At 34.1% G+C, this 230,686-nt stretch carries 187 protein-coding genes, 3 tRNA genes, 3 pseudogenes, 4 riboswitches and 1 other annotated feature (2 of these 198 only partly in view); of the genes and pseudogenes, 170 read left to right on the forward strand and 23 right to left on the reverse strand.

What is annotated here, in order from left to right:
* The 39 genes and pseudogenes from NQ558_RS06205 to NQ558_RS06395 all read left to right on the forward strand — a co-directional run.
* Positions 1-167, forward strand: partial view of an insulinase family protein gene (locus tag NQ558_RS06205; RefSeq protein WP_005363562.1) — the 3' portion only. Its footprint begins 2,821 nt before the window's first position; only the last 167 of its 2,988 coding nucleotides appear in the window; its start codon lies off the left edge, out of view; the stop codon is at positions 165-167.
* A gap of 114 nt (positions 168-281) precedes the next feature.
* On the forward strand, positions 282-1,184 hold the full coding sequence (era, locus tag NQ558_RS06210; protein ID WP_005363564.1) for a GTPase Era: 903 nt from the start codon (positions 282-284) through the stop codon (positions 1,182-1,184).
* 202 nt (positions 1,185-1,386) lie between these two features.
* Positions 1,387-1,572 (forward strand): hypothetical protein, encoded by a 186-nt coding sequence (locus tag NQ558_RS06215; protein ID WP_005363566.1) that lies wholly within the window; start codon positions 1,387-1,389, stop codon positions 1,570-1,572.
* Positions 1,517-2,254, forward strand: coding sequence for a DNA repair protein RecO (recO, locus tag NQ558_RS06220; protein ID WP_040447322.1), 738 nt, complete (start codon positions 1,517-1,519; stop codon positions 2,252-2,254). Before NQ558_RS06215 ends, recO begins: the two co-directional genes overlap by 56 nt.
* A 65-nt stretch (positions 2,255-2,319) precedes the next feature.
* Complete coding sequence (locus tag NQ558_RS06225) at positions 2,320-2,952, forward strand: LPS-assembly lipoprotein LptE (RefSeq protein WP_005363568.1); 633 nt, start codon at positions 2,320-2,322, stop codon at positions 2,950-2,952.
* Positions 2,953-3,076: 124 nt separating this feature from the next.
* A complete protein-coding gene (locus tag NQ558_RS06230; RefSeq protein ID WP_005363569.1) occupies positions 3,077-4,474 on the forward strand; it encodes a glycine--tRNA ligase in 1,398 nt (465 codons plus the stop codon).
* 287 nt (positions 4,475-4,761) lie between these two features.
* Complete coding sequence (locus tag NQ558_RS06235) at positions 4,762-6,147, forward strand: glycoside hydrolase family 30 protein (protein WP_005363570.1); 1,386 nt, start codon at positions 4,762-4,764, stop codon at positions 6,145-6,147.
* 251 nt (positions 6,148-6,398) lie between these two features.
* Complete coding sequence (gene ppdK / locus NQ558_RS06240) at positions 6,399-9,026, forward strand: pyruvate, phosphate dikinase (protein ID WP_005363571.1); 2,628 nt, start codon at positions 6,399-6,401, stop codon at positions 9,024-9,026.
* Positions 9,027-9,323: 297 nt separating this feature from the next.
* Complete coding sequence (locus tag NQ558_RS06245) at positions 9,324-11,237, forward strand: AAA family ATPase (protein ID WP_278183943.1); 1,914 nt, start codon at positions 9,324-9,326, stop codon at positions 11,235-11,237.
* Positions 11,224-12,285, forward strand: a complete 1,062-nt coding sequence (locus tag NQ558_RS06250; RefSeq protein ID WP_005363574.1) for a hypothetical protein — start codon at positions 11,224-11,226, stop codon at positions 12,283-12,285. The genes NQ558_RS06245 and NQ558_RS06250 overlap by 14 nt, the downstream gene beginning before the upstream one ends.
* Positions 12,286-12,348: 63 nt before the next feature.
* Positions 12,349-12,579: a hypothetical protein gene (locus tag NQ558_RS06255; RefSeq protein ID WP_040447324.1), complete on the forward strand. Its 231-nt coding sequence runs from the start codon at positions 12,349-12,351 to the stop codon at positions 12,577-12,579.
* A complete protein-coding gene (locus tag NQ558_RS06260) occupies positions 12,576-12,782 on the forward strand; it encodes a hypothetical protein (protein WP_005363576.1) in 207 nt (68 codons plus the stop codon). The genes NQ558_RS06255 and NQ558_RS06260 overlap by 4 nt, the downstream gene beginning before the upstream one ends.
* Before the next feature lie 14 nt (positions 12,783-12,796).
* Complete coding sequence (locus NQ558_RS06265) at positions 12,797-13,117, forward strand: hypothetical protein (RefSeq protein ID WP_005363577.1); 321 nt, start codon at positions 12,797-12,799, stop codon at positions 13,115-13,117.
* A gap of 138 nt (positions 13,118-13,255) precedes the next feature.
* On the forward strand, positions 13,256-13,735 hold the full coding sequence (locus NQ558_RS06270) for a hypothetical protein (RefSeq protein ID WP_156775007.1): 480 nt from the start codon (positions 13,256-13,258) through the stop codon (positions 13,733-13,735).
* Positions 13,736-13,762: 27 nt separating this feature from the next.
* Positions 13,763-14,197: a hypothetical protein gene (locus NQ558_RS06275; RefSeq protein ID WP_005363580.1), complete on the forward strand. Its 435-nt coding sequence runs from the start codon at positions 13,763-13,765 to the stop codon at positions 14,195-14,197.
* A 277-nt stretch (positions 14,198-14,474) separates the two neighbouring features.
* On the forward strand, positions 14,475-14,822 hold the full coding sequence (locus NQ558_RS06280) for a hypothetical protein (protein WP_005363583.1): 348 nt from the start codon (positions 14,475-14,477) through the stop codon (positions 14,820-14,822).
* 68 nt (positions 14,823-14,890) lie between these two features.
* On the forward strand, positions 14,891-15,217 hold the full coding sequence (locus tag NQ558_RS06285) for a DUF4258 domain-containing protein (RefSeq protein WP_005363585.1): 327 nt from the start codon (positions 14,891-14,893) through the stop codon (positions 15,215-15,217).
* Between the two features lie 2 nt (positions 15,218-15,219).
* Complete coding sequence (locus tag NQ558_RS06290; protein ID WP_040447328.1) at positions 15,220-15,447, forward strand: type II toxin-antitoxin system MqsA family antitoxin; 228 nt, start codon at positions 15,220-15,222, stop codon at positions 15,445-15,447.
* Positions 15,448-16,025: 578 nt separating this feature from the next.
* Positions 16,026-17,378, forward strand: a complete 1,353-nt coding sequence (locus tag NQ558_RS06295) for an N-acetylmuramoyl-L-alanine amidase (protein ID WP_005363588.1) — start codon at positions 16,026-16,028, stop codon at positions 17,376-17,378.
* Positions 17,379-17,407: 29 nt separating this feature from the next.
* On the forward strand, positions 17,408-17,878 hold the full coding sequence (locus NQ558_RS06300) for a gamma carbonic anhydrase family protein (RefSeq protein ID WP_084812579.1): 471 nt from the start codon (positions 17,408-17,410) through the stop codon (positions 17,876-17,878).
* A gap of 1 nt (position 17,879) precedes the next feature.
* Positions 17,880-18,107 carry a hypothetical protein gene (locus tag NQ558_RS06305; RefSeq protein ID WP_040447330.1) on the forward strand — a complete coding sequence of 76 codons (228 nt, stop codon included), beginning with the start codon at positions 17,880-17,882 and terminating at the stop codon, positions 18,105-18,107.
* 14 nt (positions 18,108-18,121) lie between these two features.
* Positions 18,122-18,583 carry an NUDIX hydrolase gene (locus NQ558_RS06310; protein ID WP_005363591.1) on the forward strand — a complete coding sequence of 154 codons (462 nt, stop codon included), beginning with the start codon at positions 18,122-18,124 and terminating at the stop codon, positions 18,581-18,583.
* Positions 18,584-18,746: 163 nt separating this feature from the next.
* Positions 18,747-19,643, forward strand: a complete 897-nt coding sequence (locus NQ558_RS06315) for a hypothetical protein (RefSeq protein WP_005363593.1) — start codon at positions 18,747-18,749, stop codon at positions 19,641-19,643.
* Between the two features lie 12 nt (positions 19,644-19,655).
* Positions 19,656-20,624 carry a DUF3878 family protein gene (locus NQ558_RS06320; RefSeq protein WP_005363595.1) on the forward strand — a complete coding sequence of 323 codons (969 nt, stop codon included), beginning with the start codon at positions 19,656-19,658 and terminating at the stop codon, positions 20,622-20,624.
* A 138-nt stretch (positions 20,625-20,762) separates the two neighbouring features.
* Positions 20,763-21,683 (forward strand): DMT family transporter, encoded by a 921-nt coding sequence (locus NQ558_RS06325; protein WP_005363597.1) that lies wholly within the window; start codon positions 20,763-20,765, stop codon positions 21,681-21,683.
* 27 nt (positions 21,684-21,710) lie between these two features.
* Positions 21,711-22,034, forward strand: coding sequence for a cupin domain-containing protein (locus tag NQ558_RS06330; RefSeq protein ID WP_005363599.1), 324 nt, complete (start codon positions 21,711-21,713; stop codon positions 22,032-22,034).
* A 306-nt stretch (positions 22,035-22,340) separates the two neighbouring features.
* A complete protein-coding gene (locus NQ558_RS06335; RefSeq protein ID WP_005363601.1) occupies positions 22,341-22,961 on the forward strand; it encodes a DUF4230 domain-containing protein in 621 nt (206 codons plus the stop codon).
* 97 nt (positions 22,962-23,058) lie between these two features.
* Positions 23,059-23,331, forward strand: coding sequence for an acylphosphatase (locus NQ558_RS06340; RefSeq protein WP_005363602.1), 273 nt, complete (start codon positions 23,059-23,061; stop codon positions 23,329-23,331).
* Between the two features lie 154 nt (positions 23,332-23,485).
* Positions 23,486-24,976 carry a DUF1846 domain-containing protein gene (locus NQ558_RS06345; protein ID WP_040447430.1) on the forward strand — a complete coding sequence of 497 codons (1,491 nt, stop codon included), beginning with the start codon at positions 23,486-23,488 and terminating at the stop codon, positions 24,974-24,976.
* A gap of 147 nt (positions 24,977-25,123) precedes the next feature.
* Positions 25,124-27,559: a cation-translocating P-type ATPase gene (locus NQ558_RS06350; protein WP_005363604.1), complete on the forward strand. Its 2,436-nt coding sequence runs from the start codon at positions 25,124-25,126 to the stop codon at positions 27,557-27,559.
* A 115-nt stretch (positions 27,560-27,674) separates the two neighbouring features.
* On the forward strand, positions 27,675-28,451 hold the full coding sequence (locus tag NQ558_RS06355) for a ZIP family metal transporter (protein WP_005363605.1): 777 nt from the start codon (positions 27,675-27,677) through the stop codon (positions 28,449-28,451).
* Positions 28,452-28,539: 88 nt separating this feature from the next.
* Positions 28,540-29,469: a fibronectin type III domain-containing protein gene (locus tag NQ558_RS06360; RefSeq protein ID WP_005363606.1), complete on the forward strand. Its 930-nt coding sequence runs from the start codon at positions 28,540-28,542 to the stop codon at positions 29,467-29,469.
* Positions 29,470-29,568: 99 nt separating this feature from the next.
* The gene (locus NQ558_RS06365; RefSeq protein ID WP_005363607.1) at positions 29,569-30,285 is read left to right on the forward strand and encodes an AzlC family ABC transporter permease; all 717 of its coding nucleotides are present in this window, start codon (positions 29,569-29,571) and stop codon (positions 30,283-30,285) included.
* Positions 30,278-30,583, forward strand: coding sequence for an AzlD domain-containing protein (locus NQ558_RS06370; RefSeq protein ID WP_005363608.1), 306 nt, complete (start codon positions 30,278-30,280; stop codon positions 30,581-30,583). The genes NQ558_RS06365 and NQ558_RS06370 overlap by 8 nt, the downstream gene beginning before the upstream one ends.
* 105 nt (positions 30,584-30,688) lie before the next feature.
* Positions 30,689-31,588, forward strand: a pseudogene (locus tag NQ558_RS06375) (cation diffusion facilitator family transporter); the annotation flags it as partial.
* A complete protein-coding gene (locus NQ558_RS06380; RefSeq protein WP_242652162.1) occupies positions 31,571-32,389 on the forward strand; it encodes an HAD family hydrolase in 819 nt (272 codons plus the stop codon). The pseudogene NQ558_RS06375 and the gene NQ558_RS06380, both read left to right, overlap by 18 nt.
* 133 nt (positions 32,390-32,522) lie before the next feature.
* The gene (rpoD, locus tag NQ558_RS06385; protein ID WP_005363610.1) at positions 32,523-33,812 is read left to right on the forward strand and encodes an RNA polymerase sigma factor RpoD; all 1,290 of its coding nucleotides are present in this window, start codon (positions 32,523-32,525) and stop codon (positions 33,810-33,812) included.
* A 443-nt stretch (positions 33,813-34,255) separates the two neighbouring features.
* Positions 34,256-38,803 carry a glutamate synthase large subunit gene (gene gltB, locus NQ558_RS06390; RefSeq protein ID WP_005363612.1) on the forward strand — a complete coding sequence of 1,516 codons (4,548 nt, stop codon included), beginning with the start codon at positions 34,256-34,258 and terminating at the stop codon, positions 38,801-38,803.
* Positions 38,804-38,814: 11 nt separating this feature from the next.
* Complete coding sequence (locus NQ558_RS06395; RefSeq protein WP_005363613.1) at positions 38,815-40,299, forward strand: glutamate synthase subunit beta; 1,485 nt, start codon at positions 38,815-38,817, stop codon at positions 40,297-40,299.
* 786 nt (positions 40,300-41,085) lie between these two features.
* Here the strand turns inward: NQ558_RS06395 and NQ558_RS06400 are convergent.
* Positions 41,086-41,790, reverse strand: a complete 705-nt coding sequence (locus NQ558_RS06400; RefSeq protein ID WP_005363614.1) for an Ig-like domain-containing protein — start codon at positions 41,788-41,790, stop codon at positions 41,086-41,088.
* A 101-nt stretch (positions 41,791-41,891) separates the two neighbouring features.
* Here NQ558_RS06400 and NQ558_RS06405 point away from each other — a divergent pair.
* The 5 genes and pseudogenes from NQ558_RS06405 to NQ558_RS06425 all read left to right on the forward strand — a co-directional run.
* Positions 41,892-42,002, forward strand: a pseudogene (locus NQ558_RS06405) (ABC transporter ATP-binding protein); the annotation flags it as partial.
* A gap of 378 nt (positions 42,003-42,380) precedes the next feature.
* Positions 42,381-43,436, forward strand: coding sequence for an iron-containing alcohol dehydrogenase family protein (locus tag NQ558_RS06410; RefSeq protein ID WP_005363615.1), 1,056 nt, complete (start codon positions 42,381-42,383; stop codon positions 43,434-43,436).
* Between the two features lie 57 nt (positions 43,437-43,493).
* Positions 43,494-44,114 (forward strand): flavodoxin family protein, encoded by a 621-nt coding sequence (locus tag NQ558_RS06415; RefSeq protein ID WP_005363617.1) that lies wholly within the window; start codon positions 43,494-43,496, stop codon positions 44,112-44,114.
* A gap of 101 nt (positions 44,115-44,215) precedes the next feature.
* On the forward strand, positions 44,216-44,863 hold the full coding sequence (lepB, locus tag NQ558_RS06420) for a signal peptidase I (protein ID WP_005363619.1): 648 nt from the start codon (positions 44,216-44,218) through the stop codon (positions 44,861-44,863).
* Positions 44,864-45,106: 243 nt separating this feature from the next.
* A complete protein-coding gene (locus tag NQ558_RS06425) occupies positions 45,107-46,462 on the forward strand; it encodes a C40 family peptidase (RefSeq protein WP_005363620.1) in 1,356 nt (451 codons plus the stop codon).
* Between the two features lie 125 nt (positions 46,463-46,587).
* Here the strand turns inward: NQ558_RS06425 and NQ558_RS06430 are convergent, their stop codons facing one another.
* The gene (locus NQ558_RS06430; RefSeq protein ID WP_005363621.1) at positions 46,588-47,484 is read right to left on the reverse strand and encodes a GNAT family N-acetyltransferase; all 897 of its coding nucleotides are present in this window, start codon (positions 47,482-47,484) and stop codon (positions 46,588-46,590) included.
* 172 nt (positions 47,485-47,656) lie between these two features.
* Here NQ558_RS06430 and NQ558_RS06435 point away from each other — a divergent pair, with 172 nt between their 5' ends.
* The 10 genes from NQ558_RS06435 to NQ558_RS06480 all read left to right on the forward strand — a co-directional run bounded on the left by NQ558_RS06435 (position 47,657) and on the right by NQ558_RS06480 (position 57,836).
* The gene (locus NQ558_RS06435) at positions 47,657-48,565 is read left to right on the forward strand and encodes a deoxyribonuclease IV (RefSeq protein ID WP_005363622.1); all 909 of its coding nucleotides are present in this window, start codon (positions 47,657-47,659) and stop codon (positions 48,563-48,565) included.
* Positions 48,555-49,517, forward strand: coding sequence for an AEC family transporter (locus tag NQ558_RS06440; protein WP_005363623.1), 963 nt, complete (start codon positions 48,555-48,557; stop codon positions 49,515-49,517). Before NQ558_RS06435 ends, NQ558_RS06440 begins: the two co-directional genes overlap by 11 nt.
* Before the next feature lie 44 nt (positions 49,518-49,561).
* On the forward strand, positions 49,562-51,361 hold the full coding sequence (gene pepF / locus NQ558_RS06445) for an oligoendopeptidase F (RefSeq protein WP_005363624.1): 1,800 nt from the start codon (positions 49,562-49,564) through the stop codon (positions 51,359-51,361).
* Between the two features lie 280 nt (positions 51,362-51,641).
* Entirely contained in the window at positions 51,642-52,301 is a 660-nt protein-coding gene (locus NQ558_RS06450) for an HAD family hydrolase (RefSeq protein WP_040447332.1), read from the forward strand.
* Between the two features lie 99 nt (positions 52,302-52,400).
* A tRNA-Gly gene (locus NQ558_RS06455) sits at positions 52,401-52,472 on the forward strand.
* A gap of 177 nt (positions 52,473-52,649) precedes the next feature.
* Entirely contained in the window at positions 52,650-54,347 is a 1,698-nt protein-coding gene (locus NQ558_RS06460) for a hypothetical protein (RefSeq protein WP_005363629.1), read from the forward strand.
* Between the two features lie 329 nt (positions 54,348-54,676).
* Positions 54,677-54,748 (forward strand) — tRNA-Gly (locus NQ558_RS06465).
* A 680-nt stretch (positions 54,749-55,428) separates the two neighbouring features.
* Positions 55,429-56,589, forward strand: coding sequence for a fibronectin type III domain-containing protein (locus NQ558_RS06470; protein WP_005363631.1), 1,161 nt, complete (start codon positions 55,429-55,431; stop codon positions 56,587-56,589).
* A 123-nt stretch (positions 56,590-56,712) separates the two neighbouring features.
* Positions 56,713-57,240 (forward strand): phosphatase PAP2 family protein, encoded by a 528-nt coding sequence (locus tag NQ558_RS06475; RefSeq protein WP_005363633.1) that lies wholly within the window; start codon positions 56,713-56,715, stop codon positions 57,238-57,240.
* A gap of 185 nt (positions 57,241-57,425) precedes the next feature.
* Complete coding sequence (locus NQ558_RS06480; protein WP_040447334.1) at positions 57,426-57,836, forward strand: RrF2 family transcriptional regulator; 411 nt, start codon at positions 57,426-57,428, stop codon at positions 57,834-57,836.
* A 191-nt stretch (positions 57,837-58,027) separates the two neighbouring features.
* Here NQ558_RS06480 and NQ558_RS06485 read toward each other — a convergent pair whose 3' ends face one another.
* Entirely contained in the window at positions 58,028-58,813 is a 786-nt protein-coding gene (locus NQ558_RS06485; RefSeq protein WP_050750991.1) for a cell wall hydrolase, read from the reverse strand.
* A 255-nt stretch (positions 58,814-59,068) separates the two neighbouring features.
* Between NQ558_RS06485 and nifS the strand changes: the two genes are divergently transcribed.
* From nifS to NQ558_RS06630, 29 genes are all read left to right on the forward strand, one after another.
* Positions 59,069-60,256 (forward strand): cysteine desulfurase NifS, encoded by a 1,188-nt coding sequence (nifS, locus tag NQ558_RS06490; RefSeq protein WP_040447336.1) that lies wholly within the window; start codon positions 59,069-59,071, stop codon positions 60,254-60,256.
* Positions 60,246-60,623, forward strand: a complete 378-nt coding sequence (gene nifU / locus NQ558_RS06495) for a Fe-S cluster assembly scaffold protein NifU (RefSeq protein ID WP_005363647.1) — start codon at positions 60,246-60,248, stop codon at positions 60,621-60,623. The genes nifS and nifU overlap by 11 nt, the downstream gene beginning before the upstream one ends.
* Positions 60,624-60,699: 76 nt before the next feature.
* Positions 60,700-61,611 (forward strand): quinolinate synthase NadA, encoded by a 912-nt coding sequence (nadA, locus tag NQ558_RS06500; RefSeq protein ID WP_005363650.1) that lies wholly within the window; start codon positions 60,700-60,702, stop codon positions 61,609-61,611.
* Positions 61,612-62,688 carry a tRNA 2-thiouridine(34) synthase MnmA gene (mnmA, locus tag NQ558_RS06505; RefSeq protein WP_005363652.1) on the forward strand — a complete coding sequence of 359 codons (1,077 nt, stop codon included), beginning with the start codon at positions 61,612-61,614 and terminating at the stop codon, positions 62,686-62,688. It abuts the gene before it with no gap.
* A gap of 621 nt (positions 62,689-63,309) precedes the next feature.
* Positions 63,310-64,056 carry a LytR/AlgR family response regulator transcription factor gene (locus NQ558_RS06510; protein ID WP_005363653.1) on the forward strand — a complete coding sequence of 249 codons (747 nt, stop codon included), beginning with the start codon at positions 63,310-63,312 and terminating at the stop codon, positions 64,054-64,056.
* 156 nt (positions 64,057-64,212) lie between these two features.
* Positions 64,213-65,514 (forward strand): M16 family metallopeptidase, encoded by a 1,302-nt coding sequence (locus NQ558_RS06515; RefSeq protein ID WP_005363654.1) that lies wholly within the window; start codon positions 64,213-64,215, stop codon positions 65,512-65,514.
* Positions 65,477-67,360: an outer membrane protein assembly factor BamD gene (locus NQ558_RS06520; RefSeq protein ID WP_005363655.1), complete on the forward strand. Its 1,884-nt coding sequence runs from the start codon at positions 65,477-65,479 to the stop codon at positions 67,358-67,360. Before NQ558_RS06515 ends, NQ558_RS06520 begins: the two co-directional genes overlap by 38 nt.
* A gap of 123 nt (positions 67,361-67,483) precedes the next feature.
* Positions 67,484-68,629 (forward strand): HEAT repeat domain-containing protein, encoded by a 1,146-nt coding sequence (locus NQ558_RS06525; RefSeq protein WP_005363656.1) that lies wholly within the window; start codon positions 67,484-67,486, stop codon positions 68,627-68,629.
* 472 nt (positions 68,630-69,101) lie between these two features.
* The gene (gene cysK, locus NQ558_RS06530; protein ID WP_005363657.1) at positions 69,102-70,037 is read left to right on the forward strand and encodes a cysteine synthase A; all 936 of its coding nucleotides are present in this window, start codon (positions 69,102-69,104) and stop codon (positions 70,035-70,037) included.
* 43 nt (positions 70,038-70,080) lie between these two features.
* Positions 70,081-71,373, forward strand: coding sequence for an O-acetylhomoserine aminocarboxypropyltransferase/cysteine synthase family protein (locus NQ558_RS06535; protein ID WP_005363658.1), 1,293 nt, complete (start codon positions 70,081-70,083; stop codon positions 71,371-71,373).
* Between the two features lie 140 nt (positions 71,374-71,513).
* The gene (locus NQ558_RS06540; protein ID WP_005363659.1) at positions 71,514-72,938 is read left to right on the forward strand and encodes a phospholipase D family protein; all 1,425 of its coding nucleotides are present in this window, start codon (positions 71,514-71,516) and stop codon (positions 72,936-72,938) included.
* Positions 72,939-73,025: 87 nt separating this feature from the next.
* Positions 73,026-73,964 carry an L-lactate dehydrogenase gene (locus NQ558_RS06545; RefSeq protein ID WP_005363661.1) on the forward strand — a complete coding sequence of 313 codons (939 nt, stop codon included), beginning with the start codon at positions 73,026-73,028 and terminating at the stop codon, positions 73,962-73,964.
* Between the two features lie 271 nt (positions 73,965-74,235).
* The gene (locus NQ558_RS06550; protein ID WP_005363662.1) at positions 74,236-75,315 is read left to right on the forward strand and encodes an iron-containing alcohol dehydrogenase family protein; all 1,080 of its coding nucleotides are present in this window, start codon (positions 74,236-74,238) and stop codon (positions 75,313-75,315) included.
* 621 nt (positions 75,316-75,936) lie between these two features.
* Positions 75,937-76,950 carry an ABC transporter substrate-binding protein gene (locus tag NQ558_RS06555; protein WP_005363663.1) on the forward strand — a complete coding sequence of 338 codons (1,014 nt, stop codon included), beginning with the start codon at positions 75,937-75,939 and terminating at the stop codon, positions 76,948-76,950.
* A 12-nt stretch (positions 76,951-76,962) separates the two neighbouring features.
* Positions 76,963-77,898, forward strand: coding sequence for an ABC transporter permease (locus NQ558_RS06560; RefSeq protein ID WP_005363664.1), 936 nt, complete (start codon positions 76,963-76,965; stop codon positions 77,896-77,898).
* A complete protein-coding gene (locus NQ558_RS06565; RefSeq protein ID WP_005363665.1) occupies positions 77,898-78,698 on the forward strand; it encodes an ABC transporter ATP-binding protein in 801 nt (266 codons plus the stop codon). The genes NQ558_RS06560 and NQ558_RS06565 overlap by 1 nt, the downstream gene beginning before the upstream one ends.
* A gap of 315 nt (positions 78,699-79,013) precedes the next feature.
* Positions 79,014-79,598: a TetR/AcrR family transcriptional regulator C-terminal domain-containing protein gene (locus tag NQ558_RS06570; protein ID WP_005363666.1), complete on the forward strand. Its 585-nt coding sequence runs from the start codon at positions 79,014-79,016 to the stop codon at positions 79,596-79,598.
* A gap of 78 nt (positions 79,599-79,676) precedes the next feature.
* Entirely contained in the window at positions 79,677-81,902 is a 2,226-nt protein-coding gene (locus NQ558_RS06575; RefSeq protein WP_259907372.1) for a hypothetical protein, read from the forward strand.
* Between the two features lie 20 nt (positions 81,903-81,922).
* Positions 81,923-83,989, forward strand: coding sequence for an efflux RND transporter permease subunit (locus tag NQ558_RS06580; protein WP_040447444.1), 2,067 nt, complete (start codon positions 81,923-81,925; stop codon positions 83,987-83,989).
* Between the two features lie 110 nt (positions 83,990-84,099).
* The gene (locus NQ558_RS06585; protein WP_005363669.1) at positions 84,100-84,246 is read left to right on the forward strand and encodes a hypothetical protein; all 147 of its coding nucleotides are present in this window, start codon (positions 84,100-84,102) and stop codon (positions 84,244-84,246) included.
* Positions 84,243-84,839 (forward strand): cytidylate kinase-like family protein, encoded by a 597-nt coding sequence (locus NQ558_RS06590; protein ID WP_005363670.1) that lies wholly within the window; start codon positions 84,243-84,245, stop codon positions 84,837-84,839. Before NQ558_RS06585 ends, NQ558_RS06590 begins: the two co-directional genes overlap by 4 nt.
* Before the next feature lie 29 nt (positions 84,840-84,868).
* Entirely contained in the window at positions 84,869-85,285 is a 417-nt protein-coding gene (locus NQ558_RS06595; protein WP_005363671.1) for a hypothetical protein, read from the forward strand.
* 389 nt (positions 85,286-85,674) lie between these two features.
* Positions 85,675-86,364: a DNA/RNA nuclease SfsA gene (gene sfsA / locus NQ558_RS06600; RefSeq protein WP_005363672.1), complete on the forward strand. Its 690-nt coding sequence runs from the start codon at positions 85,675-85,677 to the stop codon at positions 86,362-86,364.
* A 234-nt stretch (positions 86,365-86,598) separates the two neighbouring features.
* On the forward strand, positions 86,599-87,171 hold the full coding sequence (locus NQ558_RS06605; RefSeq protein WP_005363673.1) for a P-loop nucleotide/nucleoside kinase family protein: 573 nt from the start codon (positions 86,599-86,601) through the stop codon (positions 87,169-87,171).
* 226 nt (positions 87,172-87,397) lie between these two features.
* Positions 87,398-89,974, forward strand: a complete 2,577-nt coding sequence (gene clpB, locus NQ558_RS06610) for an ATP-dependent chaperone ClpB (protein WP_005363674.1) — start codon at positions 87,398-87,400, stop codon at positions 89,972-89,974.
* Between the two features lie 117 nt (positions 89,975-90,091).
* On the forward strand, positions 90,092-90,799 hold the full coding sequence (locus tag NQ558_RS06615) for a polysaccharide deacetylase family protein (RefSeq protein ID WP_040447338.1): 708 nt from the start codon (positions 90,092-90,094) through the stop codon (positions 90,797-90,799).
* A gap of 110 nt (positions 90,800-90,909) precedes the next feature.
* The gene (locus tag NQ558_RS06620; protein ID WP_005363676.1) at positions 90,910-91,392 is read left to right on the forward strand and encodes a COG2426 family protein; all 483 of its coding nucleotides are present in this window, start codon (positions 90,910-90,912) and stop codon (positions 91,390-91,392) included.
* Between the two features lie 52 nt (positions 91,393-91,444).
* Entirely contained in the window at positions 91,445-91,828 is a 384-nt protein-coding gene (locus NQ558_RS06625; protein ID WP_005363677.1) for a hypothetical protein, read from the forward strand.
* 38 nt (positions 91,829-91,866) lie between these two features.
* Positions 91,867-92,046, forward strand: coding sequence for a DUF4250 domain-containing protein (locus tag NQ558_RS06630; RefSeq protein ID WP_040447341.1), 180 nt, complete (start codon positions 91,867-91,869; stop codon positions 92,044-92,046).
* 91 nt (positions 92,047-92,137) lie between these two features.
* Here NQ558_RS06630 and NQ558_RS06635 read toward each other — a convergent pair whose 3' ends face one another.
* Entirely contained in the window at positions 92,138-93,520 is a 1,383-nt protein-coding gene (locus NQ558_RS06635; RefSeq protein WP_005363679.1) for a citrate/2-methylcitrate synthase, read from the reverse strand.
* Positions 93,521-93,881: 361 nt separating this feature from the next.
* Here NQ558_RS06635 and NQ558_RS06640 point away from each other — a divergent pair, with 361 nt between their 5' ends.
* The 19 genes and pseudogenes from NQ558_RS06640 to NQ558_RS06730 all read left to right on the forward strand — a co-directional run bounded on the left by NQ558_RS06640 (position 93,882) and on the right by NQ558_RS06730 (position 119,234).
* Positions 93,882-95,201 carry a replication-associated recombination protein A gene (locus NQ558_RS06640; protein WP_005363680.1) on the forward strand — a complete coding sequence of 440 codons (1,320 nt, stop codon included), beginning with the start codon at positions 93,882-93,884 and terminating at the stop codon, positions 95,199-95,201.
* 88 nt (positions 95,202-95,289) lie between these two features.
* Positions 95,290-98,826: a DUF5717 family protein gene (locus tag NQ558_RS06645; protein WP_040447343.1), complete on the forward strand. Its 3,537-nt coding sequence runs from the start codon at positions 95,290-95,292 to the stop codon at positions 98,824-98,826.
* A 30-nt stretch (positions 98,827-98,856) separates the two neighbouring features.
* Positions 98,857-100,092 (forward strand): DUF5716 family protein, encoded by a 1,236-nt coding sequence (locus tag NQ558_RS06650; protein WP_040447344.1) that lies wholly within the window; start codon positions 98,857-98,859, stop codon positions 100,090-100,092.
* Positions 100,093-100,106: 14 nt separating this feature from the next.
* The gene (locus NQ558_RS06655) at positions 100,107-100,886 is read left to right on the forward strand and encodes a tetratricopeptide repeat protein (protein WP_040447346.1); all 780 of its coding nucleotides are present in this window, start codon (positions 100,107-100,109) and stop codon (positions 100,884-100,886) included.
* A 58-nt stretch (positions 100,887-100,944) separates the two neighbouring features.
* Positions 100,945-101,140 (forward strand) — a binding site (T-box leader).
* A gap of 173 nt (positions 101,141-101,313) precedes the next feature.
* On the forward strand, positions 101,314-103,953 hold the full coding sequence (locus NQ558_RS06660; protein ID WP_005363684.1) for a valine--tRNA ligase: 2,640 nt from the start codon (positions 101,314-101,316) through the stop codon (positions 103,951-103,953).
* Between the two features lie 12 nt (positions 103,954-103,965).
* On the forward strand, positions 103,966-104,109 hold the full coding sequence (locus tag NQ558_RS06665; protein WP_005363689.1) for a hypothetical protein: 144 nt from the start codon (positions 103,966-103,968) through the stop codon (positions 104,107-104,109).
* A 22-nt stretch (positions 104,110-104,131) separates the two neighbouring features.
* Positions 104,132-105,622, forward strand: coding sequence for a tetratricopeptide repeat protein (locus NQ558_RS06670; RefSeq protein WP_040447347.1), 1,491 nt, complete (start codon positions 104,132-104,134; stop codon positions 105,620-105,622).
* A 113-nt stretch (positions 105,623-105,735) separates the two neighbouring features.
* The gene (locus NQ558_RS06675; RefSeq protein ID WP_005363691.1) at positions 105,736-106,065 is read left to right on the forward strand and encodes an STAS domain-containing protein; all 330 of its coding nucleotides are present in this window, start codon (positions 105,736-105,738) and stop codon (positions 106,063-106,065) included.
* Between the two features lie 12 nt (positions 106,066-106,077).
* A pseudogene (spoIIAB, locus tag NQ558_RS06680) lies at positions 106,078-106,536 on the forward strand (anti-sigma F factor); the annotation flags it as partial.
* 125 nt (positions 106,537-106,661) lie between these two features.
* Positions 106,662-107,375 (forward strand): SigB/SigF/SigG family RNA polymerase sigma factor, encoded by a 714-nt coding sequence (locus NQ558_RS06685; RefSeq protein WP_005363693.1) that lies wholly within the window; start codon positions 106,662-106,664, stop codon positions 107,373-107,375.
* A gap of 355 nt (positions 107,376-107,730) precedes the next feature.
* Positions 107,731-108,357: a stage V sporulation protein AA gene (locus tag NQ558_RS06690; protein WP_005363695.1), complete on the forward strand. Its 627-nt coding sequence runs from the start codon at positions 107,731-107,733 to the stop codon at positions 108,355-108,357.
* A gap of 38 nt (positions 108,358-108,395) precedes the next feature.
* On the forward strand, positions 108,396-108,827 hold the full coding sequence (locus NQ558_RS06695; protein WP_005363696.1) for a stage V sporulation protein AB: 432 nt from the start codon (positions 108,396-108,398) through the stop codon (positions 108,825-108,827).
* A 143-nt stretch (positions 108,828-108,970) separates the two neighbouring features.
* The gene (gene spoVAC / locus NQ558_RS06700; protein ID WP_005363700.1) at positions 108,971-109,429 is read left to right on the forward strand and encodes a stage V sporulation protein AC; all 459 of its coding nucleotides are present in this window, start codon (positions 108,971-108,973) and stop codon (positions 109,427-109,429) included.
* A 330-nt stretch (positions 109,430-109,759) separates the two neighbouring features.
* Positions 109,760-111,871: an LTA synthase family protein gene (locus NQ558_RS06705; protein WP_005363702.1), complete on the forward strand. Its 2,112-nt coding sequence runs from the start codon at positions 109,760-109,762 to the stop codon at positions 111,869-111,871.
* Positions 111,872-112,131: 260 nt separating this feature from the next.
* On the forward strand, positions 112,132-114,684 hold the full coding sequence (locus NQ558_RS06710) for a YhgE/Pip domain-containing protein (protein ID WP_040447349.1): 2,553 nt from the start codon (positions 112,132-112,134) through the stop codon (positions 114,682-114,684).
* On the forward strand, positions 114,684-116,876 hold the full coding sequence (locus tag NQ558_RS06715) for a YhgE/Pip domain-containing protein (protein WP_005363706.1): 2,193 nt from the start codon (positions 114,684-114,686) through the stop codon (positions 116,874-116,876). Before NQ558_RS06710 ends, NQ558_RS06715 begins: the two co-directional genes overlap by 1 nt.
* Positions 116,877-117,246: 370 nt before the next feature.
* Positions 117,247-117,678 (forward strand): MarR family winged helix-turn-helix transcriptional regulator, encoded by a 432-nt coding sequence (locus NQ558_RS06720; protein WP_040447448.1) that lies wholly within the window; start codon positions 117,247-117,249, stop codon positions 117,676-117,678.
* A gap of 47 nt (positions 117,679-117,725) precedes the next feature.
* A complete protein-coding gene (locus NQ558_RS06725; RefSeq protein WP_005363718.1) occupies positions 117,726-118,790 on the forward strand; it encodes an FUSC family protein in 1,065 nt (354 codons plus the stop codon).
* A gap of 180 nt (positions 118,791-118,970) precedes the next feature.
* Complete coding sequence (locus NQ558_RS06730) at positions 118,971-119,234, forward strand: hypothetical protein (protein WP_005363720.1); 264 nt, start codon at positions 118,971-118,973, stop codon at positions 119,232-119,234.
* Here the strand turns inward: NQ558_RS06730 and NQ558_RS06735 are convergent.
* The 3 genes from NQ558_RS06735 to NQ558_RS06745 all read right to left on the reverse strand — a co-directional run bounded on the left by NQ558_RS06735 (position 119,209) and on the right by NQ558_RS06745 (position 123,227).
* Positions 119,209-120,570, reverse strand: a complete 1,362-nt coding sequence (locus NQ558_RS06735; protein WP_005363722.1) for a uracil-xanthine permease family protein — start codon at positions 120,568-120,570, stop codon at positions 119,209-119,211. The two genes, NQ558_RS06730 and NQ558_RS06735, sit on opposite strands and share 26 nt — an antisense overlap.
* A gap of 304 nt (positions 120,571-120,874) precedes the next feature.
* Positions 120,875-121,456: a xanthine phosphoribosyltransferase gene (locus NQ558_RS06740; protein ID WP_005363724.1), complete on the reverse strand. Its 582-nt coding sequence runs from the start codon at positions 121,454-121,456 to the stop codon at positions 120,875-120,877.
* Between the two features lie 250 nt (positions 121,457-121,706).
* Positions 121,707-123,227 (reverse strand): sodium/proline symporter, encoded by a 1,521-nt coding sequence (locus NQ558_RS06745; protein ID WP_005363726.1) that lies wholly within the window; start codon positions 123,225-123,227, stop codon positions 121,707-121,709.
* 133 nt (positions 123,228-123,360) lie between these two features.
* On the opposite strand from NQ558_RS06745, the gene spoVAD reads away from it, so the two are divergent.
* The 5 genes from spoVAD to NQ558_RS06770 all read left to right on the forward strand — a co-directional run bounded on the left by spoVAD (position 123,361) and on the right by NQ558_RS06770 (position 129,540).
* Positions 123,361-124,371, forward strand: coding sequence for a stage V sporulation protein AD (gene spoVAD / locus NQ558_RS06750; RefSeq protein WP_005363727.1), 1,011 nt, complete (start codon positions 123,361-123,363; stop codon positions 124,369-124,371).
* Positions 124,372-124,399: 28 nt separating this feature from the next.
* Positions 124,400-124,753, forward strand: coding sequence for a stage V sporulation protein AE (spoVAE, locus tag NQ558_RS06755; protein WP_005363729.1), 354 nt, complete (start codon positions 124,400-124,402; stop codon positions 124,751-124,753).
* 240 nt (positions 124,754-124,993) lie between these two features.
* Positions 124,994-126,328 carry an NADP-specific glutamate dehydrogenase gene (gene gdhA, locus NQ558_RS06760; RefSeq protein WP_005363731.1) on the forward strand — a complete coding sequence of 445 codons (1,335 nt, stop codon included), beginning with the start codon at positions 124,994-124,996 and terminating at the stop codon, positions 126,326-126,328.
* 198 nt (positions 126,329-126,526) lie between these two features.
* The gene (locus NQ558_RS06765; protein WP_040447354.1) at positions 126,527-128,122 is read left to right on the forward strand and encodes a peptide chain release factor 3; all 1,596 of its coding nucleotides are present in this window, start codon (positions 126,527-126,529) and stop codon (positions 128,120-128,122) included.
* A 38-nt stretch (positions 128,123-128,160) separates the two neighbouring features.
* Positions 128,161-129,540: an aminopeptidase gene (locus tag NQ558_RS06770; RefSeq protein ID WP_005363734.1), complete on the forward strand. Its 1,380-nt coding sequence runs from the start codon at positions 128,161-128,163 to the stop codon at positions 129,538-129,540.
* A 280-nt stretch (positions 129,541-129,820) separates the two neighbouring features.
* Here NQ558_RS06770 and NQ558_RS06775 read toward each other — a convergent pair whose 3' ends face one another.
* Positions 129,821-132,430 carry a transglycosylase domain-containing protein gene (locus NQ558_RS06775; RefSeq protein WP_005363735.1) on the reverse strand — a complete coding sequence of 870 codons (2,610 nt, stop codon included), beginning with the start codon at positions 132,428-132,430 and terminating at the stop codon, positions 129,821-129,823.
* Positions 132,431-132,644: 214 nt separating this feature from the next.
* Here NQ558_RS06775 and NQ558_RS06780 point away from each other — a divergent pair, with 214 nt between their 5' ends.
* Both NQ558_RS06780 and typA read left to right on the forward strand, forming a co-directional pair.
* Positions 132,645-133,280: a YigZ family protein gene (locus NQ558_RS06780; RefSeq protein ID WP_040447356.1), complete on the forward strand. Its 636-nt coding sequence runs from the start codon at positions 132,645-132,647 to the stop codon at positions 133,278-133,280.
* Between the two features lie 92 nt (positions 133,281-133,372).
* The gene (gene typA, locus NQ558_RS06785) at positions 133,373-135,205 is read left to right on the forward strand and encodes a translational GTPase TypA (protein ID WP_005363739.1); all 1,833 of its coding nucleotides are present in this window, start codon (positions 133,373-133,375) and stop codon (positions 135,203-135,205) included.
* A 116-nt stretch (positions 135,206-135,321) separates the two neighbouring features.
* Here the strand turns inward: typA and NQ558_RS06790 are convergent, their stop codons facing one another.
* From NQ558_RS06790 to NQ558_RS06800, 3 genes are all read right to left on the reverse strand, one after another.
* Positions 135,322-136,164, reverse strand: a complete 843-nt coding sequence (locus tag NQ558_RS06790; RefSeq protein ID WP_005363741.1) for a YitT family protein — start codon at positions 136,162-136,164, stop codon at positions 135,322-135,324.
* 126 nt (positions 136,165-136,290) lie between these two features.
* Positions 136,291-136,857 carry a chromate transporter gene (locus NQ558_RS06795; protein ID WP_259907373.1) on the reverse strand — a complete coding sequence of 189 codons (567 nt, stop codon included), beginning with the start codon at positions 136,855-136,857 and terminating at the stop codon, positions 136,291-136,293.
* Between the two features lie 100 nt (positions 136,858-136,957).
* Positions 136,958-137,533 carry a chromate transporter gene (locus NQ558_RS06800; RefSeq protein WP_005363745.1) on the reverse strand — a complete coding sequence of 192 codons (576 nt, stop codon included), beginning with the start codon at positions 137,531-137,533 and terminating at the stop codon, positions 136,958-136,960.
* Positions 137,534-137,894: 361 nt separating this feature from the next.
* Between NQ558_RS06800 and NQ558_RS06805 the strand changes: the two genes are divergently transcribed.
* The 5 genes from NQ558_RS06805 (at position 137,895) to NQ558_RS06825 (ending at position 144,918) form a co-directional block, all read left to right on the forward strand.
* On the forward strand, positions 137,895-138,344 hold the full coding sequence (locus tag NQ558_RS06805; protein WP_040447358.1) for an Hsp20/alpha crystallin family protein: 450 nt from the start codon (positions 137,895-137,897) through the stop codon (positions 138,342-138,344).
* Between the two features lie 154 nt (positions 138,345-138,498).
* A complete protein-coding gene (locus NQ558_RS06810) occupies positions 138,499-139,878 on the forward strand; it encodes a GH25 family lysozyme (RefSeq protein ID WP_005363760.1) in 1,380 nt (459 codons plus the stop codon).
* A gap of 138 nt (positions 139,879-140,016) precedes the next feature.
* Positions 140,017-140,688, forward strand: coding sequence for a deoxyribose-phosphate aldolase (deoC, locus tag NQ558_RS06815; RefSeq protein ID WP_005363762.1), 672 nt, complete (start codon positions 140,017-140,019; stop codon positions 140,686-140,688).
* 238 nt (positions 140,689-140,926) lie between these two features.
* On the forward strand, positions 140,927-143,620 hold the full coding sequence (locus NQ558_RS06820) for an ABC transporter ATP-binding protein/permease (RefSeq protein WP_005363765.1): 2,694 nt from the start codon (positions 140,927-140,929) through the stop codon (positions 143,618-143,620).
* 305 nt (positions 143,621-143,925) lie between these two features.
* The gene (locus NQ558_RS06825) at positions 143,926-144,918 is read left to right on the forward strand and encodes a DUF5688 family protein (RefSeq protein ID WP_005363767.1); all 993 of its coding nucleotides are present in this window, start codon (positions 143,926-143,928) and stop codon (positions 144,916-144,918) included.
* A 335-nt stretch (positions 144,919-145,253) separates the two neighbouring features.
* Here NQ558_RS06825 and NQ558_RS06830 read toward each other — a convergent pair.
* Positions 145,254-145,325 (reverse strand) — tRNA-Arg (locus NQ558_RS06830).
* 242 nt (positions 145,326-145,567) lie between these two features.
* Here NQ558_RS06830 and NQ558_RS06835 point away from each other — a divergent pair.
* The 18 genes from NQ558_RS06835 (at position 145,568) to NQ558_RS06920 (ending at position 164,173) form a co-directional block, all read left to right on the forward strand.
* Entirely contained in the window at positions 145,568-146,503 is a 936-nt protein-coding gene (locus NQ558_RS06835) for a hypothetical protein (RefSeq protein WP_215724377.1), read from the forward strand.
* Positions 146,504-146,529: 26 nt separating this feature from the next.
* Positions 146,530-147,144: a thiamine diphosphokinase gene (locus NQ558_RS06840; protein WP_050750992.1), complete on the forward strand. Its 615-nt coding sequence runs from the start codon at positions 146,530-146,532 to the stop codon at positions 147,142-147,144.
* A gap of 94 nt (positions 147,145-147,238) precedes the next feature.
* Positions 147,239-147,976, forward strand: coding sequence for a 23S rRNA pseudouridine(2604) synthase RluF (rluF, locus tag NQ558_RS06845; protein ID WP_005363778.1), 738 nt, complete (start codon positions 147,239-147,241; stop codon positions 147,974-147,976).
* A gap of 69 nt (positions 147,977-148,045) precedes the next feature.
* Positions 148,046-150,013 (forward strand): NAD-dependent DNA ligase LigA, encoded by a 1,968-nt coding sequence (gene ligA / locus NQ558_RS06850; RefSeq protein WP_005363780.1) that lies wholly within the window; start codon positions 148,046-148,048, stop codon positions 150,011-150,013.
* 184 nt (positions 150,014-150,197) lie between these two features.
* Positions 150,198-150,419: a phosphopantetheine-binding protein gene (locus NQ558_RS06855; RefSeq protein ID WP_005363783.1), complete on the forward strand. Its 222-nt coding sequence runs from the start codon at positions 150,198-150,200 to the stop codon at positions 150,417-150,419.
* 361 nt (positions 150,420-150,780) lie between these two features.
* Positions 150,781-151,155: a GntR family transcriptional regulator gene (locus NQ558_RS06860; protein ID WP_005363785.1), complete on the forward strand. Its 375-nt coding sequence runs from the start codon at positions 150,781-150,783 to the stop codon at positions 151,153-151,155.
* Positions 151,152-152,036, forward strand: a complete 885-nt coding sequence (locus tag NQ558_RS06865; RefSeq protein WP_005363788.1) for an ABC transporter ATP-binding protein — start codon at positions 151,152-151,154, stop codon at positions 152,034-152,036. The genes NQ558_RS06860 and NQ558_RS06865 overlap by 4 nt, the downstream gene beginning before the upstream one ends.
* Positions 152,026-153,825: an ABC-2 family transporter permease gene (locus NQ558_RS06870; protein ID WP_040447363.1), complete on the forward strand. Its 1,800-nt coding sequence runs from the start codon at positions 152,026-152,028 to the stop codon at positions 153,823-153,825. Before NQ558_RS06865 ends, NQ558_RS06870 begins: the two co-directional genes overlap by 11 nt.
* A gap of 50 nt (positions 153,826-153,875) precedes the next feature.
* Positions 153,876-154,940, forward strand: a complete 1,065-nt coding sequence (locus NQ558_RS06875) for a branched-chain amino acid aminotransferase (RefSeq protein WP_256279249.1) — start codon at positions 153,876-153,878, stop codon at positions 154,938-154,940.
* 18 nt (positions 154,941-154,958) lie between these two features.
* Entirely contained in the window at positions 154,959-155,843 is an 885-nt protein-coding gene (locus NQ558_RS06880; protein WP_005363802.1) for a DUF975 family protein, read from the forward strand.
* A 287-nt stretch (positions 155,844-156,130) separates the two neighbouring features.
* Entirely contained in the window at positions 156,131-157,315 is a 1,185-nt protein-coding gene (locus tag NQ558_RS06885; RefSeq protein ID WP_005363805.1) for an acetyl-CoA C-acetyltransferase, read from the forward strand.
* Positions 157,316-157,431: 116 nt separating this feature from the next.
* Complete coding sequence (locus NQ558_RS06890) at positions 157,432-158,223, forward strand: enoyl-CoA hydratase-related protein (protein ID WP_005363811.1); 792 nt, start codon at positions 157,432-157,434, stop codon at positions 158,221-158,223.
* A 163-nt stretch (positions 158,224-158,386) separates the two neighbouring features.
* On the forward strand, positions 158,387-159,259 hold the full coding sequence (locus tag NQ558_RS06895) for a 3-hydroxyacyl-CoA dehydrogenase family protein (protein ID WP_005363813.1): 873 nt from the start codon (positions 158,387-158,389) through the stop codon (positions 159,257-159,259).
* Between the two features lie 33 nt (positions 159,260-159,292).
* A complete protein-coding gene (locus NQ558_RS06900; RefSeq protein ID WP_005363815.1) occupies positions 159,293-160,450 on the forward strand; it encodes an acyl-CoA dehydrogenase in 1,158 nt (385 codons plus the stop codon).
* A gap of 15 nt (positions 160,451-160,465) precedes the next feature.
* Entirely contained in the window at positions 160,466-161,254 is a 789-nt protein-coding gene (locus NQ558_RS06905; RefSeq protein ID WP_040447366.1) for an electron transfer flavoprotein subunit beta/FixA family protein, read from the forward strand.
* Between the two features lie 28 nt (positions 161,255-161,282).
* Positions 161,283-162,326 carry an electron transfer flavoprotein subunit alpha/FixB family protein gene (locus NQ558_RS06910; protein ID WP_370781887.1) on the forward strand — a complete coding sequence of 348 codons (1,044 nt, stop codon included), beginning with the start codon at positions 161,283-161,285 and terminating at the stop codon, positions 162,324-162,326.
* Between the two features lie 220 nt (positions 162,327-162,546).
* Positions 162,547-163,116, forward strand: coding sequence for a hypothetical protein (locus NQ558_RS06915; RefSeq protein ID WP_259907374.1), 570 nt, complete (start codon positions 162,547-162,549; stop codon positions 163,114-163,116).
* Between the two features lie 229 nt (positions 163,117-163,345).
* Positions 163,346-164,173: a hypothetical protein gene (locus tag NQ558_RS06920; protein ID WP_050750993.1), complete on the forward strand. Its 828-nt coding sequence runs from the start codon at positions 163,346-163,348 to the stop codon at positions 164,171-164,173.
* Between the two features lie 107 nt (positions 164,174-164,280).
* Here the strand turns inward: NQ558_RS06920 and NQ558_RS06925 are convergent, their stop codons facing one another.
* Positions 164,281-165,012 (reverse strand): Maf family protein, encoded by a 732-nt coding sequence (locus NQ558_RS06925; protein WP_242652158.1) that lies wholly within the window; start codon positions 165,010-165,012, stop codon positions 164,281-164,283.
* A 423-nt stretch (positions 165,013-165,435) separates the two neighbouring features.
* Here NQ558_RS06925 and NQ558_RS06930 point away from each other — a divergent pair, with 423 nt between their 5' ends.
* Positions 165,436-166,797, forward strand: a complete 1,362-nt coding sequence (locus NQ558_RS06930; RefSeq protein ID WP_005363833.1) for an NCS2 family permease — start codon at positions 165,436-165,438, stop codon at positions 166,795-166,797.
* A 422-nt stretch (positions 166,798-167,219) separates the two neighbouring features.
* Positions 167,220-167,424, forward strand: a riboswitch (cobalamin riboswitch).
* Positions 167,425-167,633: 209 nt separating this feature from the next.
* Positions 167,634-174,143 carry a DUF4430 domain-containing protein gene (locus NQ558_RS06935; RefSeq protein WP_005363835.1) on the forward strand — a complete coding sequence of 2,170 codons (6,510 nt, stop codon included), beginning with the start codon at positions 167,634-167,636 and terminating at the stop codon, positions 174,141-174,143.
* 541 nt (positions 174,144-174,684) lie between these two features.
* Here NQ558_RS06935 and NQ558_RS06940 read toward each other — a convergent pair.
* The 3 genes from NQ558_RS06940 to ptb all read right to left on the reverse strand — a co-directional run bounded on the left by NQ558_RS06940 (position 174,685) and on the right by ptb (position 176,991).
* Positions 174,685-174,885 (reverse strand): PspC domain-containing protein, encoded by a 201-nt coding sequence (locus tag NQ558_RS06940; protein ID WP_005363837.1) that lies wholly within the window; start codon positions 174,883-174,885, stop codon positions 174,685-174,687.
* Positions 174,886-174,914: 29 nt separating this feature from the next.
* Positions 174,915-175,982, reverse strand: coding sequence for a butyrate kinase (gene buk / locus NQ558_RS06945; protein ID WP_005363839.1), 1,068 nt, complete (start codon positions 175,980-175,982; stop codon positions 174,915-174,917).
* A gap of 97 nt (positions 175,983-176,079) precedes the next feature.
* Positions 176,080-176,991: a phosphate butyryltransferase gene (gene ptb / locus NQ558_RS06950; protein WP_005363841.1), complete on the reverse strand. Its 912-nt coding sequence runs from the start codon at positions 176,989-176,991 to the stop codon at positions 176,080-176,082.
* Positions 176,992-177,301: 310 nt separating this feature from the next.
* Between ptb and NQ558_RS06955 the strand changes: the two genes are divergently transcribed.
* The gene (locus NQ558_RS06955; RefSeq protein ID WP_005363844.1) at positions 177,302-179,116 is read left to right on the forward strand and encodes an ABC transporter ATP-binding protein; all 1,815 of its coding nucleotides are present in this window, start codon (positions 177,302-177,304) and stop codon (positions 179,114-179,116) included.
* On the forward strand, positions 179,106-180,848 hold the full coding sequence (locus NQ558_RS06960; RefSeq protein ID WP_005363848.1) for an ABC transporter ATP-binding protein: 1,743 nt from the start codon (positions 179,106-179,108) through the stop codon (positions 180,846-180,848). Before NQ558_RS06955 ends, NQ558_RS06960 begins: the two co-directional genes overlap by 11 nt.
* A 106-nt stretch (positions 180,849-180,954) precedes the next feature.
* Here the strand turns inward: NQ558_RS06960 and NQ558_RS06965 are convergent, their stop codons facing one another.
* Positions 180,955-182,472 (reverse strand): oligosaccharide flippase family protein, encoded by a 1,518-nt coding sequence (locus NQ558_RS06965; RefSeq protein ID WP_005363853.1) that lies wholly within the window; start codon positions 182,470-182,472, stop codon positions 180,955-180,957.
* 149 nt (positions 182,473-182,621) lie between these two features.
* Between NQ558_RS06965 and NQ558_RS06970 the strand changes: the two genes are divergently transcribed.
* Positions 182,622-183,767, forward strand: a complete 1,146-nt coding sequence (locus tag NQ558_RS06970) for a cysteine desulfurase family protein (protein ID WP_005363856.1) — start codon at positions 182,622-182,624, stop codon at positions 183,765-183,767.
* A 116-nt stretch (positions 183,768-183,883) separates the two neighbouring features.
* Here the strand turns inward: NQ558_RS06970 and NQ558_RS06975 are convergent, their stop codons facing one another.
* Positions 183,884-184,678, reverse strand: coding sequence for a histidinol-phosphatase HisJ family protein (locus tag NQ558_RS06975; RefSeq protein ID WP_005363857.1), 795 nt, complete (start codon positions 184,676-184,678; stop codon positions 183,884-183,886).
* Between the two features lie 276 nt (positions 184,679-184,954).
* Here NQ558_RS06975 and gap point away from each other — a divergent pair, with 276 nt between their 5' ends.
* From gap to NQ558_RS07065, 18 genes are all read left to right on the forward strand, one after another.
* Entirely contained in the window at positions 184,955-185,971 is a 1,017-nt protein-coding gene (gene gap / locus NQ558_RS06980; protein ID WP_005363858.1) for a type I glyceraldehyde-3-phosphate dehydrogenase, read from the forward strand.
* Positions 185,972-186,168: 197 nt separating this feature from the next.
* Positions 186,169-187,374, forward strand: coding sequence for a phosphoglycerate kinase (locus NQ558_RS06985; protein WP_005363860.1), 1,206 nt, complete (start codon positions 186,169-186,171; stop codon positions 187,372-187,374).
* 163 nt (positions 187,375-187,537) lie between these two features.
* On the forward strand, positions 187,538-188,287 hold the full coding sequence (gene tpiA, locus NQ558_RS06990) for a triose-phosphate isomerase (RefSeq protein WP_005363862.1): 750 nt from the start codon (positions 187,538-187,540) through the stop codon (positions 188,285-188,287).
* A 62-nt stretch (positions 188,288-188,349) separates the two neighbouring features.
* The gene (locus NQ558_RS06995; RefSeq protein ID WP_005363864.1) at positions 188,350-189,648 is read left to right on the forward strand and encodes a right-handed parallel beta-helix repeat-containing protein; all 1,299 of its coding nucleotides are present in this window, start codon (positions 188,350-188,352) and stop codon (positions 189,646-189,648) included.
* A gap of 24 nt (positions 189,649-189,672) precedes the next feature.
* Entirely contained in the window at positions 189,673-191,214 is a 1,542-nt protein-coding gene (gpmI, locus tag NQ558_RS07000; protein ID WP_005363866.1) for a 2,3-bisphosphoglycerate-independent phosphoglycerate mutase, read from the forward strand.
* Positions 191,215-191,494: 280 nt separating this feature from the next.
* The gene (locus NQ558_RS07005; RefSeq protein WP_005363868.1) at positions 191,495-191,674 is read left to right on the forward strand and encodes a hypothetical protein; all 180 of its coding nucleotides are present in this window, start codon (positions 191,495-191,497) and stop codon (positions 191,672-191,674) included.
* A 74-nt stretch (positions 191,675-191,748) separates the two neighbouring features.
* Positions 191,749-193,023 carry a phosphopyruvate hydratase gene (gene eno / locus NQ558_RS07010; RefSeq protein WP_005363870.1) on the forward strand — a complete coding sequence of 425 codons (1,275 nt, stop codon included), beginning with the start codon at positions 191,749-191,751 and terminating at the stop codon, positions 193,021-193,023.
* Between the two features lie 110 nt (positions 193,024-193,133).
* Positions 193,134-193,379, forward strand: a complete 246-nt coding sequence (gene secG / locus NQ558_RS07015) for a preprotein translocase subunit SecG (RefSeq protein WP_005363872.1) — start codon at positions 193,134-193,136, stop codon at positions 193,377-193,379.
* A gap of 215 nt (positions 193,380-193,594) precedes the next feature.
* Complete coding sequence (rnr, locus tag NQ558_RS07020; RefSeq protein ID WP_005363874.1) at positions 193,595-195,715, forward strand: ribonuclease R; 2,121 nt, start codon at positions 193,595-193,597, stop codon at positions 195,713-195,715.
* Between the two features lie 78 nt (positions 195,716-195,793).
* Positions 195,794-196,261: an SsrA-binding protein SmpB gene (gene smpB, locus NQ558_RS07025; protein WP_005363875.1), complete on the forward strand. Its 468-nt coding sequence runs from the start codon at positions 195,794-195,796 to the stop codon at positions 196,259-196,261.
* A gap of 110 nt (positions 196,262-196,371) precedes the next feature.
* Positions 196,372-197,556, forward strand: a complete 1,185-nt coding sequence (locus tag NQ558_RS07030) for a pyridoxal phosphate-dependent aminotransferase (protein ID WP_040447373.1) — start codon at positions 196,372-196,374, stop codon at positions 197,554-197,556.
* Positions 197,557-197,707: 151 nt separating this feature from the next.
* Positions 197,708-197,887: a DUF6472 family protein gene (locus NQ558_RS07035; protein WP_005363877.1), complete on the forward strand. Its 180-nt coding sequence runs from the start codon at positions 197,708-197,710 to the stop codon at positions 197,885-197,887.
* Positions 197,888-197,895: 8 nt separating this feature from the next.
* Complete coding sequence (locus NQ558_RS07040; RefSeq protein ID WP_005363878.1) at positions 197,896-198,393, forward strand: phosphatase PAP2 family protein; 498 nt, start codon at positions 197,896-197,898, stop codon at positions 198,391-198,393.
* Between the two features lie 127 nt (positions 198,394-198,520).
* On the forward strand, positions 198,521-199,888 hold the full coding sequence (locus NQ558_RS07045; protein WP_242652159.1) for an MATE family efflux transporter: 1,368 nt from the start codon (positions 198,521-198,523) through the stop codon (positions 199,886-199,888).
* A 62-nt stretch (positions 199,889-199,950) separates the two neighbouring features.
* Positions 199,951-201,183, forward strand: a complete 1,233-nt coding sequence (hflX, locus tag NQ558_RS07050; RefSeq protein ID WP_005363881.1) for a GTPase HflX — start codon at positions 199,951-199,953, stop codon at positions 201,181-201,183.
* A 259-nt stretch (positions 201,184-201,442) separates the two neighbouring features.
* Positions 201,443-201,610 (forward strand): diguanylate cyclase domain-containing protein, encoded by a 168-nt coding sequence (locus NQ558_RS07055; protein WP_278183944.1) that lies wholly within the window; start codon positions 201,443-201,445, stop codon positions 201,608-201,610.
* Positions 201,611-201,796: 186 nt separating this feature from the next.
* Entirely contained in the window at positions 201,797-203,062 is a 1,266-nt protein-coding gene (locus NQ558_RS07060; RefSeq protein WP_005363883.1) for a Y-family DNA polymerase, read from the forward strand.
* Between the two features lie 2 nt (positions 203,063-203,064).
* Entirely contained in the window at positions 203,065-203,418 is a 354-nt protein-coding gene (locus tag NQ558_RS07065) for a YolD-like family protein (RefSeq protein WP_005363885.1), read from the forward strand.
* Positions 203,419-203,710: 292 nt separating this feature from the next.
* Here the strand turns inward: NQ558_RS07065 and mgtE are convergent, their stop codons facing one another.
* Entirely contained in the window at positions 203,711-205,048 is a 1,338-nt protein-coding gene (mgtE, locus tag NQ558_RS07070) for a magnesium transporter (RefSeq protein ID WP_005363887.1), read from the reverse strand.
* A 196-nt stretch (positions 205,049-205,244) separates the two neighbouring features.
* Positions 205,245-205,414: riboswitch (M-box (ykoK) riboswitch) on the reverse strand.
* 326 nt (positions 205,415-205,740) lie between these two features.
* Between mgtE and NQ558_RS07075 the strand changes: the two genes are divergently transcribed.
* Both NQ558_RS07075 and NQ558_RS07080 read left to right on the forward strand, forming a co-directional pair.
* The gene (locus NQ558_RS07075) at positions 205,741-207,111 is read left to right on the forward strand and encodes a radical SAM/SPASM domain-containing protein (protein ID WP_005363889.1); all 1,371 of its coding nucleotides are present in this window, start codon (positions 205,741-205,743) and stop codon (positions 207,109-207,111) included.
* 54 nt (positions 207,112-207,165) lie between these two features.
* A riboswitch (TPP riboswitch) is annotated at positions 207,166-207,261 on the forward strand.
* Positions 207,262-207,304: 43 nt separating this feature from the next.
* Positions 207,305-208,108: an energy-coupled thiamine transporter ThiT gene (locus tag NQ558_RS07080; RefSeq protein ID WP_005363890.1), complete on the forward strand. Its 804-nt coding sequence runs from the start codon at positions 207,305-207,307 to the stop codon at positions 208,106-208,108.
* Between the two features lie 779 nt (positions 208,109-208,887).
* Here the strand turns inward: NQ558_RS07080 and NQ558_RS07085 are convergent.
* Together NQ558_RS07085 and NQ558_RS07090 are read right to left on the reverse strand one after the other, a co-directional pair.
* Positions 208,888-210,216, reverse strand: coding sequence for an MATE family efflux transporter (locus tag NQ558_RS07085; RefSeq protein WP_005363892.1), 1,329 nt, complete (start codon positions 210,214-210,216; stop codon positions 208,888-208,890).
* A gap of 18 nt (positions 210,217-210,234) precedes the next feature.
* Positions 210,235-210,684 carry a MarR family winged helix-turn-helix transcriptional regulator gene (locus NQ558_RS07090; RefSeq protein ID WP_005363893.1) on the reverse strand — a complete coding sequence of 150 codons (450 nt, stop codon included), beginning with the start codon at positions 210,682-210,684 and terminating at the stop codon, positions 210,235-210,237.
* Between the two features lie 248 nt (positions 210,685-210,932).
* Between NQ558_RS07090 and NQ558_RS07095 the strand changes: the two genes are divergently transcribed.
* The 4 genes from NQ558_RS07095 (at position 210,933) to NQ558_RS07110 (ending at position 214,722) form a co-directional block, all read left to right on the forward strand.
* Positions 210,933-211,955 carry an MFS transporter gene (locus tag NQ558_RS07095; protein WP_005363894.1) on the forward strand — a complete coding sequence of 341 codons (1,023 nt, stop codon included), beginning with the start codon at positions 210,933-210,935 and terminating at the stop codon, positions 211,953-211,955.
* Between the two features lie 6 nt (positions 211,956-211,961).
* Entirely contained in the window at positions 211,962-212,387 is a 426-nt protein-coding gene (locus tag NQ558_RS07100) for a response regulator transcription factor (RefSeq protein WP_005363896.1), read from the forward strand.
* An 88-nt stretch (positions 212,388-212,475) separates the two neighbouring features.
* Positions 212,476-214,059, forward strand: a complete 1,584-nt coding sequence (locus NQ558_RS07105) for a hypothetical protein (protein WP_259907375.1) — start codon at positions 212,476-212,478, stop codon at positions 214,057-214,059.
* Between the two features lie 63 nt (positions 214,060-214,122).
* Positions 214,123-214,722, forward strand: a complete 600-nt coding sequence (locus tag NQ558_RS07110) for a GNAT family N-acetyltransferase (RefSeq protein WP_040447468.1) — start codon at positions 214,123-214,125, stop codon at positions 214,720-214,722.
* Between the two features lie 125 nt (positions 214,723-214,847).
* On the opposite strand, the gene NQ558_RS07115 is transcribed toward NQ558_RS07110, so the two are convergent.
* Together NQ558_RS07115 and NQ558_RS07120 are read right to left on the reverse strand one after the other, a co-directional pair.
* Complete coding sequence (locus NQ558_RS07115) at positions 214,848-216,521, reverse strand: glycoside hydrolase family 13 protein (protein WP_005363904.1); 1,674 nt, start codon at positions 216,519-216,521, stop codon at positions 214,848-214,850.
* A gap of 248 nt (positions 216,522-216,769) precedes the next feature.
* Positions 216,770-217,651 carry an AraC family transcriptional regulator gene (locus tag NQ558_RS07120; protein ID WP_005363906.1) on the reverse strand — a complete coding sequence of 294 codons (882 nt, stop codon included), beginning with the start codon at positions 217,649-217,651 and terminating at the stop codon, positions 216,770-216,772.
* A gap of 130 nt (positions 217,652-217,781) precedes the next feature.
* On the opposite strand from NQ558_RS07120, the gene NQ558_RS07125 reads away from it, so the two are divergent.
* From NQ558_RS07125 to NQ558_RS07165, 9 genes are all read left to right on the forward strand, one after another.
* Positions 217,782-220,040, forward strand: coding sequence for a glycogen/starch/alpha-glucan phosphorylase (locus NQ558_RS07125; protein ID WP_005363908.1), 2,259 nt, complete (start codon positions 217,782-217,784; stop codon positions 220,038-220,040).
* 487 nt (positions 220,041-220,527) lie between these two features.
* Entirely contained in the window at positions 220,528-221,823 is a 1,296-nt protein-coding gene (locus NQ558_RS07130) for an ABC transporter substrate-binding protein (protein ID WP_005363910.1), read from the forward strand.
* Positions 221,824-221,960: 137 nt separating this feature from the next.
* Entirely contained in the window at positions 221,961-222,887 is a 927-nt protein-coding gene (locus tag NQ558_RS07135) for a carbohydrate ABC transporter permease (protein ID WP_050750994.1), read from the forward strand.
* Positions 222,887-223,813, forward strand: a complete 927-nt coding sequence (locus NQ558_RS07140; protein ID WP_005363914.1) for a carbohydrate ABC transporter permease — start codon at positions 222,887-222,889, stop codon at positions 223,811-223,813. Before NQ558_RS07135 ends, NQ558_RS07140 begins: the two co-directional genes overlap by 1 nt.
* A 20-nt stretch (positions 223,814-223,833) precedes the next feature.
* Entirely contained in the window at positions 223,834-225,324 is a 1,491-nt protein-coding gene (gene malQ / locus NQ558_RS07145) for a 4-alpha-glucanotransferase (protein WP_005363916.1), read from the forward strand.
* A gap of 121 nt (positions 225,325-225,445) precedes the next feature.
* Positions 225,446-226,474, forward strand: coding sequence for a LacI family DNA-binding transcriptional regulator (locus NQ558_RS07150; protein WP_040447385.1), 1,029 nt, complete (start codon positions 225,446-225,448; stop codon positions 226,472-226,474).
* Between the two features lie 132 nt (positions 226,475-226,606).
* Positions 226,607-227,221 (forward strand): YesL family protein, encoded by a 615-nt coding sequence (locus tag NQ558_RS07155; protein WP_040447387.1) that lies wholly within the window; start codon positions 226,607-226,609, stop codon positions 227,219-227,221.
* A gap of 605 nt (positions 227,222-227,826) precedes the next feature.
* Positions 227,827-229,125: a phosphopyruvate hydratase gene (gene eno, locus NQ558_RS07160; protein ID WP_005363919.1), complete on the forward strand. Its 1,299-nt coding sequence runs from the start codon at positions 227,827-227,829 to the stop codon at positions 229,123-229,125.
* A 350-nt stretch (positions 229,126-229,475) separates the two neighbouring features.
* A riboswitch (Fluoride riboswitch) is annotated at positions 229,476-229,550 on the forward strand.
* Positions 229,551-229,814: 264 nt separating this feature from the next.
* Positions 229,815-230,686 carry the 5' portion of a chloride channel protein gene (locus tag NQ558_RS07165; protein ID WP_005363921.1) on the forward strand. 361 nt of this gene lie beyond the right edge of the window, so 872 of the gene's 1,233 nt are visible here — the first part of the coding sequence; the start codon lies at positions 229,815-229,817; its stop codon lies beyond the right edge, outside the window.

A 230,686-nucleotide genomic window follows, 5' to 3' on the forward strand; every position in this document is an offset into this window, starting at 1 on the left:
TAAAAAGAGAACGTGAGCAGATTCTTTCAACCAATGTTGAAAACATTAGAGAGCTTGCACCTTTGGTAAGAGAAGCTATGGCAGACAATAATATTTGCGTAGTAGGTAGTGCAAGTGCAATAGAACAGGACAAAGAACTTTTTGAAAAAATAGTAGAATTAGTTTAAAAAGTATTAGTTTAAAGTTATAACTAAAAATATCAGACAGATATATTGGAACTAAAGAGAATTATTAGTTGTTTACCGAAAGAAAGGAGAGCATCCAGGGGATGCAATAAGATAATGAAAGAAAAATTTAAATCAGGATTTGTAGCCCTTATAGGCAGACCAAATGTAGGAAAATCTACATTAATGAATCAGATTATTGGTCAGAAGATAGCAATAACATCAAAAAAACCACAGACTACAAGAAATAAGATACAGACAGTATACACATGTGATGAAGGTCAGATAGTATTCCTTGACACACCAGGAATTCACAAAGCTAAAAACAAGCTTGGGGAATATATGGTTAATGTGGCAGAAAAAACATTAAAGGAAGTTGACCTTATATTATGGCTTGTAGAACCTGACACTTTTATCGGTGCAGGGGAACAGCATATTGCTGAACAACTTAAAGGCATTGATGTACCTGTAATTCTTGTAATTAACAAAACAGATACAGTTAAACGTGAAGAGATTTTGACTTTTATTGATGCATATAGAAAAATATATGATTTTAATGAAATCATTCCTGCATCAGCTCTTAGAGGTCAGAACACAGATACAGTTGTTGAGGAAATATTTAAGTATTTGCCGGAAGGTCCTATGTACTATGATGAAGATACAGTTACAGACCAGCCAATGAGACAGATTGTAGCTGAATTAATAAGAGAAAAAGCTCTTCACGCATTAAATGAAGAAGTGCCTCACGGAATTGCTGTAACAATAGAAAGAATGAAGCAGAGAAAAAATGCTGAAATTATGGATATTGACGCAACAATAGTTTGTGAAAGAGATTCACATAAGGGAATAATAATTGGCAAAAAAGGCAGCATGCTTAAGAAAATCGGTACAAATGCCAGATATGAAATTGAGCAGCAGTTGGAAATGAAAGTTAATCTTCAGTTATGGGTAAAAGTTAGAAAAGACTGGAGAGACAGCGAATTATTAATGAAGAATTACGGATATATTGAAGAAAAATAATTTCCAATATATTCTTACAAGCCTAAATAAGTATACAAAAATTTCTATGGAGAATCCTAATTATAGACATATAAAACATGGAAAATAAAATATAATTTTATATAGGATTACAGTGTCAAAAGGTCTTAGCCCACGATGTCTGCATAATGGTGGGGATGGCACTGAATGAAATTAGTTTTAGAATTGGTACTTAGGAGGGAATATGGAATATCAGGGAAGTTCTAGTGCTTTTTGGGCAACAGGAAAGATTGAAGATTATTTGAAGTATTCTGAGGAGAGAAAAAGACAGGCTTGCGAAAAATTTATTTCTGCAATAGAAGGTGAAAAGGCAAATGATAGAAACAGTAACAGTAATTGGGATGGTAATATCCTCCATGGCTATAAGTGAATATGACAAAAGACTGGTATTGTTAACAAAGGAATTTGGTAAAATCACAGCTTTTGCAAGAGGCGCAAGAAAAACAACAAGTCAGTTTCTTGCAGGAAGCCAGCCAATGGCTTTTGGTGAATTTACCTTGTACAGAGGAAGAAATGCATATACGGTAACATCAATGAAAATAAGTGACTATTTCAGCAGTGACATGAAAGACATTGACAGTATGTATATGGGAATGTACTTTTTGGAACTGGCGGACTATTATGGTAGGGAAGGTATTGAGGCAGGAGAAACACTTAAACTACTATATATGTCTATGAAGGCATTATCCAAAAATATGCTAAAAAAAGAATTGATTAGATGCATATTTGAATTAAGAATTCTTGTTATAAATGGTGAGTATCCAAATGTGTTTACTTGTGGCAATTGCGGAGAAAAAGAGAATCTTGATTACTTTGATGAAAAAAATAGTACAATGATATGTAGCAACTGTCATGGAAAAGTACCAGAGAAAAATATAATTGACAATTCAACAATTTATGCACTTCAATATATAGTTACATCACCTATAACAAGATTATTCTCCTTTGACGTGACAGATAAAGTACTGGAACAGATGAAGGGGATAATTAACAAATATATAAAGAAACATATAGATAGGAAGTTTAATTCTTTAGAATTTCTGGAAATTTAATATTGAAATTAATTGCTTAAACGTATAGAATTACTAACTAGAGAAAATAAATAGGAGACTAAGAGATGAAGAGAATTATGGCAATGCTAATGTCAGTTGTTTTGACATTAGGGCTGACGGCTTGTGGTCATACTGTTGGTGATGTTGATTTGGAATCAGGTCAAAGTGCTATCTACATACAGAAGGACGGTATGGTTTCATATGCTGTAAGCGAATCGTTTGATAAGGATTATTATGATAAAGATGAACTAAAGAAGGAGATAGATGCTGAAATTAAGGCATACAATGCTAGTAGTGATGCTTCAGTAGATGATGCAATTACACTTGATAGCTTTAGTGTGTCAAAAAAGGTTGCAACATTGTCTCTTGATTTTACAACAACATATGATTTACTTAATTATATGTTAAATGATAATAGAGTGGAAAAAGACAAATTCTATATTGGAACAATTGATTCTAATGACGATTGCAAAATAAGTGGTAATTTTGTTGAACCAGGCAAAAAGGATAAAATCAAGGCTAAAACTATTAAAAGTATGACGGATAGTAATATTTTAATAGTGGATGAACAGTATAAGGTTCAGGTAGAAGGCAATGTTTTATATACAAGTGATAATTGTAAGATTGATGATGATGGCATTGTGACTACAGCAAAGTCAGATGATGAACTAAGTTATATTGTGTATGAACTTGAATAATAATCATATTTTTTAGAAAATATTTTACCAGTTAGCATAAAATAATTTGACAAATAAAAAAATAAAAGTTAAATTAAGAAAAATCATAATAGAAAATAGAAAAAGTAGAAAAGGAAGAAATGACATGGAAAAGACAATGGAAAAAATTGTAGCACTTGCAAAAAGCAGAGGATTTGTATATCCGGGCTCAGAAATTTACGGTGGACTTGCAAATACTTGGGATTATGGTAACTTAGGTGTTGAATTAAAGAACAATGTAAAAAAGGCATGGTGGAAGAAATTTATTCAGGAAAACCCTTATAACGTAGGTGTTGACTGTGCAATTTTAATGAATCCACAGACTTGGGTAGCATCAGGACATCTTGGCGGATTCTCAGATCCATTAATGGACTGTAAAGAGTGTCATGAAAGATTTAGAGCTGACAAGATTATTGAAGACTATATGGCTGATAATGGTATTGAAGCTGAAGGCTCAGTTGATGGTTGGACACATGAACAGATGGCTGATTACATAGAAGAGCACAAGATTGCATGTCCTACATGTGGAAAGCACAACTTTACAGAAATCCGTGAATTTAACCTTATGTTTAAAACATTCCAGGGTGTAACTGAGGATGCTAAGAATACAGTATACTTAAGACCTGAAACAGCTCAGGGAATTTTCGTTAACTTTAAGAATGTTCAGAGAACATCAAGAAAGAAGATTCCTTTCGGAATTGGTCAGGTTGGTAAATCATTTAGAAATGAAATTACACCTGGTAACTTTACATTCAGAACAAGAGAATTTGAACAGATGGAATTAGAGTTCTTCTGTGAACCAGGAACAGACCTTGAATGGTTCCAGTATTGGAGAGCTTTTTGCCGAGACTGGTTATTAAGCCTTGGAATTAAAGAAGATGAAATGAGACTTCGTGATCATTCACCTGAAGAATTGTGCTTCTACTCAAAGGGAACAACTGATATTGAATTTTTATTCCCATTTGGATGGGGCGAACTTTGGGGTATTGCTGACAGAACAGATTATGACCTTACACAGCATCAGGAACTTTCAAAACAGGATTTAACATATTTTGATGATGACAAGCATGAAAGATATGTTCCATATGTTATTGAACCATCACTTGGTGCGGACCGTGTAACATTAGCTTTCTTATGTGCAGCTTATGATGAAGAAAATATCGGAACAGAAGAAAAACCTGATATGCGTACAGTTTTACATTTTCATCCTGCACTTGCACCTGTTAAGATTGGTGTATTGCCTTTGTCAAAGAAATTAAATGAAGGTGCTGAAAAGGTATTTGCAGAACTTAGCAAGTATTATAACTGTGAATTTGATGACAGAGGAGCAATTGGAAAGAGATATCGTCGTCAGGATGAAATCGGAACTCCATTCTGTGTAACATATGACTTTGATTCAGAAGAAGATGGAGCAGTTACAGTACGTGACCGTGACACAATGGAACAGGAAAGAATTAAGATTGAAGATTTGAAAGAATACTTTGAACAGAAATTTGAATTCTAATAAAAATAATACAATTTTTAGAGAAAGGCTACCTAAGAGGGTGGCCTTTTGTTATGAAAAAGACTAATTATGTTAGACAAAAATAAGTCTAAATAATGATTTTTATGCTGAATTTTAAAAATAAATGAAAAAAATCCTAAATAGAGAGTAAAAAGCACAAAAACTCTTTGGATAAAAACGTTTCTATTATATAATATTCATAGAGGAATTGAGAAGGGGTTGGAGTAACTTGAATCAGTTGCCGTAAATGAAACTATGTTTCAAATAATTAAAAGGCGAGGTGTAATATGAAACCAGTAGTTAAAGTTATCCAGACAGCGAAAAACGAAAAACAGGCATGGCGCAAGTTAGATGATTTGGAATTGTTTAAATATTATAATTTCCGAATGAATACAGTGTCTGTTGACAGTAGCATAAGCTATCAGAAACTTTTGGGATTTGGAGGGGCTTTTACGGAAGCAGCAGCTTATACTTGGGCTAATGCAGATGAAAAATCAAAGGATGAAATCGTGAAAGCTTACTTTGATAAGGAACACGGATTAGCATATAATCTGGGAAGAACAACAATTCATGGATGTGACTTTTCGTTAGAACCATATACATACATTGAAGAAGGAGATCTTCAGTTATCGACGTTTGATATGTCAAGGGAAGACAAGTGGCTGATACCTTTTTTGACAAGGGCAAAAGAAACAGCAGGACACAGTCTGGGAATATTGGCATCACCATGGAGTCCACCGGCTTTTATGAAAGACAACAAAGATATTAATAACGGTGGCAGACTTTTAAAGAAAAACTATGCAACATGGGCTGAATATATGGTTAAGTATGTTGAGGGAATGAAAGAACGTGGCATAGAAATAGATATGATTAGTATCCAGAATGAGCCGGCTGCAAAACAGGAATGGGCATCATGTAAGTATGAGGCTGATGAAGAAGCGGAGTTTGCAGTTGACTATCTTTATCCTGCATTAGAAAAAAGAGGATTGCAGGACAAAGTTAAAATTGTTATTTGGGACCACAATAGAGACTTAATGTTTAGAAGATTAAATGAGTCAATGGCATATCCGGGAGCTAGAGAAAAGGTTTGGGGAGCAGCGTTCCATTGGTATGTTTCAGATAAATCAGAAATTCTTACAATGGTTCATGAAAAATTTCCTGAGAAACATTTATTATTTACAGAGGGCTGTGTTGAATTAGTGAATAATTCAGGCGGAACAAGTTCAAAGGCAGGAATCGGTGCATGGAAACATGGAGAAATCTATGGAAGAAATATTATAAAAGATTTCAATAACTATAATGAAGCATGGATTGATTGGAATCTGCTTTTAAATGAAATCGGCGGTCCTAACTATGTAGGAAACTATTGTGAAGCACCGGTAATGTATGATAGGAATACAAAAGAAATAATGTACAACAGTTCATATTACTATATTGGTCATTTTTCAAGATATATTGAACCGGGAGCAGTGAGAATCTGCTGTAGAAATGATGTGGATAAGGGATTATATTCAGTATCATTTAAAAACCCTAATGGAGATATTGTTACAGTGGTTCAAAATGAGTTGAACAGAAAGCAGAGATTAGCTTTGGTTGTTGATGGACAGGGAACAAACACGGAAATACCTGCTCATTCAATTACAACATTTATAACAAAAAATAGTCAGGAATAATTTTCTTAAATGCCCTAAACCCCTTTAAATATAAAGAGTTTAGGGCATATTTCTTCTTGACTATGAGATTGTCTATGTTATAATTATTTCATAGGTGAGATTGCGTCTTTTTTTATGGAGTTGATTATCAACTATGATATAAGCAGTTTTTGCTTAGCTGGTCTCATCATTAATCGATTATATGAGTTGTGTATAGGAAAGCCATTCCTTCAACTCATAACATAAAATACAGTTTTAGGAGGAAAAAACAGATGGCAAACAAATGGGTATACCTTTTCAGCGAAGGTAATGCTAACATGCGTGAACTTCTTGGTGGTAAAGGTGCTAACCTTGCAGAAATGACAGGCTTAGGACTTCCAGTACCTCAGGGATTCACAATTACAACAGAAGCTTGTACTCAGTACTATGAGGATGGCAGAGAGATCAATGAAGAAATTCAGGGTCAGATCAATGAATACATCGTAAAGATGGAAGAAATCACAGGAAAGAAATTCGGTGATAAAGAGAATCCTTTACTTGTTTCTGTTCGTTCAGGAGCTAGAGCTTCTATGCCAGGTATGATGGATACAATTCTTAACCTTGGTCTTAACGAAACAGTAGTTGAAGCAATTGCTGCTAAGTCAGGAAATGCTCGTTGGGCTTGGGACTGCTATAGAAGATTCATCCAGATGTACTCTGATGTAGTTATGGAAGTTGGTAAGAAGTACTTTGAAGAACTTATCGACAAGATGAAAGCTGATAGAGGTGTTCAGCAGGACGTAGAACTTACAGCTGATGACTTAAAGGAATTAGCATCACAGTTCAAGGCTGAATACAAAGAAAAAATCGGAGAAGATTTCCCAGATGATCCTAAGGAACAGTTAATGGGAGCTATCAAGGCCGTATTTAGATCATGGGACAACCCACGTGCTAACGTATACCGTCGTGACAATGATATCCCTTATTCATGGGGTACAGCTGTTAACGTACAGTCAATGGCATTCGGTAATATGGGTGATGATTGTGGTACAGGTGTTGCATTTACAAGAGATCCTGCTACAGGTGAAAAGCACTTAATGGGTGAATTCTTAAAGAATGCTCAGGGTGAAGACGTAGTTGCAGGTGTTAGAACACCAATGCCTATCGCTCAGATGGAACAGGAATTCCCAGAAGCATTTGAAGAATTTGTAAAGGTTTGCAAGACTCTTGAAGATCATTACAGAGATATGCAGGATATGGAATTTACTGTTGAAAACAGAAAGCTTTACATGTTACAGACAAGAAATGGTAAGAGAACAGCTCAGGCTGCTTTAAAGATCGCTTGTGACCTTGTTGATGAAGGCATGAGAACAGAAGAAGAAGCTGTAGCTATGATCGATCCAAGAAACTTAGATACATTATTACATCCACAGTTTGATGCAGCAGCTCTTAAGGCAGCTACACCAGTTGCTAAGGCACTTGGAGCATCTCCAGGAGCAGCTTGTGGTAAGATCGTATTCACAGCTGAAGACGCTGAAACTTGGAATGCAAGAGGAGAAAAGGTTGTACTTGTACGTCTTGAAACATCTCCAGAAGATATCACAGGTATGAAGGCATCACAGGGTATCTTAACAGTTCGTGGTGGTATGACATCACATGCTGCAGTAGTAGCCCGTGGTATGGGTACATGTTGTGTATCTGGTTGTGGCGACATCGTTATGGATGAAGCAAACAAGAAATTTACATTAGCTGGAAAAGAATACCATGAAGGAGACTTTATCTCAATCGATGGTTCTACAGGTAATATTTATGATGGTATCATACCTACAGTTGATGCAACAATCGCTGGTGAATTCGGAAGAATCATGGGATGGGCTGATAAGTTCAGAACACTTAAAGTTAGAACTAATGCAGATACTCCAGCTGATGCTAAGAAAGCTAGAGAACTTGGTGCAGAAGGTATTGGTCTTTGCCGTACAGAGCATATGTTCTTCGAAGAAGACAGAATCGCTGCATTTAGAGAAATGATTTGTTCAGATACTGTTGAAGAAAGAGAAGAAGCACTTGAAAAGATTCTTCCATATCAGCAGGGAGACTTCGAAGCTCTTTATGAAGCTCTTGAAGGATGTCCAGTAACAATCAGATTCTTAGATCCACCTCTTCATGAATTCGTTCCAACTGAAGAAGACGATATTAAGAAACTTGCTGAAGCTCAGGGCAAATCAGTAGAAGAAATTAAGGGTATTATCCAGGGATTACATGAATTTAACCCTATGATGGGACACAGAGGACTTCGTCTTGCTGTAACATATCCAGAAATCGCTAAGATGCAGACTAAGGCTGTTATTCGTGCTGCTATCAACGTACAGAAGAAGCACAGCGATTGGACAGTTAAGCCTGAAATCATGATTCCATTATCATGTGATGCTAAGGAATTAAAATATGTTAAGGATATCGTAGTAGCTACAGCTGATGCTGAAATCGCAGCAGCAGGTGTTGAACTTGAATACCAGGTAGGTACAATGATCGAAATCCCTAGAGCAGCTCTTACAGCTGACGAAATCGCTAAGCAGGCTGACTTCTTCTGCTTCGGTACAAACGATTTAACACAGATGACATACGGATTCTCAAGAGATGATGCTGGTAAGTTCTTAGATGCTTACTATGATGCTAAGATCTTCGAAAACGATCCATTTGCTAAGTTAGATCAGGTTGGTGTTGGTAAGTTAATGGAAATGGCTATCAAACTTGGTAAGCCAGTTAACCCTAACCTTCACGTAGGTATCTGTGGAGAACACGGTGGAGATCCATCTTCAGTAGAATTCTGCCATAAGATTGGTCTTGATTATGTATCATGTTCACCATTCCGTGTACCTATTGCTAGATTAGCAGCAGCTCAGGCAGCTATCGCTAACAAGTAATACACTGATTAGTGAAAAGAATATAATTACTTAAAATAATGAACTCCTGTATACTAGAAATGGTGTGCAGGAGTTTTTTTTTCACATAAAATAGTGTAAAATCAAAATTATAATATCTTATGGAAGAAAAAAATAATGGAATTAATTTATGTATATATAGAAAAATTTGATAATTTTATATTTAAGCAAGGAATTCAATTATCAAATGATTTTAATATTGAAAATAATAATGGAGAATTACTAATAAAAAGAAATAAGGATTATTAAAAAAATTTTTATGGAGAAAATATAAGTAATATTTCTGTATTAGTAGGTAAAAATGGTTCAGGTAAAACCACTATATTGGACATATTAGGAATGGATAGAGAAGATAGATTGAAAAATTCGATAGAAAAGAAATGTGTAAAAGATGAGTATTTTTTGTTGTATTATATAGGAAAAAATGATGCTGGGGATGATATGTATGGTATAGAAGTAATGAGGGAAAATGTGCTAAGTAATATGATTAAAAATATTGATAATGGTACAGATGATGAAATATATGATAAATCTAAAACGTCTATAGGTAAAGTTTATAAATATGAAAATGAAATATTGAAAAGTATTAATAAACATTATTTTGATTATCGTGTAGAAAATAGAAAACTCAGTGAGTTGATAAGATATTCATATATAGGTGAGAGTTATAGATATAGTAGTAGAAATAGAAGTTACAGAAGGTCTGAAGATGGATATATAGCAAATAGAAGGCTAGTCTCTAATCCGTCTATGTATAAAAAATATTTAACCATTAACAAATGTAAGAATGGAGAGATAAGAGGGTTCGAATGTAATAGTGTTAAAATGAAGTTTTATGATGACATAGATTATTCAGGCTATTATATAAATGATGATAAGCGTGAAAATTATAAAAAATATATAGAAAGAATAGAAAATAAATTATATCTTAGAAAAAGAATACATTTAAATAGAAATAACGAGAAAGAAAACTTAGATAATAAAACAGAAAAAGAAAAGTATATTTGTGATTTATATACGAGATATATAATGGATATGATAGTAAATGGATTATATTCACGATGTAAAGATGATAATGTAATAAATGAACAGCATATAGAAGAAAAAGTAACTAATGAAGATATATTATATATTTATGGTTTAAATAGTATAGACAGTTCAATTAATAAATTTGGGTTACCAGAAAATTATAAATTGGAGTTGAACAAGATAGAAGAAATAATTGATAAAGTAAAATACAGAGAAACGAAAGATATAGAAGTTTTAAAAATTATTTCTAGATACATAGCAAGCAGAATAAATACAATTCCAAGTATAGGTGGTTTTGCATACGTAGAGGCATTAGAGAAAATTGTAGAAAGTTTGCAACAAATTCCAGAAGAGTATTTTAATAAAGATGGAGTAGAGGTTATTATTGATGAAAAACAAAATTCGAGTATAATAAACCTATTGAATAATTATAGTTATTTTATTGACGCAAGGCAGAATGAAGTTGACTCAGATATTGGATATAAGTTTATAATTAGATTTGAAATGCTTTCTGAAGGGGAAGAAAAGTTTCTTGACATAATAGCTAAAATAGATGATTGTATTGAAAATAACAATGATGCTGAATTAATAGTGTTATTGTTAGACGAGCCTGACCAGGCGTTACACCCTGAATGGTCTAGAAGATTCATTGATATTATAGTACAGGTTATACAATCAATAAAATTTCAGGGAAACATACAGTTGATTATGTCGACACATTCACCATATTTGTTATCAGATATATTGCCAACAAATGTTTTTCTGTTAGATAGAAGAACAAAAGATAAAAAATTGAGTGTAAAAAGACTAGATGTAAAATCAAGTTCTTTAGGAGCAAATATATATGATTTAATGAAAAATAACTTTTTCATGGATAACACTGTTGGAGAATTTATTACAAAAAAAATTAATAAAGTGATAATGCAAATAAACGAAGCAAATTTAAAAGAAAAAGAGCTTAATAGTATCGAATATTTTATTGAACAAATAGGAGAACCTATTATACGAAAAGGAATGAAAAAGCAATTAGCTGAAAAGAAAAAGCAATTGAAAATATTTAATAATACAGAACAAATATTACAAGCAATTACAAACGAACAGGATAGAAAAAAAGTGGAGGAAGTGCTTAAGAATCTGGCAAAAAAAGAAAATGATACATATTAAGATAGAAAAAGAAGAAATAAAAAAGATACAGAAAAGGTGGAGTAAATGGTTTTTTAGAGAAAAACAAATTGAAGAATTTATAGAAATTATGGATTCAGATGATAGTTTTAGAAAAATGATATTCAAAAATGGTAAAGAGTATTTGTTGTGGAAAAACGAATTCATTCAAAATAGAGAGGTAATAAAAAATACATCATGGAAACGGTATATAATTGATTATTTCTTTAGAAATTTATCAAAAGAAGATGAAGTGATAAGAATATATAAAAAAGATATAAAGAAGACAACTAGAGAATATTTAATAAGGAAATATGAAAATTATAGGAAGAGTGTAGCATTCATTGATATCGTTAAAATACTTAATGTGCAGGTATGTCCATATTGTAATCGAAATTTTTTAGAAAGTTACACTATAGTGGATGAGTATGGGAAAAAGAAAAGAATGTTTAAGGGAGATATAGACCATTATTATTCGAAAAATGAAATACCAGCTTTAGCACTTTCTTTTTATAATTTAGTTCCGTGTTGCAAAATTTGTAATCACGAAAAATTGAATTTTACAAAAAGAACTTTTAATCCTTATTATGATTATGAGAATAAAGAATATAAATTTTGTATAGAGTTATATACAAATTCTGACGAGAGAGATATTAATAATGAAAAAAATATTGATGATGTTGAAAACAGAAGATATGATTCAACAGTTTGGCAAGGAATTTCAGACAACTTTAAAATAAAAATTAGAGATGTTAACGGCGAAAATATAAGTGAACATATGGAAAATTCAAATTTAATTTTTAGATTAGAGAAAAAATACAATCAATCAAAAGAATACGCAAAAGAAATTATACGAAAAAAATATATTTATCCAGAAACATATAAAGATGATATATTAAAAAATTTTGGGTATATATTCAAGGATGAATCGGATTTATTGGAAACCTTTTATTCTATTTCTAACAGTGAAGAATTCTCAAAAAATATTCCGTTATCTAAGTTTACTAAAGACATATTAAAACAGTTGGGGATATTAGATGAAACAGAATAAGTAATTAAATTTGATTTTATAATATGTAATGTAAATAAACATAATATGACAGGAGAGATACATATGAGTAGAACAAAGCAGTCGACTAGAGCATTGGTAAAAAAAATGTATGAAAAAACAGGGTACGGACAAGATATAAATGAAGGTACTGTAACTGCATCAAAAACATTTGAAAGGAAATTGAGTAAGTTTTTGAAGTTTATGTTTAAATTCTATTTAGATGAAACATATAAAGCTGAAAAATTGCAAAAAGAATCGTATGAAATATTAACTGATACAATGACAAAGAGATGATTCAGGTTTTGAAATCTAGAAGTTTAAAAAGAGGAGAACTTAAGACTGATTTAGCAGTAGTGGAGGAAGTAGATAATGCTTGGATTAGTGCTTGCGTGGACCCAGTATATGATGAAGAATATGAGAAAAGATATTCTGCAAGAGCAATAAATAAAAGTGTTGATGAGCTTAGATTAGAATTAAAAAGGAGGATTAAATATTAAATAGAAAGAGATTTATGGCAGTAATAGTAAAGCAATATGATGAATTAGTTAAGGCTGTAAAAAATAAGGAAAGAACCATTTATGCAGTGGAAAGTGCTTATAGAAAAATAAGACATAGTTATAAATACTATGGGGAGATAACAGGAAAGCCAGTAATAAGAAATCGTATATGTTGGATGGCAACTGGTCAAGAAGGAGCTATGATTATGAACGATTATATGGATTTTCGGGTAAGAAGAATAAAAAAGAAATTAGGGGACGAGTTAGAAAGCTATACAATACAATTGAATAAGGAAGAAAAAAGAATAGAGTTGACTAGAAAAAAGTCAAAATAAAAGTGGAAATGGTAATACATTTTTATCAATACAATTATTGAGTAATCAATATGAAATGTAATGGTATTGCCGAAAGGTTGATGTCATTATTTTTATAGAAGGACATACGTTTGTAAAGCCAAAAAGATAGAATATTTATTGAAAAAGAAAGGAGCTAATATGCAAAAAATTAAGAAATTAATAGCTGTATTATTATCAGTAGCAATGTTGTTAGGAACTTTTACAATGTTAAATGCAGATAGTGTTTATGCAAAAGGCAAAAAAACATATTATAGTGGAAATTTTCTTGGGAAAGTAAAAGATGTTGATAGGACAGGAATTATTTCAAAAGTAAAATTCACAAAGACAAAAATGACGATAACTGGTTCTTTAAAAAAAGGGAATAGTAGAGAATCAGCTTGGGATGGGAAAGCAAAATATTGTAAAAAGAAAAAAAGAACTTTTAAATTAGCAAAAAATGTTAAATTTTATGAAGCAGGAGGTATGGCAGGTGAAGTAAAAGATACAAAAAGTAGTTTTGTAAATTTTTGCAAGCAGTTAAATAAAAATCCAAATGGGTTAGAGTTTTGGTTTATTGTAAAAAATGGAAAAGTTACAAAAGTAGTCATCAGTAGTTAATTAGATTTTAGAGATTGGAGAAAAGATATGAAGAAAAGAAAATTTTTAGTATTGGTAATGTGTATAGTAATGATTTTTTCAACAGTTACGATATCAGGCACAACGAACGTTGAAGCGAAGGCAACAAAAAAAGCTTTAAAGTATTTAAAAGGAACCTGGCATACATGGGGCATGCCAGGTTATAAGGTCAAGTTCACAAAAAAGTATGTGAAATACTATGCTGATTATGACAGCAATTTCAACCAGTTATCTAGTAAAAAACTTGGTAAGTTAGAGTTTAAGCATAAGATTGTTTCCACAAAAAAGAAAAAAGGAAAATGGACAATTAAAGTCAAGAGAGGGAAAGGGTCATACTACTATTTTAAGACATCGGCTAATGATAAGAAGGTTTTAGAATATTGGGGAAAACTTAAAGATGGCAATACATATTCTGGTTCAGATAGTCTAGAGAAATGGAAATAGAAAAGTATGCAGAAATAAGGCTAACGTTCAATTAACGAGCGTTAGTCTTATTTTTATGCAGAAAGGATGCGAATAGTGAAAGAATATTTAATAGGATTGGGGATAGGAGTATTGTTAATCAATCTTATTTACACAAATGTAGTTTTGTGGGAAAGGAATACATAATATGAATGATAAAAAGGTAAAGATGATTTTATCGGCGATAACTATGACAATAACAATTTTAAAGACTGTTGTGCAACATAGAAATCAAGTTAATAAGGAGAAAAGCAGATAAATGATAAACGAGTATTGGACAAAAAAACAAAATATACAACTCCAAAATGATTGTAAAAAATACAATATTCCTTTGATGGTGAAGAAAGAAATCGAAAGAGTAATAGAAATTTTAGATTCAAATTATGGCATGGAAAGAAGCAAAAAAGATTATGGTGGATGTGTGTACTTGTTGGTGTCTAATGAAGAAAAGGAACATAGCAAAATTCTAGAAAAATATTTTCTGGATGAAGAAGATTACGAATTTAAAGATATATTAATTGAAAATGAGGAAGAAATATGGATTTCAGAGACATATATTACATCAACAGAGTATAGCATCATTATTATATACAAAATTAATAAATGAAAATGTTTAATTGATATTTAATAGACAGATAAGTATAATATAAGTGAAAACAAAAAGCGTAGACGGATATGGAAAGAGGTGTTAAAGTGCAAATAGAAGATTTGAAAAAATACATTTTAGAAAACGCTATTCGATGGTCTGCACATTGTTTGGAGAGAATGCAAGAAAGGGATATTTCCAGAGCAGATGTAAAAAAATGTGTTTTGGAAGGAGAAATTATTGAAGATTATCCAGATGATTTTCCGCATCCTAGTTGTTTGATTTTTGGATTTACTATAAATGATAAAATAATACATGTTGTTGCTGGAAGTGATGTAAAATATATTTATATTATTACAGCATACTTCCCTAATACAATTAAATTTGAAAATGATTTGAAAACAAGGAGGAAATAGTTATGTGTATGTTTTGTAAATGTGATACAGTAAAAGAAAGTACTACAACTCATGTTGTTAATTACAAAAATAGTATAATTGTAATTAAAAATGTTCCTTGTGAAGAATGTGAGCAGTGTGGAGAAAAGTATTACACAGATGAAGTTGCTGAGCAGTTAGAAAAAATGGTTAACCTAGCAAAGCAAATGATGCAGGAAATTGCCGTTTTAGATTATTCAAAGGTAGCATAAAAAGATAAAGCAGAAAGAGGAGTGGCTGTAGTAAGCCTATGATATGTAACGGCTCAGGCAGCTATTGCTAACAAGTAATACACTGATTAGTGAAAAGAATATAATTACTTAAAATAATGAACTCCTGTATACCGGAAATGGTGTACAGGAGTTTTTTGCATAAAAATAAATTGTGTTACATTTATATGGGGAGCAAGAGGACACTTCTTCTGGAATGGTAATAAACGAACCGGTTTATTGATTGAAAATAAGATTTTGATTTTTTCAGGTGCAGGTATTATGACTATTATGGATAAATATATTGAACAGTTTAATTCGCTATTGCTGTAGTATTATAATATTGGAAGAAGCGAAGAACTACAGATGTTGTTAGATTATTTTGATGGCAGAGAACCTGAAAGTCAGCTACCACATTCTCTTTTGACGGAAAAGATGCAGGAAAGATAGTTTTATAAGGACATTACGCTGAAACGGATGTAAAGAATGCAATAGATGGAAAAGAAGTTAATTGAAAACAACAGTGTATATGTTATACTGAAAAAGTGGAAAAATAAGAGATAATACAAAGGGGTATGAACATGAACAAAATCAAAATATTTAAAACAATAAAATACACACTTGGAACTTTATCGATATGTACATTGATGAGCATAGCTACATTTTCTACTCAGACAAAGGCTGAGGTTTCAGGAGAGAAGGTTACAACATCCGTAGAAGCAGTAACAACTAAGCCATCTGAAAGTACAAAAACTACAGAGACAACTAAGCCCGCAGAAACTACAAAGCCACAGGAAACTACCAAAGCATCAAATATTAAAAAGTCAATTTTGAATCCAGTCAAGTCTAAGGTTATTTTGCTTGATCCGGGACATTGCAAGAAGCATATAGGTGCAAGGGGCAATGGATTAAAAGAAGAGGATGTTAATTTGGACATTGGCAAGGCTTGTAGAAATTACTTAAATAAATATTCAGATGTAACTGTTTATATGACAAGAACTAATAGCAAGTGCGTTAAGAAACTTAAGCTAGGCGATTGCCTTACAGCAAGAAATCATTTGGCAAAAAGGTTAAGTGCAGATTCACTTGTAAGTTTTCATATTAATTGGGATCCTGAAAAAAAGAGAAGTGGAGCTATGATATTGGCGGCTTACAATTCAGGGTATAATAAATATGTTAGCACGACAACTCAGGCATTGGGTAGTAGCATAATGGCTAATTTGCAGGAACTTGGAATAAAAAGCGAGGGTTTTTGGTTTAGAACTTTGCATGATGAAAAGTACAAAAACGGCGCAAAGGCAGATTATTACTCAATTGTAAGAGAGGGCGTTCTTAACAAGATTCCAAGCCTTATCATTGAACATGGATATGTTTCAAACAAAAGTGATTGTAACAATTATTTTAAAACTGCTGAACAAAGAAAGAGTTTGGGAGTGGCAGATGCAAAGGGTATTATTAATTATTACAAGCTTAGTGCAAAAAACATCGAAGGTGGTTTTCAGACAATTTCAGGCAAGACATATTTTGTTGACAAGGAAGGAAATAAAATAGCAGGCTGGGTAAAAAAAGACGGAAAGTGGTATCACTTTAACAACAAAACAGCCGTTATGAATAAAGGTTTCTTTAAAGAAGCAGGAAACAAATTTTATTTGAATCCCAAGACTGGAGAAATGACAAGCGGTTGGTTTACTATTCGTGGTAAAAGTTATTTGGCAAAAGGTAACGGAGTTGTAGTAACTAATCAGATTTACACAGACGGAGTGAAAAGTTATTTCTTCAAGAAAAGTGGAAAAAGAAAAAACGGCTGGGTAACATACAAAAATGCTAAATACTATTTTTCAAAGACAAAAGGCATGTTTAAAGGCAAACAGAAAATCAAAGGAAAAAGATATACTTTTAGCAAGAAAACAGGAAAGCTTAGAAAGAAGAAATAAGTATATAATTGTTGCAAAGGAGAAGAATTTTGAACAAAAATATATTTTTAGCACCGGGAACACACGTTGTAGGAAATGTTGAAATAGGCAACAATGTTGGGATTTGGTACAATGCGGTAGTTCGTGGTGATATGGAAGGAATAACAATAGGCGATAATTCTAATGTGCAGGACAATTGCACATTGCACACAGGTAATGGTTTTGCGTTAACCATTGGCAATGGGGTAACAATAGGTCATAACGCCATAGTTCATGGTTGTACAGTTGGCGACAATACAGTTATTGGAATGGGAAGCATTCTTCTGAATGGAGCAAAAGTAGGCAAGAATTGCATTATTGGTGCCGGTGCTTTAGTAACGGGAAAAATGGAAATCCCTGACAATTCAATGGCATTTGGTAATCCTGCTAAAGTTATCCGAAATCTTACCGAAGCAGAAATAGAAGACAATAGAGAGAATGCAGAAGAATATGTGAAATTAATGATGCAGGAGGTAAAGTAGAATGCCAGTAACAATAAGAACAATCTTAGGCATTGTATGCTTGGTCCTTTGCGTGCTGGATATTTGTTTTTTAATAAAAATTAGAAGAACAATGAAAATGGAATCATTAACCAAAGAAAATATTTTATTAAAAGATAGTTTAACATATAAAGAGTTGATGAAATCACTTAAGCTGTTTGGTGCAATAGCAATATTGGCATTTGTGGTAATAATTCTTAGCTGGTTTTAGAGGTGGATTTTTGGATGAAAGTTACGACTTTGTGTTACATAGAAAAAGATGAAAAATATTTAATGTTACATAGAACTAAAAAAGAAAATGACATTAATAAGGATAAGTGGATTGGCGTAGGCGGTCACGCAGAAGGAAATGAAAGCCCTGAGGAATGTCTTTTAAGAGAAGTAAAAGAGGAGACAGGCTTGGAATTGTTGTCGTATAAGTTTAGAGGTTTGATAACTTTTGTAAGTGATGACTGTGAGCCTGAAATGATGTGCCTTTTTACATCGGACGATTTTCGTGGAGAGATCATTACCTGCGACGAGGGAGAATTGGAATGGGTAAGCAAGACGGAAGTGCCTAAACTTCCAACATGGGAAGGGGATGCTATTTTTCTAAAATTGTTGCTTGATAATGAAGAAAGATTTTTTTCATTAAAGCTTGTTTATGAAAATGAAAAATTGGTTGAAAAGGCAGTGCAAATCTATTAAAAAATCATAAAATATTCGAGAAATACTTCTAAAAAATATTTATGATAAAATAAAGATGAAAACGTTTCAATTGTCACAACCACGAAAAAAGAAAATCCATATTGATTTCTCCCGAAACAATAGTACAATCAAGTTATAAGGGTATGAACAGGAGGACAAGATCATGAAAGGAAATTTAAAAAAATCTTTATCAATTTTTGGAGCATTGTCTTTTGCTTTTACAGCAGGATTTTTGCTTAGCAATGTTAATGTTTACGCAGCAACTAACCAGACACTTGAACTGAACAAGGATTATTATTTTGACTTGAATGGAGATGGGCAGGCGGAGAAGATTAAGTACACAACTCAGGTTAATAAAGATGATAATGACTTCTTTAATAGTGTAAGTTTGTTTATAAATGATAAGAATGTTTACACTAAGAAGTTAACAGATACTTGGGCTAAGTATACGGTTCTTGATATTGACAGTAGTGATAATACTTTGGAATTGAATTTGCAGATTGGAGGCTATTCGGATGTTATGGATTACAGTTCATTTCAGAGATGGAATGGTGCGTCAATTGTAGAATTTGATAATGATAAAAACAAGGCTTTGAATTATACAAGAGAGTATTCTTTTAGCAATGTAAAAGGCAACGGCAGATTTAATATTGTGGTAGATACACCATATTCATTGCCAATTGGCTGTTTTTATGCTAACATTCCATTGAAATTACAGAATAACAAGATTATAACAACTACAGGAACATATAATCTTGTAGGAAGTTCAAAGAAGTATAAGTATAAGGCTAAGAGTAATATTAAGGTTTACAAAAAAGCATCAAAGAAGTCAAAGGTGAAATTTACAGTCAAAAAAGGTGACAAGATTAAAATGATAAAAATTAAACCAATGAAGAATGTGGCAAAACGTCCACAGGGCAAGTACGGAGAGGAAAAGCCAATTAATGCTTATGCTTATGTAAAAACAAAATCAGGAAAGAAAGGTTGGATTTACCTAAGTAAAAAGAAATCAAGCTGGGGCAGGAAGATGTTGTTTAAAAAAGTTCCGGGCTGGGGTTGATAAAGATTGATTATGAGCAAAAGAGAAGATATTTTTGAAAAGTTAAATAATTTAATAGAACAGAATCAGTTTGAACTTGTGTCTGATAAGGTAGATGATAACAGGCTTAAAGTTATTTATCTTATGAATGATGCGGTTGAAAGTTTTATTGTATTTGAAAATGCAAGAATTACAGGAGAATATATAAAGGACTATCAGGGAGAGATTAATACATCCCTGACAGTTCAAAAAAATGACAGTACAGGCAATGATGAATATGTTTTGGTTGTACATCAGAAAGATTCGGTGTGTACTGTATTTTTTGAGGATGTTAGTTTTGAAGTTAATTTGTATAATTACGGAAGAACTGCACATTTTTGGATTGAAGGTTATGAATATTTAAGACAGCTTGAATACAAAATTTCAATTCTCAGGGATAAACTTGATTATTTGGGAGAAAAGTATTGTAATGATTTGGAGAAAGAGCTGGCTAATCTTACAGATTTTCCACCGCTTAATTATTGCTTTTATCCTTCGGTGCCTGAGAAGTATCTTGTGCCAAGGGACAATCCGTGGGAGCCAACAGACAAGGCAATCACTGTTATGCTTAAGGTGGCAAGAGAGCAGCAGGACAAAATGCTTTATCAGGTTCTTGTTTTATATAAGCAGTTTAAGAACAGAAAGCTTGCAAAAGTTATAGCAACTATGTTACATAGAAAGTCTCACAGAAAAGTTGTGGAAAGTCTTATGGAAAAAATGACAGAAGCAACAAAGAATTATCCAACAAGAAAGTTTGGAAAAGCTGCAGACAATGAGCATAAGAAGATTTTGACAAGGGCAAAGCAACTTCAGAACAAGTTAAAACACAAAAAGAGAAAGTCAGAGATATTCGTGGAAGAGCCTTTTGTTGTGGCAACTGATTCCATAGAATACAAAGTGTATCTTATGATATGGAAGAAAAGCCTGATAAATACAAAAGTAGAAATACAGGAAATAAAATAAAGTAAAACAAGAAACAGAAGTATTAAACAATTATTGTATTGCAAATACATAACATAATAAAAAGACAGAAAATTTACAGAATAATTATAGAAAAAATTATAGAAAAAATTACAGGAAAGATTTACGAGAAATAATTACATGAAAAATTCAATTTTTAGTAACAGGAAAACGGCCCCTTTTTGGGCGTTTTTTTGTGCGGCAGGTTGGTCGTTGGCGTATCCGCTGATTAAATTAGGATATGCCCAGTTGCATATAGCCTCGGATGATTTAGGAAGCAAAATAGGTTTTGCAGGAATACGATTTCTTGTTGCGGGAATATTAGTAACAATCCTTGCAATAATACAAAAAAGGAAATTTAAAGTTGAACAAAAAAGCGTTGTGGCGTGGCTATTATTATTTGCACTGGTTAACACAGCATTACATTATTTGTTTTCATATGTGGGACTTGGTTATCTTCCAAGTTCAAGGTCAACAATACTCGATTCAATGAATGGATTTTTTGCCATAATATTGTCCTGCATTATTTTTGAAGATGACAAGTTTTCAAAATTCAAAGCATTAGGATGTATATTGGGATTTAGCGGAATACTGTTAATAAACATTGAACCGGGACAGAATTTCTTTCAGGGAATTTCATTTAGAGGCGACGGAATGATTCTTCTAAATGCCATGTGCGGAGCCTTTGGCGGAATTATTACAAGAATAATTTCAAAGAAGATGGATATGACTGTTGCAACAAGTTTAAGCATGACTATAGGTGGCACATTTTTATGTGTAGTTTCAGCAATAATAGGGCCTGCAGCAAGATGGACAATAACCACGGAATCCATCATAATAATGATTGGACTGATTCTTATATCAGCAGTATGCTTTGGAGTTTATAATCAACTTCTTGCATATCATCCAATAAGTAAAATAGCCATATTTAATGCATTTATTCCTATTCTTGGAGTTATCTTTTCAAGCATAATTCTTGGAGAGCCAATGAGAGTTAAATATATAATTGCAGGTTGTATTGTGGCACTTGGAGTATATGTAATGAATCATTTTTCTAAATAAAATATTAATAAACGAGAGGTAATTAGTATGTATAAGAACATTGCAAAGAAAGAAAAATTAGAATTAAAAAGCTTAGTAGATTATCAGGATGGACAGGTTGTAAGCAAGACTTTAGTTCAGAATGATTATGTAAGTGTAACTATATTTTCATTTGACAAAGGTGAAGAAATTTCAACTCACGCATCAGGTGGAGACGCTATGGTTACAGTATTGGAAGGAACAGGAAGATTTACAATTGGCGGAGATGTTTTCATTCTTAATGAAGGTGAGACTATTGTTATGCCTAAAGATGTTCCACATGCTGTATTTGGTGAAGAAAAGTTCAAAATGGAACTTGTTGTTTCATTTTAATAAGATGACATATAAAAATTAGGAATACCATTTTATAAATTAGTTCACTAAATAATAAAAGAAACGAATTAATATAATAAATTAATAAAACAGTTAATTAAATTAAAAAGTGGCAAAAAACTGTTGCTAAGATTATGATAAATAATTAACAAGTAAATTAGTACAAAAAACTTTATAAAAATCTAATAAAAAGCGTCTTATGTGAGAAAAAATCATATAAGGCGTTTTTTTCGACAAAATAAATTCAAAAGAGTTAAGTTATATGATAGAATAAAGAGTATTTATTAATACAGAGGAGATTAAAGTATGGGGACTAAAGAAAAAAATAAAAAAGGTTTAAGCATTGCAAAGGTTTATTTATCAAAGCAGATTTTAATAATATTATGCATTGTGGCAGTAGTTCTTGTTGCGTGGTTTGGCACAAGGAAGGTTATTTCAATTGACAATAAGACTACTAAATTAGGTTTTGAGAATATTGGAGAACTTGCAACTCAGGAAGCATATTGTACTGAAGTTAATGTTACAGATGAGTCAAAGCAGTTGTTTGGAATCGACATTCCTTTTACTCAGAGCAAGTATATTTACAGTTATGATGTAAATGTTAAGGCAGGAATTGATTTTGACCAGATTGACTGGAGCGTAAAGGATAAGACCATAACGGTTAAAGTCCCAAAGGCTAAGATTCTAAGCTGTGAACTTAATAAGGATTCTTTTAAGGTATATCACGAACAAGAAAGCATATTCACAAAGATTACTTTAAAAGATAACAATGAGGCAATGAGCAAGCTTAAGGAGAATGCCAAGAAGGATGCAGAAAGCAATGGACTTCTTGAAAATGCCGAAAAGAATGCCAAGACTATCATAAAAGGTTTTATTGAAAAAGTTTATGATAGTAGTGAGTATGAAATTAAGTTTGTTGAAAAATAATATTAAAAAGCTATAAAAAAACTATCAAAATTAGCATAAAAAATTAATAATGAAATTAGCATAAAATTAGTATTAAAGTTTGGATTAGGAGATAAATATGAGTGAAAAAGTAAGAAAACACATAATCTTCTATGGAAGAGTTCAGGGGGTAGGATTTAGATATTATTCAGTATATAAATCCAGACAGCTTGGGCTTACAGGCTGGGTTAGAAATTTGTATGATGGAACTGTTGAAATGGAAGTTCAGGGAGAACAGCAGGTTATAGATCAGTTAATTATTTTTCTTCAAAATCAGAGATTTATAATGATAGAAGATATGGACATTAAGAAGATTCCTGTTGTGGATGACCATGATTTTTACGAGAGGTAATAACATTGATTATATGGATTGTTACCTGCTTTGCACTATAACAATCTGTCCTAATATTTGCATATTGTGAAGTTTATGCTTCATTGTATGTTAGTATTGGAACACTGTAATCAATATAATTATATATAAAATGATGATAGATGAGGTTAAGGTTTTGAAAAAAGGATTTGATAATGAGAAGTATTTAAAGATGCAATCAGAACACATTAAGGAAAGAATTGCACAGTTTGGAAACAAGTTGTATTTGGAGTTTGGCGGTAAGCTTTTTGATGATTATCATGCATCAAGAGTATTGCCTGGATTTGAGCCTGACTCAAAGTTACAGATGTTATTACAGTTAAAAGACCAGGCAGAAGTTGTAATTGTTATTAGTGCTGAAGACATTGAAGAAAACAAGATTCGTGGAGATTATGGAATTACATATGACATGGATGTTTTAAGACTTATTGATGAATTTCAGTCAGTAGGGCTTTTTGTTGGCAGTGTTTGTCTTACAAAGTTTGCAGGACAGCCGGCAGCAGAATTATTTATGAAGAGATTAGAAGAACTTGGAATTAAGTCATACAAGCATTATAAGATTCCTGGATATCCAAGTGATGTTAACTTTATTGTTAGTGATGAAGGTTACGGAAAGAATGATTATATTGAAACTGAAAGACCACTTGTTGTTATAACAGCACCAGGTCCTGGAAGTGGAAAGATGGCTACATGTCTTTCACAGTTATACCATGAACATAAGAGAGGAATTAATGCAGGATATGCTAAGTTTGAAACATTTCCTATTTGGAACATTCCATTAAGACACCCTGTTAACCTTGCTTATGAGGCAGCAACAGCAGATTTAAATGATGTTAACATGATTGACTCATTCCATTTGGAAGCATATGGAGAGACAACTGTAAACTATAACAGAGACCTTGAAATTTTCCCTGTTGTTAATGCAATGTTTGAATTGATTTCAGGTAAGAGTCCATACAAATCACCTACAGATATGGGGGTTAATATGGCAGGAAATTGTATCTTTGATGATGAAGCTTGTTGCAAGGCTTCAAAACAGGAAATTATCAGAAGATATTATCAGGCTCTTTGTGAAAAGAGAAGAACAGGAAGTACAAAAAATAATATTTCTAAGTTAGAAATTCTTATGAAACAGGCTGAAATTACACCACAGGATAGAGAAGTGGCAGTTGTGGCTCTTAATAAAGAAAAAGAAACTGACAACAAGCCGGCGGTAGCAATTGAACTTCCTGACGGAAAGATTGTTACAGGTCGCACAACTGACCTTTTAGGTGCATCAGCAGCAGCTTTGCTTAATGCTCTTAAGGCACTTGGTAATATTGATGATGAAGTAGAATTAATTGAAAAAGAAGCAATTGAACCTATTCAGACATTGAAGACTAATTATCTTGGAAGCAAGAACCCACGTCTTCACACAGATGAAATTTTAATTGCATTGTCATCAACAGCAGCTCACAATGAAAATGCAAAGAAGGCTATGGGAGAATTAACTAAGCTTAAGGGATGTGATGCACATTCAACAGTTTTATTGTCATCAGTAGATGAAACTACATTTAAAAAATTAGGAATGCAACTTACTTGTGAGCCTAAATATGAAGAAGATGGTAGAAAATATCATAAACACTAACAAATAGTTCATAGAATATTCAAAATATGATATGAAATATTTGGTATAATATTTTGATGTGAAGGTATTTAAGAAAACGGATTGTAGATTTAGGTATATGGCAATCTGAAATTTAATATAGGGGTTTTTAACTGACAAGGAGAACTTATGAAGAATAGAACATCAAAAGACAATACAATAGTAAGAAAAAAAGTTCAGACAAGAAGATTTAATGCAGATATCAGATATGGTTTAAACAGTGATCAGGTTAATGAATATTTTGAGAATGGTTGGTCTAACGAGCCGGTTGAACCGCCGTCAAAAACTGTTCCGGAAATTATAAAAAGTAATCTGTTTACGTATTTTAACTTAGTATTTGCAGTTCTTGCGGCGCTGTTAATTTTGGCAGGTTCATTCCGTAATTTAACTTTTTTGCCGGTTATTCTGGCAAACTTGTTTATCGGTATTATTCAGGAAATAAGAGCAAAGAATACTTTGGATAAGTTATCAGTATTAAATGCCCCAAAGGCTTTAGTTGTTAGAGAAGGAAGACAGTTTAGTATTCCTGCGGAAGAACTGGTCCTTGACGATATAGTTATTTTTAAGGCAGGAAATCAGATTTGTGCCGATGCCATTGTTGTAGATGGCGAAGTTTCAGTTAATGAGTCATTGCTTACAGGTGAATCTGATGAAATATCAAAGAAGCCCGGCGATGAATTAATGTCAGGAAGTTTTATTGTTTCAGGTGAATGTTATGCAAGACTTGACAAGGTTGGTGAGGATTCATATATATCAAAGTTAACACTTGAAGCTAAGGCAATGAATAGTGAAGAACAGTCCGAAATGATTAGAGTTCTTGACAAATTAGTTGGAGTAGTGGGTATATTGATTATTCCAATTGGACTATTACTTTTTGGACAGCAGTTTTTCTTTTCGGGAGCATCTTTTAGCAAGAGTATAACATCTATGGTTGCTGCTGTTATTGGAATGATACCGGAAGGGTTGTATTTGCTGGCCAGTGTCGCTCTTGTTGTAAGTGTTATGCGACTTGCATCAAAGAAAGTTCTTGTGCATGACATGAAATGTATAGAAACCCTTGCAAGAGTTAATGTTTTGTGTGTTGACAAAACAGGGACAATTACAGAGAATACAATGGAAGTTAACGGAGAGATTCCAATGGATGGATACGACAGTCAGTCCATGGCTCCATTAAAGCAGATTATTAGTGATTTTGCTTCGGCAATGTCTAGTGATAATATTACTATGAAGGCTATGAAGGATTACTTTAATAAGCCTTCAGGTAGAAAAGCAGTGTCAGTAAGTCCTTTCTCGTCACAGTTTAAATATTCAGGAGCAGCCTTTGAAGATGGAAGCTATGTTCTTGGTGCACCTGAGTTCGTGTTAAGAGAGGATTATGACAATTATAGAGAGCAGATTGAACAGTATAGTTCAGAAGGATACCGAGTTCTTGTATTTGGTATTTATGACGGAGTTATTGACGGTAAAGCATTAACAGGAAAGGTTACACCTCTAGGCTTGGTATTTTTGTCTAACCCTATTAGAAAAGAAGCACCTGAAACATTTAAGTATTTTGAAAATCAGGGTGTGGAAATAAAGGTTATATCAGGTGATAATCCTGTAACTGTTTCTCAGGTTGCGTTGCAGGCAGGAATAGCAAATGCAGACAATTATATAGATGCATCAACCCTTACAACAGATGAGGCAATTGAAGATGCAGTATTAAGATATACAGTATTTGGCAGAGTTACACCTGACCAGAAACGTAAATTTGTCAGAGCCCTTAAGAAAGCAGGTAGAACTGTGGCAATGACAGGTGATGGTGTAAACGATGTTTTGGCACTAAAGGATGCAGACTGCTCAGTGGCAATGGCATCAGGAAGTGATGCGGCAGCACAGGCGTCACAGCTTGTTTTGTTAGATTCTAACTTTGCCTGTATGCCATCAGTTGTAATGGAAGGAAGAAGAGTTGTAAATAACATTGAACGTTCAGCAAGTTTGTTTCTTGTTAAAAATATTTTCTCATTCCTTTTATCACTATTTTCTGTATGCTTTATGATAAATTATCCATTGGAGCCATCACAGATTTCGCTGATTAGTATGTTTACAATAGGTGTTCCGGCATTTTTCCTTGCCCTACAGCCTAATAAAAACATCATTCAGGGACATTTCCTATCCAATGTGCTTATAAAAGCATTGCCGGCAGGTATTACAGATTTCCTTGTTGTAGGAGCACTTGTAGTATTTGGTCAGGTATTTGAAGTAGGTGAGAATGATATATCAACAGCCTGCACAATGTTACTCGCAATAGTAGGATTTGTAATTCTTTATAACATTAGTAAGCCTATGAATGCACTTCGCTGGTGTGTTTGGGGCGGATGTATTGTAGGACTTTTAGGTTGCAGTATTTATCTTGGAGATTTATTTGCAATGCGTGGTATGTCTACGAAATGCATTATGTTATTTGTGGTATTTGCCATAATTACAGAACCGGCATTAAGATATAGTACAATATTAATCGAAAAGATTGGTCGAAAGATAGTAGGCTGGATTGAAAAACGAAGAAAAGCAAAAATTATAAAATAAATTAGGATAAGGACTTCGTGTATTCGGGGTCCTTATTATATTATGAAAGTATACGATTACATCAAATAGTTGAGTTATAACAATATGTGTAATTAATGAAGGAGAGGGATAAAATATGGATGAAATGGTTGTTTTATTAATACCGTTGCTTGGAACAACCCTAGGTGCGGCAATGGTATTTTTTATGAAAGACAATATTAATGCAAAGATTGAAAAGACTCTACTTGGTTTTGCAGCAGGAGTTATGATTGCGGCAAGCGTATGGTCACTTCTTATTCCGGCAATTGATATGTCTAAGGAACAGGGGAGAATAGCCTGGCTTCCTGCAGCTGTAGGCTTTATGCTTGGAATTTTGTTTTTACTTTTAATTGACAGCATTGTGCCACATTTACATTTGGACAGCGATAAGCCGGAGGGTGTAAAGAGTAAATTTTCAAAAACAACAATGATGATGTTTGCAGTTACAATTCACAACATTCCTGAGGGAATGGCAGTGGGTGTAGCGTATGCAGGAGCGATTATGGGACATAGCAAGTTAAGTCTTACTGCAGCTGTTGCATTGTCAATAGGTATTGCAATACAGAATTTTCCGGAAGGTGCCATTATTTCAATGCCTCTAAAGGGACAGGGAATGAGTAAGATGAGGGCATTTAAGTGTGGGTTCCTTTCAGGTGTTGTAGAACCTATAGGTGCATTTATAACTATACTTCTTACATCAAAGATTATTGTAATATTGCCATATCTTTTGGCATTTGCAGCAGGTGCAATGATTTATGTTGTAATAGAAGAATTAATTCCTGAGTCACAGTCAGGTGAGCATACTAATATAGGAACAATAGGTGCAGCAATTGGATTTGTTCTTATGATGGTACTTGATGTGGCGTTAGGTTGATAAATGTGCTAAAATATACTGACGGTGTTAAAAATTGATAGGGTTCATTAGTTACATATTAATCAAAATTGAGACGAGGAGAAATATTATGAGAAAATCAAAAAAAGTTTTATCAGTTATTCTTAGTTTATCAATGGCATTTAGTATGTCACTTATACAGCCAAATTATCAGGCAAAGGCTGATAGCAGTTATTCAGTTTTGGATTCTAATGACAATGGAAAAGAAGAGGGCGCGGAAGTTACACCTATTGATATTAGTTCAGGAAAAGTTCAGATAGACTGGTCTAATGTTAAGGATAGTTATGAGTTTGTTGGAAAGAGAATAACTCCAATAGTGTTATTATCTTATAAAGGAAAGAATTTAAATCCTATGGCTGATTATACAGTTACGTACAAGAATAATTTTTATCCGGGCAAGGTAACTATGATTATTAAGGGAATTGATGGTTATACAGGACAGATAACAAAGGAATTTCAAATTGTAAAAAAAGAAATAGGCAATGTAACTATTAGAACAGAATTCGAAAATAAACAATTGAAAATTACTGTCAATAATGGTAGTTACGCGATGACAAAAGGAACTGATTATGATTATACTGTAGAAACAGATGTAAAGGGGAAGATTACAATTACTTTCACAGGATTAGGTGATAATTATACAGGAACTTATGTTAGAACAATTGAGGCAGAAGACAATCCTAATGCACCTAAAGAAACAGAAACTATTAAGGTTTCAAAGGCAAAGGTTACATATGCCAAAAACAAAAAAGGCAAAAAGATTAGTCTTAAGTGGGCTAAGATTTCTAAAGTTACAGGATATAATGTAAGATATGCCACAACAAAGAAAAAGCTTAAAAAAGCTAAGGTTAAAAACATAAAAACCAATACTCCAAAATACACTATTAAAAAACTTAAAAAGAAGAAATATTATGTTCAGGTAAGAGCATATAGAACTGTTAATGGCAAGAAGATTTATGGTGACTGGAGCAAGGTTAAAAGTGTTAAAGTAAAGAAGTAATGAATTAGACATAGAGCTATAATGAAATGATATTGATAAATGTATGGAAAGTAAAATATAATCATTGTAGCAACTAGGAAACGAGAGATTAAGCAGAAAATGAAAGAGAAACATTTAGACAATTTTGTAAAAGGACTAAAAAATGGTATTCCAATAGCATTGGGTTATTTTGCAGTAGCATTTACACTTGGAATACAGGCAAAGAATGCAGGAATAACGGCATTTCAGTCAGCAGTGGCAAGTTTTGGATTGCATGCCTCGGCGGGGGAATATATTGCATTTACTCTTTTTGGGGCCAACGCAACCATTTTTGTAATGGTAATGATGGAGGTTGTCGCCAATGCCAGATATCTTTTAATGTCCTGTGCGTTAAGCCAGAAGATTCCCGCAGACACTCCAATATGGAAAAGACTTATAATGGGATATTTTATAACAGATGAAATATTTGGAGCTTCAATATCTGTAGCAGGAAAGCTTGATCCTTATTATACTTTTGGACTTGCGGCAGTTGCCTCACCGGCATGGTGTGTAGGTACGGCGCTAGGTGTTTTGATGGGTAACGCATTGCCAATCAGAGTTGTAAGTGCCTTAAGTGTAGGTCTTTATGGTATGTTTATGGCATGCATAATTCCTGAGGGGAAAAAGAACAAAATAGTAGCAGGAGTAATAGTTGTAAGCTTTGTTTTAAGTTACATATTTAATACACTTTCTGTTTTTGCAGGAATTTCATCAGGTGTAAAAATTATGATTTTGACTGTTATTATTTCATTAGCAGCAGCAATATTATTTCCGGTAAAGGAGGAAGAAAATGCATAACATATATATATGTCTTCTTGCAATGGCTATTGCAACCTATGCAATCAGAGTGCTTCCTTTAACGTTAATTAGAAAAGAAATTACAAATAAATACATAAAGTCATTTTTGTATTATGTGCCTTATGTAACATTGGCGGTAATGACATTTCCGGCAATTCTTACAGCCACACAGAGTATGTGGTCAGGTCTGATTGCATTAATTGGTGCGATTCTTTTGGCTTGGAAAGGTGGAAATCTTTTTCAGGTTGCAATAGTAAGTTGTGCGCTGGTATTTATTGTGGAATTGATAATTGTTTAAGAAGCAAATAATTTATAGAAGAGTAGGTTTTATAAAAATATGACTGTGCCAAAGAAGTCATATTTTATTAAAGAAAGCATAGTTATTAAGGAAAGCGGGTTCGTGATGACAAGAATAGAAAAGAAAGAAATTTTGTCAGATGAAAAAACTAAAAAAGTAGCAATGCAGGTGTCTACAGTTAGTATTGTAGTTAATCTGCTTTTGTCAGTATTTAAATTGTTGGCAGGTATTATAGGAAAATCGGGCGCTATGGTTTCTGATGCCATTCATTCTGCGTCAGATGTTTTTAGTAGTTTTATAGTAATAATAGGCGTTAGCCTTGCAGGAAAAGAATCTGATGAAGGTCATCAGTATGGCCATGATAGATTAGAGTGTGTTGCAGCTATTATTTTGGCGGTGGTACTTCTTATAACAGGAGCAGGAATTGGCATAGATGGTGTAAATAAAATAATAAATGGAACCAATGGCAATCAAACAATTCCGGGAATAATAGCAATGGTTGCAGCGATTATATCTATTGCAACAAAGGAATGGATGTATTGGTTTACAAGATCTGCTGCAAAAAAGATTAATTCAGGGGCAGTAATGGCTGATGCATGGCACCACAGGTCTGATGCTCTTTCTTCAATTGGTGCTTTAATAGGTATTATAGGTGCAAGATCAGGATTCCCTATTCTTGACCCTATAGCAAGTGTTATTATCTGTTTATTCATTGCCAAGGCAGCTTATGAAATTTTTAAAGATGCAATAGATAAGATGGTTGACAAGTCATGTGATGAAGAAGTTGAGAGAAAAATGGCCGACATTATTTTGAGTCAAAAAGGTGTAGTTTCACTTGATTTACTTCATACACGTCTTTTTGGAGCAAAAATATATGTGGATGTTGAAATTGCAGCTAATGGCAACATTTCCTTATATAAATCCCATGCCATTGCACAGGAAGTGCATGATGCAATTGAAAAAAACTTTCAGGAAGTTAAGCATTGTATGGTTCATGTAAATCCGGCTCCAAAGTTTAAGGGATATTTGCTTTGCAGTGATTGTGACGGTACATTAACTTATGGGGAAGAGGTTTTGTCAGAAGAAAACGTTAAGGCCATTAAATATTTCCAAAAAGAAGGTGGAATATTTACTTTGGCAACGGGAAGATTTCCTGAATATGCTGATAAGTTTAAGGATAGATTCAAGGTTAACGCACCAATAGTTGCTTTAAATGGAACGGTTCTTTACGACAAGGATAATGAGAAGATTATTGAAAAGTGGCCAATGGCAAAAGAGGATTGCTACAAACTTGTAAAATATGTTAATGATAACTGGACGAAAGTTTGGGAATATTGGATTAATTATACAGTCCACGACAGCAAGGAATTTAAACCACTTGAAAGTGCTCCTGGAGATGGAAGTCTTGAGAAGTTGTTTGATAGTATTGGAGACGAAGTTTTTAAGATTTTATTTATTCAGGATGAAGAAGTTACGGTTGCAATGCAAAAAGACTTAAAGGAGAAGTTTGGCAATAAGTTTAGATTTGATACAAGCTGGCCTAACGGTCTTGAAATTCAAAGAGTGGATAGTGGCAAAGGCATAGCCGTAGAGTATTTAAAGAAACACTTTAACCAGCATATTCATACAACGATTGGAGTGGGAGACCAGGAAAATGACATTTCGTTGTTGCAGAATTGTGACATTGGTTATGCAGTTGGCAATGCCAAGGAGAATGTTAAAAAGATGGCAGACAGAGTTACTGTTCCAAACACCGAAAATGCCATAAAAGCAATAATTGAAGACTTAGATAAGCAAAATTATTGATAAAATCTAATAAAAATCAACAAAAAACAAAGAATTTTTTTACAGTCGGTTTACACTGGCTGTTTTTTTGTGTATAATATTAGTTCGACCGACAAAAAATAATTTTGTGGTCAGTTTAGTGTGCAAAAAACACATGTATGATAAACTAAGTTTCTTAGTTAGAAAGGATGCTGTATTGAAAAAGGAAGAATTTACTCAAAAAGTAGCAGAACTGATTGAATTGGCTCATAAGAAGGAAGACCGACTTACAATTAATGAGGTTCAGGATTTCTTTAAAGATGATGATTTGACAGAAAAGCAAAAAACTGATGTTGTAACAGAATTAACAGGAAAGAAAATCAATATCACCATGGAAGTAGACGTAAACGAGCCAAAGGCACCTAAAGCTGATAGTGCAAAGAGTGATGATGCCGATAATGATTTCCCGGAAGATGGCGAGGCAACAGTTGATCTTGTTGCAGAACCTACAGATGAGGATATTGCAATGGTAGCAGCAGACGAAGGAGACTTACTGGAACCTACAGACGAGAATTTTGAAAATGATGAAGAAGAGACAGTAGAATTTGATGCTGTAGATTTGCTCGAGGGTGTAGGAACAGAGGATCCGGTTCGTATGTACTTGAAAGAAATAGGAACAGTTCCACTGTTAACAGCAGACGAAGAATTAGAACTTGCCAAGCGTAAGACAGAAGGCGACATAGTTGCCAAAGAAAAGTTAATAGAGGCTAACTTAAGATTAGTAGTTAGTATTGCAAAAAGATATACCGGTCGAGGAATGAGTTTTTTAGACTTAGTACAGGAAGGTAATCTTGGCTTAATTAAGGGTGTAGAAAAATTTGACTACACAAAAGGATACAAATTAAGTACATATGCAACATGGTGGATTAGACAGTCAGTAACAAGAGCGTTAGCTGACCACGCAAGAACAATCCGTGTACCGGTTCATATGGTTGAAACAATTAATAGAATGTCAAAGATGCAGCGTAAGCTTACATTAGAGTTAGGTTATGAACCATCTACTAAAGAACTTGCTACAGCATTAGATATGACAGAAGAAAAAGTACTTGAAATCATGCAGATTGCAAGAGAACCTGCATCACTTGAAACACCAATCGGTGAAGAAGATGATTCAAACTTAGGTGATTTCGTAGCTGATAACAACACAGTTACACCTGAAGCCAACATTGAATCAGTAATGCTTCGTGAACACATTGATGTTTTATTACAGGACTTAAAGGACAGAGAAAGAGAAGTCATAATCTTAAGATTTGGTTTAAGAGACGGTCACCCTCGTACACTTGAAGAAGTAGGAAAAATCTTCAATGTAACAAGAGAACGTATCAGACAGATTGAAGCCAAGGCATTAAGAAAGCTTCGTAACCCTGTTAGAAGTAAGAAGATTAAAGATTTTTTGAATAACTAGATATTATTTGATTATGTTAAAAGGACTTCCGGAAGGGAGTCCTTTTGTTGTATCTGAAAGGCGAAACAACAATAGGATTGCCTTTATCAAGAGGATGTTCACTAATATAGTGAAATGTGTGGCTTTTGTATATTGTAAGCTTTATAATTTTAAGCTACAGGTTTAATTTATTAAGGCTTTCACTTATCCAATATATATTAAATAAGCCAAACCTTAAAAAAATAAGAAAAAGGCTACCCAAACTTAATTTTACTTGATTTTCATACGAAAATAGTTTATAAAATTAAGTAGCAAAACAATAAAGGGTACAAAGACGTACAACAGTTATAGCTGATGTAGTTTTTGTGCCCTTTTTTGTTACTTACAAAATAAATTTTTGTAAATTGATTACTTTATTTATTAAGGTTAGTTATTATCAAACATTTATATAAAGGAGGAAAATCATGAGTCAAAATGAATTATTCAAGAAAGCAAAAGAAGATGGATTATACGATCCACGTTTTGAGCATGATAACTGCGGTATTGGTGCTGTAGTTAATATTAAAGGTGTGAAAAGTCATGCAACAGTGGAAAATGCTTTAAAGATTGTAGAAAATCTTGAACATAGAGCAGGTAAGGATGCCGAGGGAAAAACCGGTGACGGTGTTGGTATTTTATTACAGATTTCACATAAATTCTTTAAGAAAGTTACAAAGTCTTTAGGTTTTGAAATTGGTGGAGAAAGAGAATACGGTGTAGGTATGTTCTTTATGCCACAGGATGAACTTAAAAGAAAACGTGAAATGAAAATGTTTGAAATTATAACTGAAAAAGAAGGTTTTGAATTTTTAGGATGGAGACAGGTTCCTGTACATCCTGAAGTTTTGGGAACAAAAGCAGTAGAATGTATGCCTTGCATTATGCAGTGTTTCATTAAGAAACCTGAAGGTTTAAGCAAAGGTATTGAATTTGATAGAAAATTATATATTGTAAGAAGAGTCTTCTCACATAGTAACGGTGGTACTTACACAGTATCATTATCAAGCAGAACTATTGTATATAAGGGAATGTTCTTAGTAGGTCAGTTAAGATTATTCTTTGATGATTTACAGGACAAGAGTTACGAATCAGCAATTGCATTAGTGCATTCAAGATTTTCAACTAATACAAACCCAAGCTGGAGAAGAGCTCATCCTAACAGATTTATAGTTCATAATGGAGAAATAAATACAATCCGTGGTAATGCAGATAACATGCTTGCAAGAGAAGAATCAATGAACAGCGAGTATATGAACAATTCATTACAGAAGGTTATGCCTGTAGTTGACACTAACGGTTCTGACTCAGCTATGCTTGATAATACTTTGGAATTTTTAGTAATGAATGGTGTTGATCTTCCACTTGCAGTTATGATGTGTATTCCTGAACCATGGGAAAAGAACGACACAATAAGCCAGACTAAGAAAGACTTCTATCAGTATTATGCAACAATGATGGAACCTTGGGATGGACCTGCATCAATTCTTTTCTCTGATGGTGATTACATGGGAGCAATTCTTGACAGAAATGGTCTTAGACCTTCAAGATATTACATTACAGATGATGACCAGCTTATCCTTTCATCAGAAGTAGGTGTTCTTGAAATTGATCCTGCAAAGATTGTTGTAAAAGAAAGATTAAGACCGGGTCGTATGCTTTTGGTTGATACAGTTAACGGTAAGTTAATTGACGATGATGAATTAAAAGAATCATATGCAACAAGAAAGCCATATGGTGAATGGTTAAATAATAACCTTGTTAATTTAAAGGACATTCATATTCCTAACGTAAAAGTTGAAACATATGAAAAAGAAGAACGCCAGAGACTTCAGAAAAACTTTGGATACAGCTTTGAAGACCTTCAGAGAATTATTCCAATGGCTAACACAGGAAATGAAGCTACAAAGGCAATGGGTAAGGATACACCACTTGCAGTTTTAAGTGAGAGAACACATCCTTTATTTAACTATTTTAAACAGTTATTTGCTCAGGTTACTAACCCTCCTATTGATGCAATCAGAGAAGAAATAGTTACTTCAACATCAGTTTATCTTGGAAAAGACGGTAATATATTAGAAGAAAAACCTGACAACTGCAATGTATTAAAGATTAACAATCCTATTTTGACAAATACGGATATTTTAAAACTTAAAAATATTAAAGAGCCGGGATTTAAGACAGCAGTTGTACCTATTGTATATTACAAAGGCATTAAGCTTGAAAAGGCTATTGAACAGGTATTTGTAGAAGTTGATAAGGCACACAAAGACGGAGCAAACATTATTATTCTTTCAGACAGAGGTGTGGATGAATATCATGTACAGATTCCTTCATTGCTTGCAGTTTCAGCAGTACATCAGTACCTTGTAAAAACAAAGAAGAGAACAACATTATCATTAGTTCTTGAAAGTGGTGAACCAAGAAGCGTACATCATTTTGCAACATTGTTAGGATACGGTGCCAGCGCAGTTAACCCTTATCTTGCACACGAAACAATTAAGCAGATGGTTGAAGAGGGTATGATTAACAAAGATCCATATGCAGCAATTGATGATTACAATGAAGCAATTTTAAGCGGAATTGTAAAGATTGCATCAAAGATGGGTATTTCAACAATTCAGTCATATCAGGGCTCACAGATTTTTGAGGCAGTAGGTATAAGCAGTGACGTAATAAACAAATATTTCACAGGAACAGTAAGTCCGGTTGAAGGTATTACATTAGATGACATAGAAGAAAGCGTTGATAAGCTTCACTCAACAGCATTTGATCCATTGGAATTAGATGTAGACTTAACACTTGAAAGTTCAGGTGACCACAAACTTAGAAGTGGAAAAGAGGAACACAAATACAATCCTGCTACAATTCACACACTTCAGATGGCTACGTGGACAAATAACTATCAGTTATTTAAACAGTACACACATATGATAGATGAAGAAATGGCACCGGTACATTTAAGAGGTTTAATGGACTTTAATTATCCTGAAAACGGCGGCATTCCAATTGAACAGGTTGAAAGTGTGGACTCAATTGTTAAAAGATTTAAGACAGGTGCCATGTCATATGGTTCAATTTCACAGGAAGCACATGAAACAATGGCAATTGCCATGAATATGATTGGCGGCAAATCTAACAGCGGTGAAGGTGGAGAAAGTATTGAACGTCTTACAATTGGAAAAGACGGTTTAAATAAATGTTCAAAGATTAAACAGGTTGCATCAGGACGTTTTGGTGTTACATCAAGATACCTTGTAAGTGCCGAAGAAATTCAGATTAAAATGGCACAGGGTGCAAAACCGGGTGAAGGTGGACATTTACCTGGAAAGAAAGTTTATCCTTGGGTTGCAAAAACAAGATATTCAACACCGGGGGTAAGTCTTATTTCACCACCACCACATCATGATATTTACTCAATTGAAGACTTGGCTCAGCTTATTTACGACTTAAAGAATGCTAACAGAGATTCAAGAATTTCAGTTAAGCTTGTATCAGAAGCAGGTGTTGGTACAGTTGCAGCAGGTGTTGCAAAAGCAGGTGCGCAGGTTATTTTAGTATCAGGTTTTGACGGAGGTACAGGTGCAGCTCCTGAAAACTCAATTTATAACGCAGGTCTTCCTTGGGAACTTGGGCTTGCAGAGGCACACCAGACACTTATAGCTAACGAACTTAGAAATAAGGTAGTAGTTGAAACAGACGGAAAATTAATGAGTGGTCGTGACGTAGCCATTGCAGCAATGCTTGGTGCGGAAGAATATGGTTTTGCAACAGCTCCACTTGTAACTATGGGATGTGTAATGATGAGAGTATGTAACCTTGATACTTGTCCTGTAGGTGTTGCAACACAGAACCCTGAACTTAGAAAGAGATTTAAGGGTAAACCTGAATATGTAGTAAACTTTATGAAGTTTATCGCTCAGGAATTACGTGAATATATGGCAAAACTTGGCATTAGAACAGTTGATGAATTGGTAGGTAGAGTAGACTTACTTAAAGTTAAGGATGGCGTAAGCGAAGGAAAAGCTGACGAAGTTTGTCTTTCAAAAATCCTTAATGCTGATTTTGCTGATGTTAGAGTTAAATATGATAAGAAGAATGTATATGACTTTAAGCTTAATGAAACAAAAGACGTTACAGTATTGATTAAGAAACTTGGTAAGGCTCTTGAACAGAAGAAACCTGCTTCAGTTGAAGTTGATGTAACAAATATTGACAGATCATTTGGTACAATCTTTGGTTCAGAAATTACAAAGAAATACAATGACACATTAGAAGATGATATGTATACAGTAAAATGTAACGGCGCAGGCGGACAGAGCTTTGGTGCTTTCATTCCAAACGGTCTTACAATTGAGCTTACAGGCGATAGCAATGACTACTTAGGCAAGGGACTTTCAGGTGGTAAGATTATTGTTAAGCCACCTAAGGAATCTAAGTTTAAGCAGGATGAAAATATTATAATCGGTAACGTTGCATTATATGGTGCAACAAGCGGAAAAGTTTACATTAACGGTGTGGCAGGAGAACGTTTCTGCGTAAGAAACTCTGGTGCCACAGCAGTAGTTGAAGGTGTAGGCGACCACGGTTGTGAATATATGACAGGTGGTAAAGTTGCAGTAATCGGAAAAGTTGGAAAGAACTTTGCAGCAGGTATGAGCGGCGGTGTTGCTTATGTGTTAGATGAAAATAATGATTTGTATAGAAAAGTAAACAAGTCACTTGTATCAACAGAAGAACTTTCAAACAAGTACGATGTATTAGAATTAAAAGCAATGATTGAGGACCACGTAAAATATACTAACTCAATTAGAGGTAAGGAAATTTTAAATGATTTTGAAGAATATCTTCCAAAATTCAAAAAGATAATACCATATGATTACAAGAAAATGCTTAATGCAATTGCAAAGATGGAAGAAAAAGGATTGAATCCGGAACAGGCACAGATTGAAGCATTTTACGCTGCAACAAGATAGGAGGAATAGCAATGGGTAAGCCAACAGGATTTTTAGATTATGAACGTGAAGATGCAAAGGCATCTTCACCTAAAGAAAGAATAAAAAACTTTAACGAATTTCATGAACATTTATCTGAAGAAAAGCAAAAATGCCAGGCAGCAAGATGTATGGATTGTGGCGTGCCATTTTGCCAAAATGGTAAAGTAATATCAGGTATGGTATCAGGCTGTCCTCTGAACAATCTGGTTCCTGAATGGAATGATCTTTTATATCATGGAAATATGGAACAGGCATATAACCGTCTTCACAAGACTAACAACTTTCCTGAATTTACTTCAAGAGTTTGTCCTGCACTTTGTGAAAAAGCATGTACATGTAGTCTTTATGGAGATGCGGTAAGTGTTAGAGACAACGAATATAGCATAATAGAAAATGCTTACAAGGAAGGATATGCGTCAGCAAAAACTCCGTCAGTTAGAACAGGCAAAAAAGTAGCTGTAATCGGTTCAGGCCCTTCAGGACTTGCAGTTGCAGACCAGTTAAACAAGAGAGGTCACAGTGTAACCGTATATGAACGTGATGACAGAGTAGGCGGACTTCTTATGTATGGTATTCCAAATATGAAGCTTGAAAAACACGTTATTGACAGAAAAGTTAATATTATGAAAGAAGAAGGAATAAAGTTTATTACAGGTGTAAATGTTGGAAAAGACATTAAAGCATCAGTATTATTAAAACAATATGACAAAGTAGTATTAGCATGTGGTTCAAGAAATCCAAGAGATATAAAAGCAGAAGGAAGAGATGCCAAGGGAATTTATTTTGCAGTAGACTTTTTAACATCAACAACAAAAAGCTTATTGGATAACGATTTAAAAGAAGGCACATTTATTTCAGCCAAAGGTAAAGACGTTGTTGTAATTGGTGGTGGTGACACAGGAAATGACTGTGTTGGTACAGCTATCAGACATGGAGCAAAAAGCGTTATTCAGTTGGAAATGATGCCAAAAGCACCGGATAAACGTGCAGAAAACAATCCATGGCCTGAATGGCCAAGAATCTGCAAAACAGATTACGGTCAGGAAGAAGCCATTGCAGTATTTGGTAATGATCCAAGAATATATCAGACAACAGTAAAAGAGTTTAAAAAGGACAAGTCAGGAAATCTTACAAAACTTGTACTTGTAAAACTTGAAGCTAAGAAAGATGAGAAAACAGGCAGATTAAATATGGTTGAAATACCTGGAAGCGAATATGAAGTAAACTGTCAGTTAGTTCTTATTGCAGCAGGATTTTTAGGCAGTGAAAATTATGTAACAAAAGAATTTAAGGTAGATATAACAGACAGAACAAATGTGGCTACAAAGGCAGGAAAGTACGCAACAAGTGTTCCAAACGTATTTACAGCCGGAGATATGCACAGAGGCCAGTCATTGGTAGTATGGGCAATTCGTGAAGGCCGTGACTGCGCAAGAGAAGTGGATGAATCATTAATGGGGTACACAATGCTGTAGTGGGATGAAATATCAGAAAAGACATAATATAAAAGGAACAGGACCGTCAGTTGAAAAGGCTGAAAGGTCCTGTTTTTAAGTTTGATTGAATTGAGTCCCGTGTCAAGGACATTTTCAAAAAGTTTGTAGTGATTTTTAAATTGCTCCATATGAGTTAAAAGTTGTTCGTATGGGGCAAAAACAAGGCTTGAATACATTCAAACTTAACGTGAACTACCCCATGGAGTAAGGCTTGCGCAGAATATGGGGCAAGTACAAAGCTTGTATATATTCAAATTTAATAGAAACTACCCCATGGAGTAAGAGCTGCGTAGGATATGAGGTAATTTTAAAAGATTTGTACCATATGAGCAGAAAATATCGTATATGGTACAGATATGAAGTTTGCCCAGTTTGATTTCTAAGAAATCTGTACCATATAAGCAAGAAATATCGTATATGGTACAGATATGAAGTTTGCTCGGCTTGATTTTTAAGAAATCTGTACCATATAAGCAGAAATTATCATATATGGTACAGATATGAAGTTTGCCCAGCTTGATTTATAAGAAATATGTACCATATAAGCAGAAATTATCGTATATGGTACAGATATGAAGTTTGTCTAGTTAGATTTCTAATAAATCTGTACCATATGAGCAAAAATTATCATATATGGTACAGATATGAAGTTTGTCTAGTTAGATTTAGAATAAACAAAGAGCTATGCTTAGAAAAAAATCTTACCATTGAGAAGATGTAAGAAATCTAATAGGCATAGCTCTTTTGAGTATTTACAATAACAAATTAAATTGCTAAGAAGTACTTAATAACAGTTGTTATTGAAATATTAGAATTTTTAATTTTGTAATATTGTCCGTTCAGGTTGAAAATAGTATCTCCCAATCCTATGCTTGCAGAATGATTGTCAGATAATCCTAAAGTTATTTTAAAACCTCCAGATAACATTGGATTGTCCATTTTTTCAACATCAAGCATAGACATGTAGGAAAGAATAGCAGAAATTCTATTTTGGTCACTTGTTTCATAAGGTACATCATTAATGTAGTAACTTATTTTTGAAACGCCTCCTGAAATATAAGCATCAAATAAGTTGTTTTTCTTGTAGCCCTCAGTTGGTGGCAGTGGGCACTTATTGGCAACTGTTGGTGTAGTTACTGATTCATTTACTCTTACCTTGCACTTTAATACATATTTCTTGCCATTTTGTTTAACAGTGGCTTTTACAACTGTTGAACCTACTTTCTTTGCAGAAACAATTCCTTTTTTGGAAACCTTTACAATTTTAGAATTATTAGACTTCCAAGATATTTTCGCATTTTTACTAAGCTTTTTAATCTTAAGTGTTTTCTTTGAACCTGTTTCTAATGAAATCTTAGTTGAAGATAACTTTGGAGTCTGTTGTTTAGCCGAAACACTAGTGCTATTAAACAAACAAAAACTGCTTAGCATCATCATAGTAACAAAAATAAACATAAATCTTCTTTTCATATCATTTACCTCCTTAAATAACCGACCTACTTTTGGTAAATCAATTATAATATATTTGATTAAAAAATGAAAGAATGTTAAGATAAAAATTAGGAGAGAGTGGTTGTGGAAAGACCACTCTCTTATCTATATTAGAGGGAATCGAGCAGCCTGACAGCGGAGTGTTAATCCTTAAGGATTGTGATATGTATGGAATGAAGTTACAACAATGATTAAAAGAATGGATGCAGTATTCGAAATCAAAAACAAAAAACTTAAAAGGACAGACTATTATGCTTAAAATTACAACAAAAATTATGGAAAGACAAAAGGTGTCAAATATCATTTTGAAAAGATGGCGAACATAAATATTCATTTAATAAGCAGTCTATACATATAAGTAAAATAGTAAATCAAGGGTATAATAATTCTAATATATCAGGTGAAGCTTTGAAGAAACTTGACAGGGAAGTGTTAATAATATTGTATAATTTAATTATTGTTATTATAATTTCTATAATCAGTCGTTTGGTTATAGTTCGTAGCCTTAACAAAATGAAGGTTAGAGACTGGTTGAGAGGAATTGTGTAGTAAGTAAAAGGAGGCAGCTTATGAATGGAAGTCACATTGCCATTCCAACCATTCTTAAGGTAGGAAAAGGCACTTTAAAAGATATAGGAAGTTACATTAAGGACAGCAGAATTGAAAATGCTGTAGTTTATTTTGGAAATGGTCTGGTTGATATGTTTGGAGATACTGTTCTTCAATCATTTCAAAAGGAAAATATTAATGTTTTGGAATATAAGGAACTGGATTCTATTAAAATAGAAGATATAATAGATTTGGCTTTTTCAATTGACAGCAAGGCACAGATTATTGTTGGAATTGGTGGTGGAAAGGTTATTGATGCTGCAAAATATGCAGCTTATTTAAGAAAATTACCTTTCATTAGTGTGCCTACATCTGCATCCAGTGACGGCTTTTCCAGTGCCAGTGCGTCATTACTTGTTAATGGAAGAAGAACTTCTGTGCCGGCAAAACTTGCATATGGAATTATTGCAGACACTGATGTTATAAAAAGTGCTCCGGAAAAGTTTTTGTATTCAGGTATTGGTGATTTGGTATCAAAAATTACAGCACTTTACGATTGGGTATTTGAGGACGAACACGGATATGCGGTGTTAAACGATTTTGCCATGATGATTGCAAAAAAAGCAGTAAATAGTTTTGTAAGAACTCCTTTTGAGAGTATAAAAGATGACCTGTTCTTAAGAGAACTTCTTGATTCTCTTGCAATGAGTGGAATTGCCAATGAAATAGCAGGAAACAGTTCTCCTGCAAGTGGAAGCGAACATCTTATTTCTCATGCTTTAGATAAAACATTGGAGCATCCGCAACTTCATGGAATTCAGGTTGGAATTGCAACTTATATAATGAGCAAGGTTCAGAACCACAGATATATTCGTGTAAATAAGATTTTTGAAGATACAGGTTTCTGGGATTATGTAAGCACCCTTGGACTAAAACGTGAGGATTATGCAAAGGCAATTGATATTGCACCATCAATAAAACCACACAGACATACTTATCTCCATGAGAAAAAATATAGGGAGCTGGCAAAAAAAGTTCTCTATGAAGATGAAGTTTTAAAGAAAGTGTTTGGCTGAATATAAGCTATTGTGGTATAATACTTTAGTTCAAGTGATTTATTTTTGGAGGATAATATGAAAGTATTAATGTTTAACGGAAGCCCTAAAGCTAAGGGCTGTACATATACAGCATTGGAAGAGATGGCTAAAGTCTTAAATGAAGAAGGCATTGAAACAGAGATTATGCACGTAGGAGCACACCCACAGGGAAGTTGTATGGGCTGTGGCGGTTGCTCAAAAACAGGTGAATGTGTGTATGGTGGAGAAGTAGTTGAAGCAGCAAAGAAGCTTAAAGAAGCTGACGGAGTCGTTTTTGGAAGCCCTGTTCATTATGCATCAATTAGTGGAAATATGATGGGATTTCTTCACAGATTATCATGGAGTGCAGGAAAAGATTTAAAATATAAACCGGCAGCTATGGTTGTAAGTGCAAGAAGAGCAGGAACAACAAGTGCTCTTGATGAAATTGCAAAGATACCTGAGTTTTTCCATATGCCATTAATTAACGGAAATTATTGGCCAATGGTTCACGGAAGCAATCCAGATGATGTAAGAAAAGATGAAGAAGGTCTTCAGATAGTAAGAAATATTGGACGAAATATGGCTTGGATTTTGAAGTGTATTCAGGTTGGAAAAGAAAATGGAATTGAACATCCACAGCCGGAAGATCCAGTTAAGACTAATTTCATCCGTTAATAAAACTGTTACAAAATATTTATCTGATTTAAAAGAAAGAATGGTAGAGTACTGACTAAGGGTAAGTGCTAACTTAAAAACGGATAGCGAAAGGAGATCTTATGAAAGACCAGACTATTATTGACAATGAAGCAGAGAACAAGGATTTACATAATGCTTCAGACAAGAAAGAAAAAGAGAAAGTTGATCCCAAGAAGGAATTTTTCAGTTGGGTAAGAATTTTTGTTGTAGCCATTGCTTTGGCATTGTGCATTAATAATTTTCTTATAATTAATGCCAACGTACCATCAGGTTCAATGGAGAATACAATTATGACAGGTTCAAGAATGATTGGACTTAGAACAGCTTATTGGTTCAAGGAACCACAGAGAGGTGAAATCATAATTTTCAAATATCCTGATGATGAATCAGAAAACTTTGTAAAGAGAGTAATCGGTTTGCCGGGAGAAAAGGTAACAATTAAAGATTCAAAGATTTATATTAATGACTCAAAAGAGCCATTAAAAGAAACATACTTAAAAGAGGATTGGTACTGGGAAAATGGTTCAGAGGAATCCGGTGGAGAGCTTGTATATCAAGTGCCAGAAGACAGTTATTTCGTCTTAGGTGACAACAGAAACAATTCTAAGGATTCAAGACTTTGGACAACAACAAACTATGTAAGCAAGTCAAAGATAATTGCAAAGGCAGAGTTTGTATATTGGCCATGGAAAGTCAAGGGAATGCTGGAAACAGCCAAGTATGACTAAGTCAGAACGAAATAAGAAACAAAGAAGGTATATCGCAAGTAAGTGATATACCTTTTACTTTTGTGCAAAAACAAGACAAACTAAACAACTTGTCACAAAATTTGTACATGTTGTCTTTCTAATATGCAATTTCTACATAAAAATGTAAAAAATATATAATAAAAATATTTCAAATTGTGTTATTTTGTAATGAAAATGTTATAATAACATAATAAATGAAAAAAGGACGAGCAACATAAGAGAATGAAAAAGAAAATTATAGTGGCATCAGTGTTTACAGTAGCCTTAATTGGCGGAATTATAGGAATTAAATCTGTTTCAGGAGGACATCACACAAGCGGAGCGGAGACGAAGATTGTACAGAAAACAACAATTCAGGAAACAACTACAGCAGTGCAACATGAGACAAAGGCACCTGTAGAAACTAAGAAAAAGGTTGATTTGATTTTTCCTGAAAAGTATAAGAATGTAAGTGCAATAAAGATTGAAAAGAAGAAAGTCAAGTCTGAAGATGATTCAGATGAGATGGTTGAAATATACGAGAAGGACGATGAAAAGTCTAAAGTTGTAGGAATTGGTGTAGATGGCAGTTACGTTAAGATTCTAAAAAAGGGAAAGAAATTTTATCAGATTAAATCTAAAAAGATTACAGGATATGTTAAGAAAGAAAATGTAGTAACAGGCAAGAATGCTAAGGAAGTTTTAATTGAAGCCAAGGACGTTATTGTAAAGGTTAAGGTGAAGAAAACAGAACTTAGAAGCGAAGATAATAAGAAATCAAAAGTTTTGTGCAATCTACAGGAGAAGGCAGAATATCCAATAACAGATATAAGTAAGGACAAGAAGTGGATTAAAGTAGAGAGAACATCCACAATGTCAGGATGGGTTAAGACTAAAGATGTTACTGTAAAGATTCACAAGGAATATTTGTATACCCCGGAAGAATATGATGATATGCTTGAGCAGGAATGGGCAGCTAATGCTATTACATATACTTTGGAAGAAACTTCTCTTCCAAAAGAAGGCGAAGCAGCAGAGTTTTTGAAATATGCAACACAATTCCTTGGAAACAGATATGTTTGGGGTGGAACAAGTCTTACAAGTGGAGCAGACTGTTCAGGTTTTACAATGTCTTTGTTTAAAAAATTTGGATATAGTTTAAGCAGAACGGCAGCAGAGCAGGCTTACAATGGCAAAGCAGTAAAAAGTAACAAGCTTAAACCGGGAGATTTAGTATTTTATCATACCGACAGAAAAAACAAGAATAGAATAAGTCATGTTGCTATTTATATTGGCGACGGGAAGATTCTTCATTCTGCAAACAAGACTCAGGGTGTAATAATTTCAAGACTTGGCAATCCTTGTGCCGCAAGACGAATTTTAAGTGGAAAGTTAGTAAAAAAAGACAAGGATAAAGATAAAGAAAAAACAGCAGTTGTATCAACAAAGAAAGATATTAAACGATTAAATCAGGAAACAACAACTGAAGAAGAAAGTTCAACTGTTGAAATAGAAAAAACGACACAAGTTCCTAATACTACAGAAGTGGAAACAACTACAAAGGTAGAGGAAACTGAAAGTTGTACAGATGAAGAATAAACATAAAAAAGAGTTGTACTAAAAAATGTATAGTAAGTGAGAATGGGCTACTATCTTTGTAAAATAAAATTTGCAAAGATAGTGGCCCATTTAATGTTTTGTGGAATAGTATAAAAGTTGAATTTTTATAGATTATCATAATAAATAATTTCTGATGTGGTAATAAAGTTAAGTTTCTTATAAAGATTATATGCCGGAACGTTTTCTTTTGTAACGTGAAGTATAATATTTTGGCATATATTTTTTATATCATATAAAGAATATTGTAAAAGAAGTTTGCTGTAACCATTGCCACGAAAAGCTTCATTAATTTCAACATTATGAATGCATCCACAGGTTTCAAAAATGCTTACGAAACAGGAACCAATGTTGTTATTATCTTTAAAAATCTCAAATATAATTTCATCTTCATTTTCTGTTTTCTTAAAATCAATTGAACAGTCAAAGGATGAAGGCTTTTCAACAATGTTGTCTGTGTTAATAACCATTGAACATTCAGTGGTACTTGGATAATAACCATTGATTCTAAGAAAATTTGGAGCTGTCTTATTATCTTTTGCAACAGGAATGGAAATATAGAAATCTTCCATTTCATAAGAAAGCTTCTCCATAAGATAATTGCCAATGTTATTATTGCGATATTCGGGCAATACAAAGCCACAAATTTCTGCAGTTGATTCATCTATGAGATAGATGGAAATAAAACCTACAATTGTTTTATCTTTTTTTGCAATAATGACTTTTGAATAATCATCTTCTAAAGTATTATTATCTTTTATATTTTCATTCGGTTCATTATCAATAGTTGTTTCACAATCCTCGTTATCAATAAAAAATGTATTCTTAACATTATCAAAATTATTACATATATTAGCAATATTAGACAGATCTTCATAAAGTTTATCATTTATTTCAGATATAAATTCAAACGTAAGATTATCTAAATCTATTTCAGAGCTATTTTTTGCATTAGAATTACAATTATTATTAGAATCACAATCTGTTTTAAAATCATAGTTCATATTATTAGTCTCCGCTTTCAATAAAAATTACTTAATTAGAGTATCATAAAGATAAAAATAATCCAACAAAAATAGTAAAACCTTATGGAATGTGGTATATTGTTTTAGGTAAAATCAATATGAAACAGATAATATTAAAATCAAGAATAGAAAGTTAAAAATGGTATAGCATATGAAATTAAAAATAGGTTCTCATGTTGGAATGAGTGGAAAGGATATGCTTTTAGGTTCAGCTAAGGAAGCTTATTCATATGGAGCAAATGTCTTTATGGCGTATACAGGTGCTCCACAAAATACGCGCAGAAAAGAAATAAGTGAATTAAAAATAAAAGAAGCATGGGAGTATATGGCACATCATAATATAGATGAAATAGTGATTCACGCACCATATATTATTAATCTTGCCAATACAATTAAGCCTGAAACTTACGAAATAGCAGAAAAGTTTTTGGCAACAGAATTGGAAAGAACAGAGGCAATGGGAAGCAGAATTATGGTTCTTCATCCGGGTTCACATGTTGGAGCAGGAGTTGATGCAGGAATTAATCAGATAGTGAAAGGCATTAACAATGTGCTAACTAAGGATAGTAAGGCATGTATTGCCCTTGAAACAATGGCAGGAAAGGGCAGCGAAATAGGAAGAAATTTTGAAGAACTTGCAAGAATATATGATGGAGTAGTTTACAATGACAAGCTTAGAGTTTGTTTTGATACATGTCATGTTAATGATGCCGGGTATGACCTTGTTAACGATTTAAGCGGAGTTTTTGAGAAGTTTGATAAAGTTATCGGAACAGACCAGATTGGTGTTTTTCATATTAATGATAGCAAGAACGTGCTTGGTGCAGGAAAAGACCGACACGAAAATATAGGTTTTGGAAACATTGGATATGACACTTTAAGACAAATAATTTATATGGAACAGTTTGAAAATATTCCAAAGATTCTTGAAACACCTTATGTTAAAGATCCGGAAAACAGCAAAAAATCTTATGCACCATATAAGTTTGAAATAGAAATGATTAAGAAAGGAGAGTTTAATACTAACTTGCAGAATGAAATCCTGCAAAATGGCAGATAGTATTATGGACAGTTTAATTTATAGCTTAAATGCTACAGTACCCGTTTTTGTGGTTATTGTAGTTGGATATTTACTTAAAAGAATAGGATGGATAAATCAGGGATTTATTGAGGCATCCAATAAAATAAATTTTAAAGTTACTTTGCCAGCACTTTTAATACAGGATATGGTAAACAATAACTTTATGGAAAAATTTGAATTAGGTTATGTTATTTTTTGTGCCGTTGCAACAACAATAAGCATACTTACAATGTGGTTTCTTGCAAGAATTTTTATGAAAGATAAATCAATTATAGGAGAGTTTGTACAGGCTTCCTACAGAAGCAGCGCTGCAGTACTTGGAGCGGCATTTATCTTAAATATTTATTCAGATACGGGAATGGTTCCATTGATGATAATTGGTGCAGTTCCACTTTACAACATATTTGCTGTAATAATTCTTACAGTTGAATGTCCCGAAAAAGGTGCAGGTCAGTCAAAAACTTTGTCATCAACGTTAAAGGGAATAGCTACAAACCCTATTATTTTAAGTATTGTTGCAGGGGTTATTTTGTCAGTGCTTAATGTACATTTTCCTAAAATGCTTGATAACACCATTTCTAATTTTTCAAAGATGGCAACACCACTTGCACTTATTGCAATAGGTGGAAGTTTTGAGTTTGGCAAGGCACTTCAAAAGATTAAACCGGCAGTTATAGCAACTGCAATGAAGCTTGTTGGCTGGGCTTTAGTATTTCTTCCAATTGCAATATGGATTGGATATAGGGACGCAAAATTAATGGCAATAGTAATTATGCTTGCCTCACCAGCAACACCAAGTTGTTACATAATGTCAAGAAGTATGCACAGCGAAGGAACTCTAACAAGCAGTGTTATTGTTTTGACAACAATGTGTTCAGCATTCACAATTACGGCAATTATCTATATTTTAAGAGCAATGGGACTTGTTTAAAAGAAAAAGAAAGGTAATTCATTTAGGAATTATGTGGTATTGAAATGAAAAGAGAAGAACAAAAAATAGAAAATACATGGAAAATGGAAGATATGTATTCTTCTGATCAGGCTATGGAAAATGATTTAGACAAAGCCTTAAAAATGATATCAGAATATAACAAATATAAAGATAATGTTTCGAAGAATAAGGAGACATTATTAGAATATTTGAAATTTAATGATGAAATAAACCTTATGGCAGAAAAAGTTTATGTATATTCCAATCAGAAATATCATGAAGATATGACAAATTCTAAGTATCAGACATATTCTGGTAAAGCTCAAAAATTAGTTGTAGAGCTTGGTAGTGCAACAGCATTTTTTGAACCGGAAATTCTTGAAATGGATGAGAATGTTTTAAAGGAATGGTTGGAAAATAAGGAATTTGCCGATTATAGAAGATATATTAGTGAAATACTAAGAGCAAAGGCTCATACATTAGATAAGAAGACGGAAGAAATTCTTGCAAAAAGTAAACGTATGGCAAGTGCTGCTGACAATATTTATGCTATGTATAATGGAGCAGACATTGATTTCCCAACAGTTAAGGATAAGGATGGCAATGAAATAAAGATAACACATGGCAATTTTGTGCCGATTTTAAGTGGCGCTGACAGGCAGCTTAGAAAAGCTGCGTTTAAGGCTTTATATGGCACATATGGAAAAATGAAAAATACTATTGCGGCAACATATAATGCCAATGTGGAACAGGCTTGTTTTTATGCTGATGTAAGAAATTATCCTTCAACTAGAGCAATGTATTTGGATGAAAGCAATATTCCGGAGGAAGTCTATGACAACTTAATTGAAGTTGTTCATGAACATATGGACTTAATGCACAGATATGTGTCGCTTAGAAAGAAAGCTTTAGGTGTTGATCAACTTCATATGTATGATGTTTATGCACCTATAGTGGAAACTCCTGATAAAAAAATTCCTTTTGAAAAGGCTAAAGAAATGGTTAAGGCAGGTCTTGCACCAATGGGCAAAGACTATATTAACAAACTTCAGGAAGGTTTTGACAATCGTTGGATAGATATTTATGAAAATGAAGGAAAAAGAAGTGGGGCATATTCATGGGGAGCCTACGGGATACATCCTTATGTTCTTTTAAACTATCAGGGAACATTAGATCATGTATTTACTTTGGCACATGAAATGGGTCACGCCCTTCACTCATATTATTCAGATTCAAACCAGAGCTATATCAATGCCGGATATAAGATATTTGTGGCAGAAGTGGCATCAACATGCAATGAGTCATTATTAATACACTATTTGCTAAAAAATACTGATAACAAGGCTGAAAAAGCTTACTTAATAAATCATTTTCTTGAACAGTTTAAGGGGACATTATATCGCCAGACTATGTTTGCAGAATTTGAAAAAATAACTCATAAGATGGTTGAAGAAGGTGAAACTCTTACAAGCGACATTCTTTGCAAAGTATATTATGATTTAAATAAGCAATATTTTGGCGAAGATATGGTATTAGACGAAGAAATTGCTTTGGAATGGGCAAGAATTCCACATTTCTACAATCCATTTTATGTATACCAGTATGCAACAGGAATTTCTGCTGCAATAGCATTATCTAAGAAAATAATGGAACAGGGCGAAGCAGGAGTTAAGGACTACATGAAATTCTTAACAGGCGGCGGCTCAAAGGATCCAATCGATTTGCTTAAATTAGCAGGAGTGGATATGACAACAAAAGAACCAATAGAAAAAGCACTGGAATTATTTAAAGAATTATTAGACCAAATGGAACAATCCTTTTTATCCATAGATACTAATGCATAATAAGTTGCTTTATTATTACGAAAACATATATACGCCCTGTCTTGATTTTACTATATGAAAAGTTTTAAGCATTAGTTTATCATAATATATAATCCTTTCTTTGGCACAAATGTTTGGAAAGACAACATATGTTTAGTTTGATGAATTTGTACTTGTTAAAAAAACAAGACTGTATTATTCTAATTTTATACGAAAATATAGTAAACAAAAATAAATGATTATTGAAAAAAGAAAAGAAAAAATAAATAAAAAATAAGTTTTTATAAGAATGGGAGTGTTAATGAACAGAGAAAACTGGCTAAAAAATATTGAAGGTGCTGTTTTTGATTTAGATGGTACCCTTCTCGATAGCTCATGGGTATGGGAAAAGGTAGATGAAAAATTTTTAGGTGACAGAGGCTTTCAGGTTCCGGATGATTATGTAGATGAGATTTCTCCTCTTGGTGCTGAGAGAGCAGCAGTTTATACAATAGAACGATTTGGCTTAAACGAAGACAAAGATGATATTGTAAGGGAATGGATTGAAATGGCAAAAAAGGAATATGCAACAGAGGTTGTATGCAAGCCTTATGCGAAAGAATTTCTTGAAGAACTACATAAACTTAATATAAAGATGGCAGTGGCAACATCCTCAGACAGAGAACTTTTTATGAAAACATTGGAGCGTGAAGGAATATTAAAATATTTTCAGAAAATAGTGACAGTGGATGAAGTTGAACGTGGAAAAGGTTATCCTGACATATATGAGGAAGCTGCAAGACGAATAAAAGTTAATCCACATAAATGCCTTGTGTTTGAGGATATTTTAGCGGGTGTAACAGGAGCATCACTTGGAGAGTTTAATGTTGTGGCAGTCTTCGATGAAAAGTCGAAACATAACTGGGAAAAAATCAAGAGTATATCAAAGTATAGCATTAATGATTATAAAGAATTATTGTAGAAGTAGTGATAAAAAATTATAAAATAATATTAAAAAATATATTGACAGATGTGTAAAGCTATGATACTATTTTTCTTGCGTGTGAAGCACACGTACAATGCGCGAGTGGCTCAGTGGTGGAGCACCTCCTTGCCAAGGAGGGGGCCGCGGGTTCGATCCCCGTCTCGCGCTTTTTTTTTTACATTTTTAGGAGTTTTTTGTGTTTGTACATATATATGGAAAATCTTAAAATTAAAACACTTTCCTAAAAAATTAATCCCATATATAAAAATAGGATACTAGCAAATAGCTCTTTAAAAGTGTATAATTGCAATGAATATTTAATCAAATGAAAGAGAGGTTTATGAAATGAAAAGATTAAAGAAATTTGGTGCGATTATTTGTGCCATTGCAATGATAGTATCTTCGATTACATACTATCCAACAAGCAATGTAAGTGCAGCAAAAACAGCAACATCATTACCTGAGAAAAAAGTAATAGGACTTGTTGCTAATAGCAAAAGTGGTTCGGATACAATTGAAAATGCAATTATGTTTGCATGGGCAGGAGCCGATGACCCAGCAAATGTAGCTGGATATGATCCAACAGTTACATCAACAGTTATTTATATTTACAAGGATGGAAAGTTAGTTACAAAGATTGGTAATGCTACAAAAGGCGGTGTAGTAGGTGGACTTTCAGCAGGTTCATATACAGCACAGGCTGCAAATGTAAACAGCATGGGTGAGGGACCATTATCAGAAACAGTTAGCTTTACAGTAACAGGAGCAACTCTTAATTACACATATCCTGTTAATTGCATAGGTCCAAAAACACCGGCGGGATTAAGTTATATTACAGGAAATCCGGAAGTTCCTGCTGACAATCCGGCGCAGAAAGACAATAAATTAGGTGTTGCATGGGCACCATCATCAGAAGCAAGTATTCCATCAGCAGATTCATCAGTTGTAGGATACAATTTATATTTATTTGATGCAAAGACAGGTACACCTTACAGACGTGTATATGTAGACGGAATTACCAAGTCAAATGTTATATTGGAAAGTGTATCGGCAGGTGAATATTTGGCATATTTATCAGCAGTGGATGCAGAAGGCAGAGAGTCAGCTTTGGCGGCAACATCATTTGGTCAGTCATCAAAGGTTACTGTTAAAGGTCAGGTTATAGATAATGCACAGTCATTTGACAAACCAAATCAGCCAACATTACCAGATGGACTTTCAATTTTAACAGAAGGTATAAAATATGGATTTACTATTGCATGGTCTGGTGAGGCAGATTTAACAGGTCAGAGATTGAATCTTTTTGTAGATGGTGTTTGTATCAAGGCAGGAATCAATGGGAGTGTGGCAAGTTACTATGAAAACAGACTTGCGACAGGTACATATGAAGTAGAAGTAAGATCACAGTATACAAGTAACAATGTAGAATCATTTGGATTAAAGAAAACTGTGTCAATTAAGGCAGACCCTGGACTCACAGGAAAAACACCTGCAGAACTTGCAGATCCTGCATATTCAGAATACAAGGAACCAACTACAAATCCAACAACTACTACAAAACCAACTTCAGAAAATGAAACAACCACACCAGTGGCAGTAGAGACAACCACATCAGCAGCAGTAGAAACAACTACAACAAAAGCAGTAGAAACAACTACAACAAAAGCAGTAGAAACTACAACAAATACAAATGCACAAACAACAACTAAAAAACAACCAAGTCAGACTACAATAAAATCATCTGTAAATGTTGGAAAGGCAGTTGTTAAAAAAGCAATTAAAAAGAAAAGTGCTAAGAAAATAAGTCTTACATTGAAGAGAGTTAAAGGCGCAACCAAGTACAAAGTACAGATTGCAAAAGATAAGAGGTTTAAAAAGACAATAGTGACAAAAACAACTAAGAAATTGACATATAGTGTATCAAATAGCAAGTTTAAAAAGGCTAAAAAATTGTATGCAAGAGCAAAAGCCATTGTTGTCAAAGGAGGGGAAACTTATCAGGGCAAATGGTCAAAGCCAAAGCAGGTTAAGATAAAAAAATAAAATTATAAACAGTTAAATAGAAGGGAAAGCCAAAATCCGGTTTTCTCTTCTTTTTTAATGCTTGGAAATAGACAAACAGCCATATGACAAAACGTTACCTCAAGGATTGGGCTTATTCAAAAATTGTAGACTATCAATTAACCGCTAAAGTCTTTGGCAGTATGGCATTAAGCGAGCGTAGGTCTTGTGCTCGAAGGTTCAAAGTCTCACCTACCGGCTCGGTGGTTGCTTTATGTATTTTAAATTTATGCGAAAAAATTGCAAAAAAATGTTGACAGAGTTGTCTGATTATGTTAATATTTTTCTTGCGTGTGACGCACACGTACAATGCGCGAGTGGCTCAGTGGTGGAGCACCTCCTTGCCAAGGAGGGGGCCGCGGGTTCGATCCCCGTCTCGCGCTTTTTTAATGCAAAAAAACAGCATCCTAAAAGGGTGCTGTTTTTTGCATTAAACGAGCCCAATCCTGGGCTCGAAGGTTCGAAGTCTCGCCTGCCGGCTCGGTCGTTGCTCCTGCAAAGCAGGGTCATCCACAGGATGACCGCAACCCGTCTCGCGCTTTTTATAAAAAAGAATCTAAAAGGGTGCTGTTTTTACATTAAGCGAGCGTAGGTCTTGGGCTCGAAGGTTCGAAGTCTCGCCTGCCGGCTCGGTCGTTGCTCCTGCAAAGCAGGGTCATCCACAGGATGACCGCAACCCGTCTCGCGCTTTTCATAAAAAAGAATCTAAAAGGGTGCTGTTTTTACATTAAGCGAGCGTAGGTCTTGTGCTCGAAGGTTCGAAGTCTCGCCTGCCGGTTCAGTGGTTGCTCCTGCGTTAAATGGTATTTTTAGTTTTTTCAAGTAAATACAATTGAGAGATATTAATGTTTTTATGCAGTTTTACATGAAATAAACTATATAACAAAAAGTATAATATTTATTTCACAATAAGTAACTTTTAAAGATAAAACAGTTTTTATTCAATATTTCTATAAAAAACGATTCATTTTTCTTTAATTTTATACAAACTGCACTTGAAAAAGAATGATAAAAATGATATTTTATAGTTAAGTGACAAAAACATATAAAGGAGAATGAAAAAATGAGAAAATTATTCAAGAACTTAACAGCAATCGGTTTATCAGTAACTATGGTTGTTGGTACAGCATCAATGGCATCTGCAGCAGTAGCTAAGGGAACAGATGTATCTAACGGAAAGGCATGGACATCATATTCTATCCATACACGTGAAGATAACGGCTCTTGGGAAGATAAGCTTATCGGAGCAGGACAGAAATATCAGAATAAAGAGAATACATACAAGAGTTATGGTGAAGATGCAAAGATTACAACACAGACATCAAGCAGTTTTACAATGAATGTTGTAAGTACAGGATGGAGTGCTAACTGGACACCAATGGGAACTGTAGGACAGTCTAACCCATGGGGCGTAACAGCAGATAAGGTTGTTAATGTAGAAAGAGGACGTTATTACACAATTTCATTTAAGATTAAGAGTACATTAAAGAATGAAATTATGAAGAGTCAGGACAAGAAAGATGCTAAAGGCAACGTAATTAAGGATAGCGAAGGAAAAGCTATGGGTGAAAATGTTGGTACAGATAAGTACAACTACGTAAAACACATTCACTTTAAAGCATTTGATAACACAGATAAAGATGGTGCAGCTCTTAAGCTTTCAAATGTTAAGGCTACAATCGGTGGTAAGAGCGTTCTTTCAAGCACAAAGGATTTCAGCCCATTTGTTGCACTTGACAGCCAGAACACAGCAGATGACGGATATGTAACAGTATCAGCAGATGTTAAGATTCCATCACTTAGATCAGAATATCAGAAGAAAAAGGCTCAGGCTACATTAGGTATTAAGTTTGCATTTGGTGCATTCTTAAAAGAATACATCGATGAAAACGATATGAGTGGAACAATCGACGTTAAGGACTTCAAGATTACAGCAGGTATCCAGTCACCTTCACAGGTTAAGATTTCTAAAGTGAAAGCTAAGAAGAAAGCTATGGTTGTTAAATATAAGAAAGCAAGCAAGGCTAAGAAATATGAAGTTCAGTACTCATTAAAGAAGAATTTCAAGAAATCAAAAGTTAAGACAACAAAAAAAGCTAAGATCACAATTAAGAAATTAAAATCAGGTAAGAAGTATTATGTAAGAGTTAGAGGATTCTTTATGAACGGAAAGACTAAGGTTTATGGACCATACTCAGCTAAGAAGGTAGTAAAGATTAAATAATATTCTTTCATAAATTATTTACATATTAATAAAAGGGACAATCGGCCGTAATGGTCGGTTGTCTTTTTTCTCTTAAAATGATAGAGTATAAAACATAACTAAAAAGGAAAGGATGTTAACTCAATGGCAATTGATTGGTTAATTTTAGAAAAAATACAACAAATATTCGGTAGTGGATTTTGTGACTGGTTTATGCCTAGAATTACAGTTTTGGGAAATGCAGGGATTATTTGGATTATCATAGGCGTTGCAATGCTTATATCAAAAAAATACCGTAAATATGGAGTTTTGGTTCTTGCGGGGTTGTTAATAGGACTGATTATTGGAAACGGAATAGTGAAAAACGTTGTTCAAAGAGCGAGACCATGTTGGATAGATACAAATTTTAAGATGCTTATAGCAATTCCAAAAGATTATTCATTTCCTTCAGGTCACACACAGGCATCATGTATAGCTACAACAATTATAACGTTAACCAATAAGAAATTCGGTTGGGTGGTTATTCCGCTTGCTATAATAATCGCTTTTTCAAGAATGTATTTATATGTGCATTTTCCAACAGATATATTGGGAGGAGCAGTTCTTGGAATAACAATAGGTGCGTTAACATATGTATATGGAACAAAGATTTTAAAAATAAAAAAAGAATAATCCACAAAATTAAGATTTTAGTGATTTGAAACTATAATCATATAAAGTGATTCTAAAAAATTTTTAAAGAAACATAACAATATTTATACGACAATTCCTATAAAAATAATCGGAATTAAGTTGATTTTATTGTGGCGTTAATGTATACTAGTAGGAGAGTATTTACGACAGAGAGGTATTTAGAGATGATGATTTCTACAAAAGGCAGATACGCTTTAAGAGTTATGATAGATTTGGCTCAGAATGATGGCGAGTCTTTTGTATCACTGAAAGATGTGGCAGAAAGACAGGGAATTTCCATGAAGTATTTGGAAATGATTGTATCGTTATTACATAAAGGACATATGGTAAAGAGTCAGCGAGGCAAAGCAGGCGGATACAAGCTGGTGAAGAAACCGGCAGAATATACAATAGGCTCAATTCTCAAACTTACTGAAGGAACATTGGCACCGGTTGGCTGCCTGGAAGAAGGGGCTGAGAAGTGCGATAGAGCTACTGAATGTATTACATTACCATTGTGGAAGAAATTAGACGACCAGATAGATGAATACTTGGAAAGTGTAACACTGGAAGACTTAGTTGAAGGCAGAGTATAAAAACAAACAGCATAAGAAATAGTATAAGAATAAATTAAGATGTTTAAGACTCCGAAACAGATGTGTATTATCATATTTGTTTCGGATTTTTATTTGAGAAATTACTCTACAATTTCTACTAAAAAATTGAAGGTCAGTTTCTGAACAAAAAAAGAATCTTCAGAAAAACTGAAGATTCTTTTTTTATCTACTTATTTAAACTGGTGTCCGCCAATTGTTAATCTTGCACCTCTTACATATCCACTAAAGAATAAATATGAGTTCATATTTATTGTTCCATAAGAAAGTTTTACGTTCTTATCTCCATTAAGAACAGCCTTAGCAGCTTTAATTGAACCCTTGTCAAGTCGACCACTGTCATATAATGCTAATGATCTGTTTAAAGAACCGTTTCTTGCCGGTGAAAACTGTCCTGGCTGATAAATAACACCACTTAAAGTGTTAGGATAACTTCTAGAACTTACTCTGTTGGCAATTACAATACCAACTGCCTTCTTACCTGCATAACTCTGATCACCAGCTTCACTATAAATAATAGAAGACATAAGTCTTAACTGGTCTTTAGTGTATCTGTTCTTTACCTTTACATTAATTGTTGCATATAAAGCACTGTTATTCTTAGATTTTACAGTAATGACAGCTTTTCCGGCTTTTTTCGCTTTAATCTTTCCTGAAGAAGAAATTGTTGCAACTTTTGTTTTATTAGATACTAATGTGAAATTTTTTAATTTTGTTTTATTTAATTTTATGTCTTTTTTAATACTAGCCTTTTTGTTTACCTTTATAGTCTTGTTAACTGTAATTGATTTAACATATGCCGGAGTAGTTGTTTTGGCTACCGGAGTAGTTGTTTCTACGGCAATCACTGTTGTAGGGTTCTCAACAGTGGTAGTTTCGTTTTCGGCATGAACTGCAATTGTAGTAGATGCACACATCAAAAATGCTACTGAAAGTAAACCTATAAATTTATGTTTCAAAATAACCTCCATCTGTTACAAAAATGTTACATAGATATTACGGTTATTAATAATGCCAAAAAAAATGTAATTTGTCAAGGGGGTATTTGTAACAATTTGCAAATATTAAGTTATTACATTATAATAAAGCAGGAAAAAACGGGAAAAAATAATAAAAAAAGAAAAAAAGTTATTTACAAATTAAAAATTAGGTTATATAATTCCTAGTGCAGAGATAGGAAAAAGAGATTTAAATATAGAATGGAGGTTACTCAAATGTATATATATGCAGATAATGCGGCTACTACTAAAACTAGTCAGGCTGCAATTAAAGCGATGAATGAGTGTATGGAAGATTTTTATGGAAATCCATCAAGTCTTCATAGTGTTGGACAGAGAGCAGCAGAAAAGCTACTTCAGGCAAGAATGGACGTGGCAGAATGCTTAGGTGCAGACTTTAAAGAAATTTATTTTACATCAGGTGGAAGCGAAGCTGACAATCAGGCAATCATTTCAGCAGCTACATTTGGTGCAAAAAAAGGAAAGAAACATATTATTTCTACTAAAATAGAGCATCACGCAGTTCTCCATACATTAGCTAAGTTAGAAAAACAGGGATTTGAAGTTACATTATTAGATGTAAACGAAAAGGGCGTAGTTGATCCTAAGGCAGTTGAAGACGCAATTAGAGAAGATACAGCTCTTGTATCAATAATGTATGCAAATAATGAAATAGGAACAATTGAACCAATTACAGAGATTGGTGAGATTTGTGAAAGGAAGGGAGTTATCTTCCATACAGATGCAGTTCAGGCAGTTGGACATGTTGATATTGATGTTAAGAAACAAAAAATTGATATGTTATCATTATCAGCTCATAAGTTCCACGGACCAAAGGGCGTAGGTGTTCTTTATGCTAATAAGAAGGTTCCACTTACTAATATTATAGAAGGTGGTGCACAGGAAAGAGGTAAGAGAGCGGGTACAGAGAACCTTCCCGGAATAGTTGGTATGGCTGTAGCTTTAAAGGATGCTGTATCTAATATAGAAAAATCAAGTGCAAAAGTTACAACTTTAAGAGACAGACTTATTGAAGGACTTTCAAAGATTGAACACTCAGTTTTAAACGGAGCAAGCGAAAACAGATTACCGGGTAATGTAAACTTCTGTTTTGAAGGAATCGAAGGAGAATCATTACTTTTATTATTAGATGCTAAAGGTATTGCAGCATCTTCAGGTTCAGCATGTACATCAGGATCACTTGATCCAAGTCATGTTTTACTTGCAATTGGCAGACCTCATGAAGTAGCTCATGGATCATTAAGACTTACAATAGCAGAAGACATTACAGAAGAACAGATTGACTATATGGTTAAGGAAATTAAAAATGTAGTTGATTATCTTAGAAGCATTTCACCGGTTTGGGATGAATTACAGAGAGGAGAGCAAAAGCATGTTATATAGTGAAAAAGTAATGGATCATTTTATGAATCCTAGAAACGTAGGAAAGATTGATGACGCAGACGGAGTAGGCGAAGTTGGTAATGCTAAATGTGGCGACATTATGAAAATATATATAAAGGTTGACAATAACATCATAACTGACGTAAAATTTAATACATTCGGATGTGGTTCTGCTATAGCAAGTAGTTCAATGGCAACAGAAATGATTAAAGGAAAGTCATTAGATGATGCATTGGAACTTACAAACAAGGCAGTAGCTGAAGCTTTAGACGGACTTCCTGCACATAAGATGCATTGTTCAGTACTTGCAGAGGAAGCTATTAAGGCTGCTATAGACGATTATAAAGAAAAACATAAAGATAATTAATTACTGAAATATATTTTCTTTATAAAGAGGAATCACCTGAAATTATAAAAGCGTAAGCGAGATTAAAAGGTGAGAAATGATTAGAGATATTCAGGAAGAGATTCTTAAATTAAAGAAAGAAAAGGATATCTGTATTTTGGCACATTGCTACCAGAATCCGGAAATCCTTGAAGTAGCTGACTTTACAGGTGACAGTTTTGCATTGTCTGTTAAAGCAGCAGAAACAAAAAACAAGACTGTTATTATGTGTGGTGTAAAATTTATGGCTGAAACAGTTAAGATTTTATCCCCTGATAAGACAGTTTTGCTTGCAAATGGTGACGCAGGCTGTCCAATGGCAGAAATGATGGACAAGGATTTAATTGAACAGGTTAAGAAGTCTTACAGTGATTATACAGTTGTTGCTTACATTAATACAACAAGTGAATTAAAGACTATTTGTGATATTTGTGTTACTTCATCATCAGCAGTTACTATTTGTAACAAAATTGAAAATGACAAGATTTTATTTATTCCTGACTGTAACTTAGGTGACTGGGTTTCTAAACAGATTCCTGACAAGACATTTAAGTTGTTATCAGGCGGATGTCCAACTCATGCAAGAATGAGTGCAGAGGATGTTAAGAAGGCTAAGGCTGCACACCCTAATGCATTGTTCCTTGTACATCCTGAATGTAAGCCTGAAGTTGTGGAATTAGCAGATTATGTTGGTTCAACAACAGGAATTATGAACTATGCCAAGGAAAGCGATGCTAAAGAGTTTATTATTGGAACAGAGAATAGTATTGTAACTCATCTTCAGATGGAATGTCCGGATAAGATGTTTTATCCATTATCAAAGGACTGCGTTTGTCACAATATGAAAGCAACAACTTTAACTGATGTATTAAATTGTTGTAAGGGTATTGGCGGCTTAGAAATTAATCTTGACGAAGATACAAGAACTAAGGCAAAACACTGTATTGATGAAATGATTAGGTTAGGGTAAATGAAAAAGGCATTAATAGCAATGAGCGGTGGCGTAGACAGTAGTGTGGCTGCCGTATTTATGAAAGAAAAAGGATACGACCCTATTGGGGTAACAATGAAGTTATATGACAATGAGGATATTAACATGTCAAAGGAGAAGACATGTTGTTCTCTAAGTGATGTGGAAGATGCCAGAAGTGTAGCTTACAAAGTTGGTTTTCCTTATTATGTTTTTAATTTTAAGGCAGAATTTAAGGAGAAGGTTATAGACAAGTTTGTAGGTTGCTATATGTGTGGCATGACTCCTAATCCATGCATTGACTGTAACAGATATTTAAAGTTTGAAGAGTTATATAGAAGAGCAAAAGCTTTGGGCTGTGATGTGATAGTAACAGGTCATTATGCTAGAATCAGATTTGATGAAGCTACAGGCAAGTACCAGCTTATGAAGGGAATAGATGATTCAAAAGACCAGAGTTATGTTCTTTATCATATGACTCAGGAACAGCTTGCTCATACAATGTTTCCTTTAGGAGAATATACTAAAGATGAAATAAGAAAGAAAGCAGCTGAGACAGGACTTATTAATGCAGACAAACATGATAGTCAGGATATTTGTTTCATACCTGATGGAAATCATATGAAGTTCATTGAGGAGTATACTCACAAGAAAGTTGGTAAAGGTAATTTCCTTGATATTAATGGCAAGGTTATAGGTCAGCACAACGGGTATTACAGATATACAGTAGGTCAGCGAAAAGGGATTAATGTTAACCGTGATGGCAAGCATTATGTTCTTGAAATCAGACCGGAAACAAATGAAGTTGTAGTTGGACGAAACAAAGATCTTTTCACAGAAGAACTTGTTGCAACAGACTTTAACTGGATATCAGGTGAAGCTCCAACAGGAGAAATAAAGGTAAGTGGAAGAACAAGATATCATCAGCCATTAACAGAAGGTGTGGCAAAAGTACTTGAAAACGGTGATGTTAAGGTATCTTTTGACGAACCAATAAGAGCCATTACAAAAGGACAGTCAGTTGTATTATATGATGGAGACGTTGTTCTTGGTGGCGGAACAATAAAAGAATGTTAGAAAGCCTGTGGAACAGGTGGAGAATAAAGAGCTAGAATACCATAAGGATTGGTAGGCTGGCATTGAAAAGAGTTAGAATGCGAGATGTGTTCTGGCTCTTTTTTGCCCTTAAATATTATGAATTTTATAGCAATTTTTAAATATTTGACTTGAATTTGATAAATCACGGGGCGTGGAGAGCATCTCGAACGACTTCATGTTGAAAATAAAGAACGAATCTTTAAAATTAGCCTGGATTAGTTTACATAATATAGGAAACAAAAAGCTTGATAGAGAAATGTACCACAAAATACGGCAATTTAGCTATTTTTGTGGTACGCACACAGAAAGCAAGTCAGTATAAGTAACATATTGGTCGACATAACAAAATAATATAAGTCAATATGTGACAAATTTAAAAATGAAGCAAGAATAAGTGACATAATTAGTTTACATAAATTGAAAACGTACCACAAAAAATGAGAAAATAGCGATATTTGTGGTACATATAGGAAAAGACAAAAATAGAGAGAAAAAAACGACAAATTTATATTGAAATGTGTATCAAAAACACTATTTATTTGATACTATAGAATTACCAAATACAGAACGGAAAATATAAGACAAAAGAGGGGGATTAACATGATTAATATAGCGATATGTGATGATGACACTTTTTTTATTGATTACATAGAAAAAGTTATTGTAGAAGTGAACGGAAGCGATAAGGATATAAATTTTTATGAATACACTAAAGGCAAGGTATTTCTGTGGGATGTGGAAGATGGAATGGATATCGACTTGCTGATTTTGGATATTAAACTTGATGATGCAATGGGAGATCAGGTTGCAGTAGAATTTAGAAAAAAACATTTAAATACAACATTGGTTTTTTGCTCAGGTTTTTGTAATCCGTCTCCTGAAATGATAAAGATTGCACCGTATAGATTTTTAATTAAACAGTATTCACGAGAAAAAATGCTGGATGAATGTGAGGAAATAATAGATTATCTTAAAAATAAGAGAACGGCACCAATGATTAAAGGGTATAAGGAAAGAGAGCATTTTCAGATTGAGTCGGATGACATTATGTATATATCAATTGCAAGAAGAGGGACGAACATACATGTGTGTCCAAGAGGACTGAAAAATAACAATAATAATGTATTTCATTGTAAGAAGAAAATAGAGGATTTGTATGAACAGTTGAAGGAATATAATTTTGTATATGCTCATAATAGCTATATAGTAAATTTAAAATACATAAAAAAACGTGTAAAAGAGGAAATTGAATTAATGAATGGGGAAACATTGTCAGTTTCAAGAGCAAGGACTGCAGAGCTAAAAAAACGCATGGTGGAATATATGGAAACTAAGTACGAAAGATAAAAGTTTTCTATAGTACAAAAATTGACCAAAATAGATACAAAAATTGACCAAAAAGATATTGTTACGAAAAATATAATATTATGGAAGTAGCAAGAAACGGAAAATTTTAATATCTAAGGAGAAAAAATTAAAAATGAGTTAAAGAGGGGGAGTGTTATGCAGAAACGTACATTAAACAATGGCTTGAAAGTTATATGTTATCCAATTGAACATGCTATGTCAGTGGAAATTGGATTATATACAAGAGCCGGAGCTAGATATGAGAATAAAGAGAATAATGGGATTACGCACTTGTTGGAACATATGCATTTTAGACAACTGGGAGACATGAACCAGAAAGATATATATGGAACTACGGAACTGATGGGAACTTCGTTACGTGGTACTACACATAAGGAAATGTTATGTTTCAATGTGAAGGTAAGACCTAAGTATTTAGAAAAAAGTCTGGATATTTTTGAAAAAATATTAACAACCTATGATTGGACGGAAGAGCAACTGGAAAGTGAGAAAAAGATTGTTATAAATGAAATTTATGAAAAGGAGGATGAAGTAACTTTAGAGAAAATTTATGACAAGGCTATTTGGCGTAAGAATCCTTTAAAACGCGGAATTTTAGGAAGTGAAGAGAATGTAAAAGGTTTTACGGTAGATGATTTGGTTGGTTATAAGAAAGAAATATTCTCTAAGAATAATGTAACTTTGGTTATAACAGGAGCTATAGATGAAGAAAAGTCCAGAGAAATTTTTGAAGAATTTGGGAAAATAAAAATCAATGAAGGAGTAGAACGAAAAGAAAAAGTAGAGGTTATTAAGGGAAGACAATTCAAAAGAGAACCGGACGTTAAATTGAAAAATTTTGCGTCGTGGAACATAGTGGATGTTCAGTTATCTTTTGATGTGGATTTGACTAAGATTAAAGAAAATGAACTTTTATTTCTAAATAGCATAATTGGAGGCGGAGATGGCTCATATCTTCAAACGGAAATTCGTGAAAATCAGGGCTTGGTTTATGATATTTATTCGTGTGTAGATATTTTTAGTAAGGAATCTATATTGTCTATAATTTTTTCTATAGATAAAAGCAGGCTGCAGTTGAGCATATTGGAGATTATTAAGATTCTAAAGCAGCTTAAGAATATTATTTCTAAAAAAGACGTGGATAGAAATATGGCTTTTTTCACAGAAAATCTATGGTATTGGGCAGAAGAAACTAAAGAATTAAATTTTCAATTAGGTAGTGATTTTCTGAATGATAAAGAAGTGTTAACCATTGAAGATAGAATTATGGCAAATGAAAGAATTGACTTTCAACGAATGAGAGAGATTTCAGAAATGATTTTTAGAAAAGAAAATATGTCTTTAATTGTAATCGGACCAACCAAAGGGATAACTGAAAACAAATTAAGAGAACTATTATATGGTAAATACGATAATGAGTACAATGAAAAAGATTAATAAGGAAAAGGGTGAGCATATGAGAAAAACAATATTAATAATGACGCTATTATTGGCAGTATCCTTAACAGGATGTGGAACAACACAGAATAAAAACAGTGAAACAACAGTTGCAAAGAGTATGACGGAAAATGATTACAACAAGGCAGTGGAGAAGTTGACGGACAAGTCGGCTTATCAGACTATTGTTGAAGATTTTGATAGTGACAACAATAAGGAAGCATTTGTTTTAACCAGAGAAGGAAAAGATAATGAAGCAGTAGAAGATAAATTTGAATTATGGTTTTCTAATGGTGACAAAACAGAAAAAATTGTTTCAGATTTCATAGCTGACAACAATACATCCATAACATTATTTGAAAGTGGAAAGGATAAATATGTTTTGTTTAACAAGGCGCAAACAACACAAAATGACGAAATGGAAGCCAAAATATATGGCGTAAGCAGCGAGAAGCCTGCAGAACTTTTTTCTCAAGGCAGAATGAATATTTTGGTGGAAAAAGGTGAGTTATACACATATGATTATACATATTTTGTTTTAGAACCTGAAAGTAAGGATTGGATGAGTCAGTCTGAGCAGAAATACCATCTTAAATGGGATAACGAAAATAAAAAGTGCAACGAATATAAGGCGAAAGTAATGTCAGAAAAGGAATTTAATAAAATTTCCAATTCAAAAGATGTTAAGAAGAACATAGAAGAGGCATTAAAAAAAGAATACTCAGATGGAATTAAAAATGTAAAATATACTTATCTGACAAGGGAAGATAACACATTAGACATAAATATGGTTGTAACAGATAGTGAAGGAACGAAGTATAAAAACTATGTTACGGTATTATATGAAGATGGCAAAATTGGAACAGATGTTGAACTGAAAGAAGGAAACAAGAAAGCTTCAGTGATAAGTGGCAGTTCTATAAATTTAAAAACTACAAAGGAAGTTAAAGAAAAATTAAGCATACCAAACCCGGAAGAAATTACAGAAGATGTGAATGTAATAATTCACAAATGCGAATATAAAGAAGGACAAAAAACTCTTTATTGTACAGAAAATGAGCCAACATATGATTTGAAGTTTTTGGGCTTCAAGAACAAGGTATACATTACGAACTTTGCTTTAGGAAATATAACAGGAGAAAATGAAAGTCTGGCATTAGTTATTAAAGAAAAAGGTGAAGAGTCGGATAATTACGCATATCTTGCCATTTTGGATTACAACAATAAAAAGAGCTATGTTACAAAAACAGACATATTGGCAGGTCAGGGGAGAGATGAACAGCTAAATTTATGTGATGTTACAGGAGATGGAAAAGATGAACTGATTTTGTCAAGTGAACCTAACACAACTATTGATTGGAATTTATATGGGTTTGAAGATGGTGCATTGAAACAAATTTACAGCAATGTGGAAAAACAGGATTTGGAATCAGAAGGTTTTAAAACAGAGTTACTAGATGATTATAAAGTAAAAGTTACAGGAAATAACTTTAGCCAAACTATTTCGCTTTTGGACTTAGGGGTGAAAAAAGATGATTTGGAATACAAAAATCCTAAAGATTTGGATAAATCAGATAATCAGAACGCAAGAGTTTATAAAAACGGAAAATTGTTGAAGAAATACAAGAATCAATCTAATGTAGTTGAAATTAAAGCTTTAATGGCAAAAGATTGGGATAAAGGTTTTGCTGATTATGATTATTTTAAAAATATTGATATGGACAAAGGCATTTGCACACCATTAAGGATAGATTTAGGAGATGCGGAAATTGGAACGTTAAACATTTATCTAAAATATGATAAGGCAGATGATGGATTAATGATTTCTAGAGTAGAAGTCAGTTGATTTAAAATCAGAGCCAGGCGAAGAAGATTAAGTGAAAGGACGGTGAACAACATAAAGAAAACCGTCAATGATGTATTGTGAATAATAACGTGATATATCATTGGCGGTTCTTGTTAAAAATAAATGGACATATGGAAGAGTGAAGTTTGGAAAGATAAATACAAAGACCATAATGTTAGAAAAGGTTTACGTTTAAAGTTTGACAGAGGCATTGACGAGAAATTAAAAACAGGGTTTAAGGAATATTGCAGGTGGTTAAGAAGTGAATATACATTTCCCATAAGGGTGCCTGTATATGTTAAAAATTTCAAAAAGATAAAGGCAATGGATGGGGAATATGTATTTGGAACTTTTTTGGGACCATTCAATTTTCTGGAAGAACCTTATGTAAGAGTTGCAGCAGGAGACTTTAAGGAGTCTTTTGAAGAAATGGGAGAACAGGCGGTTTATCAGTATTTGTGTACATTAACCCATGAGTTGACTCATTATTTCCAATGGTTAAATAATTCTGAATTGACACAAATCGGAAAAGAAAGGCAAGCAACAATTACGGCTGATAGAATTGTACAAAGATATGTTGATGCAAAGTATGAAGAAAAACAACAGTTTCTTCACAAACTAGAGCAAAGTGCAAAACGAAGAGAGATAAATGAGGCGGAAATAGACAAGCTTAGAAAAATTGCTTTTGAAGATGATGTTAACAATAAAATATTAATTGCAAGAATATTAGAAGAATCCAAGTTAATCGAAAGTGAAAAAATATTATTACATCTTACAAAAGATATAGATGATGTTGTAAGAATGGAGGCATGCAACGCCTTAAGTAATAGTGATTCGCTTGAAGTATATGAAGCATTAAAGGGAATTGCTTCAAAAGACAGTGTGGGTATGGTAAGAGGTTATGCCATAGTTGCATTAGGCGACGTAGCTGTAGAGATTAATAAGGAGAAGGAAGCAACAAAGTTCTTAAAGAATTTATTGAAAAGGGAAAAAACTGATTTTGCAATAATTGACATTTGGGCAGTTCTTTATTGTCTGGGAGAAGAAAGATGGCTATCATATCTTTTAGAAAAGATTGATTCATCAAAATCTTCAGAAAGATGTGAAGTAGCAAATTGCTTATATGGAATTGTTGACGAGGAAAATAAAGAGCAAATAAAAACTATATTGCAAAAAAGAAGGGAGATAGAAAAATCAGAAGAAGTTATTGAATCAATAGAAGAGGTACTTAATATTATTAAAAAAGATTATAACAAAAAGGGCATGTAGGTTTAAACTTATATGCTCTTTTTTGTGGTATAATTGTATTAAAACATACTAAACATATATGTTTTGAATAAAAAATATTAAAAATTTCGATTATCCTATTGACATTGTAGGAAAAAGATAGTAATATGCCACTATAAACAAAACCTACTTAACTTATAGGAATTGAATGAATAGGAAAGGAAGCGGTGTTATGAGCAGAACAAAGACAGCTTATAATTACAAAATGAGAAAGACTTACTGTTGCAACATAAGTGTAGGAGAGACGGAGCGAATGTGTAGCAGATAGTTTTTTACAAATGATTATAAACTACAGATTCAAAATTATAATGATGATAAGAGAGTTCCAATGAACTCTAGAACGATAAAAGTGAAAAACAACTAATCAGTAGGGAAAAATATTAAAAGTGAAAAACAACTAATTAATAGGGACAATAAAAAATTAGAAAATCAGTTAAATTTGGAGGATATAAAAATGGCAAATATTAAAACAAGCGCAGCAGAACTTATTGGAAAGACACCTTTATTAGAGGTTAAGAAATTTGAAGCAAAAGAAAACATTACAGATGTTAAGATTTTAGCTAAATTAGAATATTTTAATCCGGCAGGAAGCGTTAAAGACAGAGTCGCATTAAAGATGATTGAAGATGCAGAAGAAAGTGGAAAGCTTAAACCGGGAGCAACAATTATTGAACCAACATCAGGTAACACAGGTATCGGTATTGCAGCAGTTGCAGCAGCAAAGGGATACAAAGTAATTATTACAATTCCTGAAACAATGAGTGTTGAAAGAAGAAACATTATGAAAGCATATGGTGCTGAATTAGTTCTTACAGAAGGAGCTAAAGGTATGAAGGGTGCTATTGCTAAGGCTGATGAAATTAAGGAAGCAACACCTGGTTCAATTATATTAGGACAGTTTGTTAATGAAGCTAATCCTAAGGCACACAGAGAAACAACAGGACCGGAAATTTGGGAAGATACAGATGGACAGGTTGATATTTTCGTAGCAGGCGTTGGTACAGGTGGAACAGTTACAGGCGTAGGCGAATATTTGAAATCAAAGAACCCTGATGTAAAGGTTGTAGCCGTAGAACCAAAAACAAGCCCTGTTCTTTCAGAAGGAAAAGCCGGAGCACATAAGATTCAGGGTATCGGGGCAGGATTTGTACCTGACATTCTTAACACAAAGATTTATGATGAAGTTATTGCAGTAGAAAACGAAGACGCTTTTGCAACAGCTAAGGAACTTGCAAAGACAGAAGGTGTTCTTACAGGTATTTCATCAGGTGCAGCATTATACGCAGCAGTTCAGTTGGCTAAGAGACCTGAAAACAAAGGCAAAAATATTGTAGCATTATTACCTGATTCAGGTGACAGATATTATTCAACACCTTTATTCCAGGATTAAGTTAATAAGATTAAGAAAAAAGATATTTACAAAGGAGATAATTATGGCAGAGAGAAATTACAAATTTGAAACATTACAGTTGCACGTAGGACAGGAAAATCCAGATCCTGTTACAGATGCAAGAGCAGTACCAATTTATCAGACTTCATCTTATGTATTTAGAAATTGCGATCATGCAGAAGCAAGATTTGGCTTAGCAGATGCAGGAAATATTTATGGACGTCTTACAAACCCAACAGAAGACGTATTTGAAAAGAGAATTGCCGCACTTGAAGGTGGTGTTGCAGCATTGGCAGTAGCATCAGGAGCAGCAGCTATCGCTTACACAATTGAAAATTTAGCACAGAATGGTGACCACATTGTTGCAGCAAAGAACATTTATGGTGGAACATATAACCTTTTAGAACATACACTTCCAGCTTATGGAATTTCAACAACATTTGTAGATCCATTTAACTTTGATGAAATTGAAAATGCAATTCAGGACAATACTAAGGCTGTATTTATTGAAACATTAGGAAATCCTAATTCAGACGTAGTAGATATTGAAAAAATTGCAGAAATCGCACATGCACACAAGATTCCACTTGTAATTGACAATACATTTGCAACACCATATCTTGTAAGACCTATTGAACACGGTGCTGACATTGTTGTTCATTCAGCAACAAAATTCATCGGTGGTCATGGTACAACAATCGGTGGTGTAATCGTTGACGGTGGAAAATTTGACTGGGAAGCAAGCGGAAAGTTTGAATCACTTACAGCTCCAAACCCAAGTTACCATGGTGTAAGCTTTACTAAAGCAGTAGGACCTGCAGCTTTTGTTACAAAGATTAGAGCAATCCTTCTTCGTGATACAGGTGCTACAATTTCACCATTCCATGCATTTATTTTCCTTCAGGGATTAGAAACACTTTCACTTAGAGTTGAAAGACATGTTGAAAATGCTTTAAAAGTTGTTCAGTACTTAAAGAATCATCCACAGGTAGAAGCAGTACATCATCCATCAGTATCTGATGATCCTGTACAGCAGGAATTATACAAGAAATACTTCCCTAACGGTGGTGGATCAATCTTTACATTTGAAATAAAGGGAGATGACAGAAAGGCTAAAGACTTTATCGATAACCTTCAGTTATTCTCATTATTAGCAAACGTGGCTGATGTTAAATCATTAGTTATTCACCCGGCATCAACAACACATTCACAGATGACAGAAGAAGAACTTTTAGGTTCAGGAATTAAGCCTAACACAATTCGTCTTTCAATCGGTACAGAAAATGTTGATGACATTATTGAAGATTTAGATGAAGCTTTTAAAGCTGTCAAATAAATATCTTTTTTCTTAAAGAGCTTACCTTCGGGTGGCTCTTTGTCATTTTAAGGGGAAAATTATATAAGACACACTTTTGTGTAAAATAAAAATTATATTTAAAACTTGATTTTGTTTTATAAACGTTTAAGATTATAGGTATGACAAAACTTATTTGGAAATTATTTAAAATTGTATTGACTTTATTATTGGCGTTTTTAATGTATGTGGTAATTGGTGGCATTGTGCCATTTTTACACCATCCTGATGTGTCGCAGACGAAAAAGGAGGCAGTTGAAAGCACACAGTTTTATAGTGATAGTGCAGGACCGGATAGGGCAACTATTATTGAAGATAACGAGGAAGCGTTAAAAATGCGGCTTAGAGTAATAAAGGATGCCAAAAAGACCCTTATATTGTCAACTTTTGATTTTAGAAGTGATGATGCTGGAAAGGATATTTTGGCAGCTTTATTAAATGCGGCGGACAGAGGTGTAAAGGTAGAAATTTTTGCCGATGGATTTAATTCGATTATTCAAATGGAGAATAACGACTATTTTTATGCTTTGTCGTCCAACAAAAATATAAAAATTATAATTTATAATCAGGTTAATATCCTTATTCCGTGGAATGGTTTAGGACGAATGCATGACAAATATGTAATTGCAGATGACAGTCTGTATATACTTGGCGGACGAAATACATTTGGTTATTTCCTTGGGGATTATGCAGGTCACAAGAATTATGACAGGGATGTGCTTGTTTATAACACAGGCTCAAAGGACAGTTCAATTTATCAGCTTAAGGATTATTATAAGAAAATAACTTCCCAGAAATGTTGTTCTGTATTTCACAATAATGAAAGTCTTGGGGAAAAAGACAGTGTGAAAAAGGCTGGGCAGGAGCTTAGAAAAAGATATGAAAACCTTGAAAATAAATATGGTAAATTTTTGACGGAAAATTATGATTATAAGGCTAATACTTATGAGACTAACAAAATAAATCTTTTAAGTAATCCCACATCTTTGTATGCAAAGCAGCCTACGGTTTATTATGGTTTAATGTATTTGGCAAAAAATGCAAAGAAGGAAGTAAAGATTCATACTCCTTATATAATTTGTAATGACTATATGTATAATGAACTTAAAAATATAAATGTTCCAACAACCATTATGACTAATTCTGCAGAGAATAATGGAAATATATTTGGTGCAGTGGATTATCTTAGTCATAAGAAAGACATTATAAACACCGGAGTTACAATTAAAGAATATGAGGGTGGAATTTCTTATCATGGGAAAAGTATGACCATAGATGATGATATTGCCATTGTAGGATCTTTTAATATGGACATGAGAAGTGCATATATTGATACAGAGCTTATGCTTGTTATTAACAGTAAGGATATTAATAAACAACTTAAAGCAAGTATGGAAGAGTATGAGAAGAAAGCAGCCACTGTAAAAAATGAAACAGAGTATAGCCATATTCCTGAGGGAATGAAGATGAAAGAATTGTCAGACAAAAAGAAAAACATTAAAGCGTGGTTTGGTTGGGCGATGAATGGATTAAGATTTTTGTTTTAAAGTGGATAAATATCATAAGGGATTAAAAACAGTTGTCTATAAAAAAAGACATTAATAGGGATAAATCTTGGAAAAGAGGACATTAATATGTTGGCAAACAGAAAAATAGTAATAATAGGAGCAGGGCACGTAGGCTCACATTGTGCATATGCTTTGGCAATACAGGGAATATGTGATGAAATTGTTTTGGTTGATAAAGACCGGACAAAAGCTAAAAGTCATAGTATGGATATAGCTGACAGTGTAAGTTTTTTTAATAGTTCAGTAATTGTCAGATGTGGAGATTATAGCGATTGCAAGGATGCAGATATTATAGTAATAAGTGCAGGGGTTCCAAGACTTCCGGGACAGACACGACTTGATGTGTTAGATGGTTCAGTGGAATGTGTAAGGGACATTGTAAGCAACTTAAATAAAATAGAAATAAAAGGAATAATTATAACAATTACAAATCCTGCGGACATAATTGCAGACTTTGTTAGAAAAGCAACAGGATTGCCTAAAAACCGTGTGTTTAGCACAGGAACATCTCTTGACACGGCAAGAATGAGAAGAACAGTAGCAGACCTTTGCAATATTGCACCACAAAGCGTAATCGGATTTGCAATGGGCGAACATGGTGATTCATCAATGGTGCCATTTTCAAACTTAACAATATTTGGAAAAAACTATAAACATCTAAAAGAAGAAAATCCCGAAAGATTTGGAAAGCTAAGCGAAAAAGTTATAACAGACCAAACTCACATGAGAGGTATGGATATTATAGAAGGAAAAGGTTCAACAGAATTTGGAATAGGCACAGCATTAGCTGATATGGCAAAAGCTGTTCTAATGGATGAACACAGAATTCTTCCGGCATCAACCCTATTAGAAGGGGAATACGGACAAACAAATGTCCACGCAGGAGTGCCATGTATAATAGGCAGAAACGGAATAGAGCAAGTGGTAGAATTGAAGCTGACAGATGAAGAATTAAAACAATTCGAAAATTCATGTAATGTAATAAAACAACATATGGTTGAATAATCGCAAAATTTTTGTTTTCTCCGCTCATCAGGAAAATTCTATCGCAAACACGTTGATTTTATCATTTTGCTCCGCCGCCTATTGTAAAACAAAAATCAAAACTCGCTGACGCTCAGACAGTTGATTTTTGCTTTACGCTATGCTCGCAAAATTTCAAAAATCTGCCTATTGTTTGCTTCTAGAGTTTTCCTGATGAACGGAATAACAAAACAAAATATTTTGCGATAGAATGAAGTGTTGTAAATATAAGAAAGGAAACTAAAAATAAGATATGGAAAATTATAGTATGCATCTTCCAAGTTATTCAATTGGAAGCAAAGTTTATGATAAAATACCGGAAATTTGTGAACCATACGGAACTAAAGTTATAGCCATTGGCGGTCATAAAGCTATTAATGCAGCAAAGGACAAGATAGTTAAGGCTTGTGAAAAATCTAATCTGGAGATTTTGGATTTTATTTGGTATGGAGGAGAGGCTACATACGAAAATGTGGAAGAGTTAATGAAGAATCCTTTAGTACAGCAGGCAGATATGATTTTTACAATTGGTGGAGGAAAATCTACTGATACAGGAAAGTCCCTTGGAATTAAAGCGAACAAACCGGTTTTTTCTTTCCCGACTATTGCATCTAACTGTTCAGCGTGTACAAGTGTTTCAATTATGTACTATCCTGACGGAAGATTTAAGGAACCATTCTTCTTTGCAGCACCACCGGTACATGCATTTATTGATACAGAGATTTTGGTTCACTCACCATCACGTTATATGTGGGCAGGAATGGGTGATACTTATGCAAAATATTTTGAAAGCACTGTGTCTTCAAGAGGTGAAGCGTTAAATCATTATACACAGATGGGCGTTACGGCAAGCAAGATGTGCTACGAGCCTATTATGAGATATGGAAAAGAAGCTATGGAGTCAAATAATGAAGGAAAGGTTTCATATGCTTACGAGCAGGTTGTTCTTGCAATTATTGTTTCAACAGGAATTGCTTCTATTTTCCTCACTGCAGAACATATAATTGATTATAATACAGGGCTTGCGCATGCTATTTTTTATTCACTTACTTCATATCCACATATTGAGAAGAATCATCTTCATGGGGAAGTGGTAAGTTATGGTGTGCTTAATCTTTTACTTGTGGATGGTAATGAAGAAGACTTCAAAAAAGTATATGAGTTTAGTAAGAGTGTAGGACTTCCAACTAAATTAAAAGACTTAGAGTTTGACAGCTCACAGCTTGAAGAAATAGCAAAAATTGCCGTTGAAATGAAAGATATAGACCACAATCCATACAAGATAACAAAAGAAATGGTGGAAGAGTCTATTAGAAAACTGGAAGCCATGTAAGAATATAAAAAACTGTAATATAATAGTTTACTTAGTTTTGTGTTAAAAATAATCAAAATATATATTAAAATTGTGGGTTGACGTATAAAAAATACAGAGTTATAATCTTCCCATAGTTTACAGAAACAATTAAAGATGACCATTAGAAACCGATGATGCGGAGGTAAAAGTGAATCGTGCACTTACAGAGAGTAGGGGATGCTGAGAACCCACAGAACGCAGCTCACATAAATGGACCGCAGAGGGCATAGAACAAAGCGAGAGATAATTAATCAATGGATGATAGTTCAGGAAAGTTTGTTAATAACTTTAATAATTATTTCAGTATTCGTTAGTATTTTGTGACGTGAAGGCATACGTTAGTTGCACAGAGTATGATAGTACTCGTTGAGAGTGTGAGATTTTAATTTCACAAATCAAGGTGGCACCGCGGAATATATTTTAGTATTTTCGTCCTTGATGATAGCATAGAAGATTATGCTATTGTTGAGGATTTTTTTATGCAATAAGAAATTCCTTTGGAATTCGTGTTACATAAAAAGTACTTTACTCTATGGGTTATCAGAATTGCTCAAAACTTAAAATAACTAGCATAAAGCTACAAGAAAAAGGAGAAAGAATATGAGAAAGATGAAAAAAGTTTTAAGTGTTTTAGCAACAGTAGTTATGGTAGCAGCAGCATTAACAGCATGCGGAGGAAATGGAAAGTCAGGCTCTGCAACAGACAAGAAAGATACTAACGGCGACGGAAAAGTAAAAGTTGGTATTGTTTCAATGATTGAAAATGGAGCTTTTATGGACATGAAAGAAGGAATTGTCGCAGAATTAAAGGCACAGGGTTACGAAGATTCACAGATTGATTACAAATGTGCAGCAGGTGATGCATCAGCACTTTCAACAATCGTAACTAATATGACAGATGGCACATACGATATGATTTTTTCAATTGCAACACCACCTACACAGGCATTAGTTAACTCAGAAACAGATACACCTGTTTTCTTCTGTGCAGTATCAGCGCCAACAGCAGCAGGTATACTTACAGATATGGATAAGCCGGACAAGAATGCAACAGGAACATCTAATGCAATTCCGGTTTCAAAAATTATTGATTTGGCACAGGCTACAACACCTGTTAAGAAAATCGGTCTTATTTACAGTGGCAATGAAGACAACGCAACAAACACAGTTAAGCAGTGTGAAGAATATTTAAAATCAATTAATGTTGAATATATAGAAAAAACAGCAGCTTCATCAAACGATGTTGAAACAGCAACTAACGCTTTAATCGCTGAAGGGGCAGAAGCAATTTTCGTACCAAATGATTCAATTATTCAGGATGGAGTAAGCAAGTTAACAGAGATTTGTAATGAAAAGAAAATCCCAACATATTGTTCATCAGCAACAACAGTAGCTTCAGGATGTTTTGCAACACTTGCCATTGATGATAAGGGCATTGGAAAGAAAACAGTTGATATCGCAATGGACTATGTAAACGGAAAAGAAGTTGCAGATATTCCTGCACAGGTAGTTGGCATTGATTATTGCTCAGTAAGCAAGTCAGCAATGAAGACATTAGGAATTAGCCAAGACAATATTAAAACAGATTACAAACTTAACGTTATTGAAAACTAAAGAGGAAGAGAAATGATAGAATTACAATATTATTTATCCAATGTTCCGGATTGCTTAATTTACGGATTATTGGCAATGGGAATTTATATATCACTTAGAATATTGGATATACCGGATTTAACTACAGAAGGAAGCTTTGGTTTCGGAGCTGTTATATCAGTTTTGGTGGCACTTGCAGGTCATCCTATTCTTGCACTTTTTGCAGGAATGATAGCGGGAGGTTTTGCAGGAGTAATAACAGGATTTTTACAGACAAAATTAAAGGTACATCCTGTTTTGGCAGGGATTATTACAATGAGTGGGCTGTATTCAATTAATCTTGTGTGTTATTCATTAACAGAAAAAGGTGCAACAACTAACTTAAGCTATAATAAGATTACAGTTTTTGAAAAAATAAAGCAGTTACTTTTAATAAGAGGTCAGTTTGAAACAAGTATAGTTAAGACTGTAGTTAGTCTGATTATTGTAATTATAGTTTTGTTAATAGTTATTTGGTTCTTCAAAACACACATTGGACTTTGCATTCGTGCAACAGGTGACAATCCGGACATGGTTAGAGCTTCATCAATTAATGTAGACAGAACAAAGATTATCGGATTAATGTTAGCTAATGGTCTTATTGGACTTTCAGGTGCTTTATCATCACAAAGTCTTGGCTATTCAGATGTTAATACTGCTAACGGAACTTTGATTTATGGCTTGGCAGCAGTTATTATCGGTGAAGCTATTTTTGGAAAAAGAGGAGCTACTATTGGACTTATTTCAGCAGTGACAGGTTCTGTTATTTATAAATTAATAGTTGCATTTGTTATAAGAGAAAATCTTTTCGGAGAATTAAGTAGTAACCTTATGAAGTTTACATGTGCGTTAATCGTGGCAATAACACTTGCAGTTCCTGCAATTAAACAGAAAATGGCAGAGAATAAGCAAAGAAAGGCGGCAAGATAATGTTAGATATTCAGAATATTTCAAAAACATTTGAAAAGGGAACAGTTAATGAACATGTGGCAATTAATAATTTAAGCTTAAAGCTTGAAGACGGGGAATTTGTTACAGTAGTTGGTTCAAACGGTGCCGGAAAAAGTACTTTGTTTAATGCTATTTGTGGAAGCTTTATGGTAGATGAGGGACACATTTTCTTAGATGATATGGATATTACTTATAAAAGTGAACATTCAAGAGCAAAGATGATAGGACGTGTTTTTCAGGATCCAATGAAGGGAACAGCTCCTAATATGACAATTGAAGAAAATCTTGCATTGGCATACACAAGAGCTTCAAAGCAGTCGCCTTTTTCAAGAGCAATAACAAAGAAAAAGATTCAGTTCTTTAGAGAAAATCTCGCCCGTTATAATATGGGAATTGAAGATAGAATGAAAACAAAAATCGGGCTTCTTTCAGGTGGTCAAAGACAGGTTGTAACATTATTAATGTGTACATTGTCAATTCCAAAACTTTTGCTTTTGGATGAACACACAGCTGCTCTTGATCCTGCAACAGCAGAAAAAGTAATGGACATTACAAAAACAATTGTTCAGGAAAATAATATAACAACAATGATGATAACACATAACCTGAAACAATCCCTTACAACCGGAACAAGAACAATAATGCTTGATTCCGGCGAAATAATACTTGACCTTTCAGGAGAAGAAAGAAAGAATACAACAATGGAAGACATGATAAAAATGTACTCCATGAAGAAGCAGAAAGAATTTGATAACGACAGAATATTGTTAAGTCAGTAGAAAGCAATTTCACCACAACATTTTAAAATTGATTAGAATGTTGTGGTATTTTTTTGTGAAATTTAGTTGGTTAATATCACATAGACTATAAAGAATATCTCTGGATACGCAGTCAGCAAACCTTCAACACCTATCTTAAAATCTAACAAAATCTTCGACTTAATAAAAAATTATACCTACAAAATCAAACAGATGTCTAAAAATACTACAAATATATAAAATGTACATTGATATAAAAAAGATACAGTGATATAAAAAATATACAGATGTATAAAAAGTGTAAAAACACATTTTAAAACTTGCAGGAGGAGAAAGATGGCAAATTCTAATATTACAAAAAAAGCTTTGGCACAAAGCTTAAAAGAATTAGGCTCAACAAAGATTTTGGATAAAATCACAGTGGCTGACATAACAAATCATTGTGGTGTTAACAGGCAAACATTTTACTATCATTTTAATGACAAGTATGAATTATTAAATTGGATATATACAGAAGACTTATTCAAGCCTTTAACAAAGGATTTGGATTTCTTTAATTGGGGAGACAAGTTAGTTGGATTATTAAAGTATATGAAGAATATGAAACCATTCTTTATGAATACAATCAAGTCCTCTAACAATTTTTTCGCTGAATATATGGACAAGGTTTTAATTGAATTAATGCACAAGGCAATAAAAGACTTGGACTTATACAATCATTTAGGAGAAAAAGAAAAAGATATATATGCAAGATTTTTTGCATATGGATTAACAGGTGTAATTGTTGACTGGACAATGGCAGGCATGAAAGAAGATGAAGAAGAATTATCGAAAACTCTTCAGTCAATGGTTATTAATACTGAACGTATAGGATACGAATTTTATATGCAACGTAAAAAAGAGAAAGAAGGAATTAAATAATTCTCAATCAACAAAGTTTTCAAAGTGATTAATTTTCTAATACAACAAAAAAAGGAGTAAGCAGTCATGAAAAAGTGTGTGAAGAAAAGTATAGGATTAATGCTTGTAGCATCTATGACAGTTAGCAGCTTAACAGGTTGCGGAAGTACAGCAGAGGAAAGCAAAGATACAACATCGAAAAACAATGTGGAAAAAACAGACAATTCGAAAACAAGCAATGTAGAAGAAATTTTGACAAACAAGATGGATACTTCAAAAGACTCAGAAAAGAAGGAATCCGTATATGTTGAAATGGATGCAGAAGGTAATGTTACAAAAACAACTGTAAGTGATGAATTAAAAGTAAGTGGAAGTGAAAACATTACAGATTATTCAAACTTAAGTGACATAAAAAATCTTAGTGGAGATGAAAAATTTACAAAATCAGACGATGGAAAAATCGTATGGGAAAACAAAGGTAAAAACATTTCTTATCAGGGTACAACAACAGAAGCAACACCAATAAATGTTAAAGTTACATATTATCTTGATGGAAAGAAAATTTCTCCAAGCGACTTAGCCGGAAAAAGCGGTGAAGTAAAGATTGTATACAATTATAGCAACACAGCAAAAACAGAAGATGGACAGTTTGTTCCATTTCTTGCTTTAACGGGAATGGTTTTGGATGACAACTTCAGCAACGTAAAAGTAGATAACGGTAAAGTGGTAAGCTATGATGACTCAAATATTGTTATAGGTTATGCGGCACCGGGACTTAAAGATCATCTTTTAAATACAATCTATAATGCAGAAGATTATATTAAAGATGCTGATATTCCTGAAGAGGTAACAGTAACAGCAGACGTTAAGGACTTCTCAATGAATATGACATTAACAGTTGCAAGTTCGGACATTGGGGACATGAACTTAAAAGATACATTAGATTTGTCAGATGTTCAGAAACAGATGGACGAATTACAGGATGGAGCAAATGATTTAGTGGATGGTGCTAAGCAGTTAAATGACGGCACAACTAAGTTAAAGACAGGTTCAAAGAAGATTGATGAGGGGGCAAAAGATTTATCAAAGTACACATTACAGTTAAGCAATGGTACTAAGGAAATGGCAACACAGTATACAGTATTTAACAAAGCTTTACTTGCCGGTGTAAAATCAGCAAAGAGTGGTGCAGATAAATTATATGCAGGAACTAGGAGCATAAAAACAGCTACAGGAGCACTTGATACCGGAGCAAAAGGCTTAAAGAAAGGCATTGCTGATGCAAAATCAGGTTCTTCACAGATTTCATCAGGATTAAAGAGTGCAAAAGCAGCTTTTGAAGATACAAAGAAATCTCAGGGACTTGTAAATGGTTCAAAAACACTTGCAGCAGGAACAAAAGAAGCTTCAGCAGGTGTTGACCAGTTAGTTGACACATTAAAGAATACACCTGATTCAATTCAGAAGAATATTGATGAAGTAATAGATCAGGTTAAAAAAGCATCAGGTGGAACAATCGCTTCTGAAAAAGTTTTAAATACAACAGTTGAAAAAATTAACACAGCAGTTACAAATGGTATGGAATTGTCACAAGTACTTGCAGCTAACGGATTAAATTCAAAAACATATTACCAGTTAGTTCAGGCATATTACAGTGTTCAGACTTTGGAACAGGTAAAGAAACAGTTCACAAAACAGATTACAGCAAGTGCTTCAGATATTAAGAAATTAACAGACGGTATGGATGCATTGAAAACAGGTTCATCAGCACTTAGCACAGGAATTGGAACACTTTATGCAGGAATTAAACAGTTATCAACAGGAGCTGACAGCTTAGATTCAGGAATGTCACAGCTTAAGACAGGTTCAACATCACTTGCAGAAGGTACAGGAAAACTTAAGACAGGAGCTTCTGATTTAAACGATGGAATGAAGACTTTAAGTGAAGGTGCAGGAACACTTTCGAAGAAGATTGGAGATGCAAGTCCTAAGATTAAGGCAGGAATCGGAACAATCGATACAGCAGCATCACAGATTAGTGATGGAGCAAAAACACTTGCAAGTGGAACAACTGAATTAAAAGATGGTATTGTTACATTAGCAGATGGAACAAAAGAATTAAAAGATGGAACAATTAAGTTAAATGACGAAGGTATTAGTAAGATTACTAAGACATTCAAGGAAGACGCACCTGATGCAATTGATAAAATTCAGGAAACATTGAATAATGGAAAGAAGTATAATTCATTTAGCGGAATCGATAAGAATATGAGCGGAAACGTTAAATTTATTCTTAAGGTTCAGGAAATAAGCAATGATAAATAATGAGAGGCCAGGTGCATAATATGAAAAAATTTGGACAATTAGTTGTTAAAGCCAGATATGTGATTTTGATAATAAGTATTTTGTTATTAATACCTGCAGCTTTTGGCTATGTTAACACAAGAGTAAACTATGACTTATTGTATTACCTTCCGGATGGAATAGACACAATGACAGGTCAGGATATTATGTTAAATGATTTTGGCTCAGGAGCATTTGGTCTTGTGCTTGTTGATGGAATGGATGATGAAAATACAGCAAAATTAAAAAAAGAAATTGAAGGCGTAGATCACGTTAAGAATGTTCTTTGGTATGATAGTTTTGCAGACTTAAAAATTCCAAAGAGTATGTTACCAAAAGATGTTTACAATGCTTTTAATAAAGATGGAAGTACAATTATGATGGTTATTTTTGATGACACAAGTTCAGGCGACGGAACAATGAGTGCCATTGAAAACATAAGAACATTAACAAAACATCAATGCAAGGTCAGCGGTATTTCAGCAGTAGTAACAGATACTAAAAGCCTTGTTGAAAGTGAAATGGCAATATATGTTATTATCGCAGTTATAATTTCAATAATAGTTCTTTCAATACTTATGGACTCATGGTTGATACCCTTGTTCTTTATGCTAAGTATAGGAATGGCTATTGTTTATAACCTGGGAAGTAACGTTGTTATGGGAGAAATCTCATACTTAACAAAAGCTTTGGCAGCGGTACTTCAGCTTGCAGTTACAATGGACTATTCAATATTCTTATGGCACAGCTATGAGGAGCAGAAGAAAGTAATACCAAATGACAATAACAAGGCCATGGCAAATGCCATAACAGCCACAGTTTCATCAATTGTGGGAAGTTCAATTACAACAGTGGCAGGATTTATAGCTCTTTGCTTTATGACATTTACATTAGGACTTGATATGGGGGTTGTAATGGCAAAAGGTGTTGTATTTGGTGTAATTGCCTGTGTAACAGTATTGCCTGCAATGGTATTAATATTTGATAAAGCATTGGTGAAGACAAAACACAAACCATTAATACCTGATTTTAAGAAACTTCCTAAGTTTATTACAAAACATTATCCGGTATTTATAATCATATTCTTAGTATTGATTTTTCCCGCATTTTACGGTCAGAAAAATACTAATGTATATTATGATTTAACATTAAGCTTACCTGAAAGTCTTGAAAGTGTTAAAGCTCAGAACGTTATTTCTGAGGATTACAATTTAGGTTCAGCTAATATTGTATTAATCAGTTCAGATACACCTGATTACAAAGTATCTAAGTTATTAGATGACATTAAGGGAGTTGACGGTGTTCAGACAGCTTTAGGCTTACAGACAGTATTAAACGGCTCAATACCTAATTCATTTATACCTGATGATTTGACTAAAGAGTTAAAGACGGATAAGTATGAAATGCTTATATTTATGTCAAAATACAAGACAGGATCAGATGAGGCAAATAACCAGTGCAACGAAATAGAAAAGATAATTAAGAATTATAGCAAAGATGGTATGCTTGTAGGTGAAGCAGCATGTACAAGAGACTTAATTAAGATAACGGATAAAGACTTTACGGTTGTTAACTCAGTTTCAATTGTTTTGGTATTTATTATCATTGCTTTAGTATTTAAATCTATTTCAATACCGATTGTTCTTGTAGCACTTATTGAATTTGCAATCTTTATTAATATGGGTATTCCATATTATACGGGAGCAACCTTACCATTTATTGCATCAATTGTTATTGGTACAATCCAGTTAGGTGCAACAGTTGACTATGCAATTCTTATGACAAACAGATATAAGTCAGAAAGAAGTGCCGGACATGAAAAGAAGATTGCAGCAACAAATGCACTTCAGGCAACAATGAAATCAATTATCATTAGTGCATGCACATTCTTTGGTGCAACATTTGGTGTAGGTGCATATTCAAATATTGACATGATCAGTTCATTGTGTATCTTAATGTCAAGAGGAGCATTTATCAGTATGTTCTGTGTAATATGTATCCTTCCTGCATTCTTTATAATTTTTGATAAGTTCATTATAAAAGGAAGTTACAAATTCCTTGAAAAATAAAAGATGCTTAAAATAAAACACAATTAAAATAACACTAAAAAAGCCCCTTTTAACTTTAAAAAAAGGGGCTTTTGTGATAGAATAATAGTATATTTTAAATAGATTGGGGTATGGAGCAAAATAAAGTTAGTATTTCCACAGGCATTGTATGGAACAGCAGAATCGAAGATATGGAAGAAACTTTGAAAGAAGCTGACAGATGTATGTATGTGGAAAAAGATAAATATCATAAAATGACAGGAGGTGTTGTGCTATGAAGCAGATTATTATTGCAATCGGAAGAGAGTTTGGAAGCGGTGGACATCTTGTGGCTAAGAAATTGGCAGAACATTACAATATTCCATTATACAGCAAGGAACTGTTAGATGAAGTAGCTAAGGATGGAAGATATAGCAAGGAAGTTCTTGAAAGATTCGATGAGAAGCCAATGAACTTCGCTTTTATTCCTGTTCCTGCAGGGGGAACAACTATTTCACTTGAACAGGACATAGCTATCAGACAGTTTAACTTTATTCGCAAGAAAGCTAATGAAGAAAAAGAATCATTTGTTATAGTAGGTAGATGTGCAGAAGAAATCCTTTCAGATAATCCTAACATGATTAGTGCTTTTATCTTAGGCGATAAAGATACAAAGACTAAGAGAGTTATGGAAAGAGAAGGAGTTGACGAAAAGACAGCTCTTAATATGATGAAGAAGATGGATAAAATGCGTAAAGTTTATCACAACTTCTATTGCGAAAGCAAATGGGGTGATTCAAGAACATACGATATCTGTATAAAAATAGGCAAGGTTGATGTTGATACAGCAACAGATATGATTATAAAGTATATTGATTCAAGAGATAATTAAAATGAAAATAAATTTAAAAGGAGACTTACATGGGAGAACTAACATTTAAAGGGCTAAAGGTTGACGAATTGGACCTTACAAACAAGATTGAAGGACAGGTAGAATTAGATATTTCACAGAGAGCATCATTTAATGTGAAGTATTCTAATGACAACCTTCATTGCATGGCTAATCTTACAATTGATATGATGGAGAAAACACATCCAATGGATTTCAATTTTAAGATTAGTGCTACAGCATTATTTGACTGTGAGGAAGGAATGGACAAGAAAGAAATTCATAAGAAAGCATATGATGAAATTTATCCACATGTGCGTGCACTTGTCATTACATTTATGGTTAATTCAGGACTTCCACCAATCGTTATTCCGAAGGTTAAGATGGATGAATCTAATATTAAGATAGAAGAAAATAAGAAGATTGAAGACAATAATTTGTACAGCTAGTATCAAAATAGAGTCAAAAAACCGTTTTCATCACTTTCTTGAAAATTAAAACATAATAAAAATTAAAAAAACAAAATAAACTATACAAAATGCACAAATACAAAAAAAACAAAGCTAAAAAGTAACTGAAAAGTGTACACTTTCAACAAAAAAATAAAAAATATTTTTGTATTGTTGCAAAAAACGTTTTTAATTTTTAAACTATAAGAGTATTAGATTTTTAGGTAACATAATAATCTAAACCCTTTCAATTTTGTGGCACCTCAAATTGAGGTGCCATTCCTGTTTTTACGATTCAAATTCGTAATCTTCCAAAATCTTAATATTTGAATCCGCAAAGAATAAGTGTATAATGGCAACATAGATTAAGAAAAAGGATAAAGCCTAAGATGAAATACAGGAAAATAAAAAAAGGAAATTTTATAGAAAGACCTAACAGATTTATTGCATATGTTAATGTGGAAGGGGAAGAGAATAATCCCCAGATAGTACATGTAAAGAATACAGGAAGATGTAAAGAACTATTAGTGGATAATGCAACAGTATTTTTGGAAGAATCAGACAATCCCAACAGAAAGACTAAGTATGACCTTGTAAAGGTAATAAAAAACGGCATTCTTATAAACATGGATTCACAGGCACCTAATAAGGTGGTTAATGAGTGGCTTCTTAATAATGGTTTGTTTAAGAATACTGAATTGGTAAAGCCGGAGAAAACATTTGAGAAATCAAGATTTGACTTTTATGTTGAAGGCGATGGCAAGAAAGCCTGGATTGAGGTTAAAGGCGTAACTCTTGAAAAAGACGGTGTGGCCATGTTTCCGGACGCTCCAAGCGATAGAGCAGTTAAACATATTGAACATCTTATAAAAGCCAAAAACATAGGATATGAGGCATATATTGTCTTTGTGATTCAGATGAAAGGGATTAAATATTTTACTCCAAACAGGGAAACCCACCCACAGTTTTGTGAGACTCTTATAAAAGCAAACAAGTCTGGTGTAAAAATTTTGGCGTATGATTGCATTGTAACAGAGGATGAATTAAAAATAGACCAACCGGTAAAAATACTGTTATAACTTAGTAAAAACATATTAACAGAGGAAGGTAAAAAATTACTAAAAAATTTACTTAAAACGCAGAAAAATATTACCAAAATAATGGACAAAAAATTGTTATAATTGTTTATAAAATAAAGCGTGTAGACTGTTGACTAAAAAAGACTAATAGTGGTATTATATAGGGAAAATGGGGTTTAAAAAAAAGGCTAAAAATTATTAATTTATAAATTTATTTAGAAGAGGTTAGATATTATGAAGAAGTTAATTTTAGTAACATCTCCACCAGCATGTGGAAAAACATTTGTAACAAAGAAATTAGCAAAGGCTATGCCTAACTGTGTTTATCTTGATAAGGATTCACTTATCGTATTATCAAAACAGATTTTTGTTGTAGCTAATCAGGAATACAACAGAAGCTCAGATTTCTTTGAAGAAAATATCAGAAACTATGAATACGATGCAATCATGGAAGTTGCAAGAGAAGCATTAGAATATAATGATACAGTATTCATTAACTCACCATTTACAAGAGAAGTTAGAACTCCAGGTTATATGGAGAATCTTAGACAGGATCTTTTAAAGATTGGTGCAGAATTAGTTGTAGTTTGGGTACAGTGTGATGTTGAAGTTTGCAGACAGAGAATGATAGCACGTAACTCAGACAGAGATACATGGAAACTTGAAAACTGGGATGAGTACATTAAGAAGATTAATTTCACAGTACCTGATGGAATTAAGAATTTATTCTTATTTAATAATTCATCTGATGAAGCTTTCAAGAAGTCATTAGACGAAGCAGTAAAATATTTTAAAAATTTAAAATAGTCTTTTAAGACAGTTTACTTAAAAAGAGAAGGGACGCCTAAGTTTCTTCTCTTTTGTGTTATAACAAAAAAGTAACAATTTGTTAAAATAAAGTCTATTGAAATATAAAAAATAAGAGTAAAATAAAAAATATCAAACGAAGAGGAGTTTGATTAGCGTTTGGTTTTTGATATCCAAACTAAATAAATATGAAAAACAAATTTAAATCAAAAGGAGGGATTTCATTATGAACATAAGTAAGTTTACACAAAAATCTGTGGAAGCTATTCAGAACTGTGAGAAAGTTGCAGCTGAATATGGCAATCAGGAGATTGACCAGGAGCATTTAATCTACAGTCTTATTACATTAGACGACAGTCTGATTATTAAGTTAATTGAAAAGATGGAAATCCAGCCGGAGCATTTTAGAAATAGGGTAGAAGATTATATAGCAAAAAAGCCTAAGGTGCAGGGTGGAAATCCATATGTAAGTCAGGCACTTAATAATGCCTTGATTTATGCCGAAGATGAGGCTAAAAGAATGGGAGATGAATATGTATCAGTTGAACATATTTTCCTTTCATTAATAGACAGACCTAATAAAGAAGTGGCAGAACTATTTAGAGAGTATGGGATTAAGAGAGAAAGATTTCTTGGAGCGTTGGAGACTGTTAGAGGTAATGTGAAAGTTACATCTGATAATCCTGAAAGCACATATGATGCTTTGTCTAAGTATGGACAGGATTTGGTTGAAAGAGCAAGAAATCAGAAACTTGATCCGGTAATCGGACGTGATAGTGAAATTAGAAACGTAATCAGAATACTTTCACGTAAAACAAAAAATAATCCGGTATTAATAGGTGAGCCTGGTGTTGGTAAAACAGCAGCAGTAGAAGGATTGGCACAGCGTATTGTACGTGGTGATGTTCCTGAAGGACTAAAGGACAAAAAGATATTTGCCCTTGATTTGGGAGCTCTTGTAGCGGGAGCCAAATACAGAGGTGAGTTTGAGGAGAGATTAAAGGCAGTTCTTGAAGATGTAAAGAACAGTGATGGAAACATTATATTGTTTATTGATGAACTTCATACAATTGTTGGTGCAGGAAAAACAGACGGAGCAATGGATGCAGGTAATATGTTAAAACCAATGCTTGCAAGAGGTGAACTTCATTGTATAGGTGCAACAACATTAGATGAATATAGACAATATATTGAAAAAGATAAGGCTTTGGAAAGAAGATTTCAGCCTGTAATGGTAAATGAACCTACTGTTGAAGATACAATTTCAATTTTAAGAGGTTTAAAAGAAAGATATGAAGTTTTCCACGGTGTAAAAATCCAGGATGGGGCATTAGTAAGTGCAGCAACACTTTCAGATAGATATATAACAGATAGATTTCTTCCGGATAAGGCTATTGACTTAGTTGATGAGGCATGCGCTTTAATTAAGACGGAAATGGACTCAATGCCTACTGAACTTGATGAACTTAGAAGAAAAGTAATGCAGTTAGAAATAGAAGAGGCAGCGCTTAAGAAAGAAACAGATAATTTAAGCAAAGAAAGATTAGCTGAACTTCAAAAAGAATTGGCAGAAATGCGTGATGAGTTTAATAACAAGAAAGCACAGTGGGAAAATGAAAAAGATTCTGTAACAAAATTACAGGATTTAAGAGAACAGGTTGAAAATGTTAAGAAGGACATTGAAAAAGCCCAGAGTGAATACAATCTTGAAAAGGCAGCAGAACTTCAGTATGGTAAGTTACCACAACTTCAGAAACAGTTAGAGGCTGAAGAAGCAGCAGTTAAGAATAAAGATTTATCATTGCTTAGGGAAAGTGTAACAGATGAGGAAATAGCAAGAATAATATCAAGATGGACAGGAATTCCGGTAGCAAAACTTACGGAAACAGAAAGAGAAAAAACACTTCATCTTGATAAGCAACTTCACAAACGTGTCATTGGACAGGATGAGGCAGTAACAAAGATTACTGAATCAATTATCAGGTCTAAGGCAGGCATAAAGGATCCAAGTAAACCTATCGGTTCTTTCTTATTCTTAGGACCTACAGGTGTTGGTAAGACTGAATTGGCAAAAGCTTTGGCACAAAACTTATTTGATGATGAAAGTAATATGGTCAGAATTGATATGAGTGAGTATATGGAAAAATACAGTGTGTCAAGATTAATCGGAGCGCCTCCGGGATATGTTGGATACGATGAAGGCGGTCAGCTTACTGAGGCAGTAAGACGTAAACCTTATTCGGTTGTACTTTTTGATGAAGTTGAAAAGGCACATCCGGATGTGTTTAACGTACTTTTACAGGTACTTGACGATGGTCGTATTACAGACTCACAGGGTAGAACAGTAGACTTTAAGAATACAATTTTGATTATGACTTCAAATATTGGTTCATCATATCTGTTAGAAGGAATTGATGACAATGGCAACATTAAGCAGGAAAATCAGGACCTTGTAATGAATGATTTAAGAAATCATTTCAGACCAGAGTTCTTAAACAGACTTGATGAAATTATTATGTTTAAGCCTTTAACAAGGGATAACATTGGCGGAATTGTAGATCTTGTAATTGACAGTGTTAACGAAAGATTAAAGGATAGAGAGTTACAGATTAAGCTTACTGATGCAGCAAAAACTTATGTTGCAGATAACGGATATGATCCGGTTTATGGTGCAAGACCATTAAAGAGATATTTGCAGAAGAATGTTGAAACATTGGCCGCAAGAGTTATTCTTGAAGGTAAGGTTAGTATGGGAGATACAATAACCTTCGATGTTGTTGACGGAAAGCTGGCAGTTGTTTAAAGAGAACTGATTAAATTTAATTACACGGATTGCTTTGTGCTTTGCACTCCCGCAATCCGTGTAATTAAAATAATATATTTTTCATATAATGATTAATAAAATATTGTGTGAAGAGTATTGAAAAGAATATTAAATAAAAAAATTTTAGTTGGAATATTATTAATAGGAATGTTAATAATAGGAATGGCATTTATTTACGGCAACTATAGGAACAGTGAAGTTGTTCTTACTAATCTAAATATTACAAATGTAAAGGATGCCATACCTAAGGTGGCTTTGACTTTTGATGACGGTCCCAGTAGCGTTTATACAAAAATATTGCTTGACGGACTTAAGGAGAGAAAGGTAAAAGCCACCTTTTTTCTTGTAGGAGAGAACGTGGAAAATAACAAAAAGCTGACAAAAAGAATTTCAAAAGAAGGTCATCTTATCGGAAATCATACATATTCACACGCAGACCTTGCAAGGACTAATTACAATAAGGCATCGGTTGAAATTAATAAGACTAATGAGATTATAACAAGTATTACAGGAACTTCTCCAAAGTATATAAGACCGCCTTACGGAGATGTGAACAAGAAACTTTTGGAAAATACAGGAATGAGGGTGGTTCTTTGGAATGTTGACCCGGAAGACTGGAAGGACCAGAATGCAGACATTGTCGTTAACAGAATTATAAGCCATGTAAGACCGGGAGACATTATATTGCTTCACGATATTTTTAAAAGTTCAGTTGAGGCAGCCTTAAAGACTGTAGATATTTTGCAGGATAAGGGATATCAGTTTGTTACTGTGGATAAATTAAATAACAGTACAATAAAATAAAAGTTGAAAAAATAGATTTAACAAATAAATGTAATTGAGAAAAGTTATGGATAATGATATACTTGTCAGGAACTTGTGTGAAAAATTAGAAAAGTAGGAGAATTAAAAGAATGAATTTATTAAAACATTATGTTATGATTTTTTTTGTTTCAATGGTTCCCATTGTAGAACTTAGAGGAGCAATACCAATTTCTCAGGGCTTTGGCTTGCCATTGTTACAATCATATATTATTTGTGTAATTGGAAACATGCTTCCTGTACCGGTAATATTCTTTTTCGCAAGAAAGGTACTTATTTGGGGAAAGGATAAAAAGTTTATTGGAGGATTCTTTACATGGTGCCTTGACAAAGGTGAACGTGGAGGCGAGAAGCTTAAAGAAAAGGCAGGCAAAGGCTTATATGTAGCTTTATTATTATTTGTTGGTATTCCACTTCCGGGCACAGGCGCATGGACCGGAACATTGGCTGCAAGCTTTTTGGATATGGACTTTAAGAAGAGCGTTATTGCATGTATGTGTGGAGTATTGTTAGCCGGCGTTATAATGGGCGTTGGAAGCGTGGCAGGCGTTTCATTCTTTAAGGCATTGTTTTAAAGAATGAAAACAATTATGGAATTTTTATTATAAAAATGAAAGAGAACATAGGATGAGTAATACAAAAAACAAGAATTATTATGGATTTAAACAGAATAAACAGGAAAATCCTTATGGACGTTATACACCGGGTACAGTTGGCAAGATTGCCATTGCAGTAACAGTACCTTCAGCTATAATTGCTTTTGTGTCAGTAATGATTGCACTTTTGACACCTATGATTCAGGCACTTATGGTTACATTGATAACATTTATTATATCTTTTGTGGGAAGTGTAATTCTTGCAATAGATATAGTAATATTCAATAGAAAACAGAGCAAAAAAAGTGGCACATCAGACCAGCCTAAGCAGTTAGACATAATGAGAATCGTGCATTTGATAGTTGGCATTGGTGTGGGAATTATTATCGGATATTTAATCTGGGGAAACAAATAAAAAAGTTGGATATGGACAATGAAATAAAGGAGACAGACATGAACAATCTACCAAAAGATCCTGTAATGCTTCTAAGCGTAGTAAATACTAATCTTCGCGATTTCTACAGTAACTTAGATGAATTTTGCAAAGCAAAAGACGCAGATAAACAGGAAATAATAGAGAAGTTAAAAATGATTGAGTATACATATGATGAAGAAAAAAATCAGTTTGTGTAGAGAATAAATGAATTAAAAAATCCTTGCAGATTCAGAAAATGAAACTGCAGGGATTTTTTTGTTGCTATTATCAAAATAAAAAATATCTAATCTATCTTTTATCAAGTGGCACATAAACTGCCTTTTTTGCAACGTTCTTATATGCAGGACGTATGATTTTGCCGGCGTTGATTAATTCTTCAATACGGTGTGCACACCAGCCGGCCATTCTGGCGGAAGCAAACATTGGAGTGTAAAGTCCGTCAGGAAGTCCAAGCATTGAATAAACGAAACCGCTATAGAAGTCAACGTTTGCCCCAACACTTTTCTGTCTCTTGTGAGCTTTTGAAATCACTTCAGGAGCAAGTCTTTCAACATTCTGGTATAATGCAAATTCATCAAGACGATTCTTTTCAGCAGCAAGGTCTTTTGTGAAAGCTTTAAGAAGCTTTGCACGAGGATCGGAAATGGCGTAAACTGCATGACCAATACCATAGATTAAACCTGACTGATCGAAAATACGCTTCTCAAGAAGAGCATTTAAATAATTCTTAATTTCGTCATCATCATTCCAGTCATTGATTGTTTCCTTCATATGATCAAACATATGCTTAACTTTAATATTAGCACCACCATGTTTAGGTCCTTTTAATGAACAAAGGGCAGCTGCAATAGCCGAATAAGTATCTGTTCCTGAAGATGAAACAACATGGTCTGTGAAAGTTGAGTTATTACCACCACCATGTTCAGCATGAAGAACAAGAGCTAAGTCAAGGATTTTGGCTTCAAGTTCTGTATAAGAGCTGTCAGGACGTAAAAGTCTTAAAATGTTTTCGGCAGTTGACAGGTTAACATCAGGATTAATAATATATAAATTATCACCATGATGATAATGTCTGTGAGCCTGATATCCGTAAACGGATATAAGTGGAACTCTGGCAATAAGGCTTAAGCTCTGTCTTAAAACATTAGGAATTGAAGTGTCATCAGGATTTTCATCCCATGAATAAAGTGAGAGAACACTTCTTGCAAGAAGGTTCATCATATCTCTACTTGTAGCTTTCATAATAATATCACGGACAAAACTTGGTGGAAGAGTTCTATATTCGGCAAGAACTTTGTTGAAATTAGCAAGTCTCTTTTCAGATGGAAGTTCGCCGAAGAGAAGAAGATAAGTAACCTCTTCAAAACCAAAACGATTCTCTTTTAAGAAACCATGAACAATATCTTCTACATCAATACCTCTATAAAAAAGCTTTCCTTCAACGGGAACAACTTTACCGTCAATAGTTTCATATGAATGAACATCACCGATTTCAGTTAAACCGGTAAGAACACCCTTGCCTGTATTTCTATCACGAAGACCACGCTTAACATCAAATTTATCGTAGAGATTTGGATCAATACATGAATTATTAATACATCTGTCTGCATATTTATTAATCTGAACTGTAAGTGGATCGTCGAACTGTTCTTCTTTTTCATTTAATAACATAAGAAAACCTCCCTTTTATGAGTGTAAAGTCTACCACATAACTTAATTTTCTACAATAAAACCATATCTAAACATAATAAAATAAAGCAAATAGTATATTTTGTTAAGACAAAACATTAAAATATTAGGCAAATAATAATGTGAATGTTTTTTAAAAATTAATGCATAAATATTTGCAATGAGCATATTTGATAGGATGATATAAACAATAATCTGTACTATATATCTATGGCAGTAAAGCTACTTAGTGCTAATTATTTAGAATTTAATTTTATCTATTATACAAAATAAATGTGAAATGTGGTAGAATAAAAGCCAAATATGTTGTTATAAGACAGTTAATAGAGGTTTAATAGATATAATGGATATTTTTGATTACGCAAGAAGTGTTAACAGTGAGAAGGAATCGCCGTTAGCAAGCAGATTAAGACCTAAAACTTTAGACCAGGTTGTAGGACAGGAACATATAATAGGAAAAGACAAATTACTATATAGAGCAATAAAAGCAGACAAAATTAGTTCAATTATTTTTTACGGTCCTCCGGGAACGGGAAAGACTACATTGGCTAAGGTTATTGCCAATACTACAAGTGCAGATTTTATGCAGTTAAATGCAACTGTGGCAGGAAAGAAAGATATGGAAGACGTGGTTGCAAAGGCTAAACAGAATATGGCAATGAGTGGTAGGAAGACTATTCTTTTTGTAGATGAAATTCATCGCTTTAATAAGGGACAACAGGACTATCTTCTTCCTTTTGTTGAAGACGGAACGGTTATACTTATTGGGGCAACAACAGAGAATCCATATTTTGAAGTTAACTCAGCTTTAATATCAAGGTCAATTGTTTTTGAATTACATCCTTTAAGTGTGGAAAACATTAAGACACTTATACTAAGGGCAGTAAATGACAAAACTGACGGAATGGGAATTTATAACGGAGTAATTGATGATGATGCGGTTATGTTTTTGGCAGAGATTTCAAATGGGGATGCAAGAACAGCGTTAAATGCAGTAGAGCTTGGTATTTTGACTACAGATCCGGCACAGGATGGCAAGATACATATTACATTGGAAGTAGCACAGCAATGTGTTCAGAAGAGAGCATTAAAATATGACAAGTCAGGAGATAATCATTACGATACAATTTCTGCATTTATAAAAAGTATGCGAGGTTCTGATCCTGATGCGGCAGTGTATTATTTATCAAGAATGCTTTATGCAGGGGAAAGCGTTGACTTTATATCAAGAAGAATTTTGATTTGTGCGGCAGAAGATGTTGGCATGGCAAATCCACAGGCGTTAGTTGTTGCCAATGCAGCAGCCCAGGCAGTTCATCAGGTTGGTATGCCTGAAGCCCAGATAATATTGTCGGAGGCAGTTATTTATGTGGCTTCATCGCCAAAGAGCAACTCAGCCTGCAATGCAATTTTTGCAGCAAATGAAGTGGTAAGAAGTACTGTTACGGCAAAGGTTCCGGCACATTTACAGGATGCACATTATAAAGGCTCAGCCAAGCTTGGTCACGGAATCGGATACAAGTACGCACACGATTATCCAAATCATTATGTGAAACAACAATATCTTCCTGACGGTTTGGAAGATAGCAGGTTCTATGAACCGGGAGATTTAGGATACGAAGTAGAAGTTAAGAATTACTTTAAAAAGATAAAGGAAGATTAGTATAAAATATCCAAATCCGGATTAAAAGGATTGTGAACTGCTTTGCATTTCCATAATCCTAAGAGAGTTAAAATCAGAGGTGAAATAATTGAAGACTTTAATTGACAAGTTAGCAGCAGGAGTTTCAACATATGAAATGCCTGATGCGGAAGTTTTAGAAAACAGAATAGCCGTAGAGCTGGAAACAGGGGATTACAAACGGGGAGAATTAAACATAAAAAGTAAAAACAATCTTCCTATAAAAGGAGTTGTATTTTCTACTGATAATCATATAACTTTCGAGAACAATCAGTTTAACGGCATTAACAATGTGATTAGATATAGCGTAAGCAGTAAGAATCTGGAGCAGGGACAGATCTGCAACGGAACAATAAGCATGGTTACAACTGCAGGAGGTTTTGACATTCCTTTTGCAATAACAATAAAGAAAAGAGAGCTGGAATCAACAATAGGAATGATTGGGGGTTTTAATGATTTCTTAAGACTTATTAATGAAAGTTATGACGAGGCATTAATATTATTCCTTTCAAAAGAATTTAAGGAGTTTTTCCTAAAAAACGATAGTTTCGGCTCTACATTGTATGACATGGTGCTTCATAACAGTAACCGTGGAATTGCAATGGAAGAGTTTCTTGTGGGAATGGGACTAAAAAAGAGAGTTGCCATTAGTACAAAGGAGAATTATAGAGAATATTCCAATATTAAAGAGAACTATGCAGACACGATTAATCTTGAAAGAAGTTGTCTTGGATATGCGGAAATAAATGTTACAGTTGAAGGTGATTTCCTTTATAACTGCAAGTCACAGGTTAAGGGCGATGATTTTAATGGCAAAGTTGCAGAATATGAATTTTATATTAATGCAGCCAGACTTCACGGAGGAAGTAACCACGGCAGATTAATTTTTGAGACAACTAACGAAACAATTGTTTACGACATTGTAATAGTAAATGAAAAAGACGAAATTAACGATTACATAGAAGAAAAGAAGAACAACATAGGTCTTATAAAGAACTATCTTGACTTTAGAACCGGTGTTATTGATGGTAAAAAATGGATTAATGAAATGTCAAAAATGGCACAGGAACGACTGGAAAAGAACGAAGACGACCTTGTTGGTATTTTGGTTAAGGCTCAGGTGGCAATTGCCGAAAATAATACAGAGGAAGCTACATCATATCTTGACAGGGCATCTAAGCAGATGGCAATAAAGGACAAAAATAATGTAGAAGAATACTGTTACTATCTGTACTTAAAAACATTACATAAAAACAATCCTAATTATACTAACGAAATAAAGGCAGAAATCAAGAAATACTTTGAAAGTGGTCATGACACATGGCAGTTATTGTGGCTTCTATTTTACATGGATGAAAGATATGACGAAAATCCGAGCTTAAAATATACAATGATTAAGCGAATGTTTGGAGAAGGATGTTTCAGTCCGGTTATGTATTTTGAGGCGGCAAATATTTTAATTAATCAGCCTGAACTTTTAAGAATCCTTAACAGTTTTGAAATTCAGGTATTAAACTTTGCGGCAAAATACAAAATCGTGACAAAAGACCTTGCCAAGCAGACAGCAGAGCTTATGATTAAGGACAAGGCATATAATGAAGGATACTTTAACATACTTGAAAGATTTTATGAGCAGACTAAGGAAGAAGAGGTTCTTACATGTATATGTACAATGATTATTAATGGCAATAAGTTGGACCACAGCTATTCCAAGTGGCTTACAGAAGGTGTCAGGGAAGAACTTAGAATTACTAATTTGTATGAATATTATATTTATACAATTAATACTTCTAATTATAAGCCATTGGAGAAGTCAGCATATAAGTATTTTTCTTACGGAACAGATACTTTAATGTATAACAAAGATTATTTTTACGCAAATCTGTTAACTAACATTAGTATGTTAGAGGATGAATATTTAAAATTCCGTGACGGCGTGGAAAAATATGCAACAGAACAATTACTTAAAGGCAACAACAATGACCATTTAAGACTGATTTACTCTAAGTTAATAACAGATGATTTTCTTGTAGGTAATATGCAGCAGGCAATGCCACAGGTTCTTAATACTTACAAGATAACAGTAAAAAATGAAAAAATAAAAACAGTTGTTGTACGTCATAAAGAAACAGAAAATATTATTACATCAACTGTGAATAACGGAGTGGCTTACGTAAGATTATATACAAAGAATCCTGTTATTTTATTTATGGATAACAAGGGCAGATTTATTTGGGAGTCTGACTATCAGATAAAACATTTAAAAATTGAAGCTCCAATTACAAAAAAAGGAAGCAGTAATCTTACTAAGCTTGTGGAAACAGAAAAGATTCTTGAACATCCTAATATGTACAAAGGTAAGGTTCAGGAATTAAAGGAAACAGTGGAAATTCCTGAATTATCAAAGCAATATCGTAATTCACTAAAGGAATTTATTGTGGATTATTATTACAAAGGCTACGATTTGGGAGAAATGGACATTTATATTATGCAGTTTAATCTGGCAGAGTTATCCAAAGTTTCCCGAAAGAAGATAATGGAGATTTTAATAGAAAGAAATCTTATGGAAATGGTTTATCCACATATTGCCAAGTATGGTTATGAAAGTATAAAGGTAAGCTTGCTTGAAAAACTTTGTGTGGAATTGGTTAAAGAGCCTGAGTTTGACAAAAACGAAATTCTTATAGAGATGTGTGCCGAATCTTTCAGAAATGGTTGCAGGGATGAGAATGTTCTTAAGTTCTTAGGCAAGTATTATGATTCAGGTTCCCTTGAATTATATCAGATGTTTTTGGCGGTTCAGTCAAGAAATATTAATGATAATACATTGGCTGAAAAGTTGTTGGTACAGCTTATTTTTGAAGGCAGTGTTGATAAGTCTATTTATGAAATATATGAAGAATACATTAAGGGACCAACATCTTCAGTTATAAGAAGGGCATTTTACACATATGTTTCTTATAATTATTTTATTAAAAAAGTTCAATGTCCTGAAAGAGTATGGGAAATAGTCGAACAGGAATTGGAAAACGGATTTGATGTAACATTAATTACAAAAATCGCTTTTGTGGAAGTAATGTCACAGAAAGATAAGCTTACTGAAAATCAAATTAAAATAACAAAGAACTTAATTGATACTTTAGTTAAGAGCAATGTTAATTTTGAATTTTATAAGAAGTTTAATAAATGGTACAAGATTCCGTTTAATCTTTTAGATAAGACAATTATAGATTTTAGAACTAATCCGAAACATAGAGTTGATATTACTTATGAGATTAAAAATCAGGAAGGAAAAACCGGAAAAGTTACAGAAGAAATGGGAAGCATTTATCCGGGAATTTTCTCAAAAGAAGTAATAATGTTCTACGGTGAGGAAATAGATTACAGTATAAAGGAGTATTCTAATGAATATCCGGAAGGTAAGGTTGTTGATAACTATTCAGTGAGAATATCAGAGAAGAATGCTTACAACGACGAAAGCCGTTTTGGAATAATTAACAGTATGATGATTTGCAAGGCTTTAGGCGAGGATGATGCAGCAAGAGATATGATGCAGACTTACGAACTTTGCAAGGAAGCAGGAAGAAAATTATTTAGATTATTGTAATCAGGGCAGACAATATAGGAGGATGAAACTTTGGGAAAAGGAATAATATTGGGAATCGATTTTTCCATAGACTTTACGCAAATGGCTGTGTTGGATGATGAAATTAATCCAAGATCCATTAGTATAGGAACAGAAGATAATTTTTTGATACCGTCTGTTGTATGTTATAACAGCGAATTAAATGAATGGTCAGCAGGTGACGAGGCTGTTAACAAAAGCAGATTAAATAATAGCACTGAATATAGAAAATTGCCGGAGATTTTAAAGCAGAACTATGGGGAAGATTTAACAAAACAGATTATTACAACGTATATGTCATATCTGCTAAAGGTTGCAGTAAATTACAGCAATGGCAAATTAATCAAAAATGTTCTTGTAACTTTAAATGAAGTTACACCGGAAATGATTGAATTAATTACAACCTCTTTTACTAATTTAGGTTACAATGCAAATGATATTAAGATAATAAGTCATTCAGAAAGTTTTGTATATTATGTTTTAAATCAGGGAAAAGATATTTGGATTAATCAGGTTTACTTCCTTAATTTTGACAGAAATGATTTTTCCTGCAGAAAGCTTAATGTTATAAAAGGCAAGCAGGTTCATGTGGCAGATGTTACAGTTGAAGACTTAAATGACAGGATGACATATGATTCGGTAAAGAATAACATGGATATGGCAGATGAAATTGTGGCAGATTATATGGAAGACCAGCTTAAGAAAAATGTTGTATCAGGTGTGTTTTTGTCAGGTGAAGGTTTTTATGCAGAAGGCTGGGCGAAAACTTTACAGACTATATGCAGAAACAGAAGAGTTTTTAAGGGAAATAACTTAATTGTAAAAGGTGCAGCTTATGCGGCAAAAGAGTTCTTTTATATGAAAACCCTTAAGGATTACATTATTTCATGTAAGGGCAGAACAAGAGTAAGAGTTACAATGTCTGTTAAACACAAAGAAAGAGACAGTATGGTAACATTGTCAGATATTGGTGATTATTGGTATCAGGCAAAATCAAAAACAGAATGTATAATGGAAGAACCTACAGAAGCTGTTTTTGAAATTCATAATATTATGAAACATACAACAGAAGAGTTTAGAATTGATTTGACGGAATTTCCAAAAAGACCACCGAAAACAACAAGAATCAGTGTTGATTTTAAATATTTATCAGAAAACAAATTCCAGATTACAATTACGGATTTAGGTTTTGGAGAGTTCTTTAAATCATCGGGAATGTCAGTTACAAAGGAAATAGAGATTGGCTAAAGGAGTAAATGAATATGAATGACATAACATTATGTACAATGCATACGGAAAAGCCTTATTATATTAAAGAAATTAACAAGAATATATATTCTATAGAAGAATTAAGTTATTACTTATTTAATTACCTTTATTTAATTGATGACCAGTTTTTCAGTGAAGGCTTAATTGATTATATTGAAAACGAACTTAAGCAACCTCACATTGCATCAGGTATAAGACAGATTAATGCCAACAAAGGAGCTTTGGGAGAAAAGATTTCTTTTCTTATAAAAAACGCCGGTTACTATACTGAGCGTGAAGCAGAAAAATTAGAAAACCATCTTGTTATGCTTAGTTCAAAAACAGCAGCAGAAAGAATTAAGGCTAAGGCAGATATTTTGATGGAAACAGACAAGTATAATATGGCAATTAATTACTATAATAGTATTTTAAGTAAGTCCATTAATACTGATTTGCCTGAAAGATTTTATGGTGATGTTTATAACAATCTTGGTGTGGCTTACGCAAGATTGTTTGAATACGACCAGGCTGCAACAGCTTTTAGATGTGCTTACAGGCTTAATGCTTCGGCAGAGTCTTTGGAATCAATAATAATGTGCGACCTTATTACTGATAATGAGAAGCGACTAAAAATGGATAAGGACAAATATGGTGTTTCTGACACTGTTATCAACAGAATTAAGACAGAAATAATTAAGCTTAATGCTGAAATTAAAACAGGTTGGAACAAAAAACAGGAAGATCAATATATGCAGCAGTGCAAGAAAGAATATATTGTAGAAATAAACAGTTAAATGTTTTGTGAACATAGTTGACAAACCAATTTAAAATCATTATTATTAGTTCATATATGGAAATGCGTAGAAGAAAAGGAGTAGCAGATAACCTTTTAAAGAGAGAGAGGGACGGTGGAAGCCTCTTAAAGCAGTGTCTGTGAAGGTAGTTTTGGAGCAGAGATGATGAATTGAGTAGTTGTCTACGGTTCGTCCCCGTTACAGGATATGATAAGTGAAAGATAAAGGTGGTACCGCGAGCAATCGCCCTTTATGCGGTACCGGCATTATACATAAGAAAGTCGTGCTGATACTGCAAAGGAGAGCACGACTTTCGTATTTGTTAACGAAAATCCGGTGCGTATTAAGAAATGTTAATAAATTAAAAAATAGGACTTAATATGTTAATAACATATCCTATGAAAACGGTTACGATTGGAGAAGAAAGATGAAAGAGATTGAAAAGAATTACAATCCGGCAGAGATTGAAGACAGATTGTACAGTAAGTGGCAGGAAAAGAAATACTTCCACGCAGAAGTAGATAGAAGTAAGAAACCTTTTACAATTGTTATGCCACCTCCAAATATTACAGGACAGCTTCATATGGGACATGCCCTTGATAATACAATGCAGGACATTCTTACACGTTTTAAGAGAATGCAGGGTTACGAAGCTTTATGGCTTCCTGGAACTGACCATGCATCAATTGCTACAGAAGCCAAGATTGTAGAAAAAATGCGTGAAGAAGGCATTACAAAAGAAGATTTAGGAAGAGAGAAATTCTTAGACAGAGCTTGGCAGTGGAAAGCACAGTACGGTGGTCGTATTGTTTCACAGCTTAAGAAGATAGGTTCTTCATGTGACTGGGATAGAGAAAGATTTACAATGGATGAAGGCTGTTCAAAGGCAGTTAAGGAAGTATTTGTAAACTTATACAACAAGGGACAGATTTACCGTGGTGAAAGAATCATTAACTGGTGTCCTCATTGTCTTACATCTATTTCAGATGCAGAAGTTGAATATGAAGATCAGGCAGGCAAGTTCTGGCATTTAAGATATCCTTTAACAGATGGTTCAGGATATATTCAGCTTGCAACAACAAGACCTGAAACATTACTTGGTGATACAGCAGTAGCAGTTAACCCAAATGATGACAGATATAAAGACTTAGTGGGAAAGACTCTTACACTTCCTTTAGTTGGAAGAGAGATTCCTATTGTGGCAGATGATTATGTAGGTATTGACTTTGGTACAGGTGTTGTTAAGATTACACCTGCACATGATCCTAACGATTTTGAAGTTGGACTTCGTCATAACTTACCTGTTATTAATGTACTAACAGATGATGCTAAGATTGTTGATGATTATCCTAAGTATGCAGGTATGGACAGATATGAAGCAAGAAAAGCAATCGTTGAAGATTTAGATAAAGAAGGATACCTTGTAAAGATTGAAGACCATGAACATAATGTAGGTACATGTTACAGATGTCATACTACAATCGAACCTAGAGTATCAAAACAGTGGTTTGTAAAGATGGAAGAAATTGCAAAACCTGCAATTGAAGCTGTTAAAAATGGTGACACTAAGTTTGTACCACCTCATTTTGACAAAACATATTTCCATTGGTTAGAAAACATCCGTGACTGGTGTATTTCACGTCAGTTATGGTGGGGACACAGGATTCCTGCATTCTATTGTGATGATTGTGGGGAAATGGTTGTTACAAAAGAAGATCATGCAGTATGTCCTAAGTGTGGTAAGGAAATGAGACAGGATCCTGATACACTTGATACATGGTTCTCATCAGCATTATGGCCTTTCTCAACACTTGGATGGCCTGACAACACAGAAGAATTAGATTATTTCTATCCTACAAATGTACTTGTTACAGGATATGACATTATTTTCTTCTGGGTAATCAGAATGATGTTCTCAGGACTTGAACATACAGGAAAAGTTCCTTTTGATACAGTTTTGATACATGGACTTGTTAGAGATTCACAGGGACGTAAAATGAGTAAGTCTCTTGGAAATGGTATTGATCCATTGGAAGTTATTGACAAATACGGTGCTGACGCATTAAGATTTACACTTATTACAGGTAATGCACCAGGTAATGATATGAGATTCTACTGGGAAAGAGTAGAAGCTTCAAGAAACTTTGCTAACAAAGTTTGGAACGCATCAAGATTTATTCAGATGAATATGCCTGAAGAAGGTATTGATGTGAAGAACAAACCTGAAAATCTTACAGATGCAGATAAGTGGATTTTATCAAAAGTTAACACTTTAGCCAAAGATGTGACAGAAAATCTTGATAAATTTGAGTTGGGTATCGCAGCAGACAAAATTTACGAATTTATTTGGGAAGAATTTTGTGACTGGTATATTGAAATGGTTAAGCCAAGATTGTACAATGATGATGACGATACTAAAAAGGCAGCACTTTGGACACTTAAGAAGGTATTAATCGATGCATTAAAACTTTTACATCCATATATGCCATTTATTACAGAAGAAATTTTCTGCAATTTACAGGATGAAGAAGAAACAATTATGCTTTCAAAATGGCCTGAATTTACAGAAGAATATGATTTTGCCAAAGAAGAAAAAGCAGTTGAAACTATTAAAGAGGCAGTTAGAAATATTAGAAATATCCGTTCAGAAATGAACGTTGCTCCAAGTAAGAAAGCTAAAGTTTTCGTAGTTTCAAGTGAAGAAGAAATTAAGACCATTTTCGAAAATGGTAAAGTATTCTTTGCAACATTAGGTTATGCAAGTGAAGTTATTATTCAGGATGACAAGTCAGGTATTGGTGATGATGCCGTATCAGTAGTTATTCCAAAGGCTACTATTTATATGCCTTTTGCTGAATTAGTTGATATTTCAAAGGAAATCGAACGTCTTAATAAGGAAGTTGAAAAGCTTAATAAAGAATTAGCAAGAGTTAACGGTATGTTAAGCAACCCTAATTTTGTAAGCAAGGCTCCTGAAAAGAAGATTAATGAAGAAAAGGCTAAACAGGCTAAATATCAGCAGATGATGGATCAGGTAAAGGAACAGTTGGCAAGATTACAGAAGTAGGAGGAAACGACCATGATAAATTTTGAAGAGGAAATCAAGAAGTTTCACCCAAGTCTAGAAATAGAAGAAGCAGAGGATGCCATTTACAATAATAACATTTCTGATATTACAGATGTTATGATTCAGATGGTTGAGGAACTTAAAGGCGACAAATAAAAGGCAAAGGATGGGTGTATAAATGATATGCTACAATTGTGGAAATGTCTTAACTAACAGTGATTATTGCAGTCATTGTGGTATGGACGTAAGCGTATACAAAAGAATAGTAAAATTATCAAATACCTATTACAATGCCGGTCTTACAAAAGCAAAAAACAGGGATTTGTCAGGTGCAGCAGATACTCTTAGAAGAAGTGTAAAACTTAACAAGAGAAACATTGATGCAAGAAATCTGTTAGGTCTTGTTTATTTTGAAATGGGTGAGACTGTTCAGGCATTTTCAGAATGGGTAATGAGTACAAATATTCAGCCGGATAATAACCCGGCTGAGAAATATCTTGTTGCAATACAGCAGGATAAAGGTAAGGTTAGCGAATTAAATCATACAATTAAGAAGTTTAATATTGCTCTTGATTATGCCAAAAGCGGTACAGATGACATGGCAATTATTCAGCTTAAGAAAGTATTGAATCAGAATCCTAACTTTATAAAAGCATACCAGTTGTTGGCACTGTTGTATTTAAAAGGCGGACAGTATGAGCGTGCAAAAAAATCCATAAAAAAATCTATGAAAATAGATAAATGTAATCCTCTTAGCATAAGATATTTAAGAGAGATTAACGAATATATGGATGAAGAGAAGAAAACTGATCCGGACAAGCGAATGGAAAGAAGAAGAAACCTTCGTGGAGTTATGGTAGACAGAGAATATCTTAGCGGAAATGATGTTATCATTCCTAAGAATAACTTTAAGGAAGCCATAACAGGAGCACAGAGTATTCTTCATATTGTTATTGGTTTGCTTTTAGGTGCAGCATTGGTTTACTTTATTGTAACACCGGCAAGAATGTCACATCTGACAGATCAGGCTAACAATGTAGGTGTTGAATACAATCAGAAGATTGCAATAAAAAATTCAACAATATCTGAATTAGAGAATCAGGTTGATACATTAAAAACAGAACAGAAGAAACTTAAATCAGACTTGGCACAGTATACAGACACAGGAAATACAGTTGCATCAAACTACAGTAACCTGTTAAAATCAGTAAATTATTATTTAAATGATGACTATAAGAACGCGGCAACAGCTTTAAGTGATGTTGATAGTAAGCTTAAGATGGACTCTGAAGACTTTACAACTGTTTATAAATGGTTAAGCAGTAAATTATCAAAACGTATTTCAGAAGAAGCTTACAATGCAGGAATGACAGCAAGAGATAAGGCAGATTATGACACAGCAATTAAGCAGTTTAAAAAATGTATTGAAGCTGACTCAGGTAATGTAGACGCAATATACTATCTTGCATGGAGTTACAAAAACAAAGGCGATTCAAAGAATGCCAATAAGTACTTCAAAGAGATATACGATAACTTCCCTAATTCATCACACTATGACACAGCAAAGAGCCAGCTTAACATAGATGACAGTAGCAGTAGTGGAGATAATGGAGACAACGGCGATAATGGAGATAATGGAGATAATGGCGACGGTGGCACTTCAGAATAAGGGATAAAGATTACAATTGATAATACTAGAATCTAGTTAGATTTTAGAAAAGATTTACGAAAGAGAAGAGCGAAAGCTCTTCTCTTTCTGCGTTTAAGAATAAAGGGGGATTTATGGAAGTTTTATATGAAGTAAGAGGCGAGAATCTTTTGATTTATCTGCCGGAGGAACTTGATCATCACAATGCGAAAACAATTACAGAGCAGTCAGATTGGTATATTGTTTCAAACCAGATTAAAAACATAATTTTTAATTTTAAGCGAACAATGTTTATGGATAGCTCAGGCATTGGAGTGATAATGGGCAGGTATAAGCTTGTAAAAAAGAGAGGTGGAAGCATTACAGTTACAAATATTAACAATTCAATTGACAGAATTTTTACTATTTCGGGGCTTTACAAAATAGTGAGCAAAACGGAAACACCCAGCTTGGTGAAATGGTAATTGGAGGGACGCATGGAAAATAAAAGTAAGGAAAACAATATGACTTTGGAGTTTGATGCAAAGTCCGAAAACGAAAGTCTGGCAAGAATTGCAGTTGCTTCTTTTTTGACGGAGATTGATCCAACCATTGAAGAAATTAATGATATTAAAACGGCAGTATCAGAAGCAGTAACTAATTCAATTGTTCATGGCTACAATGAGGGACCGGGGAAAATAACTTTAAAGTGCAAGCTTGTATGCAATCAGTACGAAAAGCAGGATACATATACGGTTAGTAGTTTTATTACCATTGAGATAAAAGATTTGGGAGTTGGTATAACAAATATTGAAAAAGCAAGAGAGCCCTTGTTTACCACAAAACCGGAATTTGAAAGATCCGGAATGGGATTTATGTTTATGGAAATGTTTATGGATAAAGTAGATGTGATTTCAGAGCCGGGGAAAGGCACAACAGTTATAATGGAGAAAAAACTTAAAAAAGTTATAGAAAAAAACAGCATAAAAAGTAGTCAATATAATAGCAAGTTGATGAGCCACACTAATTCTAAATCCATTGGGCTAGTTAATTTGAAAGAAAAGTCCGGCCAGAGGGCATAATGGATACGCTAACTTTGATAAACAGGGCTCATCAGGGAGATAAGTTAGCAAGAGATAAAATATTAATTGAAAATACAGGTTTGATATGGAGCATTGTCAGAAGATTTTTAAACAGAGGGCACGAAGGCGAAGATTTGTTTCAAATCGGATGCATTGGGATGCTAAAAGCAATAGACAGATTTGACACGGAATTTGATGTGGCTTTTTCAACCTATGCAGTTCCAATGATAGCAGGAGAAATCCGAAGGTTTATAAGAGATGATGGCATTGTAAAAATCAGCAGAAAAATAAAAGAAAATCAAATGAAAATAATGCACCAAAGAGAAATTTATATAAATGAAAAAAAGCAGGAGCCAACCATAGAAGAGCTTGAAAAGGTCTGTGATTTGACAAAAGAAGAAATAGTAATGGCGATGGATGCCTCAAGAAATGTTGAGTCAATTGACAAAGAAATGTATTCAAAAGATTCAGCATACACACTAATGGATTTGGCGGAGGATGACACTAATATAGAAGAAACGGTTTTGAATAAAATTATGGTTCAACAATTAATGGACATGCTGGAAAGTAAGGAGCGAAAAATCATAAATTTGAGGTATTTTAAAAATAAAACTCAAAGTCAGGTAGCAAAAGAAATGGGAATGACGCAGGTTCAGGTGTCAAGACTGGAAAAGAAAATTTTAAACTCAATGAGAAATGAAAAAAGTACATAAACAAAAAATAGTTGTTATTGTAAAAGGAAAAAGTGCAGTGAAAGTTTAGAAATCAAATGTTCATTGCACTTTTTATTTAATTTAGAATAATTAAAATAAAAAATTGCATAATAAAAGCATAGAAGTTTAAATTTTCTAAAAAATAAAAATTTTTGGAGGTCTAAATGAAAGTATTAAAAATGGTGGCAATAATAGCAGTGATAATAGTGGCAATAGGCATTGGCTTCTACATGTGCAACGACACATATCAAGTGGAAGAAATACAGGAAGCAGTGATGATATAAAAGGTTGATAAGATTATATTTTTAAAAAAGTAATAATCCATATTAAACAATATGGGATAGAAAGGACATAAATGAGTGACACATTATATATAAAAATGGACCAGGCAGTGGAGATTACGAAAAAGCAGGTAACAGTTGGAGATGTTGCAAAACTTCAATGCAAAAACAAAAATATAACAAACAGGCTAAAATCAATGAAATTGTTGGAGGATACAACAAAAGGAAAAAAGCGATATATAGTTTCAATAATGAAAATTATCGAAATGGCAGATCAAACATTTCAGAATGTAGATATACAAAATATAGGGGAAACAGAATGTGTTGTTGAATTTAAGACACCCAAAAAAGATGACGGACCAATGGCAATAATTAAAACAACAATAATATGTTTGATTTTGTTTTTCGGAGTGGGATTTTCCATAATGTCATTTAACAACGATGTGTCAATAGATGATATGTTTTCAAAAATAAGCAAGCAATTTACAGGGGACAAAGAGCAGGGCAGAAAAATACTTGAGTATTGTTATTCAATAGGATTGGGTGTGGGAATCATCATCTTTTATAACCATTTTGGACCGAAAAAATTAACCAATGATCCAACGCCCATTGAGGTTGAAATGAGAAAATACGAAAGAGACATAAACCAGACTTTAATAGATGGGCATAACAGAGATGACGGAAAGGTGGATGTAAAATAGAAGCAGTGGCGAAATATGAAAGGTAGAATTGGAACAAAATGATAGGAAAAATAATTCTTGCAATTACAGGAATCGGGGCAGGTTTCATAATCTCTGCAGGAGTTTTTGCATTAATAACATCAACAGGAATAATAACAAGATTTGCAGACAAAACCCATACTGCAAAAAGTATACAATTATATGAAACAATAGTAATTGCAGGGGGAATACTTTGGAATATATTCTGGGTAATGGAATCCCATTTCAAATTCACGGGACAGCCGGCAAAAATATTTCAGGGAATCATGGGACTATGTCAGGGTATATTCGTAGGTTGCCTTGCAGTGGCACTGGCGGAGGCCCTAAACGGAACAGCAATCTTTGCACGAAGGGCAAAACTGCAAATGGGGCTAAGTTTCATAGTGTTATCAGTAGCGGTAGGCAAAGTCCTTGCATCGTTGCTCCAATTTTACAACGACTGGGTGAACTAATGCTTTTGAATATGCTGTTGTGCCGGAAAATTATTTCTCGCAAAATACAACCGTTGGTGAGCAAGCTCTCCACGTCTGTATTTCGTCCTGAATATGCATCACTTGTAGGAACGCGTAAATATATAATTTAATGGAGAATTGATATGGAAAGTGAAGAAAAGAAGAAGGCGTACAACGAATACGTTGAAAGAATTACGCCAAATAACAGTTTGACAAAGGATATGTGGAATGCTTTTTGGATAGGCGGTCTGATTTGTGTTATGGGACAGATTTGGCTTGAGCTGTTTATGTATTTTGGAGTGGATAAGGAGGACAGCGCAAGTTACACTACTTTGATTTTGATTTTGGAAAGTGCAATTCTAACGGGGCTTAATGTTTACCCGAAGATTGCAAAAAAAGGTGGCGCAGGCTGTCTTGTCCCAATAACAGGATTTGCCAACGGAGTTGTGTCTCCGGCAATTGAATTTAAGGCGGAAGGTCACATATTCGGAATTGGAGCGAAGATTTTTACCATAGCCGGACCGGTTATTCTTTATGGTATTTTTTCAAGTTGGATAGTTGGAATTATTTATTTGATTTTGAAGGGGATAGGGATAGTCTGACCGGATGTCAAAAAATTAAAACAAAAAATAGTCAATTGAAGTTTTGTGTCATAAAAAAACTAAAGAAAAATGAAAAATAATACTGATAGTATTTTATTAGTTGAACAATTAAGTCTTTGTGATATAATGATGAAGAATTGTAAAGAAAAGGTTAAATTTAAATAAAGAATATAAATTTTATTGCAATAAATATTTAGATTTAAACGTTTTATAAAATGTATTCCAATTATATGGAAAAATGAAAAAAATTAAAGGATTTGTTTTAATTAATAATTTAGTTTAATTGTTTTCAATACTAGAATACGGAAATCAGGAGAGTGAGGAAAACAGATGAAGAAAAAGAATGTGATGGGGGAAAACGTGGAAGCAGGAACAAATGCAGAATCAGATGAAAAAGCAGGAACAAAAATAAATAAAGAATCAGATGCAAAGAAAAGTAAGAAATTTAGAAAAGAATTCCTTAGTCAGAAACAGAAAGACACAACTTTTCTTGTAATTAAGATTATCTTAGTTTGTATGTTTGCAGGTGCATATTCAATGCTGTATATTTGGGATTTGTATACTTTTAAGGGAAAAGTTTATCCTATGAGAATTGTAGTTCCAACATTGTTGTTTGTAAGTTCTTCAGCATTAATGTTTGTAAAAATAAAAGTTAACAGATGGGTTAATTTTGTCATATCTATTTTGGTAAGCTTAATTTTAATATATGGAAACTTTGTAATGTTACAGAAGTCTCAGGGATACGAATATAAGCTTGAAGGGGATTATGTTAAATACAATATTATGGTTTTATTTATGATTTTTATGGTTATATTTGCAGTTACTAACAGTTTTAAAGTTGCAATTATAACAATGAACATTGTAAATATTGTTATGGGACTTGCAAATTTCTATCTTGTACAGTTTAGAAACTCAGGATTTTTGGCAGCAGATATTGTAAATATAAAGACTGCGGCAAATGTGGCAGGCGGATATTCTTATAGAATGAATTATAGAGTTTATCTGTTCCTTATAAGTTCCATTGCAATATGTTTTTTTGCAACTAAGTTAGGCAAGAACGTGGTAATTAAGAAGTTCTGGAGACTTATTCCTATGGCATTAGCACTTTTAATGGTGATTAATGTTAATGACTTAGTTCAGTCAAAGGAATATGTTAAAATATTGAAAGTCAAATATTTTAAGCCACAGGAAACATTTAATACTAACGGTTTTTACATAACATTTGCAAGAAGTATTAACGACCTTCAGGTTAAGAAGCCTAAGGATTATTCTGTTCAGAAAGTTGAAAATCTGGCAGAGCAGTTTAAGGGTACTAAAACTACAGTTTCTAATGATAGGAAACCTAATATTATAATGATAATGAGTGAGGCATACACTGATTTTATGTCTTTTGCGGATGTACCTTTAAGCGAAGACAATATGCCTTTCTTCCATAGTTTAAAGAAGAATACATTAAGCGGTCAGATGTTTGTATCAGTTTTTGCAGGAGGAACAGCATCAACTGAGTTTGAAGCCTTAACTTCTAACTCAATGGCATACATTCCTAATGGCATAACAGCATATACTACATATATCAACTCACCTATGACTTCTCTTGCGTCAACTTTAAAGGCACAAGGATATGGTGGAATAATAGCAATGCACCCTTACAAGGGAACAGGATACAAGCGTAACAAGGTTTATCCTTTATTGGGATTCAACAAATTCCTTACAATGGATGATTTTGCAGAAGACACAGAAAAATACGGACTTCATATTTCTGACAAAGCAGATATGGAACGAATTATTTCAGAATATGAAAACTATAAGAAGAACAACGATAAACCGTTCTTTATGTTTAATGTAACAATGCAGAACCATAGTCCTTTTGATGCAGCAGGAGTATCTAAAGATATAAAACTTGGCTACAATATTAATTCACCACAGGCAGTTCAGTACTTAAATATGTTAAGAAAGTCAGATGATGCATTAAAAGAACTTGTTACATATTTTAAAAATGTAAAAGAGCCAACATTAATAATCTTCTTTGGTGACCATGAGCCAAAGATAGAAGAATCATTCTATGAGGAAATAGAAAAAGACTATAAGCTTGATGAAATTTATGAGAACCTAATGAAGAGAAACACTCAGTTCGTTATATGGGCAAACTATGACATGAAATCAGATAACAATATGTATATAAGTGCAAACAGAATGAGTTCACTTGTACTGGAAACAGCAGGACTAGCACAAAACGGATATCAGCAGTTCGTATCAGAGTTTAGCAAAAAAGTGCCAATCATAACAAAAAAAGGCTACATTGGTGAAGATGGAAACTTCTACAAAACAGGAGACAAAACATCACCATACTATGAATGGATACATAATTACGACATCATACAGTACAACAACATTTTTGATACAAAAAACAGAGTACAGGATCTATACAAAATAGCACAATAAGAAAAAACAGAGTTCTTAAAAACAAAAAGAACTCTGTTTTTTGTCACATATATAGTAATTGTCAATAGACGTAAAATTATACTTGTGATACAATGTGGAACTATAGCACAAAAATGTAAAAAATAAAGAACAAAAAAAACATACAAAACAAAATAAAAGTATAAGAATCAACTGAAAAAGAGATTGTGATATTATATAAAAAAAATACTCTTATTACGAAGCTATTTATTTAAATAATGAAGAAAAAGGAGAGTTTTAACATGAAAAAATCCTTCCAGATTTTTAAACGTGACATAGGCAGATTATCCAAAAACATAGTTGCACTAATAGTTGTAATCGGCGTGTGCATAATCCCTTCGTTGTATGCATGGTTTAACATAGCTGCCAACAAGGACCCATATGGCAACACAGCTAACATAAAAATAGCTGTGGCTAATAATGATGCCGGAACAGAAAATGATATGCTTGGAAACCTTGATGTAGGCGGTCAGATAGTTGATACATTAAAAGAGAATGACAGTTTAGGCTGGGTTTTTGTAAGTGAAGACAAGGCAATATCAGGGGTTAAGTCAGGAGAATACTATGCAGCAATAGTTATTCCTGATAATTTTAGTGAATCAATGGTAAGTTTTTTGTCAGGAAAAATAGAACAGCCGGAGTTTGATTATTATCTTAATGAAAAGAAGAATGCCATTGCACCAAAGATAACTGACACAGGTGCAAATACAATTCAGCAACAGGTTAATACAGAGTTTGTGTCAGCGGCGGCAGGCACAGTTGCGGACATACTTAACGGTTCAGTTTCAGAAATTGGAACTAAGCTTGATGACGTTCAAAATGACATTTTAACAAAGATTAGCACAGTGTCTGATAATCTTAAAGAATATGAAAAGGCACTGGATTCTTTTAACAAAACAGTGGATAGCAGTAACAAGCTAATTGAAAAATCAAAAAAATCAATGGCTACAGTGAAAAGCAACGCTAATTCCGGTGTAAATAGCATAAAGAATGGAACAGACAGTTTAACACTTGTACGAAATGACATAGCAGATTTTGCAAACGATTTAGGTACGGGAATATCTAAGGCACAGAATAGTTTGGCAAAGGTAAATACTAAATCAGGAATAAATCTTGGAAAAATAAGTTCAAAAACTGAAAGCATTCACGGACAGTTTCAGGAAATGATAACTTCCGTAGAATCTATTATTGATAAAAATAGCGAAATGCTTATAACTTTAAAGGAAATTAACAAGAAATACCCTTCAGATTCATTAACTAATCTTATTAATGAATTAGACAGTCAGAATAGTAAGTACAAGACTATTTTACAAAAATTAAGAACAGGAAGCAATTCTATAAATGATGCTACAACAACATCTGTTAAGGCAGTAGAATCTATTTCTAAAATTATCGAAAAGAATACAAAAGACATTCAGAGCTCAAAGGGAACTGTTGAAAACGGAATAATGACAGGTCTAAATACAAGCCTTGATACTTTTTCAAGCATTCAGGGGACACTTTCAGGAATTTTAAAAGGTGTTGGACCTGCAACAGATAATGTTGTAACTTTAATGGACCAGTTAGAGAACAGCCTTGACAGTGCAAAGAAAGCACTTAGTTCAACAGGTTCTTCCATTAAGAAAGTTCAGGAAAGATTAGACAAGGCTAATGTGGACATTAGCGTTGTTAAAACTTCAAAGATATATGAAAAACTTAAGGATATGACAAATTTAGACTCAGATAAGGTTGCATCTTTTATGTCATCTCCTGTTAAATTAAAAACAGAAACTTTCTATTCAGTTGAAAACTATGGAACAGCAATGACACCATTCTATACTAACCTTGCAATATGGGTAGGTGGAATTGTTCTTATTGCTATTTTCAAAATGGAAGTTGATAAAAGTGAAAAAATTAAAAATTTCACTCCAACACAGGCTTATTTTGGAAGATGGATGCTTTTCATCTTAGTAGGATTTGTGCAGGCGTTAATTATATGTTTAGGTGATATTTTTATCTTAAAAATAAAGTGCCAGCATCCGGTACTGTTTGTTGTGGCAGGATTGGTAGCAGCATTTGTATATGTAAATCTTATTTATGCCCTGTCATTAACATTTAAGCATATAGGAAAAGCAGTAAGTGTAATTCTTGTAATTTTGCAGATTCCGGGTTCAGCGGGAACTTATCCTATTGAAATGACGCCGGGATTCTTCCAGGCAATTCATCCGTTACTTCCTTTTACTTATGGAATAAATGCCATGAGAGAAGCAATTGCGGGAACTTACGGACATTATTATGTAAAAAATTTAGTTATTCTTTTAATTTATGTTCCTATTGCCTTGTTTATAGGACTTGTCCTTCGTAGATTATTGTTGAATTTAAATAGTTTATTTGACAAAAAACTTGAACAGACAGGACTTATGATTTGTGAAGAGGAAGGAATAACCAGGGAAAGAGTAAGACTTTTAACTACTGTGAAAATACTTGCAGGAGAAAAGCAGTTTAGAGATGAGATAAATAAGAAAGTCGAGCAGTTTGAAATATGTTATCCAAAACTAATAAAGGGTGGATTTTTTGCAATAGTTATTATACCGATTGTATTTTTGATTTTAATGTTTAGTATCACATCAAAAATGGTATTTCTTGTATTGTGGATAGTGTCTATTATATTAATCGCCCTATATTTGATTTGTGTTGAGTTTATCCATGAGAACCTGCTTAACAAGCAAAAAATGGCTGAAATGACCGGTGATGAGCTTATAGAGCAGTTAAAGAAACGTGGTAGAAAGAACAGTAAGGAAGGAGATGAGGACTAATGCTGAATATTTTTAGAATATTTATTGGGGATTTGAAAAAAATCAGCAGAAATGCAATAGCGTGGATTGTAGTGTTAGGACTTACTGTAGTTCCATCTCTTTACGCATGGTTCAATATTGCTGCAAGCTGGGATCCGTATAGCAATACCGACCAGTTAAAAGTTGCAGTGGCAAGCGTTGATAAAGGCTATGAGGGTGACATTATTCCAATAAGCTTAAATCTTGGGAATCAGGTTATATCAGCTCTTCGTGAAAATACTCAGCTTAATTGGGTGTTTACTGATAAAGAAGATGTAATTGACGGTGTAAAATCAGGAAAGTATTATGCTTCAATTGTAATTCCAAAGAATTTTAGTACCGATATGATGAGCCTTTTCTCTGATAATGTTTCTCATTCGGATATTATTTATTATCTTAATGAAAAGGAAAATGCCATTGCTCCAAAGATAACTGACAAGGGAGCAAGCGCAGTTCAAAAGCAGATTGATCAGGTTTTTACAAAGACAGTTTCAGAGATTTCAATAAGCGTGCTTGATCAGTTGTCAGATGTTATGGATGATGATACAACAAAAACTGTAATGAACAAGGTTCAGTCTAATGTGCAGCAGATTGCAGATGACTTAAATGATGCAAAACAGACTGTTTATGCTTTTGCTGACCTTACAGGTTCTTTGGAAGAAATGTTAGACAGTACATCAACATTATTAAAAACGTCAGGAGACAGCACAAAGGATAGCGTTAATACTTTAAAAACTTCAAGTACTGATGTAACAGATTTGAAAGATGCCTTAAGTGGAACAACTGATGGAATAAACAAGGCGTTAAATCAAAGCGAATCTGCATATAATCAATTATCAAAAGAAGTGGATAATATTTTTGACTCAGTGTCCACAAGTGCAGACACAGCATCAAAAGGTTTAAGTGGTCTTGCAACTCAGGTAGATGACATAACAAAGAAGTACACTGAATTTAAAGAAAGCCTTCAGAAAGTGCAGAATGCATTGCCGGCAAATGAGAAAGTGTTAAGAACTGAAATTGACAAAATTATTGGTAAAATAGACCAGTCAATTATTCAGCAGAAGGAAATTAGAACAAAATTAAAAAACGCTTCTGATGATATAACATTGGTATCAGGAACGACAACTTTATATAGAAAAGACTTAAAGAAACAGATAAAACAAAGTGCAAAGGATATATCTTCTATTCAGGATTCTTATGAAAAGAAGGTTCAGACTAACTTAACTAAGTTGGTTAATTCACTTACTGTAAATAATGGCTCAGTATCAAAAGTTGTAAACAATTTAAATCAGGGAACAAGTGATGTAAGTAAGCTTGCAGGAGATTCAGGAGCACAACTTGGACAGTTAAAGAAGATTCTTAAAAATTCAGGTAAAGCACTTGGAAAGGCATCCAAAAATGTAAGCAATATTTCATTTAAATTAGGCAATAGTGAAAACAGCGATGCAACAGAATTGCTTAAAAACATATTAAGCAACAGCCCTGACACATTAAGTTCATTCTTGTCATCACCTGTAAAGATGAACACAAATGTTATATACAAAGTAGATAATTATGGCTCTGCAATGGCACCATTCTACTCAACACTTGCAATATGGGTAGGTGGTATTGTATTAGTAGCAATGATGAAAGTAACATTAGAGGAAGATCGAAAGAAACAACTATTCAATGTGAAAAACTATCAGATATATTTAGGACGTTATATTCTGTTTATGATAATAGGATTGTTCCAAAGTGGATTAATCTGTTTGGGAGATTTGTATTTCTTAAAGATACAATGTGAGCATCCGTTCCTGTTCCTATTAGCAGGCTGGATATCAAGCATAGTATATGTAAATATAATCTACACATTAACAGTATCCTTTGGTGATATAGGAAAAGCAATCTGTGTAATATTTCTTGTAGTACAGGTAGCAGGTTCAGGTGGAACATTCCCAATAGAAGTAGCACCAAAATTCTTCAGAACAGTATACCCATTACTTCCATTTAACTACAGCATGGGAGCAATGAGAGAAACAATAGCCGGAATGTATGGAAACACATACTGGACAGAAATATCCAAACTACTATTATTCCTAATACCGTCACTAATACTGGGATTAATACTAAGAAAACCAATAATAAAACTAAACAACTTCGTAATAGAAAAACTAGAAGAAACAAAACTCATGTAACTCACCAACCCCCGGAACTTTCAAGGCACCTGTGCTTGCACAAAGGTGCCTTGAAAAGTTTCGGGGGTGCCTTATTATGAGCATAAAAGGGCGACGAAGTCGCACGATATGCGAATAATAAGGACAGATTGCGGGAGCGGGAAGCGCGTAGCAATCTGAGGTGAGTTATTTAATCTCGATTCCTTACTGACTTCCGACTTAAGTCAATCAATAATTTTTTTCTTGACTTAATGTACAAAATAGTATATATTACTGAAATAAATAGTTCACAATGTAAACTATTCTGGGATGCTATCTTGTATTGAACAGGAAACCTTTAATGGCATTTATAATTAGAAAATATAAAACAAAAATAGGAAGTAGAAGAAAAATGAAAGATAAAAAATGGAAAGACATGATAGAAAAACATGGCGAGCTTAGATTCTTTAGTAGCATGGCAATAAAGAAATCACACAAAGGTCAGGGTACATCTGCACAGGAATTGGACATGCTGTTTAGAGTCGCCTTGTCCAAAGAAAAAGTAACACCCGGTTACTTAAAAGACGCAATGGGCATAAGCAAAACAATTATAAGCAGATTAATAGAACAACTGGAAAACAAGCAGCTCATAGAAAAAATCCGCACAAATGAGGATAAAAGAAGTTATACATTGATAATAACTGAAAAAGGGAAAAAAGAAATTGATGATATGTATTACTACTATTTAAACCCTCTATATACGTTAAAGGAAAATATGACAGAGGAAGATTTTGAACAACTATTTAAATTAATAAGGCAGGCAAACAAGATATTGGCAAAATAAAACTGTCAACAATATATAATCAAAAATATAAATGAAAGGAACAGAAGATGACGTTTTATCAGGAATTACAGTTAAGCTCAACAGGCTCAAAACAATTAATAAAAAACACAACAGACAAAAAAGAAAAAACAAGACACATTTTAATTTACAATTTCAAAGTATATTTAGTTGTGGCATTTTGTTTTTTGGTAGTAACAGCATTTAGTATGATTTTTGGAAATGACAATAGCGTGCCGGGAGTTGTGGTACTACTTGCAATACTTGTGTTGCGACAGGCAGATTTTGGCATAAAAACAACCCACGGTCTAATCTCAATAGCCGGGATATTTGCAATATTAATAGTCGGTCCAAGGTTAAGCAACATGGTTGATCCGTTTATAGCCTTTCTTATTAATATTGTTTGCATATTTTTACTAATGATGTTTGGATGCCATAATGTAATAATGTACAATCATTCAACTTTTGTACTGGGATATTTATTACTTCAAGGTTACGATGTGGCAGGAAAAAGTTATCAGTTACGTGTAGTCAGCCTTGTTGTAGGTATGCTAATTTGTATGGGGGTTTTTTATAAAAATCAGAAAAACAGACCTCATAAAAGAGGTTTTATGGATATTTTTAGAGAATTCAATATACACTCTTCTAGAAATAACTGGTATTTAAAATTAACACTTACAGTTTCAACAGCAATGTTAATTATTAATCTTTTAAATATACCAAGGGCAATGTGGGTAGGAATTGCCTGCATGTCAGTATGTGTTCCATTTTCCAGTGACATTGCACCAAAGGCAAAGAAAAGAGCACCATTTAACATTGTGGGCAGCTTAATATTTGTTGCCCTTTACTATGCCCTCCCTAAATGGGTACATCCATACATTGGAATTATAGGTGGAATTGGTGTTGGTTATTCAGCTGGCTATTCCTGGCAGACGGTTTACAATACATTTGGAGCGTTGTATATTGCATCGGGAATTTTCGGTGTAAAAACAGCAGTATTGTTAAGAATTTGTGCAAATATTTTTGCTTCATTATATACAGTTTTGTTTGACCATGTATTTAATAATGTATTTGCGTTTATAAAAAACAGAAAAGAAAATTTAATAACAGAATAGCAATGCTTAAAACAAAAAATATAGATGCATAACTAAGAAATTTAAGAGAAAAATTCTAACTGCAATACATAAATTTTTTTGTGGAAAGTTTAAGTGATATTGACAGAGTTATATTTGTAAAAAGATATTTCTTTTTGCAAACAACAACCGAAATTTCAAATAAAATCTTAAAAAAATAAAATGGCAAAAATGGCTATAGCAGCCTGTTTGATAGGAGCTATAGTGTTGGTTTGGGGAAGAAAAGAAATAGTAAATGAAAAGTCTGCAAAAAATGAAAAAGTTATTGCGACACAAACAATTGAAATTCAGGAAAATGAGAGATTACATCTTTCAGTGGGGGCAGATGTCGGACAAACAATATTTTGGAGTCCAAGCCTAAAAGGAAAAGCCCCATCTCAGGGGCTTTTAATATTAAATATTATTTATTTTCATTATCTTCCTTAGGAACAACTGTTTCCATATTTTTTGGAAGAACAAGATTTAAAATAATTGATACGATAAATACTACAGCAACACAGTTTTCTGCAAATACATTTTCGATAATCTTAGGGAAAATGCTAAAGATTTCAGGAACCTGTGTGAAGCCGATACCAATACTAAGTGAAAGTGCGGCAATTGTAATATTACGCTGTGAGTAACCGCAGTTGCTAATCATCTGAAGACCGCTGATTACGATTGTACCAAACATCATAAGTGTACATCCACCAAGTACTGCGTCAGGAAGTGTTGCAAGTAAAGCACCAAAGAATGGGAAGATACCTGCAATAATCATAATAATTGCACCTGTTGCAATAGCAAATCTGTTAACTACTTTAGTCATGGCAACAAGACCTACATTCTGGCTGAAAGATGTAATTGGTAAACATCCGAAAACAGAAGATAAAGCACTGATGAAACCGTCACAGGCAATAGAACCTGAAGTTTCTTTTGTTGTTACGTCCCTATTTAAGCCTGAAGCTGCAAGAGCAGAAGTATCTCCGATAGTTTCAGTAGCAGAAACTAAGAAAATTAAAATAACAGAGAAAATTGCGTTAGCATTAAATTCAGGTTTAAAAGGCATTAATGAAGGTACTGCAACAATAGAAGTTTCTGAAAGTGAAGAAAAATCAACAACTCCCATAAATACAGCAACAATATATCCTACAATAAGTCCAAACAAAACAGAAAGCTGTTTGAAATATGATTTTGCCAAAATATTAAAAATAATACATGAAAGCAATGTTATAGTTCCGAGAATCCAGTTTGTAGCTGAACCAAAGTTTTCGCTTCCGCTTCCTCCACCGAAAGAGCTTGCTCCAACAGAGAGAAGAGAAAAACCAATGGAAGTAACAACGCTGGCTGCAACGATAGGAGATATAAGTTTAATCCAGTATTTTGCAAAAAGACCAAGAACACCTTCTACAATACCGCCAACAAGAACAGCACCTACAATGGCATTATATCCGTAAGTTGGTCCGATATAACAAAAAATAGAAACAAAAGTAAAACTAATACCCATAACAATTGGAAGACCTGAACCGATTTTCCATAATGGGAATAACTGAATTAAAGTACCAATACCTGCAATAATCATTGCACTCTGGATAAGACGTGCAGTCTGTGCAGATGAAAGACCGCTGGCACCGCCAACAATAATAATAGGAGCAATATTGGCAACAAACATAGCCAAAATATGCTGCAAGCCAAAAGGAATGGCTTTTCCAACGGGAACTTTTCCGTTGAGTTTGTAAATGTTTTCAATTGATGAATTTGAGCTACTCATTAGTAAATGTCCTTTCATAATTTAAATATATTGTGTAATAGCAAAACAAAATTTTTCTTCCTTCTATTCCACAGAATTGTATAACGCAAACACGTTGATTTTCTTATTTTGCTCCGCCGTCTATGGCAAATCGAAAAGTGAAACTCGTCTACGGCTTGGACAGTCACTTTTCGACTTGCACTATGCTCGCAAAATTTCGAAAATCTGCCTATTGTTTGTTTTCATACAATTCTGTGGAATATAAGATGATATATAAATTTTGTTTTGCGATTAAAAAATATAAACTATAAGAAACGTGGTGTTTCTCATAGTTTATGATTTTTTACTGTTCACGGAATGTGATTGTTCCGTTTTCTGCATCCATGCTATCAACGATAGCAAGTGATTCCAAGTGATATCCAAGGTTACGGATTGTACGTCCGCCTGACTGAAATCCTTTTTCAATTGCAATGCCGATTCCTTCTACAGTACCGCCTGCATTTGATACGATGGAGATTAATCCCTGAAGAGCACAACCGTTAGCAAGAAAATCGTCTATAATAAGAACGTGGTCATCAGGACCTAAAAATTTCTTTGATACGATTACCTGGTTTTTGCATTTATGCGTAAATGATTCAACTTCAGCAACATACATTTCACCATCAATGTTTATACTTTTTGATTTCTTTGCAAAAACAACTGGTGCATCGAAGTATTTTGCAACGATGCAGGCAATGCCGATACCTGATGCTTCTATTGTAAGAATTTTGTTGATTGGGGCATTAGCGAAACGACGCTTAAATTCTTCGCCCATTTTTTCGAAAAGTGAAATGTCCATCTGGTGGTTTAAAAAGCTGTCTACTTTTAAAACATTTCCTTCTTTAACGATACCATCTTTTTGAATACGTTCTTCTAAAAAATTCATTTCTGTCTCCTTTGTAAAAATTAATTACCTTTTCAGACTCCGCTCACGCAGAAATTTCTAAAAGGAAACAATAGGCAGAGTTTTGAAATTTTGCGAGCATAGTGTAAAGCGATAAACCTACTGTTCGAGCCTTTAGGCGAGTTTAGGTTTTCGCTTTACAATAGGCGGCGGAGCAAAATAATAAACTCAACGTGTTTACTTTAGAAATTTCTGCGTGAGCGGAATGAAAAAGTGCTTTGTTTTTATTTGATTAATAATTTTTTATTGATTCAAATTCGTCTACGATTTCTTTTTCAGGTGCAGGTGTAAGTAAGCTTACTATTACGATGAAGATTGAAGCTACAATGAATGCAGGTAAAAGTTCATAGATTCCAAGTACGCCACCCATTGGACGAACTAAGAATTTCCATACGAATACCATGATTCCACCGGCTACCATTCCGCTGATTGCACCGTATTTGTTTGAGCGCTTCCAGAATAATGCAAAGAGCATTACAGGGCCGAATGTGGCACCGAAGCCTGCCCAGGCAAATGATACTATCTGGAATACTGAGCTGTTAGGATTACTAGCAAGAAACATAGCAATTATTGAAATGATAATTACTGAACCTCTGGCAACTACGATTTTTACTCCTGCTGAAAGGTTTAAATTTAACACGCCTTCAAGTAAGTTTTCTGAAACACTTGAAGATGCAGCAAGAAGCTGTGAATCTGAAGTTGACATTGTTGAGGCAAGTATACCTGCAAGGATAACACCTGCAATTATGGCAAAAATAATGCCGTGTGTACTTAATACGTGGGCTATCTGAACGATGATTGTTTCAGAATCCTTTAGGTTAGGAATAACTCCTTCTGCTGACATTGCATAACCGATTATACCAATTGAAACTGCAACAGACATTGAAATAACAACCCAAACACTGGCAACACGTCTTGAAAGTTTTAATTTCTTTGTGTCTTCAATAGCCATAAATCTTAAAAGAATATGTGGCATGCCGAAGTATCCAAGTCCCCAAGCAAGTGTTGAGGCAATTGAAAGAACACTGTAAGGCGTTGCTGTATTAGTTGCACCATCATGTGTTGAAGTTATTGAAAGGAATCCCTTAAGGTCGCCAACGTGAGCTACGACTCCGTCAAATCCACCAACGGAAATAATTCCATAACTTAAAACTATAACTAAGGCAATTGACATAATAATACTCTGAATAAAGTCAGAAGTACTTGCGGCAAGGAAACCACCAAGAGTAGTATATGCAACAATAACAATTGCACTAATAATCATTGCTGTTAAATAATCAACTCCAAATAAAGAATTAAAAAGTTTACCACATGCAGCAAATCCTGAGGCTGTATATGGCACAAAGAAAATAATAATAATTATAGCAGATACACACTTTAACATTTTAGGATCTCTATATCTGTTAGCAAAAAAGTCAGGTATAGTGATTGCACTGCAAACGTCACTGTAAGTTCTAAGTCTTTTGGCAACAATAAGCCAGTTAACGTATGTTCCAACAGCAAGTCCGGCAGCTGTCCAGAATGCATCACAAACACCTGTAACATAAGCAACACCCGGAAGTCCCATTAATAACCAGCTACTCATATCTGATGCTTCAGCACTCATAGCAGTAACAAGAGGACCAAGCTTTCGTCCACCAAGGTAAAAATCATTTGTGGTACTGTTTTTTTTGGCAAAATATACACCAATACCAACAACGCCAACCATATAAACAATGATGGCAATTAAAATTCCAATTTCTGATGTAGTCATTTTTTTTCCCTTCTTATTATATGTAATTTTTGAATTTCCTTCCTATTGTATAAAAAATATGTCAAATAGGCAAGTAAAAACGTATACATATTTATAACAAAAAAGTAAAAACTAAGAAAAAAGGAGGATTTTTATGGGACGAATGATTGGTAGTAGCAGTATTTCCTTTGATAAGCCACCGTTTATTATTGAAGGAGCTTCAATTGTAGGTCAAAAAGAAGGTGACGGACCTTTAGGAAAATTGTTTGATGTTGTGGAACAGGATCCTATGCTTGGACAGGAAACGTGGGAAGAGGCAGAAAGTTTGTTGCAAAAAGAGGCAATTCAGAAACTTCTATTTAAAGCAGGGATGAGCAAGGAAGAAATCAGGTATATTTTTGGTGGGGATTTACTTGGACAGTTAATTGCCACAACTTTTGGAATTTTGGAGTTCGAGGTTCCCTTTTTCGGATTGTACGGAGCCTGTTCAACAATGGGTGAAGCGTTAAGTCTTGGGGCTGTAATGGTTGAAGCAGGAAATGCAGACAATGTTATTGCAATGGCATCAAGTCATTTTGCCAGCGCAGAAAGACAGTTTAGATTTCCTTTGGCTTACGGAAATCAAAGACCTTATGCGGCAACCTGGACTGTAACCGGTTGTGGGGCAGTAATAATTAGCACAAAAAAAGGTTTTGCAAAAATAACAGGAATTACCACGGGAAAAATCGTTGATTTTGGAGTAAAGGATGCTCAAAATATGGGTGCCTGTATGGCACCGGCTGCGGCAGATGTTATTTATCAGCATTTTAAGGATTTTAACAGCACACCGGCAGATTATGACAAAATCATAACGGGTGACTTGGGATTAATAGGAAAAAGTATTTTATTTGAACTACTTAAGGAAAAAGGCTATGACATTTCGGCGGTTCATATGGATTGCGGCGTGGAAATGTTTGATGCCAGTGAACAGGACACTCACGCAGGTGGAAGTGGCTGTGGCTGTAGTGCCACAGTTCTTGCAGGCTATGTTTTTAAACAGCTAAAAAAAGGGGCATTTAAGAAGATTCTTTTTATTCCAACGGGAGCATTAATGTCCCCGGTAAGTTTTAATGAAGGAAATAGCGTGCCGGGAATAGCTCACTGCGTGGTGATTGAAAAGAATTAATGATTGCAATTAAAGAAAGGAATTTAAGATGATTTTTTTAAAAGCGTTTATTGTTGGGGGAATAATCTGTGCTCTTGTTCAAATTGTAATAGACAAGACCAAGGTAACGCCTGCAAGAATTATGGTAAGTCTTGTTTGCATTGGGGTTGTTCTTGGTGCGATTGGAATTTATGAGCCTTTGACTAAGTGGGCAGGTTGTGGCGCAACAGTGCCTTTACTTGGCTTTGGCAACAATCTTTGGAAGGGAATGAAAGAAGCCATAGATGAGTCAGGTTTTTTGGGATTGTTTAAAGGTGGTTTTACGGCAAGTGCCGTGGGAATTTCAGGAGCTTTAATATTCGGATATTTGTCTGCACTAATTTTTAAATCAAAAATGAAATAGTCAAAATTAACTATGTTTTAAAAATTCAGCCCGAACTTAATATAATTAAGTAAAAACAGCTTTATCATTACAAAATTAAGAATAACACTATTAAAGGTTGATAAAATTAAGAAGATACTATATAATTTCTTTAGTGTATTAAAGTGTTAGTGCACTTGTTTAAGTGCGGCCTTTTTAGGAGAAATATAGAGGTTCGCGCAAGTTGTGATTAAGAAAAATATATTTAAGGAGGGCTACAAAATGTCATATGTAGACGAAGTATTAGCAAAAGTAAAAGAAAAGAATGCTAATGAACCAGAATTTTTACAGGCAGTTGAAGAAGTATTAAATTCACTTAGACCTGTAATCGATGCAAACGAGGACAAGTATAGAAGAGAAGCTTTACTTGAAAGAATCTGCGAACCTGAAAGACAGTTCAAGTTCAGAGTTCCTTGGGTAGATGATAAGGGACAGGTACAGGTTAACACAGGTTATAGAGTACAGTTTAACTCAGCTATCGGACCATACAAGGGTGGTTTAAGACTTCACCCATCAGTAAATATTGGTATTATTAAATTCTTAGGTTTTGAACAGATCTTCAAGAACTCACTTACAGGCCTTCCAATCGGTGGTGGTAAAGGTGGTTCTGATTTCGATCCTAAGGGTAAATCAGATAGAGAAGTTATGGCTTTCTGCCAGAGCTTTATGACAGAACTTTGTAAATATATCGGTGCTGACACTGACGTACCAGCCGGTGACATCGGAACAGGCGCTAGAGAAATCGGATATATGTTTGGACAGTATAAGAGAATCCGTGGATTATATGAAGGTGTTCTTACAGGTAAGGGACTTACATACGGTGGTTCTTTAGCTAGAACAGAAGCTACAGGTTACGGATTACTTTACTTAACACAGGAATTAATGAAAGACCATGGCGAAAGCATGGAAGGCAAGACAGTAGTTGTTTCAGGTGCCGGTAACGTTGCTATCTACGCTATTCAGAAAGCTCATCAGATGGGTGCTAAGGTTGTTACATGTTCAGATTCAACAGGTTGGATTTATGATCCTGAAGGAATCGATGTTGACCTTCTTAAAGAAGTTAAGGAAGTTAAGAGAGCTAGACTTACAGAATATGCTGCTGCAAGACCTTCAGCTGAATATCATGAAGGACGTGGAGTATGGCAGATTAAATGTGATATCGCTCTTCCATGTGCTACACAGAACGAATTACTTATCGATGATGCTAAGCAGTTAGTAGCTAACGGATGTAAAGCTGTTTGTGAAGGTGCTAACATGCCTACAACAATTGATGCAACAGAATACTTACAGGAAAACGGCGTATGGTTCGTTGGTGGTAAGGCTGCTAACGCAGGTGGTGTTGCTACATCAGCTCTTGAAATGTCACAGAACAGCGAAAGACTTTCATGGACATTCGAAGAAGTTGACGCTAAATTACAGACAATCATGGTTAACATTTACCGTAACATCAGCGATGCTGCTAAGAGATACGGATTTGAAGGTAACTACGTAGTAGGTGCTAACATTGCCGGATTTGAAAAAGTAGCAGAAGCTATGGAAGCTCAGGGTGTTTGCTAATTATAGTTATAGTTAATAATTAATATATAAAGGTGTATCTCACTATGGGATACACCTTTTGTGATATATGGAATATAAATTCTAAATAGGGGGAAAATATATAGGTAGTCTTGTGAAAAATGTTAATATTGTTTATAATAAGTCAGAGATTGGAAAACTATCACAATATTATTTAATAATTATTTTATGGAGAATAGAATGGACGAGAATTTAAAGAAGGAAATAGAAAACAGACGAACATTTGCGATTATTTCACATCCCGATGCAGGAAAGACTACTTTAACAGAAAAGTTTTTACTCTATGGAGGTGCTATTAATACAGCAGGTTCAGTAAAGGGAAAGGCCAATTCTAAGTATGCAGTGTCTGACTGGATGGGAATTGAAAAAGAAAGAGGCATTTCAGTTACATCTTCAGCACTTCAGTTTAACTATGAAGGATATTGCATTAATATTTTGGATACTCCTGGACATCAGGACTTCTCAGAAGATACTTATAGAACGTTAATGGCTGCAGATTCAGCAGTAATGGTTATTGATGCTTCAAAGGGTGTTGAGGCACAGACAATTAAGCTTTTTAAGGTTTGTGTTATGAGACATATTCCTATTTTTACTTTTATTAATAAGATGGACTTGGAAGCAAGAGATCCATATGAACTTCTTGAAGAAATTGAAAATGTTCTTGGAATTAAAACATGTCCTATTAACTGGCCAATTGGTTCAGGTAAAAGATTTAAAGGTGTGTATGACAGAGATACTAAGAAGATTTCAATGTTTAAGGCAGTTTCAGTTGGTGGTTCAAAAAGTGCTGCGGAAACAACATATGAGTTGGACAACGAAAACTTTAAGGCAGAAATAGGTGATGAATTGTATGATCAGCTTGTAGATGACACTGAACTTCTTGACGGAGCAAGCGAACCATTTGATCAGGAATTGGTTGATAAAGGTGAATTGTCACCGGTATTTTTCGGCTCAGCGTTAACAACTTTCGGTATAGAAACATTTTTGGAACATTTCTTAAGAATGACAGAATCACCACTTCCAAGGATGTCAGATCAGGGATTAATTGATCCTATTGAAGAACCATTTTCAGGATTTGTATTTAAGATTCAGGCTAATATGAACAAGGCACATCACGATAGAATTGCTTTCCTTAGAGTTTGTTCAGGAAAGTTTGATGCATCTAAGGATGTGTATCACGTACAAAGTGGTAAGAAAATGAAACTTTCAAGACCTCAGCAAATTATGGCTCAGGACAGAAAGGTAATTGATGAAGCTTATGCGGGAGACGTAATCGGTGTATTTGATCCGGGTATTTTTTCAATAGGTGATACAATCTGTACACCGGGCAAAAAATTTGTTTATGAAGGAATCCCAACTTTTGCACCTGAACATTTCTGCAGACTTGTGGCACTTGATTCAATGAAACGTAAACAGTTTATGAAAGGTGTTACACAGATTGCCCAGGAAGGTGCAATTCAGATTTTCCAGGATTACAATCTTGAAATGTCAGAAATTATTGTAGGTGTTGTAGGTACACTTCAGTTTGACGTTTTGAAGTATAGAATGGAAAACGAATATGGCTGTGATGTGAGATTGGAGCCATTGCCTTATGGACACATCAGATGGGTAAAAGATACAACAATAGATTTAAATAATGTTAAATGTCCAAGCGATGCCAAGAGAGTAAAGGATATGAAGGGCAATCCATTAGTATTATTTACAAACCAGTGGTCAATTAAACTTCTTTTGGAAAGAAATGAAGGCATTGAATTTGAAGAATTTAGCAGAAACTAATTTTGTACAAGATTAAATATAGAAGGGAATGAGTTATCATGGAAAGAAAGAATGCATGGAATACTTATGGTAAGAGAGAAATAAGTGAGTTGGAAGAATTAAATTCTAACTATATTGATTTCCTGTCAGACTGTAAAACAGAAAGAGAATGTGTTAAGGAAACTGTAAGACAGGCAAGGGAGAAAGGCTACAAGTCTTTAGAAGAAGTAATTGAAAAGGGCCAGCCTTTAAAACAGGGGGACAAAGTTTATGCTGTTTGTATGAATAAGACAGTAGCACTTTTTAACATTGGAAAGATTCCAATGGAACAGGGAATGAATATTTTGGGAGCACATATTGATTCACCTAGAATGGACATTAAGCAGAATCCACTATATGAAAGCAACAATATGGCATACCTTGATACACATTACTATGGCGGAATTAAGAAGTATCAGTGGGTTACACTTCCACTTGCAATTCATGGCGTTGTAGTTAAGAAAGACGGAACAAAGGTTGAAGTTAACATTGGTGAAAAAGATACCGACCCTGTATTTTGTGTAACCGACCTTTTAATTCATCTTGCAGGACAGCAGATGGAAAAGAATGCAGCTAAAGTTATTGAAGGCGAAAACCTTGATATTCTTGTTGGAAGCATTCCACTTGAAGACAAAGAAAAAGATGCTGTAAAAGAAGGAATTATAGGTATTTTAAAAAACACCTATGAAATGGAAGAAGAAGATTTTATGTCAGCAGAATTAGAAGTGGTTCCGGCAGGAAGAGCAAGAGAAATGGGATTTGACAGAAGCATGATTATGGCATATGGTCAGGATGACAAAGTATGTGCATATACATCATTGGCTGCAATGCTTGAAATGGATAAACTTGACAAGACTGCATGTTGTTTATTAGTAGACAAAGAAGAAATCGGTAGCGTAGGTGCTACAGGTATGCAGTCAAAATTCTTTGAAAATACAGTTGCAGAATTATTAAACCTTAATGGCGATTATAACGAACTTAAACTTAAGAGATGTTTAGCACATTCAAGAATGTTATCATCAGATGTTAACGCAGCTTTTGATCCATTATATTCTGATGTGTTCAAAAATAATAGCTCATCATTCCTAGGTTCAGGCGTTGTATTTAACAAGTTTACAGGTTCAAGAGGAAAGTCAGGTTCAAATGATGCTAATGCTGAATATCTTGCAGTATTAAGAAATATAATGGATAATCATAACGTACATTTTCAAATGTCAGAGCTTGGAAAAGTTGACGCAGGTGGTGGCGGAACAATCGCTTATATTATGTCACTTTATGGCATGGAAGTAATTGATTGTGGCGTTGCAGTATTAAACATGCACGCACCTTGGGAAGTAACAAGCAAGGCTGATATTTATGAAACATACAAGTGCTATAAAGCTTTCCTAAAGAATGCATAATTAAGGAATAAGATTACAAATTAATCCTTCGGAGAGAATATTAGTGAATATATTCTTTTCGGGGGATTTTTTTAGATTAAACAAATGTTGATAGAAAGTAGGATTACAATAAAATCAGAAAAAAAAAGAAATTCTATGTAATCCCCCTACAAGATAATGCGCAAGGCGAAGAATTGCAATAAAAAAGCAGAACCCTCATCAGAGAATCCTGCTTTCAAAAAGTCGTACATATTAAATTGTATATATAAAGTTCTTATAATAACAAACTATAAATGCTTAGCTATTTTCCTGCAGTTTTACCGGAGCCCTTAGAACTTGATGATCCTGAACTTGATTTGCTTGTTCTAGAACTTCCTGAATCGGTTCTACTTGAACTTGATTTTGAACTATTAGAACCTGACTTTGAATTGCCGGAGCTTGAGCTGCTTGAACTTCCAGACGAACTATAGCTTCCAGATGAACTTGAACTGTTTGAATAGCTTGAACTCTTTTTTGAAAAAGCTGAATGATAAGTACATTTTGCAGGTTGTGTACCCTTGGCAAAGTACTCTGATTTTGATGTAGGACAAACTCCTTTAATTGCAACTTTTCCTGAAGAAGAGCAGATATCATATTTCTTAACATCTTTACTCATTTTAAAACTTTTAGCTTTGTATTTCTTGACTGAGTCAATTTGATTCATTATCTTAGCCCAGAGTCTTTCGTGATACGCCTGGTCACCGCTAAGAGATACGTTTTCATCATAACCTGTCCAAATTGATGCTGTAAGATATGGTGTATATCCACAGAACCAAAGGTCATATTCACTTGATGTTGTACCGGTTTTACCTGATACGGGCATTTTGCCATCAAGTTTAGCACTTGTACCTGTACCTTCTGTAATAACGCTTGTCATACCCTGTGTAAGAAGGCTTGCAGTAGAAGCTTTCAAAACAGTATGTGTAGTAGGAGTAGTGTTATCAAGAAGGACACGTCCATTGCTGTCTATAACCTGTGAATAAAAAACAGGTCTTGTATAAGTTCCCTGATTTGCGATTGTTGCATATGCAGCAGTCATTTCTAAGTTAGTAACACCGTCTGTAATACCACCAAGTGCCAAAGCCTGCTGAATGTCAGATGAAACAGAACCATTTTTTTCAACACGGTTATCAACTAAAGTAGTAATACCAAAATTGCAAAGATAATCATATCCAAGCTGTGGTGTAATATCTGTAAGTGTTTTTACAGCACAAATATTCATAGAATCAGCAATTGCCTTTCTTACTGTAACTTTGCCACGATAGCCACTGTACCAGTTCTTAACAGCTCTTCCGTTAGAATAACTGAAAGGCTCGTCCACGATAGTAGTGGTAAGTGTGTAACCCATAGTATCAATGGCAGGTGCGTAAGCTGATAAAATTTTAAATGTTGAACCGGGCTGTCTTGTTGAGTCTGTAGCTCGGTTAAGAGAAAGACTAACATTCTTCTTTCCACGACCACCAACAACGGCTTTAACATAGCCTGTGTACTGGTCCATTACAGTAAATGAAACCTGTGGCTGAGGATTGTAATAAAGATTTTCGTATTCGGCGTAGCCTTTATCCTTATCAATTCCTTTTTTGTAATACTTGTTCATAAGGTGCATTTTGTATGCCTTAACACAAGCTTTTGCTTCTTCTTTAGAACTAAAAATCAATTTAAAACTTGATTCATTCAAAGAATTTCTATGATAATTCAAAATATCTTTTTCACTGTAATTGTCAACTGAACCGTCAGGATTTTGAACTGACCATGCCCAGTTAATTGAGTATTTAATAGCGTAAGGATAGTTGTCTGAGTCAGACAATTCCTTATCACATATTTTTTGAATATCAGAATCCTGAGTAGTATAAATCTTTAAACCACCGCTGTATACGGCATTGTAAGCCTGAGTATAAGTATAGCCTTTCTGTTCCTGAAGGTCTGAAAGAACCTGCTTTACAACCTCATCGACAAAATAAGAATATACCCGATCATCGCTTTTTGTAAGCTTGTTGTTGACTTTTTTTATACGGGCATAAACATTATCACTCATGGCTTCGTCATACTGTTCTTGAGTAATATGCCCTGCATCTTTCATGTTAGTGAGAATCTTTTTTCTACGTTTGGCATTTTCGTCAGGATTAGTAATAGGATTATAAAGTGACGGGTTCTGAGTTATGGCAGCAATAACGCCTGCCTCAGAAACTGTAATCTTACTAACATCCTTATTAAAATATCTAAGTGAAGCAGCCTTAACACCAAGGGTATTTGAACCTAAGTTAATAGTGTTAAGATATGTTTCAAGTATAACGTCCTTTTTGGTAACTTTTTCAAGCTGAACGGCAAGGTACTGTTCCTGAATCTTTCTTTTAAGAGAAGAAGTAAGGGAATCTTCTTCAGTCCAGCTTGTAAATACGTTGTTCTTTAGAACCTGCTGTGTAATGGTACTGGCACCTTCTGACGGATTAAGGGTAGTAAGTGCTATAAAAGCCGCACGACCGATACCCTGAATGTCAATACCGTTATGTTCATAAAAACGTGCATCCTCAGTATCAATAAAAGCCCATCTTAAATGTTCCGGAATATCTTTCAAATCAGCCTTAATACGGTTAGAGCCGGAAGTGATAAGCTTAGCAATCTGCTTATTATTGGTGTCATAAACTGTTGTTGAATATGACGATGGAACAATAGAAATATTTTCCACGGAAGGAGCACTTTTAATAATGCCGTGTATAACACCAAGTCCGAAAAAACCTCCGGTAACAATGGCAAGGCACATAATGTAAAGAAATACTTTAAGTGCAGAAACCAAGGACTTAGAAACAACCTTCTTTTGTAATGAAACAAGTTCACGTTGTTTGTCTATTGTTTCTTTATATTCAAAATTCATTGGCAAACCTCCTATTCTTTTAGATTATAACAAAATGCAGTAATTTAATAAAGGGGAAAAATGTCGCAGAAAATGTAAGACACAGAATCTTCAAAAAAATTGATACTTATGTTATTCTATATACAATGCGTTTGGTTGGGAGGGGGGACAATTAAAATGAAAGCGTGCTTTTGTTGTTTTTCTTCTTTACACAACAAACAAGAAAGGGATAGAATTGGAAAAATTTATAATAAAAGAAGGCGGTCAGGGCGAAATTGTTGAGAAGAAGTCCAGATTTATTGCCACTGTTTTGCCAATAGATACAGAAGAAGAGGCATTACAATATATTGAAAAGATAAAAAAGAAATACTGGGATGCAAGGCACAATTGTTTTGCATTTGTAATAGGAAGTAACAATGAAATTCAGAGATTTAGTGATGACGGCGAGCCACAGGGCACAGCGGGAAAACCTATTTTGGAAACATTGTTAAATGAGAATTTGCATAATACTTTGATAGTGGTGACACGATATTTTGGTGGAACTCTCCTTGGAACAGGCGGTCTTGTCAGGGCTTACGGCCAGTCATCCAAGGAAGGTATTAGAAATTCGGTTATTCAGAAAGTTTGTGAAGGTATAAGTTTTAAACTTACGGTGGATTATAATAGTATAGGAAAGATTAAGTACATTATGGGGCAGATGGGAATTACGGATGCTCAGGAAGAATACGGTCAGAATGTTGTTTTAAGCATTTTAATGAAAAAAGATGAATATAATGAATTTAATACGAAAGTAACAGATGCCACAGGAGGGAAAGCTGTTTTTGAGGATGAAGAAGACAGGGAGTACAGAGAAGAGGTGAAAGAAAAATAATTTTATTGAAAACATATCATCTATGTGATAGAATGAACATTTGTGAAGCTATAAACAAGTATTTTATGATTATTTAATAGGAAAGAGAAGAAATGATTAGAGAAGACGTAAGAAATATTGCCATTATTGCCCATGTAGACCATGGTAAAACAACATTGGTAGATGAATTATTAAAACAGAGTGGTGTATTCCGTGAAAATCAGGAAGTTGCTGAAAGAGTAATGGACTCTAATGATATTGAAAGAGAAAGAGGTATTACAATTCTTTCAAAGAACACTGCTGTTACTTATAAGAATACAAAAATTAATATTATTGATACACCGGGACATGCTGATTTTGGTGGAGAAGTAGAGCGTGTACTTAAGATGGTTAACGGCGTAGTTTTAGTAGTAGATGCATTTGAAGGTGCAATGCCACAGACACGTTTCGTTCTAAAGAAAGCTTTGGAACTTAACCTTCCTGTTATTGTTTGTATCAACAAGATTGACAGACCGGAAGCAAGACCAGAAGAAGTTATTGACGAAGTATTAGAATTATTTATTGAGTTAGATGCTAGTGAAGAACAGCTTGACTGCCCATTTGTTTTCGCATCAGCTAAGCAGGGATTTGCTAAGTTAAATATGGATGATGAATCAGATAGTATGCAGCCATTATTTGAAACAATTATTGACTACATTCCAGCTCCTGAAGGAGATGAGAATGCAGATACTCAGGTTCTTATCAGTACAATCGATTACAACGAATATGTTGGACGTATCGGTGTTGGTAAGATTGACAATGGTAAATTAAAAGTTAATCAGGATGTTGTCTTGGTTAACCACCATGAACCTGACAAACAGAAGAGAGTTAAAATCAGCAAGCTTTATGAGTTTGATGGTTTAAATAAAGTAGAAGTTCAGGAAGCTACAGTAGGTGCTATTGTTGCTATTTCAGGTATTACAGACATTCATATTGGAGATACAATTTGTTCTCCTGAAAATCCTGTTGCAATTCCTTTCCAGAAGATTTCAGAGCCTACAATTTCTATGAACTTTATGGTAAATGACAGTCCTCTTGCAGGTCAGGAAGGAAAATTCGTCACATCACGTCATCTTCGTGAAAGACTTATGAGAGAATTAAATACTGACGTAAGTTTAAGAGTAGAAGAAACTGAAAACATGGATTCATTTAAGGTTTCAGGACGTGGAGAACTTCACCTTTCAGTTCTTATTGAAAACATGAGAAGAGAAGGATACGAATTTGCTGTAAGTAAGGCAGAAGTTATTTACAAAGAAGACGAAAGAGGCAAGAAATTAGAGCCTATGGAAATCTGTTACATTGATGTTCCTGATGAATTTTCAGGTGCAATCATTGAAAAATTAAGTAACAGAAAAGGTGAACTTCAGGGAATGGCACCAATTAACGGTGGATTTACAAGACTTGAGTTTTCAATTCCTTCAAGAGGATTAATCGGATACAGAGGTCAGTTTATGACAGATACAAAGGGTAATGGTATTATGAATACTGTATTTGATGATTACGGTCCATTTAAGGGAGAAATTCAGTACAGAAAACAGGGTTCACTTATCGCTTTTGAAGCCGGTGAAGCAATTACTTATGGATTATTTAATGCACAGGAAAGAGGAACATTATTCATTGGACCTGGCGAAAAAGTATATTCAGGTATGATTGTTGGTCAGACAGGTCGTGCTGAAGACATTGAAGTAAACGTTTGTAAAACAAAACATCTTTCAAACACAAGAACTTCAAGCTCAGATGAAGCTTTAAGATTAGTACCAAAGAAAGTATTAAGTCTTGAGCAGGCGTTGGAATTCATTGATACTGATGAATTACTTGAAATCACACCAGAAAACTTAAGAATTAGAAAGAAAATCTTAGATCCAACTCTTAGAAAGAGAGCAAACATTCGTAAGAACAACAAATAAGAGGTTGGAAAGAAGATATTTTGGAAAAATAAATATATTAAAAAATAAAAAAGCTTCCTTCTAAATGCAGGTTAAATTGGAACTTGCAATTTAGGAGGGAGCTTTTTTTGATAAATTTATACTGAATGGAATCCCTTTCCAATGATTTCGCTTGTATTTGAAATCAATAGGAAGGCTCCAGGTGAGTTTTCTTTTATGAAGTTTCTAAGTTTTACTGCCTGAGACGGACTTAAAACTGTAAGGATTATGTATTTGTTGTCGCCGGTAAATGAGCCTTTGGCGTTTACGATTGTGGCTCCACGGACAAGGTTTTTTTCAATAAAATTGCATATTGGCTTAGGATCGGAGCAAACCACATGAAAGTATTTTGAGCGGTTCAAACTTTCAATAAAGTTGTCGATAAGTGCAGAACGCATAATCAAACCAAGCAATGAGTAAAGTCCTGTTTTTACATCAAATACGAAAAAGGCGCAAAGCGTAAATAGAACATCGGAAATCATAAGTCCACGACCAATATCAACACTTGTATATTTCTTAAGAACCATTGCGATAACATCCGTACCACCACTTGATGCACCAATATTGAAAAGGATTGCTGAGCCAAGTGCAGGTAAAAGAATTGCAAAAATAAGCTCAAGCAAAGGTTCATTAGTTAAAGGATGGCTCATTGGATAAACACGTTCAAACAATGACAGAGTCACAGACAAAAGAATTGTGCTGTAAGCTGTTTTTGCAGCAAAACTTTTGCCAAGAATAATCCATCCCACTACAAGTAACAGAATGTTGGCTACAAAAGAAAAATCACTGGCTGAAAGAGGAGTGAACTTTGCAACCAAAACTGCAAAACCTGTAATACCACCAAAAGTAAAGTTGTTGGCGAATTTAAAGAAGTAAATACCAACAGCCATAATCAAAGTACTGGCTGTAAGCAATAAAAAATTTTTAAAATTTGCTTTCATAATTTTTTTCCTTTAAGTATATTTTTTACAAAAAAATTGTAACGTTGTGAGATTGCAAAGTCAATGAGTATTTAAAGGAAAAATAAGCAATTAAGATAAAAACATAAAAATAATTAATAAGTTAATTTAGCAAAAAACAATTCCAAGCACAGCGGAAAACAAAATCATTAAAATAGGTGTCAAAGTTTTTTTGAAAAAATGTTTGCTTAAAAAGTGAACAGCTATCAAAATCACAAATATCAAAACAAAGCTGTAATTAATTGAAAAACCATGACCTAAACTTTCGAAATTAAACAAAGTTGAAAGTCCCATTATTACAGCAGTTGCAAGAATCATTGCAACAACACAAGGTCGTACGCCGGACAGAAAAGCTTTTGTACCGGAATATTTCATTAGATTTTTTAGAACTGCCGCAATTAAAAGAATAATAACAAAAGCAGGCAGAACCACACCAAGAGTTGCAAAAAAAGCTCCAAGGAAACCGCCCTGAGAGGAGCCAACAAAAGTTGCAAGATTAACGGCAAGAGGTCCCGGAGTTGACTCGGCAACTGCAACAAAACTCATAAACATATCCTCAGAAAGCCAATGGTTGGATAACACGATTTCCCTCATTAAAGAAATCATTCCGTAACCACCTCCGAAAGATAATGTTCCTATTATAAGAAAATTGATAAAAAGCTTTAAATAAATCATATCAAACTCCTGTTAAGTAAAAGAATTGTTTTAAATAGTTAAAAAATATTTATAAAAATATTTATGAAACTAAAAATTATTTTGAAAATATACTGAACAATTACTTTTGAATATTTTTCTTAAAGAAATATACTATCACGCCAATTACACCACAAATCAAAATATAATAAATTGATGAAAAAGAAGTTGCCGTAATTGAAAAAACGATCATAATAATTGCAACAATTAAAATAATCAAAGTATTAAACAGATTTTTCTCCAAATTCTTCAACATTCGAATGCCTGCAGTAAGTATTAAATAAACCACGCAAACCTGAATACCCTTAAAAGCGCAGGCAACGTAGTGTAAGCTTAAAAATTCGTTGAAAAATAACGAAATAAAATAAATAATAATAAAAGAAGGAATGCATACTGCAAGGGTTGCAGCAGTAGCTCCGTAAAATCCTGCAACATGATATCCAATATAGGTGGCGCTGTTAACTGCCATAGGACCGGGCGTGGATTCAGCAATTGCAATCATATTGAGAAAATCATCTTTTTCAATCCATTTCTTCTTATATATAAACTCACTTTCCAAAAGGGCCACCATAGCGTAACCACCGCCAAAGGTAAAGGCACCGATTTTTAGAAAGGTCAAAAACAAAGTAAGCGTTTTATCAAAATTAGAATGTTTCATAAAACCTCCGAAATAAAAAGTCCATTAAAATATTTAATAAAAATTTTTGCAATTAACATCGAGATATTAATTGCTACTTAATTCAAAACACCATAAGTATACCATACATAAAAATTAGAAACAAATGAGTGTGAAATAAAAAAAAAAATTAAAAAAATTAGCACTCACCTCTTGACAGCGCTAACAAAAAGGACTATAACATAGTCAGAACGAAGGAAGAGATAAAGATTTAAAGAAATAATTAAAGATTCAAGCTTTAAAATCTATATCAAATTCGTTAGTTCAGATAATCAACACCTCGGATTTCTCCGATAGTGCAATTACAAAATTTATATCTATTAGACGAAAGGAGATATGACTTATGATGATGCCTAGTATTTTTGGAGAAAACTTATTTGATGATTTTATGGACGATTTTTCATTCCCTACATTACCTGATGTAGACAAGGAATTGTATGGAAAACATGCAAAGAACCTAATGAAAACCGATGTTAAGGAAACTGATGACGGATATCAGGTTGCAGTTGATCTTCCGGGATTTAAGAAGGACGAAATCAAGATTAAACTTGAAAATGGTACATTAACAATTAATGCAGCCAAAGGTCTTGATAAGGATGAGAAGGACAAGGAAGGTAAGTATGTAAGACGTGAACGTTATGCAGGAAGTATGAGCAGAAGCTTTTATGTTGGTGAACATGTTACAGCAGAACAGGTTCATCCAAAGTATGAGAATGGTATTTTAACCTTCGAAATACCTAAGAACAAAGAACCAATCGAAGAAAAAGAAAAGTTCATTGCTATTGAAGGATAACATCTTAACAAAATAAAGAAATCCCCATATCGACTTAGTGTTGGTATGGGGATTTTTTTGTGTTATAATTAGCTACAAATAATTATGTTAGTATGATTCTAAAAAAATATGTAGAAATTGGGAAAATAGTGTGTTAGAAGCACGGAGGTGAAAAATGAGTCAATTTAGGAATATTGTTAAAAAAGCAGTAGTTATAGGGCTTTGCATTTGCACTTTTTCTGTTCAGGTAAGCGGTGCTACACCATGGTCATCAGCCAATGGAATTTTTTATGATGGAAATGGCAATGAAATAAAAGGTGCAATAGCTAAAGGTATTGATGTAAGTTATCACAACGGTGACATTGATTGGGCAAAGGTTAAGGCGGCAGGGATTAGTTTTGCTTTGCTTAGATGTGGATATGGAAATGATGAAAGAAATCAGGATGACATAAAGTTTGTGCAGAATGTAAAAGGTTGTGAGGACAATGGTATTCAATATGGAGTTTATTTGTATTCATATGCAGTTGGCAATGACAAAGAAAAGACTTTAGAAGATATGGCTAGAAGTGAGGCAGAACACGTTCTTAGAATGATTGAAGAAGCCGGAGCTAAACCTACAATGCCTGTTTATTACGATATAGAGGACAAATCTCAGGTTGAAATGACTACTAAGCAGTATGGGGATATGGCTGAAATTTTTTGCAATATTGTAAAAAATGCCGGCTATAAGGCTGGTGTTTATTCTAACTATTATTGGTGGACCAATAGACTTACTGATTCAAGATTTGATAATTGGGGAAAATGGGTTGCAAGATATAATAACACAAGTGAGTACAACAAAGAATATGATATTTGGCAATATACTGAGTCAGGCATAGTAGATGGCGTGGGAAGTGGAATGGATGTTAATATTTTGCTTTCAAGACCTTGCAGTATTACAGGACATCAGTATGAATTTTGTCAATTAGTGTCAAAATCAACAACCACAATAAATGGAAAAGCTACATATAAATGTAAAACCTGTGGTCACATTAAAACAATAGACATAGCAAAAATTAATCAGATAACAATTTCAAAAACAAAATATGAATATACAGGAAAAGCCTTTAAACCTACAGTTACAGTAAAAGACAGCAACGGGCAGGTAATTTCAACTCAGAATTATAATATAATATATTCATCTAACAAAAAGGTTGGAAATGGCACTGTAAAGATTGTTTTTAAAGGCAATTATAGTGGCACGATTACAAAAATATTTAAAATAGTTCCAAAGAAAGTAAGTCTTACAAAGGCAACCAACATTAAAGGCAAAAAAGTCAAATTGGGTTGGAAAAAGGTATCGGGAATATCCGGTTACGAAATCCAGTATGGCATAAATAAGTCTTTTAAGAAGGCAAAGACAACAACAGCCAAGTCTTCTTTGAAAACAAAAACAATTACAAAACTTAAAAATAAAAAGAAATATTATTTCAGAATGAGAGCTTATAAAAAAGTATCTGGAACGAAAGTTTATGGAGTGTATAGTTCAAAGAAAACAGTTAAAATTACAAAGTGATTATTAAAGCCGGTGCAGAAACATGTTTAAAATTAGACGTGATATTAATTGATAATATTGATATTTTTGTTATAATTAAAAAAGCGGGAATTAAATTTTTGAACGGGAATCAAAGATTTTTTAGACGGAGGAATTATAATGGAAATTAAAGAAATTTTAAGCAAGGTAGATCATACATTATTAAAACCTGAATCTACTTGGGAGCAGATTAAGGAGATTTGTGATGACGGAATCAAATATGAAACAGCATCAGTTTGTATTCCACCATCATTTGTAAAACAGGCTGCTGATTATGTGGACGGCAAGATTGCAATCTGTACAGTTATTGGTTTCCCTAATGGATACAATACTACAGAAATCAAATGTGCAGAAGCAGCACAGGCAGTTAAAGAAGGCGCAGCGGAAATCGATATGGTTATTAATATTGGATGGGCTAAAGAAGGAAGATGGGATGACATTTTCTGCGAAATCAACAAGATAAAAGAAGCTTGTGACGGCAGATTACTTAAGGTAATCGTTGAAACTTGTTTATTAACTGATGAAGAAATCGCTAAGGTTACTAATGTAGTATCAATGTCAAAGGCAGATTTCATTAAGACTTCAACAGGTTTCTCAACAGAGGGAGCAACATTCCATGTTGTAAAAATTTTTGCAGACAATATTTCTAACGGAACAAAGATTAAGGCAGCAGGTGGAATCAGTTCATTAGAAGACGCAGAAAAGTTCATTGAGCTTGGCGCTGACAGACTTGGAACAAGTAGAATTGTAAAAATCGTTAAGAACGAAAACGCAGGTGCCAATGAGTACTAGGAACTTTTGTGGTTCTGGTAATATTGGAGTGGTTGCTTATAGTGAAAATAAGCAAAGAAAAATAAAGAATGAAATTAGAAGAGATTGTACTAAAATGGTACAGTCTCTTTTTTTGACCTCAAAGTTGATAAAAAAATGTGTTGACTTAATACAATCCGTATGATATAACTTGAATTGTATTAATTGTACTAGTTGCAATAGTACAATGAAAACAAAATAGAGAGTAGGGGAGAAAACTATGCTAGAGACAAGAAATTTGAAAAAGGTTTATAAGACCAAAAAGGGTGTGTCTGTAACAGCCTTAAATGACGTGTCTATTAAGTTCCCTGAAAAGGGTTTGGTTTTTCTTTTAGGAAAATCAGGTAGTGGTAAATCTACATTATTAAACCTTTTAGGTGGACTTGATAAATATGATGAAGGTGAAATTATTATTAAGGGAGTTTCATCTAAAGACTTTAAACAGAGTCATTTTGATTCATATCGTAATACATATGTAGGATTTATTTTTCAGGAATACAATGTATTAGAAGAATTTTCAGTAGGAGCTAATATTGCTTTGGCAATTGAGCTTCAGGGAAAGAAGGCTACAGATGAAGAAATCAACAGTATTTTGAAACAGGTTGATTTGGAAGGCTTTGGTGATAGAAAACCTAATGAATTATCAGGTGGTCAGAAACAGAGAGTTGCAATTGCAAGAGCACTTGTAAAACAGCCTGAAATAATTATGGCAGATGAGCCAACAGGAGCACTTGATTCTAACACGGGAAGACAGGTATTTGAAACACTTAAGAATTTGTCGAAAGACAAACTTGTAATAGTAGTGTCACATGATAGGGAATTTGCAGAGCAGTTTGGTGACAGAATTATCGAACTTGCAGATGGAAATGTAATTGATGATGTTACTCGTAAGGTTGGGTATGAAAAACAGGGTGAAGAACTTAATAATGGTATTAGTTTTGAAAATGACACAATGACTATTAAGTCAGGATACCATTTAACAGAAGAAGATAGAGAAAGAATAAATCAGTATATTGACGGTATTGGAACAGACTTAAAGGCTGTAATTAAAAAAGCAGACAGGGGAAGTTTCCAGCAGACTAACGAGGAAGATATTGTTCATAAGAAAGGTGATTTTAAACTTATTAAGTCTAAATTACCTTTGAAGAATGCTTTCAAAATAGGGGCAAGTGGTTTAAAACACAAGAAAATCAGACTTGTAGTTACAATTTTACTTTCATTTGTTGCATTTTCATTATTTGCTTTGGCAGATACTTTTGGAAACTACAATCACATTAAAACATGCACTAATTCAATTAAAGATACGAACATAACTTATGCGTCAGTTATTAAGTCATTAAAAATCGGTTCAGGAATGAACGCATACTGGAACGATTACGGCAACAGCATTAGAGAAGACGAAATAACAAAGTTAAATAAAGATACAGGACTGGATTTTACAGGTGTTGTCGTTACAAATCAGGATATGGTTTTACCTAATTATAATAAGGAAGTTGAATTAACAAAGAATGGTGATATGTGCCATTATGCAACAGATTTTTCAGGCTATGCTAATTTGACAGAAGCAAAAATCAAGGAAATGGGTTACAAGATTGTTGCAGGAAAATTGCCAAAAGACAACAATGAAATAGCAATTAGTTCTTATGTTTATGAAACATATGCAAAGGCAGGATATATTTCAGAAGATGGTACAAAGTCTGAAATAAAATATTATAATGACTTAGTTGGCAAGAAACTTAAAATAGACAAGAAAGAATTTACCATAGTAGGTATTGTTGATACAAAGGTTGATATGGATAGATATAAGTCTATTTCAGAAGATAGCAAGGGCAAATCATCAGCGCAGAATTTGACTGATTTTGCTTTAAGTCAAGAATTAAGCCACATTCAGGAATACAGTTTGGCTTGTGATATCTTTGTAAGCGAAGAAATGCTTAACAGCATCAAGGAAGAATATCCTAATTATGTACAGTTAATTAATAACTATATGTACGTGTCAAGTGATGATACATATATTGATTCTTCAAGAATTGCGTCATTAAGTGAAATTGATACAAAAGATGTAACATGGGTCGATGGTGAAAAGACTAAACTTGCTGATAATGAGATTATCATAGATATCAATGCATTATCAAAAAATGATGAAGAAGGCTATTCTTACAGTAAAAAAGAAGCGTTGAAGATTTTGAAAGACAGCCAGTACACATTGGATTATTATATTAATGATGAAGATAAATCAATTAATGGAGTTAAGGTAGTTGGTGTACTAAATGCAGATGGAAAAGCAGATAAATATTCAGACCTTTATGTACTTCCTGACAGCCTTTATAATTTAAAATGGACTGAAGGCAAGGGCGAATATTCATATGCAGTTGCAACAATGCCAACAAACAAGGCAGATATTGAAAAACTTGTAAAATATTGCTACACAGAACAGGGCAATATGAAATATCAGATTGAAAACTCAGTAACTTTTGAACTGGACACAGTTAATGAAGTTTTGAAAGTAATGTCAAAGGTATTCTTATACATTGGTATTGGTTTTGCAGTATTTGCAATGATTATGTTATCTAACTTTATTGCAACAAGTATTTCATATAAGAAGCAGGAAATCGGAATTCTTAGAGCAATCGGCGCAAGAAGCAATGATGTATTTAGAATTTTCTTCTTAGAAAGTTTTATTATTGCAATGATTAACTTTGTTCTTTCAACAATTGGAACAGGTGTGGCAACAGCAATAATCAACGGTATGTTTAGAAAAAAAGCAGGAATACTTATTACAATACTTAATTTTGGACCAAGACAGATACTACTTTTACTTGTAATTAGTATTGGAGTTGCGGCAGTGGCAAGTTTCATACCGGTTTACAAAATTGCATCAAAGAAACCAATTGAGGCCATTAGAAATAGATAAGAGTTAAAGGATTAAGTGTCGTTTGGTGCGGCACTTTTTCTTTTTTTGTTTATGTTATAAGTTTCTGCTATGAGTGTAATCTGAGCGAAAAGTTTCTGCTTTAAGTATAATCTGAGTTATAAATTTCTGTTTCTAGTGTAACCTAAAAAATGAGGAGTTGAGTTTTTTATACCTTACTATATCTACAAACAATAAATATTAGTTATACAAACAATTTGACACTTGAAAAACATATAGTGGAATTTTATAATGAATACATCGACTACATATTCTATAATGTCGCATAATGTCAGGGGGATACATTCATGACATACGAACAGTTTATAGAACAGGTAAAGTGGGAAGTAGAAAATATAGCAAGAGAGTCTTTTGATGACGTGAGAACAGTTGTAAGAACGGTTACTAAGAATAACAATGTTCGAAGAAAGACTATAAGCATTTTTAAAGAGGGACAGTTGGCTACACCGACAATTTACCTGAGAGATTATTATTTGGATTATAAGAAAGGAAGAAGTATCGAAAACATAGGCAGAGAAATCTTTATGATTTATTCTGAAGGTACAAAAAGATTTACTTTTGATGTGAATCAGTTTTCTGATTTTTCGAAAGTAAAGGACAAAATCTATTATAAGCTTGTTAATTACGAAATGAACAGACAGGCGTTAAAAACAATGCCACATTTTAAATTTTTGGATATGGCAATTGTGTTTTTCGTTTCGATTATGGGCAATGAGAAGGAGCAGGGGACAATAGCAATTCAGAATGCTTATGTTGAAAAGTGGGGGATTAGTAAGGAGGAGTTAAGAAGAACGGCAATAAAGAATACTTGGAAGGAATACCCGCCTGAAATTAAGAAGATGGAAGATATTATATCTGAAATCGTTTTGGGGCAGGTTACATCAGAAGATGATGACGAGGACGGATTAATTTCAGAAGAAATCAGTTATGGTGAATTTAGTATTGATAATGTTCGCCAAATGATAAAAGAAGAAGTTGATAAAATGCGAGCACAGGCAGAAATGGATATGTATGTGCTGACTAATACATCACGTAACTTCGGCGCTGCATGCATTACATATCCGGGAGTTTTAAAGGAATTTGCAAGAGAACACAACAGTGATTTCTACATTATTCCAAGTTCAGTCCACGAAGTGATATTAATTCTGGGAGAACAGATGTCTGTGGAAGAAATGAATCTGATGGTGGAAGAAGTAAATGAAAGAGAAGTTGATTCCATAGATGTATTGTCTAACCATGTTTATCAATATAAGAGAGAACTGGAAGAGATAATATACTAGGATTATGTTGAAAAATGGCTTATTGAATCTGTGGTTATGCAGATGTGGAAGACATTGGAACACACTCGGATATAAGTATAAAAGTGGAGTGTAAGCTTAATAATATGCGAATATTCGTGTAGTCAAGATTTATGTGTCTTAACATCTAAGCTTATTAGAAAACAACTTCGAAAATGAAAAAGCTGTGGCTTTGGCAACACACAATGGTTGTTGGAGTGCAGCTTTTTTGCATTATGTTTAATTACGTATCGTGGAATGAAAAGGTTGTGCCACACGTAATTGACACTTATTAAGGAATCCTCCCAACTACGCCTAGTCCCTCCTTATGACAAGTACGCACCTGGCGGGAATCGAACCCGCATTTTCGTCTCCGGAGGACGACGTTCTATCCATTATACTACAGGTACAACTTCTTAATTATACATTAAATGGACTAAGGTATCAATAAGAAGATATGTAGAACAATGTCAGTGCAATTAAATTTAAAATATATCATAGTAAATATCATTGAAAATGTCAGTTAGTTTATTGCAAGTTTATAGTTGGCTAAAAACTAAAGTTGAATTTATAAATGATATTTGATAAACTAATGGGGAATTATTTTTGAGTACAAAAAGAAAAGATTAAATATAGGGTAAGGAGAATTAAAGTGGAAACTGAAGAGAAGAAGTTAACAAGTTCAGAAATAGACCAGATGCTTGAAGAAGCGGCAGCGTATCACGTGGAGCCTAAAGAGCCATCTAATAAAGACAAAAAAAATAAAAAGAAAAAAAAGAAAAGAAAACAGATAAGATTTGACATTATCATTGCCATTGTTTTGGCAGTTGTAGTTGTAGTGGGAGCAGTTTTTGCAATTAGCAAGCTTGCCGGCAAGTCTTCATCAGCTAGTAAGAAGAGCAATGTGGAGAATCCACTTGAAGATGACAAATATGATGAAATTACTGACGTTGTAAACAATTATCTTAACGCATATTTAGTTGAAGATTCACAGAAGAGATTAGATATTCTTGCAAGATACGTTGACAATATTGGAGACCTTAGCGAAAGTGATATAGCACAGAAGAAGTACATTACAAGCTATTCAGAAGTTGAATGTTATACAAAGAATGGTCCTTATGACAACACTTATGTTGTTTACGCATACTACCAGACAGAATACAAGAACATTTCAACTAAAGTACCAAGCCTTACAACATATTATGTAATTAGAGATGCAAAAACAGGAAATGTTTACATTCATAATAAGTGGAGTGATGAAATAAAAGATTATATTTCAAAGGTTTCAAAAGATGCTGACGTTCAGAAATTAATTTCAGATGTTCAGAAAGAACTTTTGGAGGCTGAAAAGTCAGATGCTAACTTAAAGAAGTTCCTTGATGCTCTCACAGGAAAAAAAGAGGAAACAACTACAGCAGCTCAGAAAGCTACTCAGGCAACTACACAGCCGGCAACTGCTAAGCCGGAACAGAAGACAACACAGGCAACTAAACAGGCTGCCACAACTAAGCCTGCAGTTATTCAGAAGGCCACAACAGCTAAGCCTACAGAAGCACCTACAACAACAGCTGAGGCAAGAATTAAATAAGACCAAGGTCTTAAGGAGATTAATAGTTGAATAAGAAATGTTATATAGTTGGTGCCGGAGATAATTCCGGCACCAACTTTTCTAAAGAAAAAGATGAATATGTTATAGCGGCAGACGGTGGACTTGCTACTCTTGAAAAGTTGGGAATACAGCCGGATTTTATTTTAGGTGATTTTGATTCTTTAGGCTACGTGCCCGATGGAAAAAACATAGAGGTTCACAAGGTCGAAAAAGATGACACAGACATGATGCTATCAGTGGAAAGAGCCGTAGAATCAGGTTACAATGAAATAGAGATTTTTGGTGGCACAGGTGGACGAATAGATCATACGGTGGCAAATTTTCAGACAATGCTTTGGGCATCTAAGCAAAATGTGAAAATCAAAATGACAGACAAAAATCACGTTTATTTTATGATTACAAATGATACACTGGAAATAAAAGGAAAAGACGGAGCAGATTTGTCTGTTTTTGCTTTTGGAGGAGACGCTAAAGGTGTTACAATAAAAGGTGGAAAATATCAGGCAGAGAATGTAACTTTGACAATGGACAATCCTACAGCCGTAAGTAATTCTTTTATCGGTAAAAAAGTCAGAATTTCAGTGGAAAGTGGAAGCCTGCTTGTTATTGCGGCAAAATAAAAACATATAAAGTATAAAAATTGTTTAACTACTTAATATGTTTGAAAACAATCAATTAAAAATGAACATTATAAAATATTGAATTGGTGTAAAAATGGAACAAAATATTAGATTAAAAGAAAAAAAGTCAGCGGACGAACAGATTAGATTGAATAAATTTTTAAGTGATGCAGGATATTGTTCCAGAAGGGAAGCAGACAGACTTGTGGAGCAGGGCGTTGTAAAAGTTAACGGAAAAACTGCAGTGATGGGACAAAAAGTGACCATCAATGATAGTATAATGGTTAAAGGTAAGAATATTTCAAGAGAAGAAGAACAGATTCTTATAGCACTAAATAAACCTGTTGGAATTGAATGTACCACAGATTTAAATAACCCGGACAATATAGTGGATTTTATTAATTTTGATAAGAGAGTTTATCCTATTGGAAGGTTGGATAAGAACTCTCAGGGGTTAATACTTTTGACTAACGACGGTTCAATTGTTAATAACATATTGAAAGGCTCAAATTATCACGAGAAAGAGTATGTTGTTACAGTTGATAAGCCGGTAACAGACGATTTTATTAAGAAAATGTCAACAGGTGTACGAATTCTTGATCAGGTAACAAGACCGTGTAAGGTAACTAAGGTGAAGAAGCATGTTTTTAATATTGTTTTAACTCAAGGGTTAAATAGACAGATTAGAAGAATGTGCGGAGAGCTTGGATATAATGTTCAGAAGTTGAAAAGAATAAGAATAATGAACATTGAATTGGGTAATCTTCCTGTGGGACAATATAGAAAGGTTACCGACAGTGAATTAAAAGAATTAATGAGAAATTTTAATTGATTTTAACAAAGGTTCAAAAAGATTAAAGAATAAAATTATAGAAAATTAATTTTAGGTTAGGTGGATATAATGGATAAGTCAGAAAGAATTAAAGATCTTGTAGAATTATTGAATAAAGCTAACAAGGCATATTATCAGGAAGCCAATGAGATAATGACTAACTTTGAATATGATAAGTTGTATGATGAATTGGTTGGCTTAGAGAAAGAAACAGGTATGGTGTTGTCTAACAGCCCTACAGTTAACGTAGGTTATCAGGTTGTCAGTCAGTTGCCAAAGGAGCAACACAACAGCCCTATGCTTTCCCTTGATAAGACTAAAGAAGTTGGAGCATTGGCAGATTTTGCAGGAGACAGAAAGTGTCTTCTGTCTTGGAAAATGGACGGCTTGACAGTTGTTCTTACTTATGAAAATGGAGAACTTGTAAAGGCTGTAACACGTGGCAACGGATTGGTTGGAGAAGTAATAACAAACAATGCAAAAACATTTAAGAATATACCGATTTCAATACCTTATAAGGGCAGACTTACTCTTAGAGGGGAAGCAATAATTAAATATTCTGACTTTGAACAGATTAACAGAGAGATTGAAGATGCAGATTCTAAGTATAAGAATCCTAGAAATTTGTGCTCAGGTTCAGTGCGCCAGTTAAATAGTCAGGTTACGGCAGAGCGAAATGTTAATTTTGTAGCGTTTGCACTTATTAATGCAGATGATGTGGACTTTGACAATTCAATTGAGCAGCAGTACAAATGGATGGAAAGTCAGGGATTTCAAGTTGTTGAGTACAGGGTTGTAACAAGAAATTCAATGGAGGATGCAGTAAAATATTTTGCTGGAAAAATTCAGACTTACGATTATCCTTCTGACGGATTGGTTCTTATGTTTGATGATATTGAATATGGTTTGTCACTTGGAACTACAGCCAAGTTTCCGCGAAACGGAATTGCTTTTAAATGGGAAGATGAACAGGCAGAAACTACGCTTAAATATATTGAATGGAGTCCAAGTCGAACAGGACTTATTAATCCTGTAGCAGTTTTTGAACCGGTTGAACTTGAAGGAACAACAGTAAGCAGGGCAAGTGTGCATAATATTAGTATTATGGAAGAATTAGAACTTGGCTCCGGTGACAGAATTAAAGTTTACAAGGCTAATATGATTATTCCACAGATTTCAGAGAATCTAACAAAGAGCGGAATAGATGATTTGCCTAAGGAATGCCCTGTATGTGGTCATGCAACTGAAGTGAAGGCAGAGAATGGAATAAAGACACTTTATTGCCCTAACAGCCAGTGTCCGGCTAAACACGTTAAGTTATTTACTTTGTTTGTGTCAAGAAACGGAATGAACATTGACGGATTATCAGAGGAAACTTTGGAGAAGTTTATTGACGCGGGCTACATTAAGGAATTTGCAGATATTTTCCATTTGGACAGATATTATGAAGAAATAGTTGCAACACCGGGATTTGGACAGAAATCATATGATAATCTTATGGATTCAGTGGAAAAAGCCAGAAATGTTGAACTTTCAGCGTTGATTTATAGCTTGGGTATTCCAAATATTGGTTCAGCCAATGCCAAGCTTATTTGCAAGGCGTTTAACAATAACATTGAAAAAATAAGAAATGCAAGTGTTGAAGAGTTGATTGAAATAGATGGTATAGGTGAAATAATGGCAGAGAAGTTCTGTCAGTATTTTGCAGACGAAGACAATATCAAAAAACTTGATAATCTTCTTAAAGAAGTAAATATTGCAGAACCGGAAGAAAATACAACTCCTCAGAACATGGATGGTTTGACTTTTGTAATAACAGGTTCAGTGGAACATTTTGCTAACCGTAATGAACTAAAGTCGTATATTGAAAAGCATGGCGGAAAGGTTACAGGCTCAGTTTCAGCTAAGACTAATTATCTTATAAACAATGATGCAATGTCAGCATCTTCTAAAAACAAAAAAGCCAAACAATTAGGTGTGGAAATTGTTACGGAAGAAGTTTTTTTAGAAAGATGGTGTAAAGATATTGAACAGTAGGTCATAATATGGTAAATATGATACAAGGATAAAAGTTGGCAGAATAATCAGATATAAAGTCAGATGAAAAATAATATAAATAAAACAAAACAAACCTGACAGAAAACAGATATGAAAGTTATATTTTTATCCTATGTATGAATAGTATTAAATTTCTAAATAAGTATTTCAGGAGGAGTTAGTTATGAGAAATGATATAGTAGAAATTTTATGCGACATCAATCCACTGTTAGACCCGGACGATGAAGACATGAGCATAGCAGAATTTTTAGAATCAAAACAATTAATGGAGTTAATAGCAAGACTTGAAGACCACTTCGACATCGATATTCCATATGACGATAGAAATGAAGACAACTTCTACAGTGTTGACACAATAATCGAATTGCTAGAAAGGTTGCAGTAGAACTTCAAAGAATTAAGAAATTAAAAAATCGCTCATAAAAGTTTGAAGACAAACATATAGCTATCAAACTTTTATGGGCGATTTGCGATAAATAAGGAGTATGACCAATTGGTAGTACTACTTATTTTTGTGCAAAATTTCAAAAGTCATATTTGCGGGGAACACACATCTAAAATCCAACTGATTTTGTACAATATATGATTGAATTTGTGGTAGATGTACCCCGATATTTTAAAAACTTCGTTTTTTGAGGTACGCGTCCTAATTTCTAGTATTTATTCACTTGACTTTTTTTCCTGTTGCAGATACTATAATAATTGTATTAGTTGTAGTAGTACAATTATAGCGAAGGGGAAAGAATATGCTTACTGTTAATTTTCAATCAAGAACGCCGGTATATCAGCAACTTTACGATGATGTTGTAAGACTGGCATCTCTTGGAGTGTTAAAAAGCAATACCAAATTACCACCTGTGCGTGTTTTGGCGACAGAGCTTGGAATTAATCCTAACACAGTGTCGAAAGCATATAAGATGCTTGAAGCTGATGGGTATATATATTCTACAGTTGGACGTGGAAGTTTTGTATCAGATAAGTTGTGTCAGGATGAGGCTGAAAAAATTGCCGCAAGGCAGGAACTGAAAAGTGCCTTGAAGAAAGCGTATAAAAAAGGTGTCACAAAAGAAGAAATAGTGAATATGATAGAACAGATAATAGAGGGAGTAGACACAGAATGATAGAAATTAAGAATTTGACTAAAAAATTTGATTCAAATGTAGCCCTAAATAGAATGAATTGTTCTATTAGCGAAGGCACAATTTTTGGATTGGCAGGTAGTAATGGAAGTGGAAAGAGTACGTTATTAAGGACGTTATCAGGTGTTTATGAACCAGATGAGGGTCAGGTTATAATAGATGGAGAGCCTGCATTCGATAATCATAAAATAAAAGAGCGTTGTTATTATATTGCGGATTATCCGTTTTTCTTTAACGACAGCACAGTTGAGAATATGGGGAAATTATTGAAAAATATTTATTCCACATGGGACCAGCAGAGATTTGAAGAATTATGTGAAATGTTTCCAATTGAAAGAAAAAAGAAAATTATAAATATGAGTAAAGGAATGCAGCGACAGGCATCACTTATTCTTGCTTTTGCAGCAAAACCTAAATATTTGTTCTTAGATGAAATTTTTGACGGTTTGGATCCACTTATAAGAAAAACGCTTAAGACACTTATTATTCAAGATGTGACAGACAGAAATATGACATGTATTATTGCATCTCATAATTTAAGAGAGATTGATGACATATGTGACCGAATTGTAATGTTGCATGATGGTTCACTTTTGACTAATGAGGAAACAGATAGCCTTAAAAATAAAATACATAAAATTCAGATGGCTTTTAAGAATAGTCCAAGTGTAAAAACACTTACAGAAATGAATGTTCAGATTATAAGTCAGGTTGGAAACTACTTTAGCGTAATGGCACGAGGAGATATAGACGAAATTATGGAAAAACTTAATTCATTAAACCCTGTGTTTATAGAAACTATGCCTTCCACATTAGAGGAAGTATTTATTAATGAAATGGAGGGCGCAGGATATGGAAAATAATAGCTTAAGTAATAAATCTAAGGCAATAGCATTATTTAAATGGACTAATAGAAAATATCTTTCAGTTTCCATAGCATATTGGATTTTGTTATTTCTAGCCTATCCTTTGGCAGAAATATTTATAATGATTACCAGCATATCTGCAGATGGGAAGTATAATTATTATGTAGACAGAATGCAGACTTATGGAGTGCTTATACCGTCCACTTTGTTTGCGGCAATTGCAATAGGATATTCAATTGTAATATCCTTAATTGCATTTTCGTACATGCATAATAAGAGATGTGTTGACTTATTTGGCAGCTTTCCGGTAAGCAGAAGAACATTGTTTTTTTCAAGGTTTGCCTCAGTTATATTTTCAACATTGATACCTGTTATAGTTATTGGTTTAATAGGTATGATTTTATCATTTGCACATAAAGCCTTTATAGATGGAGCTTCAACAATAGGTTTATTGTGCTTAGTATTAATTGGCAACATATGTTTTATAGCAATCATCTCTCTTTGTTGTGGAACAACTATTGATGTTATAATTTGTTATGGGGCAATTAACGTGTGCTATCCTATAGCCGTATTTTTATGTAGCTATTATCCAGGAGAAATTTTACCGGGAGTTGGACAAAAAGACCTGCCGTCATCACTTTATACGTTACTTTGTCCAATTATGGCATTCTTTACATCTGCTTTTGGAGACGGTTTGGCATTACATACAATATGGTGGATTGGATTTATAATAGTTGTCACAATCGTTTGCTATCATTTGTGCAAAAAGAGAAAAGCTGAAACAGCTCAGAACGGATTTGCATTCGCAATTGTTGAAATAATTATAAAGTTTTTAACATGCTTTACATGTGGACTTGCCATTGGCTTTATAATGTCACAGCTTGGAAATATTTACAGCAGTGTTTTGGCATCTTATATTTGGCTTGTTGTTGGAATTATTATTGGAATATTTACTTCTAATATTTTACTTCATTTGGCATTTCACAGAGGATTGTCAATGTTTAAAAGTAGCTTAGTGGAAAGTCTGGTTGTTTTTGTTACAACAGGGATTTTTATAGTGATTATTGCAACCGGAGGTCTTGGATATGACACTACAATTCCTAAAGAGTCAGAAGTTGAGAGCGTTATTGTAAAGGAAGCAGACAGAGACTATTTTATTATTAACGGCAAAGATATTGTTAATTCATATCAAGGCGACGCGAAAAGAATCAAGAAGACTCTTGAATTGCATAAAGAAATTATTAACAAGTGCAAGGCTAAAAAACACCATGGTTTTTATGCACTGACACGACAGTCTGATGATGATTATGGTTCTGTTTCGGATGAAGATGAATATGAGAATACAATTAGTTCTACGGGGATAATTATCAAATATAAGCTTAAAAGCGGAAAAATAATCACAAGACAGTATAGAAGAGGTGAAGTGCCGGTTAGTCAGGATGAGAATGTTAAGGATTTGGTAGCAAATGATTTGACTATGATTACAAAGATACCGGTTAAATATTTGTCAAGTTGTTATATTCAGGATATGCAAAACGGCGGATATAGCAGTACAGATAAAGATTTAAACAAAAAACTGGTAGTGGCACTTATTAAAGACCTTAATAATGTGAAAAAGATAAAAAAAGACGAATATGATTATAGTATAGATCTTAACTATACTGATAGTGGAGAAAACTATAATTATAGAAATGGAACAGAGATAAGTGTAAATATTTACAGCGAATATAAAAATGCACTTAAGGTTCTTAATGACAGCGGAGTACTTGCGAAGCTGGAAGAATAGTAGTATATTAGAGAAAGCGACCGAGTGAAGGACGAAAAGCCTATTATTCGATATGCTGGCTAAAAAAATATCACACGGAGGATAGAATTATGGACAAGAAAAATATTGATTGGGCCAATATAGGTTTTGGTTATGTTCAGACAGATAAGAGATTTGTGTCTAACTTTAAAGATGGTAAATGGGATGACGGTCAGTTAACTGACGATGCAACAGTTGTTATCAGTGAATGTGCAGGTGTATTACAGTATGCACAGACATGTTTTGAAGGAATGAAAGCTTACACAACAGAAGATGGACGTGTAGTAGTGTTCAGACCTGACTTAAATGCAAAGAGAATGGAAGATTCAGCTAAGAGACTTGAAATGCCGGTCTTCCCTCAGGATAGATTTGTAAAAGCAATTGAAGAAACAGTAAAAGCTAACTTAGCTTATGTACCACCATATGGTTCAGGTGCTACATTATATATTAGACCTTACATGTTTGGTAGTTCATCAGTTATAGGTGTAAAGCCGGCTGAAGAATATCAGTTTAGAGTATTTACAACGCCTGTAGGACCTTACTTTAAGGGTGGCGCTAAGCCTATCACAATTAAGGTAAGTGATTTTGATAGAGCAGCACCTCACGGAACAGGTCATATTAAAGCAGGTCTTAACTATGCAATGAGTTTACATGCAATCGTTACAGCTCACGCAGAAGGTTTTGATGAAAATATGTACTTAGATGCAGCAACAAGAACTAAGGTAGAAGAAACAGGTGGAGCTAACTTTATTTTTGTTACAAAAGATAATACAGTAGTTACACCTAAGTCAAACAGTATTCTTCCATCAATTACAAGACGTTCATTAATGTATGTTGCAGAACATTATTTAGGACTTAAAGTTGAAGAAAGAGAAGTTTACTTTGATGAAGTTAAAGATTTCGCAGAATGTGGCCTTTGCGGTACAGCAGCAGTAATCTCACCAGTAGGAAAGATTAATGACCATGGCAAAGAAATTTGCTTCCCAAGTGGAATGGAAGAAATGGGACCTATAACAAAGAAACTTTACGATACATTAACAGGAATTCAGATGGGTAGAATTGAAGCTCCTGAAGGATGGATTTACGAAATTAAATAATTAAAGATAGGATAGAGTATGTGGAATAGAGCAGATTTAAAAGCAAATGCTAAAAAGATTTTTTTCGGGAACTATTGGAAGGCAGTTTTAGTAACACTTATTTTGACAATTATTCTTGGTGGTGCAACAAACACAATAACAAGAAGAATTTCAAATAATCAGTCAACAGATTGGTCAATTGATCAGGATTTTTCCGGTGTTTCAAGTTATGATGAATGGTCAAATGATGAAATATTGAACATTGGAAACAGTTCATTGTATGGTTCAGAATATCAGACATATCTTAGAATTTATGACCGACTGAAGAATATACCCGGATCAGTATGGGCAATGTTGGGAATTGCTGTAGCAGTAGGAATAGTTGTTGGTCTTTTAATTTCCATTTTCTTACTAGCACCTTTACAGGTTGGATGTTACAGATGGTATATTTTAAACAGAACATCTAATCCACCAATGGGAGAATTGTTAAATTCATTTAGAAATGGATATTTTAACACTGCTAAGATTATGTTTTGCAAGGGTTTGTACACAACACTTTGGAGTCTGTTGTTTATAATACCGGGAATTATCAAGGCGTATGAATATAGTATGATTCCATATTTGTTGGCCGAGAATCCTAATATGTCAAAACAGGAAGCTTTTGCAATAAGCAAGGAATTAATGGATGGAAATAAGTTTAATGCATTTGTACTGGACTTATCATTCATACTTTGGAATTTTGTAGGTGCATTAGCACTTGGTTTACCTGGAGTATTCTTTGTTAATCCTTATGTTCAGTTAACTAACGTTGAACTTTATGTAAAATTATGTCAGATTAGAGCAGAAAGACATAATTCAACATATAATCAGGATAACAACCAGAATTTTAATCAGAATGATTTTTCAGGTTATACGCAAGTATAAAATTAAGTAAAAGTAATGAAATAACTAATAAAATAAAAAAAATGGCGGTTTTCGCCATTTTTTTTTTATATTGTACTAGACAAAGATATTATAATTTGTTAAAATTATAACAATCTTAATAATATTATTACTAGAAGTGGGAATTTTACAAAATTGTAACAGAAAAGTCATCTGTTTTTTCTTGCGGTGAAATAGTAAAAATGGTATTATGAGAGTATGTGAGCAAGCAGGTGAAATTATACATAAAACCTGTTAACATATCAAAAAAATCACGGAGGATTTATATTATGTCAAAGAAAGTAGTTATCGCAGGCGCATGCCGTACAGCTATTGGAAAAATGGGTGGAGCATTAAGCACAACTCCAGCACCAGTTTTAGGATCTATTGTTATTAAGGAAGCTCTTAACAGAGCAGGTGTTCCAGCTGATCAGGTTGATCACGTATATATGGGATGTGTTATCCAGGCAGGACTTGGACAGAACGTAGCACGTCAGGCAGCACTTAAGGCAGGACTTCCAATTGAAACACCAGCAGTTACAGTTAACGTTGTATGTGGTTCAGGTCTTAACTGTGTAAACATGGCTGCACAGATGATTCAGGCAGGAGATGCTGATATCGTTGTTGCAGGTGGTATGGAAAACATGTCAATGGCTCCATATGCTTTACCACAGGCTAGATTCGGTTACAGAATGAACAATGGTACACTTGTTGATACAATGGTTAACGATGCATTAACAGATGCATTCAATCACTACCACATGATGATTACAGCTGAAAACGTAGCTGAACAGTGGGGAATTACAAGAGAAGAATTAGATGCTTTCTCAGCTAACTCACAGCAGAAATGTGAAAAGGCTATGGCTGAAGGTAAGTTCAAAGATGAAATCGTTCCTGTAGAAGTAAAACAGAGAAAACAGACAGTTATCGTAGATACAGATGAAGGCCCAAGAGCTGGAACAACAGCTGAATCACTTAGCAAGTTAAGATGTTGTTCAGGTAAGCCTGATGGTGTTGTTACAGCAGGTAATGCTTCAGGTATCAATGATGGTGCAGCAGCAGTTGTAGTTATGAGCGAAGAAAAAGCTAAAGAATTAGGTGTTAAGCCAATGGCTACATTCGTAACAGGAGCACTTGGTGGTGTTGATCCATCAATTATGGGTGTTGGACCTGTAGCTTCAACTAAGAAAGCATTAGCAAAAGCTAATATGACAATTGATGATATGGACTTAATCGAAGCTAACGAAGCTTTCGCAGCTCAGTCAGTAGCAGTAGCTAGAGACTTAAAGTTCGATATGAGCAAAGTAAACGTAAACGGTGGTGCTATTGCTCTTGGTCATCCAGTAGGTGCATCAGGTTGTCGTATTCTTGTAACATTACTTCACGAAATGCAGAAGAGAGACGCTAAGAAGGGTCTTGCTACTTTATGTATCGGTGGCGGAATGGGATGTACTACAATCGTTGAACGTGACTAATTTTAAATATAACCAGGGCTGGTAGTGAAACTGCCAGCTTTTATGGTGTTAATAAACACCTTTTTATAATTAAGTTTCAATACTTAAAAAGTTATTTTTATTAAGGAGAAAAAACAATGGAATTCATTACATATGAACAGGAAGGATTCGTTGGAATTCTTACAATCAATCGTCCAAAGGCTCTTAATGCATTAAACAGCCAGGTTCTTGATGAATTAAACGAAGCAATTGATGCAATTGATGTTAATGAAACTAGAGCGCTTATTTTAACAGGTGCCGGAGACAAATCTTTTGTTGCAGGCGCTGATATTGGAGAAATGTCAACACTTACAAAATCAGAAGGTGAAGCTTTTGGTAAGAAAGGTAATGATGTTTTCAGAAAGCTTGAAACATTAGAAATTCCAGTAATCGCAGCAGTTAACGGATTCGCTTTAGGTGGCGGATGCGAAATCTCAATGAGTTGTGATATTAGAATTTGTTCAGAAAACGCTATTTTCGGACAGCCTGAAGTAGGTCTTGGAATTACACCAGGTTTCGGTGGAACACAGAGACTTGCAAGAATCGTTGGACCTGGAATGGCTAAGCAGATGATTTATACAGCAAGAAATATTAAGGCTGACGAAGCTTACAGAATCGGTCTTGTAAATGCAGTATATCCACAGGAAGAACTTATGGATGCTGCAAAGAAGTTAGCAGCAGGTATTGCAAAGAATGCACCTATCGCTGTTAGAGCTTGCAAGAAGGCAATTAATGATGGACTTGATGCAGTTATGGATGATGCTATCGTTATCGAAGAAAAATTATTCGGAAGCTGCTTCGAAACAGAAGATCAGAAAGCCGGAATGGGTAACTTCCTTGAAAAGGATAAAGAAAAGAAACTTAAAGTTGTTCCATTTAAGAACTGCTAATAGTTTGTAATTGTGCTTTGGCACAGCTAATATTGTTTTAAATACCGGATTTTCCGGTTTTAACCGTGGGAAGAATTTCTTCACACATATTTAAGGTAATGGTTTAATCCATTACAGAATAAATAAGCGACAAGTTCGCAAAAGTATTTTTGGAGGAAAAAAGATGAAGGTAGGAGTAATTGGTGCCGGAACAATGGGCCAGGGAATCGCTAAGGCTTTCGCTCAGGTTGATGGATACACAGTAGCATTATGTGACATCAAGCAGGAATGGGCTGAAGGTGGAAAAGACAAGATTGCTAAAGGTTATGCAAGACTTGTACAGAAAGGAAAAATGACACAGGAGCAGGTTGATGGTATTCTTGCAAGCATCACACCAGGTATTAAAGAAGACTTATGTGCTGACTGCGATTTAATCGTAGAAGCTGCTTTTGAAAATATGGAAGTTAAGAAAACAACATTTGGCGAATTAGATAAGATTTGTAAGCCTGAATGTATCTTTGCTTCAAACACATCATCTCTTTCAATTACAGAGATTGGAAATGGTCTTACACGTCCTATGATTGGTATGCATTTCTTCAATCCTGCAGATAGAATGAAATTAGTAGAAGTTATCGCAGGCGTTAACACACCTGACGAAACAGTAGAAGAAATCATCAAGATTTCAAAAGAAATCGGCAAGACACCTGTACAGGTAAATGAAGCTGCCGGATTTGTAGTTAACAGAATCTTAATCCCAATGATTAACGAAGCTGCTTTCATTAAGATGGAAGGTGTTTCAGACATCGCTGGTATTGATGCAGCAATGAAACTTGGTGCAAATCACCCAATGGGACCTCTTGAATTAGGAGATTTTGTTGGTTTAGATATCTGCCTTGCAATTATGGATGTTCTTTACAATGAAACAGGCGACAGCAAATATCGTGCATGTCCATTAATCCGTAAGATGGTTAGAGGTGGAAACCTTGGTGTTAAATCAGGTAAGGGATTCTACGTTTATAACGCAGATCGCACAAAAACACCAGTTGATGCTCAGTAATTAGGGCAAACAATAAATATGGAGGAAAGATAAATGGATTTTACTTTAAGCAAAAAACATGAAATGGCAAGAACTCTTTTCAAAGAATTCGCTGAAAATGAAGTTAAACCTCTTGCACAGGAAACAGATGAAAATGAACAGTTCCCTGTTGAGACAGTTGAAAAGATGGCAAAATATGGTTTCCTTGGTATTCCAGTTCCTAAGGAATATGGCGGACAGGGATGTGATCCTTTAACATATGCTATGTGTGTTGAAGAATTATCAAAAGTATGTGGTACAACAGGTGTTATCGTATCAGCTCATACATCACTTTGTATCGATCCTATTATGACATTCGGTACAGAAGAACTGAAAAAGAAATATGTAGTTCCACTTGCAAAGGGTGAAAAGTTAGGTGCTTTCGGTCTTACAGAACCAGGTGCAGGTACAGATGCTCAGGGACAGCAGACAAAGGCTGTTTTTGATGAAGCTACAAATGAATGGGTATTAAATGGTTCTAAGTGCTTTATTACAAATGGTAAGTACGCAGATGTTTATATCGTAATCGCTGTAACAGGTAAAGTTGAAAAACGTGGTAGAATGATGAAAGAAATTTCAGCATTTATCGTTGAAAAAGGAACTCCAGGATTCACATTCGGAACAAAAGAAAAGAAAATGGGTATCCGTGGTTCAGCAACATATGAATTAATTTTTGAAGATTGCCGTATCCCAGCTGAAAACTTACTTGGTAAGAAGGGTAAAGGTTTCAACATTGCAATGCATACACTTGATGGTGGACGTATTGGTATCGCTGCACAGGCTCTAGGTCTTGCAGAAGGCGCTTTAGAAACAACTATCGAATATGTAAAGGAAAGAAAACAGTTCGGAAGATCAATCGGACAGTTCCAGAATACACAGTTCCAGTTAGCAGATATGGCTACTAAGGTAGAAGCTGCTAAGATGCTTGTTTACAAAGCAGCAATGGCTAAGGCTACACAGAAGACATACTCTTTTGAAGCTGCTCAGGCTAAATTATGCGCAGCAGAAGTTGCAATGGAAGTTACAACTAAGGCTGTTCAGTTACATGGTGGTTATGGTTATATCAGAGAATATGACGTTGAAAGAATGATGAGAGATGCTAAGATTACAGAAATCTACGAAGGTACTTCAGAAGTTCAGCGTATGGTAATCTCTGCAAACTTATTAAAATAATAGGAGGTACTAATCGTGAAAATTATCGTTTGTGTAAAACAGGTACCTGATACAAAGGGTGGAGTTAAATTTAACCCAGATGGTACATTAGATAGAGGTGCAATGCTTACAATTATGAACCCTGATGATAAAGCAGGTCTTGAAGCAGCACTTAGATTAAAAGATCAGTACGGCGCTGAAGTTACAGTTCTTACAATGGGTCTTCCAAAGGCTGAAGATGTTCTTCGTGAAGCTATAGCTATGGGTGCTGACAATGGAATCTTAGTAACAGATAGAGTTTTAGGTGGTGCTGATACTTGGGCTACATCTACTACAATCGCTGGTGCAATTAGAAATATTAAAGATTACGACATCATTATTACAGGACGTCAGGCTATCGATGGTGATACAGCTCAGGTTGGACCACAGATCGCTGAACATCTTGGAATCCCTGTAATTTCATATGCTGAAGGTATTGAAGTTGACGGAGATAGCGTAATTGTTAAGAGACAGTATGAAGATAGACATCATATGCTTAAAGCAAAAATGCCTGTATTAATTACAGCTCTTTCAGAATTAAACGAGCCACGTTACATGACTCCAGGTGGAATTTTTGATGCATGTGATGCTGAAATCACAACTTGGGGAAGAGCAAATCTTGTTGACGTAGAAGATGGAGACCTTGGATTAAAGGGTTCACCTACAAAGATTGCTAAGGCTTCTGACAAAGTTCGTAAGGGTGCTGGAGAAAAGGTTGCTCCTGATTCACCTGATGAAGCAGTTGATTACATCATGGACAAATTATTAACAAAGCACGTTATTTAGTAGAGAGGAGATTATAATTATGCAGAACATTAATTTAGAAGATTATAAAGGCGTATATGTCTTCGCTCAGCAGGTAGATAACGAATTAAGCGGTATCGCATTCGAGTTACTTGGAGAAGCAGGAAGACTTGCAAAACCATTAAATACAGAAGTAACAGCAGTACTTCTTGGATCAAACGTTGGAAATTTAGTTGATCAGTTAGCTGAATATGGCGCTGATAAGGTTATCGTTGTTGATAATCCTGAACTTGAAACATATAGAACTGAACCATATGCTCAGGCTTTAACAGCAGTTATTAATGAATTCAAGCCTGAAATTATGTTAGTTGGTGCTACAGCAATCGGTAGAGATTTAGGTCCTACAGTTTCAGCTAGAGTAGCAACAGGTCTTACAGCTGACTGTACAGTTCTTGAAATTGGTGATTTCCCAATCAACCCAATTCCAGGTAGAGAACAGAAACACAATCAGCTTCTTATGACTCGTCCTGCATTCGGTGGTAACACAATTGCTACTATTGCATGTCCAGATCATAGACCACAGATGGCTACAGTTCGTGCCGGTGTTATGCAGAAGGCAGAACCAAAGCCAGGCGCAAAGGCAGAAGTTATTAACTTTGACGCTAAATTAGAAAAGAACAGCAAATATGTTGAAATTCAGGAAGTAATTAAGTCAGTTGCTGAAACAGTAGATATTATGGACGCTAAGATTTTAGTATCAGGTGGACGTGGTGTTGGTTCAGCTGAAAACTTCAAGCTTCTTGAAGATCTTGCAGAAGCTCTCGGTGGAGAAGTTTCATGTTCAAGAGCTGTTACAGATAACGGTTGGTTACCAGTAGACAGACAGGTTGGACAGACAGGTAAAACAGTTCGTCCACAGGTTTACTTTGCAATTGGTATTTCAGGAGCAATCCAGCATGTAGCTGGTATGGAAGAATCAGATCTTATCATCGCAATCAACAAAGATGAAGATGCTCCAATCTTTGACGTAGCTGATTATGGTATCGTTGGAGACTTAAACAAGATCGTTCCACAGCTTACAGCAGCTATCAAAGCAGCAGAAGCTAATAAATAATCAAATATAATATATAGTTGATATATTAGTCCCCGCGTCGGAAGACGCGGGGATTTTTGTGTTTAGTGGGGGATTCTAAGGTTGTTACTATTGAATTTTTCAATATCTGCCCCATATGAATATAGTTTTGTGGGATATGTGGTAGATTCTAAGCTTGTTATTATTCAAATTTTTACATATTTGCCCCATATGAACATGATTGCGTGGAAGGAGAGAGTTAGTGTGGAAAATTTTTGTGCTTAGATGGGGAATCTGTACCATACAGAGGAAAAGTTGTTCATATGGTACAGATAAAGAAGAATTGAATGAGTCGTGTGTGGAAATCTGTACCATACAGACGAAAAACTATTCATATGGTACAGATAAAGAAGAATTGAATAAGTCGTATGTGGAAATCTGTACCATACAGACGAAAAACTATTCATATGGTACAGATAAAGAAGAATTGAATAAGTCGTATGTGGAAATCTGTACCATACAGAGGAAAAACTATTCATATGGTACAGATGAAGAAGAATTGAATAAGTCGTATGTGGAAATCTGTACCATACAGAGGAAAAGTTATTCATATGGTACAGATGAAGAAAAATTGAATAAGTCGTATGTGGAAATCTGTACCATACAGAGAAAAAGTTGTTCATATGGTACAGATAAAGAAGAATTAAATAAGTCGTATGTGGAAATCTGTACCATACAGAGGAAAAGTTGTTCATATGGTATAGATGAAGAAAATTTGAATGAGTCGTGTGTGGAAATTTGTACCATACAGACGAAAAAGTTATCTATATAGTACAAATAAGAAAGAATTGAATTATTATAAAAAATAGTAATTGACATGTTACTCATATAAGAATATAATTAACGCAACATAAGAAATAAAAAACGCTACATAAAAGATAAATGTTACATACACTGGCTATAATTAGTAGTTATAAATTGATCGAAAGGTATTAATGGCAATGTTTATGATAGCGTTATGTAATGCAAAAAAACAAAATTATAAAAATAGGGGGGATTGCATGGGAAAAGATTACGTTAGAAAAGAACTTGAAGATAAGTTAGATGAATTATCAGCAATTGAGAAGAATGCATTGAAAGAGTTAACAAAATTACCGGAAGGCAAAATTTATGCAAAAAGAAGAGGAGAAAATTGTTGTCAATTTTTTTGGAAGAAGGATAGCGAGACAGATTGGCAATATCTTAAAAAATCGGAAGATAAGTTTGCTACGGAATTAATTCAAAGAGAATATACAGAGAAAGTATTAAAAACTATATGTGAGCAAAGGAAATTAATAGAAAAATTTGTTAAGAAATATAATGAAAAATCAGTATTAGATGTGGTTAATAAGATTTCTGAACCTAAGTTAGAAAAGATTAAAATGTATGTCAAAGATGATATGGCATATATATGTGATTGGTATAAAAAGCAGGAGGAAATAATAGCAAAGGCAAGTAAGTATGTGTATAGCATAAAAGCAGGAGAAGATATAGAAATTTTGACTGAAAAAGGCGAAAGTGTTAAATCAAAATCAGAGAAAATTATTGCAGATAAATTAAATATGATGAATATACCTTATTGTTATGAAGTTCCACTTTATCTAAAGGGATATGGGTATGTAAAACCAGATTTTAAAGTATTAAATGTAGCAACAAGGAAAGAGTATTATTGGGAACATTATGGGATGATGGATAATAAAGATTACATAATTAAAGCATTAAAAAAGAAAAATTCCTATATAAGTAATAATTTTATAGTTGGAGATAATCTTATTGAAACATATGAATCACAAAGTTGCCCATTGGATACAAGAAATGTTGAAAAGATAATTAAAACTTTCTTGGTGTAATAAATTAAATGCATAAACCCAATATAAAATAAATCAAACATAAAAGATAATTAACCTATCACTTAATGAAAAACCAGTGATAGGTTAATTATATAATGTTATTTTACTTACATTTCCTCCAATTCATGATATAACTTTGCAATAGGTAGTCCTACAACGTTATTGTAATCACCGTGAATTCCTTTAACGTGTATGGCGAAAGAGCCTTGGATGCCGTAACTTCCGGCTTTATCATAGCAGTCACCTGTTTCAATATAGGAATTGATTTCACTGTCAGTCATCGGGTAAAATTCAACGTCAGTGCAATCGTGGAAGGAGTGAACTTTTTTCTCTTTAGTTTCAAAATCATAGAGAATAATGCTGACTCCAGTGTATACCTGATGGGTGTTATTTTGAAGCAGATTTAACATATCAAATGCCTGGTTATGATCTTTGGGTTTGCCCATTATCTGGTTGTCTTTTGCAACGATTGTATCAGCACCGATAATCATAAGTGAAACTCCCTCGTATGCGTCAAGAGACAGGTTAACAACTTTCATAATACTGTTAAATACGTTTGTTGCTTTTTGAAGAGATAGATCTTTAACAACAAGTGCCGGTTCAGTTTCAGAAGTTTGTTCATCCATATTTGAAGCTATAATTTCAAACTCATATCCCGCCTGTTTAAGTAACTCGCTTCGTCTCGGTGAGTTTGAAGCAAGAATAAGCTTAGTTTTTTCAAAATCAATCATTTTAAATCTCCAAATTCTTATAAAATATATAGTGTAATTATAATAGTAATTATACAATAACACATAAATATAAAAAATATTATAATTAATACAAAAATTATAATCCATAACATATGAAAATAATAAAAATAATTAGTCAAATTCAAGGAATAAACAAATTACTATGCAGATTGGAAAATATGTAATTAATTTTTTTACCGCAAATTAACATTCTGACACATATTTAAGGTTTAATAATAGAAGAAATTTAATTAAATATATTTAAAATTTGTAAATTGTTATTCACAGCTTAAATATGTAAGATATATGGTGGAAAATTCATTGGGAATAGGCGCTGTGTGTCTGATTCTTGTAACTATATTTGATATTCCGATTAAGTAGTTGCGGTGTTTATAAGATATGTATAATTTTTTCCATTTTCTTCATACATTTTTTTTGTAGAAAATTGTTTCAAGCTCTGCTATAATAAAGATTGCGCTAGCAAATATATTTTATAGAAAGGAAAAGTATAGGAAACTATACGAGAGGAAAATGTTAGAAAAATTATTTAAACTCAAAGAGAACAACACTTCCGTAAAAACAGAAGTAGTTGCGGGTGTTACAACATTTATGACTATGGCATATATTCTTGCTGTAAACCCAAGCATCTTAAGCGCTTCAGGTATGAATCCGGAAGCTATTCTTATTGCAACATGTCTTGCATCATTTATTGGTACAATGTGTATGGCTCTTATGGCTAATCTTCCATTTGCTTTGTCAGCAGGTCTTGGACTTAACGCTTACTTTGCATACACAGTTTGTGGAGAAATGGGTTATTCATGGCAGATAGCATTATTTGCAGTATTTGTTGAAGGTATTATCTTTATAATACTTTCATTAACAAATGTTCGTGAAGCTATCTTTGATGCTATTCCAGTTAATCTTAAGAAAGCAGTATCAGTAGGTATCGGTTTATTCATCGCATTCATTGGATTACAGAATGCTGGTCTTGTAGTTGATTCATCAACACTTGTTACAATTACAGACTTTACACAGAATTTCCATACAGCAGGTATTTGTGCATTATTAGCAGTTATCGGTGTATTTATTACAGCAATTCTTTATATTAAGAGAGTAAAAGGTTCAATTCTTGTTGGTATCGTATCAACATGGATTCTTGGAATCATCTGCGAACTTACAAAGATTTACGTTCCTGATGGAAAGGACTTTTTCTCAGTTATCCCTACTAAGTTTGTAAGTTTTGACTTCTCAGCTATAGGTGATACATTTGGACAGTGTTTCAATCTCAACTTTAAGGCAGTAGGTATTGTAAACTTCATCATCGTTGTATTTGCATTCCTTTTCGTTGACTTATTTGATACATTGGGAACAATCATTGGTGTAAGTACAAAAGCAGGAATGCTTGATGAAAATGGTAAATTACCAAAAATCAAACCTGCACTTATGTCAGATGCTATTGCTACATCAGTAGGTGCTGTCCTTGGTACATCAACAACAACAACATTCGTTGAATCATCAGCCGGTGTTGCTGAAGGTGGACGTACAGGTCTTACATCAGTAATAACAGGTGTTTTATTCCTTATAGCAATGATTTTCTCACCATTATTCATTACAATTCCATCATTTGCTACAGCTCCTGCACTTATTATGGTAGGATTCCTTATGTTTGGTGCTGTTACAGATATTAAGTTTACAGATGATAACTTAACAGAAGCAATTCCTGCATACCTTTGCATTATTGCAATGCCATTATTCTACAGCATTTCAGAAGGTATCTCAGTAGGAATCATTTCATACGTATTACTTAACTTAGTAACAGGTAAAGGAAAGAAAGTTAAACCTTTATTATACGTATTAGCAGTATTATTCGTATTGAAGTATATATTCTTATAAGATTATAGTGTTAAAAGGTTTTGTTCCATCTGCGTATGTATAAAGGTAGGATAATAACCTTGGAACACGCTTATAATATGAACATAAAAAAGTCCGAGATCAATTTGAATATTGAGGTGACCCCAAAAAGTTAGACTTTTTACGAGACGACTTCGGTCGTCTCGTTTTTTTTTATGCAGTAAGGAGATGGAGCCTGTATTGAACACAAATCTTGGAAAATAATATAGATTTACTAATTCCGGATTAGACAAAACGACCATCGTTTTATTTAAAAGACAGTAAAATAAAAAACATGTTCGTAAAAAAGAAAATAAAAGTAAAAAATTTAAATGGGGAGATGAAGAGTAAATGAATACAACAGCAGATAATAATTATTATTTGCTCTAGAACATTTATAAAAAACGTGGTACAATAACACCGATTTTAACACAACGATTCTAAGTTCTCTAAAGTCTGTCTTTAGAGCTAAGAGGGAAACAGGTGAGAGACCTGTACAGTCGTGCTACTGTAAATGTGTAGTTTTTTCAGTGACTTTTATATAGAAGTCAACCATTGTGCCAAGGCATGAGAAGGTAGAAAAAACGTTACTGCATAAGTCAGGAGACCTGCTTAGAATTTCTTCCATTTACACACGTAATTGCAAATGGCAAGTTATAAGCTTTTTAAAGACAGGCTTTCAGATTGAATCTGAAGGTTTGTTACGCGAGTTTTGATTTTGCCGGGATACAATAATGTTGTGTCCCGATTTTTTTACTTAATAAGTGATAGGAAACAGTGGTGTTAAAAAAGGAAAAATGAAAGGAGAGATGATGTAAAGTTACATCATAAGGAACAGAATGAAAAAACTTTGGAAAAGTGGCGTTGCCTTAGTTTTAGTATGTGCACTTATGTTTACTCAGTTTAATACTGTAAATGTTTTTGCAAATACAAGTGTTCAGGCAGAAGAGTCTGAAACTAAGGAACAGATAACTGTATCTGTAACAGTAGTAGGCGACAGCGTTCACGGAACAGAAGCACATACCCGTTTCGAGAACTGGCTTGTAAACTACAAAGTTACAGTTGACAAAGGGGCAACTGCTGATGATGCTTTTAAGAAAGCATTGGAAAGCAATGGATATAGTTATGAAAAAAATAGTTGGAATGGATTAAACAGCATTACAAAGCCTGACGGAACAGTTCTTGGAAGTGGTTCTAACGGTGATGCATGTAGTTGGATGTTTGCCATAAATGGTGCAGATCCTGATCCTAATGTAGTTATGCCTCAGTATACTCTTAAAGATGGGGAAAAAATAACTGCATACTTTATTGATGATTGGAATGCATACCCTTATACAATTCCAACAGTTGGTGTTAATGGAAAGGGTACTGCAGATGATCCTTACACAATCAAGGATGCATCAGAATTACCTGAAGTAATTGAAGAGGGAGATGTTTATGCATTAACTGATGATATTACTTTAGAATCAGGTCAGTATATTAAAGACATTAAAGGAACTTTAGATGGAAAAGGTCACACAATCACATTGGCAGATACATATTTGGCAGATAGGGTTGAAGGAACAATCGAAAACCTTGGAGTAACAAGTACTTCTGAAATTACATTACCTGATGAATCAGGAAGTATGGCAAATACTGTTTCAGGTACAATTGTAAATAGTTATTCAACTGCAAAAATAAAAGCAACAACAGATTGGGGAGAAGTAGGTGGATTAGTAGGAACAATGTCAGGTTCTACGATTTCAAACTGCTATTTTGCAGGAAGTTTTGGTGACTATTCTATGGGAGGAATAGCATATACAAGTTCATCATCACAGTCTACAATTTCAAACAGCTATTTTACGGTAGGATTATCACCTGTATCTATGGGAAGTGCAACAAAAGTCAACTGTGAGAAGAAGACAGAAGAAAAGTTAAAGGCTTCTGAAGGAATAGAGGCATTAAACAAAGATATTTCTGACACAGGCTTTGAATGGTCATTACCAACTGATGGAAGCAACAATGGATTGCCTGTTTTAACAGTACCATCTGATATTGTTGACAAAACTCAGTTAGTAGCACAGATTGAAGTTGCTCAGAAGATAACAAAGGCTGACTATACTGATAAGTCATGGAATGCATTGCAGGAAGCTTTAGCAGAAGCAATTAAAGTTAATAGTGATGACAATGCAACAAAATCACAGGTTACAAAAGCTACAAATAATTTATTATCAGCAATTAGCAATTTGAAAAATAATAAACCGACTAAGCCTGTAGCATTGCCAACAGATGACAGTAAGATTACGCACATAAAAACATTAAAAGATTTAAATGCGATTAAAGCTTCAAGTGGAAAATATTATGTTTTAGACAATGATATTACAGTTAAAAACACACAAGATGATTTTTATTTTAGCATGGAAAACTTTAATGGTGTTCTTGATGGAAAAGGACATTCTATTAAAATTGAAAACATTTCAGATGGAATTTTTTCAAATGTAAATGAAGATGGTATAATTCAGAATGTTTATTTTACAGGAACAATGAATGTTGGTCAGGGATATAAGGGACCTCTTGGAAGCAACATGTCAGGTGCAATTATTAACTGTTATACAGATATTTCAGGAACAGGAACTTGCGGTTTTGCCAGAAGATTAACAGATGCAGGTATTGTATCTAACAGCTATTCAGTAAGTGAAGGCAAGGCAGGTGCTTTCTTTAATCAGTACGGAACTAACGATACTGCAGGAGAAGGACAGTTAATTAATACATATTGGTTAGAAACATTAGACAACAGTGTTATTCCTGAAAGAGCTCTTGTTAATTCATATTCAGAAACTAAGGATTATATGAAATCTTTAGATTTTGTAAGTGCTTTAAATGAAAATAAGGGCGAAAACGGTGTAAGCTGGGGAAGAAACGGAAATACAGGTTATCCATATTTTGGTGAAAGCCAGGATTACAATCCGGGAAGTACTTTACCTGCAAACAAATACACAGTTAAGTTTACTAAGTTTGACAACACAGTAGCTACAGTAGAAAATCAGAATTTAGAAATTTCATGCAACGACGTTGATGGTTCTAACATTGCCGGTTCATTAAGCTTAGAAGGAGTACCTTCAACAAGCACAATTGAATGGTCGTATGAAAGTGTAGAACCTAGCGGAGCTATTATGGTTGGTTCTGATGGTGGTGTAATCAGAGTTGACAAAGCAGGAACAGCAGTTGTTAAGGCAACTGAAACTAAGGAAGATGGTAGTTCAGAAGTAGTAGCTGCATTTAATCTTAAAGCATATAACAAAGATGTAGAAGAAATAAAAGCATACATTGACGGACAGGATGTTACAAACGGGGAATTTACAGTTAAGGGTTCAGAAATAAAAACTGTAAAGATGGAAGTTAAATACAAAAATGAGAACAAGTTTGTAGCAATTTCTCCAAGAAGATTTTCATTAAAAGTTGATGATGAAAGTTTTATTGAGAATATTCCGGGTTCAAACAGTTTTAGCTTTAAAAAAGCAGGGACTTCAAAAATTACTGCAATTTATAGCGACAACACAGACCTAAAGGCAGATGTAACATTAACATCAGAATACGTGGCAGTAAAATCAGTTACACCTGCAATTAATGACAGCGTAACAATTCACGGCAGAAATGCTAACAGCACTAACGGCCAGGATTTTGTACCTGATTATTCATCAGTAATAGTTGATCCGGCAAACGCAACTAATGCAGCTAATTACACAATTGAAAGCAGCGATAAAACTATTGGTGAATATGTTCCAAGTATGGTTATTGGTTATGTACCATACAAGGCAGGAACAGTTACATATACAGCAACTATTAAGGACACAGATCCAAATGGAACTGAAAATGTTGTTTCAGGTTCAAAAGATGTAACATACAAATATTTAAATCCTTTAACATCTGTAACAACAGATGAAAAAGAAATTACAATTAAGGCTAATGAAGAATCAGCAGTTAACTTAACTTTCACAGGTGAAAAATCTGAAGAAGGTTATAGTGTTACTGAACCGGAACTTAATTGGACATATTCTACAGATGGAATTGCAAAAATTGAGAGAAAAACAGCTTATCAGTGGAAGAGGGACGAAAGTGCACCTGATAATAATAACTGGCTTCCAGGCACAGATTATTACGTATACGGCTTAAGCGAAGGCACAGTTACAGCTACAGGAACACCCGTTGATAAAACAAATAATGTAGAACCTGTTGTTTTGACAATAAAGGTTGAAGCAAGTGAACAGGAAGCACCTGATTTGACAGCTCTTACAAATAAGGGATTGAAAGGATTCCTTTCATATGCAGAAAAGAATGTTAACCAAAATTATGACATTAACGGTGCATGGAACCTTTATACACTTGCAAGAGCAGGAAAATCTATTACAATTCAGGAAGCCAATAAATACTATGATGCAGTAGTAGAGGCAAGCAAGAATTGGACAGTAGAAGGAACAAAGCCTACTGACATGGAAAAGGCAGCTCTTGTTTTATCACTTATAAACAGAGACATAACAAATGTAGACGGTGTAAATATTGCACAGTTAATTTACAACAGTGAAAAGTTGTCTGACGGAGCAAATGAATTAGCATATGCTTTATTGGCACTTGATGCAAGAAATACAGTAATTCCAAGTGATGCTAAGTGGTCAAGAGAGAAGATTATTGCAGAACTTAAGAAATTCCAGAATGAAGACGGTGGTATCGGCTGGACAAAGGGCTCGTCAGATGTCGATACAACAGCAATGGTTCTTCAGGCACTTGGAAGATATCAGGATAATGAAGCAGCAAAAGAAATCATTGAAAAAGCATTAACTTATATTGAATCAAAAGCTGACGCAAATTATGATTATGGAAATGCAAACACAACAGCAATGGTTGTACTTGCTTTAACTTCATTAAACAAAGATGTAACAACAACAATTGGTACAAAATATAAGAACACATTAACAGCTTTAATGAGCTATTACAGTGAAGATGATGGAGCTTTCGTATATCTTAAAGGTGGAAAAGTAAACCAGTATGCTACAATTCAGGCAGTTTGGGCATTAACATCTTACAAGCTTTATACAGAAGGTAAGGGTGGATACTGGAATCTTAATAATGTTAAGATTAAATATGAAGGTGAAGATGAGTATTATGCCTCACTTGTAACAGAAAAGATTGCAGCAATCGGCACAGTAACAGAAGAAAGTGAAGATGCAATTAAGGAAGCAAGAGCAGCTTATGATGCTTTAACTTCAGCACAGAAGAAACTTGTAACAAACTATGATGTTTTAGATGAAGCAGAATTACAGCTTGAAATTATTAAGGGGACAGCAGTAACAACTAAGTTCTCATTAGTAGGTGATGACGTTCATGGTTCATCGGGACATGTTTCATACAGTACTTGGATTGCTAATGCGACAATTACAGTTAAGAGTGGTTCAAAAGCATCGGATGTAATTGTAAAAGCATTTAAGCAGTATGGATATTCAATTATCGGCTCAACAAGTTATATTTCAGGTGTAACAACACCATCAGGAGTAAGCTTAAAGGCATTTGATAATGGTTCAGGCAGTGGTTGGATGTATGCTGTAAATGGAAAGAGTCCAAATGTGGGAAGCAGCGGTTACAAGGTTAGCAAAGACGATAATATTATTCTTTATTATGTTGACGATTGGAGCAATGCTAAGGTTCCAACAGTTGAGGATCCTGCTGATAATCAGAAGGCGGCAGATGCAGTAATTAAGAAGATTTCTGAAATTGGAGAAGTTACAGAAAGTAGCAAAAATCTTATTAAAGAAGCAAGAGCATCTTATGACGCACTAACAGATGCTCAGAAAGAATTAGTAACTAATTATGATGTATTAGTACAGGCTGAAGCACAGCTTGAAAATATAAAAGACAATGCAGTTTCAACTAAGTTTACATTAGTAGGTGATGATGTTCACGGAACAAAAATCCATACTTCTTATACAAGATGGATTAGTAACATTACAGTAAAAGTTAGAAAAGATGCAACAGCAGGAGATGTAATAACAAAGGGCTTAAAGGCAAAAGGTTATGAAGCAGAAGTAAACGCTGAGTACAACTATATTACAGCAATTACAACACCAACAGGTACAAAACTTGCAGCATATGATAATGGTTCAAACAGTGGTTGGATGTATGCTGTAAATGGAGAAGCTCCAAGTGTTGGAATGGCAGATTATGTAGTTAAGGAAAACGATGCAGTAATTCTTTACTATGTTGATGATTACATGGATACAAAGATTCCTGCAATGGATGCTGAAACAGAAAACAAACAGTTAGCAGCAGAAGTTACAGAAAAAATTGCTTCAATTGGCAAGGTTACAAAGGATAGCGAAGCAGCAATTAAGGAAGCAAGAGCAGCTTATGACAGCTTAACTGCAACACAGAAATCTCTTGTAACTAACTTTGATGTATTGGAAGAAGCAGAATTACAGCTTGATATTATCAAGGGTAATGTAATCCAGACTAAGTTTACTTTAGTAGGTGATGATGTTCATGGAACAAATGCTCATAAATCATATACTAACTGGATTAATGATATTACAGTAACAGTAAAGAACGGTGCAACAGTATCAGATGTAATTGCAAAAGCATTAAAAGACAACGGCTATTCATCAGAAGGAACAACTAACTACATTTCAGCAATCAAAACACCATCAGGAATAACTCTTGGTGAATTTGATAATGGTCCAAGAAGTGGTTGGATGTACGCAGTAAACGGCAAGGCTCCAAACGTAGGAATTGCTGATTATAAAGTAAAAGCAGGAGACACAATAAAGTTCTACTATGTTGATGATTATACAAAGGACGATACACCTACAATTGATGCTTCAGGAGATACACATACAAAGAAATTATCACCTGCAACAGTAAAAGTAGCAAAGACAGCTTACAATATAGTTAAATTAACTTGGACAAAAGCCGACAATGCTACAAAATATCAGGTATATCGTAAAGTCGGAAAGAACAGCAAATTCGTAAACATTGCAACAACAACATCATTAAAATACACAGACAAGAAGGTTAAGACAGGCAAGAAGTATTATTATAAAGTAGTTGCAGTAAACGAAAAGGGCGAAACTGTTGATTCAAAGACAGTAAAGGCAACACCAAAGGCTAAAAAGTTGAAAGTTAAGGCAAAGAAGAAAGCCGGCAGAACAGTACTTAGCTGGAAGAAAGTAAAAGGTGCAACAGGATACAAAGTATACAGAAGCACAAAGAAAAACGGCAAGTATAAGAAAGTAAAGACAATTACTAAGAAGTCATTAGCAACATTCAAGGCAAAGAAGAGTAATAAGAAATATTACTACAAGGTAGTGGCTTACAAGAAGTAATATAGGAAATGTTATTACAAGGCAGCGGCTTACAAGAAGTAATATAAGAAATATTATTACAAGGCAGCGGCTTACAAGAAGTAATATAGGAAATATTATTACAAGGCAGCAATTTATAAGAAATAAGCAAATTCATAGAATTATAATGCATTGAAATAGTAAACGAAGTTTGTGGTTTGTTATAAGTTAAAATGTATTATGTCTTGGAAGAATTAAAGTTAAGAAAGCTTCTCATACTGAAGGGTGTGGGAGGCTTTTTTTGTGGGAAATGTAAAGCAACCACAACAATTGTTGTGGTTTTTTACAGATGAAAACACAATAAAAAAGTAACATATAATATAAGGATGCAGAGAAAAACACCACAAACTAGCCTGAATATTGTATTTGTTGTGGTGATGTACCCCATAATAACAAAAAAAAAGGCATCCAACCATAAGTTGAACACCTTTTTATAACTATAAATCGTTAATTGAATCGCTTTGCAATTCTAATCACAACGCTATAGAAATATTATAATCAATGTCTGCAACAATAAAACAAGTTAATATGTTATTTCATTATCATAAGGCATTACAAAAGCCATAATAATGTATAAGATGATTCCTGAACCCCATGCTAAGGCAATAATTGCTGTAATTAATCTTATAACAGTTGGGTCCATGTTAAGGTATTCAGCGATACCACCGCATACACCACATATTTTCTTGTTTCTTGATGACTTGTATAATCTTTTTTTATTCATATAAATAATCTCCTGCAATAAGTATAAGATTAGTATACCTTCGCTTCTTCTTCACCATTCATAACTCTTAAAGCACCCTGTGCAAGTGCAAGTAATTCATCTTCACCAGGGTAAACAGTTACAGGGGCAATCCATTCAACAGCATTCTTCATATCTGCCTGTGTCTTGGCACTGTAAGCAATACCACCTGTTAAGATAATCTGGTCAACCTTTCCGCCAAGAACTACTGACATGGCACCGATTTCTTTACATAACTGATAGTGGAAAGCATCAACAACAGCTTCAGCCTTTTTGTCGCCTTCTTCGATCATTTTAAGTAAATCTCTCATATCATTAGAACCAACATAAGCATTGAAACCGCCGTTACCATTTAACATCTTGCCAACTTCTGCCTGTGTATATTTGCCACTGAAGCAAGCTTTTACTAAAGCACCTGTTGGAAGTCCGCCTGAACGTTCAGGTGAGAAAGGACCATCACCATCTAATGCATTAGCAACGTCAACAACTTTACCATTCTTATGAGCACCAACTGAAACACCGCCACCCATATGAACAACGATTAAGTTTAAGTCTTCGTAATTCTTGCCAACTTCTTTTGCATATCTCTTTGCAACAGCTTTCTGATTTAAAGCATGGAAAATAGAAGTTCTTGGGAAAAGAGGATGTCCTGATAATCTTGCAACATCAGCTAATTCATCAACAACTACCGGGTCAACAATGTATGAAGGAACATTGATTTCTGCAGCAATTTCTGAAGCTAAAATACCACCAAGGTTTGAAGCATGCTGTCCCTGTTTTCCAACCTTTAAGTCTTCTAATAATTCAGGAGTTGTAGCATATGTTCCACCAGGGATTGGTTTTAATAAACCGCCACGACCTACAACAACATCAATATCATTTAAGTCAACATTCTTTTCTTTAAGAACATCTAAAATAACTTCTTTACGGAAATCTTTCTGATCGTAAATCGTATCATATTTTGCAATTTCTTCTGTTGAATGTCTAAGAGTTTCTTCCATTAACTGAGTTTCATCTTCATATACACCAATCTTAGTAGAAGTAGAACCAGGATTGATAATTAAAATTTTGTATGACATTTTTATACCTCCAATAAATTAAATGTATTGTCATTTATCACAATGGGCAAAAGTTAAACAAACAACAATTGCCCGTTTTTATAAATCAAAAATTAGATTACTTAAGGTTTTCAGCAACGATTGCAGCAAGTGCAATTGAGTTAACCTTTACTTCGAATTCATCTGAACGTGATGTTAAGATAACAGGAGCTTTTGTACCTGTTAAAATATTTCCGTTAACACATTTAGCAGTATGAACTAAAGCTTTGTATGTGATGTTTCCTGCATGAATGTCAGGGAATAATAATACATCAGCATCACCAACAATCTTTCTATCAGTTGTACCTTTGTGGTAAGCTGCTTCAGGTTCTATTGCAAGGTCAAGTGAAAGAGGTCCGTCAACAATACAACCTGTAATCTTTCCTTCTTCGTTCATCTTTGTAAGTTCATCAGCTTCTACAGTACAAGGCATCTTTGGATTTACAACTTCAACAGCTGCAAGTGGAGCTACCTTTGGACATTCAATACCACAAGCATGTGCAATTTCAACTGTATTCTTAATAATCTGAGCCTTTGTATCAAGGTCAGGATAAGGAACAAAAGCAACGTCTGATAAGAATAAAAGACGATCAATACCTTTTATTTCAAAAACGCAAACGTGTGATAATGTTTTGTCAGTTCTAAGACCAACTTCTTTATCTAAAACACTCTTTAAGAATGATTTTGTATCAATAAGACCTTTCATATACATATCAGCTTTGCCGTCATGAACTAACTTAACAGCAGTTCTTGCAGCTTCAATAGGATCAACAACATTAATAATTTCGAATTCGTTAATATTCATTTTTAAAACACCAGCGATTGTTCTAATCTTAGCTTCATCACCAACTAAAATAGCATCAGCTATATGTCTTTCCTTTGCTGCCTTAACAGCTTCTAATACTGCATCGTCCTGAGCACAGGCAACAGCAACCTTCTTCATAGGACATTCAGCTACCTGTGCAAGTAAATCTTTAAAACTTTTACTCATTTTGTACACCTCATAGAAATTTATTTGATTATATATTTTTAATAGGAAATAATCCTAAAAATAACTAATTTAAATACTAGCACGTCAGTGTGGATAGGTCAAGAATAATCGTTGATTGTGCCCTTAAATGCATACCTTTATTGTCTTTTGGCAAAATATAACTTATACTTAATGTTTAGGCAAAAACATACAAATAACTAATAATAAAAATGATTACATTGAGTAGCAAGTGAGTTATGAGAGATTTATAAAGTATTTGTGATTAGCATTTGGTACTTTTGGCAGTGTAATCATATAACAGGAGAATTTTATGAAGATTTTAAGATTTCTAAAAAACTACAAAAAGGAATCGCTTCTGGCACCATTATTTAAAATGATGGAAGCAATTTTTGATTTGCTAGTTCCTTTAGTTGTAGCAAGAATTATTGATAATGGTATCAGAAGGGGAGATACAACCTATGTTTTGCAGATGGGGGGTGTGCTGTTATTGTTAGCAGCGTGCGGTTTGACTTTTTCACTTACGGCACAGTTTTTTGCGGCAAAAGCAGCAGCAGGATTTGGTAAAGAACTTAGACATTCACTGTTTGATCATATACAAAAATTGTCGTACACTCAGCTTGACAATCAGGGAACATCAACACTTATAACAAGAATGACATCTGATGTTAACCTTGTGCAGACTCAGGTTAATATGGCCATAAGATTATTACTTCGTTCACCGTTTATTGTTTTTGGCGCAATGATTATGGCATTCTTTGTAGATGGAAAGACGGCTATGGTTTTTGTTGTGGCTATTCCGGTTTTGTCGGTTATAGTTTATGGAATTATGCTTATTACAATTCCATTATATAAGAAAGTTCAGTCAAGACTTGACAAGGTTATGGGAAGTACAAGAGAGAATCTTGACGGTGTCCGAGTGATTAGAGCTTTTAATAAACAGGAACAGGAAGTTGCAAGATATAATGAGGAAAATGCAACACTTGAAAAATTCCAGCTTTTTGCAGGAAGAATTTCAACATTAATGAACCCGGCAACTTATATTGTGATTAACGTTGCAACCATTGGAATTTTGTGGGTAGGTGGAGATAGAGTTAACACAGGAAGCCTTACACAGGGACAGGTCGTAGCCTTGGTTAACTATATGTCACAGATTCTTATTGAATTAATTAAGCTTGCAAACCTTATTATAAATCTTACAAAAGCTTTTGCAGCATCAGGAAGAATACAGGATATTTTTGATATTGAGCCGGGAATGGCAGAAGGAAATATTGAATTAAATTTAGTTAATGACAATAATTCAAATGATGGAACTGGTAAATTAGCCGGCGAAAATGATTCAGATAATAAATTAAAAAATCCGGAAAACTACAACAAAGACATTGCAGTGGAATTTGAAAATGCTACTTTGAAATACCAGGGCGCAGGCGAAAGTTCAATAGAAAATGTTAATTTTAAGGCAAAGACCGGTCAGACAATCGGCATTATAGGAGGTACCGGTTCAGGTAAGACTTCATTAATTAATATGATTCCAAGATTTTATGACCCTACAGAAGGAAAAGTTAAGATTTTTGGAATTGACGCAAAAGATTATAAGAGAAAAAATCTGGAAGATATTATTGGAGTTGTACCTCAAAAAGCATTATTGTTTAAAGGTACAATAAGAAGCAACTTGCTTTGGGGCAATGAAAATGCTACAGAGGAAGAATTAGTGGAAGCTTTGAAATTATCTCAGAGTTACGATTTTGTAAAAGAAAAAGATAAAGGAATTGATAGCGAAGTGGCGCAAAAGGGAAAGAATTTCTCGGGTGGGCAGAAACAACGTCTTACAATTGCAAGAGCGTTGGTTAAAAAGCCTAAGATTTTGATTCTTGATGACAGTTCATCAGCACTTGATTATGCAACTGATGCAAAACTAAGAAGTGACATAAAGACACTTAAAGATATAACTTTGTTTGTAGTTTCTCAGAGAACAGCGTCAATTATGGATGCAGACCGGATAGTGGTTCTTGATGATGGAAAAGTTGTAGGATTTGGAACTCACGATGAATTGCTTAAAGATTGTTCAGTATATCAGGAAATCTATCAATCACAGTTTAAAAAGGGAGGGCAGTCAAATGGAAAATAATATGACGCAAAAACAGGCCCTTATGGAATTGTTAAAAAGAATAAAAAAATATTGGCATTTGTTAATAGGTTCATTATTGTTTGCCCTGGTTTATGTTGTTTTGTCACTTTATGTACCAAAACTAATTGGTTTAGGAACTGACAAAATAGTATCAAAAGGCAATGTTGACTTTCAGGGATTAGAGAGAATAGCAGTGCAGATAGCTGTAATCGCTGCAATTGCAGGAATTGCCCAGTGGATTATGGGACTGTTAAACAACAGAATCACATATCACGTGATTAAAGACATTCGTCAGGAAAGTTTTGAGAGAATACAGAAACTTCCTTTGGCTTACTTGGATACACATTCAACAGGTAGTCTTGTAAGTAGTATAATTGCGGACGTAGACCAGTTAGCAGACGGCTTACTTATGGGATTTTCAAATTTGTTTACAGGTGTTGTCACAATTGTTTTAACAATTGTTTTTATGTTACAGATTAACTGGAAAATTGCGTTGGTTGTTATTTGTATTACACCTGTATCGTTTTTTGTGGCGGGATTTATTGCAAAGCGTACGTATTCAATGTTTAGAAAACAGTCTGAAATAAGGGGTAGCCAGACAGCGTTTATTGATGAAATGATAAGCGGTCAGAAAGTTGTTAAGGCTTTTGGACAGGAAGAAAAAGCCGTTCAGGATTTTGATGAAATCAACGATGAATTGGCAAAATATTATTTGAAGGGAACTTTCTTTTCATCAATAACAAATCCAAGTACAAGATTTGTCAACAATATAGTTTACGCCGGAGTTGCAATAAGTGGCGGCCTTGTGGCAATTATGACAGGAGGAATTACTGTAGGTGGACTTGCAACAATCTTAAGTTATGCCAACCAGTACACAAAGCCTTTTAACGAGATTTCAGGTGTTGTTACGGAACTTCAAAATGCCATTGCCTGTGGTGCAAAAATCTTTTCGCTTATTAATCAGGAAAAAGAGATTGATGTGGAAGAAAGTGAAAATCAGCTCCAGAATATTGAGGTAGGCAAAGTTGACATTAATGATGTTGATTTTTCTTATGTGCCGGATAGAAAATTAATCGAAAACTTAAATCTACACGTAAAGCCTGGTCAGAGAATTGCAATTGTTGGACCGACAGGTTGTGGAAAAACTACAATCATAAATCTTTTGATGAGATTTTATGATGTGGACAAAGGTTCAATTACAATAGATGGAAAAGATATACGAGACATATCAAGAAAGAATTTAAGAAGCTCTTATGGAATGGTTCTTCAGGAAACATGGCTTAGAAATACTACGGTAAGAGAAAACATCGCTTTTGGAAAGCCTGATGCAACTGATGAAGAAATAGAAAATGCAGCAAAAGCAAGCTATGCACATAACTTTATTAAGCGTTTGCCAAATGGATATGATACAGTAATAGGTGAAGACGGAGGCAGTCTTTCACAGGGACAGAAACAGTTATTGTGTATAGCCCGTGTAATGTTATGTCTGCCACCAATGCTAATACTTGATGAAGCCACATCTTCAATTGATACAAGAACAGAAGTAAAGATTCAGGACGCATTTTCAAAAATGATGGAAGGCAGAACTACATTTATTGTAGCCCATAGACTTTCAACAATAAAAGAAGCAGACGTAATTCTTGTAATGAAGGATGGAAAAATAATCGAGCAGGGAAATCACGAAGAACTGCTTGAAAAGAGAGGGTTTTACTATAAACTTTATAATAGCTAAAAAGAGATGGATTAACCAAGAAGTAAGTGTTTATACACTTAAATAAAAATAAATGAAGAAGCATGGATAATCAAATAAATAATATCTCAGTGTAAAAATGGAGTTTTTATACTCCATTTTTATACTGTTTTAAATTTACACTCTCACGCCATACAAAATATCCAAACACCATCACTATTATCACTCCGCTTATTCCTGCGGAAAAAATACAAAAAACTAATCCCTTGCAATCAGCAAAACTAAATATGAATGAAACTAATTTTCCCATTATCAGACCAATTGCAATCCAAAGTGTAGGCTTTATAATATTGTCAATTGCCGAAAAGTTAAAATCCACATATTTATGAATATAAAAACTATGTAACAAAGTCACAACAAGATTACTTATAAGCAAGCCAATCAGATACCCTTCTACCCCAAAAACAGGAACTCCGAACCATAGTGAGGCAAGTCGTATTACAACCCCAATAACATTGTGAATAAAGGCAGCATTAGTAAGCCCCAGCCCGTGTAAGATGGAGCCAAGTGTAATGGAAAGATAGAGAAAAGGGCAAAGCCAGGCAAGAATCATTATGTATTCGCCGGCAAGAGGCTGCCTGAAAATATTTGTTCCAATAAAATCGCCATAAAAAAGAAAAACACCAACACAGAAAATCCCCGTAATCATAGAAAACCAAATAGAATATTCTGTTGTTTTTTTTATGCCTGAAACGTCGTTTCCGGAATTTGCACCTGCTATGGTAGGAAGCAACATAGTGGAAACGGAAGTGTTTATGGCAGAAGGAAAAGTAACCACCGGAAGGGCCATTCCGGTTAAAATTCCATAAATACTTAAAGAATCGGACAGGGATAACCCGCTTTTTAAAAGTACAGTTGGAAAAATAACAGCTTCCAAAGTCTGTAAAAAAGTAAGCATTATTTTGTTCAAAGTCAAAACATAAGAAACAGAAAACATTTTCTTCATTACGGAAAATATTTCAGATATCTTAAAAGCAAAAAAACGTTCACCAAATATTGCAATCAAACAAAAAATAACCCCGCACAATTCAGAAATAACCATAGAATAAACTGCAATTATAGGAGTAATGGAAAAACCTTTTTCAACCCATACAAGCCATAAAATAAAAAGTGAAATAACTTTTGCAATCTGCTCAACAACACCTGACCAGGCTGGAACAAAAGTTTTTTTGAAACCTAAATAATAACCCGTTATGCAGGCGTGAAAAGTGGCAAGTGGAATAGTGAAAGAGGCGTATTTCAACAGCTCAGTACAACTTTTGTTTTTTATAATAAATAAAGAAACAGGCTCAGCGAAAAAATACAAAACTCCCAAGGTAATAAAAGAAAGACTAAGTGACATAATAATACTGCTGATAAGCACAAGAAAACATTCCTTTCTACTTTTGCTTTCAGCAACAAAGCGTGAAACAGCAATTTGGATTCCACCGCAACTTAGGGCAATGCAAAAAACAAGTACAGGAAAAATTAATTGAAAAACTCCCATACCTTTAGCACCTATTAGGTTAGAAAGGAATATTCTATATAAGAAACCTATTATTCTGCTTAAAAGACTAGCTATGGTGAGAATAATAGTGCCTTTAATAATTGGATTTTTGTTAAGCATAGTGTACTGCCTGAAACGCATTTATATAAAATATTCAAAAAAACAGGAATTATGCAAAAACAATAATTATAACAACATAAAAAGGGCAGACAATCAATTGTTTAGAAAAAACTAAAATTTGAACATAAAACGAAAAATGGGAGAATAATATGATTTATTTAGATAACGCAGCTACCACAAAAATATGTGAAAAAGCTGTTAAAGCAATGGAACCTTATTTAAAAGAAGAATATGGCAATCCGTCAGGAATTTATTCCATAGGAAGAAAGACAAGGGAGCAGGTTGAAAAGGTAAGATGGACAATTGCAAAATCGTTAAACTGCAAACCTGAAAATATTTTTTTTACTTCAGGGGGAACCGAGTCGGACAATTGGGTTTTGGACAACGGCGCATATTTAGGTAATCACATTATAACGTCAAAAATAGAGCATCACGCTATTTTAAATAAATGCAAACAGCTTGAAAATGAAGGAATAAAAGTCACATATGTAGACGTTGACAAAAACGGTTTTGTGGATATGGAGCAAATTAAAACTGATTACAAAGACGGATTTGAAAATCCTGTGAGAACTTCGCTGGTTTCGATTATGTTAGCAAACAATGAAATCGGAACAATTGAGCCTATTAGAAATATAGCAATGGTGGCACATAGGAAAGGAGTTCTGTTTCATACTGATGCAGTTCAGGCTTTTGGACACATACCAATAGACGTAAATTATCTTGGAGTGGATATGCTTAGTGCCAGCAGTCACAAATTTAACGGCCCTAAAGGCGTAGGTTTTCTTTACGTGAGAAATCCAAAGGAAATGATGCCTTTGATTTATGGCGGCGGTCAGGAAAAGGGCAAAAGAGGTGGAACGGAAAATGTGGCCGGAATAATAGGAATGGGGGCGGCAGTTGAAGATTCTATGAGAAATATGAGTGCCCGCTACAATAAAGAGAAAAATCTAAGAGATTATATGGTAAAAAGAATACTTGGAGAAATTCCAAACGTAAGTCTAAACGGTCATTACACAAACAGACTTCCGGGCAACGCAAGTTTTACTTTTGATGGCATAAATGGAACATCTCTGGTAGTAATAATGGATGAAGAAGGAGTGTGTATTTCTGCCGGCTCAGCCTGTGCTGCATCAGCAGAAAAGCCGTCCCACGTAATAAGCGCCCTTGGAATACCGAAAGAAAAAGCCTATGGAACAATTCGAATAACCATAGGCCATGAAAATACAAGAAAAGAAATCGATTACACCGTTGAAAAATTAAAAGCCAGTGTGAAAGAACTAAGAGCAAAAAGCTGAAAATTAAGTTAAAAAATCATGTAAAAATCAAATTTATTTTTTGCAGATAAAATTAAGAATCAAATTTAAATTTGTTAATAAAATCAAGTCAAAATAGAATATTAAGTTATTACAATTTAAATAGTAAAAACTTTTAATTTATATTTTTCAACGATTTTTTCAACCAAATCAAAACCGGAACCAATAAATTGGGCTTTGTGAGCATCGGAACCTACGGTAACATAAAGCCCACCAAGTTCCTTGTATCTTCTAATTATATCCGTGTGTGGATTTGGGAAATCAAATCCTTTAGAAAAGTTTGAAGTGTTAATTTCCAACTTAATATCATTTTCAATAATCATTTTCAAAATCTCATCTATAACATCAATGTAATCAGCCACACTGTAATTATTATCCTTGTTAGGACTGTAGCGGACAATGTAATCCAAATGCCCGAGAGTGTTGACAGTGCGGGGAGTGGTGCAAGTGTTTCTTCCTATAAAAAATTTCAAGGAATCCAACAAAGTTTTAAAATAAAGTTCAAAACAGTCACGGTCATTTTTTCCTTTCCAAAACTCTGCATAATAAGGATCCATTTGGTCAACAATATGACAGGAGCCAATGACAAAATCAAAATCGTAGGAATCAAGAAATTTATGGCACAAAGAAAAATTGTCAGAAGTAAGCCCCAGCTCAACACCTTTTAAAATATTGATTTTGGAAGAATATTCATTCCTTAAAGAATTCAAAACTTCAAAATATTTGGGAAAATCAATATAAGGCGATTCCCCCTTAATTGGCCAATTAAAGTCCTGATGGTCAGTAAAACAAATCTGTTTCATGCCAAGAGCAATGGCTTTCTCAACAATAGCCCTAGGAGATTCCTCGGAATCAAAAGAAAAACTGCTGTGTACATGGTAATCTGAAAACATAGTAAAGTCCTTTCTGTGTATGAATATAAGTTGATAATGTGCCTGAGCTAGTTAAATATTAGCATAAATTAGATAATTACGGTAGTCACAGAAAAAAGAAGTTGGTAATCCGTAATTCCATAAAATCGTATCAATTTTGCTAATTTGACAAAAATTTAACAAAAAACCAAAAAATAAGCAAAAACAACTTGATATTTGCAAACTTATTATGTAAAATAAGCATAGGTTAATGAAAATTAACAATAGCAAAAAAACTTATTATAGGAGGACAATTAAATGTCAGTAAAAGTTGCAATTAACGGTTTCGGACGTATTGGACGTCTTGCATTCAGACAGATGTTCGGAGCAGAAGGCTATGAAGTAGTAGCTATTAACGATTTAACAAGCCCAAAGATGTTAGCTCACTTATTAAAGTATGATTCATCACAGGGTAAATATGAAAAGGCTGATACAGTTTCAGCTACAGATGATTCAATCATCGTTGATGGAAAAGAAATCAAAATCTATGCAGAAGCTGATGCTTCAAAATGTCCTTGGGGCGAATTAAACGTAGACGTTGTATTAGAATGTACAGGTTTCTATACATCAAAGGCTAAAGCACAGGCTCATATCGATGCTGGTGCTCGTAAGGTTGTTATCTCAGCTCCAGCTGGAAACGATCTTCCAACAATCGTTTACAATACAAACCACAATACACTTAAGCCAGAAGATACAATCATTTCTGCAGCTTCATGTACAACAAACTGTTTAGCACCTATGGCTGATGCTCTTAACAAATACGCTCCAATCCAGAGTGGTATCATGTTAACAATTCATGCTTACACAGGTGACCAGATGACTCTTGATGGACCACAGAGAAAAGGTGATTTAAGAAGATCAAGAGCTGCAGCAGTTAATATCGTTCCTAACTCAACAGGTGCTGCAAAAGCTATCGGATTAGTTATTCCAGAATTAAACGGAAAATTAATCGGTTCTGCACAGAGAGTTCCTGTTCCAACAGGTTCAACAACAGTTCTTACAGCTGTAGTTAAAGGAAAAGATATCACAGTTGAAGGTATCAACGCAGCTATGAAGGCAGCTTCAAATGAATCATACGGATACAACGAAGATGAAATCGTATCAAGCGATATCGTAGGAATGAGATATGGTTCATTATTTGATGCTACACAGACAATGGTATCAAAGGTTGATGAAGATACTTATGAAGTACAGGTTGTTTCATGGTATGATAACGAAAACTCATACACAAGCCAGATGGTTAGAACAATCAAATACTTCTCAGAATTAGCTTAATTTCTGATATTTATTATTAGATCCAAAAAGGGTCCGGCTGATTGGGCCGGGCCTTTTCTTTTAGAGTGGCAAATTATCTTAGAATGAATAATGGGTATAACTTTGTAAGAAGTGAGAGTTTATAATTGAGATTACAAACAGCCACAGAATAAAACGGATAAATCTAAAAAGATTAAATCAATGAAAGGAGCAAATTTATGCTTAACAAAAAATCAGTAGATGATATTAACGTTAAAGGCAAGAGAGTTTTAGTTCGTTGCGATTTTAACGTACCTTTAAAAGAAGGAGTTATCACAGACGAAAACCGTCTTGTTGCAGCTCTTCCAACAATCAAAAAATTAATCGGAGATGGTGGAAAAGTTATTCTTTGCTCACATCTTGGAAAACCAAAGGGAGAACCAAAGCCTGAATTATCACTTGCACCAGTTGCTAAGAGACTTACTGAATTATTAGGTCAGGAAGTTAAGTTTGCTGCTGATCCTGAAGTAGTAGGACCAAACGCAAAGGCTGCTGTAGAAGCAATGAATGATGGAGATGTAGTTCTTCTTGAAAATACACGTTACCGTGCAGAAGAAACAAAGAACGGCGAAGCATTCAGCAAAGAATTAGCTTCACTTTGTGATGTATTTGTAAACGATGCATTCGGTACAGCTCATAGAGCACACTGCTCAAACGTTGGTGTGACAAAATATGTTGACACAGCAGTAGTTGGATACTTAATGCAGAAAGAAATCGATTTCCTTGGAAATGCAGTAAACAATCCAGTAAGACCATTCGTAGCTATCCTTGGTGGTGCTAAGGTTGCTGATAAGCTTAATGTAATCAACAACTTACTTGAAAAGTGCGATACACTTATCATTGGTGGTGGTATGGCATATACATTCATCAAAGCTCAGGGTGGAAAAGTTGGTATTTCATTAGTAGATGATTCTAAGTTAGATTACTGTCTTGATATGATGAAGAAAGCAGAAGAATTAGGAAAGAAATTATTACTTCCTATCGATACAGTAGCTGCTGACGGATTCCCAAATCCTATCGATGCTGAAATCGAAACAATGATCGTTCCAACAAACGCAATTCCTGATGACAAAGAAGGACTTGATATTGGACCTAAGACTCGTGAGTTATTCGCTGATGCAGTTAAGAACGCTAAGACAGTAGTATGGAACGGACCTATGGGCGTTTCAGAAAACCCTTGCCTTGCAGCAGGTACTATTGCAGTAGCTAAAGCTTTAGCTGATACAGATGCTACAACAATCATCGGTGGTGGTGATTCAGCAGCAGCTGTAAACAACCTTGGTTTCGGTGATAAGATGACACACATCTCAACAGGTGGTGGAGCTTCACTTGAATTCCTTGAAGGAAAAGATTTACCAGGTGTAGTAGCAGCTAACGACAAGTAGAGTTAAGGCAAATGAGTCCATTTACACAAAAACAAATCAAGAACAATGAATGTTCGCATTCATTGTTCTTAGATTGATTTTTGTGAAGTTGGCGAATGCCAGCGTGCTTATTGAAGCAGAGCATCAATAAGATAAGGACATTAAATATAGAGGAGACATTAACATGAGAAAGAAAATTATCGCAGGCAACTGGAAAATGAATAAAACTCCTAGCGAAGCAGTTGCTTTAATTAATGAATTAAAACCATTAGTACAGAATGAAGATGTTGACGTAGTATTCTGCGTACCAGCTATTAGCATTGTTCCAGCTATGGAAGCGGCTAAAGGCACAAACATCAACATTGGTGCTGAAAATATGTACTTTGAAGAAAGTGGTGCATATACAGGAGAAATCGCTCCTAACATGTTAACAGATGTTGGAGTAAAATACGTTATCATCGGACATTCAGAAAGAAGAGAATACTTTGCTGAAACAGATGCAACAGTAAACAAGAAAGTATTAAAAGCTTTCGAACATGGTATTACACCAATCATCTGCTGTGGTGAAACTCTTGAACAGAGAGAACAGGGTATTGCAGTAGACTTTATCCGTCAGCAGATTAAGATTGCATTCTTAAATGTAACAGCAGATCAGGCTAAGGAAGCAGTTATCGCTTATGAACCAATTTGGGCTATTGGAACAGGTAAGACAGCTACATCTGATCAGGCAGAAGAAATCTGTGCAGCTATCAGAGAATGCATCAAAGAAGTATATGATGAAGCTACAGCTGAAGCAATTAGAATTCAGTATGGCGGATCAATGAATGCCGGAAATGCAGCAGAATTACTTGCTAAACCTGACATTGATGGTGGTTTAGTAGGTGGCGCAAGCTTAAAACCAGATTTTGGCAAGATTGTTAACTATAATAAATAAGTATATATATGAGACGGAATGCCACTAGTTGGCATTCTGTCTTGTTTAATGAAGGGTAAAAAATGAAACTAAAAAACAAAATAATAAAAACAGCAGTTATGGTAGTTGCTGTGTGTGGAATAACTTTTGCATTTCAAACTAATACATATGCAAAGAAGAATTTTAAAGTTACCCCATCAAAAGTAGAAAAACAGTCAAAAAAGAGCTTTAGAACAATAACAACAAAATATACAAAACATTATCTTGGATTAAATGCATTTTTAGATAAGATGGAAAAAGCAGGTGGGGGAACCCTTACAATAAAGAAGGGAACATATTATATATCAAATGCCATTTATGTGCCATCCAATACAACAGTAGTGTTTGAGAATGGTGTAGTGTTTAAAAAAATAAACAAAACAGGAACAAACTACAAGGCATCAGGATCAATGTGGCAGATTTGTCCAAGAAGTAAGAGCAAAAAAAAGAATAGTATAGGGAAATATAAAGGTGCAAAGAATGTTACATTCAAGGCCAAAGGCAAGGTAACATTCGATATGGGCAACATTGCAGGAATTACAATTGTTGCCGCACATAATCAGAATATTGATATTTCAGGAATAACATTTAAGAACCAGAATGGAAATCATTATGTCGAAGTTAATGGTTCAAAAGATGTTAATATACATGATTGTTATTTTGGAAAGTCTAAAAAGAGTACTAGAGAAAAGTACTATATGAAAGAAGCAATTAATATTGACTTGGCAGACAAGGCAACTCATGGATTGCCACTTGATTGGGTCAAGAAAGACAAAACACCATGCTATAATGTTACAGTTGAAAATAATGTTTTTGACAGTACAACAAGAGGTGTTGGAACACATAAGTATTCACAAAACAGCAAAGGTGAAAATATCTATCATCAGAATATAACAATAAGAAATAATGAATTTAAGAATATTCATGATAATGGAGTTTTTGTTTTAAACTGGAAGAATACAAAGATTGAAAATAACAAGTTCACCAATATTGGTAATTCATCAAAGAAGAGCTATAGCTCAGGTGCACATGCCATTTCAGGAGGTGGCATTGAAGAAATTAATATTACAGGAAATACTTTTACAAAGATTAAGAGAAATCCTGTATATTTCTGTATCCAGCAAAATGTAGGTAGCGGAAGTAACTACAAAAAAGTTGGAATGAAAATAACAAAGGAAGAAACAAAGGCAATGCTTGATAATAAAGTTTCTGATTGCGGTTATGATATGAATAGCATATTCCACGGATATGATATTTTGTATTTTAAGGGGTCAGGAGAAAGATCAAGATCTAATGCCGTTGGAGTAAACATAAATAAGCAAATAATCTCTTATGGATTATAAATATATTAAAAAGGAGATAAGACAATGAGCAAGAAACCTACAGTATTATTAATATTAGATGGTTATGGTTTGAATGACAAAAAAGAAGGCAACGCAGTAGCATTAGCTAACACACCTGTTATGGATAAACTTATGGCTGAATATCCATTTGTAAAAGGACAGGCTAGTGGCATGGCAGTAGGACTTCCTGAAGGACAGATGGGTAACTCAGAAGTTGGACATCTTAACATGGGTGCAGGAAGAATTGTATATCAGGAATTAACAAGAATTACAAAAGAAATAGAAGATGGAACATTCTTTGAAAATGAAGAATTAGTAAAAGCAATGGAAAATGCAAAGAAGAATAACAGTGCTCTTCATATTTTCGGACTTTTATCAGACGGTGGTGTTCACAGCCATATTACACATATGTATGGAACACTTGAAATGGCTAAGAAATTTGGCCTCGAAAAAGTTTATGTACATGCATTCTTAGATGGTAGAGATACACCTCCTGCATCAGCAGCAGAGTATATGCAGCAGATGGTAGACAAGATGGCTGAAATCGGTGTTGGTGAAGTTGCTACAATTTCAGGTCGTTATTATGCAATGGACAGAGATAACAACTGGGATAGAGAAGAAAAAGCATATGTAGCAATGACAAAGGGTGAAGGTGTTGAAGAAACAGATCCTGTTCAGGCTATTAAGAATTCATATGCTAAAGACGTTACAGATGAATTCGTTCTTCCTACAGTAATTAAGAAAGATGGACAGCCTGTAGCTACAATTACAGACGGTGACTCAGTAGTATTCTGTAACTTTAGACCTGACCGTGCCCGTCAGATTACAAGAGCTTTCTGTGCAGATGATTTTGACGGTTTTGCAAGAGAAAAGAAATTAGACCTTACATTCGTATGCTTTACAGAATATGATGTAACAATTCCTAACAAATTAATTGCATTCAAGAAAGTAGAAGTTAAAAATACATTTGGTGAATACCTTGCAGCTCACAATATGAAGCAGGCAAGAATTGCTGAAACAGAAAAATACGCACACGTAACATTCTTCTTTAACGGTGGTGTTGAAGAACCAAACGAAGGCGAAGACAGAATCCTTGTTCCTTCACCTAAGGAAGTTGCAACATATGATCAGAAGCCTGAAATGAGCGCACCAAAGGTATGCGAAAAGATGGTAGAAGCCATCAAATCAGGAAAATACGATGTAATCATTACAAACTTCGCTAACCCTGATATGGTTGGTCATACAGGAATCGTTGAAGCTGCAGTAAAAGCAGTAGAAACAATTGACGAATGTGTAGGCAAAGTAGTAGATGCAATCAAAGAAGTAGACGGACAGATGTTTATCTGTGCTGACCACGGAAACGCTGAACAGTTAATTGACTATGAAACAGGCGAACCATTTACAGCACATACAACAAACCCTGTACCATTTATTCTTGTAAATGCTGATCCATCATACAAATTAAGAGAAGGTGGAGTGTTAGCAGACATCGTTCCTACATTAATCGAATTAATGGGAATGGAACAGCCAAAAGAAATGACAGGAAAATCATTAATTGAAAAATAATGGGAGAATCATTAAATGATAAATAATAGAATTAGTACAATATATCAATTAAGTGATATATAGCCAACTAATAGTTATTAGGCAATTAATAGAACAATTGATAATTGAAATTCTATAAATATGGTTATACAAAAGTCGCTATGCTAACGGAAACGGAAGCGTAGTGGCTTTTTGCTTATGTACAAATTTTGATGGCAGAGAACCCGAAAGTCAACTTGCAAAGGACATAGACAGGAAAGTGTTTGAAGCCAGAAACAATAAACAGTGGAGGCGAGAGTATATGTCATATCAGATGGAATTGGATAAGCAGTTTAGGAATGGTCGAGAGGAAGAGCGTAGAAATATAAACAAGTTAAACAAAGCATTATTATCAGAAAAGAAATATGAAGAGCTTGAAAAGTCGACAAGCGATGAAGAATATCAGAGAGAACTGATGAAGAAATACAAAATAATAGAGTAAAAACAAATTTAGATTATTAATAAAAATCTCCAAAATACGCATACTGATTAAAAAGTGTATTTTGGAGGTTTTTTATGTATAAGTATTTGAAAATTGTTGATATAAGAGGTCGCGAGGTTTTGGATTCAAGAGGCAATCCTACTGTTGAGGCACAGGTAACGGTAAAGGCAGACGGTAAGGCTGGGGAGCTTTTTACTGCAATAGCAGACGTGCCTTCAGGAGCGTCAACAGGAAAGTTTGAGGCGATGGAGCTACGCGATGGCGACAAGAGATACAACGGTGCCGGTGTGTCGCAGGCTGTGGAGAATATTAATAAGGAGATTTATCCTGCTTTGGAGGGAATGAATGGTCTGAATCAGAGAAAAATTGACAGCACAATGATTGCCATTGATGGAACCGAAAACAAAAAGAAGTTGGGAGCAAATGCTATTCTTGCAGTGTCCATGGCGAATATGAAAGCTTGCGCCAAGGCTTTGAAACTCCCAGAATATCAATACATTGGTGGAATTTGTGGAGAAAAAATGCCAATTCCAATGATGAATATCCTAAACGGCGGGGCGCATGCGTCTAACAATATTGATGTTCAGGAATTTATGATTCTTCCAGTGGGCGCGCAGTCTGTCAAGGAGGGCATTAGATGGTGTGCGGAAGTTTATACTTGTTTGAAAAAATTGTTAAAGAAAGATAATCTTTCAGTTGCCGTAGGGGATGAAGGCGGCTTTGCACCAAATCTTTCAGGCGAGGAAGAAGCACTTGACTTGATTATGGCTGCCATAATTGATGCAGGCTACAGACCGGGCAAGGATTTTATGATTTCCCTTGACGTGGCTGCTTCTGAGTGGAAGGGTGACAGGAAAGGTCATTATCGTATGCCAAAGAAAAATGTAGAAATGGACACAGATCAGCTTATTTCGTTGTGGGAAGATATCGTAACCAATTATCCAATTTTTTCAATAGAAGATCCACTGGATGAGGAAGATTGGGAAGGCTGGAAAAAAATAACCGCTGCCCTTGGCGACAAAATCCGATTAGTTGGAGATGATCTTTTTGTTACTAATGTGGCAAGGCTCAAAAAAGGAATTGATGAAAAGTGTGCTAACGCAATCCTTATAAAACCAAACCAAATCGGTAGTGTGATGGAGACAATCGAGGCGGTCCGTATGGCACAAAGTCAGGGTTATATTGCCATAATGTCACATCGTTCGGGCGAAACGGAAGACACAACAATAGCCGACCTTGCCGTTGCCCTAAACACAGGCTATATCAAAACAGGAGCACCTTGCCGTGGTGAAAGAACTGCAAAATACAACCAGTTGATTAGAATAGAAGAAATGCTAACAATAAAATAACAGATAATTCCTTCTGATTTCGAAACGGAACTCTAATAATTTTACTTGATTTTACCATCTATATATGCTAGAATCATTATGTTTGAATGCGTTATAGGAGGTGGAGACTCATGACATTATTAAGAGTACTTACAGTAGTATTTGTATTAATATGCTTAGCAATAACAGTAGTAATCTTACTTCAGGAAGGAAAGCAGGCAGGATTAACTGGTGCAATCAGTGGTGCTGCTGACTCATATTGGGGAAAGAACAAAGGACGTTCTATGGAAGGAAAGCTTGAAAAAGCAACAAAGGTTTTCGTAGTATTATTCTTTGTAATCGCAATTGTACTTAATATGAAATTCTTAGGATATTAATTTGAAATAATAATTAGTCCATTAAAAGGTGTAGGTTTCTACACCTTTTTTCTATATAAACAAGAAAAACTATAAAAAATAGATACACAAGAGAAAAAAAGGATTATAATATCAATATAGAAACAAGACAAATTTAATAAAGTTATTAAAAGAAAAGAGCAAAGTTAATTTTTATTACAAGGTATGTGTCATACATACCATATAGGAGAATAATTATGAACGATATAATGGAGAAAAAGAAGAAGGTCATTCTCGAACTTATGAATGACAAGACATATATACCAATGAAGTTCAAGGAACTTGCAGTGGTTTTAAACATTACAAAAGAGAACAGGGACCAGTTAGAGGAAGTGCTTTCTGAGTTATTGGAAGAGAGAAAGATTTCAATAACCAAGAAGGGCAAGTATGTTATTACAAAGGAACATTATATAGAAGGTTACTTTATAAGTAATGATAGAGGTTTCGGCTTCGTTGAAGTTGAAGGACAGGATGAAGATTACTTTATTCCGGAGGATAAGGTTAACGGAGCTTTTCATCATGACATGGTTCTTATTCAGGTTGAGGATAGCCAGACAGGTAAGCGTAAGGAAGCAAGAGTTGTAAAGGTGCTTTCACACGAGATTCAGCAGGTTGTAGGATATTTTCAGAAGTCAAAGACTTTCGGATATGTGCTTCCTGATAATCAGAAGATTGCTCAGGACATTTATATTCCGGGAAAAGATACTATGGGAGCTGTTACAGGTCATAAGGTTGTAGTTCAGATTACTGATTATGGTACTAACGGCAGAAAGCCGGAAGGCAAGATTATAGAGATAATTGGTCACATTAATGATCCGGGAGTTGACATTATTTCTATTGTAAAGAACTATGATATACCAACAGAGTTTCCGGAAGAAGTAATGAAGCAGATTGAGAATATTCCTGATGAAGTTCCGGAAGAAGACAAGGTTGGAAGAAAGGACATTAGAGATTGGCAGACAGTTACAATTGACGGTGAGGATGCAAAGGATCTTGATGATGCAGTTACTTTAACTAAAGAAGATGGAATTTATACATTAGGTGTTCACATTGCCGATGTATCACATTATGTAACAGAGAATTCACCACTTGACAAAGAAGCAGTGAAACGTGGTACAAGTGTTTATCTTGTAGACAGGGTTATTCCAATGATTCCACACAAGCTTTCTAACGGAATCTGCTCATTGAATCATGATGTTGACAGACTTGCTTTAAGTTGCATTATGAAGATTAACGAAAAAGGTGAAATTATTGACCACGAGATAGTGGAATCACTTATTAATGTTAATGAAAGAATGACATATACAGCAGTTAAGGAGATTATTGTTGATAAAAATCCTGAAACAATGGAGCGTTATAAGGATTTGGTTCCAATGTTTGAATTAATGGCAGAATTGTCTGAAATTCTTAGAGAAAGAAGATACAAGAGAGGGGCAATTGATTTTGAATTCCCTGAATGCAAAATTAAATTAAATCAAGGTGGAAAGCCTATTTCCATTGAGCCTTATGACAGAAATAAGGCAACAAAGATTATTGAAGATTTTATGTTGGCAGCTAACGAAACAATAGCTGAAGATTTTTATTGGAGACAGCTTCCTTTCGTATACAGAAATCATGAAGAGCCTGATATGGAAAAAGTTTCACAGCTTACAACATTTATAAACAATTTTGGATATTCTGTAAAAATGTCAAAAGAGCAGATTCATCCAAAGGAACTTCAGAAATTATTAAAGAATATTGAAGGAACTCCTGAAGAGGCACTTATTAGTAGAATTACTCTTCGTTCAATGAAGCGTGCAGAATATACTCCTGAGTGCAAGGGACATTTTGGATTGGCAGCTAAGTATTATTGTCATTTTACTTCACCAATCAGAAGATATCCCGACCTTCAGATTCATAGAATAATTAAGGAAGCTTTAAATAATAAGCTTACAGACAAGCATATTTCTCACTTTAATCATATTTTGCCGGAGGTTACAAAGAACTGCTCAATTACTGAAAGAAGAGCAGATGATGCCGAGAGAGATACTGAAAAGTTAAAGAAGGCAGAGTATATGATGGGCTATATTGGCGAAGAATACGAAGGAGTAATTTCCGGGGTAACAAACTTTGGAATTTATGTTGAACTTCCTAATACAGTTGAAGGTCTTATTCATGTTTCAAATATGATGGATGATCATTATATTTATGATGAAAATACTTATTCAATGACAGGTGAGAGAACAAAGAAGACTTACAAGTTAGGTCAGAAAGTAAAGATTAGAGTAGAAGCGGCCGACAAGGTTGCAAGAACTATTGATTTTAGTTTGGCAGAATGATAGATTTTGCTTATCAAAAGAAAGAATTTTATTTTATAAGAATAATAGAGTTTATTTTATCATAATAAAGGAGATGTAATGGCAAAAGGTTCAGTTAGAGTTATAGCAAGTAATAAAAAAGCCAGACACGACTATTTTATAGAAGATACTTACGAAGCAGGGATTGTGCTTCACGGTACAGAAGTTAAGTCGCTTAGACAGGGACATTGTAGTATTAAAGAGTCTTTTGTAAGAATAGACAATGGCGAAGTTATTATTTATGGAATGCATATTAATCCTTATGAAAAAGGAAATATTTTTAATAAGGATCCATTAAGACCAAAGAAACTTATGCTTCATAAATATGAAATTAATAAATTAGTTGGAAAGCTTAACGAAAAGGGATTGACATTAGTACCTTTACAGGTTTATTTTAAAGGAAGCCTTGTAAAAGTTGAGATTGGCCTGGCACGAGGCAAGAAGTTATATGACAAGCGTCAGGATATTGCAAAGCGTGACATGAAGCGTGAAAATGAAAGAGAGTTTAAGCATATTCTTAAGGGGTAATAAGCAATTAAGAAGATGTTTGAAAGATATAACAGAATTTAATAGCATACTTAAATGATAAATACGGATATGTAGTGGATTATGTATCAGACAGCAGGAAGGAGAATATGATGTATTCAGAGTCATTAGTTAAGTTAGGAAAGGTACGTTCAGAAATCAGAGAGATTTTTGAATATGGTAATAAGCGTAAGGCAGAAATAGGAGCAGAAAATGTATTTGATTTTAGTATAGGAAATCCAAGCGTTCCGGCTCCAAAGATTGTTGATGACACTATTAAGGATTTGGTTGACAATTTTGATTCAGTGGCACTTCACGGCTACACATCAGCACAGGGTGATGCTCATGTAAGACAGAGTGTTTCAGATTACATTAATGGTAGATTTGGAACTAAGCTTACAGCTAATCATATTTATATGACATGTGGTGCTGCATCATCACTTACTATAGTTTTAAATGCTATTATGTTACCGGGAGAAGAATGTATTGCATTTACACCTTATTTCCCTGAATATGGCGTTTTTATTGAAAGAACAGGTGCTAAGCTTGTTGCAGTTCAGTCAGAAAATAAGACTTTTCAGATTGATATGGAGAAGTTTGAAGCTGCAATTAATGAAAAAACTAAAGCAGTTATTATTAATTCACCTAATAATCCTTCAGGTGTTGTTTACACAAAGGAAACAATTGAAAAAATGTGTGACCTTTTAAGAAAGAAAGAAAAAGAATACGGTCATAGCATTTTTGTTATTACAGATGAACCATATAGAGAATTGGTTTATGATGATATTGAAGTTCCATACATAATTAATTATTATCACAATACTTTCGTATGTTATTCATACAGCAAGGCTTTGTCACTTCCTGGTGAACGTATTGGTTATATTGCCGTTTCACCGGATATGGATGATGAAGAAGATGCTTATGCAGCAGTTTGTGGTGCAGGAAGAGCTTTAGGTTATGTTTGTGCTTCAAGTATGTATCAGAGAGTTATTGAAAAGTGTCTTGATGCTACATCAGATATTTCAATTTATAAGACTAATAGAGATCTTTTATATAACAGCTTAACAGGGATGGGTTACGAGTGTGTTTACCCTGATGGAGCTTTTTATTTGTTCGTTAAGGCAATGTGTGATGATTCACATGAATTCTGCGAAAAGGCTAAGGAACATGAATTATTATTAGTTCCTGCAGACAGTTTTGGTACACCGGGATATATTAGAGTATCTTATTGTGTACAGACTAAGCAGATTGAAGATGCTTTGCCTGCATTTAAGAAGTTAGCTGAAGAATACAAATAAGTTGTAAAACGTTACAGGCTTCAATTTGGATTTTAAAGACTAATATTGTATTTACAATTAGATTAATTATAAAGGTTGAAAGAATGTCTTGGATTTGCTTAAGATGAATTTCAACCTTTAGTTTTGCAAAAGAAAGGCAAAGGTAGTTAAAATGAGTGGACAGTATAGCTGTGAATTTTGTAGTAACTATGTTTATGATGAAGAATATGAAGAGTACGCCTGTGTTGTAAGCATGGATGAAGATGACCTTGCAATGCTTATGCAGTTTAAAAAGGCAACATGTCCATATTTTTCATATGGTGATGAATATAAGCTTGCAAGAAAGCAGTAGAGGTGAACATGAATCAGCAGACTTATAGGAAAATAACAGATGGCATAAGAGGATTAGAAAATGGCGAGAAAATAGTTCAGTTTATTAATTCCATTGCCACAAAAATTGTATATATGGCGTATGTTGTTGGCATTATAATTCTTTTTGATGAGAAAAATAAAGGACTTGCAAGGTTTGTGGCTGTAACAGCCATAAGTTTTATTCTTGTAAGCATTGTCAGAAGATTTATTAACAGTGAGCGCCCATATACTATGTATGATTTTAAGCCTATTATAGAAAAGAATAAAAAAGGGGAGTCTATGCCTAGTAGACATGTTTTTTCTGCGTTTATCATAGGAATGGCTTTTCTTTACATAGGAGAGATTCCACTTGGAATAATTGTTTTTGTTTGCGGTTTGATTATTGCAATTGTAAGAGTTATAAGCGGGGTTCATTTTCCTAAAGATGTTATTGTAGGTGCATTGGTAGGGATTCTGTGCGGTGTAGTAGGGTTCTTCACATTTTAGAATTGAGGGAGTGCAAAGCAGGTCTCAAATCGCACAATAAATGTTTAAAATGGGAGTTTAAGTATGGAAGCAAAATTTTTTGACGCAAAATTAGTTTTGCAGTATTTACATAAGAAGAGGTATTAAATTGGAAAAACAAAATAAATTTGTAAAGGATATGACTAAGGGAAATCCGATGCAGCTGTTAATTCAGTTCTCCCTTCCCCTTTTAGTAGGAAATATATTTCAGCAGTTGTACAATATGGTGGATTCCATTATTGTAGGTAACTTTGTTGGGGCGAATGCGTTAGGCGCAATCGGTACAACTAATTCACTTAATTTTTTCTTTTTCTCATTGGTAGCAGGACTTTCAGTAGGTATTGGTATTATTGTTGCCCAGTATTTTGGTTTTGGTGATGAAGAAAAAGTTAAGGATGCAATCGGAAATTCAATTTGGATTATTACAGTATGTTCTGTAATTATGGCAATTATTGGTTTTGTAACTGCAAGACCTGTTCTTGTTTTGCTTGACACAGACCCGGTTATTCTTAATGATGCAGTGGCATACCTTAAGGTAGTATCAATTGGTATTGTGTGTGTAGGTTTTTATAATGGCGTGTCAGGTATACTTAGAGCATTGGGAGATTCAAAGACACCTTTGATTTTCCTTATTGTGGCAAGTGTTTTAAATGTTATATTGGACTTGATTTTTGTATTAAGCTTTGGCTGGGGCGTTGTTGGCGCAGGTGTGGCAACGGCTTTTTCACAGCTTATTTCAGCTTTGGCATGTATTATTTATGCATACAAAAGTAATACATATTTTAAATTAAAAAAGAAAAACATAAAATTAAATGGCAATATTATTAAGAAAAGTTGCAAATTAGGTATTCCGGTAGCTTTGCAGAACAGTTTGATTGCATTTTCATTAATTGTTTTACAGAAAGTTGTTAACGGTTACGGAGCTACATTTACAACAGCATTTACAGTTGTTTCAAGAATTGAAACTTTGGTTCAGCAGCCTTTTATGTCTCTTGGTGCAGCAGTTTCAACATACACAGGGCAGAATATTGGCGCCGGGCTTAAAGACAGAGTTAGAAAAGGATTTAATTCTGCAACATTGGTAAGCTCAATTTTTGCGCTGGCAGTTGGTGTGGTTTTCTGGATTTTTGCACCGTCAATTGCGTCCATATTCGGTAAAGATGCAGATGTTATAAGAATTGGTGCAAACGGTTTAAGAATTACATGTTGTTTTTATATTTTCTTAGGACTTATTTATACAACAAGAAACGTGTTAAACGGTGCAGGAGATGCTATGTTTTCACTGTTTACGGGAATTGTTGAGTGTATAGGAAGGGTAGGTTTTGCTTATCCTATGACGCTTATTCCTTTTATGGGAAAATACGGTGTGTTTTACGCTACAGGACTTACATGGTTCTTAAATGGTATGTTTAGCCTTATAAGATATAAACATGGAAAATGGAAGAAAATTGACGTTATAAGCAAGGTTAAAGGATAATAATAAAGTCAGAAATTTTAAGCATAAGGTTTATAAAAAGTTAGAAGACCGGAGGTGAAAAGATGTACGAAACAGAACAGGAAATTGAAAAAGTAATATTGGTAGCAGTTTGTTCTAATCCTAATCAGGACCCGGAGGAATCATTGGATGAATTGGAGGAACTTGTTAAAACAGCAGGTGCCACAGTTGTAGGTAGAATGATTCAGAATCTTGAGCATGCAAGTAGTGCAACTTATATTGGTTCAGGAAAAGTTGAAGAATTAAAGGATTTGATTTGGGAAACAGAGGCCACAGCTGTAGTTTGTGATGATGAATTAACTCCGGCACAGTATAAAAATCTGGAAGATGAATTAGATGTTAAGGTAATGGATAGAACTTTAATCATTCTTGATATTTTTGCAGGCAGGGCAAAGACGGCAGAAGGTAAGATTCAGGTAGAGCTTGCCCAGCTTCGTTACCGCTCCACAAGACTTATTGGTATGAGAAATCTTTCACGTCAGGGTGGTGGTATCGGTACAAGAGGTCCCGGAGAAAAGAAGCTTGAAGTTGACAGACGATTAATTAGGGATAGAATTTCCCAGTTAAAATCACAGGTGGAAGATTTAGAAAGCCATCGTCAGGTTACAAGAGCAAGAAGACAGGAAAATCCTGTGCCGGTCATAGCCATTGTAGGTTATACTAACGCAGGAAAATCTACATTACTTAACACTCTTACAGATGCAAGAGTGTTGGAAGAAGATAAGCTTTTTGCCACACTTGATCCGACAACAAGAAATTATAAATTACCTGACGGTCAGGAAGTTTTGCTTACAGACACAGTAGGTTTTATCAGAAAGTTGCCACATCATTTAATTGATGCTTTCAGGAGTACTTTGGAAGAAGCAAAATATTCAGACATTATAATTCACGTTGTAGACAGTTCTAACCCTGTAATGGATAAGAATGTTCAGGCTGTTTATGATACATTGAAGAATCTTGAAGTTAAGGACAAAATTATAATTACTGTATTTAACAAGATTGATAAGCTTGAAGAAAAACCTATAATGAAGGATTTTAATGCAGATTATACGGTGGAAACTGCAATCAAAAAGGGAATAGGCTTGGATGAATTAAATGAGATAATTGAAAAAGCATTAAAGTCAATGCGTATTCATATTGAAAAATTATTTCCTTACACAGATGCGGGAAAGCCGGGACTTATTAGAAAATACGGTCAGTTAATCAAAGAAGAATACAGAGAAGATGGTATTTGGGTGGAGGCTTATGTACCTTCAGAATTAATGGATAGATTATAGTAATAATTGAGTAAGAGAGTGGGAGTGCAGTGCACCCCCATTATCCATATAATGGAGATTTTTGTCTTATCAATGTAAAATTTGTGTAAAATCTTAAAAATTACAAATTAAAAACGATTTAATGCTGCTTGGAGGTCTTTGGATTCCTTGACTTTATATGGGAAAATTCTTATGTAGAGTTATTAAATAAGATATTGAAAGAGAGCAATTATATTGATGCAATATCTCTTTTGAATTTAAGGGAATATACCACGATGAAATAGGCGAAAATGTTGTAGTTACATGTAGTATAGGCGTGGTATTTGCAGACGAAGAAAGAGAAGAGGTAACACTGAAAGTTCTTACAAAAAGTGCGGATAAAGCAATGTATCAGGCAAAGAACTCCGGAAAGAACAGGTACAGTATAGTTAGGTATGGGGAAAAGTAGAAAATAGTAAAGACATATTGTAAGAAGAATAGAAAAATGAAGCAGAAGGCTTTTCATTGGAAAAATCCAATGGAGAGCCTTATTTTATGGAATGAAAAATAGAATAATTTACCACTTTACAAACATACGTTCGAGATATATAATTGCATTATCAAAAGAGTAATTATTTAGTTATGGTTTAATATTATGAAAAGAAAATATATTTGTATAGATTTAAAGTCTTTTTATGCTTCAGTAGAATGTGTTGAAAGAGGACTTGATCCTATGACTACAAGATTGGTTGTGGCTGATATTGGGAGAACAGAGAAGACTATATGCCTTGCCATTACGCCGGCGATGAAGGCATTAGGGATTAAGAACAGATGTAGAATATTTGAAATTCCAAAGGGGATTGACTATATAGTGGCAATGCCAAGAATGCAGAAGTATATTGATTATGCTGCAGAGATATATGGAATATACCTTAAATATATCTCGAAGGATGATATTCATGTATATTCAATTGATGAAGCTTTTATGGATGTTACTGATTATTTAAACTTATATAATTTGACAGCCAGAGAATTAGGGCAGTTAATTATGAATGACATATATAATAGTCTGGGAATTAGAGCAACCTGTGGGATAGGCAGCAATCTTTATCTTGCAAAGATTGCCTTGGACATAACAGCTAAGCATTCTAAGAACTTTATTGGGGAATTAGATGAAGAAAGCTTTAAAAGCAAGTTGTGGAATTATAGACCATTGACGGATTTTTGGAGAATTGGCAGTGGCATAGCAAGAAGACTTGATTCTTATGGGATAATGACCATGGGTGATATTGCAAAGTGTCAGGAAGATTTTTTATATAATATTTTTGGTATAGATGCAGAATTGCTTATTGACCATGCATGGGGAAGAGAGAGTACAACAATAAAACAGATTAAGGCTTATAAGCCGGGGAGTAATAGTATTTCAAGTGGTCAGGTTTTGGCTTGTGATTATAATCATAAGGATGGTGAGATTATTATAAAGGAGATGGCAGATATGGTATGCCTTGAAATGGTGGAAAAGAACCTTATTACAAAATCATTGACGCTTCATGTAGGATATTCTAACAGATTAAACAGGAAGGCAGCCCACGGAACGGTAAGTCTTGATTTTGAAACGAACTCTGATTTGGTAATAATTCCGGCAGTAGTTGATTTGTACAATAGAATTGTGAATCCTAATTTTCCTATTAGAAGAGTTAATTTAACCTGCAACGGTGTTGTGCAGGAAGAGTGTAGGCAATATAGCTTTTTTGTGGATATAGGAGAACTTGAAAGAAATAACAAGATTCAAAAAGCAATGATAGAGATTAAAAACAAATATGGTAAGAATGCAATTGTAAAGGGAATGGATTTACAGGATAGGGCAACTACAATGGAAAGAAATGAGCAAATAGGAGGACATAGAGCAGGAAGGGAATAACAATGGCAGGAAGACCTAGAACTAAGATGAGCATAGAAAACAGAGCCAAGCAATTTATGCCTTTTGCAGCATTGAAAGGTTTGCCTGATGCTTTGGCGGCAAAGGAGAAAATAGTAGTTGAAAAAATTGAACTTTCCAGTGACATGGAAGAAGAATTGAACCGAAAAATGCACGGACTATGCAAAGGGATGATTGCTACAGTAGTTTATTTTGAAAATTATGAATACCTTAAGGTTACAGGGATGGTGGCAAAGATTGATATTGATAATAGAGTACTTCAGATAGTTGACCATAAGATTAGTTTTGAAAATATTTATACTTTAGATTATATTATAAGTTATGGTATTGAAAAATAGAGAGTACCTAGATACAAAGTATTGAAAGGATATATTTTTAATTAATAGGAAATGAATTTCACCGTGGGGCAGATATGCTTGGTTGGACATTGGAAGAATTAATAGAAAATACCATTGAGGCATTAAAGACATTTAGACCGTAAAGAGTTAAGAATATAAAACATAAAGAGTATAGAATATAAAAAAAGTATACTATAAGTATATGTGTATGTGGTCTTCATATTCACAGCATATACTTATAATATACTTAATAAAAAATTCTATTGAAAATATTTATGTTTTTTTAATCAAATTATATTTTAAATATTGTTGTTGCAATGTTAAAGTATACAATAATGGAACAAGTATCTACTAATGTTGTGATTAATGGTGAAGCCATTAATGCAGGATCAAGGCCTATCTTCTTAGCAAATAGTGGAAGAGTGCAGCCTATGATTTTTGAAAGAGTTACAGTTACTATTAATGACAGGGCAATTACTATTGCAAGTCCGGAATTGTGATATTCAATGAATATTCTAAGTCCGTTGGCTGTAGCAAGAACAATGCCTACAATAATAGATATCTGAAATTCCTTAAAAACTACACGGAAGAAGTCACCAAAATGTACTTCGTCCAAAGCAAGACCACGGATTATAAGTGTTGAACTCTGTGAACCACAGTTTCCGCCTGTATCCATAAGCATTGGAATAAAGGAAACAAGAAGTGGAATTGCAGCAAAAGCATTTTCATATTTTGTAATAATGCTACCTGTTATAATTGATGAAAACATAAGTACAAGTAGCCATGGGATTCTTCTTTTGGCGTGAGCAAACGAAGAAGTTTCAAAATATGTTTTCTCACTTGGAGCAACGGCAGCCATTTTTGTAATATCTTCTGTAGCTTCATCGATTACAACATCCATGGCATCGTCAACAGTAACTATGCCAACAAGTCTGTTGTCTGTGTCAAGAACAGGAAGTGCAAGAAGGTCATATTTTCTAAAAAGTCCAGCAACTTCTTCCTGGTCAGTGTGAGTTGAAACAGAGATAAGTTCAGTTTCCATAATGTCTTTTATGAGAGTATTGTCATCTGAAGTCATTAAGTCTTTTGCAGAAACAATACCAATGAGTGTGCGCTGCCATGTTACGTAGCAGGTATAGATGGTTTCTTTATGAATACCTGTTTCTTTAATATGGTTCATTGCTTTTGCAACAGTCCATTCAGGACTTAAATCAACATATTCAGTTGTCATAATGCTGCCGGCACTATCGTCAGGATAGTTAAGCAACTGATTAATAATGTTACGCTCGTTCTGTGGAGTAACATTTAATATACGTGTAACAAGGTTAGCAGGAAGTTCCTCTAACATATCAACCGTATCATCCATATAAAGGTTGTCTAACAGTTCACGTAATTCTTTTTCAGAAAAGATTTCCACAAGTGTAGACTGCATTGAGCTGTTCATATTAGAAAAAACTTCAGCAGCCTTATCTTTTGGAACAAGTCTGAAAACAATTGCTATTTCTTTGTCATCTAACTGTGAAAGCAGTGAGGCAATATCTACTGCATTCATTGTCATTAAATCTTCTTTTAATTCTCTGAAGCGACGTTCTGATAGAAGTCTGATAAATAATTCTTTTTTCATTTTCATAATACACATACCTCCGAATAATTAAATTTTTAAGCTTTATAAAACAATGGGCTCCAGAATTCATAACCTCACCACCTTTCATTGATTAAAATCACTACTTTAAGAATATAGGAAACATTACAAATGCAATCTTTTTTACAAAATTCAAACAAAATAAAAATCCTCCAAAGCCTGAGCAATGAAGGATATAAATCACAAATAAAATCACCGTTCAAGCTTTAGCATCATAGGGCGTATATTAATTGCATTAGGTTATGCCTTAACGACACATCCTGCTAACCAACTAATTGTGTCTCCACAATCTCGCGGCAGCAATCTTAGGATTAAACCGAATCCCTATGGTAACCTCACCTACCGATAAAGTAGTTATATTTTCTTTTCGGACTCATAATACATTCAAAAAATAGAAAAGTCAACCCCCTTTTTGATAAAAATGTGAGAAAAATATAATGTGAAGAATAAAATTTTAATATGCAGAAAAGTAAATTTGTTTAGACACAATAATTGTTAAGTCACAAAATGATAAATATTTACATAATGTAAACAAATTAAACAATATAACTAAAAAATACTATAAATTGACAAATGTAGACTTTTACCACAAAAGTAGGACATTTTTACTTTTTTAATTATTTAAAAATTTTTTAAAATGACTAAACTATTTGTAACGACAAATTTTGGAGGAAGTACAAATGGGAAATTTAACATATGCTGCAACTAGAGCAACGCTGGGAAAGACTATTGACATTATCTTAAAAAATGCTAACAAAGACAGTGACAAGGAAATTGGCAAGTTAGTAGACCGAATGGGAAAGTACATGGATGGAGAGGATTTAGGTGTTGATTTTGACAAGCTTAAAGAAATGGTTTGCAATAAGGATGCTACTCTTAATAAATATATTAATAGAGTGTTAGATGAAGTTGATCCTAAGGTTTTGAAAACAATGGCTTTGAATCTTGGCTATGAAGCATTTATGTATGGAACAAAAACTATAAGAAAAAATAGAGAAATACATAATTGTAATGTGCCATGGTTGATTTTGATGGACCCTACAAGTGCCTGCAACCTTCATTGTACAGGATGTTGGGCAGCAGAGTATGGCAATAGATTGAATTTGACATTGGACGAAATGGACAGTGTTGTAACACAGGGCAAGAAACTTGGAACATATTTGTATATGTTTACAGGTGGTGAGCCTTTAGTTAGAAAAGATGACTTAATTAAATTATGTAAAAAGCACAAAGAATGTGCATTTCTTGCTTTTACCAACGGAACATTGGTTGATGAAGCTTTTTGCCAGGAAATGTTAAATGTGGGAAACCTTTATCTGGCAATAAGTCTTGAAGGTTTTGAGGCAGTTAATGATTTAAGAAGAGGTCAGGGCGTTTACGGCAAAGTAATGCACACTATGGAATTACTTAAGAGCCATGGTTTAGTTTTTGGCACGTCAATATGTTACACTTCAAAAAATATTGAAACAGTAACAAGTGATGAGTTTGTAGATTTGATGATTGAAAATGGATGTAGATATGCACTTTATTTCCACTATATGCCGGTTGGAAATGATGCTTCACTTGACTTACTTCCAACTCCTGAGCAGAGAATTTATATGAAGGACAGAGTTCGTGAAATAAGAAATATGACTACAGGAAAAGGAATTTTCACAATGGATTTCCAAAATGACGGAGAGTTCGTTGGCGGTTGTATCGCAGGTGGCAGAAACTATTTCCATATCAACGCCAACGGCGATGCAGAACCATGCGTATTCATTCATTATTCAGGTGCAAATATAAGAGAAAACACACTGCTTGAAATTTTGAAACAGCCATTATTTATGGCGTATCACGATAATCAGCCATTTAACGAAAATCCACTTAGACCATGTCCAATGCTTGAAAATCCGGATATTTTGCAAAGATTAGTTAAAGAGACAGGTGCAAAGTCAACAGATTTACAGTCGCCTGAATCAGCAGAACATCTTTGTGAAAAATGCCGTGACTATGCAGAAAAGTGGAAGCCATGCGCAGAAAAATTGTGGGCGGAGAGTAAGAAGAGCAGGTAATAGCCCTTGACAAAATTTAACAAAAACACTTAACTAACATATGAATTTAATATATTCATTCGCTAGGGGTGCCTGAAGGCTGAGAGATTTTATCAACCCTTATTACTTGATACGGTTAATACCGTCGTAAGGAAGCAATATGTTGGTTAATTATCCTCTGGCGATTTGCGTATAATCTAAGGAGGATTTTTTTATGGAAAAAACAAAAACATCTACAACGATAGTTGAGTGTGCAATTTTAATTGCTATGGCATTTGCATTAAGTTTTATTAAGATTATTGATATGCCTTATGGCGGCTCAGTTACAGCAGCAAGCATGGTGCCTATTATTGTTGCAGGATACAGACATGGTTTAAAATGGGGACTTTTAACAGGCTTTACATATAGTATTTTGCAGTTGTTAATGGGACTTGCCAACGTTTCATATGCTACATCATGGGTTGCAGCAGTTGCGATTATTTTGCTTGACTATGTTGGAGCTTTTACAGTTTTGGGACTTGTAGGAATTTTTAAGAAAAACAAGAATCAGACACCTGTTTTGGTAATCGGAGCAGCAGTTGTTTGTGTTTTAAGATACATCTGCCACGTAATTACAGGTTGTACTGTGTGGGCAGGAGTTTCAATTCCAACAGCAGACGGAATGGCATATTCATTAGTTTACAACGCAGCATATATGATACCTGAAACAGTAGTGACAGTATATGTGATTGCACTTATTTCAAATGCAGTGGATTTAAGAGTGGAAAAGCCGGTAACAAAGAAAAAATCAGAAAACGTTATGGCAATCTTAAATGGAGCATTGGTATTCGGCATTGCAGTTTTAATTGACTTCTTATATTTGTTCCAGCAGATACAGACAGAAAAAGGCTTTGATATTACATTAATTGTTAATTCAAACTGGGGACTTGTAGCAATTATCACAGTAGTAGGCGTGGTAGTTGGAGCTATAGTATATTTAGGAACAAAAATTGTAAGTAGAAAAAAAGCAGTGGCTTAGAATTGAAGTGTAAAAGAACTAAAGCTGATGTGTAGAAGTACTAAATTATGAAAGAACTAAGATTGAAGTACAAGAGTATTGAATTATAAAAGAGCTAAAGTTGAAGTACAAGAGTATTGAATTATTAAAGAGCTAAAGTTGAAGTACAAGAATATTGAATTATTAAAGCGCTATAAATGGAGATTAAGAAAGGCTTGTTGGGTAAAACTGACAAGCTTTTTTTACAGGAAAATCTTATTGATAGAAGATATACAAATCCAATGGAGGTGTGAAAATGGAGAATTTCCTTAAAATAATAAGCTTTTAGGAAGAATTTTTTACAATTATACAAGCTTTTGTAGAAAGCGTTTAAGTAAAATTTCCACCATTATCACATTTTAATATTACAATATAGTATGTGATATAATATGAAACATAAATTAGATACTCGTACCCCAAAAAAAATGAAAAATGAAATGTCGGGGTACGTTTCTTGCAAACTTAAACTTTATGTTGCATAAAATAAGCAGGGGTTTGAAAATATGTACCCCAAAAAACAAGAAAAAGTGTATAGAGGGGTACAGTCATATATTACATATACAGTATGTTGTGAGAATGAACGCGTTAATTTGAAAAACGTACCCCGATAATTAAAGAAATTTATATTTTGGGGTACATTACCACAACATTCAATAAAAATCAAAAATGTTGTGGTAAAATTATGAAAACACGTCGGAAATTCCAAAAATGAAAAAACCCCAAATAATATAGACAATCATCCAGGGTGGTAAAAAATCTTTTTAATAGTGATATACTTTTCTTTGCTTTATAAAGAATGTAGCTGTGAAGCATAGTGTAAGAAGTTCAGCCATTGCCACGGCAATCCATATTCCATTGATTCCAAAGATTGCAGGAAGTATAAGGATTGCTGCAATCTGGAAGATAAGTGTTCTAAGAAATGAAATGGTTGCTGAAATAAGTCCATTGCTTAGTGCAGTAAAGAAAGCTGAACCATAAATGTTAAAGCCGTTAATAAGGAATGTTACACAGTAAATTCTAAAGCCATGTCTTGTAAGCAGGAACAGGTCGTGGTCGTAACCTACGAAAATTGTTGCCAAAGGCGTTGAAATAACCTGAGCAAGAACAAACAGACCAACAGCCCAAATGCTTATAAGAGACAAACTCTTTTTTGACATGTTTTGTAATTCTTTATTATTTCCGGAACCGTAATTGTAGCTAATAATTGGCGCACTACCAATAGAATAGCCGATGAATATGGCAACAAAAATAAAACTTACATACATAATTGTTCCGTAAGCGGCAACGCCGTCTTCTCCTGTAAACTTCAAAAGCTGAACGTTATAAAGTGAGTTAACAACTGAGCTTGAAAGGTTTGTCATAAGTTCGGAAGAACCGTTGGTGCAAGTCTTAAGAAGAATTGAACCATTAAATTTGGTTCGACCAAGTTTAAGCAGACTTGAGTTTTTCCTTGAAAAATAAAATATAGGGAAAAGTCCGCCAATAAGCTCGCCACAAACAGTTGCAATTGCAGCTCCTGCAAGACCAAAGCCAAGTACGGCAATAAAAAGATAGTCAAGAACCATATTCGTTACGCCGGCAGACACAATAACTGCAAGTCCTAATTTGGGTTTTGTGGCAGTTACAAAAAAGCTTTGGAAAACATTTTGAAGCATAAAAGCTGTCAAAGAAATAAAAGTAATACGTCCGTAAAGAACACAGTTTTCCAACAATTCACCTTCAGCGCCCAAAAGAATGCTGACAGGACGAACCAAAAACATTCCTAAAATGGAAAGGATTAGTCCACCAATAATAGTTGTGTAAACGATTAATGAAAAATATTCGTTGGCTTTTTCAGGTTTTCCTTCACCAAGAGTTTTTGCAACAATGGCGCTGCCACCGGTTCCCATCATAAATCCCAAAGCGGTAAGCCCCATAATAAAAGGCATAATAAGATTGATTGAAGCAAAAGCTGTTTTCCCAACAAAGTTAGAAACAAAAAGTCCGTCAACAACGCAATAGATAGATGTAAAAACCATCATGACAATAGAAGGAAAAACAAACTTAAGCAGTTTCCCATAAGTAAAATGTTGTGCTAATTTAGTATCCATAAAATCTCCATTCGTAAATTAAAGTTCCTTAAATTTATTTTTCAATGCATTATTATACTTCTCGTAAAGTTCAAGCATTAAACGGCATTCTTCATCGGTCATACATAGAAATGCTTCGTTTTCTTTTTTTATAATAGGATAAATTTTTTCATCCAAAAGCTGCCTGCCCTTATCTGTAAGAAAAATCTGCATAACCCTGCCTTTTCCCGGCTTAAAAGTTAAGTAGTTAAGACTTGCCATTTTTTTAATGGAAGAATTAACAGTCTGCTTTGAAAGGCATGAATATTTGCAAATATCACTCTGGGAACAACCATCGCCTAGGTCAACAATAGAATACAAAATGTCAAAGGCGCTGTCTGAAAGCCCCATTTTCAGAGTGGCTTCGTGATAAATTTCATTAAACTCTTTGTATATGTGGTTAAACATAGAAAGAGCAGGACTCATTTTATTTTCAAAAGATTTATTCATAATAAAAATAAGCGATGAAAAACATCGCAACCTCCTAGTGTTTATAGTCCGAAATCATACTTAAAAAGAGTATAGTCCGAAATCAGACATAAGTCAAACGATTTTTAAGAAAAAATAAAAATAAATTGCCTTTTTGTAGTTAAATACATATAATACAAGTACAAAGGGGTATAGCTTGCACAAATAAATTAAGAGTAAGGAATGAAAACATATTAAAGCAATATTTATCCCGTTAGGAACGTTAATATATGAACAAAGATTTTTTTTCAAAAGAGAGATTTAAATACATAATAATTTTGGCACTGTTCAATTATATTTTTCTTGGAACAGAATATTTATTTGATAACATTGTGGGAGACATAAAGCCACAGTCAGTTGTTACTGCGCAAAGCTACATTTTGGGTGCAAGTGTATTGGGCTTTTTATTTTTTGCCATTATAAAAAAATATATAAATAAAAAATTAAAGCATGGCTTATTGTCAGCGTTTATCGTAGTGGAAACGTTGCTTTTTGCACTTATGGAGTATAGTGAAAGTTATGGATTTGTGGTAATCACAGGTTGCGTGATGTTTGCATTATTTGGAGTAATGGGCAGCGCAGTTTATTATATTGCATCGGTTTATTTAAAGAGTAACAGAAATGTTGCAAGCACAATAGGTTTGGCGTATGGTCTGGGAATAATGTTTCAGTTCGGTGACAATAATATTGTTGCTTCGAAAATTGCAAGATTGATAATTTTTGCGATTGTGCTTGTTGTATGGATTGCCATAATATTAAACTTATATTTAGAAGAAAATGCAGAATCCCAAAATGAAAAATCAAGAAAATTGAAATATGAAAAGACAGAATCAAAAAATATTGAATGTAAAAACACAGCTTCAAAAAATGCAGAATATATAAACAGCCGTATAACAGCAATTGTTCTTATAATTACAATAATGCTTATGGCATGTATTTTTTCAACCCTTGACAATATTGTCACATATTATCATTCAAAGGGAATAATGGATATTGGGCAGTATCCAAGACTGCTTTTGGCAATTAGCGGCGTTGTGGCAGGAGTTTTATTTGACTTAAAAGAAAGAAAACTAATGTGCCTAATAATGTATAGCGTAACGTTGCTATCAACAATATGTATGCTGGTAATAACAATGGGCGAGCCTTTTATAATCGGATTGGTTGTGTTTTATTTATCAGCAGGTTTCTTCTCTGTATTTTTCACTACAGCTTTTGTGAATTTATCATTTGAAATGAAAACCCCGGAACTTTGAGCAGGAATGGGAAGAGCGACCAACAACCTTTGCGCGGTATTAATGGGAACGGTATTTTTCTCATTATTTAATTCAACAAATATGCTTAGCAACAGCATTGTCATAATTATTTTGTTTGTTTTTGTAAGCATTTTTATGGCAATTTATTATGGAAAAAATTCGAAAAAAAGTTACGTTGCGGAAAGTTTGGAGAGCGATGACAACAAAATGGAAAATTTTGTACAGCAGTTTTCTTTGTCAAAAAGAGAGTGCGAGGTGCTTGAGACTTTGCTTAAGTCGGACAAAAATGTAAAAGAGATTGCACAGGAACTTTATATTTCAAGAGCGGCTTTGTATAGGCACATATCAAATATGAACGAGAAGACTGACACAAAATCAAGAGAAGGTCTCATAAAATTCTATTATCAATGGGAAAAAAGTGGGAAAAATTAACTTTGAGACATATGTAAACTTAAAATAAAAGCCTAAATATGGCACATTATTCATAGATTCTATTGGAAAAGTTTGAAAGGAGTAATCTATGAAGAAATTTTTAAGTTTATTGTTAAGTATTGGATTGGTTATAGGAATGGTTCCTATGAATGTAATGGCACAAAACGGACCGTGCCAGGATGAGTACCCGCCGGCGTATATTGAATTTTTTGACGGTGAGAATGGAACTTATATTTATTCTACTTTTTCTCAGGATCAGATTGGAAAAATTGAAGGTGTAAGTTACGACAAGGCAAGCAACACTCTTACATTAGACAATGTAAAAAGAGACGAAAAGCTAATTACGAATGTAATGGGCGACGATTTCAAGATTCTTTTAAAAGGTGATAATTCCCTTAAGTCGATTATTGTCTGGGGTGACGGTTATGGTGGAAATCTTACAATAACAGGCGATGGCAAACTTACTCTTAATAGTGAAAAAACAGAGAACACGGCAATAACTATTCAGGCTGAATATACTGAAGGCAAGGTTAAAATAGAGAAAAATGTTCAGATGGAGATGTATGCCAAAGAAGGTTATCCTATTATTGAAATTGTAGGCGCGAACAATTCTGATAAAGACAAAGCAGTTGTAATTGATGGCAAGGTAACACAAAATTATGAAGTGGAACAACATATTACCGAAGTGACAAATAATGTGTATGTTGTGGCAAAGGATTCAACAGCCAGATGTTATTTTACTAAGTTTGAAAAAAACGGCAAATATTATGGTGGACGCAGCAAATTTGATGATAATTTTAAACTCACAGGCCGTTACGATATGTTTGAAATAATTGAAGATGAAGAGTTGGGCTATGTTGCAAGGCAAATTGAAGACCAAAGTAATATTGTGCCTGAAGAAAATGGCTATACAATTGTAATGAAGGATGAGTATAACGAAGATAGTTTCACGGACACGCTGGAACTTGACAAATGGAAGTATTCATATGAAATTTATACTTATGATGGAAAAGAGTATGGTGTGTTGGAAATGACTGTTACTTCAAATGGTGTAACAAGACATTTTTTCAATGTAGTTAAATTTATTGATTTTGAAGACTATGGAAAAATAGCAATTCCAATTGAAGGATGGGAAGAATTGGACGCATTGCCTGAGGGTTTTGTAAGAAAAACATCTGATCCTTACAATATTTATGGATATACAATAATGCAGCAGACATTAAATATAAATAGGGATAATAGTAACCCTGGCACAACAGAGCCTGGAACTACTGAACCGGGTGGAAACAATTCAGGAGTAACTAATCCTGGAACAAATAACTCTGGCGCAAATAACTCTGGTACAAATAATTCAAGTACCATTAAACCGGGCACAGAAAATAATTTAGTTCCGGGCAAGGCTAAAGCACCTGCTGTAAAGAAAGCAAAAAAGAAGTCTGTAAAATTAGTTTGGAGCAAAATAAAAAATGCTAAAAAGTATCAGGTTCAGTATTCTTTAAACAAAAAGTTTAAGAAGGGCAAAAAATACGGAACAAAAACAGTAACAACAGCAAACATTAAAATTACAATTAAGAAATTGAATAAGAAGACATATTATGTTAGAATCCGTGGTATAAACGGAAAAAACATTGGAAAATGGTCTAAAGTAAAGAAAATTACAATGAAGAAATAATAATGAAAAATAACAATGAGTAATAAAAGGTATTGGCAAAAAACAAAAGGTACTAAAAATTTTATGAAAATTGTTTGGAAAAGGCTGGAAGTTATGATTAGGTTTGCTACAGAAGAAGATGCAGAAGAGTTACTTAGAATTTATTCATATTATGTTGAAAATACGGCAATAACATTTGAGTATGATACGCCTGCGTTGGATGAATTTAAGTATCGTATTAGAACAATAAAGGCAATGTATCCATATTTGGTTTCAGAGGTTGACGGAAAAATAGTAGGCTACGCCTATGCCAACACATTTAAGGATAGGGCAGCCTATGATTGGGCAGTTGAAACAACAATCTATTTAGATAAGGATGCACGGGGAAAAGGCTATGGCAAGGAACTTTACGAAGCTTTGGAGAAAGCACTGAAAGCCCAGAACATAACAAATCTTTATGCCTGTATTGGGTATCCTGAAGTAGAAGACCAATACTTAACAAAGAATAGCGTTCAATACCATGAACATTTAGGCTATAGATTTATCGGCACATTCAAAAAATGTGGCTACAAATTTAACAGATGGTACGATATGGTATGGATGGAAAAAATGATAGGAGAGCATAGCAAGAACCAGAAAGAAGTGATTCTTTTTAGAGAGATAGAAAAGAATTATGAATTGTAACTGAATTTTGGTAAATTATGTTGTCTTTAAGAATAGTTATAGGATTACAAAAAATTGAAAATAGTTTAATTGGTGGAGAGGGTGATTCGAACCCTCTCCTTTTTGAATAAAATTAATAGCTTTACCTATTCCCCACATTCAATTACTATAACTTCACAACTATCTAATTTAAGTGAAACTTCATTAATTTCCTTTCTTCCAACATTTGAAAGAACAACTTTTTTAACAGGAAAATTCAATTCTATAGTTTTAGCATCTTTTCCAAAGTTTGCAGCTACAAGGATGCGCTGGTTGTCTGATACACGATAATAAGCCATTACATATTCAGTATCTTCATAGGCAGGTTCAAATACACCGTAAGTGAATACTTCTTTGTATTCAGGAGATTTACGTGTAGCCACTAACTTTCGGTAGTAATTTAAAACAGAGTCAGGGTCGTTTTCCTGATTTTGTACGTTAATGTCCTTATAGTTAGAATTAACTTTAAGCCAAGGAGTTCCTGTTGTAAAACCGGCATTATCAGAATCACTCCATTGTACAGGAGTTCTGGCATTGTCACGACTCATTTTGCTACATACAGCCAAAGCTTCTTTATCTGACAGACCGGCACTTATGGCGAGATTATACTGGTCAATTGTGTTAATGTCGTTATATTCTTTAACATCGTTCCAAACGGCATTCTGCATTCCGATTTCCTGTCCCTGATAAATAAAAGGGATTCCGCGAAGAAGTACGCTTACAGTTCCGAGCATCTTTGTTCCAAGAGGATTTCTTGCATATTCAGGCAAAAATCTTGAAACACCTCTAGGTTCATCATGGTTTTCAATAATATTAGCTTCAATACCACATTTTTGAACCTGAAGTTGTGAGTTTATAATGGTTTTACGCCAATCATTAAAATTAATATCAGGTGCATCGTACCAGCCATGAGCACCGTTGCTAAGGGCATGGGCACTAAAATCAAAAATAGTAGAGAAGTGTCCGTTTTCACCGATAAATTGTGAAAGCTCATCTTTATGCATATTGAAAACCTCAGCAACGGTAAAGGCATCGTACTTTTCAAAAGTATTTTTCTTAAGGTCTTCTAAGTATTCACCAACACCTTCAACATTTTCAACCATTCGCCAACAACCGGCAAGACCGTCTGCACCGTCAGGTTCAAGATTAGGAAAGTCTAAATCTTTTTTGATGTTAATAATTGCATCAATTCTAAAACCGGCCAAACCTTTTTCAAGCCACCAGTTAATCATATCGTAAAGTTTCTTGCGTAATGTAGGATTTTCCCAATTTAGATCAGGCTGTTCTTTGGCAAACATATGGAAATAATATTTGTCAGTTCCGGGAACCGGTTCCCAACAATTGCCACCAAAATAAGAACGGTAATTGCTAGGTGGATTGCCGTCTTTACCTTTTCTAAAATAGAAATAATCGGCGTATTCCCCATCAGGGTCAGCTAAAGCTTTTTGGAACCATTCGTGTTTATCTGAACAGTGATTAATAACCAAGTCCATAATAATATACATGTTACGTTTTTTAGCTTCTGCCAGCAATTCGTCAAATTCTTCCATTGTACCAAATTCTTCAGCAATAGAATAATAGTCAGAAATATCATATCCCTGATCTACAAAAGGTGATTTGTAAATAGGAGAAAGCCAAATAATATCAACTCCTAAATCCTTTAAATAATCAAGCTTAGAAATAATACCTCTTAAATCTCCGATTCCATCTCCATTACTGTCTAGAAAACTTTTTGGATATATCTGATAAGCTACTTTGTCATGCCACCACTTTTTTTTCATTGCTTTTACCTCATTATTGCCATATTAATTAAGGCAAACTCTTTCTTTTGTATTGATTATTTGATTACACGGATTATTCCATGCCTTGCAATCTTACAATTCTTTAATTATAGAATCATATTTGGAAATATTGCTTTGTGTATTATACTGCTATTATAAAATAAAAAAAACTATAATTCTTGCATAATTTTTACAAAGTATAACACAATACTGCTTTTAGAGGAGAGATTTACGATAATGTTTAAAAATTAATCTCTGGCATCTTTTCTATATTTACCCGGTGTAATTCCGTATTTCTTTTTGAAACACCTGTTAAAATAGGACAAATTATCAAAACCGGTATTTATTGCAATATTAATTATGTCATCAGAAGTTGTGGTAAGAAGTTTTGCTGCAACTTCGAGTCTGTAATCGTTAAGATATTGTACAAAACTCATCCCCATGGTTTCTTTAAAGAACTTCATAAAATATGATTTACTATAGAAGCAATGACCGGCAATTTCTTCTATGGAGATATTATCCTGAAAATGTTCAGCAACATAAGAAAGAATTGTTTTTATTTTTTCAAGAGCTTTTTTGCTAATTGGTTTAATTTGATTTAGCCCACAATTGGATATCAGAAGGTAAAAAATCTGAAAAAGATAAGATTTAACAGCTAGCTGATATGCATAAGGACGTTTGTCACACAATTTATCTATTTCGTTAATTAAAGAATAGAGAGAGTCGTGAAAATCAAAGTTACTATTAATTACAGGATATATATTTAGATTTCCTGAAAGTAAAGGTTGAATAAACTTGTCATTGCACAAATCATAGCCTGAAGATTTAAGAAGACTTGATTTAAAAAGAATATTTTCATATTCCATAATACTATAATCTTTTTGGCTAATAGAATGAAGTTGTCCCGGAAAGACGAAAACAACATCACCGGCGTTAACAGTATACGTTACAAGATTAACATTAACTAACCCCTGTCCTTTTTTGATTACAATTAGTTCAACTTCGTTATGCCAGTGAAGATTAACTGATTTGAAATCTAGTGGAATAGAGCACAAATAAGTATTATAAGGAAAATCATTGGGCGTATGTTTTTTGTTTTCGTGGTAAATTTCGTATTGATTCTTCTCCATAAAGTACCTCCCAAAATCAAAAAAAGATAGTATTGTGCAAAAAAACAAAACTATAATGCAATATTTTTAATGATAACAATATTATAATATAGTCACAAATATAAAACCACATTTTTTTGGAGGTATTAAAATGAATCTTTCGGAAATTATTAAATCAGAGTATAATAAGTCAATTTCAGAATGTATAAACGAGGAAATTTACAATGCTTTACTTACTTTGGTAAAAACAATGGCAGAAGGAAAACAGCATAAAAATTCAAAGAAGAAATTATACTATATTTCAGCAGAATTTTTAATAGGAAAGCTTTTGTCTAATAACCTTATTAATCTTGGAATTTATGATGATATAAAAGAAGAACTTGCAAAAAATGGCAAGGATTTATGTGAAATAGAAGAATTTGAAAAGGAGCCATCTCTTGGAAACGGAGGACTTGGAAGACTTGCAGCTTGCTTTCTGGATTCTATTGCAACATTAGGACTTAATGGTGACGGAGTAGGATTAAACTATCATTTCGGATTATTCAGACAGGTATTTAAGAATAATGCACAGACTACAATTCCAGATCCATGGCTTACAGAAAAAAGTTGGCTTACAAAGACTGATGTAACATATACAGTTAAGTTTAGAGATATGAATGTTACTTCAAGAATGTATGATATTGATGTGACAGGTTATGACAGCACAACTAATAAACTTCACTTATTTGATATTGAAAGTGTAGATGAAAATATTGTAGAAGACGGAATTAATTTTAACAAAGAGGATATTGAAAAGAATCTTACACTATTCCTTTATCCTGACGACAGTGATGATGCAGGTAGAATTCTTAGAATTTATCAGCAGTATTTTATGGTATCAAGTGCAGCTCAATTAATTCTTGATGAAGCAGTGGAAAAAGGATGCAAGTTATATGACTTAGCTGATTATGCAGTTATACAGATTAATGATACACATCCAACAATGATTATTCCTGAACTTATCCGTTTAATGGTAGAAAGAGGACTTGAAATGGATGATGCCATTGAAGCTGTAACAAGGGCATGTGCGTATACTAATCATACAATTTTAGCAGAAGCTCTAGAAAAGTGGCCTATATCATATCTTAAGAAGGCGGTGCCACAGCTTATTCCTATTATTGAAGTATTAGATGATAAAGTAAGAAGAAAGTATGATGATGGTTCAGTTTACATTATCGATAGAGAAGAAAGAGTACACATGGCTCACATTGACATTCATTATTCATCAAGTGTTAATGGCGTGGCGTCACTTCATACAGATATTCTTAAGAATGTAGAATTAAATAATTTTTATAAAATCTATCCTGAAAAGTTTAATAATAAGACTAATGGAATTACGTTTAGAAGATGGCTTATTCATAGCAATCCACAGCTTACAGAGCTTGTTACATCACTTATTGGGGATGGATTTAAGAAAGATGCGACAGAATTAGAAAAACTTTTGGATTATAAAGACAATGAGGAAGTATTAAACAAGATTCTTAGTATTAAAAACACAAAGAAAGCAGAATTAAAGAATGCCTTAATGGAAAGACAGAATGTAGAAATTAATGAAAACTCTATTTTTGATATTCAAATTAAGAGACTTCACGAATATAAACGTCAGCAATTAAACGCATTATATATAATTCATAAATATTTAGAAATTAAAGCAGGCAAAAAGCCAACAACTCCAATAACAGTAATTTTTGGAGCAAAGGCAGCTCCTGCATACATTATTGCACAGGACATAATTCATCTTATACTTTGCCTTCAGGAATTAATAAATAATGACCCTGAGGTTAGTCCATACCTTAAAGTTGTAATGGTTGAAAACTATAATGTAACATGGGCTGAAAAGTTAATTCCTGCATGCGACATTTCAGAACAGATTTCACTTGCATCAAAAGAAGCAAGTGGCACAGGTAATATGAAATTTATGCTTAATGGAGCAGTAACTTTAGGTACTGAAGATGGTGCTAATGTAGAAATCCATGATTTTGTTGGAGATGACAATATTTACATTTTTGGTGATTTAAGTGAAACTGTTGTAGAAAGATATGCTAACGGAAGCTATTGTGCTGCACAGTACTATAACAATAATCCGGTTATTAAAGAAGCAGTTGATTTTATAACAGGAAGCGAACTTATGTCCATAGGTGACAAGGAACGTCTTGAAAGACTTTCAAATGAACTTATTGGAAAAGACTGGTTTATGACATTCCCTGATTTTGATGCATATGTAAAAACAAGAGAGCAGGCCTATACTGATTATGAAAATAGACATGATTGGGCTAAGAAGATGCTTGTAAATATTGCAAAAGCAGGATATTTCTCATCAGATAGAACAATTGAAGAATATAATAGAGATATTTGGAAATTGGAACAGTAGCATATTATGCTCAGATAATAAATAATTTTTAGCTTTAAAAGAGAAGTCGCACATATAAGTGTGTGGCTTCTTCTTTATTAAAACTGAATTAAACAAATCTAAAATATATGGAATTAAATACTTTTAAAATCGTATCTGAAAACTATAAAAATCAAGAAAAAACTCAAAAAAAATACCAATAAAACAAAAAAAACACCCTCATATAATAGCATATTCACTAGAAAGAAAAATAACAAATATATTCCAAATGCATAAAAAATATATAAAAACGTTACTAATACTATACAATATGCACAAAAGAAAGGACTGAAAATTAGCTAAAAGGCCGAATTGCGAAAAAAAGGTGAAAATAGTATTGTAAACGTTTCCGAAAAGTGCTACTATCAGGACATAGGAAACGTTTCCAAATAAATTGTAAGTACCAACATTTATTTGAAAATGACGGATAACCTAAATACATATTTTAAAATAAAAAGGAGAAATGAATATGCGTAAGAAATTATTAAGTGTAGCATTGTGTGCAACAATGGTAGCAGGGTTATTAGCAGGTTGCGGTAGCAGTTCAAAGAGCGACAAAGCAAGCTCAGATTCAAAGGGTTCAGTTTATTGGTTAAACTTTAAACCGGAAGCAGATGAAGCTTTACAGGGAATTGCAAAGACATACGAAAAAGAAAATGGAGTAAAAGTAAAAGTAGTTACAGCAGCTTCAGGAAACTACAATTCAACATTAACATCTGAGATGGGTAAATCAGCAGCTCCAACATTATTTGTTGTTGGTAACCAGGCAGCAGTTAAGACTTGGGATGATTATTGCATCGATCTTAAAGATACAGATGTTTACAAAGAATTAAGTACAGATGCATTTAACTTAAAAGATGAAAATGGCAAGGTTGCGTCAATGGGTTATTGTTATGAAAGTTACGGAATTATTGTAAATAAGAAATTACTTAAGAAAGCAGGATATGAAATTACAGACATTAAGGATTTCGCTTCATTAAAGTCAGTTGCAGAAGATATCCACAAGAGAGCAGACAAGCTTGGATTTGATGCATTTACATCATCAGGTATGGATGACGCTTCATCTTGGAGATTCACAGGACATTTAGCTAATATGCCTTTATTCTATGAAGGAAGAGATGACGGATGGAAAGAAGCTCCTGCAGAAATTAAGGGAACATACTTAGATAACTTCAAAAATGTTTGGGATTTATATATCAACAACAGCAAATACGACAAGAAAACTTTGGCAACAGGTGGTTACGATGCTGAAGCCGAATTCAAGAAGGGCGAAGCAGTATTCTACCAGAATGGTACATGGGAATATGATGCTTTGAAAAAGTCAATTTCAGACGATGATATGCAGATGATTCCAATTTACTGTGGAGTTGAAGGTGAAGAAAAAGCAGGTCTTTGTTCAGGAACAGAAAACTGTTGGGCAGTTAATGCTAAGGCTTCAAAAGCAGATCAGAAGGCAACACTTGAATTTATGAAATGGTTAGTAACATCAAAAGAAGGAACAAAAGTTATGGCAGAACAGTTTGGTGCAATCCCTTATAAGAAGGCAGCAGACAGCGGTAACGTATTCTTAAAGAATGCTAACGATTTACTTGAAGCAGGAAATTACAATGTTGACTGGTCATTTAACTACACACCTAACGTAGATGAATGGAGAGCAAGTCTTGTAGCAGCAATGAACAAATATGATGCAGGCGGATCATGGGATGATGTTAAGACAGCATTCGTTCAGGGCTGGGCTACTCAGTACAAAGCAGCTAACAAGTAATAAGGTTTTAGATTGATAAATATAAAATCATAATTAAATTATTAATACATTGTGGGGCAGGCAGTGTCTGCCCCTTTATTAAAAAATAGAAAAATTTTGAAAATTCTATTTTGAATAAGAATTAGGAGGAGATTGAAGTGAAAGGAAAAAAGAAAAAACATAATGGTGGAACATCTGTAAATTCTAAACTTCTTCGCAAACCTATTCAAAGATGCTTTCTTCTATTTTTAGCACCTACATTTTTAGCATTTTGCATTGGATTTATATATCCTTTCTTGAGAGGTATTTATTTATCATTTTGTAAATTTGTTACAATAGGTGATGCTTCTTTTGTAGGTTTTAGAAATTATATGGATGCATTTAAGGATGCGTCATTTATACATGCATTTTGGTATACAGCTTTGTATGCAATAGTATCCCTATTTATAATAAATGTGTTAGCTTTCTTAATAGCATATTTATTAACATTGGGGATTAAGGGAGCAAACTTATTCAGAACAGCATTTTTTATGCCTAACCTTATAGGTGGTATTGTTCTTGGTTATATTTGGAGTATGATTTTCAATGGCGTTTTAGGAAAAATTAATACTTCAATTCTTATGGAAACAAGATATGGCTTCTGGGGATTAATTATTCTCATGTGCTGGCAACAGGTAGGATATATGATGATTATCTATATTGCAGGTTTGCAGGCAGTTCCGGGAGAATTAATTGAAGCAGCAAAAATTGATGGAGCAACAAAATGGCAGACATTGACAAGAGTTACAATTCCAAATATTATGCCATCAATTACAATTTGTTTATTCTTAACAATAACAAATGGATTTAAACTTTTTGATCAGAACTTAGCTTTAACAAACGGACAGCCGTTTGAACAGTTAAAGGATGGTTCAGTTATAAAGACAACAGAAATGTTGGCACTTAACATTTACAATACATTTTACGGACAGTCTCTTACAGGTAAGGGAGTTGCCCAGGCGAAAGCCGTTATATTCTTTATCTTAGTTGCAGGTATATCAATTATCCAGCTTAAGGCAACAAGATCTAAGGAGGTGCAGCAGTAATGAACAATGAGAAAACAGTGAATTCAACAATTAAAGATTCTACAGTGAAAGCTACACCGAAAAAGAAAAAAATGAAAGAGACAAGTGAAATTCCATTAAAACATGGAAAACTGTTGACTACAATAATGACAATTGTAACTTTAGTTTATGTTTGCCCTATATTTATTGTGTTAATGAACTCTTTCAAAGCTAACACCTTTGTAAAAACAGACACATTTGCATGGCCTACTGGTGAGGCGTTAGTAGGTTGGGCAAACTATATCAAAGGTTTTACATTTGGAAATTATCCGTTTTTTAAATCGGTATTATATAGTTTTGTAATTACAGTTTTATCAACAGCGTTGATTTTGATTTGTACATCAATGGCAGCATGGTACATAGCAAGAGTTGACAGCATGGTTTGTAAGATAGTATATTACTTGTTTGTATTTTCAATGGTAGTACCATTCCAGATGGTAATGTTCACATTGTCAAATACAGCAGATTCATTGGGACTTAATACACCTTGGACTATTCCGGTTATATATTTAGGATTTGGTGCAGGTATGGCAGTATTTATGTTCACAGGATTTATTAAAGGTTTACCACTTGAGATTGAAGAAGCAGCAGCAATTGATGGATGTGGACCAATCAGAACATTCTTTATTGTTATTATTCCAATGTTAAAACCAACATTAATATCTGTAGGTATTCTTGAAATTATGTGGATATGGAACGATTACTTACTTCCATATTTGGTTCTTGATCTTGATCAGTACAGAACTATTCCAATTCATATTCAGTACTTACAGGGAAGCTACGGTTCAGTAGATTTAGGTGCAATAATGGCACTTATCATTTTAAGTATTATACCTGTAATATTCTTCTACTTAACATGTCAGAAGCATATTATTAAGGGTGTAGCTGCAGGAGCAGTAAAAGGTTAAGTAACATATGAGGAGAAGCTATGAGGGCTAGTGGAATTTTATTACCAATTTCAAGTTTGCCGGGAAAATATGGCATTGGAAGTTTTTCAAAGGAAGCATATAAGTTTGTGGATTTTTTGAAAAATTCCAATCAAAAATATTGGCAGATACTACCTATAGGACCAACAAGTTATGGAGATTCACCATATCAGTCATTTTCTACATACGCAGGAAATCCTTACTTTATCAGTTTAGAAGATCTAATAGATCAGGGATTGTTAACAGAAGAGGAATGTAAAAAGGTAAAGTTTGGCAACAGGGCTGACACAGTTGACTATGAAAAATTGTATAACGGCAGATTTAAACTTTTAAAGAAAGCGTACAAGAAAAGTAACATTGGTGAAAAAGAGGAGTTCAAAAAGTTTAAAGATGAAAACTGCTATTGGTTAAATGATTATGCAATGTTCATGGCCATAAAGGAAAGATTTGAAGGCAGAAGCTTTGATAATTGGGCTGAAGATATAAAGCTTAGATGGAAATATTCTATGGAATATTACAAAAAAGAGCTAAGTGAAGAAATTGAATTTTATGAATTTGTCCAATATGAATTTTATAGGCAGTGGTATAAATTGAAAAAATATGCCAACGACAATGGTATAAAAATTATTGGAGATATTCCAATATATGTGGCTTATGATAGTGCAGATGTTTGGTCACATCCTGAGTTATTCCAAATGGATAATGAGGGAAAACCTACAGCTGTTGCAGGTTGTCCACCGGATGGATTTTCTGCAACAGGACAGCTTTGGGGAAATCCCTTATACAAGTGGGAATATCATAAGCAGACTAATTATGATTGGTGGATAAAGCGAATAGAAAGAAGTGTTCAGTTATATGATGTTGTACGAATAGATCATTTTAGAGGGTTTGATGAATATTATTCAATACCTGCAGGTGATAAGGATGCAACGAACGGACATTGGGAGAAAGGACCTGGAATAGATTTATTTAATGCTATAAAATATTGCTTAGGTAATGTTAATATTATAGCTGAGGATTTGGGATACATAACTGATTCAGTAAGACAGCTGGTTAATGATTCGGGATTTCCGAATATGAAGGTTTTGGAATTTGCTTTTGACAGCAGGGATTCATCCGGACCGAGAGATTATTTACCATACAATTATGACAAAAACTGTGTAGTGTATACAGGAACTCATGATAACGAAACGTTAAAGGGATGGTTAGACAGTATTGAACCGGAAGAAATAGAGATGATTCAAAAATACATAGGAAGAAAAGTAGAAGACAAGTCAGAATTAGTTGATGAAGTTATTCGCATGGCTCAGGCATCTACTGCCAATACATGTATTATTCCTATGCAGGATTATTTACATCTTGATAACAAGGCAAGAATGAATACACCATCAACGTTGGGAGGTAACTGGTGCTGGCGTGCAAAATCCACACAAATTACAAAGAAATTATCTAATACAATAAAAGAATTAACAGTTATTTATGGTAGAGGATAAAATAATAAAAAGCTGCGAAAATTAATTTTCGCAGCTTTTTGCATAAATAACATGTATATGATAGAATACCAGATTGTGGAATTAAAAAATATATAATTATATATAACGAAAGGGGAAAGGCGTGGCAAATTTAACTATTAAAGACATAGCGAAAATATGCGGAGTTGGAATTAGCACTGTCTCTCGAGCAATTAATGATGATCCAGGAATTAATCAGAATACCAGAAAAAGAATTCTTAAGGTTATAAAAGAATATAATTATGTTCCTAACAATAGTGCCAGAAATTTGAAAATGACAGAATCTAATACGATAGCACTGTTAATAAAAGGTATTGATAACCAGTTCTTTCAGGGAATGTTAAAAATATTTGAGGAAGAACTTAAAAAACATGAATATACATTTTTACTTCATGCAGTAGGTGAGGACCAGGATGATGTAAGTGTAGCAGTACAGCTTGCAAAGGAGAAACGATTAAAGGGCTTAATTTTTCTTGGTGGACAGATGGATTATCTTGACACAAGGCTTGAAGAAATAGGAGTACCATATGTACTGTGTACTGTAGCTGTTAATATGACAGCACCAAAAAGAAAGTGTTCATCAGTTTCTATTGATGATAAAAAGGAAAGCTACAGAGCAGTAGATTATCTTTGCAAAAAAGGTCATAAGAAGATAGCTATGATTTCAGGTAAAAGTAGTGATCAGGCAGTAGGTGGTCTTCGATTAAAGGGGTACAGGGAAGCTTTGGCAGATAATGGCATTAAAGTGAATGAAAACCTTGTAAGATATATGAAAGATGATATTCCTGAATATTCAGTGGCAAACGGTTATGAAGTAACAAAAGAATTATTGCAGTCAAAAGAAGAGTTTACTGCACTTTATGCTATTTCTGATTTAACAGCTTTTGGTGCATATAAGGCTATTTCAGAGGCAGGTAAGAAAATACCAGATGATTATTCAGTGTTAGGGTTCGATGGAATTGAAATGTCAAAATATTTTCAACCATCACTTTCCACAATGAAGCAACCATGTGAACAGATGGTAAAATCATCAATAGAACTATTAATGGATATCATAAATGGAAAAGATGAAAAGAAGCAGTTGATTTTCCAAGCTGAACTTTTGGAGAGAGATTCTGTAAAAGAAATATAAAAATGATTAAAGATTGTATTTGCGTCTTGTATAAAATGATTAATAATTGTACTTGTGTCTTGTTATCAGAAGAAAATAATAGACTTGGAGATATTAAATTAAGTATAAGAGCAGTTTAGAGAGGGAAAAACAGTGTTTGGAATAGACAGTAAATTTTATGAAGTGGTATCAAAAATAGCGGATTTGGTAGTTGTAAATTTGTTATTTGTTTTATGCTCATTGCCTATAATTACTATAGGTGCTTCAACTACAGCACTTTACGGGGTGACCAAGAAGATGGCAGAAAACAGAGAAGGATATATTTTCAGAAACTATTTCAGACTGTTTAAAGAGAATTTTAAACAGTCAACAATTATGTGGATTATATTATTATTGTTGGCATTAATAATAACAATTGATTTGTACATAATTAATAGTTTTGAAAAAACAATAGTAACAACAGCGCTAAAAGGTTTAATGCTTGCAGCAGCGCTTGCTATTTTGTTTGTGTTTTTATATGCAATGGCACTTCAAAGTACATTTGAAAATACCATCAAAAACACACTGAAAAACGCTTTCCTTATGGGAATAGGATATTTCCCATGGACACTGTTAATAGTATTTATAACATTGTTGCCTATTATATTGCTTGTGCTATTAGGTAGATCCGCAGGAAGCGTTGTTTATGTAATGCTGTTTGTGGGATTCGCAGTGCTTGCCTATTTAAATTCATATATATTCAATCACATCTTTAAGAGGTATATGTGATTTGATTATATTTCTAAGAAGCATATTTAAGCATGTTTTAAAATGTATATGTAAAACAGAATATTTATAACCCAAGTATAGAAGGTTAGCTGGATACTAGGAGAGATGCCAAGGAGTGGTGTCTCTCTTTTTTGTGGAATCGAATTTTTTGAGGGGTTGCCAATCTATTTGAGTGTGAATTACGTGTCATACAATAAAAGTCTAATGTGACACGTAATTCTAAGAAAAATTCATTAAATTTAAAGTTCAATTACGTGTCATACAATAAAAGTTCAATCTGACAAGTAATTTGAAGAAGAATTGTTTATTTCCAGCGCAAAATTACGTGTCGTAGAACAAAAATGCTGTCCCACACGTAATGAACAAGATCAATTACGGAAGCCACAGAAATTTCGCTCTCAGATTCCGTAATTGGCGACGGCAGAACAAGAATAATTCAAAAAACATCTTGCATTTTCATAGAAATTAGTTTAATATAATTATGGTTAGCTGTAGCTAACTAACTTCAACGAATAAATCATTTGGACTCTTTAGAAATATCTAAATACCGAAAGATTAGCTACCTTTCGGTATAGAAGTCCAAAAGCAGAGAGGAGCATACTATAATGAATTATTTGGAAATTGAAAAGGTTATTGGAAGAGAAATTTTAGATTCAAGAGGAAATCCAACCGTAGAAGCTGAAGTATATTTGGCAGATGGAACTATTGGAAGAGGAACTGCACCTAGTGGAGCATCTACAGGTGAGTTTGAGGCTTTAGAGCTTAGAGATGGTGATAAAAACAGATATTTAGGTAAGGGCGTTCAGAAAGCTGTAGAAAATATTAATACAATTATAAATGATACTCTTATTGGAATGGATGCATCAGATATTTATGCAGTAGATAAGGCTATGATTGATGCAGATGGAACTAAGGGAAAGACAAAACTTGGAGCAAATGCTATTCTTGCAGTATCAATTGCATCAGCAAGAGCAGCAGCAATCTCGTTAGATATTCCACTTTATAGATTTTTAGGTGGTATTTCAGGAAATAGATTACCAGTACCAATGATGAACATTGTTAATGGTGGTTGCCATGCTTTATCATCAGGATTAGACGTACAGGAATTTATGATTATGCCTGTAGGAGCACCTTCATTTAAAGAATGCTTAAGATGGTGTGCAGAAGTATTCCACGCTTTGGCAGAAATTTTAAAAGAAAGAGGATTAGCTACATCAGTTGGTGATGAAGGTGGTTTTGCGCCTGCACTTAAGTCTGATGAAGAAGCTATTGAAACAATTCTTGAAGCTGTAAAGAAAGCTGGATATGAACCTGGCAAAGATTTTAAGATTGCAATGGATGCAGCATCTTCAGAATGGAAGAGCGAAAAAGGTAAAGGATACTACAAGCTTCCAAAGGCAGGAACAGAGTATACAGCTGAAGAACTTATTGAACATTGGGCAAAATTATGCGAAAAATATCCTATCATTTCTATTGAAGACGGTCTTGATGAAGAAGATTGGGAAGGATGGAAGAAACTTACAGACAGACTTGGTGACAAGGTTCAGCTAGTAGGTGATGACTTATTTGTTACTAATACAGAAAGACTTGCAAAAGGTATTGAAATGGGTGCAGGTAATGCAATCCTTATCAAATTAAACCAGATTGGTTCTGTTTCAGAAACATTAGAAGCAATAAAGATGGCTCACAAGGCAGGCTACACAGCTATTTCATCACATCGCTCAGGTGAAACAGCAGACACAACAATTGCTGACCTTGCAGTAGCACTTAACACTTGCCAGATTAAGACAGGTGCACCAAGCAGAAGTGAACGTGTGGCTAAGTACAACCAGCTTCTTAGAATTGAAGAAGAATTAGGCGATAGTGCAGTTTATCCTGGAATAAAAGCATTTAACGTAAAATAATATAATAATATTACAGTGTCAAAAGGTCTTTTCCACCTGTGCTTGCACAAAGGTGGAAAAATGACCTTGGGACACGCCCACAATATGAGCAAAAAAGTGGAGCGTAAGCTTCACGATATGCGAATATTGTGGTAGGATTGTGGGAGTGCGAAGCACGTAACAATCCGGTAATAAATAATTTAAAGAAAAATAAAAACTAAGTAAACATATACGAACAAAAAGGCATCGGAACTGACTTTCAAAGCAGTTACCGGTGCCTTTTTTGTGGAAAACAAGAGAATTGACACATTTCCATAAATATGCTAAGGTTTGACATAGATATAAGAACATAGAGATGCATATGTTTGCAATAAATAAAAGGGAATGAGGTTCTCCCTCGATTTAATCGAAACCGCTTATAACAAGCTGATGACTTCTGTGCAATACACAGGGGAAGTCAGCTTTTTACGCGTTATGAGCTAAATTTTATGCGTTATATATATCGTTAGAGAGAAAATGCCTTCAAACACGTTGATTTTCTTATTTTGCTCCGCCGTCTATCGTACAGCGAAAACTTAAACTCGCCTTCGGCTCAAACAGTAAGTTTATCGCTGTACACTATGCTCGCAAAATTTCAAAAATCTTCCTATTGTTTGCAGTCATTTTCTCTCTGCCGATATGATAAAAAATAAAAGTAAGGAGAAATAACAATGGAAATAGAAAAAAGCAATGTCAACATTAAAATTACGCTTGGCATTAAGTACATAGCAATGGCATTGCTTATTGGTATTATTGTCGGAATAGTGGACACAATTTTTGGCAGAGGATTACTTGCCATTTCAGATTTTAGGACAGCTAATTACAAATATCTGATACCTTTTTTGCCAATAGCAGGTTTGTTTATTGTTTGGATGTATTCATATTTTAGCAAGGTTAGTCTAAAGGGAATGACTTTGGTTTTTGAGGCAGGACAGAATAAAAGGGATTCAATCCCTATGGCTTTGGTACCACTTGTAATGATTGGTACTTGGATTACCCATTTGTTTGGCGGAAGTGCAGGAAGAGAAGGTGTGGCGGTTCAGATAGGTGCAACATTGTCGCATTATATGGGAAGAAAGTTAAAAACTCCTGATAATAGCAGGATTATGTTAATAACCGGTATGGCAGCAGGTTTTGGTGGATTATTTCAGACACCGTTGGCGGCAACTTTCTTTGCAATGGAAGTAATTGTGGCAGGTTACATGGATTATCAGGCATTGCTCCCGGCAATAACGGCAGCTTTTGTGGCATCCTTTACATCACATTCTTTGGGACTGGAAAAGTTTGCAGTAGAATTAAATGAAACAATTAATATGTCAGATGCAAAAACAGTAATTATAATCATAATTTTAGGGTTAGCATTTGGAATTGTAGGAAGAATTTTTTCTTATTTACTTCAATTACTGAAAAAAATAATGGCTGAAAAAATTGTAAATCCATACTTAAGAATAGGCTTGGTTTCAATACCATTGGCAATAATTTTATTATTACTTTGGCAGGGCAGATACAGCGGACTTGGCACAAATTTAATTTTAAATGCATT

The organism is Eubacterium ventriosum, from assembly GCF_025150745.1.
Classification (GTDB): Bacteria; Bacillota; Clostridia; order Lachnospirales; family Lachnospiraceae; genus Eubacterium_G; species Eubacterium_G ventriosum.

Excerpts from the sequence above, each read along its gene's own strand:
- NQ558_RS07030 (WP_040447373.1), top strand. The coding sequence starts at position 196,372 with ATGTATTCAGAGTCATTAGTTAAGTTAGGAAAGGTACGTTCAGAAATC.
- NQ558_RS06635 (WP_005363679.1), bottom strand. The coding sequence starts at position 93,520 with ATGTTATTAAATGAAAAAGAAGAACAGTTCGACGATCCACTTACAGTT.
- clpB (WP_005363674.1), top strand. The coding sequence starts at position 87,398 with ATGAACATAAGTAAGTTTACACAAAAATCTGTGGAAGCTATTCAGAAC.
- NQ558_RS06315 (WP_005363593.1), top strand. The coding sequence starts at position 18,747 with ATGAAAGGAAATTTAAAAAAATCTTTATCAATTTTTGGAGCATTGTCT.
- NQ558_RS07095 (WP_005363894.1), top strand. The coding sequence starts at position 210,933 with ATGAACAAAGATTTTTTTTCAAAAGAGAGATTTAAATACATAATAATT.
- gpmI (WP_005363866.1), top strand. The coding sequence starts at position 189,673 with ATGAGCAAGAAACCTACAGTATTATTAATATTAGATGGTTATGGTTTG.
- mgtE (WP_005363887.1), bottom strand. The coding sequence starts at position 205,048 with ATGAAAATGAAAAAAGAATTATTTATCAGACTTCTATCAGAACGTCGC.
- NQ558_RS06620 (WP_005363676.1), top strand. The coding sequence starts at position 90,910 with ATGAATTTATTAAAACATTATGTTATGATTTTTTTTGTTTCAATGGTT.
- NQ558_RS06540 (WP_005363659.1), top strand. The coding sequence starts at position 71,514 with ATGACAAAACTTATTTGGAAATTATTTAAAATTGTATTGACTTTATTA.
- ptb (WP_005363841.1), bottom strand. The coding sequence starts at position 176,991 with ATGAGTAAAAGTTTTAAAGATTTACTTGCACAGGTAGCTGAATGTCCT.
- sfsA (WP_005363672.1), top strand. The coding sequence starts at position 85,675 with ATGAAATACAGGAAAATAAAAAAAGGAAATTTTATAGAAAGACCTAAC.
- eno (WP_005363870.1), top strand. The coding sequence starts at position 191,749 with ATGTATAAGTATTTGAAAATTGTTGATATAAGAGGTCGCGAGGTTTTG.
- rnr (WP_005363874.1), top strand. The coding sequence starts at position 193,595 with ATGAACGATATAATGGAGAAAAAGAAGAAGGTCATTCTCGAACTTATG.
- NQ558_RS06355 (WP_005363605.1), top strand. The coding sequence starts at position 27,675 with ATGGATGAAATGGTTGTTTTATTAATACCGTTGCTTGGAACAACCCTA.
- malQ (WP_005363916.1), top strand. The coding sequence starts at position 223,834 with ATGAGGGCTAGTGGAATTTTATTACCAATTTCAAGTTTGCCGGGAAAA.
- cysK (WP_005363657.1), top strand. The coding sequence starts at position 69,102 with ATGGCAAATATTAAAACAAGCGCAGCAGAACTTATTGGAAAGACACCT.
- NQ558_RS06860 (WP_005363785.1), top strand. The coding sequence starts at position 150,781 with ATGCTTACTGTTAATTTTCAATCAAGAACGCCGGTATATCAGCAACTT.
- NQ558_RS06230 (WP_005363569.1), top strand. The coding sequence starts at position 3,077 with ATGGAAAAGACAATGGAAAAAATTGTAGCACTTGCAAAAAGCAGAGGA.
- NQ558_RS06745 (WP_005363726.1), bottom strand. The coding sequence starts at position 123,227 with ATGACTACATCAGAAATTGGAATTTTAATTGCCATCATTGTTTATATG.
- NQ558_RS07090 (WP_005363893.1), bottom strand. The coding sequence starts at position 210,684 with ATGAATAAATCTTTTGAAAATAAAATGAGTCCTGCTCTTTCTATGTTT.
- NQ558_RS06265 (WP_005363577.1), top strand. The coding sequence starts at position 12,797 with ATGGCAGTAATAGTAAAGCAATATGATGAATTAGTTAAGGCTGTAAAA.
- NQ558_RS06970 (WP_005363856.1), top strand. The coding sequence starts at position 182,622 with ATGATTTATTTAGATAACGCAGCTACCACAAAAATATGTGAAAAAGCT.
- NQ558_RS06525 (WP_005363656.1), top strand. The coding sequence starts at position 67,484 with ATGGACATATGGAAGAGTGAAGTTTGGAAAGATAAATACAAAGACCAT.
- lepB (WP_005363619.1), top strand. The coding sequence starts at position 44,216 with ATGAAAGACCAGACTATTATTGACAATGAAGCAGAGAACAAGGATTTA.
- NQ558_RS06720 (WP_040447448.1), top strand. The coding sequence starts at position 117,247 with ATGAAAGATAAAAAATGGAAAGACATGATAGAAAAACATGGCGAGCTT.
- NQ558_RS07115 (WP_005363904.1), bottom strand. The coding sequence starts at position 216,521 with ATGAAAAAAAAGTGGTGGCATGACAAAGTAGCTTATCAGATATATCCA.
- NQ558_RS06275 (WP_005363580.1), top strand. The coding sequence starts at position 13,763 with ATGAAGAAAAGAAAATTTTTAGTATTGGTAATGTGTATAGTAATGATT.
- NQ558_RS06625 (WP_005363677.1), top strand. The coding sequence starts at position 91,445 with ATGAGTAATACAAAAAACAAGAATTATTATGGATTTAAACAGAATAAA.
- NQ558_RS06350 (WP_005363604.1), top strand. The coding sequence starts at position 25,124 with ATGAAGAATAGAACATCAAAAGACAATACAATAGTAAGAAAAAAAGTT.
- NQ558_RS06565 (WP_005363665.1), top strand. The coding sequence starts at position 77,898 with ATGTTAGATATTCAGAATATTTCAAAAACATTTGAAAAGGGAACAGTT.
- spoVAC (WP_005363700.1), top strand. The coding sequence starts at position 108,971 with ATGGAAAGTGAAGAAAAGAAGAAGGCGTACAACGAATACGTTGAAAGA.
- NQ558_RS06360 (WP_005363606.1), top strand. The coding sequence starts at position 28,540 with ATGAGAAAATCAAAAAAAGTTTTATCAGTTATTCTTAGTTTATCAATG.
- NQ558_RS06290 (WP_040447328.1), top strand. The coding sequence starts at position 15,220 with ATGTGTATGTTTTGTAAATGTGATACAGTAAAAGAAAGTACTACAACT.
- nifS (WP_040447336.1), top strand. The coding sequence starts at position 59,069 with ATGTATATATATGCAGATAATGCGGCTACTACTAAAACTAGTCAGGCT.
- NQ558_RS06900 (WP_005363815.1), top strand. The coding sequence starts at position 159,293 with ATGGATTTTACTTTAAGCAAAAAACATGAAATGGCAAGAACTCTTTTC.
- NQ558_RS06865 (WP_005363788.1), top strand. The coding sequence starts at position 151,152 with ATGATAGAAATTAAGAATTTGACTAAAAAATTTGATTCAAATGTAGCC.
- NQ558_RS07140 (WP_005363914.1), top strand. The coding sequence starts at position 222,887 with ATGAACAATGAGAAAACAGTGAATTCAACAATTAAAGATTCTACAGTG.
- NQ558_RS06335 (WP_005363601.1), top strand. The coding sequence starts at position 22,341 with ATGGGGACTAAAGAAAAAAATAAAAAAGGTTTAAGCATTGCAAAGGTT.
- NQ558_RS06965 (WP_005363853.1), bottom strand. The coding sequence starts at position 182,472 with ATGCTTAACAAAAATCCAATTATTAAAGGCACTATTATTCTCACCATA.
- NQ558_RS06790 (WP_005363741.1), bottom strand. The coding sequence starts at position 136,164 with ATGAAAGCAAATTTTAAAAATTTTTTATTGCTTACAGCCAGTACTTTG.
- NQ558_RS06880 (WP_005363802.1), top strand. The coding sequence starts at position 154,959 with ATGTGGAATAGAGCAGATTTAAAAGCAAATGCTAAAAAGATTTTTTTC.
- NQ558_RS06435 (WP_005363622.1), top strand. The coding sequence starts at position 47,657 with ATGAAATTAAAAATAGGTTCTCATGTTGGAATGAGTGGAAAGGATATG.
- NQ558_RS06395 (WP_005363613.1), top strand. The coding sequence starts at position 38,815 with ATGGGTAAGCCAACAGGATTTTTAGATTATGAACGTGAAGATGCAAAG.
- NQ558_RS06630 (WP_040447341.1), top strand. The coding sequence starts at position 91,867 with ATGAACAATCTACCAAAAGATCCTGTAATGCTTCTAAGCGTAGTAAAT.
- NQ558_RS06235 (WP_005363570.1), top strand. The coding sequence starts at position 4,762 with ATGAAACCAGTAGTTAAAGTTATCCAGACAGCGAAAAACGAAAAACAG.
- NQ558_RS06895 (WP_005363813.1), top strand. The coding sequence starts at position 158,387 with ATGAAGGTAGGAGTAATTGGTGCCGGAACAATGGGCCAGGGAATCGCT.
- NQ558_RS07130 (WP_005363910.1), top strand. The coding sequence starts at position 220,528 with ATGCGTAAGAAATTATTAAGTGTAGCATTGTGTGCAACAATGGTAGCA.
- NQ558_RS06440 (WP_005363623.1), top strand. The coding sequence starts at position 48,555 with ATGGCAGATAGTATTATGGACAGTTTAATTTATAGCTTAAATGCTACA.
- NQ558_RS06330 (WP_005363599.1), top strand. The coding sequence starts at position 21,711 with ATGTATAAGAACATTGCAAAGAAAGAAAAATTAGAATTAAAAAGCTTA.
- NQ558_RS06820 (WP_005363765.1), top strand. The coding sequence starts at position 140,927 with ATGCTAGAGACAAGAAATTTGAAAAAGGTTTATAAGACCAAAAAGGGT.
- NQ558_RS06215 (WP_005363566.1), top strand. The coding sequence starts at position 1,387 with ATGGAATATCAGGGAAGTTCTAGTGCTTTTTGGGCAACAGGAAAGATT.
- NQ558_RS06670 (WP_040447347.1), top strand. The coding sequence starts at position 104,132 with ATGATATGCTACAATTGTGGAAATGTCTTAACTAACAGTGATTATTGC.
- NQ558_RS06255 (WP_040447324.1), top strand. The coding sequence starts at position 12,349 with ATGAGTAGAACAAAGCAGTCGACTAGAGCATTGGTAAAAAAAATGTAT.
- NQ558_RS06225 (WP_005363568.1), top strand. The coding sequence starts at position 2,320 with ATGAAGAGAATTATGGCAATGCTAATGTCAGTTGTTTTGACATTAGGG.
- era (WP_005363564.1), top strand. The coding sequence starts at position 282 with ATGAAAGAAAAATTTAAATCAGGATTTGTAGCCCTTATAGGCAGACCA.
- NQ558_RS06660 (WP_005363684.1), top strand. The coding sequence starts at position 101,314 with ATGAAAGAGATTGAAAAGAATTACAATCCGGCAGAGATTGAAGACAGA.
- NQ558_RS07060 (WP_005363883.1), top strand. The coding sequence starts at position 201,797 with ATGAAAAGAAAATATATTTGTATAGATTTAAAGTCTTTTTATGCTTCA.
- NQ558_RS06305 (WP_040447330.1), top strand. The coding sequence starts at position 17,880 with ATGCCAGTAACAATAAGAACAATCTTAGGCATTGTATGCTTGGTCCTT.
- NQ558_RS06570 (WP_005363666.1), top strand. The coding sequence starts at position 79,014 with ATGGCAAATTCTAATATTACAAAAAAAGCTTTGGCACAAAGCTTAAAA.
- pepF (WP_005363624.1), top strand. The coding sequence starts at position 49,562 with ATGAAAAGAGAAGAACAAAAAATAGAAAATACATGGAAAATGGAAGAT.
- ppdK (WP_005363571.1), top strand. The coding sequence starts at position 6,399 with ATGGCAAACAAATGGGTATACCTTTTCAGCGAAGGTAATGCTAACATG.
- NQ558_RS06535 (WP_005363658.1), top strand. The coding sequence starts at position 70,081 with ATGGCAGAGAGAAATTACAAATTTGAAACATTACAGTTGCACGTAGGA.
- NQ558_RS06920 (WP_050750993.1), top strand. The coding sequence starts at position 163,346 with ATGGGAAAAGATTACGTTAGAAAAGAACTTGAAGATAAGTTAGATGAA.
- NQ558_RS06985 (WP_005363860.1), top strand. The coding sequence starts at position 186,169 with ATGCTTAACAAAAAATCAGTAGATGATATTAACGTTAAAGGCAAGAGA.
- nadA (WP_005363650.1), top strand. The coding sequence starts at position 60,700 with ATGATTAGAGATATTCAGGAAGAGATTCTTAAATTAAAGAAAGAAAAG.
- buk (WP_005363839.1), bottom strand. The coding sequence starts at position 175,982 with ATGTCATACAAAATTTTAATTATCAATCCTGGTTCTACTTCTACTAAG.
- NQ558_RS06365 (WP_005363607.1), top strand. The coding sequence starts at position 29,569 with ATGAAAGAGAAACATTTAGACAATTTTGTAAAAGGACTAAAAAATGGT.
- NQ558_RS06730 (WP_005363720.1), top strand. The coding sequence starts at position 118,971 with ATGGCAAAAATGGCTATAGCAGCCTGTTTGATAGGAGCTATAGTGTTG.
- NQ558_RS07040 (WP_005363878.1), top strand. The coding sequence starts at position 197,896 with ATGAATCAGCAGACTTATAGGAAAATAACAGATGGCATAAGAGGATTA.
- NQ558_RS06320 (WP_005363595.1), top strand. The coding sequence starts at position 19,656 with ATGAGCAAAAGAGAAGATATTTTTGAAAAGTTAAATAATTTAATAGAA.
- NQ558_RS06715 (WP_005363706.1), top strand. The coding sequence starts at position 114,684 with ATGCTGAATATTTTTAGAATATTTATTGGGGATTTGAAAAAAATCAGC.
- spoVAE (WP_005363729.1), top strand. The coding sequence starts at position 124,400 with ATGATTTTTTTAAAAGCGTTTATTGTTGGGGGAATAATCTGTGCTCTT.
- NQ558_RS06685 (WP_005363693.1), top strand. The coding sequence starts at position 106,662 with ATGGATACGCTAACTTTGATAAACAGGGCTCATCAGGGAGATAAGTTA.
- gltB (WP_005363612.1), top strand. The coding sequence starts at position 34,256 with ATGAGTCAAAATGAATTATTCAAGAAAGCAAAAGAAGATGGATTATAC.
- NQ558_RS06545 (WP_005363661.1), top strand. The coding sequence starts at position 73,026 with ATGTTGGCAAACAGAAAAATAGTAATAATAGGAGCAGGGCACGTAGGC.
- NQ558_RS06580 (WP_040447444.1), top strand. The coding sequence starts at position 81,923 with ATGAAAAAATTTGGACAATTAGTTGTTAAAGCCAGATATGTGATTTTG.
- NQ558_RS06425 (WP_005363620.1), top strand. The coding sequence starts at position 45,107 with ATGAAAAAGAAAATTATAGTGGCATCAGTGTTTACAGTAGCCTTAATT.
- NQ558_RS06775 (WP_005363735.1), bottom strand. The coding sequence starts at position 132,430 with ATGAATTTTGAATATAAAGAAACAATAGACAAACAACGTGAACTTGTT.
- NQ558_RS06605 (WP_005363673.1), top strand. The coding sequence starts at position 86,599 with ATGAAGAAGTTAATTTTAGTAACATCTCCACCAGCATGTGGAAAAACA.
- NQ558_RS06250 (WP_005363574.1), top strand. The coding sequence starts at position 11,224 with ATGATACATATTAAGATAGAAAAAGAAGAAATAAAAAAGATACAGAAA.
- NQ558_RS07100 (WP_005363896.1), top strand. The coding sequence starts at position 211,962 with ATGGGAAGAGCGACCAACAACCTTTGCGCGGTATTAATGGGAACGGTA.
- NQ558_RS06925 (WP_242652158.1), bottom strand. The coding sequence starts at position 165,012 with ATGGATTATAATTTTTGTATTAATTATAATATTTTTTATATTTATGTG.
- NQ558_RS06810 (WP_005363760.1), top strand. The coding sequence starts at position 138,499 with ATGAGTCAATTTAGGAATATTGTTAAAAAAGCAGTAGTTATAGGGCTT.
- NQ558_RS06960 (WP_005363848.1), top strand. The coding sequence starts at position 179,106 with ATGGAAAATAATATGACGCAAAAACAGGCCCTTATGGAATTGTTAAAA.
- NQ558_RS07005 (WP_005363868.1), top strand. The coding sequence starts at position 191,495 with ATGTCATATCAGATGGAATTGGATAAGCAGTTTAGGAATGGTCGAGAG.
- NQ558_RS06515 (WP_005363654.1), top strand. The coding sequence starts at position 64,213 with ATGCAGAAACGTACATTAAACAATGGCTTGAAAGTTATATGTTATCCA.
- NQ558_RS06430 (WP_005363621.1), bottom strand. The coding sequence starts at position 47,484 with ATGAACTATGATTTTAAAACAGATTGTGATTCTAATAATAATTGTAAT.
- tpiA (WP_005363862.1), top strand. The coding sequence starts at position 187,538 with ATGAGAAAGAAAATTATCGCAGGCAACTGGAAAATGAATAAAACTCCT.
- typA (WP_005363739.1), top strand. The coding sequence starts at position 133,373 with ATGATTAGAGAAGACGTAAGAAATATTGCCATTATTGCCCATGTAGAC.
- NQ558_RS06735 (WP_005363722.1), bottom strand. The coding sequence starts at position 120,570 with ATGAAAGGACATTTACTAATGAGTAGCTCAAATTCATCAATTGAAAAC.
- NQ558_RS06560 (WP_005363664.1), top strand. The coding sequence starts at position 76,963 with ATGATAGAATTACAATATTATTTATCCAATGTTCCGGATTGCTTAATT.
- NQ558_RS07035 (WP_005363877.1), top strand. The coding sequence starts at position 197,708 with ATGAGTGGACAGTATAGCTGTGAATTTTGTAGTAACTATGTTTATGAT.
- NQ558_RS06555 (WP_005363663.1), top strand. The coding sequence starts at position 75,937 with ATGAGAAAGATGAAAAAAGTTTTAAGTGTTTTAGCAACAGTAGTTATG.
- smpB (WP_005363875.1), top strand. The coding sequence starts at position 195,794 with ATGGCAAAAGGTTCAGTTAGAGTTATAGCAAGTAATAAAAAAGCCAGA.
- NQ558_RS06640 (WP_005363680.1), top strand. The coding sequence starts at position 93,882 with ATGGATATTTTTGATTACGCAAGAAGTGTTAACAGTGAGAAGGAATCG.
- NQ558_RS06765 (WP_040447354.1), top strand. The coding sequence starts at position 126,527 with ATGGACGAGAATTTAAAGAAGGAAATAGAAAACAGACGAACATTTGCG.
- NQ558_RS06480 (WP_040447334.1), top strand. The coding sequence starts at position 57,426 with ATGATGATTTCTACAAAAGGCAGATACGCTTTAAGAGTTATGATAGAT.
- NQ558_RS06825 (WP_005363767.1), top strand. The coding sequence starts at position 143,926 with ATGACATACGAACAGTTTATAGAACAGGTAAAGTGGGAAGTAGAAAAT.
- NQ558_RS06475 (WP_005363633.1), top strand. The coding sequence starts at position 56,713 with ATGGCAATTGATTGGTTAATTTTAGAAAAAATACAACAAATATTCGGT.
- NQ558_RS06675 (WP_005363691.1), top strand. The coding sequence starts at position 105,736 with ATGGAAGTTTTATATGAAGTAAGAGGCGAGAATCTTTTGATTTATCTG.
- NQ558_RS06285 (WP_005363585.1), top strand. The coding sequence starts at position 14,891 with ATGGAAAGAGGTGTTAAAGTGCAAATAGAAGATTTGAAAAAATACATT.
- NQ558_RS06955 (WP_005363844.1), top strand. The coding sequence starts at position 177,302 with ATGAAGATTTTAAGATTTCTAAAAAACTACAAAAAGGAATCGCTTCTG.
- NQ558_RS06930 (WP_005363833.1), top strand. The coding sequence starts at position 165,436 with ATGTTAGAAAAATTATTTAAACTCAAAGAGAACAACACTTCCGTAAAA.
- NQ558_RS06870 (WP_040447363.1), top strand. The coding sequence starts at position 152,026 with ATGGAAAATAATAGCTTAAGTAATAAATCTAAGGCAATAGCATTATTT.
- NQ558_RS06805 (WP_040447358.1), top strand. The coding sequence starts at position 137,895 with ATGATGATGCCTAGTATTTTTGGAGAAAACTTATTTGATGATTTTATG.
- NQ558_RS06935 (WP_005363835.1), top strand. The coding sequence starts at position 167,634 with ATGAAAAAACTTTGGAAAAGTGGCGTTGCCTTAGTTTTAGTATGTGCA.
- NQ558_RS07120 (WP_005363906.1), bottom strand. The coding sequence starts at position 217,651 with ATGGAGAAGAATCAATACGAAATTTACCACGAAAACAAAAAACATACG.
- hflX (WP_005363881.1), top strand. The coding sequence starts at position 199,951 with ATGTACGAAACAGAACAGGAAATTGAAAAAGTAATATTGGTAGCAGTT.
- rluF (WP_005363778.1), top strand. The coding sequence starts at position 147,239 with ATGGAACAAAATATTAGATTAAAAGAAAAAAAGTCAGCGGACGAACAG.
- NQ558_RS06795 (WP_259907373.1), bottom strand. The coding sequence starts at position 136,857 with ATGATTTATTTAAAGCTTTTTATCAATTTTCTTATAATAGGAACATTA.
- NQ558_RS06725 (WP_005363718.1), top strand. The coding sequence starts at position 117,726 with ATGACGTTTTATCAGGAATTACAGTTAAGCTCAACAGGCTCAAAACAA.
- NQ558_RS06340 (WP_005363602.1), top strand. The coding sequence starts at position 23,059 with ATGAGTGAAAAAGTAAGAAAACACATAATCTTCTATGGAAGAGTTCAG.
- NQ558_RS06280 (WP_005363583.1), top strand. The coding sequence starts at position 14,475 with ATGATAAACGAGTATTGGACAAAAAAACAAAATATACAACTCCAAAAT.
- NQ558_RS06510 (WP_005363653.1), top strand. The coding sequence starts at position 63,310 with ATGATTAATATAGCGATATGTGATGATGACACTTTTTTTATTGATTAC.
- eno (WP_005363919.1), top strand. The coding sequence starts at position 227,827 with ATGAATTATTTGGAAATTGAAAAGGTTATTGGAAGAGAAATTTTAGAT.
- NQ558_RS06665 (WP_005363689.1), top strand. The coding sequence starts at position 103,966 with ATGATAAATTTTGAAGAGGAAATCAAGAAGTTTCACCCAAGTCTAGAA.
- NQ558_RS07085 (WP_005363892.1), bottom strand. The coding sequence starts at position 210,216 with ATGGATACTAAATTAGCACAACATTTTACTTATGGGAAACTGCTTAAG.
- NQ558_RS06770 (WP_005363734.1), top strand. The coding sequence starts at position 128,161 with ATGGAAAGAAAGAATGCATGGAATACTTATGGTAAGAGAGAAATAAGT.
- gap (WP_005363858.1), top strand. The coding sequence starts at position 184,955 with ATGTCAGTAAAAGTTGCAATTAACGGTTTCGGACGTATTGGACGTCTT.
- spoVAD (WP_005363727.1), top strand. The coding sequence starts at position 123,361 with ATGGGACGAATGATTGGTAGTAGCAGTATTTCCTTTGATAAGCCACCG.
- NQ558_RS06710 (WP_040447349.1), top strand. The coding sequence starts at position 112,132 with ATGAAAAAATCCTTCCAGATTTTTAAACGTGACATAGGCAGATTATCC.
- NQ558_RS06890 (WP_005363811.1), top strand. The coding sequence starts at position 157,432 with ATGGAATTCATTACATATGAACAGGAAGGATTCGTTGGAATTCTTACA.
- NQ558_RS06690 (WP_005363695.1), top strand. The coding sequence starts at position 107,731 with ATGAGTGACACATTATATATAAAAATGGACCAGGCAGTGGAGATTACG.
- deoC (WP_005363762.1), top strand. The coding sequence starts at position 140,017 with ATGGAAATTAAAGAAATTTTAAGCAAGGTAGATCATACATTATTAAAA.
- NQ558_RS06370 (WP_005363608.1), top strand. The coding sequence starts at position 30,278 with ATGCATAACATATATATATGTCTTCTTGCAATGGCTATTGCAACCTAT.
- mnmA (WP_005363652.1), top strand. The coding sequence starts at position 61,612 with ATGAAAAAGGCATTAATAGCAATGAGCGGTGGCGTAGACAGTAGTGTG.
- NQ558_RS06695 (WP_005363696.1), top strand. The coding sequence starts at position 108,396 with ATGATAGGAAAAATAATTCTTGCAATTACAGGAATCGGGGCAGGTTTC.
- NQ558_RS06260 (WP_005363576.1), top strand. The coding sequence starts at position 12,576 with ATGATTCAGGTTTTGAAATCTAGAAGTTTAAAAAGAGGAGAACTTAAG.
- NQ558_RS06550 (WP_005363662.1), top strand. The coding sequence starts at position 74,236 with ATGGAAAATTATAGTATGCATCTTCCAAGTTATTCAATTGGAAGCAAA.
- NQ558_RS07080 (WP_005363890.1), top strand. The coding sequence starts at position 207,305 with ATGGAAAAAACAAAAACATCTACAACGATAGTTGAGTGTGCAATTTTA.
- NQ558_RS06800 (WP_005363745.1), bottom strand. The coding sequence starts at position 137,533 with ATGAAACATTCTAATTTTGATAAAACGCTTACTTTGTTTTTGACCTTT.
- secG (WP_005363872.1), top strand. The coding sequence starts at position 193,134 with ATGACATTATTAAGAGTACTTACAGTAGTATTTGTATTAATATGCTTA.
- NQ558_RS06295 (WP_005363588.1), top strand. The coding sequence starts at position 16,026 with ATGAACAAAATCAAAATATTTAAAACAATAAAATACACACTTGGAACT.
- NQ558_RS06705 (WP_005363702.1), top strand. The coding sequence starts at position 109,760 with ATGAAGAAAAAGAATGTGATGGGGGAAAACGTGGAAGCAGGAACAAAT.
- NQ558_RS07065 (WP_005363885.1), top strand. The coding sequence starts at position 203,065 with ATGGCAGGAAGACCTAGAACTAAGATGAGCATAGAAAACAGAGCCAAG.
- nifU (WP_005363647.1), top strand. The coding sequence starts at position 60,246 with ATGTTATATAGTGAAAAAGTAATGGATCATTTTATGAATCCTAGAAAC.
- NQ558_RS06740 (WP_005363724.1), bottom strand. The coding sequence starts at position 121,456 with ATGAATTTTTTAGAAGAACGTATTCAAAAAGATGGTATCGTTAAAGAA.
- NQ558_RS06415 (WP_005363617.1), top strand. The coding sequence starts at position 43,494 with ATGAAAGTATTAATGTTTAACGGAAGCCCTAAAGCTAAGGGCTGTACA.
- NQ558_RS06995 (WP_005363864.1), top strand. The coding sequence starts at position 188,350 with ATGAAACTAAAAAACAAAATAATAAAAACAGCAGTTATGGTAGTTGCT.
- NQ558_RS07075 (WP_005363889.1), top strand. The coding sequence starts at position 205,741 with ATGGGAAATTTAACATATGCTGCAACTAGAGCAACGCTGGGAAAGACT.
- recO (WP_040447322.1), top strand. The coding sequence starts at position 1,517 with ATGATAGAAACAGTAACAGTAATTGGGATGGTAATATCCTCCATGGCT.
- NQ558_RS06460 (WP_005363629.1), top strand. The coding sequence starts at position 52,650 with ATGAAAAGATTAAAGAAATTTGGTGCGATTATTTGTGCCATTGCAATG.
- NQ558_RS07125 (WP_005363908.1), top strand. The coding sequence starts at position 217,782 with ATGAATCTTTCGGAAATTATTAAATCAGAGTATAATAAGTCAATTTCA.
- NQ558_RS06595 (WP_005363671.1), top strand. The coding sequence starts at position 84,869 with ATGGGAGAACTAACATTTAAAGGGCTAAAGGTTGACGAATTGGACCTT.
- rpoD (WP_005363610.1), top strand. The coding sequence starts at position 32,523 with ATGTATGATAAACTAAGTTTCTTAGTTAGAAAGGATGCTGTATTGAAA.
- NQ558_RS06400 (WP_005363614.1), bottom strand. The coding sequence starts at position 41,790 with ATGAAAAGAAGATTTATGTTTATTTTTGTTACTATGATGATGCTAAGC.
- NQ558_RS06885 (WP_005363805.1), top strand. The coding sequence starts at position 156,131 with ATGTCAAAGAAAGTAGTTATCGCAGGCGCATGCCGTACAGCTATTGGA.
- NQ558_RS06325 (WP_005363597.1), top strand. The coding sequence starts at position 20,763 with ATGAAAAATTCAATTTTTAGTAACAGGAAAACGGCCCCTTTTTGGGCG.
- NQ558_RS06655 (WP_040447346.1), top strand. The coding sequence starts at position 100,107 with ATGAATGACATAACATTATGTACAATGCATACGGAAAAGCCTTATTAT.
- NQ558_RS06470 (WP_005363631.1), top strand. The coding sequence starts at position 55,429 with ATGAGAAAATTATTCAAGAACTTAACAGCAATCGGTTTATCAGTAACT.
- NQ558_RS06410 (WP_005363615.1), top strand. The coding sequence starts at position 42,381 with ATGAATGGAAGTCACATTGCCATTCCAACCATTCTTAAGGTAGGAAAA.
- gdhA (WP_005363731.1), top strand. The coding sequence starts at position 124,994 with ATGTCATATGTAGACGAAGTATTAGCAAAAGTAAAAGAAAAGAATGCT.
- NQ558_RS06380 (WP_242652162.1), top strand. The coding sequence starts at position 31,571 with ATGGTTCATGTAAATCCGGCTCCAAAGTTTAAGGGATATTTGCTTTGC.
- NQ558_RS06585 (WP_005363669.1), top strand. The coding sequence starts at position 84,100 with ATGGAGCAAAATAAAGTTAGTATTTCCACAGGCATTGTATGGAACAGC.
- NQ558_RS06855 (WP_005363783.1), top strand. The coding sequence starts at position 150,198 with ATGAGAAATGATATAGTAGAAATTTTATGCGACATCAATCCACTGTTA.
- NQ558_RS06975 (WP_005363857.1), bottom strand. The coding sequence starts at position 184,678 with ATGTTTTCAGATTACCATGTACACAGCAGTTTTTCTTTTGATTCCGAG.
- NQ558_RS06450 (WP_040447332.1), top strand. The coding sequence starts at position 51,642 with ATGAACAGAGAAAACTGGCTAAAAAATATTGAAGGTGCTGTTTTTGAT.
- ligA (WP_005363780.1), top strand. The coding sequence starts at position 148,046 with ATGGATAAGTCAGAAAGAATTAAAGATCTTGTAGAATTATTGAATAAA.
- NQ558_RS07110 (WP_040447468.1), top strand. The coding sequence starts at position 214,123 with ATGAAAATTGTTTGGAAAAGGCTGGAAGTTATGATTAGGTTTGCTACA.
- NQ558_RS06590 (WP_005363670.1), top strand. The coding sequence starts at position 84,243 with ATGAAGCAGATTATTATTGCAATCGGAAGAGAGTTTGGAAGCGGTGGA.
- NQ558_RS06310 (WP_005363591.1), top strand. The coding sequence starts at position 18,122 with ATGAAAGTTACGACTTTGTGTTACATAGAAAAAGATGAAAAATATTTA.
- NQ558_RS06940 (WP_005363837.1), bottom strand. The coding sequence starts at position 174,885 with ATGAATAAAAAAAGATTATACAAGTCATCAAGAAACAAGAAAATATGT.
- NQ558_RS06520 (WP_005363655.1), top strand. The coding sequence starts at position 65,477 with ATGGTAAATACGATAATGAGTACAATGAAAAAGATTAATAAGGAAAAG.
- NQ558_RS07105 (WP_259907375.1), top strand. The coding sequence starts at position 212,476 with ATGAAGAAATTTTTAAGTTTATTGTTAAGTATTGGATTGGTTATAGGA.